The 219685-nt window shown below is 68.2% G+C and carries 219 protein-coding genes and 3 tRNA genes (2 of these 222 cut by a window edge); 105 read left to right on the forward strand and 117 right to left on the reverse strand.

From position 1 onward, the window contains the following. From ACK8OR_RS00875 to ACK8OR_RS00915, 9 genes are all read left to right on the forward strand, one after another. Window positions 1-921, forward strand: the 3' portion of a protein-coding gene (locus tag ACK8OR_RS00875; RefSeq protein ID WP_410187590.1) for a vWA domain-containing protein. Its footprint begins 309 nt before the window's first position; the window shows 921 of its 1230 coding nt (coding positions 310-1230); its start codon lies beyond the left edge, outside the window; the stop codon is at window positions 919-921. A 66-nt stretch (window positions 922-987) separates the two neighbouring features. Next, a complete protein-coding gene (locus ACK8OR_RS00880; RefSeq protein ID WP_410187591.1) occupies window positions 988-1461 on the forward strand; it encodes a DUF1203 domain-containing protein in 474 nt (157 codons plus the stop codon). Window positions 1462-1540: 79 nt separating this feature from the next. Continuing rightward, window positions 1541-3601 carry an OmpA family protein gene (locus ACK8OR_RS00885; protein WP_410187592.1) on the forward strand — a complete coding sequence of 687 codons (2061 nt, stop codon included), beginning with the start codon at window positions 1541-1543 and terminating at the stop codon, window positions 3599-3601. A 91-nt stretch (window positions 3602-3692) separates the two neighbouring features. Continuing rightward, a complete protein-coding gene (locus ACK8OR_RS00890) occupies window positions 3693-4661 on the forward strand; it encodes an XdhC family protein (protein ID WP_410187593.1) in 969 nt (322 codons plus the stop codon). Next, on the forward strand, window positions 4658-5626 hold the full coding sequence (locus ACK8OR_RS00895; protein ID WP_410187594.1) for a molybdopterin-binding protein: 969 nt from the start codon (window positions 4658-4660) through the stop codon (window positions 5624-5626). Before ACK8OR_RS00890 ends, ACK8OR_RS00895 begins: the two co-directional genes overlap by 4 nt. Window positions 5627-5719: 93 nt before the next feature. After that, on the forward strand, window positions 5720-6205 hold the full coding sequence (locus ACK8OR_RS00900; RefSeq protein WP_410187595.1) for a (2Fe-2S)-binding protein: 486 nt from the start codon (window positions 5720-5722) through the stop codon (window positions 6203-6205). Window positions 6206-6298: 93 nt separating this feature from the next. After that, on the forward strand, window positions 6299-8743 hold the full coding sequence (locus ACK8OR_RS00905) for a xanthine dehydrogenase family protein molybdopterin-binding subunit (RefSeq protein WP_410187596.1): 2445 nt from the start codon (window positions 6299-6301) through the stop codon (window positions 8741-8743). Between the two features lie 103 nt (window positions 8744-8846). Next, window positions 8847-9641 carry an FAD binding domain-containing protein gene (locus ACK8OR_RS00910; protein WP_410187597.1) on the forward strand — a complete coding sequence of 265 codons (795 nt, stop codon included), beginning with the start codon at window positions 8847-8849 and terminating at the stop codon, window positions 9639-9641. A gap of 14 nt (window positions 9642-9655) precedes the next feature. Continuing rightward, window positions 9656-10180 carry a sugar O-acetyltransferase gene (locus ACK8OR_RS00915; protein ID WP_410187598.1) on the forward strand — a complete coding sequence of 175 codons (525 nt, stop codon included), beginning with the start codon at window positions 9656-9658 and terminating at the stop codon, window positions 10178-10180. A gap of 66 nt (window positions 10181-10246) precedes the next feature. Here the strand turns inward: ACK8OR_RS00915 and infC are convergent, their stop codons facing one another. Beyond that, complete coding sequence (gene infC / locus ACK8OR_RS00920; RefSeq protein WP_410189849.1) at window positions 10247-10792, reverse strand: translation initiation factor IF-3; 546 nt, start codon at window positions 10790-10792, stop codon at window positions 10247-10249. Window positions 10793-10961: 169 nt separating this feature from the next. On the opposite strand from infC, the gene ACK8OR_RS00925 reads away from it, so the two are divergent. Beyond that, window positions 10962-11750: a hypothetical protein gene (locus tag ACK8OR_RS00925; protein WP_410187599.1), complete on the forward strand. Its 789-nt coding sequence runs from the start codon at window positions 10962-10964 to the stop codon at window positions 11748-11750. A gap of 87 nt (window positions 11751-11837) precedes the next feature. Here ACK8OR_RS00925 and ACK8OR_RS00930 read toward each other — a convergent pair whose 3' ends face one another. The 6 genes from ACK8OR_RS00930 to cysG form a co-directional block, all read right to left on the reverse strand. Further along, window positions 11838-12701, reverse strand: coding sequence for a ferredoxin--NADP reductase (locus ACK8OR_RS00930; RefSeq protein WP_410187600.1), 864 nt, complete (start codon window positions 12699-12701; stop codon window positions 11838-11840). Between the two features lie 64 nt (window positions 12702-12765). Beyond that, window positions 12766-13188 carry a DUF934 domain-containing protein gene (locus ACK8OR_RS00935; RefSeq protein ID WP_410187601.1) on the reverse strand — a complete coding sequence of 141 codons (423 nt, stop codon included), beginning with the start codon at window positions 13186-13188 and terminating at the stop codon, window positions 12766-12768. 4 nt (window positions 13189-13192) lie between these two features. Further along, window positions 13193-13924 (reverse strand): phosphoadenylyl-sulfate reductase, encoded by a 732-nt coding sequence (locus ACK8OR_RS00940; RefSeq protein ID WP_410187602.1) that lies wholly within the window; start codon window positions 13922-13924, stop codon window positions 13193-13195. Beyond that, the gene (locus ACK8OR_RS00945) at window positions 13914-15563 is read right to left on the reverse strand and encodes a nitrite/sulfite reductase (protein ID WP_410187603.1); all 1650 of its coding nucleotides are present in this window, start codon (window positions 15561-15563) and stop codon (window positions 13914-13916) included. The genes ACK8OR_RS00940 and ACK8OR_RS00945 overlap by 11 nt, the downstream gene beginning before the upstream one ends. Further along, a complete protein-coding gene (locus ACK8OR_RS00950) occupies window positions 15563-15865 on the reverse strand; it encodes a DUF2849 domain-containing protein (RefSeq protein WP_410187604.1) in 303 nt (100 codons plus the stop codon). The genes ACK8OR_RS00945 and ACK8OR_RS00950 overlap by 1 nt, the downstream gene beginning before the upstream one ends. After that, window positions 15862-17238, reverse strand: coding sequence for a siroheme synthase CysG (gene cysG / locus ACK8OR_RS00955; protein ID WP_410187605.1), 1377 nt, complete (start codon window positions 17236-17238; stop codon window positions 15862-15864). The genes ACK8OR_RS00950 and cysG overlap by 4 nt, the downstream gene beginning before the upstream one ends. 140 nt (window positions 17239-17378) lie before the next feature. On the opposite strand from cysG, the gene ACK8OR_RS00960 reads away from it, so the two are divergent. Beyond that, window positions 17379-17840: an Lrp/AsnC family transcriptional regulator gene (locus tag ACK8OR_RS00960; protein ID WP_410187606.1), complete on the forward strand. Its 462-nt coding sequence runs from the start codon at window positions 17379-17381 to the stop codon at window positions 17838-17840. 9 nt (window positions 17841-17849) lie between these two features. On the opposite strand, the gene ACK8OR_RS00965 is transcribed toward ACK8OR_RS00960, so the two are convergent. Genes ACK8OR_RS00965 through moaA form a run of 3 tightly spaced genes read right to left on the reverse strand, consistent with a single transcriptional unit; the run spans window position 17850 to window position 19907 of the window. Further along, window positions 17850-18287: a SixA phosphatase family protein gene (locus tag ACK8OR_RS00965; protein WP_410187607.1), complete on the reverse strand. Its 438-nt coding sequence runs from the start codon at window positions 18285-18287 to the stop codon at window positions 17850-17852. Next, window positions 18281-18901: a ferredoxin gene (locus tag ACK8OR_RS00970; RefSeq protein ID WP_410187608.1), complete on the reverse strand. Its 621-nt coding sequence runs from the start codon at window positions 18899-18901 to the stop codon at window positions 18281-18283. The genes ACK8OR_RS00965 and ACK8OR_RS00970 overlap by 7 nt, the downstream gene beginning before the upstream one ends. Then, complete coding sequence (gene moaA, locus ACK8OR_RS00975) at window positions 18894-19907, reverse strand: GTP 3',8-cyclase MoaA (RefSeq protein ID WP_410187609.1); 1014 nt, start codon at window positions 19905-19907, stop codon at window positions 18894-18896. Before moaA ends, ACK8OR_RS00970 begins: the two co-directional genes overlap by 8 nt. A 112-nt stretch (window positions 19908-20019) precedes the next feature. Here moaA and ACK8OR_RS00980 point away from each other — a divergent pair, with 112 nt between their 5' ends. From ACK8OR_RS00980 to ACK8OR_RS00990, 3 genes are all read left to right on the forward strand, one after another. Next, the gene (locus ACK8OR_RS00980) at window positions 20020-20517 is read left to right on the forward strand and encodes a D-galactarate dehydratase (RefSeq protein ID WP_410187610.1); all 498 of its coding nucleotides are present in this window, start codon (window positions 20020-20022) and stop codon (window positions 20515-20517) included. A 22-nt stretch (window positions 20518-20539) separates the two neighbouring features. Then, the gene (locus ACK8OR_RS00985) at window positions 20540-22105 is read left to right on the forward strand and encodes an AMP-binding protein (RefSeq protein WP_410187611.1); all 1566 of its coding nucleotides are present in this window, start codon (window positions 20540-20542) and stop codon (window positions 22103-22105) included. Between the two features lie 126 nt (window positions 22106-22231). After that, entirely contained in the window at window positions 22232-22681 is a 450-nt protein-coding gene (locus ACK8OR_RS00990) for a hypothetical protein (RefSeq protein WP_410187612.1), read from the forward strand. A gap of 8 nt (window positions 22682-22689) precedes the next feature. Here ACK8OR_RS00990 and ACK8OR_RS00995 read toward each other — a convergent pair whose 3' ends face one another. The 3 genes from ACK8OR_RS00995 to argE form a co-directional block, all read right to left on the reverse strand. Next, window positions 22690-23850 carry a M20 aminoacylase family protein gene (locus ACK8OR_RS00995; protein WP_410187613.1) on the reverse strand — a complete coding sequence of 387 codons (1161 nt, stop codon included), beginning with the start codon at window positions 23848-23850 and terminating at the stop codon, window positions 22690-22692. Between the two features lie 63 nt (window positions 23851-23913). Beyond that, window positions 23914-24837, reverse strand: a complete 924-nt coding sequence (locus ACK8OR_RS01000) for a mechanosensitive ion channel family protein (RefSeq protein ID WP_410187614.1) — start codon at window positions 24835-24837, stop codon at window positions 23914-23916. Between the two features lie 60 nt (window positions 24838-24897). Then, window positions 24898-26055, reverse strand: a complete 1158-nt coding sequence (argE, locus tag ACK8OR_RS01005; RefSeq protein ID WP_410187615.1) for an acetylornithine deacetylase — start codon at window positions 26053-26055, stop codon at window positions 24898-24900. Between the two features lie 191 nt (window positions 26056-26246). Between argE and ACK8OR_RS01010 the strand changes: the two genes are divergently transcribed. From ACK8OR_RS01010 to ACK8OR_RS01030, 5 genes are all read left to right on the forward strand, one after another. Then, complete coding sequence (locus ACK8OR_RS01010) at window positions 26247-27257, forward strand: ABC transporter ATP-binding protein (protein WP_410187616.1); 1011 nt, start codon at window positions 26247-26249, stop codon at window positions 27255-27257. Then, on the forward strand, window positions 27254-28312 hold the full coding sequence (locus tag ACK8OR_RS01015; protein WP_410187617.1) for an ABC transporter ATP-binding protein: 1059 nt from the start codon (window positions 27254-27256) through the stop codon (window positions 28310-28312). The genes ACK8OR_RS01010 and ACK8OR_RS01015 overlap by 4 nt, the downstream gene beginning before the upstream one ends. 115 nt (window positions 28313-28427) lie before the next feature. Further along, the gene (locus ACK8OR_RS01020; protein ID WP_410187618.1) at window positions 28428-30143 is read left to right on the forward strand and encodes a peptide ABC transporter substrate-binding protein; all 1716 of its coding nucleotides are present in this window, start codon (window positions 28428-28430) and stop codon (window positions 30141-30143) included. A 130-nt stretch (window positions 30144-30273) separates the two neighbouring features. Next, on the forward strand, window positions 30274-31281 hold the full coding sequence (locus tag ACK8OR_RS01025) for an ABC transporter permease (RefSeq protein WP_410187619.1): 1008 nt from the start codon (window positions 30274-30276) through the stop codon (window positions 31279-31281). Further along, window positions 31274-32254: an ABC transporter permease gene (locus ACK8OR_RS01030; protein WP_410187620.1), complete on the forward strand. Its 981-nt coding sequence runs from the start codon at window positions 31274-31276 to the stop codon at window positions 32252-32254. Before ACK8OR_RS01025 ends, ACK8OR_RS01030 begins: the two co-directional genes overlap by 8 nt. Before the next feature lie 7 nt (window positions 32255-32261). Here ACK8OR_RS01030 and ACK8OR_RS01035 read toward each other — a convergent pair whose 3' ends face one another. The 7 genes from ACK8OR_RS01035 to ACK8OR_RS01065 all read right to left on the reverse strand — a co-directional run bounded on the left by ACK8OR_RS01035 (window position 32262) and on the right by ACK8OR_RS01065 (window position 36698). Beyond that, window positions 32262-32678, reverse strand: coding sequence for a VOC family protein (locus ACK8OR_RS01035; RefSeq protein WP_410187621.1), 417 nt, complete (start codon window positions 32676-32678; stop codon window positions 32262-32264). Next, window positions 32675-33310, reverse strand: coding sequence for a nitrile hydratase subunit alpha (gene nthA, locus ACK8OR_RS01040; RefSeq protein ID WP_410187622.1), 636 nt, complete (start codon window positions 33308-33310; stop codon window positions 32675-32677). Before nthA ends, ACK8OR_RS01035 begins: the two co-directional genes overlap by 4 nt. After that, on the reverse strand, window positions 33310-33594 hold the full coding sequence (locus tag ACK8OR_RS01045) for an SH3-like domain-containing protein (RefSeq protein WP_410187623.1): 285 nt from the start codon (window positions 33592-33594) through the stop codon (window positions 33310-33312). Before ACK8OR_RS01045 ends, nthA begins: the two co-directional genes overlap by 1 nt. Beyond that, the gene (locus ACK8OR_RS01050; protein WP_410187624.1) at window positions 33581-33925 is read right to left on the reverse strand and encodes a ScnB-like protein; all 345 of its coding nucleotides are present in this window, start codon (window positions 33923-33925) and stop codon (window positions 33581-33583) included. The genes ACK8OR_RS01045 and ACK8OR_RS01050 overlap by 14 nt, the downstream gene beginning before the upstream one ends. After that, the gene (locus ACK8OR_RS01055) at window positions 33922-34350 is read right to left on the reverse strand and encodes a protein tyrosine phosphatase family protein (protein WP_410187625.1); all 429 of its coding nucleotides are present in this window, start codon (window positions 34348-34350) and stop codon (window positions 33922-33924) included. The genes ACK8OR_RS01050 and ACK8OR_RS01055 overlap by 4 nt, the downstream gene beginning before the upstream one ends. Window positions 34351-34432: 82 nt before the next feature. Then, window positions 34433-35293: an MBL fold metallo-hydrolase gene (locus tag ACK8OR_RS01060; protein WP_410187626.1), complete on the reverse strand. Its 861-nt coding sequence runs from the start codon at window positions 35291-35293 to the stop codon at window positions 34433-34435. A gap of 49 nt (window positions 35294-35342) precedes the next feature. Further along, entirely contained in the window at window positions 35343-36698 is a 1356-nt protein-coding gene (locus ACK8OR_RS01065; RefSeq protein ID WP_410187627.1) for a TrkH family potassium uptake protein, read from the reverse strand. Window positions 36699-36814: 116 nt separating this feature from the next. Between ACK8OR_RS01065 and ACK8OR_RS01070 the strand changes: the two genes are divergently transcribed. Together ACK8OR_RS01070 and ACK8OR_RS01075 are read left to right on the forward strand one after the other, a co-directional pair. Further along, window positions 36815-38701 (forward strand): AMP-binding protein, encoded by a 1887-nt coding sequence (locus ACK8OR_RS01070; RefSeq protein WP_410187628.1) that lies wholly within the window; start codon window positions 36815-36817, stop codon window positions 38699-38701. Beyond that, on the forward strand, window positions 38698-40170 hold the full coding sequence (locus ACK8OR_RS01075; RefSeq protein WP_410187629.1) for a response regulator: 1473 nt from the start codon (window positions 38698-38700) through the stop codon (window positions 40168-40170). The genes ACK8OR_RS01070 and ACK8OR_RS01075 overlap by 4 nt, the downstream gene beginning before the upstream one ends. 11 nt (window positions 40171-40181) lie before the next feature. Here the strand turns inward: ACK8OR_RS01075 and ACK8OR_RS01080 are convergent, their stop codons facing one another. Together ACK8OR_RS01080 and gltX are read right to left on the reverse strand one after the other, a co-directional pair. Beyond that, complete coding sequence (locus ACK8OR_RS01080) at window positions 40182-41417, reverse strand: bifunctional alpha/beta hydrolase/OsmC family protein (RefSeq protein WP_410187630.1); 1236 nt, start codon at window positions 41415-41417, stop codon at window positions 40182-40184. Between the two features lie 191 nt (window positions 41418-41608). Continuing rightward, a complete protein-coding gene (gene gltX / locus ACK8OR_RS01085; RefSeq protein ID WP_410187631.1) occupies window positions 41609-42940 on the reverse strand; it encodes a glutamate--tRNA ligase in 1332 nt (443 codons plus the stop codon). 117 nt (window positions 42941-43057) lie between these two features. On the opposite strand from gltX, the gene ACK8OR_RS01090 reads away from it, so the two are divergent. After that, window positions 43058-43981, forward strand: a complete 924-nt coding sequence (locus ACK8OR_RS01090; protein ID WP_410187632.1) for an MBL fold metallo-hydrolase — start codon at window positions 43058-43060, stop codon at window positions 43979-43981. Between the two features lie 96 nt (window positions 43982-44077). Here the strand turns inward: ACK8OR_RS01090 and ACK8OR_RS01095 are convergent, their stop codons facing one another. Then, complete coding sequence (locus tag ACK8OR_RS01095; RefSeq protein ID WP_410187633.1) at window positions 44078-44500, reverse strand: DUF1801 domain-containing protein; 423 nt, start codon at window positions 44498-44500, stop codon at window positions 44078-44080. Between the two features lie 24 nt (window positions 44501-44524). Continuing rightward, the gene (locus ACK8OR_RS01100; protein WP_410187634.1) at window positions 44525-45004 is read right to left on the reverse strand and encodes a YHS domain-containing (seleno)protein; all 480 of its coding nucleotides are present in this window, start codon (window positions 45002-45004) and stop codon (window positions 44525-44527) included. A 169-nt stretch (window positions 45005-45173) separates the two neighbouring features. Between ACK8OR_RS01100 and ACK8OR_RS01105 the strand changes: the two genes are divergently transcribed. From ACK8OR_RS01105 to ACK8OR_RS01130, 6 genes are all read left to right on the forward strand, one after another. Then, window positions 45174-45563 (forward strand): cytidine deaminase, encoded by a 390-nt coding sequence (locus tag ACK8OR_RS01105; protein ID WP_298431144.1) that lies wholly within the window; start codon window positions 45174-45176, stop codon window positions 45561-45563. After that, a complete protein-coding gene (locus ACK8OR_RS01110) occupies window positions 45560-46876 on the forward strand; it encodes a thymidine phosphorylase (RefSeq protein ID WP_410187635.1) in 1317 nt (438 codons plus the stop codon). The genes ACK8OR_RS01105 and ACK8OR_RS01110 overlap by 4 nt, the downstream gene beginning before the upstream one ends. After that, a complete protein-coding gene (locus ACK8OR_RS01115) occupies window positions 46873-48063 on the forward strand; it encodes a phosphopentomutase (protein WP_410187636.1) in 1191 nt (396 codons plus the stop codon). The genes ACK8OR_RS01110 and ACK8OR_RS01115 overlap by 4 nt, the downstream gene beginning before the upstream one ends. Then, window positions 48060-49025, forward strand: coding sequence for an adenosine deaminase (locus tag ACK8OR_RS01120; RefSeq protein WP_410187637.1), 966 nt, complete (start codon window positions 48060-48062; stop codon window positions 49023-49025). Before ACK8OR_RS01115 ends, ACK8OR_RS01120 begins: the two co-directional genes overlap by 4 nt. Before the next feature lie 4 nt (window positions 49026-49029). Continuing rightward, window positions 49030-49659: a uracil phosphoribosyltransferase gene (gene upp / locus ACK8OR_RS01125; RefSeq protein ID WP_298431149.1), complete on the forward strand. Its 630-nt coding sequence runs from the start codon at window positions 49030-49032 to the stop codon at window positions 49657-49659. A gap of 82 nt (window positions 49660-49741) precedes the next feature. After that, window positions 49742-50893 carry a hypothetical protein gene (locus tag ACK8OR_RS01130; RefSeq protein WP_410187638.1) on the forward strand — a complete coding sequence of 384 codons (1152 nt, stop codon included), beginning with the start codon at window positions 49742-49744 and terminating at the stop codon, window positions 50891-50893. 15 nt (window positions 50894-50908) lie between these two features. Here the strand turns inward: ACK8OR_RS01130 and ACK8OR_RS01135 are convergent, their stop codons facing one another. The 7 genes from ACK8OR_RS01135 to ACK8OR_RS01165 all read right to left on the reverse strand — a co-directional run bounded on the left by ACK8OR_RS01135 (window position 50909) and on the right by ACK8OR_RS01165 (window position 60311). Beyond that, complete coding sequence (locus ACK8OR_RS01135; protein WP_410187639.1) at window positions 50909-51568, reverse strand: TfoX/Sxy family DNA transformation protein; 660 nt, start codon at window positions 51566-51568, stop codon at window positions 50909-50911. Window positions 51569-51600: 32 nt separating this feature from the next. Further along, on the reverse strand, window positions 51601-52446 hold the full coding sequence (locus ACK8OR_RS01140) for a metal ABC transporter permease (protein WP_410187640.1): 846 nt from the start codon (window positions 52444-52446) through the stop codon (window positions 51601-51603). Continuing rightward, window positions 52443-53282: a metal ABC transporter permease gene (locus tag ACK8OR_RS01145; RefSeq protein WP_410187641.1), complete on the reverse strand. Its 840-nt coding sequence runs from the start codon at window positions 53280-53282 to the stop codon at window positions 52443-52445. The genes ACK8OR_RS01140 and ACK8OR_RS01145 overlap by 4 nt, the downstream gene beginning before the upstream one ends. A 111-nt stretch (window positions 53283-53393) precedes the next feature. Next, window positions 53394-54248: a manganese/iron ABC transporter ATP-binding protein gene (locus tag ACK8OR_RS01150; RefSeq protein WP_410187642.1), complete on the reverse strand. Its 855-nt coding sequence runs from the start codon at window positions 54246-54248 to the stop codon at window positions 53394-53396. After that, entirely contained in the window at window positions 54245-55120 is an 876-nt protein-coding gene (locus tag ACK8OR_RS01155; RefSeq protein ID WP_410187643.1) for a metal ABC transporter substrate-binding protein, read from the reverse strand. The genes ACK8OR_RS01150 and ACK8OR_RS01155 overlap by 4 nt, the downstream gene beginning before the upstream one ends. A gap of 110 nt (window positions 55121-55230) precedes the next feature. Then, window positions 55231-58992, reverse strand: coding sequence for an efflux RND transporter permease subunit (locus ACK8OR_RS01160; RefSeq protein WP_410187644.1), 3762 nt, complete (start codon window positions 58990-58992; stop codon window positions 55231-55233). Next, complete coding sequence (locus ACK8OR_RS01165) at window positions 58989-60311, reverse strand: efflux RND transporter periplasmic adaptor subunit (RefSeq protein WP_410187645.1); 1323 nt, start codon at window positions 60309-60311, stop codon at window positions 58989-58991. Before ACK8OR_RS01165 ends, ACK8OR_RS01160 begins: the two co-directional genes overlap by 4 nt. Before the next feature lie 205 nt (window positions 60312-60516). On the opposite strand from ACK8OR_RS01165, the gene ACK8OR_RS01170 reads away from it, so the two are divergent. The 4 genes from ACK8OR_RS01170 to ACK8OR_RS01185 all read left to right on the forward strand — a co-directional run bounded on the left by ACK8OR_RS01170 (window position 60517) and on the right by ACK8OR_RS01185 (window position 64364). Beyond that, entirely contained in the window at window positions 60517-61167 is a 651-nt protein-coding gene (locus ACK8OR_RS01170) for a hypothetical protein (RefSeq protein WP_410187646.1), read from the forward strand. A gap of 43 nt (window positions 61168-61210) precedes the next feature. Continuing rightward, window positions 61211-62530, forward strand: a complete 1320-nt coding sequence (locus ACK8OR_RS01175; RefSeq protein ID WP_410187647.1) for an outer membrane protein assembly factor BamB family protein — start codon at window positions 61211-61213, stop codon at window positions 62528-62530. 78 nt (window positions 62531-62608) lie between these two features. Beyond that, window positions 62609-64063 carry a ribosome biogenesis GTPase Der gene (gene der / locus ACK8OR_RS01180; RefSeq protein ID WP_410187648.1) on the forward strand — a complete coding sequence of 485 codons (1455 nt, stop codon included), beginning with the start codon at window positions 62609-62611 and terminating at the stop codon, window positions 64061-64063. A 97-nt stretch (window positions 64064-64160) separates the two neighbouring features. Beyond that, a complete protein-coding gene (locus tag ACK8OR_RS01185) occupies window positions 64161-64364 on the forward strand; it encodes a pilus assembly protein (protein WP_410187649.1) in 204 nt (67 codons plus the stop codon). 49 nt (window positions 64365-64413) lie between these two features. On the opposite strand, the gene grxD is transcribed toward ACK8OR_RS01185, so the two are convergent. From grxD to ACK8OR_RS01200, 3 genes are read right to left on the reverse strand one after another with little or no spacing between them, the layout of a single operon-like run. Continuing rightward, entirely contained in the window at window positions 64414-64776 is a 363-nt protein-coding gene (gene grxD / locus ACK8OR_RS01190) for a Grx4 family monothiol glutaredoxin (RefSeq protein WP_410187650.1), read from the reverse strand. Window positions 64777-64779: 3 nt separating this feature from the next. After that, window positions 64780-65046, reverse strand: coding sequence for a hypothetical protein (locus ACK8OR_RS01195; protein WP_410187651.1), 267 nt, complete (start codon window positions 65044-65046; stop codon window positions 64780-64782). Beyond that, entirely contained in the window at window positions 65043-65285 is a 243-nt protein-coding gene (locus ACK8OR_RS01200) for a BolA/IbaG family iron-sulfur metabolism protein (protein ID WP_410187652.1), read from the reverse strand. Before ACK8OR_RS01200 ends, ACK8OR_RS01195 begins: the two co-directional genes overlap by 4 nt. Before the next feature lie 126 nt (window positions 65286-65411). On the opposite strand from ACK8OR_RS01200, the gene ACK8OR_RS01205 reads away from it, so the two are divergent. From ACK8OR_RS01205 to ACK8OR_RS01215, 3 genes are read left to right on the forward strand one after another with little or no spacing between them, the layout of a single operon-like run. Then, window positions 65412-66221: a TIGR00282 family metallophosphoesterase gene (locus ACK8OR_RS01205; RefSeq protein WP_410187653.1), complete on the forward strand. Its 810-nt coding sequence runs from the start codon at window positions 65412-65414 to the stop codon at window positions 66219-66221. 43 nt (window positions 66222-66264) lie between these two features. Then, complete coding sequence (locus tag ACK8OR_RS01210) at window positions 66265-68043, forward strand: SLC13 family permease (protein WP_410187654.1); 1779 nt, start codon at window positions 66265-66267, stop codon at window positions 68041-68043. Between the two features lie 22 nt (window positions 68044-68065). Then, the gene (locus tag ACK8OR_RS01215) at window positions 68066-68491 is read left to right on the forward strand and encodes a hypothetical protein (protein WP_298431183.1); all 426 of its coding nucleotides are present in this window, start codon (window positions 68066-68068) and stop codon (window positions 68489-68491) included. Between the two features lie 81 nt (window positions 68492-68572). Here the strand turns inward: ACK8OR_RS01215 and ACK8OR_RS01220 are convergent, their stop codons facing one another. After that, a complete protein-coding gene (locus ACK8OR_RS01220; protein WP_410187655.1) occupies window positions 68573-69574 on the reverse strand; it encodes a phosphoadenosine phosphosulfate reductase in 1002 nt (333 codons plus the stop codon). A gap of 170 nt (window positions 69575-69744) precedes the next feature. Here ACK8OR_RS01220 and ACK8OR_RS01225 point away from each other — a divergent pair, with 170 nt between their 5' ends. Next, the gene (locus ACK8OR_RS01225; RefSeq protein ID WP_410187656.1) at window positions 69745-70794 is read left to right on the forward strand and encodes a glycosyltransferase family 2 protein; all 1050 of its coding nucleotides are present in this window, start codon (window positions 69745-69747) and stop codon (window positions 70792-70794) included. Next, window positions 70791-73007, forward strand: coding sequence for a glycosyltransferase family 2 protein (locus ACK8OR_RS01230; RefSeq protein ID WP_410187657.1), 2217 nt, complete (start codon window positions 70791-70793; stop codon window positions 73005-73007). The genes ACK8OR_RS01225 and ACK8OR_RS01230 overlap by 4 nt, the downstream gene beginning before the upstream one ends. Window positions 73008-73016: 9 nt before the next feature. Here ACK8OR_RS01230 and ACK8OR_RS01235 read toward each other — a convergent pair whose 3' ends face one another. Both ACK8OR_RS01235 and ACK8OR_RS01240 read right to left on the reverse strand, forming a co-directional pair. After that, the gene (locus ACK8OR_RS01235; RefSeq protein WP_410187658.1) at window positions 73017-74006 is read right to left on the reverse strand and encodes a hypothetical protein; all 990 of its coding nucleotides are present in this window, start codon (window positions 74004-74006) and stop codon (window positions 73017-73019) included. Continuing rightward, complete coding sequence (locus tag ACK8OR_RS01240) at window positions 74003-75640, reverse strand: AMP-binding protein (RefSeq protein WP_410187659.1); 1638 nt, start codon at window positions 75638-75640, stop codon at window positions 74003-74005. The genes ACK8OR_RS01235 and ACK8OR_RS01240 overlap by 4 nt, the downstream gene beginning before the upstream one ends. Window positions 75641-75712: 72 nt before the next feature. Here ACK8OR_RS01240 and ACK8OR_RS01245 point away from each other — a divergent pair, with 72 nt between their 5' ends. Then, window positions 75713-76612 (forward strand): DMT family transporter, encoded by a 900-nt coding sequence (locus ACK8OR_RS01245; protein ID WP_410187660.1) that lies wholly within the window; start codon window positions 75713-75715, stop codon window positions 76610-76612. After that, complete coding sequence (locus tag ACK8OR_RS01250; RefSeq protein WP_410187661.1) at window positions 76609-77247, forward strand: Type II secretory pathway, pullulanase PulA; 639 nt, start codon at window positions 76609-76611, stop codon at window positions 77245-77247. Before ACK8OR_RS01245 ends, ACK8OR_RS01250 begins: the two co-directional genes overlap by 4 nt. A gap of 10 nt (window positions 77248-77257) precedes the next feature. On the opposite strand, the gene ACK8OR_RS01255 is transcribed toward ACK8OR_RS01250, so the two are convergent. The 10 genes from ACK8OR_RS01255 to ACK8OR_RS01300 all read right to left on the reverse strand — a co-directional run bounded on the left by ACK8OR_RS01255 (window position 77258) and on the right by ACK8OR_RS01300 (window position 86051). Further along, complete coding sequence (locus ACK8OR_RS01255) at window positions 77258-77626, reverse strand: hypothetical protein (RefSeq protein ID WP_410187662.1); 369 nt, start codon at window positions 77624-77626, stop codon at window positions 77258-77260. 238 nt (window positions 77627-77864) lie between these two features. Further along, a complete protein-coding gene (locus tag ACK8OR_RS01260) occupies window positions 77865-80054 on the reverse strand; it encodes a 3-hydroxyacyl-CoA dehydrogenase NAD-binding domain-containing protein (RefSeq protein ID WP_410187663.1) in 2190 nt (729 codons plus the stop codon). A gap of 20 nt (window positions 80055-80074) precedes the next feature. Next, window positions 80075-80548, reverse strand: coding sequence for a hypothetical protein (locus ACK8OR_RS01265; protein WP_410187664.1), 474 nt, complete (start codon window positions 80546-80548; stop codon window positions 80075-80077). Then, the gene (locus ACK8OR_RS01270; RefSeq protein ID WP_410187665.1) at window positions 80538-80993 is read right to left on the reverse strand and encodes a hypothetical protein; all 456 of its coding nucleotides are present in this window, start codon (window positions 80991-80993) and stop codon (window positions 80538-80540) included. Before ACK8OR_RS01270 ends, ACK8OR_RS01265 begins: the two co-directional genes overlap by 11 nt. Continuing rightward, a complete protein-coding gene (locus ACK8OR_RS01275; protein ID WP_410187666.1) occupies window positions 80993-82204 on the reverse strand; it encodes an acetyl-CoA C-acetyltransferase in 1212 nt (403 codons plus the stop codon). The genes ACK8OR_RS01270 and ACK8OR_RS01275 overlap by 1 nt, the downstream gene beginning before the upstream one ends. Further along, window positions 82201-82848, reverse strand: a complete 648-nt coding sequence (locus ACK8OR_RS01280; protein WP_410187667.1) for a glutathione S-transferase family protein — start codon at window positions 82846-82848, stop codon at window positions 82201-82203. Before ACK8OR_RS01280 ends, ACK8OR_RS01275 begins: the two co-directional genes overlap by 4 nt. A 134-nt stretch (window positions 82849-82982) precedes the next feature. Then, window positions 82983-83210 carry a hypothetical protein gene (locus ACK8OR_RS01285; RefSeq protein WP_410187668.1) on the reverse strand — a complete coding sequence of 76 codons (228 nt, stop codon included), beginning with the start codon at window positions 83208-83210 and terminating at the stop codon, window positions 82983-82985. A gap of 55 nt (window positions 83211-83265) precedes the next feature. Beyond that, window positions 83266-85041, reverse strand: coding sequence for an acyl-CoA dehydrogenase C-terminal domain-containing protein (locus tag ACK8OR_RS01290; RefSeq protein ID WP_298431213.1), 1776 nt, complete (start codon window positions 85039-85041; stop codon window positions 83266-83268). A 64-nt stretch (window positions 85042-85105) separates the two neighbouring features. Further along, window positions 85106-85501, reverse strand: a complete 396-nt coding sequence (locus ACK8OR_RS01295; RefSeq protein WP_298431216.1) for a MerR family transcriptional regulator — start codon at window positions 85499-85501, stop codon at window positions 85106-85108. Between the two features lie 175 nt (window positions 85502-85676). Beyond that, a complete protein-coding gene (locus ACK8OR_RS01300) occupies window positions 85677-86051 on the reverse strand; it encodes a MerR family transcriptional regulator (protein ID WP_298431218.1) in 375 nt (124 codons plus the stop codon). 96 nt (window positions 86052-86147) lie between these two features. Between ACK8OR_RS01300 and ACK8OR_RS01305 the strand changes: the two genes are divergently transcribed. Genes ACK8OR_RS01305 through ACK8OR_RS01315 form a run of 3 tightly spaced genes read left to right on the forward strand, consistent with a single transcriptional unit; the run spans window position 86148 to window position 88454 of the window. Continuing rightward, a complete protein-coding gene (locus ACK8OR_RS01305; RefSeq protein ID WP_410187669.1) occupies window positions 86148-86606 on the forward strand; it encodes a PaaI family thioesterase in 459 nt (152 codons plus the stop codon). Further along, window positions 86603-87106 (forward strand): PaaI family thioesterase, encoded by a 504-nt coding sequence (locus ACK8OR_RS01310; protein WP_410187670.1) that lies wholly within the window; start codon window positions 86603-86605, stop codon window positions 87104-87106. Before ACK8OR_RS01305 ends, ACK8OR_RS01310 begins: the two co-directional genes overlap by 4 nt. Next, window positions 87099-88454 (forward strand): MATE family efflux transporter, encoded by a 1356-nt coding sequence (locus ACK8OR_RS01315; RefSeq protein ID WP_410187671.1) that lies wholly within the window; start codon window positions 87099-87101, stop codon window positions 88452-88454. The genes ACK8OR_RS01310 and ACK8OR_RS01315 overlap by 8 nt, the downstream gene beginning before the upstream one ends. Before the next feature lie 22 nt (window positions 88455-88476). Here the strand turns inward: ACK8OR_RS01315 and purL are convergent, their stop codons facing one another. Genes purL through ACK8OR_RS01335 form a run of 4 tightly spaced genes read right to left on the reverse strand, consistent with a single transcriptional unit; the run spans window position 88477 to window position 91921 of the window. Beyond that, window positions 88477-90636, reverse strand: a complete 2160-nt coding sequence (gene purL / locus ACK8OR_RS01320; RefSeq protein ID WP_410187672.1) for a phosphoribosylformylglycinamidine synthase subunit PurL — start codon at window positions 90634-90636, stop codon at window positions 88477-88479. Window positions 90637-90675: 39 nt separating this feature from the next. Continuing rightward, entirely contained in the window at window positions 90676-91386 is a 711-nt protein-coding gene (locus ACK8OR_RS01325; protein ID WP_410187673.1) for a DUF1638 domain-containing protein, read from the reverse strand. Continuing rightward, window positions 91383-91706, reverse strand: a complete 324-nt coding sequence (locus tag ACK8OR_RS01330) for a YbjQ family protein (protein WP_410187674.1) — start codon at window positions 91704-91706, stop codon at window positions 91383-91385. The genes ACK8OR_RS01325 and ACK8OR_RS01330 overlap by 4 nt, the downstream gene beginning before the upstream one ends. Window positions 91707-91708: 2 nt before the next feature. Next, window positions 91709-91921, reverse strand: a complete 213-nt coding sequence (locus ACK8OR_RS01335; protein ID WP_410187675.1) for a hypothetical protein — start codon at window positions 91919-91921, stop codon at window positions 91709-91711. A gap of 139 nt (window positions 91922-92060) precedes the next feature. Here ACK8OR_RS01335 and ACK8OR_RS01340 point away from each other — a divergent pair, with 139 nt between their 5' ends. After that, window positions 92061-92561 carry a gluconokinase gene (locus ACK8OR_RS01340; protein WP_410187676.1) on the forward strand — a complete coding sequence of 167 codons (501 nt, stop codon included), beginning with the start codon at window positions 92061-92063 and terminating at the stop codon, window positions 92559-92561. Window positions 92562-92577: 16 nt separating this feature from the next. On the opposite strand, the gene ACK8OR_RS01345 is transcribed toward ACK8OR_RS01340, so the two are convergent. Both ACK8OR_RS01345 and ACK8OR_RS01350 read right to left on the reverse strand, forming a co-directional pair. Beyond that, window positions 92578-93192: a glutathione S-transferase family protein gene (locus tag ACK8OR_RS01345; protein WP_410187677.1), complete on the reverse strand. Its 615-nt coding sequence runs from the start codon at window positions 93190-93192 to the stop codon at window positions 92578-92580. A 253-nt stretch (window positions 93193-93445) separates the two neighbouring features. Then, entirely contained in the window at window positions 93446-94147 is a 702-nt protein-coding gene (locus ACK8OR_RS01350) for a corrinoid protein (RefSeq protein ID WP_298431235.1), read from the reverse strand. A gap of 159 nt (window positions 94148-94306) precedes the next feature. On the opposite strand from ACK8OR_RS01350, the gene ACK8OR_RS01355 reads away from it, so the two are divergent. Then, window positions 94307-95371: a PA0069 family radical SAM protein gene (locus ACK8OR_RS01355; protein WP_410187678.1), complete on the forward strand. Its 1065-nt coding sequence runs from the start codon at window positions 94307-94309 to the stop codon at window positions 95369-95371. Window positions 95372-95428: 57 nt separating this feature from the next. Here ACK8OR_RS01355 and bmt read toward each other — a convergent pair whose 3' ends face one another. Together bmt and ACK8OR_RS01365 are read right to left on the reverse strand one after the other, a co-directional pair. Next, the gene (bmt, locus tag ACK8OR_RS01360; RefSeq protein ID WP_410187679.1) at window positions 95429-96445 is read right to left on the reverse strand and encodes a betaine--homocysteine S-methyltransferase; all 1017 of its coding nucleotides are present in this window, start codon (window positions 96443-96445) and stop codon (window positions 95429-95431) included. Window positions 96446-96544: 99 nt separating this feature from the next. Then, window positions 96545-96865, reverse strand: coding sequence for a DUF1476 domain-containing protein (locus ACK8OR_RS01365; RefSeq protein WP_410187680.1), 321 nt, complete (start codon window positions 96863-96865; stop codon window positions 96545-96547). A 137-nt stretch (window positions 96866-97002) separates the two neighbouring features. Here ACK8OR_RS01365 and purC point away from each other — a divergent pair, with 137 nt between their 5' ends. Both purC and purS read left to right on the forward strand, forming a co-directional pair. After that, window positions 97003-97764: a phosphoribosylaminoimidazolesuccinocarboxamide synthase gene (purC, locus tag ACK8OR_RS01370; RefSeq protein WP_410187681.1), complete on the forward strand. Its 762-nt coding sequence runs from the start codon at window positions 97003-97005 to the stop codon at window positions 97762-97764. 12 nt (window positions 97765-97776) lie between these two features. Further along, window positions 97777-98004, forward strand: a complete 228-nt coding sequence (purS, locus tag ACK8OR_RS01375; protein ID WP_410187682.1) for a phosphoribosylformylglycinamidine synthase subunit PurS — start codon at window positions 97777-97779, stop codon at window positions 98002-98004. 41 nt (window positions 98005-98045) lie between these two features. Here purS and ACK8OR_RS01380 read toward each other — a convergent pair whose 3' ends face one another. Next, window positions 98046-98531 (reverse strand): hypothetical protein, encoded by a 486-nt coding sequence (locus ACK8OR_RS01380; RefSeq protein WP_410187683.1) that lies wholly within the window; start codon window positions 98529-98531, stop codon window positions 98046-98048. Window positions 98532-98797: 266 nt separating this feature from the next. On the opposite strand from ACK8OR_RS01380, the gene ACK8OR_RS01385 reads away from it, so the two are divergent. Both ACK8OR_RS01385 and ACK8OR_RS01390 read left to right on the forward strand, forming a co-directional pair. Further along, on the forward strand, window positions 98798-99286 hold the full coding sequence (locus ACK8OR_RS01385) for a hypothetical protein (RefSeq protein ID WP_410187684.1): 489 nt from the start codon (window positions 98798-98800) through the stop codon (window positions 99284-99286). Between the two features lie 63 nt (window positions 99287-99349). Further along, window positions 99350-100384 carry a zinc-binding dehydrogenase gene (locus tag ACK8OR_RS01390; protein ID WP_410187685.1) on the forward strand — a complete coding sequence of 345 codons (1035 nt, stop codon included), beginning with the start codon at window positions 99350-99352 and terminating at the stop codon, window positions 100382-100384. Here the strand turns inward: ACK8OR_RS01390 and ACK8OR_RS01395 are convergent. Both ACK8OR_RS01395 and ACK8OR_RS01400 read right to left on the reverse strand, forming a co-directional pair. Next, on the reverse strand, window positions 100374-100964 hold the full coding sequence (locus tag ACK8OR_RS01395) for a ferric reductase-like transmembrane domain-containing protein (RefSeq protein WP_410187686.1): 591 nt from the start codon (window positions 100962-100964) through the stop codon (window positions 100374-100376). The two genes, ACK8OR_RS01390 and ACK8OR_RS01395, sit on opposite strands and share 11 nt — an antisense overlap. 13 nt (window positions 100965-100977) lie before the next feature. Continuing rightward, window positions 100978-101469: an SH3 domain-containing protein gene (locus tag ACK8OR_RS01400; protein ID WP_410187687.1), complete on the reverse strand. Its 492-nt coding sequence runs from the start codon at window positions 101467-101469 to the stop codon at window positions 100978-100980. Window positions 101470-101657: 188 nt separating this feature from the next. Between ACK8OR_RS01400 and purQ the strand changes: the two genes are divergently transcribed. From purQ to ACK8OR_RS01425, 5 genes are all read left to right on the forward strand, one after another. After that, complete coding sequence (gene purQ / locus ACK8OR_RS01405; protein ID WP_410187688.1) at window positions 101658-102326, forward strand: phosphoribosylformylglycinamidine synthase subunit PurQ; 669 nt, start codon at window positions 101658-101660, stop codon at window positions 102324-102326. 73 nt (window positions 102327-102399) lie between these two features. After that, complete coding sequence (locus tag ACK8OR_RS01410) at window positions 102400-104187, forward strand: sensor histidine kinase (RefSeq protein WP_410187689.1); 1788 nt, start codon at window positions 102400-102402, stop codon at window positions 104185-104187. Window positions 104188-104311: 124 nt separating this feature from the next. Next, complete coding sequence (locus tag ACK8OR_RS01415) at window positions 104312-105646, forward strand: sigma-54-dependent transcriptional regulator (RefSeq protein WP_410187690.1); 1335 nt, start codon at window positions 104312-104314, stop codon at window positions 105644-105646. A 13-nt stretch (window positions 105647-105659) separates the two neighbouring features. Then, window positions 105660-106427, forward strand: coding sequence for an alpha/beta fold hydrolase (locus ACK8OR_RS01420; RefSeq protein ID WP_410187691.1), 768 nt, complete (start codon window positions 105660-105662; stop codon window positions 106425-106427). A gap of 406 nt (window positions 106428-106833) precedes the next feature. Next, window positions 106834-109767: an Rne/Rng family ribonuclease gene (locus ACK8OR_RS01425; RefSeq protein WP_410187692.1), complete on the forward strand. Its 2934-nt coding sequence runs from the start codon at window positions 106834-106836 to the stop codon at window positions 109765-109767. 52 nt (window positions 109768-109819) lie between these two features. On the opposite strand, the gene ACK8OR_RS01430 is transcribed toward ACK8OR_RS01425, so the two are convergent. Beyond that, window positions 109820-111058, reverse strand: a complete 1239-nt coding sequence (locus ACK8OR_RS01430; protein WP_410187693.1) for a M48 family metalloprotease — start codon at window positions 111056-111058, stop codon at window positions 109820-109822. A gap of 79 nt (window positions 111059-111137) precedes the next feature. Here ACK8OR_RS01430 and ACK8OR_RS01435 point away from each other — a divergent pair, with 79 nt between their 5' ends. Further along, window positions 111138-112289: a pyridoxal phosphate-dependent aminotransferase gene (locus ACK8OR_RS01435; RefSeq protein WP_410187694.1), complete on the forward strand. Its 1152-nt coding sequence runs from the start codon at window positions 111138-111140 to the stop codon at window positions 112287-112289. Beyond that, window positions 112286-113443, forward strand: a complete 1158-nt coding sequence (locus tag ACK8OR_RS01440) for an N-acetylmuramoyl-L-alanine amidase family protein (protein ID WP_410187695.1) — start codon at window positions 112286-112288, stop codon at window positions 113441-113443. Before ACK8OR_RS01435 ends, ACK8OR_RS01440 begins: the two co-directional genes overlap by 4 nt. Here ACK8OR_RS01440 and msrB read toward each other — a convergent pair. Next, a complete protein-coding gene (msrB, locus tag ACK8OR_RS01445) occupies window positions 113440-113841 on the reverse strand; it encodes a peptide-methionine (R)-S-oxide reductase MsrB (RefSeq protein ID WP_410187696.1) in 402 nt (133 codons plus the stop codon). The two genes, ACK8OR_RS01440 and msrB, sit on opposite strands and share 4 nt — an antisense overlap. Window positions 113842-113919: 78 nt before the next feature. On the opposite strand from msrB, the gene ACK8OR_RS01450 reads away from it, so the two are divergent. Together ACK8OR_RS01450 and ACK8OR_RS01455 are read left to right on the forward strand one after the other, a co-directional pair. Continuing rightward, window positions 113920-114579, forward strand: a complete 660-nt coding sequence (locus ACK8OR_RS01450; RefSeq protein ID WP_410187697.1) for a GNAT family N-acetyltransferase — start codon at window positions 113920-113922, stop codon at window positions 114577-114579. Between the two features lie 48 nt (window positions 114580-114627). Continuing rightward, complete coding sequence (locus tag ACK8OR_RS01455; RefSeq protein WP_410187698.1) at window positions 114628-116454, forward strand: ABC-F family ATP-binding cassette domain-containing protein; 1827 nt, start codon at window positions 114628-114630, stop codon at window positions 116452-116454. Window positions 116455-116465: 11 nt separating this feature from the next. On the opposite strand, the gene ACK8OR_RS01460 is transcribed toward ACK8OR_RS01455, so the two are convergent. Beyond that, complete coding sequence (locus ACK8OR_RS01460) at window positions 116466-117128, reverse strand: hypothetical protein (RefSeq protein WP_410187699.1); 663 nt, start codon at window positions 117126-117128, stop codon at window positions 116466-116468. 95 nt (window positions 117129-117223) lie between these two features. Between ACK8OR_RS01460 and ACK8OR_RS01465 the strand changes: the two genes are divergently transcribed. Continuing rightward, window positions 117224-118237, forward strand: a complete 1014-nt coding sequence (locus ACK8OR_RS01465; RefSeq protein ID WP_410187700.1) for a polysaccharide pyruvyl transferase family protein — start codon at window positions 117224-117226, stop codon at window positions 118235-118237. Window positions 118238-118277: 40 nt separating this feature from the next. On the opposite strand, the gene ACK8OR_RS01470 is transcribed toward ACK8OR_RS01465, so the two are convergent. The 4 genes from ACK8OR_RS01470 to ACK8OR_RS01485 all read right to left on the reverse strand — a co-directional run bounded on the left by ACK8OR_RS01470 (window position 118278) and on the right by ACK8OR_RS01485 (window position 122474). Then, the gene (locus ACK8OR_RS01470; RefSeq protein ID WP_410187701.1) at window positions 118278-118826 is read right to left on the reverse strand and encodes a hypothetical protein; all 549 of its coding nucleotides are present in this window, start codon (window positions 118824-118826) and stop codon (window positions 118278-118280) included. After that, window positions 118823-120784 carry a DNA topoisomerase IV subunit B gene (gene parE, locus ACK8OR_RS01475; RefSeq protein WP_410187702.1) on the reverse strand — a complete coding sequence of 654 codons (1962 nt, stop codon included), beginning with the start codon at window positions 120782-120784 and terminating at the stop codon, window positions 118823-118825. Before parE ends, ACK8OR_RS01470 begins: the two co-directional genes overlap by 4 nt. Window positions 120785-120858: 74 nt before the next feature. Further along, on the reverse strand, window positions 120859-121710 hold the full coding sequence (locus ACK8OR_RS01480) for a GIY-YIG nuclease family protein (RefSeq protein ID WP_410187703.1): 852 nt from the start codon (window positions 121708-121710) through the stop codon (window positions 120859-120861). A gap of 74 nt (window positions 121711-121784) precedes the next feature. Further along, a complete protein-coding gene (locus tag ACK8OR_RS01485; RefSeq protein WP_410187704.1) occupies window positions 121785-122474 on the reverse strand; it encodes a hypothetical protein in 690 nt (229 codons plus the stop codon). Between the two features lie 135 nt (window positions 122475-122609). On the opposite strand from ACK8OR_RS01485, the gene galE reads away from it, so the two are divergent. Next, window positions 122610-123626, forward strand: a complete 1017-nt coding sequence (gene galE / locus ACK8OR_RS01490) for a UDP-glucose 4-epimerase GalE (RefSeq protein WP_410187705.1) — start codon at window positions 122610-122612, stop codon at window positions 123624-123626. Between the two features lie 85 nt (window positions 123627-123711). Here the strand turns inward: galE and ACK8OR_RS01495 are convergent, their stop codons facing one another. The 6 genes from ACK8OR_RS01495 to ccmA form a co-directional block, all read right to left on the reverse strand. Next, window positions 123712-124248, reverse strand: a complete 537-nt coding sequence (locus ACK8OR_RS01495; RefSeq protein ID WP_410187706.1) for a DsbE family thiol:disulfide interchange protein — start codon at window positions 124246-124248, stop codon at window positions 123712-123714. Then, window positions 124245-124385 (reverse strand): heme exporter protein CcmD, encoded by a 141-nt coding sequence (gene ccmD / locus ACK8OR_RS01500; protein ID WP_410187707.1) that lies wholly within the window; start codon window positions 124383-124385, stop codon window positions 124245-124247. The genes ACK8OR_RS01495 and ccmD overlap by 4 nt, the downstream gene beginning before the upstream one ends. Continuing rightward, window positions 124382-125110: a heme ABC transporter permease CcmC gene (gene ccmC, locus ACK8OR_RS01505; protein WP_410187708.1), complete on the reverse strand. Its 729-nt coding sequence runs from the start codon at window positions 125108-125110 to the stop codon at window positions 124382-124384. The genes ccmD and ccmC overlap by 4 nt, the downstream gene beginning before the upstream one ends. Window positions 125111-125207: 97 nt before the next feature. After that, window positions 125208-125849 (reverse strand): LysE family translocator, encoded by a 642-nt coding sequence (locus ACK8OR_RS01510; RefSeq protein ID WP_410187709.1) that lies wholly within the window; start codon window positions 125847-125849, stop codon window positions 125208-125210. A gap of 78 nt (window positions 125850-125927) precedes the next feature. After that, complete coding sequence (gene ccmB / locus ACK8OR_RS01515; protein WP_410187710.1) at window positions 125928-126584, reverse strand: heme exporter protein CcmB; 657 nt, start codon at window positions 126582-126584, stop codon at window positions 125928-125930. A 58-nt stretch (window positions 126585-126642) separates the two neighbouring features. Continuing rightward, window positions 126643-127278 (reverse strand): heme ABC exporter ATP-binding protein CcmA, encoded by a 636-nt coding sequence (ccmA, locus tag ACK8OR_RS01520; protein WP_410187711.1) that lies wholly within the window; start codon window positions 127276-127278, stop codon window positions 126643-126645. Between the two features lie 158 nt (window positions 127279-127436). Between ccmA and acnA the strand changes: the two genes are divergently transcribed. The 6 genes from acnA (at window position 127437) to ACK8OR_RS01550 (ending at window position 135109) form a co-directional block, all read left to right on the forward strand. Next, window positions 127437-130229 carry an aconitate hydratase AcnA gene (acnA, locus tag ACK8OR_RS01525; protein WP_410187712.1) on the forward strand — a complete coding sequence of 931 codons (2793 nt, stop codon included), beginning with the start codon at window positions 127437-127439 and terminating at the stop codon, window positions 130227-130229. 139 nt (window positions 130230-130368) lie between these two features. After that, window positions 130369-131055, forward strand: a complete 687-nt coding sequence (locus tag ACK8OR_RS01530) for a DUF1223 domain-containing protein (RefSeq protein ID WP_410187713.1) — start codon at window positions 130369-130371, stop codon at window positions 131053-131055. A 42-nt stretch (window positions 131056-131097) separates the two neighbouring features. After that, window positions 131098-131787, forward strand: a complete 690-nt coding sequence (locus ACK8OR_RS01535; RefSeq protein WP_410187714.1) for an HAD family hydrolase — start codon at window positions 131098-131100, stop codon at window positions 131785-131787. 89 nt (window positions 131788-131876) lie between these two features. After that, window positions 131877-133442 carry a trimethylamine methyltransferase family protein gene (locus ACK8OR_RS01540; protein WP_410187715.1) on the forward strand — a complete coding sequence of 522 codons (1566 nt, stop codon included), beginning with the start codon at window positions 131877-131879 and terminating at the stop codon, window positions 133440-133442. Between the two features lie 30 nt (window positions 133443-133472). After that, the gene (locus ACK8OR_RS01545) at window positions 133473-134108 is read left to right on the forward strand and encodes a heme NO-binding domain-containing protein (RefSeq protein ID WP_410187716.1); all 636 of its coding nucleotides are present in this window, start codon (window positions 133473-133475) and stop codon (window positions 134106-134108) included. Further along, entirely contained in the window at window positions 134105-135109 is a 1005-nt protein-coding gene (locus ACK8OR_RS01550; protein WP_410187717.1) for a diguanylate cyclase domain-containing protein, read from the forward strand. Before ACK8OR_RS01545 ends, ACK8OR_RS01550 begins: the two co-directional genes overlap by 4 nt. A 124-nt stretch (window positions 135110-135233) precedes the next feature. Here the strand turns inward: ACK8OR_RS01550 and ACK8OR_RS01555 are convergent. The 6 genes from ACK8OR_RS01555 to ACK8OR_RS01580 form a co-directional block, all read right to left on the reverse strand. Beyond that, a tRNA-Glu gene (locus ACK8OR_RS01555) sits at window positions 135234-135308 on the reverse strand. Between the two features lie 72 nt (window positions 135309-135380). Beyond that, window positions 135381-137159: a single-stranded-DNA-specific exonuclease RecJ gene (recJ, locus tag ACK8OR_RS01560; protein WP_410187718.1), complete on the reverse strand. Its 1779-nt coding sequence runs from the start codon at window positions 137157-137159 to the stop codon at window positions 135381-135383. After that, on the reverse strand, window positions 137159-138118 hold the full coding sequence (glpX, locus tag ACK8OR_RS01565; protein ID WP_410187719.1) for a class II fructose-bisphosphatase: 960 nt from the start codon (window positions 138116-138118) through the stop codon (window positions 137159-137161). The genes recJ and glpX overlap by 1 nt, the downstream gene beginning before the upstream one ends. A 66-nt stretch (window positions 138119-138184) precedes the next feature. Further along, window positions 138185-139243 carry an L-glyceraldehyde 3-phosphate reductase gene (gene mgrA, locus ACK8OR_RS01570; protein ID WP_410187720.1) on the reverse strand — a complete coding sequence of 353 codons (1059 nt, stop codon included), beginning with the start codon at window positions 139241-139243 and terminating at the stop codon, window positions 138185-138187. Between the two features lie 14 nt (window positions 139244-139257). After that, entirely contained in the window at window positions 139258-140544 is a 1287-nt protein-coding gene (locus ACK8OR_RS01575) for a homoserine dehydrogenase (RefSeq protein WP_410187721.1), read from the reverse strand. Window positions 140545-140616: 72 nt separating this feature from the next. Beyond that, window positions 140617-140916, reverse strand: a complete 300-nt coding sequence (locus tag ACK8OR_RS01580; protein ID WP_410187722.1) for a hypothetical protein — start codon at window positions 140914-140916, stop codon at window positions 140617-140619. Window positions 140917-140993: 77 nt separating this feature from the next. Between ACK8OR_RS01580 and ACK8OR_RS01585 the strand changes: the two genes are divergently transcribed. Further along, complete coding sequence (locus ACK8OR_RS01585) at window positions 140994-141581, forward strand: TetR/AcrR family transcriptional regulator (RefSeq protein ID WP_410187723.1); 588 nt, start codon at window positions 140994-140996, stop codon at window positions 141579-141581. A 7-nt stretch (window positions 141582-141588) separates the two neighbouring features. Here the strand turns inward: ACK8OR_RS01585 and efp are convergent, their stop codons facing one another. Beyond that, a complete protein-coding gene (gene efp, locus ACK8OR_RS01590) occupies window positions 141589-142152 on the reverse strand; it encodes an elongation factor P (protein ID WP_410187724.1) in 564 nt (187 codons plus the stop codon). 283 nt (window positions 142153-142435) lie between these two features. Between efp and ACK8OR_RS01595 the strand changes: the two genes are divergently transcribed. Next, the gene (locus ACK8OR_RS01595; RefSeq protein ID WP_298431332.1) at window positions 142436-142765 is read left to right on the forward strand and encodes a DUF6280 family protein; all 330 of its coding nucleotides are present in this window, start codon (window positions 142436-142438) and stop codon (window positions 142763-142765) included. Between the two features lie 89 nt (window positions 142766-142854). Here ACK8OR_RS01595 and ACK8OR_RS01600 read toward each other — a convergent pair whose 3' ends face one another. The 3 genes from ACK8OR_RS01600 to ACK8OR_RS01610 form a co-directional block, all read right to left on the reverse strand. Continuing rightward, complete coding sequence (locus ACK8OR_RS01600; protein WP_410187725.1) at window positions 142855-143529, reverse strand: hypothetical protein; 675 nt, start codon at window positions 143527-143529, stop codon at window positions 142855-142857. A gap of 95 nt (window positions 143530-143624) precedes the next feature. Next, window positions 143625-145007 carry a TolC family outer membrane protein gene (locus ACK8OR_RS01605; RefSeq protein WP_410187726.1) on the reverse strand — a complete coding sequence of 461 codons (1383 nt, stop codon included), beginning with the start codon at window positions 145005-145007 and terminating at the stop codon, window positions 143625-143627. Then, window positions 145004-145657 (reverse strand): protein-L-isoaspartate O-methyltransferase family protein, encoded by a 654-nt coding sequence (locus ACK8OR_RS01610; RefSeq protein ID WP_410187727.1) that lies wholly within the window; start codon window positions 145655-145657, stop codon window positions 145004-145006. The genes ACK8OR_RS01605 and ACK8OR_RS01610 overlap by 4 nt, the downstream gene beginning before the upstream one ends. A gap of 135 nt (window positions 145658-145792) precedes the next feature. Here ACK8OR_RS01610 and ACK8OR_RS01615 point away from each other — a divergent pair. The 3 genes from ACK8OR_RS01615 to ACK8OR_RS01625 all read left to right on the forward strand — a co-directional run bounded on the left by ACK8OR_RS01615 (window position 145793) and on the right by ACK8OR_RS01625 (window position 148224). Beyond that, window positions 145793-145863: transfer RNA gene (locus ACK8OR_RS01615), tRNA-Cys, on the forward strand. A 70-nt stretch (window positions 145864-145933) separates the two neighbouring features. Next, window positions 145934-147082 (forward strand): acyl-CoA dehydrogenase family protein, encoded by a 1149-nt coding sequence (locus ACK8OR_RS01620; protein ID WP_410187728.1) that lies wholly within the window; start codon window positions 145934-145936, stop codon window positions 147080-147082. Beyond that, window positions 147082-148224: a CaiB/BaiF CoA transferase family protein gene (locus tag ACK8OR_RS01625; protein ID WP_410187729.1), complete on the forward strand. Its 1143-nt coding sequence runs from the start codon at window positions 147082-147084 to the stop codon at window positions 148222-148224. The genes ACK8OR_RS01620 and ACK8OR_RS01625 overlap by 1 nt, the downstream gene beginning before the upstream one ends. On the opposite strand, the gene ACK8OR_RS01630 is transcribed toward ACK8OR_RS01625, so the two are convergent. From ACK8OR_RS01630 to ACK8OR_RS01675, 10 genes are all read right to left on the reverse strand, one after another. Further along, window positions 148221-148811 (reverse strand): LysE family translocator, encoded by a 591-nt coding sequence (locus tag ACK8OR_RS01630; RefSeq protein WP_410187730.1) that lies wholly within the window; start codon window positions 148809-148811, stop codon window positions 148221-148223. The genes ACK8OR_RS01625 and ACK8OR_RS01630 overlap by 4 nt on opposite strands. Before the next feature lie 7 nt (window positions 148812-148818). Beyond that, window positions 148819-149751, reverse strand: coding sequence for a DMT family transporter (locus tag ACK8OR_RS01635; RefSeq protein ID WP_410187731.1), 933 nt, complete (start codon window positions 149749-149751; stop codon window positions 148819-148821). Between the two features lie 6 nt (window positions 149752-149757). Beyond that, window positions 149758-150645, reverse strand: coding sequence for an NAD(P)-dependent oxidoreductase (locus ACK8OR_RS01640; RefSeq protein ID WP_410187732.1), 888 nt, complete (start codon window positions 150643-150645; stop codon window positions 149758-149760). Between the two features lie 19 nt (window positions 150646-150664). Then, on the reverse strand, window positions 150665-151489 hold the full coding sequence (locus tag ACK8OR_RS01645; RefSeq protein WP_410187733.1) for a shikimate dehydrogenase family protein: 825 nt from the start codon (window positions 151487-151489) through the stop codon (window positions 150665-150667). Further along, window positions 151486-152988, reverse strand: a complete 1503-nt coding sequence (locus tag ACK8OR_RS01650) for a UxaA family hydrolase (RefSeq protein WP_410187734.1) — start codon at window positions 152986-152988, stop codon at window positions 151486-151488. The genes ACK8OR_RS01645 and ACK8OR_RS01650 overlap by 4 nt, the downstream gene beginning before the upstream one ends. A 4-nt stretch (window positions 152989-152992) precedes the next feature. Further along, a complete protein-coding gene (locus ACK8OR_RS01655; RefSeq protein WP_410187735.1) occupies window positions 152993-153904 on the reverse strand; it encodes a phytanoyl-CoA dioxygenase family protein in 912 nt (303 codons plus the stop codon). Between the two features lie 4 nt (window positions 153905-153908). Beyond that, window positions 153909-155537 carry a TRAP transporter large permease gene (locus ACK8OR_RS01660; RefSeq protein ID WP_410187736.1) on the reverse strand — a complete coding sequence of 543 codons (1629 nt, stop codon included), beginning with the start codon at window positions 155535-155537 and terminating at the stop codon, window positions 153909-153911. Window positions 155538-155576: 39 nt separating this feature from the next. Continuing rightward, on the reverse strand, window positions 155577-156425 hold the full coding sequence (locus tag ACK8OR_RS01665) for a TRAP transporter small permease subunit (RefSeq protein ID WP_410187737.1): 849 nt from the start codon (window positions 156423-156425) through the stop codon (window positions 155577-155579). Window positions 156426-156434: 9 nt separating this feature from the next. Beyond that, complete coding sequence (locus ACK8OR_RS01670; RefSeq protein WP_410187738.1) at window positions 156435-157604, reverse strand: mandelate racemase/muconate lactonizing enzyme family protein; 1170 nt, start codon at window positions 157602-157604, stop codon at window positions 156435-156437. A gap of 93 nt (window positions 157605-157697) precedes the next feature. Beyond that, window positions 157698-158711: a TRAP transporter substrate-binding protein gene (locus ACK8OR_RS01675; protein WP_410187739.1), complete on the reverse strand. Its 1014-nt coding sequence runs from the start codon at window positions 158709-158711 to the stop codon at window positions 157698-157700. A gap of 170 nt (window positions 158712-158881) precedes the next feature. Between ACK8OR_RS01675 and ACK8OR_RS01680 the strand changes: the two genes are divergently transcribed. Beyond that, the gene (locus ACK8OR_RS01680) at window positions 158882-159538 is read left to right on the forward strand and encodes a GntR family transcriptional regulator (RefSeq protein ID WP_410187740.1); all 657 of its coding nucleotides are present in this window, start codon (window positions 158882-158884) and stop codon (window positions 159536-159538) included. Window positions 159539-159555: 17 nt separating this feature from the next. On the opposite strand, the gene ACK8OR_RS01685 is transcribed toward ACK8OR_RS01680, so the two are convergent. Then, entirely contained in the window at window positions 159556-160416 is an 861-nt protein-coding gene (locus tag ACK8OR_RS01685) for an NAD(P)-dependent oxidoreductase (RefSeq protein ID WP_410187741.1), read from the reverse strand. A gap of 65 nt (window positions 160417-160481) precedes the next feature. Between ACK8OR_RS01685 and ACK8OR_RS01690 the strand changes: the two genes are divergently transcribed. From ACK8OR_RS01690 to ACK8OR_RS01715, 6 genes are read left to right on the forward strand one after another with little or no spacing between them, the layout of a single operon-like run. Continuing rightward, on the forward strand, window positions 160482-161222 hold the full coding sequence (locus ACK8OR_RS01690; protein ID WP_410187742.1) for an SDR family oxidoreductase: 741 nt from the start codon (window positions 160482-160484) through the stop codon (window positions 161220-161222). Between the two features lie 48 nt (window positions 161223-161270). After that, window positions 161271-163046, forward strand: coding sequence for an IlvD/Edd family dehydratase (locus ACK8OR_RS01695; protein WP_410187743.1), 1776 nt, complete (start codon window positions 161271-161273; stop codon window positions 163044-163046). Beyond that, the gene (locus ACK8OR_RS01700) at window positions 163033-163272 is read left to right on the forward strand and encodes a DUF6552 family protein (RefSeq protein ID WP_410187744.1); all 240 of its coding nucleotides are present in this window, start codon (window positions 163033-163035) and stop codon (window positions 163270-163272) included. Before ACK8OR_RS01695 ends, ACK8OR_RS01700 begins: the two co-directional genes overlap by 14 nt. A 24-nt stretch (window positions 163273-163296) precedes the next feature. After that, a complete protein-coding gene (locus ACK8OR_RS01705) occupies window positions 163297-164145 on the forward strand; it encodes a fumarylacetoacetate hydrolase family protein (RefSeq protein ID WP_410187745.1) in 849 nt (282 codons plus the stop codon). Next, window positions 164138-165094: a 2-hydroxyacid dehydrogenase gene (locus tag ACK8OR_RS01710; protein ID WP_410187746.1), complete on the forward strand. Its 957-nt coding sequence runs from the start codon at window positions 164138-164140 to the stop codon at window positions 165092-165094. The genes ACK8OR_RS01705 and ACK8OR_RS01710 overlap by 8 nt, the downstream gene beginning before the upstream one ends. Before the next feature lies 1 nt (window position 165095). Continuing rightward, a complete protein-coding gene (locus tag ACK8OR_RS01715; RefSeq protein WP_410187747.1) occupies window positions 165096-166187 on the forward strand; it encodes a mandelate racemase/muconate lactonizing enzyme family protein in 1092 nt (363 codons plus the stop codon). Window positions 166188-166218: 31 nt separating this feature from the next. On the opposite strand, the gene ACK8OR_RS01720 is transcribed toward ACK8OR_RS01715, so the two are convergent. Further along, window positions 166219-167346, reverse strand: a complete 1128-nt coding sequence (locus ACK8OR_RS01720; protein WP_410189850.1) for an acetoin utilization protein AcuC — start codon at window positions 167344-167346, stop codon at window positions 166219-166221. Then, complete coding sequence (locus ACK8OR_RS01725; protein ID WP_410187748.1) at window positions 167343-167846, reverse strand: glutathione peroxidase; 504 nt, start codon at window positions 167844-167846, stop codon at window positions 167343-167345. Before ACK8OR_RS01725 ends, ACK8OR_RS01720 begins: the two co-directional genes overlap by 4 nt. Before the next feature lie 119 nt (window positions 167847-167965). Here ACK8OR_RS01725 and ACK8OR_RS01730 point away from each other — a divergent pair, with 119 nt between their 5' ends. Genes ACK8OR_RS01730 through modC form a run of 5 tightly spaced genes read left to right on the forward strand, consistent with a single transcriptional unit; the run spans window position 167966 to window position 171461 of the window. Continuing rightward, the gene (locus tag ACK8OR_RS01730; protein ID WP_410187749.1) at window positions 167966-168373 is read left to right on the forward strand and encodes a DUF1178 family protein; all 408 of its coding nucleotides are present in this window, start codon (window positions 167966-167968) and stop codon (window positions 168371-168373) included. Next, window positions 168373-169005, forward strand: coding sequence for an SDR family NAD(P)-dependent oxidoreductase (locus ACK8OR_RS01735; RefSeq protein ID WP_410187750.1), 633 nt, complete (start codon window positions 168373-168375; stop codon window positions 169003-169005). Before ACK8OR_RS01730 ends, ACK8OR_RS01735 begins: the two co-directional genes overlap by 1 nt. Next, window positions 168980-169741 carry a molybdate ABC transporter substrate-binding protein gene (modA, locus tag ACK8OR_RS01740; RefSeq protein ID WP_410187751.1) on the forward strand — a complete coding sequence of 254 codons (762 nt, stop codon included), beginning with the start codon at window positions 168980-168982 and terminating at the stop codon, window positions 169739-169741. The genes ACK8OR_RS01735 and modA overlap by 26 nt, the downstream gene beginning before the upstream one ends. After that, the gene (gene modB, locus ACK8OR_RS01745; protein ID WP_410187752.1) at window positions 169738-170430 is read left to right on the forward strand and encodes a molybdate ABC transporter permease subunit; all 693 of its coding nucleotides are present in this window, start codon (window positions 169738-169740) and stop codon (window positions 170428-170430) included. Before modA ends, modB begins: the two co-directional genes overlap by 4 nt. Continuing rightward, window positions 170427-171461 (forward strand): molybdenum ABC transporter ATP-binding protein, encoded by a 1035-nt coding sequence (modC, locus tag ACK8OR_RS01750; RefSeq protein ID WP_410187753.1) that lies wholly within the window; start codon window positions 170427-170429, stop codon window positions 171459-171461. Before modB ends, modC begins: the two co-directional genes overlap by 4 nt. Here the strand turns inward: modC and ACK8OR_RS01755 are convergent. From ACK8OR_RS01755 to lipB, 4 genes are all read right to left on the reverse strand, one after another. After that, window positions 171458-171970: a DUF2244 domain-containing protein gene (locus ACK8OR_RS01755; protein ID WP_410187754.1), complete on the reverse strand. Its 513-nt coding sequence runs from the start codon at window positions 171968-171970 to the stop codon at window positions 171458-171460. The two genes, modC and ACK8OR_RS01755, sit on opposite strands and share 4 nt — an antisense overlap. Then, complete coding sequence (ctaD, locus tag ACK8OR_RS01760) at window positions 171970-173643, reverse strand: cytochrome c oxidase subunit I (protein ID WP_410187755.1); 1674 nt, start codon at window positions 173641-173643, stop codon at window positions 171970-171972. The genes ACK8OR_RS01755 and ctaD overlap by 1 nt, the downstream gene beginning before the upstream one ends. A gap of 296 nt (window positions 173644-173939) precedes the next feature. Then, a complete protein-coding gene (locus ACK8OR_RS01765) occupies window positions 173940-174608 on the reverse strand; it encodes a hypothetical protein (RefSeq protein ID WP_410187756.1) in 669 nt (222 codons plus the stop codon). Window positions 174609-174698: 90 nt separating this feature from the next. Then, on the reverse strand, window positions 174699-175370 hold the full coding sequence (gene lipB / locus ACK8OR_RS01770) for a lipoyl(octanoyl) transferase LipB (protein WP_410189851.1): 672 nt from the start codon (window positions 175368-175370) through the stop codon (window positions 174699-174701). A gap of 110 nt (window positions 175371-175480) precedes the next feature. On the opposite strand from lipB, the gene ACK8OR_RS01775 reads away from it, so the two are divergent. The 4 genes from ACK8OR_RS01775 (at window position 175481) to ACK8OR_RS01790 (ending at window position 178695) form a co-directional block, all read left to right on the forward strand. Next, a tRNA-Leu gene (locus ACK8OR_RS01775) sits at window positions 175481-175567 on the forward strand. Window positions 175568-175682: 115 nt separating this feature from the next. Next, the gene (locus ACK8OR_RS01780) at window positions 175683-177206 is read left to right on the forward strand and encodes a DUF6538 domain-containing protein (protein WP_410187757.1); all 1524 of its coding nucleotides are present in this window, start codon (window positions 175683-175685) and stop codon (window positions 177204-177206) included. Window positions 177207-177734: 528 nt separating this feature from the next. Then, on the forward strand, window positions 177735-178250 hold the full coding sequence (locus tag ACK8OR_RS01785) for a hypothetical protein (protein ID WP_410187758.1): 516 nt from the start codon (window positions 177735-177737) through the stop codon (window positions 178248-178250). Then, entirely contained in the window at window positions 178240-178695 is a 456-nt protein-coding gene (locus ACK8OR_RS01790) for a hypothetical protein (protein WP_410187759.1), read from the forward strand. The genes ACK8OR_RS01785 and ACK8OR_RS01790 overlap by 11 nt, the downstream gene beginning before the upstream one ends. 33 nt (window positions 178696-178728) lie before the next feature. Here the strand turns inward: ACK8OR_RS01790 and ACK8OR_RS01795 are convergent, their stop codons facing one another. Further along, complete coding sequence (locus ACK8OR_RS01795; protein WP_410187760.1) at window positions 178729-181752, reverse strand: phage tail length tape measure family protein; 3024 nt, start codon at window positions 181750-181752, stop codon at window positions 178729-178731. A 298-nt stretch (window positions 181753-182050) separates the two neighbouring features. Between ACK8OR_RS01795 and ACK8OR_RS01800 the strand changes: the two genes are divergently transcribed. From ACK8OR_RS01800 to ACK8OR_RS01830, 7 genes are all read left to right on the forward strand, one after another. Further along, complete coding sequence (locus ACK8OR_RS01800) at window positions 182051-182284, forward strand: hypothetical protein (protein ID WP_410187761.1); 234 nt, start codon at window positions 182051-182053, stop codon at window positions 182282-182284. After that, on the forward strand, window positions 182281-182565 hold the full coding sequence (locus tag ACK8OR_RS01805) for a hypothetical protein (RefSeq protein WP_410187762.1): 285 nt from the start codon (window positions 182281-182283) through the stop codon (window positions 182563-182565). The genes ACK8OR_RS01800 and ACK8OR_RS01805 overlap by 4 nt, the downstream gene beginning before the upstream one ends. Window positions 182566-182704: 139 nt before the next feature. After that, window positions 182705-183049, forward strand: a complete 345-nt coding sequence (locus ACK8OR_RS01810; RefSeq protein WP_410187763.1) for a hypothetical protein — start codon at window positions 182705-182707, stop codon at window positions 183047-183049. Between the two features lie 321 nt (window positions 183050-183370). Further along, complete coding sequence (locus tag ACK8OR_RS01815; protein ID WP_410187764.1) at window positions 183371-183775, forward strand: hypothetical protein; 405 nt, start codon at window positions 183371-183373, stop codon at window positions 183773-183775. A 109-nt stretch (window positions 183776-183884) separates the two neighbouring features. After that, window positions 183885-186962 (forward strand): DUF927 domain-containing protein, encoded by a 3078-nt coding sequence (locus tag ACK8OR_RS01820; RefSeq protein ID WP_410187765.1) that lies wholly within the window; start codon window positions 183885-183887, stop codon window positions 186960-186962. A gap of 704 nt (window positions 186963-187666) precedes the next feature. Further along, window positions 187667-188335 (forward strand): recombinase family protein, encoded by a 669-nt coding sequence (locus ACK8OR_RS01825; protein WP_410187766.1) that lies wholly within the window; start codon window positions 187667-187669, stop codon window positions 188333-188335. Beyond that, window positions 188332-188538: a hypothetical protein gene (locus ACK8OR_RS01830; protein ID WP_410187767.1), complete on the forward strand. Its 207-nt coding sequence runs from the start codon at window positions 188332-188334 to the stop codon at window positions 188536-188538. Before ACK8OR_RS01825 ends, ACK8OR_RS01830 begins: the two co-directional genes overlap by 4 nt. Window positions 188539-188882: 344 nt before the next feature. On the opposite strand, the gene ACK8OR_RS01835 is transcribed toward ACK8OR_RS01830, so the two are convergent. The 4 genes from ACK8OR_RS01835 to pepN all read right to left on the reverse strand — a co-directional run bounded on the left by ACK8OR_RS01835 (window position 188883) and on the right by pepN (window position 194150). Next, complete coding sequence (locus ACK8OR_RS01835; protein WP_410187768.1) at window positions 188883-189518, reverse strand: hypothetical protein; 636 nt, start codon at window positions 189516-189518, stop codon at window positions 188883-188885. A 312-nt stretch (window positions 189519-189830) separates the two neighbouring features. After that, entirely contained in the window at window positions 189831-190703 is an 873-nt protein-coding gene (locus tag ACK8OR_RS01840; RefSeq protein WP_410187769.1) for a 1-acyl-sn-glycerol-3-phosphate acyltransferase, read from the reverse strand. Window positions 190704-190837: 134 nt separating this feature from the next. Beyond that, window positions 190838-191569: an SDR family oxidoreductase gene (locus ACK8OR_RS01845; RefSeq protein WP_410187770.1), complete on the reverse strand. Its 732-nt coding sequence runs from the start codon at window positions 191567-191569 to the stop codon at window positions 190838-190840. Window positions 191570-191600: 31 nt separating this feature from the next. Then, window positions 191601-194150 carry an aminopeptidase N gene (gene pepN, locus ACK8OR_RS01850; RefSeq protein WP_410187771.1) on the reverse strand — a complete coding sequence of 850 codons (2550 nt, stop codon included), beginning with the start codon at window positions 194148-194150 and terminating at the stop codon, window positions 191601-191603. 188 nt (window positions 194151-194338) lie between these two features. Between pepN and ACK8OR_RS01855 the strand changes: the two genes are divergently transcribed. The 6 genes from ACK8OR_RS01855 to ACK8OR_RS01880 all read left to right on the forward strand — a co-directional run bounded on the left by ACK8OR_RS01855 (window position 194339) and on the right by ACK8OR_RS01880 (window position 198947). Next, window positions 194339-194491: a DUF2256 domain-containing protein gene (locus ACK8OR_RS01855; protein ID WP_410189852.1), complete on the forward strand. Its 153-nt coding sequence runs from the start codon at window positions 194339-194341 to the stop codon at window positions 194489-194491. 131 nt (window positions 194492-194622) lie between these two features. Then, window positions 194623-196770: a malate synthase G gene (locus tag ACK8OR_RS01860; RefSeq protein ID WP_410187772.1), complete on the forward strand. Its 2148-nt coding sequence runs from the start codon at window positions 194623-194625 to the stop codon at window positions 196768-196770. 19 nt (window positions 196771-196789) lie between these two features. After that, a complete protein-coding gene (locus tag ACK8OR_RS01865; protein ID WP_410187773.1) occupies window positions 196790-197167 on the forward strand; it encodes a VOC family protein in 378 nt (125 codons plus the stop codon). Between the two features lie 4 nt (window positions 197168-197171). Beyond that, a complete protein-coding gene (locus ACK8OR_RS01870) occupies window positions 197172-197627 on the forward strand; it encodes a methyltransferase family protein (protein WP_410187774.1) in 456 nt (151 codons plus the stop codon). A 22-nt stretch (window positions 197628-197649) separates the two neighbouring features. Then, window positions 197650-198078, forward strand: coding sequence for a GlcG/HbpS family heme-binding protein (locus ACK8OR_RS01875; protein WP_410187775.1), 429 nt, complete (start codon window positions 197650-197652; stop codon window positions 198076-198078). A gap of 95 nt (window positions 198079-198173) precedes the next feature. Continuing rightward, window positions 198174-198947 (forward strand): gamma-glutamyl-gamma-aminobutyrate hydrolase family protein, encoded by a 774-nt coding sequence (locus tag ACK8OR_RS01880; protein ID WP_410187776.1) that lies wholly within the window; start codon window positions 198174-198176, stop codon window positions 198945-198947. Window positions 198948-198954: 7 nt separating this feature from the next. On the opposite strand, the gene ACK8OR_RS01885 is transcribed toward ACK8OR_RS01880, so the two are convergent. From ACK8OR_RS01885 to ACK8OR_RS01930, 10 genes are all read right to left on the reverse strand, one after another. Beyond that, the gene (locus ACK8OR_RS01885; RefSeq protein WP_410187777.1) at window positions 198955-199389 is read right to left on the reverse strand and encodes a GNAT family N-acetyltransferase; all 435 of its coding nucleotides are present in this window, start codon (window positions 199387-199389) and stop codon (window positions 198955-198957) included. A gap of 34 nt (window positions 199390-199423) precedes the next feature. After that, entirely contained in the window at window positions 199424-200302 is an 879-nt protein-coding gene (locus ACK8OR_RS01890; protein WP_410187778.1) for an amidohydrolase family protein, read from the reverse strand. Between the two features lie 43 nt (window positions 200303-200345). Next, window positions 200346-200531 carry a hypothetical protein gene (locus ACK8OR_RS01895; protein WP_298431420.1) on the reverse strand — a complete coding sequence of 62 codons (186 nt, stop codon included), beginning with the start codon at window positions 200529-200531 and terminating at the stop codon, window positions 200346-200348. 73 nt (window positions 200532-200604) lie between these two features. After that, window positions 200605-202221 (reverse strand): ATP-dependent DNA ligase, encoded by a 1617-nt coding sequence (locus ACK8OR_RS01900; protein WP_410187779.1) that lies wholly within the window; start codon window positions 202219-202221, stop codon window positions 200605-200607. Beyond that, complete coding sequence (locus ACK8OR_RS01905) at window positions 202218-203072, reverse strand: alpha/beta hydrolase (protein WP_410187780.1); 855 nt, start codon at window positions 203070-203072, stop codon at window positions 202218-202220. The genes ACK8OR_RS01900 and ACK8OR_RS01905 overlap by 4 nt, the downstream gene beginning before the upstream one ends. Continuing rightward, a complete protein-coding gene (locus tag ACK8OR_RS01910) occupies window positions 203069-204073 on the reverse strand; it encodes a ligase-associated DNA damage response exonuclease (protein WP_410187781.1) in 1005 nt (334 codons plus the stop codon). Before ACK8OR_RS01910 ends, ACK8OR_RS01905 begins: the two co-directional genes overlap by 4 nt. 562 nt (window positions 204074-204635) lie before the next feature. Next, window positions 204636-205676 (reverse strand): FliG C-terminal domain-containing protein, encoded by a 1041-nt coding sequence (locus ACK8OR_RS01915; RefSeq protein ID WP_410187782.1) that lies wholly within the window; start codon window positions 205674-205676, stop codon window positions 204636-204638. Between the two features lie 76 nt (window positions 205677-205752). After that, window positions 205753-206277, reverse strand: coding sequence for a tetratricopeptide repeat protein (locus tag ACK8OR_RS01920; RefSeq protein WP_410187783.1), 525 nt, complete (start codon window positions 206275-206277; stop codon window positions 205753-205755). Between the two features lie 58 nt (window positions 206278-206335). Continuing rightward, entirely contained in the window at window positions 206336-207253 is a 918-nt protein-coding gene (gene argC, locus ACK8OR_RS01925) for an N-acetyl-gamma-glutamyl-phosphate reductase (RefSeq protein WP_410187784.1), read from the reverse strand. Between the two features lie 70 nt (window positions 207254-207323). Continuing rightward, the gene (locus ACK8OR_RS01930; RefSeq protein ID WP_410187785.1) at window positions 207324-208448 is read right to left on the reverse strand and encodes an aminotransferase class I/II-fold pyridoxal phosphate-dependent enzyme; all 1125 of its coding nucleotides are present in this window, start codon (window positions 208446-208448) and stop codon (window positions 207324-207326) included. 385 nt (window positions 208449-208833) lie between these two features. On the opposite strand from ACK8OR_RS01930, the gene ACK8OR_RS01935 reads away from it, so the two are divergent. After that, window positions 208834-211410, forward strand: coding sequence for an HWE histidine kinase domain-containing protein (locus tag ACK8OR_RS01935; RefSeq protein ID WP_410187786.1), 2577 nt, complete (start codon window positions 208834-208836; stop codon window positions 211408-211410). Window positions 211411-211460: 50 nt separating this feature from the next. After that, the gene (locus tag ACK8OR_RS01940; protein WP_410187787.1) at window positions 211461-212042 is read left to right on the forward strand and encodes a biliverdin-producing heme oxygenase; all 582 of its coding nucleotides are present in this window, start codon (window positions 211461-211463) and stop codon (window positions 212040-212042) included. Here the strand turns inward: ACK8OR_RS01940 and ACK8OR_RS01945 are convergent. Beyond that, window positions 212039-213007 carry a nuclear transport factor 2 family protein gene (locus tag ACK8OR_RS01945; protein ID WP_410187788.1) on the reverse strand — a complete coding sequence of 323 codons (969 nt, stop codon included), beginning with the start codon at window positions 213005-213007 and terminating at the stop codon, window positions 212039-212041. The two genes, ACK8OR_RS01940 and ACK8OR_RS01945, sit on opposite strands and share 4 nt — an antisense overlap. Window positions 213008-213210: 203 nt before the next feature. On the opposite strand from ACK8OR_RS01945, the gene ACK8OR_RS01950 reads away from it, so the two are divergent. Further along, the gene (locus ACK8OR_RS01950; protein ID WP_410187789.1) at window positions 213211-214431 is read left to right on the forward strand and encodes an ABC transporter substrate-binding protein; all 1221 of its coding nucleotides are present in this window, start codon (window positions 213211-213213) and stop codon (window positions 214429-214431) included. Window positions 214432-214531: 100 nt separating this feature from the next. Here ACK8OR_RS01950 and ACK8OR_RS01955 read toward each other — a convergent pair whose 3' ends face one another. Further along, the gene (locus tag ACK8OR_RS01955; RefSeq protein ID WP_410187790.1) at window positions 214532-215155 is read right to left on the reverse strand and encodes a class I SAM-dependent methyltransferase; all 624 of its coding nucleotides are present in this window, start codon (window positions 215153-215155) and stop codon (window positions 214532-214534) included. 235 nt (window positions 215156-215390) lie between these two features. Here ACK8OR_RS01955 and ACK8OR_RS01960 point away from each other — a divergent pair, with 235 nt between their 5' ends. Next, the gene (locus ACK8OR_RS01960; protein WP_410187791.1) at window positions 215391-216410 is read left to right on the forward strand and encodes a carbohydrate ABC transporter permease; all 1020 of its coding nucleotides are present in this window, start codon (window positions 215391-215393) and stop codon (window positions 216408-216410) included. A 33-nt stretch (window positions 216411-216443) separates the two neighbouring features. Then, entirely contained in the window at window positions 216444-217607 is a 1164-nt protein-coding gene (locus ACK8OR_RS01965) for a carbohydrate ABC transporter permease (protein ID WP_410187792.1), read from the forward strand. Here the strand turns inward: ACK8OR_RS01965 and ACK8OR_RS01970 are convergent. Together ACK8OR_RS01970 and ACK8OR_RS01975 are read right to left on the reverse strand one after the other, a co-directional pair. Next, window positions 217604-218650, reverse strand: a complete 1047-nt coding sequence (locus ACK8OR_RS01970) for a quinone-dependent dihydroorotate dehydrogenase (protein WP_410187793.1) — start codon at window positions 218648-218650, stop codon at window positions 217604-217606. The genes ACK8OR_RS01965 and ACK8OR_RS01970 overlap by 4 nt on opposite strands. Then, on the reverse strand, window positions 218647-218982 hold the full coding sequence (locus tag ACK8OR_RS01975) for a DUF952 domain-containing protein (protein ID WP_410187794.1): 336 nt from the start codon (window positions 218980-218982) through the stop codon (window positions 218647-218649). Before ACK8OR_RS01975 ends, ACK8OR_RS01970 begins: the two co-directional genes overlap by 4 nt. A gap of 119 nt (window positions 218983-219101) precedes the next feature. Here ACK8OR_RS01975 and ACK8OR_RS01980 point away from each other — a divergent pair, with 119 nt between their 5' ends. Then, on the forward strand, window positions 219102-219685 hold the beginning of the coding sequence (locus tag ACK8OR_RS01980) for a bifunctional metallophosphatase/5'-nucleotidase (protein ID WP_410187795.1). Its footprint extends 994 nt past the window's final position; the window shows 584 of its 1578 coding nt (coding positions 1-584); its start codon is at window positions 219102-219104; the stop codon falls past the right edge of the window.

A 219685-nucleotide genomic window follows, 5' to 3' on the forward strand; every position in this document is an offset into this window, starting at 1 on the left:
GAGCGGCGCGCCAAGCCGGCCGAGAAGCGGGCGGCCGAGGCGCTGCTTGATCAGGCCGAGCCGCCGCCGCGGGAGGAGGAACCCGCGGCGGAGGAGCTGACGCTCGACGCGGCGGCGACGGCGAGCGGACGCGAGCGTCTGCGGAGCCTCGACTTCGAGCAGATGTCCACGGCAGAGATGGCGGCCGCACAGCGGATGCTCGCCACCCTGTCGCTGCCCGTCCGACCCCTTCCAAGCCGTCGACGCATGGCCGCGCCGACGGGCCGGATCGACGCCCGCGCGACCCTACGTGCCGCCCTCCGGCAGGGCGATCTGGGCGCGTTGCGCCACGCCAGGCCCCGCGTGCGTTGGCCGAACCTCGTGGCGCTCTGCGACATTTCGGGGTCGATGTCGTCCTACAGCCGGGCGCTCCTGCACTTCCTGCATGCCGTCGCCAACCGTCAGGGACAGGGCTGGGCCGAGGTGCATGGCTTCACCTTCGGCACGCGGCTGACCAACATCACGCGGCACCTGCGGACGCGGGACGTGGATGCGGCGCTGGCGGCGGCGGGGGCCGAGGCGCAGGATTGGGAGGGCGGGACCCGGATCGGCGACGCCCTTCACGCGTTCAACCGTGATTGGTCGCGGCGCGTTCTGGGGCAGGGGGCGATCGTGCTTCTTGTGACCGACGGGCTCGACCGGGGCGATGCGGAGCGGCTGGCCTTCCAGGCGCGGCGTCTGCATCTGACGGCGCGGCGGGTGATCTGGCTGAACCCGCTTCTGCGGTTCGACGGCTTCGCGCCGAAGGCCGCGGGGATCCGCGCGCTCCTGCCGCATGTCGATAGCCTGCGCGCGGGCCACTCCATCGCGGCCCTCGAAGGTCTGGCCGAGGCCCTGTCGCGCCCCGACGACGCGGGCGAACTGGCGCGCCTCAGGTCTTAGCGCAGGTTCCGGGTCGGAGGGCGCACCGGTCCGCAGCATTCTTGTGTCACAGCAAGGAGAGCCCGCATGCAATGCGAACCCTACGATCAGAGTTTCGTCGACGCCGTGCGCGCCGGCGGCCCCGATGCCAATGGCCAGCCCGCCGAGCGCGCCGTCTCGGACGGCGCGGGCAATCCCTGCCGCTCCTGCCTGCGCGACATCGCGCGCGGCGAGGCGATGCTGGTCCTTGCGGCGCGGCCGTTCCCCGTGCCGCAGCCCTACGCCGAGACCGGACCGATCTTCCTGCATGCCGAAAGCTGCACGCCGTGGCGGGGCGACGGGGTTCCTCCGGTCCTCGAAACATCTCCGGATTATCTGGTGAAGGGCTACGGGGCGGATGACCGGATCCGATACGGGACCGGGGCCATCGTCGCCGCGAACCGCATCGCGGCCGAGGTGGCGGCGCGGCTGGCGCGCGACGACGTAGCCTATGTCGATCTGCGGTCGGCGCGGAACAACTGCTTCCTGACGCGCGTGCGGGGGTCGGCGGATATCGGATAACCGCCTGCCGCTTTGGAACATCGCCCCGGACCCGGCGTTTATTTCGGCATACCACACTCACCGTCAGCCGGAGGCCGCCATGCGCCGTTCGATCCGTTCCACCACCGCCCTCGTCGCCAGTCTTGCGCTGACCCTGCCGGGGCTGACCCCGGCCTTCGCGCAGGAGGAGGACCCGATCCGCGCGGAGATCGACCGTCTCTGCATCGAGGAGTTCGGCAATGCGACGGCCGAGACGCTCCGCGATTGCCGGATCGAGAACCTGCCGGCCTTCGGGCTGGAGCAGACGGAGGCCGATCTGGATCTCGAGACCTATGCCGAGCTGGCGGCCGACGGCGCGGTCGATGCGACCGTCGAGGCGGACGTGGCCGTCGAGACTGAGGCCCCGGCTGAGGAGGTTGTCGTCGAAGAGGTCGCCCCGGTCGCTGAGGAGCCGGTGGTCGAAGTCGCCGAGCCCGAAGCCGAGGTGGAGGTCGCCGAGCCGGAACCAGTCGTGGAAGAAACGACCGAAGAGGCCGTCGTCGAGGCGGCACCTGCCGTTGAGGAAGCGGTCGAGGAAGCCGTGACCGAAGAGGCGACCGCCGCCGAGGAGGCCGTGGTCGAAGAGGCCCCGGTTGTCGAAGAAGTGGTCGAGGAGGCCGCGGTCGAAGACGCGCCCGTCGTCGAAGAGGTGACGGAAAAGACCGCCGAAGCCCCGGCAGTCGTCGAGGCCGAAGAAGCGCCCGCCGCCGCCGCACCGACCGAAACCGTCGAAGCGCCGGCACCGCTGGCCCCCGAGACGGGCGAGGTCGCGGCCGATGCCGCGGCCCCCGCCGCGCCGATGCCGCTCACCCGGCAGGTGGCCCGCGAACAGTGCCGCGCCGAGGTGTCGGGCCGTGAGAATGTGCGCGCCTGCATGGTCGACGCGCTGACCGCCGACGGTCAGACCGATCTGGCGCAGCGCCTGCAGGACCGTTGGGCCTCCGAAGATGCCAGCGGCGCCGAGACCGAGAGCGCCATCGCGGCCGAGATCGCGGCCCAGCCCGAGCCGGAACTGACCGCCGAGCAGGAAGAGGCGCGCACCCAGACCGAGGCCGCGCTGGCCACGCTGGGCGCCGAGGCCGGGGGTGACGAAGCGCCGGCCGCGGCGGCCGCGGCGGCGGTCGAGACGTCGGAGGACGCAGGCACCACCGAGGAAGAAACCGTGACGGCCGAGGACGTCCGCACCTCCGCCGAGGATTTCACCACCTCGGCCGTGGTCACCGAAAGCGACGATGGCGGGCTGACGCGCAACCAGAAGTTCGCGCTGGGCGCCTTGGGCGCGCTGGCCGTGGGCACGATCCTGAACAACCGCACCCGCGTGGTGTCGAATTCGGGCGACCGGGTCGTGGTCCAGCGCGACGATGGCGATCTGCAGGTTCTGAAGGATGACGATGCGCTCCTGCGTCAGGAAGGTTCGAACGTTCGCACGACGACCTTCGACGACGGCTCGACGCGCACGATCGTCACGCGCGCCGACGGCAGCCAGGTGATTACCGTGCGCGACGCATCGCTGCGCGTCCTGCGCCGGGTCCTGGTCCAGACGGACGGATCGGAATTCGTGCTGATCGACGACACCGCGCCGGTCGAGCGGGTCGACGTTTCGACCCTGCCGCAGATTAATCCGGCCACCGTCTCGACCCGGACGGGTGACGACGCGCTCCGCGCGGCCCTTCAGCGCGAAGCCGGTCTCGACCGACGCTTCACGCTGAGCCAGGTCCGTTCGATCCCTCAGGTCCGCGCGCTGGCCCCGGCCTTCGAAGTGAACACCGTGACCTTCGCCTCCGGGTCCGCCGCCATCACCGCCGAACAGGCAGGCAACCTCACCGGGCTCGCGCAGCAGGTGCTGGACCTCATCCGCGCCAATCCGCGCGAGGTGTTCCTCGTCGAAGGCCACACGGACGCCGTGGGTGACGCGGCCTACAACCTCGCGCTGTCGGATCGCCGGGCCGAGACGCTGGCACTCGCGCTGAACGAGTATTTCGGTGTCCCGGTCGAGAACATGGTCGTCCAGGGCTACGGCGAGCGCTTCCTCAAGGTGCCCACGCAAAGCGACGAGCAGGCGAACCGGCGCGCGACCGTCCGTCAGATCACGGGGCTGCTCCAGACCGCAGCCGCCAACTGACGCGCGAACACGCGCCGAAGATCGGCCCGTCCCTTTTCGGGGGCGGGCCGTTCTGGTTTGGTAGGCCGGTGCCGACGAACCCGAGGACGACATGACCGCATTGGACGACGCGCCGCGCGCGGCCCTCGACTGGCACCGCGCCGGGCAGGGGGCCGCGCTGGCCACCGTGATCGAGACCTGGGGCAGCGCGCCGCGCCCGCGCGGATCGCAACTGGCGATCTCGTCGGAGGCCAAGCTGGTCGGCTCGGTCTCGGGCGGCTGCGTCGAGGGCGCGGTCGTGGCCGAGGCGCTGGACGCGATGGGCGACGGCAAGCATCGCATCCTCGAATACGGCGTCAGCGACGACGAGGCCTTCGCGGTCGGGCTGGCCTGCGGCGGCACGATCCGCATCCTGCTGGAACCCGTGGGCGGCACGCTGCCCGAAGACGCGCTGGCCGAGATCGTCGCGCGGCGCGCCCGGTCCGAGGCCGTGGGGCAGGCGGTGGACGTGGAGACCGGCGCCGTGAGGGTGCTGGCGGCCGACGTGCTGACGGACCGCATTCGCGAGGAGCGCAGCGGCTTCGATCCCGACGGCAAGGTCTTCGTCACCGTCCACGCGCCACCCCTGCGGCTGGCGGTGGTTGGCGGCGTCCACATCGCCCAGGCGCTGGTGCCGATGGCACGGCTCGCGGGCTACGCGCCCACCGTGATCGACCCGCGCGAGGCCTTCGCATCGCCCGAGCGGTTCCCCGATACGGTGCTGGTCCACGACTGGCCGGACGAGGCGATGGCCGCCTTCGCGCCCGATGCCCGATGCGCCGTCGTTTTGCTGACGCATGACCCCAAGCTCGACGATCCCGCGCTGGTCGCGGCGCTCGGCTCCGACGCGTTCTACGTGGGCGCGCTGGGCTCGACGCGAACCCATGCCAAGCGGGTCGAGCGGCTGCGCGATGCGGGCGTTCCGCAGGACCGGATCGACCGCATCGACGCGCCGATCGGGCTCGACATCGGCGCGCGCGCGCCGGGCGAGATCGCGGTGGCCGTGCTGGCCGCGATGACGCAGGCGCTCCGTCGGCCATGAAGTTCGGACCCGTTCCCCTCGACGATGCGCTGGGCGCCGTGCTTGCCCATTCCGTGGCCACGCCGCTGGGCCGTTTGCGCAAGGGCCGCGTGCTGGATCAGCGCGACATCGACAGTTTGCGGGACGGCGGCACGGCCGAGGTGACGGTTGCGCGCCTCGAGACGGGCGATATCGACGAGAATACCGCCGCCGCCCGCCTCGCCGCCGCGCTGAGCGGTGGGGGGCTGACGGTCCGCGACCCGTTCACCGGGCGGGCGAACCTTCATGCGGCCCGCGCGGGCGTGCTGACGATCGACGCGGACCGGCTGGCCAAGGTCAACGCGGTCGACGGCGCGATCACCGTGGCGACGCTGCCAGCGCTGCGGCGGGTCGAGACGGACGTGATGGCGGCGACGGTCAAGATCATCGCCTACGCGGTGTCGGGCGCGATGCTGGAGCGGGCCTGCGAGATCGGGCGCGGGGCGCTGGCGGTGGCGGCGCCGGTGATCGACCGGGCAGACCTGATCGTGACCGAGCTCGACGGCGCCGCGACCGGCATCGCCGCGGTGACCGAACGGCTGCACCGGCTCGGGGCGCAGTGCTCGGTCATCCGTGTTCCCCATGCGCCCGAGCCGCTGGCGGCGGCATTGCGCGACGGGACGGCGCCGCTGCGCCTGATCCTGACCGCCTCGGCGACCTCGGACGAGGCCGACGTGGGGCCGGACGCGCTGGTGCGGGCGGGCGGGCGCCTGATGCGCTTCGGGATGCCGGTCGATCCGGGGAACCTGCTGTTTCTGGGCGATATGCCCGGCGCGCGCGTTGTCGGCCTGCCGGGCTGCGCGCGGTCGCCCGCGCTCAACGGCGCCGACTGGGTGATCGAGCGCGAACTCTGCGGTCTGCCCGTCACCAGCGCCGAGATCGCGGCAATGGGGGTCGGCGGTCTTCTGAAGGAAATTCCAAGCCGTCCACAGCCGCGCGAGACGTAATTGCCGGGGCGATCCGCCGCTGCGACGAATTGGTGGTTCTCAGTCCGCGACCCTTGTGCTTTCCTGACGGCAAGAAACGAGGGAGGGATGACCATGACCAAGGTCACGATGACGGTGAACGGCAAGAGTCGGTCCGCCGAGGCCGAGGGCCGCACGCTGCTGGTGGACTGGCTGCGCGAGGGGCTGCGCCTGACGGGCACCCATGTCGGCTGCGACACGTCGCAATGCGGCGCTTGCGTGGTGCATGTGAACGGCCAGCCGATGAAGGCCTGTTCGGTCCTCGCGCAGGAGATCGACGGCGCCGAAGTGACCACGATCGAGGGCATGGCGGGCGCGGACGGCACGTTGGGCCGTGTTCAGCAGGCGTTCCAGGACTATCACGGGCTGCAATGCGGCTTCTGCACGCCGGGCATGGTGATGTCCGCGGCCGCGCTGCTGGAGGAGAACCCCAAGCCCTCCGAGGCGGAGGTGCGCCACTATCTCGAGGGCAATATCTGCCGCTGCACGGGCTATCATAATATCGTCAAGGCGGTGATGGCCGCGAGCGGTCAGACGGTCGAGCCGGTCGCGGCCGAGTGAGTTTCGCCTGCGCGCGGGCCGGGAGGGCCCGCGCGCGGAGGCACGACGGAGGCGAGGCATCGGCCCCTCCGACACCAGACAGGGAGAGATGACATGCCGAAGGACACCGGAATCGGAGCCAGCCCCAAGCGCCGGGAAGACGTGCGCTTCCTGACGGGGAAGGGGCGCTATACCGACGACATCAACGTGGCGGGGCAGGCGCATGTCGTCTTCCTGCGCTCGGACCTGGCTCACGGGACGATCAACGGGATCGACACCTCGGCCGCCGAAGCGATGGACGGCGTGATCCGCGTCTTCACCGCCGCCGATTTCGACGGCGTGGGCGGCATTCCCTGTGGCTGGCAGATCACCGACCGGCAGGGCAACCCGATGCAGGAGCCCAAGCATCCGATCCTGGCCGAAGGCAAGGTGCGGCATGTGGGCGACCCGATCGCGGCCGTCGTGGCCGAGACCGCGAGCCAGGCGCGCGACGCCGCCGAGGCGATCGTGCCCGACATCTCCGAGCTGCCCGCCGTCATCGACATGAAGAAGGCCGTGGCCGAGGGCGCTCCCAAGGTCCACGACGATCTGACCTCGAACCTTTGCTACGACTGGGGTTTCGTCGAGGAGAACCGCGACGCGGTCGATCAGGCCATCAAGGACGCCGCGCACGTCACGACGCTGGAGCTGGTGAACAACCGCCTCGTCGCCAATCCGATGGAGCCGCGCGTGGCCGTGGGCGACTACAGCGGTCATGACGACCACTCGACGCTCTACACGACGTCGCAGAACCCGCATGTCATCCGCCTGCTGATGGGGGCGTTCGTCCTCGGGATACCGGAGCACAAGCTGCGCGTCGTGGCACCCGACGTAGGCGGCGGCTTCGGCACCAAGATCTTCCATTACGCCGAGGAGGCGTTCTGTACCTTCGCGGCCAAGCAACTGGAGCGGCCCGTCAAGTGGACCTCCAGTCGCTCCGAAGCCTTCATGTCCGATGCCCATGGCCGCGATCACGTCACCAAGATCGAACTGGCGCTGGACGCGGATCACAACTTCACCGCGATCCGGACCGAGACCTACGCCAACATGGGCGCGTATCTCTCGACCTTCGCGCCCTCGGTGCCGACCTGGCTGCACGGCACGCTGATGGCGGGCAACTACAAGACGCCGCTGGTCTATGTGAACGTGAAGGCTGTGTTCACCAACACGGTGCCCGTCGACGCCTATCGCGGGGCCGGCCGCCCCGAGGCCACGTTCCAGCTTGAGCGCGTCGTCGACAAGGCCGCGCGCGAGCTGGGTGTCGACCCGGTCGAGCTGCGCCGCAAGAACTTCGTCACCGAGTTCCCGTACCAGACGCCGGTGGCGGTCGAGTACGACACTGGCGACTACAACGCGACGATGGACAAGCTGGTCGAGATGATCGACCGCGACGGCTTCGAAGCCCGCCGCAAGGAGAGCGAGAGCCGCGGCAAGCTGCGCGGGCTCGGCGTGAACAGCTATATCGAGGCCTGTGGCATCGCCCCGTCGAGCCTCGTCGGGCAGCTCGGGGCGCGCGCGGGTCTTTACGAAAGTGCGACCGTTCGGGTGAACGCGACCGGCGGCCTCGTGGTCATGACCGGCTCGCATTCGCACGGGCAGGGGCACGAGACGTCCTTCGCGCAGGTCGTGGCCGACATGATCGGAATCGCCGAGGACCAGGTCGAGATCGTCCATGGCGACACCGACCGAAGCCCGATGGGTATGGGCACCTACGGATCGCGCTCGCTTGCCGTCGGTGGGTCCGCGATGGTGCGGGCGACCGAGAAGATCATCGCCAAGGCCAAGAAGATCGCGGGTCACATCCTCGAAGCCGGGGACGAGGATATCGAGCTGAAGGACGGCACCTTCACCGTCGCGGGCACCGACAAGACGCTGGCCTGGGGCGACGTGACGTTGGCGGCCTACGTGCCCCACAACTACCCGCTCGAGGATCTGGAGCCGGGGCTGGAGGAGACCGCGTTCTACGACCCGAACAACTTCACCTATCCCGCGGGCGCCTATGCCTGCGAGGTGGAGGTCGATCCCGAGACGGGCAAGGTCGAGGTGCTCGCCTTTGCCGCCGCCGACGATTTCGGCAACGTCGTCAACCCGATGATCGTCGAGGGCCAGGTCCATGGCGGGCTGGCCCAGGGCATCGGCCAGGCGCTTCTGGAGAACTGCGCCTATGACGAGAACGGCCAGCTCCTGTCAGCCAGCTACATGGATTACGCGATGCCGCGCGCCCATGATCTGCCTATGTTCCAGGTGGACCATTCCTGCCAGACGCCCTGCACCCACAACCCGCTGGGCGTGAAGGGCTGCGGCGAGGCGGGGGCCATCGGTTCTCCCCCCTCGATCGTGAACGGCGTGATCGACGCGCTGGCCTCGGGCGGGTTCGACGTGGGCCATATCGACATGCCGCTGACCCCCGCGCGGGTCTGGCACGCCATGCAGGGCGGTGCGCCGAACCAGGGCGCCGCGCAACCGGCGGCGGGGTCGGACAACACGGCCTACGACCGCTCGGTCGGCGGCCCGGCCTGACATCTTCGGCCAGGGGGACTTCCTCTGGCCGCAAATACCTCGGGGAGCGCGAGGGGCTGGCCCCTCGCTCCGCCCTCACCGCAAGAGATTACCGGAGACGGACATGTACAATTTCGAACTCACCAAGCCCGCAACGCTTCAGGACGCGGTGAATGCGCTCAAGGACGAGGAGGCGCAGGCGCTCGGCGGGGGGCAGACGCTGCTGCCGACGATGAAGGCGCGTCTGGCGCAGATGGACACGCTCGTGGCGCTGTCGCAGATCGACGAGCTGCGCGGCATCTGCACCGACGATGACGGACGCATCTGCATCGGAGCGGCCACCACCCATGCCGAGGTCCAGAAGGGCTGCGCCGACAGCTATCCGGCGCTTGCTTCGCTGGCCGGGCGGATCGGCGACCCGGCGGTGCGCGCGCGCGGCACGATCGGCGGCAGCCTCGCCAACAACGACCCCTCGGCCTGCTACCCGGCCGGCGCGCTGGCCTCGAACGCCACGATCCGCACGGACCGGCGCGAGATCGACGCCGACGACTTCTTCCAAGGCATGTTCGAGACCGCGCTGGAAGACGGCGAGATCGTCACCGAAGTGAAGTTCCCGGTCCCGGAGAAGGCCGCTTACGAGAAGTTCATCCAGCCCGCCTCGCGCTTCCCGCTGGTCGCGGTCTACGTCGCGAAGTTCTCGGACGGGGTGCGCGTCGCGGTCACGGGCGCGTCCTCGGACGGTGTCTTCCGCTGGACCGAGGCCGAACGGGCGCTGTCCTCGAACTTCTCGGCCGACGCAATCAAGGACCTCGCGGCGCCGGATGCGGGCGGCATGATCTCGGACCTGCACGGCTCGGGCGAGTACCGCGCGCATCTCGTGACGGTGATGACGGCCCGCGCAGCGAAGGCCGCGGGCTGACCACCCCCGAGGCGATGCGGGACGGCGATTGGTATCCCGCCCTGACGCCTGAACTGGAGGCGATGCGGCGGACGGCCCGCATCGCCTGCCATGCCCATCGCATGATGGCCCCGGACGCGCGCGGCGCGATGGCGCCCGAACTGGCCGCGCTCTTTGCCCGCGTGGGGCGCGACTGCTTCATCGAGGCGCCGTTCCATTGCTCCTATGGTTGCCATATCGAGCTTGGCTGCGGGGTCTACCTGAACGCGGGCTGCGTCATCCTCGACAGTGCGCGCGTCGCGATCGGTGATCGCACGATGCTGGGGCCGGGCGTGCAGATCTACTGCGCCGACCATCACCGTGACGCTACGGAACGGGCGAAGGGCATCGAGCGGGCCTGGTCCGTCGAGATCGCGGCCGATGTCTGGATCGGCGGCGGCGCGATCCTGTTGCCGGGGGTGCGTGTCGGCGCGGGCGCGATCGTGGGCGCGGGTGCCGTGGTCACGCGCGACGTCGCGGCGGGTGCGCGGGTGATGGGCAACCCGGCGCGCCCCGTCTGAGGGACCGGTTGCCCGAGACGCGATAGGGCGCCCGAAGGCGCCCCGATTGCGATCATGTGGGACAGGTCAGCGCGCGGACGGGCCGATCATCATCACCATCTGCCGGCCTTCCATCTTGGGGAAGTTCTCGACCTTGCCGATCTCCTTGGTGTCGTCGGCGACCCGCTCCAGAAGCTCGCGGCCGAGATTCTGGTGCGCCATCTCGCGGCCGCGGAAGCGCAGGGTGACCTTCACCTTGTCGCCGTTCTCGAGGAACTTGAAGACGTTGCGCATCTTGACGTCGTAGTCATGCGTGTCGGTGTTGGGGCGGAATTTCACCTCCTTCACCTCGATCGTCTTCTGCTTCTTGCGGGCCTCGGCTTCCTTCTTCTGGGTCTCGTACTTGAACTTGCCGAAATCCATGATCTTGCAGACCGGCGGATTGGCGTTCGGACTGATCTCGACGAGGTCCAGACCGGCATTCTCGGCCATTTCACGGGCGCGGGCGGGGCTGACGACCCCGACGTTTTCGCCCTCGGCGCCGATCAGGCGGATTTCGACGGCGCGGATCTTGTCGTTGACGCGGGGGCCGGTGTCGCGCTGCGGGGGCGCGTTGTGGGGTCTGCGGGCGATGGTCGTTGTCCTCTCAGATGTTACGACAGGGCGACAAGGTAGCTGTCCTCCGCCGCCGCTTCAAGGCGCGAGAATAGCGTGGAACCTGAAGGTGCGCTTTCGGATTGAGGGTGTAGGAGCGTTGCGCCATGCAACCCCAGGACGAGAATCGCACCGAGGAGTACCGCACATGTCCCGCAACCTGATCGTCGGCCTGGCCGTCGTGGTCGTCGCCATCCTGGCCTGGATCGTGATCGACCGCATGGATGACGGCGAAGTGGCCGCCGTCGAGAGCGACGTCGAAGGCGCCGTCGTCGAGGCCGAAGCCGAAGCGGTCGAGACGACCGAAGAGGTCGAAGCCGCTGCCGAGGAGGCCGCCGCAGAGACCGAAGCCGCCGTCGAAGAGGCCGCTGCCGAAACCGAAGCCGCCGCGGAAGAGGCCGCCGAGGGCGCCGCCGCGCTGGCCGAGGATGCTGGCGAAGCGGTCGAGAACGCTGCCGACGCGACCGCCGAAGCCGCGGGCGACGCGGCCGAAGGTGCCGCCGCGCTGGCCGAAGACGCCGATGAGGCGGTCGAGAACGCCGCCGACGCGACGGTCGAAGCCGCAGGCGACGCTGCCGCCGCCACCGGCGAAGCGGTCGAGAACGCCGCGGAAGCCGTGGAGAACGCCGCCGAGGAGGCCGCCGCCGACGTCACCGAATCGACCGTCGCCATCACCGATGACGCCGCCGCCGAAGCCACCGACGGTGTCGAGGTCACGACGACGACCGTGCCTCTGGAAGGTGGTGACGCCGACCTGAACACGCTGCTGACCGCCGAGAATTTCGATGGCGAGCAGATCCTGGTCGTTGTCGACGAATCCGATCTCGACCCGGTGGTGAAGACCACGCTCCGCACGGCAGTCGAGCAGGCCGAGAACAACCCCGACATGGTCGACGCCGTCGTCCTTCAGCTGCGCACCCGCCTCCTGGGCGAGTGATCGCACCCACCTGACACGAGAAGGGGCCGCGCCCGGTTTGGGCGCGGCCCCTTTTTCATGTCCGACGGGACGTGGCGCGCCGCGGCGTCAGCCGACGAACGCCTTTTCGACGACGTAATGCTTCGGCTCGGAATTCGCGCCTTCCTCGAGGCCGAAGCCTTCGAGGATCTCCTTCAGATCGGTATTCAGACCCATCGAGCCGCAGACCATCGCGCGGTCCGTCTCGGGCGTGATCGCGTCGATGCCGAGATCGCGGAGCACTTCGCCCGAGCGCAGAAGCTCGGTGATCCGGCCCATCTTGGGCGACGTCTCGCGGGTGGTCGTCGGGTAGTAGCGCAGCTTGGCGATGTTCTCGGCTCCGATCAGCTCGGCCAGCATCTCGTCGCTCCGCACCTCTTCGATCAGGCGGCGGCCGTATTCCAGCTCGGCCACGTCGCGCACGGTATGGGTGACGATGACTTCCTCGAAACGCTCGTAGGTCTCGGGGTCGCGCAGAAGCGAGGCGAAGGGCGCGAAGCCGGTGCCCGTGGCGAAGAACCACAGCCGCTTGCCCGGCAGGAGCGCGTCGTGGACGAGCGTGCCCACGGGTTTGGGCCGCAGGATGATCTGATCGCCCGGCCGGATGTGCTGGAGCTTCGAGGTCAGCGGGCCGTCCTGCACCTTGATCGAGTAGAACTCCAGCTCGTCGTCCCAGCTGGGCGAGGCGATGGAATAGGCACGCAGGAGCGGTTTCTGCTTGCCGGTCTCGGGATGCGGATCGCCCATCAGGCCGATCATCACGAACTCGCCCGAGCGGAACCGAAGCGAAGCGGGCCGCGTCACCCGAAAGCTGAACAGCCGGTCGGTCCAGTGGTTGACGGCGGTGACCGTCTGGGCGTCGGGCAGGACGGGCTGCGCGGTGGCGTTCACCGGGGTGGCGGGCTGCTGTGTCACGGGGCTCTGCTCGGTCATGGGCTGTCGGACGCCGGTCTGGCGCCCCTCCGGGGTCTAGTCGTTGATCTGGGTCAGGGAAAGGTCAGGCGACGTCGCGCGCGCGGCCCAGCCGGGCCTGATAGTCATGGGCGCGCCAATCGGCGCGGGCCAGCCATTGCGCCTCAGGCTGACGGGCGGCGAGGGCGTCGTCGATCTCGACCTCGTCGAAGCCCGCGCGCCGCGCCATGGCATATTGGTCGGCAAGCACGTGGCCCGCCGCGCGCAGCCGGCCGGCGAAGCCCGCGCGCCGCAACTGCCGCGCGATGGTGAAGCCGCGCCCGTCGGCGAAGCTGGGGAAGGCCACGCGGATCGTCACGACCTCGGCCAGCCGGTCGAGAACCGGCGCAAGGTCGGCATCGGGGGCGATGTCCACCACCAGCGGCCCGTTCGCGGGCAGCGCGTCCGAGGGCGCGAAATGGGCGTTCAGGTCGTCGGCGGCGAAGCCGGTATCGGTCACGATGGGCATGGGGTCAGTCCTTGCTCGGGCGCGCGGGCCAGATGCGCGCGCCGTCCAGGTGGATGCCGCATTCGGTTTTCTCGGTCCCGCGCCAGCGTCCTGCGCGCGCATCCTCGCCCGGAAGCACGCTCTCGGTGCAGGGCGCGCAGCCGATGGAGGCGAAGCCCTTGGCGACCAGCGGATGGCGGGGCAGGGCATGGGCGTCCATATGCGCGGCGATATCCTCGCGCGACCACGCGGCCAGCGGGTTGAACTTGAGCGCGGCGCCATCGGCCTCGACCACGGCGAGGCGCGCCCGGTCGCCGCCATGATGACGCTTCAGTCCGGTGATCCATCCGTCGAAGGACTGCAACGCCAGCTCCAGCGGCTTGACCTTGCGGATGGCGCAGCAGGTGTCGGTGTCCGACTGGTGGAGAAGCCCGTCGGGGTCATGCGCGAACGTGTCCGCCGGATCGGGGCGGATGATGCGGATATCGGTGAGGCCGAGGGTCTCGGCCACCTCGGTCTGGTAGGCGAGCGTTTCTGCGAAGAGCATTCCCGTCTCCAGGAACAGCACGGGCCGGTCGGGATCGACGCGCGACAGCAGGTGCAGGAGGACGACCGATTCCGCGCCGAAAGACGAAACCATGGCGATCTCACCCGTCCCGAGCGCGCGGGCGAGGATGGCCTCGGCGGGCGCGTCGGCCAGTTCGGCATTCAGCGCCGCTGCATGGGCGGCGATCAGGGCATGGGCATCAAGCGGCATCGAGGGCCTCCTTGGGATAGAGCGCGGCTTTGAAGGGTGCGGCGCCGAGCCGCTTGTAGGTTTCGAGGAAGATCTCGTCGGGCCCGTCCCGCAGGTCCAGATAGGCCAAGATCAGGCGCTCGATCGCGGGTACGATCTGGTGGTAGGCGAAGCCGGGGCCGGTGCGCTGGCCGATGGCCGCCTCGGGACCCTGATCGCCGCCCAGCGTGATCTGGTAGTTCTCGACGCCTGCGCGGTCCAGCCCGAGGATGCCGATATGGCCCACGTGGTGATGCCCGCAGGCATTGATGCAGCCCGAGATCTTGATCTTCAGATGGCCGACGTCGTGCTCGATCTTCAGCGCGTCGATCCGGGTCGCGATAGCCTGCGCGACGGGGATCGAGCGGGCCGTCGCCAGCGCGCAGTAATCCATACCAGGGCAGGCGATGATGTCGGAGGCCAGCCCGATATTCGCCGTACCGAGCCCCGCACCGCGCAGCGCGGCATGGATCGCGGGCAGGGCATCGCGCGGCACGTGGGGCAGGATGACGTTCTGCTCGTGGCTGATCCGGAGTTCGCCATAGGCATGGGTCTCGGCCAGGTCCGCCATCAGGCGCATCTGCTCGGCCGTGGCATCGCCGGGCGTCGCCCCATGGGCCTTCAGCGAGATCGTGACGACGGCGTGGTCGTCGCGTCGATGCGCCTCGGTGTTGGTATCGATCCAGGAGCGGAGGACGGGGTCGAGGGCGGGGACGGCCGTGTTCGCCCGGAAGGCGGGCGGCGCGAATTGCGCCTCGATCCGCGCCAGCGCGGCCATGGCGCTGTCGTCGAAGAGCGGCCGGATCTCGGCGAAGCGGTCCTCGATCATCGCCCGTATCTCGTCCAGGCCCGTCTCGTGGACGGTGATCTTGATGCGCGCCTTGTACTTGTTGTCGCGGCGGCCCAGCCGGTTGTAGACCGACACGATCGCCTCGCAATAGGGCAACAGGTCCGCCAGCGGCAGCCAGTCGGTCAGCACCTTGCCGACCATCGGCGTCCGGCCCAGCCCGCCGCCGATCAGGACGCGGACGCCGATCTCGCCGTCGCGCTCGACCAGTTGCAGGCCGATATCGTGGGCGCGGGTGACGGCGCGGTCCATGGGGCTGCCGGTCACGGCGATCTTGAACTTGCGCGGCAGGAACTGGAACTCGGGATGGTCGGTGGACCATTGGCGCAGAAGCTCGGCCACTGGGCGCGGATCGGCCACCTCGTCGGCATGAGCACCCGCGAAATGGTCGGCCGTCACGTTGCGGATGGTGTTGCCGGAGGTCTGGATGGCATGCATCCCGACTTCGCCAAGCCGGTCGAGCATGTCGGGAATGTCGCGCAGCTCGGGCCAGTTGTACTGGATGTTCTGGCGCGTGGTGAAATGGCCGTAGCCCTTGTCCCACCGCTCCGCCAGCTCGGCCAGGATCCGCATCTGCGCGCTCGACAGCGTGCCGTAGGGGATCGCCACACGCAGCATGTAGGCATGAAGCTGGAGATAGACGCCGTTCATCAGGCGCAGCGGCTTGAACTCGTCCTCGGTCAGGCTGCCGTCGATGCGGCGCTCGACCTGGGCGCGGAACTGGGCGTTCCGTTCGGCGAGGAAGGTGCGGTCGAATTCGTCATACTGGTACATCAGGATGCCTCGTGGGCTTTGCCGTGGGCGTAGTTCGTCGGGCCGCTGGCGCGAAACACCTCGCGGAAATGGACGGGGGCCGGGCCGTCTTCGGTCTGCGTCACCTCGGCGAGATAGGCACCGACGATATGCGGCTCGGCCAGCGCATCGAGGAGGCGGGCCTCGGCCACCGCCTCGTCGGTCAGCGCCTCGGCGTCCGAGAGGGCCGTGACCCAGGTGTCGGTAGCAGAGAGATAGACCACGTCGCCTTCCAAGAGACGGTTCGCGGTGACGACCTTGGGGGTGAAGGGGCGGCGGCTCATAGCGCGATCTCCTGAAGGGTTGCGGCGGCTGCGCGGGGGGCGAGGCCGTGGAGAAGGAGGGCGGGGCCGGTCACGTCGGCCAGCGCGTCGGGCAGGGTGGCGAGGGTCGCGGGGATGGTCCGCTGCTCGGGGCGGGACGCGTTCTCGACGATGGTGACGGGGGTCGCAGGCGCTGCGCCGTGCATCATCAGCCGGCCCTGCATCCAGCGCGCGGCACGCTTTCCCATGTAGATGCCCGCGACCGCGCCGGGGCGGGCCAGCGCCGCCCAGTCCTGATCGGCGAAGCCCTGCATGTCGTGTCCCGTCAGCATCCGCACCGAGCCGTTCCGCCCGCGCTTCGTCAGGCTCTGCCCGATGGAGGCGACGGCGGCGGAGGCGGCGGTGATGCCGGGCACGATGGTCCAGGCGACGCCCGCGTGGTCGAGGGCCTCGATCTCCTCGTCGAGGCGGCCGAAGACGGTCGGATCGCCGGATTTCAGCCGCACGACATGCGCGCCGCCGCTGGCATGCGTGACCATCAGCTCGTTGATGGCGTCCTGTTCGGTCGAAGGTCCGAAACCCTCCTTGCCGACATCGAGGATGATGGCCTCGCGCCGCGCGAGTTCGAGGATCTCGGGCGCGACGAGCCGGTCGTGGATCACGACGTCGGCGCGGTCGAGGGCCCGACGGGCCTTGATCGTCAGCAGTTCGGGATCGCCCGGACCGGCACCCACGAGGTCGACATGGCCGGGGCGATCATCTTCGGATAGGTGCCGATCGAGGAGCGTGTCGAGCGTCTCGCGGATCGCGGTCTCGCCCCGATCCGCGGCCCGGAGACCGGCTTCGTCATAGTATTCGGCCCAGAAGCGGCGGCGCACGGCCCCCATTGGGAGCGCGTCGGCGGTCGCGCGGAACGTCTTTGCGATCCGCGCCAGAAGGCCGGTGGCGGCGGGCAGGCGGGCCTCGATATCGGCCTTGATCTTGCGGGCGAGCACGGGGGCCGCGCCCTCGGTTCCGATGGCGACGACGACCGGGTCGCGGTCGACGATGGCGGGCGTGATGAATTGCGAGTTCTGGAGGTCGTCGACCACGTTGACCAGCGCGCCGTCGGCGGTGGCGAGCCGCAGGGTCTCGGCGTCGCGGGCGGCATCCTCATGCGCGGCATAGGCCACAACGCAGCAGAGCGCGTCGCCCGGCTCCTGCGCGCGGCGGATCAGGGTGAGGCGCCCCTCGGTGGCCCAGTTTGTGATCTCGGGGGCGGGATCCTCGGCCAGCACGGTGATATGTGCCTCGGTCTTCAGAAGCAGGCGCAGCTTGGCGATGGCGGCATCCCCGCCGCCCGCGACGAGAACGCGGCGACCAGCGAGGGCAAGGAAGACGGGGAAGTGCTGCATGGGGCCGGGACCTGTGTTTCGTCTGACCCAAATGTAGAACGATGTTCCTCGAATTGGCAGGTGGGCGGCAATGACAAGAACGTTGTCATCAGGGTTGCGTATGAGATAGGGGATCGTTCCAGACAGCGGAGATTTTGCGAATGGCGGCCCGATTGGATGAGTTGGATCGGAAGATTCTCCGGCGGTTGCAGGCGGACGCGGGCGAGTCGCTCGATGCGATCGCCCGCGAGGTGGGGTCGTCGAAGACGCCCGTATGGAACCGGATTCGCAAGATGCGCGAGGCGGGCGTGATCGGCCCAAGCACGGTGATCGTCGATCCGGACGCCTTGGGACTGGAGGCGTGTTTCTTCGTGCTGATCCGCACCTCCGAGCACGAAGCGGAGTGGCAAGCGCGCTTCCTCGATGCGCTGCGCGCCCGCCCCGAGGTGCAGGAGGCGCACCGGCTGGCGGGCGAGATTGACTACATCCTGAAGGTGCGGGTCGAGAACGCGCGCGCCTACGACACGTTCTACCAGGCGCTGATTTCGGAGGTCCGGGTGTTCAACGTCACGGCGCTTCTGTCGATGGAGGAGCTGAAGGCCGAGACAGCGCTGCCCGTCTGAGGCAAGCCGTCAGGCGAGGTCCTTCGGGGTGACGAAGGCCAGCACGGCGCCATCGTCGCCGATCACGCAGCACGCGCCCGGCGGGTAGTGTCCGAACGCTGGATGATCGGGCGGCGGTGCGGCCAGCTCGGCGGCGGCTTCGGCGATCCCCGGATTGTGGGCGACGATCAGGAGCGGTGCGGTGGCGTCGCGCGCATGGTCGAGCAGCACGCGCGTCGGCGCATTGTAGAGGTCGTCGGGAAAGGCCGTCTCGGCGGTCAGGTCGAGGGCGTCGAGCGTTTCGCGCGTGCGCGTCGCGGGCGAGCAGAGGATCCGCGCAGGCAGGTGACCCTCGGCGCGCAGCCAGTCCCCGATCCGGCGGGCATCGGCCGTGCCCTTCTCGGTCAGGTGCCGCGTGCGGTCGGGGCGTCCGCCGCCGGCCTGGGCGTGGCGCAACAGGATCAGCATGGGTGAAAGGCCGCCATGTGGTGCGCGGCCTGTGCGTCCGGCCGGGGCGGCGAGGCCGGGCAGGCGCGGCGGACGGCACAGCCGCGCGCCATGCAGTCGTTGCGCGGATCGTCGAGCCAGGTGTGGCATGTCGGGAGGTCATAGCCGTCTGATGTCAGGGCACCGACGGGACAGGCCGTGGTGCAGGGCGCTGGGCATCCCGCGCAGGGCGACGGGCCGGGCGCGGGAAGGGCGATCCGGCGCGCCACCCGGATCGCGCCGCGAAAGCTGACATTGAGGCCTTGGCTACGGTGCACGAGCAGGCCGACGGGCGAAACATGGCACGCCTCTGTGCCCGTGGCCCAGGTCATGAAGGGCTGGCGCGGCGTGCCGAAGGGAAACAGCGCCGTGCCGCCCAGATCGCGCGCCATCGCCGTGAGTACTCGGGTGGACCAGCGATCGACCGGGTCCGGCATGTCGGCTTCCCGCGAGGCTTGGAGGATCGGCCAGAAGCGTGCGGTGTCGGGTCCGAAGAGAAGGAGGGTGCCCTCGCCTTCGGACATTCCGCCCAGCAGGTCCAATCCCAGCACGGCGGCCCGATCGGGCAGCGCGTCCCAGGCGTCGGCCTCAGCCACCGGTATGGCTCATGTGGCGCGACATCTGGCCCGCGACCCGTTGGCGCGAATAGTCGAAATCGTGACCCTTGGGCTTGCGCGCGATGGCCGCCCGGATCGCGGCTTCGACGGGCGCGTCCTCGATCCCGGCGCGAAGCGGCGCGCGCAGGTCGGCCATGTCCTCCTGCCCGAGACACATGAACAGCTGGCCCGTGCAGGTCAGCCGCACCCGGTTGCAGCTTTCGCAGAAATTATGCGTCAGGGGCGTGATGAAGCCCAACCGCTGGCCCGTCTCGTCAAGCGTGAAATACCGCGCCGGACCGCCGGTCCGATGGGCGGATTCGGTCAGCGTGAACCGTTCGGCCAGCCGCGCGCGCAGATCGGCCAGCGGCCAGTACTGGTCGAGGCGCAGCGTCCCGTCGGTGCCGTCGCCCATGTCGCCCATCGGCATGACCTCGATGAAGGTCAGGTCCAGGTCCTCGGCGGCGGCCCAGGCAACCAGGTCGAAGAGCTCGCCGTCGTTCACGCCCTTCAGCGCCACGGCGTTGATCTTGACTCGCAGCCCCGCGGCTTGGGCCGCGGCAATGCCGCGACGGACCTTGGCAAGGTCGCCCCATCGCGTGATCGCGCGGAACCGGTCCGCATCGAGCGTATCAAGCGAGACGTTGACCCGGCGCACGCCCACGGCGGCGAGATCGGCGGCGGAGCGTTCGAGCTGCGATCCGTTGGTCGTCAGCGTCAGTTCGTCGAGGCCGTGGCCCAGATGCTGGGACATGCCTTCGAAGAAGGACATGATGTTGCGGCGCACCAGGGGCTCGCCGCCGGTGATGCGCAGCTTGCGCACGCCCATGCGGACGAAGGCCGTGCAGAGGCGCTCCAGCTCCTCGAGGGTCAGGAGGTCCTTCTTAGGCAGGAAGGTCATGTGCTCCGACATGCAGTAGGTGCAGCGGAAGTCGCAGCGATCGGTGACCGACACCCGGAGGTAGTCGATGGTTCGGGCGAAGGGGTCGATCAGCGGTGCGGACATGGCGTGAAGGTATGCCCCGCCGACGGGGCGCACAAGCCGAGACGAGGGGCTGACAGCAGGGGTGCATCGTCTAGGATGGCCGCCACGCAACCCTGACGAGAAGGCGCACAAGATGATCCGCATGATTCCCCTTCTGGCCCTGATACTTGCGGGCTGTGCGCAGATCCCGTTCCTGAACCGCGGCGCCTCGACCTCGACGGGAAGCGCGCCGGCCGAAGCGCCCGCGCCCTTGCCCGCAGGCAGCGCGGCCGCGCCGGACACGGTGGTGGCCCCGCCCCGTGCGGTGACGGCGTCGGCGGCCGCGCTCGACACGGTGTCCGAAGAACAGAAGGCCGCGGCCCGCGCCGAGGCCGCCGCCGCGCCGTCCGGGGGCGAGCTCGGGACCGTGACCGTGGCGCTGGGGGATCCGGCCGATCCGGGGCTCTGGGTCAAATCCGATCTCGTGAGCGGCGATACCCCCGGAACCGTGCGCACCGGCGACGGCGATGCGATCGCGGTGACCCTGCGCCCGCTCGGGTCGGATGGCGGCGCGCAGATCTCGCTTCCGGCGCTCCGCGCGCTGGGCCTGCCGCTGACCGGGCTGCACCCGGTGACGCTGGCCTCCACGTGACCAAGGCGGGGCGGGCGCTCCCATGACCCCCGGCCGCCGCACCATCCCAGCGCTTGCGGACTGGGACGCCATGCGCGCAGCCTTTCGCTGGGACATCCCCGACCGTTTCAATATCGCCGAGGGCATCTGCGATGCCTGGGCCGACACCCAGCCGGATCGGGTGGCGATCATCGACCTGTCGGACGGGCGGGACGTCTGGACCTACGCCCGGCTCCGCGACATGTCGGACCGCTTGGCGGGGGGGCTCGCGGCGGCGGGCGTGCGGGCGGGCGACCGCGTCGCGATCCTGATGCCGCAGCGGGCCGAGGTGATCGTGGCGCATCTTGCGGCGATGAAGCTCGGGGCGGTGTCCCTGCCGCTCTTCGCCCTCTTCGGGGCGGAGGCGCTGGACTACCGGCTGCGCGATTCCGGGGCAGTCGCGGTCATCGGCGACGCAGCGGGGCTCGCGCGGCTGGACGCCCTCGACCTGCCGGACCTCGCGCATCGCGTCGATGTCGATGACTGGGATGCGATGCTGGGGACGCCCGTGCCGCGTGTGGAGACCGCCGCCGACGATCCGGCGATGATGATCTACACCTCGGGCACGACCGGGACGCCGAAGGGCGTGCTCCACGCGCATCGCTTCCTTTACGGCCATCTGCCCTGCGTCGAGACGGCATTCGAGGGATTTCCCCAGCCGGACGACGTCGCCTGGACGCCCGCCGACTGGGCGTGGATCGGCGGGCTGATGGACCTCGCGATGCCCGCGCTCTGGTTCGGTGTGCCGCTGGTAGCCAAGCGCTTCGCCAAGTTCGAGTCGGGCGAGGCGTGGGATCTGATGGTCGCCGAGCGCGTGACCTGCGCCTTCCTGCCGCCGACGGCACTCAAGATGCTGCGGCGGAGTGCGGCGCCTGAGGGATTGGCGCTCCGCGCTGTGATGTCGGGCGGCGAGGCGCTGGGCGCGGACCTCCTCGGGTGGGGGCGCGATGCGCTCGGGGTGCCGATCAACGAGATCTACGGCCAGACCGAGTGCAACCTCGTGATGGCGGCCTGCGCGGGCACCCAGACGGTCGAGCCCGGCACGCTGGGCCGCCCCGTGCCGGGCGTCGAAGTCGCGATACGCGACGCCGACGGGCCGGTCACCGAAGGCGAGGTGGGCGAAATCTGCACCCGCGGCTCGCCCGCGACCTTCCTGCGCTACTGGAACAAACCCGAACAGACCGAGGAGAAGTGGCGGGAGGGCTGGTTGCGGACCGGCGATCTGGGCCGGGCAGGGGCGGATGGCGTCATCACCTACATGTCGCGCGACGACGACGTCATCACGTCCTCGGGTTACCGCATCGGTCCGACCGAGATCGAGACCTGCATCACGGGCCATCCGCGGGTCGTGATGTGCGCCGTCGTCGGCCTGCCCGACCCCGATCGCGGCGAGGCCGTGACGGCCTTCGTCGTGGCCGACGGCGCGACCGACGGGCTGACGGCGGAGCTCGTCGATCGCGTTCGTGCCCGCCTCTCGCCGCATATGGCGCCCCGCGCCGTCCGCTTCGTCGACGCGTTGCCGATGACGACGACGGGAAAGATCATGCGCCGCGCCCTTCGTAACGCCTGACGCAAGCATCGGTTAAGATTCCGTTAACAAAACGGGCGACATAGGCGCGATCATACCGTAGCCTGTCCGCGAGCAGGTAAGATCGGGGCGTGCGGTCCGGCACGCGTCGTACAGGAGGTTCGCGACGTGGCAATCGACGTACCCGGCGGCAGGCCGCAGGCCGGAAACGAGAGCATGGTGAACGGCCCATTGCGCGTGGCCTACTGGACCGACCGACCTGATGTCGCAAGCGAGATTTCGGCGGCCGCGGCGCGGCTCGACGTGCCGCTCCAGCCCTTGGGACGTGGGGTCCGGCGGCCCGAGGCGGATATCTGGATCATCGATACGGACTGGGTCGGGCGGGGCGTTCAATGGGGCGAGGCGCTTCTGGCTGACGAGGCCGTGACCGTCATCCTCTACGGCGAAGGCGAGGGGGCTCATGGGCGCCTGCCCGTCTATCGCAAATTCGTCGCACGATCGGAGCAGAGTGCCGCGCTTGACGATGCGCTGTCGCGCGCCATCGGTGCGCTTGGTCACCGCTCCGGCAGGCCGTCACGGGGCGTCGCCAAGCCGATTTCCGCCGACACCCCGGACTGACCGCTGCATCAGGCGGCCGGCATCCGGCGCTCGACGATCTCGGCCCACCACGAACATCCCGCCGGGATGGCCTCGTCGGTGAAATCGTATTCCGGGTGGTGGACGGGGGCCGTATCGCCGTTCCCGACGAGGATGTAGGCGCCCGGCCGCTCCTCGAGCATGAAGGCGAAATCCTCGCCCCCCATGACCAACGGCGCATCCTCGCAATCGCCGGACACCGCGCGCGCCACGTCGGCGGCGAAGGCGGTCTGTTCGTCGTGGTTCGCCATCACCGGGTAGTTGCGCTGGTAGTCCATCCGCACGGTGCCGCCGAAGGTCGCGGCAATGCCCTCGGAGATTTCCGTCATCCGGCGTTCGGCCAGATCGCGCATGTCGGCGTCCATTGTCCGGACGGTGCCCTTGATGTGGACCCGCTGCGGGATAACGTTGAACGCCTTCGACGAGGTCTCGAAGGAGGTGACCGAGACGACGATGTTCTTCGTCGGATCGGCGTTGCGGCTGACGATCGACTGGAGCGCGGTGACGAGTTGCGCGGCCATCAACGTCGTATCCACGACCTCCTGCGGCTTGGCCGCGTGGCCGCCGCGCCCTTCGAGATGGATGTCGAACACGTCCGTGGCCGCGAAAAACGCGCCGGGCCGGATCGAGAAGCTGCCCACGGGTTTGCCGGGCCAGTTGTGCATCCCGTAGACCTCCTGGATGTTCCAGCGGTCCATCATGCCGTCCTCGCACATCTCGCGACCGCCGCCGCCACCTTCCTCGGCGGGTTGGAAGATCACGACGACCGATCCGTCGAAATTGCGTGTCTCGGATAGGTATTTCGCCGCGCCCAGCAGCATCGCGGTATGCCCGTCATGGCCGCAGGCATGCATTGCGCCGTCGGTCTTGGAGGCATAGGCCACGCCAGTCTGCTCGTGGATAGGCAGGGCGTCCATATCGGCGCGCAGGCCGATGACCTTGCCGCCATCGGTCTTGCCCCGGATGACGCCGACGACGCCCGTCCGGCCGATCCCCTCGACCACCTCGTCGCAACCGAATTCCCGCAGTTTGTCTGCAACCACCTTCGACGTGCGATGCGTGTCGAACAGGATCTCGGGGTTCTCGTGCAGGTCGCGCCGCCATTCGGTGATCTCGGGCAGCAGTTCGGCGAAGCGGTTCTTGACGGGCATGTCGGGTCTCCGGTGTGAGGGGTTGGCCCGAGCACACACCCGATCCGCGAGGGCCGCAAGGGGTCACTCTGCCGCTTCGCGCGCCTTCGGGGTCTCGAGCGCGCCGTCCATATGCAGCGTTTGCGTGGGGAAGGGGATGTCGATGCCGTTCTCGGCGAAGATGTCCTCGACGGCGAGCATCACCGCCGAGCGGACATGCACCGTGTCGGACTGGGTCGATTTGGTCCACCAGCGCAGGCGGACCACCTTGGCGAAGTCGCCGAGATTGACCGACAGCGCCTCGGGGGCCGGGTCGGATTCGACGCCGTCGACACCGTTCGCCGCCTCGACCGCGACGCGCATAGCAAGCTTGGTGTCGGCGTCGTAGTGGATGCCGAAATCGTATTCCGACCTGCGGGTGGGGAAGGCCGTGTTGACCGTGACGGCGTTGGTGTAGACGTCCGAATTCGGGATCACGACGCGCTTGCCGTCGAAGGTGCGGATCAGGGTGGCGCGGGTTTCGATATGCTCGACCGTGCCCTCGTAGTCGCCCGCGACGATCTGGTCACCGACCTCGAAGGGCTGGCGGATCAGGATCAGGAGGCCCGCCAGCATGTTCTGGAGGATGTCCTTGAACGCAAAGCCGATCGCGACCGACCCGATGCCAAGCCCCGCGATCAGGTCGCCGGGTTTCAGGGACGGCGTGACGATGGTCAGCGCCAGCATCGCGCCCGCGATCCAGATCGCCCATTTCGCGAGGCTGCCGGTGACCGCACCCAGATCGGCGCGGTTGCGCGACTGGCCGCTGCGACGAATGCCCCATGCGACGGCGAGGCCCAGACCGATGAAGAGCGCGAGGACGGCGAGGGCGACGACGAGGTTAGGGATCAGGCGGAAGAACCCGTCGAGCCAGCCGTCCAGCTTTTCGAGGATAAGCTGCGGGTCCGCGTCGATGGGGTCGGCGCCGGTGAGCGTGTCACCCCCGGTCTTGGTGTCGTCCTGTTCCATGGGGTCTCCGGCGTTGTGCAGAGGGCAAACGACCCGGCGGGTCGGCGGTTCCCGCTTGGCCTACTCCGCGAGGGTCGCGACGATCCGGCGGAGCAGGGCCTCGCCCGCCTCGAACTGCTCGACGGAGATCCATTCGTCGGGCTGATGCGCCTGCGCGATGTCGCCGGGGCCGCAGACCACAGCGGAGTAGCCGCGCTCCTGGAACTGTCCGGCCTCGGTGCCGTAGGTGACGACATGGGTGCCGTTGTCGCCTGTCAGGCGGCGGATGAGCGTTTCGGCCGGGCCGCCGTCCTCGGGGCGGAGCGCCGGCACGCCGAAATTGCGGTCATAGGCAACGCCGGCATCCGGGTGACGGGCGCGAAGTGTCGCGTCAAGCGCGTCGAGGAACGCCGCAAGGTCGGTCGCATGACGCTCGGGATCCTCGCCTGCCGGACAGCGGAAGCCCACGTTCAGATGGCAATCCTTGGCGGTGATGTTATGCGCGGTGCCGCCCTCAATCATGCCGACATGGACGGTCGTGAAGGGCGGATCGAAGGGGGCGGAGACGGCGTTCGGCGGCTCGGCCTGAATGGCGTCGTTGCGGTCGTTGACCCAGCCGAGAATGCGCCCCGCCTCGTGCACGGCAGAAACGCCCTCGGGCAGCTTGGAGGAATGGACCTCGTAGCCGTGGACGTGGACCTTGAAGAGGATGCTGGCATTGTGGCCCGTGACCGCGCGCAGCATCGTCGGCTCTCCGATCAGGGCGGCGGCGGCGCGGGGCAGGTGCGCCAGCATGTCGTCGATCATCGGTGGCGCGCCGACGCAGCCGACCTCCTCGTCGTAGCTGAGCGCGATCTGGAGCGGGCGCCTGAGGTCGAGCGACAATGCGTAGGGCACCATCGCGAGGGCCAGCGCATCAAAGCCCTTCATGTCGCAGGTGCCCCGCCCGAAGAGCTTTCCGTCCCGCTCGACGACCTCGAACGGATCGGTGGACCAGTCCTGCCCGTCGACCGGCACGACGTCGGTATGGCCCGAAAGGACGATGCCGCCCTCCACCTCGGGTCCGACATTGGCATAGAGCGCGGCCTTGGTGCCGGTGGCGTCATAGACCCGCCGCGCGGAGACGCCGTGGCCGGCCAGGTAGTCCTCGACCCAGTCGATCAGATCGAGATTCGAGTCGCGGCTGACCGTCGGGAATGCCACGAGGCGGTCGAGGATCTGTCGGGCGGTCAGGTCCATGGTTTTCTCCTTCGGATGCAACGGGTGCGCCCTCGGCGTGCAGGGGTCAAGCGGGACGGCGCGAAACCGGGCAGCGGCGAAGTGGACGCCCGGTAATTGGGCGAAGGCCTTGCACGGCAGGCGCGCCGTGGTAGCGTTGCCCCGACGACGCCGCGCGCCCATGACGCGGTGCGACAGCACGGGGAGCGGGGATGCCGAACGGCGAGACCCGGAACGTCTTGGCGGTCCGAGACCTTCAGACGGTGTTTCACACCCGCGGTGGCGAGGTTCACGCCGTCAATTCCGTGAGCTTCGACGTCAAGCCCGGCGAGCTGCTGGGCGTCGTCGGCGAAAGCGGCTCGGGCAAATCCGTGACCATGATGTCTCTCATCGGCCTCTTGCCGTCGCCGCCCGCCGAGGTGCGCGCGGGCGAGGTCCTGCTCGACGGCGAGGACTTGCTCCAAGCCTCGAACGCCCGCCTGCGACAGGTGCGTGGTGGCGAGGTGGGCTTCATCTTCCAGGACCCAATGACCTCGCTGAACCCGGTCTTCAATGTCGGCTTCCAGATCATGGAGCCGCTGCGGCGGCACATGGGAATGAACAAGAAGCAGGCGGCCGAGCGGGCCGTCGAACTGCTCGAGCTGGTCGGCATTCCGGGCGCGCGCGGACGGCTCGGAGATTATCCGCACCAGTTCTCGGGCGGGATGCGGCAGCGGGTGATGATCGCAATCGCGCTGGCCTGCGACCCGAAGGTCCTGATCGCGGACGAGCCGACGACCGCGCTCGACGTCACGATCCAGGCGCAGATCCTCGAGATCGTCGAGGACCTGCGTGAAAAGCTCGGCATGGCGATCGTCTGGATCACCCACGATCTGGGGGTGATCGCGGGCATCGCCGACCGGGTGCTGGTGATGTACGGGGGCCAAGTGGTCGAACAGGCGCCGGTCCATCCCCTGTTCAACGATCCGCGGCATCCCTACACGCGCGCGCTTCTGAAGACGATCCCGAGCGTGTCGGGCGCGCGGGCCGACAAGTTGCAGGTGATCGAGGGCCAGCCGCCGATCCTCGGGGCCGCGCCCACGTCCTGCCCGTTCCTCGACCGCTGCCCGCTGGCCCATGCGCGCTGCCACGTCGAGAACCCGCGCCGCGAGGATGTGGGCGGCGGCCATGACGTGGCCTGTTTCCACCCGCTTGCGCATACCGCCAAAGAGGCGGTGGCATGACCCGTCCCCTCGTCGAGGTCCGCGACCTCAAGATGCATTTTCCAATCCATGCCGGGCTTCTGCGGCGGCAGGTCGGGGCGGTGAAGGCGGTCGACGGCGTGTCCTTCGACATCATCGAGGGCGAGACCCTCGGCCTAGTCGGCGAGTCGGGCTGCGGCAAATCCACCTGCGGGCGCGCGGTGCTGCGGCTCTACGACATCACGGACGGCGAGATCGTCATCGACGGGCGCGCCATCGGCACCGACAGCCAGCGCTCGCTGCGGACGATGCGCCCGACGATGCAGATGGTATTCCAGGATCCGCAGGCGTCGCTGAACCCGCGCATGACCGTCGGGAACATCATCGGCGAGCCGCTGCTGGAACATACCGACATGGACGCGACCGCGCGCCAGGACCGGGTGGCGGAGCTGATGGATCAGGTCGGCCTGAACCGGACTTTCCTCAACCGCTATCCGCACGAGTTCTCGGGCGGGCAGCGGCAGCGGATCGGGATCGCACGCGCGCTGGCGCTGAAGCCCAAGTTCATCGTCTGCGACGAGCCGATCGCAGCGCTCGACGTGTCGATCCAGGCACAGGTCGTCAACCTCCTCGAAGAGCTTCAGGGCGAGCTAGGCCTGACCTATCTCTTCATCTCCCACGACCTCAGCATGGTGCGGCACATCGCCGACCGCGTTGCGGTGATGTATCTCGGCAAGGTGGTCGAACTGGCGCCGCGCGACGCGCTCTACGACCGGCCGCTGCATCCCTATACCGAGGCGCTGCTTTCGGCCGTGCCCGAGCCGGACCCCGCCAAGGCCGGTCAGAAGAAGAACCGGATCGTGCTGCAGGGCGACGTGCCCAGCCCCGCGAACCCGCCCGACGGCTGCAATTTCTGCACCCGCTGTCCCAGGGTCATGGACGTGTGCCGCCGTGTCGATCCCGCCTTCCGCGAGGTCGAGCCGGGCCATTGGGCCGCGTGCCACCTGCACGATCCCGAACACCAGGCCGACATGGTGCCGCCGCCCGTCGCCGGGCCCGACCCCGATGTCGCACCCACAGCTGAGGGGGATGGATGAAATTCCAATTTTCATTGAAGATTGGGGGGCCGACGCGGCGCAGATCGCGCGGAACGAGGACGATGAGCATCAACGCTTCGCGCGATACGCGAACGATCAACACGGAGATCAACACATGACAACCAGATCCGCATTGCTGTGCGCCGCCGCCAGCTTCGCCCTGGCCCCGATGGCATATGCCGACGGCCACGAGGGCGAGCGCGGCCGCGACGGCCAGGTCAACATCATCTATTGGCAGGCGCCATCGACGCTGAACCCGTTCCTGTCGGGCGGCACCAAGGACGTCGAATCCGCCTCGCTCATCATCGAGCCGCTCGCGCGCTTCGACGAGACGGGCACGATCCAGCCGTGGCTCGTCACCGAGATCCCGACCGTCGACAACGGTGGTGTCACCGAGGATCTGACGCAGATTACCTGGAAGCTGCGCGATGACATCCTCTGGTCGGACGGCACGCCCTTCACCAGCGCCGACGTCGCCTTCACCCACGAATACTGCACCCACCCCGAGGGCGGCTGCGCGCAGATCACCAAGTTCGAGTCGGTCGAGAGCGTCGAGACGCCCGACGACTTCACCGTGGTCGTGAACTTCAAGGAGCCGACGCCCTATCCCTATGGCGCGTTCGTCGGCGGCGAGAGCCCGATCCTCCAGAAGGCACAGTTCGAGGGCTGCCTCGGCGCCGCCGCCTCGGCCTGCACCGAGCAGAACTTCAACCCGATCGGCACCGGTCCCTTCGTGGTGGACGAGTTCCGCACCAACGACGTGATCTCGCTCTCGGCCAATCCGAACTACCGCGAGGCGGGCAAGCCGGCCTTCGCCAGCGTCAACTTCAAGGGCGGCGGCGACGCCGACGCGGCGGGCCGCGCCGTGATGCAGACGGGCGAGTTCGACTACGCCTGGAACCTGCAGCTTGCCCCCGAGGTCATCGCGCAGATGGAAGCGGGCGGCATGGGCACCCCGGTCGCGGGCTTCGGTCCGTTGGTCGAGCGCATCATGCTCAACAACACGAACCCCGATCCGGCGCTCGGCCCCGACGAGCGTTCGGTCGTGCGGCCGCATCCGTTCCTGTCGGACCCGGCGGTCTACCAGGCGCTGTCCATGGCGATCGACCGGCCGCTGCTGGTCGAGATCGGCTACGGCCAGGCGGGTCGCGTGACCTGCAATTGGATCCCGGCCCCCGAGGCGTTCTCGTCGACGTCGATGTCCTGCGACACGCAGGATCTCGAAGGCGCGAAGGCCATGCTGGAAGAGGCCGGCTGGGTCGACAGCAACGGTGACGGCGTCCGCGAGAAAGACGGCGTCGAGCTGCGCGTGCTCTACCAGACCTCGACCAACGCCGTCCGCCAGGACTTCCAGGCGCTGATCAAGGAGTGGTGGGAAGAGCTGGGCGTCGCGACCGAGCTGCGCAACGTCAACGCCTCGGTCTTCTTCGGCGGAGATGCCGGTTCGCCCGACACGTTCCAGAAGTTCTACGCCGACGTCGAAATGTACGCCAACACGTTCAACGGCACCGACCCGCAGGCCTATCTGGCCAACGGCCTGTGCGACAAGGCGCCGTCGCCCGACACCCAGTGGCAGGGCGAGAACATCTCGCGCTTCTGCATGGAGGAGTACGACACGCTCTGGAACGAGCTGGCCCAGACGGCGGATATCTCCGAGCGTCAGCGCATCGCCAAGGAGCTCAACGACATGATCGTGCAGAACGGCGGGATGATCCCCCTCGTGCACCGCGGTCGCCTGTCGGCCCATGCCAACTCGCTCGGCGGCATCAAGCTGAACGTGTGGGACAGCGAGCTGTGGAACATCGCCGACTGGTACCGCATCGGCGAATGACCTGAACCCGGGGGCGGCGTCCGCGCCGCTCCCTCCCGCCGCGCTCTTCGGCGCGGTGGGGCTCTCCCGTCCCGCGCGCCGGCGCGGGATCGGCGAGACCCACCGGCACCCACCCACCTGAGGACGGCCCATGCTGACCTTTACCATCCGCCGCTTGCTCTTCGCGATCCCGACGCTGCTCTTCATTGCGCTGGCGATCTTCGCGCTGCTCGAGCTGGCGCCCGGCGATCCGATGGCCAACGTGCCGCTGACGGTGCCGTCCGAGGTGCGCGAGCAGATGCGGCAGGCGCTGGGTTTGGGCGAACCCGCGCCGATCCGCTTCTGGAAATGGATCGTCCAGTTCTTCTGGATCGAGCCGCTCAACGTGGTCGACGGGCTCTTCGGGACGACCTTCGCCGAAGGCAAGCTGCGGATCATCTCGTGGCAGAACCGTGCGCCGGTCTTCATGACCATCGCCGAGCGCATTCCCCAGACGCTCTGGGTCGTCGGCACCGCCTATCTCGTGGCCATCGCCATCGCGATCCCGGTGGGCATCTACTCGGCCTACAAGCAATATTCGGTCTTCGACCAGGCGGGCACCTTCGTCACGATGGTGGGCTTCTCGGTTCCGCCCTTCTTTTCGGGCGTCCTCGTCATCATCATCTTCGCGGTGCAGCTTCGCTGGTTCCCGTCGATCTACGACACGACACTGGTCGTCGACAGTTGGGACGCGCTCAAACAGCAGATCTGGCAGATGTTCCTGCCGGTGATGATCCTCGCCCTCCAGATCACGTCGCAGCTCAGCCGGTTCATGCGCGCCTCGATGCTCGACAATCTCGGGCAGGACTATGTCCGCACCGCCCGCGCCAAGGGCCTGCGCGAGCGGACGGTGGTGCTCGTCCACGTGCTGCGCAACTCGATGATCCCCGTCGTGACCGTCATCGCGCTCGGCGTGCCGCAGGTCTTCGGCGGCGCGATCATCACCGAGCAGGTCTTCAAGGTGAACGGGATCGGCCAGCTTCTGATCACGGCGCTGCAGGCCAACGACCTGCCGATGGTGCAGACGCTGACCTTCATCTTCGCGGTGCTGATCGTGCTCTTCAACCTGATCGCGGATGTGCTCTACGGCATCCTCGACCCGAGGATCCGCTATGACTGACGCCCGCGAACCCGTCACCGCCTCCGGCGTCGATTCCGCCGTCACCGCTGCCCCCGGCGCCGTTGGCGGCACCGAGCCCGTCCTGTCGAAGCCCGAACGCAGCCAGTGGTGGGACGTCTGGGATCAGTTCCGCACCCACAAGGGCGCGATGTTCGGCGCCGTGGTGTTCATGGCCATCGTAGCGCTGGTCCTGTTGGGACCGCTGGTCTGGGACATGGAATCCGGCGTGAAGACGGATATGCGATCCCGCAACCAGGGCATGAGCTGGGCGCATCCGCTGGGCACCGACCGGCTGGGCCGGGACATGTTCGCGCGGATGATCGCGGGCGGGCGCATCAGCCTCGCGGTGGGCCTGACGGCGATGGGGCTGAGCCTCGTGCTGGGCACGCTGATCGGCGTGCTGGCCGGGTATTTCCGGGCGCTCGACGGCGCGCTGATGCGGCTGACGGATCTGTTCCTCGCGCTGCCGCTGCTGCCGCTGCTCCTCGTGATGGTCCTCCTCTTCCGCGAGCCGCTTTCTGCGGCCTTCGGGGTCGAGACGGGGATCTTCATCCTGATCGTCTCGGCCATCGGGATCACGTCCTGGATGCAGACCGCGCGGATCGTGCGGGGCGATGTCCTCGCCTTGAAGGAGCGGGAATTCGTGCTGGCCGCGCGCTCGGTCGGGACGCCCTCGCGGCGCATCATCTCGCGGCATGTGCTGCCCAACGTGCTCTCGCCGATCATGGTGTCGGCGACGCTGGGGATCGCAACGGCGATCATCACCGAAAGCGCGCTGTCGTTCCTCGGACTCGGCTTTCCACCCGACTTCCCGACCTGGGGCCGGCTGCTGAACGATGGTGTGCCCTTCCTCGAGCTGAACCCCGGCCTTGCCTTCTGGCCGGGCGTCGCGATCAGCCTCGTGGTGCTCTCGATCAACTATGTCGGCGACGGCCTGCGCGACGCGCTCGACCCGCGCATCCGGGGCCGCTGAGCCCGCGTCAGGCCTGCCGGAACGACTGCAGCGCGTCACGATGGACGAGGTGCAGCTTGTTGCCGTCTGGGTCACGCAGGTAGGCGCCGTAGTAGTCCGGCTCGTAATGGGGCCGGGGGCCGGGCGGTCCGGCATCGGTTCCGCCCTGCGCCAGCCCCGCGGCATACGCCGCATCGACCGAGGCGCGTGACGGCGCGATCAGGGCGATCATCGTGCCATTCCCGGCCGTCGCCGCCCTCTCGTCGAAGGGCGTCGCGACATAGAGGCGCGGCGCGTCGAGGCCTGCGACGTGAAAGCAGAGCATCTCGGGGCCGCCATCGTCCTCGAACGCCCGCTCCACGAGGGTCATCTCGGCGGCGATCGCACGGTAGAACGGGGCCGCGCGCGCGAGGTCGCGCACACCCAGCGTCACGTGGCTGATCACGGCGCGGTGGCCACGCCCACGCCGATCATGCTGTCGCGGGTCACGAGTGCGGCCAACGCGGTCTCATCCAGACCGTCGGTCCCGGCGGGCCGCGCGGGGATCACGACGTAGCGCATATCGGCGGTGCTGTCATGGACCCGGACGGTGGTGGCGTCGGGCAGGTCGAGGCCGAATTCCGCCAGGACGGCGCGCGGCTCGCGCACCGTGCGGGAGCGGTATTCGCGGGACTTGTACCAGTCGGGCGGCAGGCCCAGCAGGTTGCGCGGGTAGCAGGAGCAGAGCGTGCAGACGACGACGTTGTGGGTGTCGTCCGTGTTCTCGACCGCGATCAGGCGCATGGGGCCAACGTCGAAGCCCATCTCGGCGCAGGCGGCCGAGCCGTCGGCCAGCAGGCGATCCCGGAAGGCCGGATCGATCCAGGCGCGCGCGACGAGGGCCGCGCCCTGCGCGGGTGAGCGGGCATCCATCGCGTCGATCTGGGCCGTGACCTCGGCGGGAGTCACGACGCCCTTCTCGACCATCAGCTCGCGCACGGCGATCTCGAGCGTTTGCCAATAGGTCAGCGGTCCGTCCTGATCGGGTCGGTAGGGATGCCCCGAGGGGCTGAGGTGGTCGTGATGGTCGTGGGGCATCAGGCGGGCTCCAGCCAATGGGCGTAGATCTCGGCGTCGAGCGTGTCGCCGGGGTGTTCGGGCGTTTCCCAGATAGCGTCCATCCGGAAGCGCACGCGGTAGAGCGGCAGGCGTTCGGCGTCGTGGGCATAGGCGAGCTGTTCGGGATTGCCGAATGGCCCGAGGACCCGTTCGACGGTGCCGGTCCGCCCGCGCAGGTAATGCGGCGTTCGGACATGGCCCGGCGGCGTCATGGTGCGGACGCGGACCCGCGCGCCAGGGGCAAGCGGCTCAGCGTCCGGCATCGGTGGCCTCGCCATAGGTCGTGCCTCGGGCCGCGACCTCTTCCATCTTGGCGCCGAGTTCGGCCACGGAATAGACGCCGCGCTCCAAGAGGTTCTGGTTCAGCGACGCGACCCAGCGCTCGTAGTAGCTCATGGTCTCGAACGCGTCCTCGCCCATATCCTCGAGCACCCGCCGCAGCCCGTCGACCGAGAAGACGCCCGCCAGCCCCGCGAGGATGACGAGGGCATCGACACGCTTCTCCCACAGGGCGAAATCGTGTTCGGCATCGGGAACGGGACCGGCGAGATCGCCGCCCATGTCGTGCCAGCGCCGTGCGGGACCGTCGGTCATGCCTGCGCCTCCAGTTGTTCGATCTGCGGTCGGAGCCCGTCCAGCGCGTAGCCCGCGCGCGCCGTCCCCGCGAGGATCTCGTCCGCCGGCATCCGGCCCGCCATGGCGAGTGCCCAGAGCACCGCGCTGCGCGTGCCCGATGCGCAATAGGCCACGACGGAGCCCTCGGCGGCGTCGATGGCGTCGGCCTGCTCCTCGACGGCGGACAGCGTCAGGTTGGGCATCGCGACGGGGTTGAAGGTGAAGGCGAGGCCCGCGGCCTCGGCGGCGGCCTGCATCGCGGCGGCCTGATGCGAGGGCGGTACCTCGCCGTCGGGACGGTTGCAGATGATCGCGGTCACGCCATCCGCGGCCAGCTCGGCCATGTCCTCGGGGTCGAGCTGGGGCGCGACGGAGGTCGTGTCGTCGAGGGGGCGCAGATCCATGGGCGGCGGTCCGGTTTGGTCGGTTACGTCCGCGAAGATGCCCGCAGGGTGCGCGGAAGGAAAGACGCGGATCGCGCGCGCGTCACAGCCGGTTGACGGGCAGCTTCAGCGCGACGTTCCCATCGGCATCCGGCTCGGGCATCCGGCCGCCGCGCATGTTCACCTGCAGCGACGGCAGGATCAGCTTCGGGGCGCCCAGCGTCGCGTCGCGTTCGGTCCTGAGCTTGAGGAAGGCGTCGCGCCCATCGGTGACGTGGCGGTTGCGCTTCTCTGCGGCGACGCTGGTTTCCCACGCGAACTCGTCGCGGCCCGGCGCCTTGTAGTCGTGGCCGACGAAGATGCGGGTGGCATCGGGCAGGGCGAGGATCTTCTGCATCGAATCCCACAGCGTCTCGGCCGAGCCGCCGGGGAAATCGCAGCGCGCGGTGCCGAAATCGGGCATGAACATCGTGTCGCCGACGAAGGCCGACGCGGCATCCTCGGGCCCGACCACATAGGTCAGGCAGGCGGGCGTGTGGCCCGGCGTGTGCAGCACGCGGACGGGCAGGGTGCCGATCTCGAAGCGGTCGCCCTCGCGGAAGAGCGCGTCGAACTGGCTGCCGTCGCGCTGGAAGCGCGTGCCTTCGTTGAAGATCTTGCCGAAGGTGTCCTGCACCGTGACGATCTCGGCCCCGATGCCGATCTTCCCGCCGAGCTTTTCCTGGATATAGGGCGCGGCGGACAGGTGGTCGGCATGGACATGGGTCTCCAGCAGCCACTCCAGCGTCAGGCCGCGGTCGCGGATCGCAGCGATCAGCCGGTCGGCACTGGCCGTGGAGGTCCGGCCCGCGGCCATGTCGAAGTCGAGCACCGGGTCTATGACGGCGCAGATCGCTCCGTCGTCCACCAGATAGCTGACAGTGTTGGTTCCGGGGTCGAAGAACCCCTCGACATTGGCGGTCATGGCGCATCCTCCCGTGTCCAATGTCGGGATGCGGGGGCGGAGGGTCAAGTCAGACGACCAGCTCGTTGTCGGCTTCCTCGTCGCGGCTTTCGTCGTGGCTCGCCAGCGCCATGCCGAAGGTCAGGATACCGACGCGCCCCGCGGTCATCAGGATGATGATGATGAGCTTGCCCAGCCCCGTGAGGTCGCCCGTGATCCCCATCGAGAGGCCGACGGTTCCCATGGCCGAAATCGCCTCGAACATCACGGCGTCGAAAGGCAGGCCCGGATCGGCGAGCAGAAGGCAGAACGTCGCCGCGAAGAGGAGGCCCGCATAGTAGGTCAGCGAGGCGGTCGCGGTCTGGAGGCGTTCCAGCGGGATCTCGCGCTTGGCGTAACGTATCCGGTCGCGGCCCTTCAGGGTCGAGCGGACGAGGCCCACCAGCGCCGCGAACGACGTAGTCTTGAGCCCGCCGCCCGTGCCCGCGGGCGAGGCGCCGACGATCATCAGGAAGAACATCACCACGATGATCGCGGGCGCCAGCGCGCCGATGGGCGTGGTGTTGAAGCCGACCGTGGTCGAGGCCGTCATGACCTGGAAGAAGCTGACCAGCAGGCGATCCTCGGGGGCCATGGCCTGATAGGTCGGCTCGGCCACGAAGAGGATCGCGGTCCCGACCACGAGGAAGCCCAGCGTCATGCGCCAGATGACCTTGGAGGTGAACCCGAGGTAGCGCGCGCGCCCCGTCAGCGTCCGGAAGAAGTCGACGAAGATCAGAAAGCCCATCGCGCCCAGAAGCGACAGTGCCGAGATGGTCAGAACGACGCCGGAATGATCGTAGAACCCCTCGAACGAATTCGAGTTGAGCGAGAAGCCTGCGGTCGCGAAGGCCGAGACCGAGTGGAAGATCGCCGACCAGACGGCGTCCTCGACCCCTGCGGCGTCGAACATGACCCAGAGCGCCACCGCGCCGATCGCCTCGCAGGCCAGCGTGAAGAAGACCACCGCCTTGACGAAGCCGCGCGGGTCCACGTCCTCCGGCAGATTGAAGGCCGTCCGCGTGGCATGCGCGCGCAGCCGATCGAAGCGGTCGGCCAGGTGCAGGGCCACGAACGACCCGATGGTCATGTAGCCGAGGCCGCCCATCTGGATCAGCGCGAGGATCACGATTTCGCCGAAGAAGGTGAAGGTCGAGCCGGGATCGACGGTGACGAGCCCTGTCGTCGAGACCGCCGAGGTCGCGATGAAGAGCGTATCGAGCGCGCCGGTCGGCACCTCCTGCGCTACGGGGAGCGACAGGAGCGCCCAGCCGAGCACCATGTAACTCAGATAGCCCATCAGCAGCAGTTTGGGCGGCGATGTATGGGAGAGGATGGAGCGCCAGCGGGCCCATCCCTTGAGAAGCGTCATTTGCACGCTGGACATGAATGTCGTCCGCCGGTTGTACGGTCGCAAACGCCGGGTCGGGCCCGTTGTTCCGGTGATCCTTGCATCGGGCGGGTCGAAATCTCTAGATGCAATCGATGGATCGGGAGGGATGCATGGGTTGGAAGGCGGAGTGGGAGCGGGCGAAGTCGGACCCCGAGGGGTTCTGGATGGAACAGGCCTTTGCGATCGACTGGGACCGTATGCCCTCGCGGGCGCTGCACGACCAGGGCGGCCCGGTGCCCGAATGGTTCGCGGACGGGATGGTCAACACCTGCCATAACGCCGTCGACCGCCATGTCGCGGCGGGCCACGGCGACCGGTTGGCGCTGATCCATGACAGCCCTGTCACCGGAGGTGTCACCCGCATCACCTATGCCGAGCTTCAGGATCGCTGCGCCCGCCTCGCCGGGGCGCTGGCCGAACGGGGCGTGGGCGTGGGCGACCGTGTGGTGATCTACATGCCGATGGTGCCTGAGGCTATCGTCGCGATGCTCGCCTGTACGCGCATCGGCGCGATCCACTCGGTCGTGTTCGGCGGCTTCGCAGCCTCGGAACTCGCGGTGCGGATCGACGACGCCAAGCCGAAAGCCGTCATCGCGGGCTCCTGCGGGATCGAGCCGGGGCGCATCGTCGCCTATAAGCCGCTGCTGGACGAGGCGCTGCGCCTGGCCGAGCATGCGCCCGGTTTCACCATCCTGCTGCAACGGCCCGAGGGGCCGGGCGAGATGGGGCCGTCGGATGTCGACTGGACCCAGGCGATCGAGGCCGAGCCGGTGCCCTGCGTGCCGGTGCGCGGAGACCACCCGGCCTACATCCTCTATACCTCGGGTACGACCGGTGCGCCGAAAGGCGTCGTGCGCGCGACCGGCGGGCATCTCGTGGCGCTCGACTGGACGATGGAGAATATCTACGACACCCGGCCGGGCGAGGTCTTCTGGGCCGCGTCCGACGTGGGCTGGGTCGTGGGGCACAGCTATATCTGCTACGCGCCGCTGATCCACGGCTGCACCAGCGTCGTCTTCGAGGGAAAGCCCGTCGGCACGCCCGACGCCTCGACCTTCTGGCGGGTCATGGCCGATCACGGCGTGGTCAACTTCTTCACCGCGCCGACCGCCTTTCGTGCCGTCAAGCGCGACGATCCGACCGGCGCGCTGATGGCCGGGCATGACCTGTCGAAGCTGCGGCATATCTACCTCGCGGGCGAGCGGGCCGATCCCGACACGATCGACTGGATCGCCGCGCGCACCGGCCTGCCGGTGATCGACCATTGGTGGCAGACCGAGACGGGCTGGGCGATCGCGGCGAACCCCGTGGGGCTCGAGGCGCTGCCGGTCAAGATCGGGTCGCCCTCGGTGCCCATGCCCGGCTACGACGTGACGGTGCTCGACGATGCGGGCCACGCGGTCGCGCCGGGCACGCTGGGCGCCATCGCCGTCCGCCTGCCGCTGCCGCCGGGCACGTTGCCGACGCTCTGGCACGCGGAGGATCGGTTCCGGTCGAGCTACCTCTCGGCGTTCCCCGGCTATTACGAGACCGGCGACGCGGGGATGATCGACGAGGATGGATACCTCTGGATCATGGCGCGCACCGATGACGTCATCAACGTCGCCGGCCACCGCCTATCGACGGGCGCGATGGAGGAGGTGCTGGCCGCCCATCCGGACGTCGCCGAATGCGCCGTGATCGGCGTGGCCGACCCGCTGAAGGGCCAGCTGCCGCTGGGCTTTCTCTGCCTGACCACGGGCGTCACGCGCGACCATGGGGACGTGGCGCGCGAATGCGTGGCTCTCGTCCGCGAGAAGATCGGTCCGGTCGCCGCCTTCAAGCTGGCCGTGGTCGTGGACCGGCTGCCGAAGACGCGCTCGGGCAAGATCCTGCGGGCAACAATGGCGCGGATCGCGGACGGGCAAGAGTTCAAGATGCCCGCGACCATCGACGACCCGGCGATCCTCGACGAGATCGGCTCGGCCCTGAAGCCGCTGGGGTATCCGGCCTCGTGACCGCAGCGCCGGGCGACCGCGACGGCGCCCCGGCGCCCGATCCGCTCGATCTTCTGGGGCACGATATCCGCGCCGCGGTGTCGGACGTCATCGGCGGGCTGCGCCTGATCGACGGCGACCCGCTGCCCGAGGATGTGCGCGGCCAGCTGGCCCGCATCCAGGCATCGTCGGAGCTGCTCGCACGGCTGGTCGAGGAACTCCTGTCGGGCGGCGGCAGCGAAGGCGAGGACGAGGTCGGCAACCTCAACCTGCCGCGGTTCCTAGACGAGGAGCTGCGCCGCTGGCACGGCGCGGCGGTGCCGCTGGCCACCCGCGTCAGCCTCGACCGCTCGGCCGACCTGCCCGAGGTCGTGCGCCTGTCGCGCCTGTCGCTTCGCCGCATCGTCGCGAACCTGATGGGCAACGCGCTGCGTCATGCGCCCGGCGGTACGATCACGCTGGGCGCGGAAGTGCTGAGCGACGGCACGCTCTCAATTGGGGTCGGCGATCAGGGGCCGGGCTTTCCCGACGCGATGCTCGCGGACGGGATCGGTGCCATCCGCGGCCGCGGACCGACCGCGGGGTCGGGCATGGGCCTCCAAATCGCGAAGGCGCGGGCCGAGGCGCTGGGCGGCGCGCTGGTCCTTCGCAACCGGACCGGCGGCGGCGCCGAGGTGACCGTCCGGCTGCCATCCGAGATCTGGCAGCGTGAAGAGATCTCCGGGACGGACCTTCCGGACCTGACCGGGCATCGCATCCTCGTGGCCGAGGACAGCGTCACGAGCCAGACACTCGTCCGCGCGATGCTGACGCGGATGGGGGCGGAATGCGAAGTGGCGGCCGACGGGATCGAGGCGCTGAACTGGCTGTCGCGCGAACGGTTCGATCTGGCGCTTATTGATATCGAGATGCCCGCGCTGGGCGGCATCGACGTGATCCGGTCCGAACGGCTGCGCCAGGCGCGCGGTATCGCGCCGCCGACCGCCATGGTCGCGATGACGGCCTACGACCTGCGCGACAATCGCGACGCCATCATGGAGGCGGGCGCGGATGGCGTCCTGCCGAAGCCATTGCCCGAGATCGCGCCCTTCGGGCGCAGCGTGGCGCATTACCTGCGGTCCACGCCCGCGGCGGCGGATTGGCGCCCCGAGGCCGCGCCGGCACTGTCGGTCGCGACGCTGGCCGAGTTGATGATGGCGGCGGGCCCCGAGTTTCAGACCGATCTTCTCGACGGGCTGCGCGCCGATCTCGCGGATGTCGAGGCTGGGCTGGCCGGGGCGATCGCGGCACGCAACATGGCCGAGATCCGGGTTCGGACGCACATCCTGCTGTCGCTGGCCGGAGCGGTCGGGGCGCTGCCGACGCAACAGGCGGCGCGTCGGCTCAACGATCTCGCGCGCGAGGGGGATGCCGACGCCGTGGCGATCGCGGGCCGCCTCTGCCTCGGGCGGCTGGCCGACCTGCGCGAGGAGCTGGCGGGCGCGGTCTGATCCGCGCGCGCTCAGGCGGGTTCGGGCTCGACCTCGGCGCGCAGCACGGTCTCGACCCGCGCGCCCGCTTCGATCGTCCGATGCACCGGGCACTTGTCCGCGATTTCCAGCAGGCGCGCGCGTTGATCGTCGTCGAGCGGTCCCTTCAATTCGATTTCGCGGCGGAACCGGTCGATCCGCTCGGACCCGTTCGAGGGCGCGTCCTGCGCGTGCATCCGGTCATGGGTGACGTCGACCGCCACATGTTCCAGCGGCCACTTCTTGCGCCGCGCATACATCCGGATCGTCATCGAGGTGCAGGCCCCGAGGCCGGCGGCCAGAAGCTGGTAGGGCGTCAGGCCGCGATCGGTGCCGCCATAGCTGGTCGGCTCGTCGGCCATGATATGGTGGCGTCCGCCGGCATAGACGTCCTGCGCGAACCCGCCCGCATCCGCCTCGGACACGCGTGTGACCCCCTCGGGCGCGCCGATCGGGGGCGCCGGACGCTTCAGCTCGACATAACGCGAGGCCCAGGCCCCGATCACGTCGGCGGCGTATTCGGCGTCGCTGGCGCGCGTCACTAGGTGATCGGCCTCGTCCAGCGTCACGAAGCTCTTGGGGTGGCGGGCGGCGGTGAAGATGCGGGTCGCGTTCTCGATCCCGACGATCTCGTCCTTCGGGGCGTGCATCACCAGAAGCGCGGGCTTCAGCGCGCCGATGGCAGGCGCGAGGTTGGCGCCGGCGACGTCCGTGACGAAGCCCTGTCCGATCCGCAGCGTCCGCCCGCCCAGCGTGACCTCGCCCGCGCCGTCGCGTTCGATCGCGTCCAGCGCGCCCGCGAAGTTGTGGGTGACATGGCCCGGATCGAAGGGCGCGCCGATGGTGGCCACCGCGCGGGTGGTGGGAATGTCCGAGGCCGCGCGCAGCACGGCCGCGCCCCCGAGCGAATGGCCGATCAGCAGGGAGGGCGCCATGTCACGGGCCGCGAGCGCCTGGGCCGCCGCGGCGAGGTCGGCGGCGTTCGACGTGAAGGACGTGTTCTCGAACTCCCCGCCGGAATGGCCGAGGCCGGTGAAGTCGAAGCGCAGGACGGCCATACCCATGCCGGCCAGCCGGGCGGCGATCCGGCGGGCAGCGGGGATGTCCTTGCCGCAGGTGAAGCAATGGGCAAAGAGCGCGGTCGCGAGGACGGGGCCGTCCGGCAGGTCGAGCCGCGCAGCGAGGTCGTGGCCGTCGTGGCCGGGGAAGGTGAAGCGTTCGGTGGGCATGGGGGAATCCTCTGGTTGCCCATAGGATGGGCGCGCGGACCCCGCCGGGGCAAGCGCCGCGCACCCCGCGTCACGCAAGGGTGAAGCGACGGGAGGATCGCGTCGCCGCCCCGTGAAGTGCGGGGGCCGGCGGTTCCTGTGGCTCGGAGCCGCCCGTCCAATACCGCTTGGCACCCGACCGAACCGCGGTGTCAGAGCCGGGGCTTGGCCCGCATCAGCGGCATCAGGTCGCCCATATCAGGGCCGTTCGCCCGCCCCGTCACGGCGTGCCGGAGCGGCTTGAAGAGCGTCTTGCCCTTCCGGCCCGTCTTGTCCTTCACGGCTGCGGTCCAATCAGACCAGGTCGTGGCGGTCCAGGGAGCGTCGGGCAGCAACGCCAGCGCCTCGGTAACGAAGCCGCGATCTTCCTCGGGGATGTCGGGCGTGGCCCCTTCGGTCAGCAGCTGCCACCAGCCCGCGATGTCCGAGCGGCGGTCGACATTCTCGTGGATCACGGCCCAGACGGCATCGCGCGCGTCCTCGGGGACACCGGCGGCCTCGAATTCCGCGTCGACGGCGGACCGGGGCAGGGCGGCCAGCCGGGCGGCGGTGAGCGGGCGCAGGTCGGCCACGTCGAACTTGGTGGGAGCAACGCCGAATTGCGACAGGTCGAAATGCTCGGCCAGCTCGGCGGGAGTGTCGCGCAGCGTGACCGGCTGGTTGGACCCGAGACGCGCCATCAGCGACAGGAGCGCCATCGGCTCGATCCCGTCCTCGCGCAGGTCGCCTAGCGCCAGCGTGCCGAGGCGCTTCGACAGCGCCTCGCCCTGCGGGCCGGTCAGCAGCGAGTGATGCGCGAAGGCTGGATGGTCGTGACCGAGCGCCGCCATGATCTGGATCTGCGTCGCGGTGTTGGTGACGTGATCGGAGCCGCGCACGACGTGGGTGACGCCCATGTCGGTGTCGTCGACGACCGAGGCGATGGTGTAGAGGACCTGCCCGTCGCCGCGGATCAGGACCGGGTCGGACACGCTCGCTGCATCAATGCTGAGATCGCCGAGAATGCCGTCGGTCCATTCAATGCGGCTCTGGTCGAGCTTGAAGCGCCAATGGCCGCCCCGCTCGGCGCGCAGGCGGTCGCGGTCTTCGTCCGAGAGCGCGAGTGCGGCGCGGTCGTAGACCGGCGGCTTGCCCATGTTGAGCTGTTTCTTGCGCTTGAGGTCGAGCTCCGTCGGCGTCTCGAACGCTTCGTAGAGGCGGCCCGCGGCGCGCATCTCGTCGGCCGCGGCGGCGTATCGGTCGAGCCGCGCGGATTGCGTCTCCTCGCGGTCCCAGTCGAGGCCCAGCCACTCGAGATCGCGGCGGATCGCATCGGCATATTCGGTCTTCGACCGCTCGGGATCGGTATCGTCGAGCCGCAGGATGAATGTGCCCCCCGCCTTCCGCGCGATCATCCAGTTCAGAAGCGCCGTCCGCAGGTTGCCGACATGCAGACGCCCCGTGGGCGAGGGCGCGAAGCGGGTGACGGTCCGGGTGTCGGGCATGGGCGGGGCTCCTTCGCGCCCGCATCTGTCACCCGCTCCGCGCCTTGTCCAGTCTGGCCCGACCCCTGCGCCGCGCTATCTCGACCGGTGATATCAACCCGATCCGGAGATCACGCCATGACCCTGCTCACCCGTCGCGCCGCGTTGGGCGCCGCCGCCGCGCTGCCCGCCGCCACGCTCATCCCGGCCACCGTCGCCCGCGCGGACGCCCATGCGTCGGGCCCGGCCCAGCCAAAGGCCCGCGGGGCCGCGCTGGGCGACATGACGGTGACCGCGCTGCTTGCCGGAACCGCCACCCGCGAGGGCAACATGCAGGAGACGTTCGGCATGAACGTCGATGCCGAGACCTTCGCCGCCGCCAGCCGCGACGCGTTCATCCCGACCGATGCGGCCCAGTTCTTCTTCACGCCAACGGTCGTCCAGTCGGGCGAGAACGTGATCCTCTTCGACACGGGGCTCAACGCCGCGGGCATCACCGGCGCGCTGGAGCAGGCGGGGATCGCGGCCGGCGACGTGACCCACGTGGTGCTGACCCACATGCACGGAGACCATATCGGCGGGCTGATGAACGAGGGCGCGCCGACCTTCGCGAACGCCGCCTACATCACCGGCCAGGCCGAGTTCGACCATTGGTCGGGCACCGACAACGAGGGCTTCGCCAACAACGTGGCCCCGCTGGCCGAGAACATGACCTTCCTCGGCGATGGCGACGAGGTGGCGCCGGGCATCACCGCGATGGGAATGTTCGGCCATACGCCGGGCCACATGGGCTATATGCTGTCGTCTGGCGACGAGAGCCTTCTGATCACGGCGGACATGGCGAACCACTACGTCTGGTCGCTGGCGCATCCCGACTGGGAGGTGCGGTTCGACATGGACAAGGAGGCCGCGGCCGCGACGCGCCGGAGCGTTCTGGGCATGGTCGCCTCGGACCGCATCCCGATGCTGGGCTATCACATGCCGTTCCCGGCCATGGGCTATGTCGAGGCCGCCGGCGACGGCTTCCGCTGGGTGCCCGAGAGCTATCAGCTGATGCTGTGAGGGCGGGGCGGGGGGCGCTGCCCCCCGCACCCCCCGCGCAAAGGGGGCCGCTGGCCCCCTTGGCGATCCCCCGAGGTATTTCGGGCCAGAGGAGGGTCAGGCGTGGACAGGCCAGCGGGCCGCGAGATCGTCGAGCCCGGCGCGAACGAGTTCTTCCAACACGTCGAGATCGATGCGCGCCAGCCGCGTCACGTAAAGGCACGACTTTCCCATGCGGTGCGGGCCGAGCCGGTCGAGGATGGGCCCGAACTCGGCATATCCGGGCATGATGTAGATGCTGAGCGCGGCCTTTCGCGGGCTGAACCCGGTCGCGAGGAACGTCCCCGACCGACCCGACGCATAGGTGTAGTCGTAGCGCCCGTAGCCCACGAGGTTGCCGCGCCAAAGCTCGGGCGCAAAGCCCGACACCCTTCGAAACATCGCGTCCAGCGCTGCGCATTCCGCGTCGCGGGGCGGAGGCTGGGCCGCGAAGAACGCGGCAGGTTCGGCATCGGTCGGCTGGGTCAAGTTCTCGGCCATGTGCCGATCCTAGCACATCGCGGATCAGGCGTCGGAGCTGATCTCGGGCCAGCGGCGGTCGCCCTCGGCGATGAAGCCCGGGCGATCGGTGTTCCACGTCTCCTGAACGTCGTCGTTGAAGTTGAGATAGAGCTTGCCGTCCACAACGGCCCAGTTCTCGGGCCGGGTCGAGAAGAGCTGACCCTTCGCGGCGACCGCCCAGGCGCAGAAGCCGCCATATTGCGGCGCGTAGGCCATCGGGTCCGCCGCGAAGGCATCGCGATTGGCGGCGGTGGCGAAGCGCCAGGTCGCCCCGGCCCAGTCATGCGTGATGGCCGGATCGCCCGGCACCGGGGCGGCGTCGGTGAAGTAGGCGACCGCGTCGGTGCCGTCGATGGCGATCCCGTCCTCCGCATAGACGCGGGCATAGGGCAGGGTGCGCGGCAGGAGGGCCCAGGCCCCGGCCGCACCCGCGGCGGCAAGGACGGCGCCCGAGGCGAGGAGGGTGCGGCGGGAGATCGGCATCAGACAGGCTCCTTCGGCGATAACGCGGGACGTGACGCCGCCCGCATCTACCGCCAACCCGCGGGTCCGTCCAATGACGCCGGTTCACACGCGCGCGAGGGGTTTGCCTTGCATCCCCCCGCGGGCCGGGACTAGCACGGGCCGACCCCATCTGGCCGGAGACGAACCGATGTCCGATCTGCGCGACGCCGCCCTCGCCGTGCGCGAGAACGCCCATGCGCCCTATAGCGGCTTCAAGGTCGGCGCGGCGATCCGTGCGGAATCGGGCGTCGTCTATCGCGGCTGCAACGTCGAGAACGTCGCCTATCCCGAGGGCACCTGCGCCGAGGCGGGGGCCATCGCGGCGATGGTCGCGGCGGGCGAGACGCGACTGACCGAAGCCTATGTCGTCGCCGGATCGCCCGCGCCCGTGCCGCCCTGCGGCGGCTGTCGTCAGAAGCTCGCCGAATTCGGTGCGGGCGAGGTGACGGTGACGCTCGCGACCGTGGACGGGACCGAGCGGGCGACGACCATCGCCGACCTTTTGCCCGGCGCGTTCGACGCGGGCTTCATGGCGTGACGGGACCGCGGGACACCCTTGCGCGCCTGCGCCGCGACGTGGCGCCCGGCCCCGAGGCGTTGGCCGCCTTCGCCGTCGGTCTTGCCGATGGCAGCGTGTCCGACGCGCAGGCCGGGGCCTTCGCCATGGGGATCTGCCGCACGCCGCTGACGCCCGAGGGTCGCGCGGCCCTGACCCGCGCGATGCGCGACGGGGGCGAGATACTGCAATGGGATCTCGACGGGCCGGTCGTCGACAAGCACTCGACCGGCGGTGTGGGCGACTGCGTGTCGCTGATCCTGGCCCCCGCGCTCGCGGCCTGCGGGGCCTATGTGCCGATGATCTCGGGGCGGGGGCTTGGACATACGGGCGGCACGCTCGACAAGCTGGCCTCCATCCCCGGCTTCCGGATCGAGATGCAGACCGACGAGCTGCAATCCATCGTCGCGCGTGTCGGCTGCGCCATCGTCGGTGCGACGGGCGAGATCGCGCCCGCCGACCGCAGGCTCTATGCCGTCCGCGACGTCACCGGCACGGTCGAAAGTCTCGACCTGATCGTGGCGTCGATCCTGTCGAAGAAGCTGGCCGAGGGGCCCGAGGCGCTGGTCCTCGATGTCAAGACCGGCGACGGCGCGATCGTCGCGGATGGGGATGCGGCACGCGCGCTGGCCCGTGCGCTGGTCGAGACGGGGCAGGCCGCGGGCGTGATGACAAGCGCGATCCTGACCGACATGAGCCAGCCCGCGGCGACCAGCGCGGGCAACGCGCTGGAGGTGATCGCCGCGATGGAGGCGCTGACCGAACCAGGCGGCCGCGGCGCCGAGCGGCTGGTGACGCTGACCCGCGCGCTGGGCGGCGAGCTTCTGGCGCTGGGCGGGCTGGCCCGCGATGCCGAGGACGGCGCGGCGCGGATTGGCGCGGCGCTGAGCTCGGGCGCGGGTGCCGAAATCTTCGGCCGGATGGTCGCGGCGCAAGGCGGGCCGACGGACTTCCCCGAACGCTGGCGCGACCGCCTGCCGGCGGCGCCCGTGGTGGCCGAGCTTCATGCCGACCGACCCGGCGTGATCGGCGGCATCGACACCCGCGCGCTGGGCGAGATCGTGGTCGATCTCGGCGGCGGGCGGCGGCGCGAGGACGACCGGGTCGATCCGGCGGTGGGCCTCAGCCATATCGCGCAGATCGGGGCGATCGTGACGCAGGGCCAGCCGCTGGCGCGGGTACACGCCGCCGATGGCGCGGCGGCCGAGACCGCGGCGATCCGGGTGGCCGAGGCGATCACCTTCTCGGATGGCGCGGTGACCCCGCCCGCATTGGTGCAGGAGACGATCCGGTGAGCGGGTCCGCCAACCGCGCCTTTCTCGTCGTGCTCGATTCCGTCAGCTGCGGCGGCGCGCCGGATGCCGCGGAGTTCGGCGATGCGGGTGCCAACACCCTGGCCCATATCGCGCAGTTCTGCGCCGAGCGGCGCCCCGAGGGGCCGCTCCGCCTGCCGGTGCTCGACCGGCTGGGTCTCGGGGCGGCGATCGCGCTGGCCTCGGGCGACGCGGCCCCCGGCCTCGGGTCCGAGCCGCAGGCCCTTTGGGGTGCCGCGACCGAGATCAGCCCCGGCAAGGACACGCCCTCTGGCCATTGGGAGCTGGCGGGCCTGCCGGTGCCGTGGGACTGGACCTATTTCCCAGACACACAACCCTGTTTCCCACCCACGCTGGTCGATGCGGTCTGCGCGGCGGCGGGCACCGGGGGCATCCTCGGGAACCGCCACGCCAGCGGCACGCTCATCATCGAGGAGGAGGCCGAGGCCCATCTGCGGACCGGTTGGCCGATCTGCTACACCTCGGTCGACAGCGTCTTCCAGATCGCCGCCCACGAAGAAGCGTTCGGCCTCGACCGGCTGCTGGATCTCTGCGCGGCGGTCGCGCCGATCCTGCACGACATGCGCGTCGGCCGCGTCATCGCGCGGCCCTTCGTGGGTTCGGACGGCGACTGGATGCGCACCTCGAACCGTCGGGACTTCGCCATCCTGCCGCCCGCGCCCACGCTCTGCGACGCGGTGCAGGGGGCGGGCCGCGCGGTGCATGCCATCGGCAAGATCGGCGACATCTTCTCGATGCGGGGGATCGACACCGTGGCGAAGGGGCCGGACGCGGCCCTCATGCGGCACCTCGGCGACGCGGTCCGCGACATGCCGGGCGGTAGCCTGACCTTCGCGAACTTCGTCGAATTCGACAGCAATTTCGGGCATCGCCGCGACCCGGCGGGCTATGCGGGCCATCTCGAGTGGTTCGACGGCGAGATCGGCCCCATCCTCGACGCGTTGCGACCGGGCGACCGGATGATCTTCACCGCCGATCACGGCAACGACCCGACCTGGCGCGGCAACGATCACACGCGCGAACGGGTGCCCGTTCTCGTGGCGGGGGCCGAGGGCGCGGCCGGACAGATCGCCTTCGCCGATGTCGCAGCCTCGATCTGCGCCCATCTCGGCGTTCCCCCGATCGGCCCCGGACGGAGCTTTCTGTGACCTTTTCGCCCAAGATCGAACTGCACCTGCATCTCGAAGGCGCGGCCCCGCCGGCTTTCATCCGGGGGCTGGCCCGCGAGAAGGATATCGATCTCTCGGGTATCTTCCGGCCCGACGGCAGCTATGACACCGGCGATTTCAAGCGTTTCCTCGACGTCTACGAGGCGGCGGCCTCGGTCCTGACCACCCCCGAGGATTACGCCCGGCTGACGGTCGCCGTGCTGGAGGACCTGACCGCGCGGGGCGTGATCTACGCCGAGGTCTTCACCGCGCCGCAGATCGCAGCAAAGAATGACCTGCCGCTCTGGCGCGACCACGTCGCGGCGATGACCGACGCGGCGGGAACCGTGCCCGGTATCGAGCTGCGCCAGATCGCAACCTGCGTGCGCCATTTCGGCCCCGAGGGCGCGCGCGGCGCGGCGCGCTGTGCGGGCGAAACGACGGGCGGGCAGGTCATCGGCTTCGGCATGGGCGGCGACGAGCGCGTGCTGAGCCCCAAGGATTTCACCTGGGCCTTCGATTGCGCGCGCGAGGCGGGGCTGGGCCTGACGTCCCATGCGGGCGAGTTCGGCGGGCCAGACAGCGTGCGCGAGACGCTCGACCACCTGAAGGTCAGCCGGATCGGACACGGCGTCCGCGCGATCGAGGATCCCGCGTTGGTGGACAGGCTGGCCGAGGACGGCATCGTGCTCGAGGTCAATCCCGGCTCGAACGTCGCCCTTGGCGTCTACGCGAAGATCGACGCGCATCCTATTGAAAAACTGCGAAATCGAGGCGTGAAAGTCACGGTCTCGACCGACGATCCGCCGTTCTTCCACACCCACATGGACGCGGAATACGAGGCGCTGCACCGCGCCTTCGGTTGGGATGACGACATCTTCCGCCAGATCAACCGCACCGCGGCCGAGGCCGCGTTCTGCGACGCCGGCACCCGCACAACCCTCCTCAAGGCACTGGAGTGATCCCATGGACCATCTGACCGTCGTCACGCACCCGCTGGTGCAGCACAAGCTGACCCTGATGCGCGAGACCACGACCTCCACGGCCGTGTTCCGCCAGCTTCTGCGCGAGATCAGCCAGCTTTTGGCCTACGAGGTCACGCGCGAGCTGCCGATGACCACCAAGCGGATCGAGACGCCGATCCAGGCGATGGACGCGCCGGTGCTGGACGGGCGCAAGATGGCGCTGGTCTCGATCCTGCGGGCGGGCAACGGCCTGCTCGACGGCATCCTGGAACTGGTGCCCTCGGCGCGGGTGGGCTTCGTCGGGCTGTATCGCGACGAGGAAACGCTCCAGCCGGTGCAATACTACTTCAAGGCCCCCGACCATCTCGACGAACGTCTCGTGATCGCGGTCGACCCGATGCTGGCGACGGGCAATTCCTCGGCCGCGGCGATCGACCTTCTGAAGGCGCAGGGGGCCAAGGATATCCGCTTTCTCTGCCTGCTCGCGGCACCCGAGGGCATCGCCCGCATGAAGGATGCGCATCCCGACGTGCCGATCGTGACGGCGGCATTGGACGAAAAGCTCAACGAACAGGGCTATATCGTGCCCGGCCTGGGCGATGCCGGTGACCGGATGTTCGGCACCAAATAGGGCTGCGCGTGCCCGCCTTGCGCTGGACTCGGGCGCGCGGCGGGGGCAGGCTCGGGCCGGATAACCGATGGGAGACGGTGACATGCGGCTGCTGCGCGTTCTGACGATGGGCCTTTCGGGGACGCTCTGCGCCGCGCTTCTGCTGGGGGCGGGTGCCGCCGATGCGCAGACGCGCACGCTGCGCAACACGCAAGCCCCCGCCGAACTGCCGCCCGCCAGCTTCGATGCCCCGCAATATGTCGACAGCCGGGGCTGCGTGTTCATCCGCGTGGGTGTCGGTGGCGCGACCCGCTGGGTGCCGCGCGTCAACCGCGACCGCTCGGTGGTCTGCGGACAGGCGCCGTCGGCGCGGCCCTCCGCCGTGGCTGCGGCCCCCGTGGCCGAACCCGCCCCGGCCCCTGTCGCGACGGCGGCCGCGCCCGCGCCGACGCCGACCGTGACCGCCACCGAACCCGTCATTCGCCGCACCCCCGCCGTCGCGGCCCCGCGCGAAATCGCGGCGCCCGCGCCCGCCCGCGTGGCGCCGGCGCCTGCTCCGGCGCGGGTCGCGGCACCCGTCCGGCCCCGCACCGCGCCCCGCCCGGCTCCGCCGGCGGTCGTCGCCCCCCGCGCGACGGCGCTGGCCATACCGCCGGGCTGCGGCGCGACCGAGCTGTCGGCCCGCTACCTGCGCAATACGCCGGCTTGTGCGGCGGCCTTGGCCGGGCGCGCCGGATCGGCACCGGCCGCGCGCGCCGTCGCCGCACCGACGGTCGCAACCCAGCCCGCCCAGCCGCGGCGCACCGTCCGGCGCGCAGGGGCGCCCGTCCCGGTGGTCGTGACGCCGCCCGCCTCGGCCGTTCGCGTCAATCCCGCCGCCCCGAGCCCGCGCCGCGCGCGTGGGCAGGTCGTCGTGCCCGCCACGACCGGCTGCACCGGCGCGACCGAGCTTTCGACCCGCTATCTCAGGGGCGCCACGCGGTGCGGCAGCGGTGCCCGCGACAGCTCGTCGCTGGAAGTGGCACCCGGCGTGACCACGGCGTCGACGCGCGGCCAGCGGGTCGTGATCGTGCCCGCCGCGCGCACCACCTTTGACGTGTCGCATCCGCCCGCGGGCTATCGTGCCGCCTTCGATGACGGGCGATTGAACCCCGCGCGAGGGCCCCGCACGCTCGAAGGGGATTACCAGTCGCAGGCCATCTGGACGAACGAGACGCCGCGCCGTCTCCGGAGCGTGATCTACGTCACACGCTGAGCCGGGCCGCTTGGCTCAGGTGTCGGGATCGATGATCCCGAGCGCGTCCATCGCCGCCTCGAACGCATCGCGATCGGTGTCGCGGGATGCGGACCGTCGCGACACGATGGCGTCGAACCGGGCGCGGAGCGCGACCTTCTCGTCGCCCTGGGCATCATTCCAAGGGCGGCCCTGAAGGCCCATTTCGAGCGCATAGAATCCGATGAAGTGGGGGGAGGTGCCCGCCGCGATCAGCGCGGCGTAGGCGGCGTCGGCACCCATCTCGCGCAGCTGGCCGACGGTCGTGATGCCGGTGCGGGCGAAGGTCGCCTCGGATTTCGGTCCTAGATTGCGAAGCGCCGAGACCGGCGCATCGTCGTTCGCGTCGTTCAGATCGAGGCCCAGTCCGTGAAGCGGATCGGGACGGGACGCGGGTTGCGCGGCGCGGGCGCGGGGCGCGCGGGCGTCGTGGGGGTGGGAATCGACTGCATCATTACGGTCACCATGGGGTTGGATGACTGTAGCCTGCAGCGAAACATTGATCGGAGAATGTCTGGATTGGGGCGAAACTGCGACCCCGCTCGGGAGGGAGGATTGAGCGGGGCCGCGGCTTCCGTGCGATACGCCGGCCCAGGGAGGAGGAGGAGGGCGGCGCGTCGATGTCTCCAAGATTACGCTGCAATGCGGCGAGGTCAACTTCGCTCGCGCAGAAAAAACCGCGATGCCCGCTATTCGTGCAGGCTGCCCCCCAGGCGAGCGCCGCGTTGACGCAGGCTCCGAATGCCAAGCGCGATCAGGAACATAAGGGTCAGGACGACCACTATTGACGCTCCGGGCGCCGTGTCGAGCGCGATCGAGATGTAGATCCCCGCGACGGCGGCGGCGCAGGCGATCGCGCCCGAAGCCAGAAGCATTCGCCCGAAGCTGCGCACCAGGAGGAAGGCCGAAGCCCCCGGCGTCACGAGGAGGGCGACGACGAGGATGATGCCGACTGCGCCCAAGGCCGCGACGACGGCGGCGGAGATCATCGCCAGAAGGCCCATCTGCATCGCGCGCACCGGAAGGCCCGCCGCCATGGCCTGGGTCGCGTCGAAGGCGTGCAACAGGTAGTCGCGCCAGCGAAACGCCATGACCGCGCAGACGATCGCGGCGACGACGGCCGCTGTCCAGAGCTCGGCCCGGTCGACGCCGAGCAGGTTGCCGAAGAGGATGTGGTCGAGATGCACGCCCGCCTCGACCCACGTGATCAACACGAGCCCGACCGCGAACATGCCCGCGAAGACGACGCCCATCAGCGTGTCGCGCTTGATCCGAGAGCGGGTGTCGAGCCAGCCGGTCAGGAGTGCGGCGCCCATGCCGGCGACGAAAGCCCCGACGATCAGGGGAAGCCCCAGGATATAGGCGATCACGACGCCGGGCAGGACCGCGTGGCTGATGGCATCGCCGATCAGGCTCCAGCCCTTGAGGACGAGAAAGGCCGAGAGGAGGCCGCAGGGCAGCGCCACCAGAAGGGCGGCCAGCATGGCGTCGCGCAGGAACGGCAGCTGGAACGGGAGGGCGATGGTCTCGATCATGCGCGCATCCGGCGGCGGGCGGCGAGCTGTCCGTGGACTGGCGCGAAGACGAAGGCGGCGGCGAAGACGAGCGTCTGGAGGACGACGATCACGCCCCCGGTCGCCCCGTCGATGAAGTAGCTCAGATAGGCCCCCAATGCGCAGGAAAGGGTGCCGAGCACGACCGCGATCACCAAAAGGAGGCCGAACCGGTCGGTCAGCAGGTAGGCCGTCGCCCCCGGCGTGACGACCATGGCGATCACGAGGAAGGCGCCCACGGTCTGCATCGCCGCAACCGCGCAGGCGGACAGGAGCGTGAAGAGTACGGCCTTCCAGAACCGCGGGTTGAGACCGATGGCGCGGGCATGGGCCTCGTCGAAGAAGACGACCAGCAGGTCGCGCCACTTCAGCAGCAGGACCGCGAGCGTCACCAGGGAGATGATCACGACCTGCAGCCGGTCACCCGGCGTGATGGCGAGGATGTTGCCCAGCACGATCGTTTGGAGATCGACGGATGCGGGTGAGAGCGATGCCATGAAGAGGCCGATCCCGAAGAATCCGGTGAAGATCACGCCGATCACGGTGTCGGTCTTGAGGCCCGACCGTTCCGTCAGCAAGAGCATCGCCGCCGCCGCAAGCCCCCCCGAGAGGAAGGCGCCCAGCGCGAAGGGCAGGCCCAGCATGTAGGCCCCCGCGACGCCGGGCACGACGGAATGCGAGAGCGCGTCGCCGATGAGGCTCCAGCCCTTGAGCATCAGGAAGCACGACAGGAACGCGCAGGTCGCGCCCACAAGGGCGCTGACCCAGATCGCGTTCACCATGTAGTCGTAGGCGAAGGGTTCGAGCAACGCGCTCATGGGCGCGGGTCCACATGGGCCGGGCCGGGGGGCCAGCCCCCCGGACCCCCCGGCATATTTCCGGAACATCGAAGGGCGCCGCCCGCGTGACGAGCGGCCGTGGCGGACCCGTCAATCATGCTGGTCGCCATAGATGACGAACGGGCGCTCGTCATCGGTGAGAACGGTGACTTTGCGCGCGTCGTCGTCGTCATGCAGTTCGTCGCCGCCAAGGTCGTAGCGGCGCAGCACGCCGCCGAAGGCGCGCTGGAGGTTGGCCTGGGTGAAGATTTCGTCCGTCGGCCCGTAGGCCAGGACGGTGCCCTTCACGAAGACGGTGCGATCGCAGAACTGGGGCACCGAGCCGAGATTGTGGGTCGAGACCAGCATGACCCGACCCTCGTCGCGCATCTCGCGCAGGAGGGCGACGATGGCGTCCTCGGTCTGGACATCGACACCGGTGAAGGGCTCGTCGAGCAGGATGACGCGTCCGTCCTGCGCGAGCGCGCGGGCAAGGAACACGCGCTTCTTCTGGCCACCCGAAAGCGCGCCGATCTGGCGGTCGGCGTAGTCGGCCATCGCGACGCGGTCGAGGGCGGAGGCCACGGCCGCGTGATCGGCGGCGGAGGGCCTGCGCAGGAAGCCCATATGGCCGAAGCGCCCCATCATGACGACGTCGCGGACGAGGACGGGGAAGGTCCAGTCGACCTCCTCGGCCTGCGGGACATATGCCACGAGGTTCTCGCGCAGCGCCTGCGCGACGGGCCGGCCGAGCAGCGTAACCGATCCCGACCGGACCGGCAGGAAGCCCATCAACGCCTTGAAGAGCGTCGACTTGCCCGCGCCATTGACGCCCACGAGCCCCGCGATGGTGCCGGTCGGAAGCTCGAAGCTCGCGTCGCGCAGCGCGACCACACCGCCGGGATAGCTGACGGTCAGGCCCTGGGCCGAGATCCCGCCCGTGGCGATGTCGGCCGTGTCCTTCATCGCGAGAGACCGTGGAGGATCGTCTCGGAGGTCACGCGCAGCAAGTCGAGATAGGTCGGCACCGGGCCGTCCGCATCCGACAGGCTGTCGACATAGAGGACGCCGCCATAGTCGATACCCGTCTCGCGCGCGACCTGTCGGGCGGGGTCGGCGGAGACGGTGGATTCCGAGAAGATCGCTGGCACGCCCTCGGCGCGGACGGTGTCGATGACGGTACGGACCTGCTGGGGCGTGCCCTGAGCATCAGCGTTGATGGGCCAGAGAAACAGCTCCCGCAGGCCGTAATCGCGCGCGAGGTAGCTGAACGCGCCCTCGGAGGTGGCCAGCCAGCGGTCGGTTTCGGGCAGGGCGCGGATGGCGTCGCGCAGCGGCGCGATGGTGGCCGTGATCTCGGCCTTGTAGGCCTCGGCGTTGGCCGCGTAGGTCGCGGCATTTACGGGGTCGGCTTCGGACAGGGCGGCGGCGATGTTGTCGACATAGAGCAGCGCCGGCTCCAGCCCCATCCAGCCATGGGGGTTCGGCTTGCCGTCGTATTCACCGCCCCGGATCGAGAGCGGCTCCAGCCCCTCGGAGACGATCGCCTCGGGAATGTCGCCCATGTTGCGGAAGAACTGCTCGAACCAAAGCTCGAGATTGAGGCCGTTCCAGAGGATGAGGTCGGCGTCGCGCGCGCCGATAATGTCGCCGGGCGTTGGCTGGTAGCCGTGGATTTCGGCACCGGGCTTGGTGATCGAGACCACCTCGGCGGCATCGCCGGCCACGTTGCGCGCCATGTCGGCGATAATCGTGAAGGTCGTGGCGACCTTGATCCTCTCGTCGGCCGACGCTGGGACGGCGAGAACGGTGGCGAGGATGAGGAGAAGCGCGCGCATGAGTTCTTCCGGGCGAAGCGAATGTTGGAATGAGAATTATTCGCAACTGGCGCAGGGTCAAGGCGGCGACCCGAAAAAAGGCCCCCGTCTCCGGGGGCCTTCGTCGGGTGTCACTCTGCGGCGCGGAGGGGCGGGTGGGGTCCCTTGGACGCCTCCGTGTCATCGCCGTCCGGCTCGACATCCGCGACAACGACCGCCGTCGGCTCCTCGGTGGGCGGCTCCAGGTCGGCCGGGTCGGTCTGGGGATCGGCGTCCTCGTCCTCGGCCCAGAGAAGCTCGGGTTGACGGACGCGCTTGGCTTCGCGGCGGAGTGCCCAGTCCTCCGCAGCGCGGGTGCCGCGGCTGAAACCGATGCGCCCGAGAACGCGGCCGATCCCGCGGGCATAGGTCGCGACCCAGACGCGTCCCGCCAGCATCGACGGCGTGAAGAGCAGCGTCAGTATCGTCGCGACACCTAGGCCCCAGACCACCGCCGTCGCGAGCTGAATCCACCAAAGCGCGGTGGGCGAGCCGATGGAGTAGCCGCCGCCGATGAAGTTCAGCGACAGGCCGAACATCATGGGAGCCAGGCCCGCCATCGTCGTGAGCGTGGTCAACAGGACGGGACGGATGCGGTCCTCGGCGGTGCGCACGATGGCTTCGAGCCGCGGCATGTAGCGCGAGTAGTCCTGATAGGTGTCGATCAGGACAATGTTGTTGTTCACCACGATCCCCGCCAGCGCGACGATCCCGGTGCCCGTCATGATGATCGAGAAGGGCTGGTCCATGACCAGCATCCCGATCAGCACGCCTGTGGTCGACAGGACGACCGCCAGCAGCACGAGGATCGAGTTGTAGATCGAGTTGAACTGCGCCAGCAGGATCACGAACATCAGGCCCAGCGCGCCGATGAAGGCCTGCCCGAGGAACGCTTGGCTCTCGGCCTGCTCCTCCTGGTCGCCGGTCCATTCCCACGACACGCTCTCGGGCAGGATCTCTCCCGTCTCGAACATCTCGGTCAGAAGGCCGATCCGTTCGGTCGCCGTCACGGGGACGGCGGCCAGGTCGCTTCCTTCGGCTTCGGCCTCGGTCACGATATCGACGGTCTCGCCACTGCCATCGACCAGTTTCACGAGGCCGGGAGCAACATCCGCCTTCACGTCGAAGGCGCGCTCGCCGTCGAAGCGGTCGATCTTCGCAAGCTGCGGGACCGGCGTGCGGGTGATGAAATTCGCCAGCGGGACGAGGCCGTCCTGCGTGCGAACCTTGAGGCTGTCGAGGGTCGAAAGGACGCGGTCTTCCTCGGGGAGGCGGACGCGGATATCGATCTCCTCGTCCGAGGACGGCACGCGCATCGTGTCGAGAAGGATGCCGCGGGTGACAAGCTGCACCATCGCGCCCACGGTAGCCACGTTGGCGCCGAAACGGCCCGCCTTTTCGACATCGACGTCGATCTCCCAGTCGATGCCGGGCAGGGGGAGCGTGTCCTCGACGTCGATCAGGCCCGGCGTCCCGGAAAAGAGCGCGACCGTATCGCGGGTGGCGGCCTGAAGCTCGTCCCAGTTCTCACCCTTGAGGCGCAGATGCACGGGCTTGCCCTGGGCGGGGCCCCGATCCTGCGCCGAGAGGTCGACCTTGACCCCCGGCAGCTCGCGCAGGTTTGCCAAGAGTTCGTCGGCGATCCGGTCGCCGTCGAAAGCCGGGTCGACGACCTGGGTGTTCACGGTGAAGCCGAAGATATCGAACCACGGCTCGGGCACGGTGGGACGGTCTTCCCAGGGGACCATCTCGATCTGGATCTGGCCGATGGTGTCGGACGCGCCGCCCGCAGCACCCGGTCCGCCGGAGCTGAGCCCGCCATCGCCGGCGAAGGAGAAGGCCGACTGGATCCCGGGCGTGGCCAGCACGATGGCTTCGGCTCGGCGCAGCAACTCGTCCTTTTCGTCGAGGGAGAGGTTGCCCCGCGCGCGGACGTAGACGTTCGCGTTCTCGAGCTCGCTTTCGACGAAGAACTCGACGCCCCTGTTGTTGGCACCGAAATAGGTGAAGGTGGTGACGACCGCGAAGCCGACCGCGAGGACGGCGACGATCGGCCCCAGAGGGTTACCGACGATCAGGTTCACGAAATGCCCGAAGGGCGTGCGCCGATAGCCTGCACGGACCCGGCGGGTCGTGCGGTGCCACGTGACCGAGCCGAGCGTGGTCGACAAGAGCATGGCCGAGACGATGAACATCAGCGCGCCGGGCAGCATCGCCATGAAACCTGCGGGCGCGTCGGGCAGCAGGTACGCGGGGTTCAGCGTCTGGAGGATGGCGACGACCATCAGCCAGGCCGAACCCGCGGCGAGGACGGCGCGCACGATCCAGGGCAGGCGGCGGCGCAGCCAGTCGGACCCGCGCTCGAAGGTGCGCGACATGCGGCCGGCGACGCCGCCAAGGACGGGCAGATAGATCAGCGCCACGATCAGCGACGCCGACAGAACGAAGATCAGCGTGACCGGCAGCATGCCCATGAACTCGCCCGGAACACCCGGCCAGAAGAGCATCGGAAGGAAGGCGCAGAGCGTCGTCGCGGTGGACGACACGACCGGCCAGAACATGCGCTTTGCGGCCTCGGTATAGGCCTGCATCGGGCCGGAGCCTTCGGTGATGCGCTTGTCGGCGTATTCGACCACGACGATCGCGCCGTCGACCAGCATACCCACGGCAAGGATCAGGCCGAACATGACGATGTTCGAAATGGTGATCCCGAGGACGGCCATCAGCGCGAAGGACAAAAGGAACGAGGTCGGGATGGCGAAGCCCACGAGAAGGGCCGAGCGCGTCCCGAGTGCGGCCAGCACGACGATCATCACGAGCGCGATGGCCGTCAGCACCGAGCCTTCGAGCTGCTGGACCATCGAGCGGACGGTTCGCGACTGGTCCATGGTGATGCGGACCTCGACGGCCTGCTGCAGTTCCTCGGGCCAGGACGCGACTTCGGCCTCGACCTCGGTGCGGACCTCGGCGGCGGTATCGATGATGTTGAAGCCCTTCCGCTTCACGACCTGAAGGGCGACCGTGGTGTCGCCGTTGTAGCGCGCAGTGCCCTGCCGGTCTTGGAAGGTGAGGTTGATCGTCGCGAGGTCGCCTAGCGTGATGATGCGGTCGCCATCCGTCTTCACCGGCAGGTCATAGACATCCTGCGGGCTCTCGAAGCTGCCGGGGATCTTGACGGGGAAGGCACCCGATGCCGTTTCGACCGCGCCGGTGGCGACCAGCAGGTTGTTCTGGCTGACCACGTCGATCAGCTCGCCCGCGGTGACGTTGTAGGCTTCGAGCGCCAGTGGATCGATCAGAACCTCGAGCATCTCGTCGCGGTGACCGGCGAGACCGGCCTCGAGGATGGCGGGCATCCCTTCGAGCCGGCTTTGCAGGTCGTTGGCGAGCCGGAGGAGCGTCCGCTCCGGTGCATCGCCCGAGAGCGAGACGATCTGGATCGGGAATTCCGAGAAGTTGATCTCCTCGATGACGTATTGCTCGGCGCCGGCCGGGAAGTCGGCCTCGGCATTGTTCATGCTGTCGCGTACGTCGGCGATGGTCGCCGACTTGTCCCAGCCGAACTCGAATTCGAGGAAGATGCCCGCGAAGCCCTCGTTGGCCGAGGCCGACATGGATTTCAGGCCGTCCAGCTCCTTGAGCTCGGTCTCCATCGGCTTGACCAAGAGCTTCTCGGCATCCGACGCGCTGATGCCGGGGAAGGGGACCGACACGAAGACGCCGGGGATGTCGATATCCGGCTCGCCTTCCTTCGGCAGCGAGACATAGGCGACGGTGCCCGCGACGACGGACAGGATCACGAAGGTGATGACCATCCGGGCGCGGTTGGCGGCCCAGTCGATAAGGCCCGTCATTGCGTGACCTCCGCCATTTCATCGACATAGGTGACGCGGACAGGCACGCCGTCGGTGACGTATTCCTGGCCCACCGTGATCACGTCGAGCGTGTCGGGCATGTCGGTCAGGAGGACCCCGTCCACCGTGTCGCGCACCAGCGTCACGTCCTGGAACGCCACGATCCCGTCCTCGACGACGCGCAGTCCAAGCGTACCCTCGTCGTTCAGCGTCATGGCCGATGCGGGCACGAGATGGGCGCGGGTCGTCGGCGTCTCGATCAGGATCTCGGCGGTCTGGCCGTCGCGGATGCGCAGGTCGTCATTGGGCACGGTGACCTCGACGCGGAAGGTGCGCGTCAGGTCATCGGCCGAGCGGCTGAGGAAGGTGACCTCGCCCGCGACCTCGCCGCCCGAGGCCAGACGCGCCCCGGCACGGGCACCCACGGCGACACGGTCGACCTGCGCCTCGGGCAGGAAGCCGACAAGTTTCATCGGGTTCAGCTGGACCACCGTGGCGCAGGGCGCACCCCCGGGTTGCAGCAACAGGCCCAGCTCGGCCGTATCGGTCTCGAGCAGGCCCGCGAACGGCGCCTCGACGGTCAGGTTGGCGATCTCAAGCTCGGCGCGCTCGACGCCCGCTTCGGCGGACTGGATCGCGGCGCGGGCCGATTCGATGCCCGCCTGCGTCGTCTCCAGCCCGGTGCGCGCGGTGATGACGCCCGCCTCGGCGGCGCGCAGGCTGGCATCGGCATTGGCGACCCGCGTATCCGAAGCGAAGCCGCCCTCCGACAGCCGGTCGGCAGCGTTCTGGTTGATCCGTGCCTCTTCGAGCCGGGCCTCGGCTTCGATCACGCGCGCTTCCGCCTCGGGGACGCGCGCCTCGGCTTCGGGCAGGCGGGCGGCGGCCTCGGCCACGCGGGCCTGCGCTTCGGACAGTGTGGCGACGCGCGTGCCGGGATCGAGCTCGCACAGGACCTGGCCCGCATCGACGAACTCGCCCTTGCGGATCGGCTCCGAAATGACGGTGCCCGCGGTCTCGGCCTGCACCACGACTTCGCGCGCGGCCTCGGATTGCCCACGCACCAGCACCGCGTCGGCCACGTCCTGCGCCGCGGAGCGCAGAACGACGACATGCACGTCTTCGCGCGCTTCGGCATCCTCTTCGGTGGCGATGGCGACCGGCACCTCGGCCGCGGCGGGGGCGGACGTTTCGGTCGGCACGTCGTCGCCGTCGCCGGTCAGCCCACGCGCGAAGGACAGCAGTTGCTCGCGCTGGAGCACCACGAAGAAGAGCGCCGCGCAAACAAGGACGGCCGTGACAATCGGGAAGAAACGCATGCTGGGCCTTTCGGGCGGCGGGACGACTGAACGATTTGGTTCAGTTCTAGGGTTTGCGCGGGTGTGCGACAAGGGCAGGGCATTCGTAAAGACCTATCTGCGACCTCATTGTGATGATTCGCACATTTTCGCGCCGACGCCATATCCCCTTGGCCCCTGAACGGGGCTGCGCTAGGAGGGCGCTCGACACGCGAGGGGGACGTCCATGTCCAATCCGGAGAGCTTCATCGACGAGGTCACCGAGGAGGTGCGCCGCGATCGGCTATACGCGATTCTCAAGCGCTGGGGCTGGGTTGCGGTGCTGGCGATCCTCGTGCTGGTCGGCGGTGCGGCCTGGAACGAATGGCGGAACGCGCAGGCCCGGAGCAGCGCCGAGGCGTTCGGCACCGAGATCCTGTCGGCCCTCGGGTCCGAGAGCGAGGCGGCGCGGGTCGCGGCCCTGGGCGAGATCACGCCGGCATCGCCCGAACAGACGGCGATCCTCGGAATGCTCGAGGCGGTCGTGACTGCCGAAACGGACGATGCCGCCGCGCGGACGCGCCTGCTGGAGCTTGCCGACGCGCCCGAGATGCCGGCCACGTATCGTCACCTCGCGCTGACGAAGGCGATGCTCGCGGGCGGGACGGGCGATGCCGGGCGCGACGCGCTCGTGTTGGAAGAACTGACCGCCCCCGGCGCGCCCTTCCGGCCCCTCGGGCTGGAGCTTCAGGCCGTGGCCGCGCTCGAGGCGGGCGACGAGGCGACGGCAATTACGCTACTACGTCTGCTTTCCGAAGACGCCGAGGCGACGGAAGCCTTGCGTCGTCGCGCCCTGCAGTTGATTGTCGCGCTGGGCGCCTCGCCCGAACCGGCGTGACCGGCGGTTGTCGGGGCATACGGGTGAATTGGGAGCTCCACGCATGAAATCCTTGGCCGGGCTGCTCGTGATCGGAGCCTTCGTCCTGTCCGCTTGCGGCGAGCGGGAGATCATCCTGCCCGGCGAACGTCTGCCGGTGCGCGAAGACGGCGGCATCGGCGTGATCGCCGCCGCCTCCGACGCGTCCGCGCCCGAAGCGCTCGCGATCTCGCTCCCCGGCCCGCAGCGTCTGGCCGCCTGGCCGATGCGCGTCGGCAACGTCCTGAACGACCCCGCTCATGCCACGCTCTCGGCGGCCCCTCAGCTTTTCTGGTCGGCCAATATCGGCGCGGGCGACAGCCGTCGGCAGCGCATCACCGCCGATCCCGTATCGGACGGCACCCGCATCTTCACGCTCGACGCCAAGGCCCGGATCACCGCGACCGCCGCCAATGGCGGCACCGTCTGGGCCCGCAGCCTCGTGCCCGGGTTCGAGCGCGACAGCGACGCGTCCGGCGGCGGCATCGCCGTCGCAGGCGGCATCGTCTACGTCTCGACCGGCTTCGGCGAATTGCATGCCCTCGACGCCGCCACGGGCGCCGAGCGCTGGGTCCAGCGCCTCGACGCGCCGATCACCACGCCCAAGGTCGCGGGCGGGATGGTCTATCTGGTCAGCCGCGACAGCCGCGCCTGGGCGCTCGACGCCGAGAATGGCCGCATCCGGTGGGAGTTGCCCGCCGCGCCGTCGCTGCAGGTCATGGCCACCGCGCCGGCGCCCGCGGTCACCGACCGCGCGGTCATCTTCCCCTTCGGCTCCGGCGAGATCCTCGCGGCGCTGCGGCAGTCGGGCCTGCGCGTCTGGGGCTCCAGCGTCTCGGGCGAGCGGCGCGGCGTCGCCTATAATGACGTCGGCGACATCACCGGCGACCCGGTCGTCTCGGGCGGCCGGATCTACGCCGGCACCTCGGCGGGCCGGATGGTCGCGCTGTCCTCGTCCTCGGGCGAACGGCTCTGGACGGCGAGCGAGGGGACCGTGTCCCCGGTGGCCGTCGCGGGCGGGTCGGTCTTCGCCATCTCGGATCGCGCGCAGCTGTTGCGGATGGATGCGGAGACCGGACAGGTGCTCTGGCGGCAGGATCTGCCGTTCTATCGCAACGCCCGTCTGTCCCGTCGGCAGGGGATCTATGCCCATTTCGGCCCCGTTCTCGCGGGCGGACGTCTTTGGGTCGCATCTTCGGACGGTATCCTGCGTGGCTTCGATCCGGCCTCCGGCGCGCTCGCCGCGCAGGCCCCGGTGCCCGGCGGCGCCGCATCGCGCCCGATCGCCTTCGGAGACGCGCTCTTCGTCGTGGGCCGCAAGGGACAGCTGCACGCCTTCCGCTGAAGCGCGCGCGACGGCGCACTGGCCCCCCGGACAGGATTGCGCTAACCCCCGCGCCTGATCCGAAGGACCTGCGCGCCCATGTTCACCCTCGCCATCGTCGGACGCCCCAATGTGGGCAAGTCCACCCTGTTCAACCGGCTGGTCGGCAAGCGGCTGGCGTTGGTCGACGACCAGCCCGGCGTGACGCGCGACCTGCGCGAGGGGGCGGCGCGGCTGGGCGACCTGAAGTTCACCGTGATCGACACCGCCGGTCTGGAAGAGGCCACGGACGACTCGCTTCAGGGCCGGATGCGGCGTCTGACCGAGCGCGCGGTCGACATGGCCGACGCGGCGCTTTTCGTGGTGGATGCGCGGGTCGGCGTCACCCCAGCCGACGAGGTCTTCGCCGACATCCTCCGCCGGAAGGGACATCCCGTCCTCCTGGCCGCCAACAAGGCCGAAGGTCGGCTGGGCGAGGCCGGTATGTTCGAGGCTTACGGCCTGGGCCTCGGCGAGCCGATCGGCCTGAGCGCCGAGCATGGCGAGGGCATGGCCGATCTCGCCGTCGCGCTGCGCCCCTTCATCGAAGCGAAGGCCGACGCCCCCTCCGAGGAGGCCGAAGCCGAAATCGAGATCGACGAGGACGACGTGGGCGAGGAGGCCGATTGGGCCCCGACGGCCAAGCGTCCCCTGAAGATCGCCGTGGTCGGACGCCCGAACGCGGGCAAGTCCACCCTCATCAACCGCATCATCGGCGAGGAGCGCCTGCTGACCGGCCCCGAGGCGGGGATCACGCGCGACAGCATCGCGCTGGGCTTCGACTGGGAAGGCGTCCCGACCCGGCTGTTTGATACGGCGGGGATGCGCAAGAAGGCCAAGGTGCAGGAGAAGCTCGAGAAGCTGTCGGTGTCCGACGGCCTGCGCGCCGTCAAGTTCGCCGAAGTTGTCGTCGTCCTTTTGGATGCCGACATCCCCTTCGAGCAGCAGGACCTGCGCATCGCCGACCTCGCTTCGCGCGAGGGGCGCGCGGTGGTCGTTGCGGTCAACAAGTGGGACCTCGAGGAGAACCGGCAGGAGAAACTGGCCGAGCTGAAGGAGGCGTTCGAACGCCTTCTGCCGCAGCTTCGCGGTGCGCCGCTGGTCACGGTCTCGGCCAAGACCGGACGCGGCCTCGACCGGCTGCATGGCGCGATCTTGAAGGCCCACGCGGTCTGGAACCGGCGGGTGCCCACCGCGGCCCTGAACCGGTGGCTCACCGGTATGCTGGAACAGCATCCGCCCCCCGCGCCACAGGGCCGCCGCATCAAGATGCGCTACGCCACGCAGGTGAAGACCCGGCCGCCGGGATTCGTCGTGATGTGCTCGCATCCCGAGGCCATCCCCGACAGCTACACGCGCTATCTCATCAACGGTCTGCGCGAGGATTTCGACATGCCGGGCACGCCGATCCGCCTGCACATGCGCGGGCAGGGCGATGCGAACCCCTACAAGGGCAAGAAGCGGGTGCAGGCGTCGCGGCTCCGCAAGCATGTCGAGGGTCGCCGAAAGGATTGAATTCGAACGGTTCGCCCAACTTCCGACACCGCGCGGTCGGGTTGGAACCGCGCCCCGGATCGAGACGGGTTCTTGTCAACTCACAAGGAATGTCCCGATGACCTGCAACCCGATCCTTTCGTCCCTTGCCACCTTCGCCCGCGCCGAGCACGGCGCCGTCACCGTCGACTGGGTGGTGCTCACCGCCGCGCTGGTCGGCCTCGGGCTTGCCGTGCTGGGTGTCGTGTCGAGCGGGGTGCAGGACATCTCGAGCGATCTCGACACGCAGCTTCAGGCGACGTCGGTCAGCCCCGCCTTCTGAAGGCCGGGACGGGACGCGGGGCCGGGCGGTCCCGCGTCCCTGATCCCGATCAGGCGTTCGCTTCGCGGATCTTGTCGGCGGCGTCCTTGTCGAACGCGATGCCCTTGTCGGCCAGCATCGTGTCCAGTTCGCCGGAGAGCGTCATCTCGGTGATGATGTCACAGCCGCCGACGAACTCGCCCTTGACGTAGAGTTGCGGGATCGTCGGCCAGTCGGAATAATCCTTGATGCCCTGCCGGATACCGTCATCGGCCAGCACATTCACGTCGGTGTAGTCCACGCCCATGTAATTCAGCACGCCGGCCACCTTGGACGAGAACCCGCATTGCGGCATCGCCTTGGTACCCTTCATGAAGAGAACGACGTCGTTGGCGTTCACGGTCTCGTCGATCTGGGTCTTCGCATCCGACATGGATCAGCTCCTGTGTGTTCCGTTGCGGCGCGGCACGAAGGCGCGCGCGTATTCCTGGGGGTCCTGCGGCACCCGCGTCACAAGGCGGTTTCCGCCGCCGCCGGCACCCGAGCAGTATTCGCTGACGATCTCGGTGTAGCCGTCGCCGGGCGGGATGCCGCGCGGGCGCCCGCCATCGTCCTGCCGCGCCTCGGCGCGCATGATCCAGAGCGCCCGCAGGGCCAGCACGAGGATGATTCCGCCCCCGATGATCGCCGAAAAAAGGCTCATTCCGGCACCCGCGTCGTCAGGGCGAGGGCGTGCAGCTCGCCATGTGCGCCGTCCATCTTGCCCTTGAGCGCCGCATAGACCGCGCGCTGCTGGGCGACGCGGGACTGGCCGCGAAAGCTCTCGTCGACGATCTCGGCGGCATAGTGATTGCCGTCCCCCGCGAGGTCCGTGATCGTGATCCGCGCATCCGGAAAGCCTTCGCGGATGAGATCCTCGATTTCGCGTGCCTGCATCGCCATGGCCGTCTCCGTTGCCGTCCCCTCCTAGCTAGGCAAGGGGCGCGGCGGGGGCAAGGTCATGCGGCGCGTCGCCGGGACGGCGGGTCAGCCGTTGCAAGGCGCGGGGCGCGCGCGTAACCCGATGGAATGCGTATTCTCTTCCTCGGCGACGTCATGGGGCGCGCCGGGCGCCAAGCCGTCACCGATCGTCTGCCCGGACTGCGCACCGACTGGCGGCTGGATGCGGTTGTCGTCAACGGCGAGAACGCGTCTTCGGGGCGGGGTCTGAACGCGGCGCAGGCGGCGAACCTCTTCGAGGCGGGCGCGGATGTCGTCACGCTGGGCGACCATGCCTTCGACCAGAAGGACATGGCCCGTGCCATCGAGGACGACCCGCGCATCCTGAGGCCCGTGAACTACGCCAAGTCCGCGCCGGGCCGCGGCGCGCGCATCTATGAGATCGGGGGCCGCAAGCTCCTGGTCGCGCAGGTTCTGGGCCGGGTCTTCATGTCGCGGCAATATGACGATCCTTTCGCGCCGGTCGACACGATCCTCAAGGGCCAGACGCTGGGCCGCACGGTCGATGCGATCCTGATCGACATGCATTGCGAGGCCACGTCCGAGAAGATGGCGATGGGCCACTTCTGCGACGGGCGCGCCAGCGTCGTCGTCGGCACGCACACTCATGTTCCCACGGCGGATGCCTGCATCCTGCCCGGCGGAACAGCCTATCAGACCGATGCGGGCATGTGCGGCGACTATGACAGCGTGATCGGCATGCAGAAGGCCGAACCCCTGCGCCGCTTCGTCGTCGGAATGCCCAAGGACCGGTTCGAGCCCGCGACCGGCGAGGCGACGCTCTGCGGCCTCTTCGTGGAAACGGACGACACGACGGGGCTGGCGTCACACGTCGCGCAGGTCCGGGTCGGCGGTCGTCTGGGGCAGTCGGCGCCATGACGCGGCCTTGTGCGGGGCGGCCCTCGCGGCACGGGGCGCGCACGTGACCTGGCTCGACCTGCCGCAACAGGCCGAGGCGTGGGTGACGCTGGGCGTGCTGGTGGCGATGCTGGCGCTTTTCATGCGCGAGACCTATCCGACGGAAGTGGTCGCCATGGGTGGCGCGGTCCTGCTGCTCGCGCTCGGCATCCTGCCCTACGAGGCGGGCGTGGCCGCGCTGTCGAACCCGGCGCCGTGGACGATCGCGGCGATGTTCCTCCTGATGGGGGCGCTGGTGCGCACCGGCGCGCTCGACTGGTTTACCCGCTTCGCCGAGGGGCAGGTGGGCGCGCGTCCGCGGCTGGGCATCGCGGTGCTTCTGGCCTTCGTTCTCGTGGCCTCCGCCTTCGTGGCCAACACGCCCGTCGTCGTCGTGATGATCCCGGTCTTCGTGCAACTGGCGCGCTCGATGGGGCTGGCGCCCTCGAAGCTCCTGATCCCGCTCAGCTATGCGTCGATCCTTGGGGGGACGATCACGCTGATCGGCACGTCGACGAACCTCCTGGTCGACGGCGTGGCGCGCGCGCGCGGGCTCGAGCCGTTCTCGATCTTCGAGGTCTCGCCGCTGGCGATCCCGCTGGCCCTGATCGGGATGGCCTATCTCTATCTCGTCGGCCGCCACCTCCTGCCGGAGCGCACCTCGATGGCCGCGATGCTCGGCCCCCGGAAGGCGGCCAAGTTCTTCGCCGAAGCCGTCATCCCGCCCGAATCGAACCTGATCGGGCGGGAGGTGCTGGACGTGAAGCTGTTCCAGCGCGAGGGCGTGCGCCTGATCGACGTAGTGCGGGGCGATGCCTCGCTGCGGCGTGCCCTGAAGGATGTGACGCTGCGCGTCGGCGATCGCGTGATCCTGCGCACCGAGATCGCCGAACTCCTGACCCTCCAGCGCAATCCTGACCTCAAGCGGATCGACCAGGTCGGTGCGGTCGAGACGGCGACGGTCGAGATCCTGATCACGCCGGATGCCAAGATGGTGGGGCGGCGGCTGGGGGCGTTGCGCCTCCGGCGGCGTTACGGCGTCTACGTGCTCGCGCTGCATCGGCGCGACCGGAACGTTCAGGGCCAACTCGACGACGTGACGGTGCGCGTGGGCGACACGCTGCTCCTCGAGGGCGCGGCCGAGGACATTCACCGCATGGCCGCCGATCTCAATCTCGTGGAGGTCAGCGCGCCTTCGGACCGCGCCTTCCGGCGCGAGCGGGCTTGGATCCCCGTCGCGGCCGTGACGGGGATCGTCATCCTCTCGGCCTTCGATCTGGCCCCGATCTTCGCGCTGGCGGTCATGGGGGCCGTGATCGTGCTGATGACCCGCTCGGTCGATGCCGACGAGGCGTTCGGCTTCGTCGACGGGCGCCTCCTGGCGATGATCTTCGCGATGCTGGCCGTGGGCGCGGCGCTCGAGGCGTCGGGCGCGGTCGAGATGATCGTGAATGCGGTCGCGCCCTGGCTTCGAGGGCTGCCCGACCCGCTCTTGGTGCTGGCGGTGTTCACGCTGACGACGGTGCTGACGGAAACAGTGTCCAACAATGCCGTAGCGGTGGTCGTCACGCCCATCGCGATCGCGCTCGCTTCGGCGCTCGGGGTCGATCCGCGCCCGCTGGTCGTCGCGGTCATGGTGGGGGCGAGTTGTGCCTTTTCCACACCCATCGGCTACCAGACGAACATGCTGGTCTATGGCCCCGGCGGGTATCGGTTTACGGACTTCCTCAAAGTCGGTATCGGCATGAACGTCATCGTCGCGCTGGTCTCGGCCGTCCTGATCCCGGTCATCTGGCCGCTCTGAGAATACGCTTGCGGAGGTTTCCATGCGCCCTGTCCTGTTCGTCCTGCCGCTGGCGCTCTGCGCCTGTGTGCCGATCACCACGACCGGCGACGGGGCAGAGGCGGTCGCGGGGCCGCCGCGCGTGGCCGGTGCGGTCGCGACCGGCAGCCGGGTCAACATCCGCATGACCGACGGCGCGCGCTGCGTCGGTATCCGCCCCGAGGGTCAACAGTCGGGCTGGTCCGGCGTGACCGGCGACTGCGCCTACCAGTTGCCCTACACGGTCAGCTACAAGCAGGGCGGCAGCACCGCGCGTTTCACCATCGAGGACCCGCAGGGGATCGACGTCTCGGGCGGCCAGCTGGGCGCGCGGGCCGAGATCTTCGTGACGGACGTGGATGGCACGCGCCGCCTCTTCGTATCGCCGCTGGGCTCGAACGTCCGTCTCAGCACCGCGCCCGCGAGCTGAGCGACCGGAGGGGCAGACGCCGGCGCGGTCCGAGATATTAGAAAGGTTCCGAGCGGCGCGTTCTGCGCGCGGCCGAGCCGTCTATTCGCCAGCGAGCAGCATCGTGGTGCCGCCATCCGGCCGCGTGGGGGAGAGGCCCGGCGGCGCTTCCCGTCCGCGTTCGACCAGGCGCGCCAGCGCGTCGTTCAGACGGCGGCGGGCGGCGGGGTTGTCGCCCTGGTGGTGCAGGATATGCCCGGCCAGCAGGGCCTGGAGCCACGGCCGATCGGTTCGGTCGAGCTTGCGCATCAAGCCCGCGAGATAGTCGGCATCGTTGCGCCGCCGCCGCCAGAGTTCCGCGAAGCCGGTGGCGTCGAGCGCGTCGTTCCCCGCCATCGCGACGAGGCGGTCGAGAATGCCGATCCGGGCCAGTGCACCCCAGATATCGCCGCCCGCATGGGCCGCGGGGAGGCGGATGACGTGGTCGCCGCGAAAGAGGCTGGCATGCATCGCATCGGTCGCACGGGTGGGGTCGGTCACGACAAAGACCTTCGCCGCCGCGTCGATCAGGTCGGCGGCATTGCCGTAGCGCGGCCCGAAGGACATCGCGCGGCTGGACCGGAAGCGGTGTTCCCACGGGGTGACGTCGCGGTCGAGCGTGGCATAGGGCTGCGCGAGGAAGACCAGCGCGCCGGGCGACGCGACGCTGAAGGCCCCGGCGGCATAGGCGCCGATCCCGCCCCCGGCGAAGACCACCGTGTCGAATTCGTCGAAAAAGCCGTCATCCGTCAATTCGTCGAAGAAATCGAAGAGCTTGCGGTCGCGGAACCATGTGCGGCCGTCGGCCATGATCGTCAGGGTGGAATAGTTGCGCTTGCGTGCGGGCCCCGCACTCCAGGGCAGGCCACCGGGCCCGGACCGCACAGCGTCGAGATCCTCGAACGAGACCAGAAGGTTCGGCCCGCTGCGCCGCAACAGCGCCAGATGCGACTCGCCCACGTCCCGCAGGAAGCCCCCCGCACCCGCCGAGGCGTCGAGCGCCTGGCGGTGCGCCGCCCGGGACAGGGTCTCGGGCGCGTCGGCTGGGTCGTCGGCATCGGCCATCAGGCGATTCCCTCCGGAACAGTTCGGAACGCGTTCGACGCTCAGGCTAGCGCGAAAAACCTTAACGTTCAGGCACAAAAACGCCCGGTTTGCTTGATATTCCAGGCGCATTGTCCCCGTATCGCGATCAGTGACCGTCTTTTGACCCTGCCGTCCGGGAATTCGCCTCAATGACCGACCCCGCCCGTCCCCGCATCACGGTGGTGACCTGCCTGCGTGACGAGGGGCCCTTCATCGTCGAATGGCTGGCCCATCTGCGCGCGCTCGGGGTGGACCGCGTGCTGGCCTATTCGAACGATTGTCGCGACTGGACCGCGGCGCTGCTGGACGCGCTCTCACCCGCGGGCGTCACACACGTGCCGCAGGGCGATATCCGCGACACGCCGGGGCCGGCGCCACAATGGCGCGCGCTCAGGGCGGCCTGGGACCATGACGCCTGCGCCGGTGCGGATTGGCTTCTGCATCTCGACCCAGACGAATGGATCGCCCTCGACGGGCCGGGCGACCTCGCGTCGCTGATCGCCGCGGCGGGCGAGGTGGACGGGATCGTGATGCCGTGGCGCCTCTTCGGGTCGTCGGGGCGGCTGACCCCCGGTTCCGGCCTGACGCCCGAGCGGTTTCGCCGCGCGGCCCCGGTCGGGCTGGCCTACCCGGCGCTGGCGAGTTTCGTGAAGACGCTGTTCCGGCGCGCCGGCCCGTTCGAGGGGTTCGGCATCCACCGGCCCCGGCAGGTGGGCGTGCCGCGTCTCGTGGACGACACGCTGGCCCCGCTCGACGAGTTCGCCGCCGCGCCCTCGCGCATCCTGCTCTGGCGCGGAGGCACCGCGCCCGCAGGCCGCCGCGTCCAGCTCAACCATTATTCCGTCCGCTCGATCCACGAATTCCTCGTCAAGCGCGGGCGCGGCCTGCCGAACCATGTGGGCAAGGCCATCGACCTGACCTACTGGGTGGAGCGCAACTTCAACCAGCATGAGTGCGACATGATCGATCCGCAGCTCGACGCGGTGCGGGCCGAATGCGCCGCCTTGCGGGCGCGGCCCGGCGTGTCCGAGGCCGAAGCCGCCTGCCGCGACGCCCATCGCGCCGCGCTGGAGGCCGTGCTCGCCACCGAAGAGGGCGCGGTCCTCTGCGGCCGCCTCGCGCTCGCCGGCGGCTCGGTCGCGCCCGATGCACGACTGGGGCGCGCGCTGGTAAGGCTGCGCCAGAGGGCGTCGCGATGATCGAGACCCGCCGCCTGTACGGCCGCGTCGTCGACGGCATCCGGGTGCTCGATGCGCTGGATGCGGGGAACGGGACCATCCGCGTATTCCTGGGGGCAGGCACGGACCCGAAGGCCGTCCGCGCGGTAGAAGGCTTCGCGCCGACCGGCGTCCTGGTCCATGGCGGCGCGCTGATGGTGCGCGGCACGGGGGCGGCGCATCTGCCGATGGGCGAGGGGGCGGCGCTGCCGTCGGCCCCCGCCGAGCCGGAGCTGTTCGACGGCCTGCGGGTCATCATGGGCGCGCGCAACGGTGAGACCCCCGCGCTGGTCGCCCAGTGGCTGCGGCACCACGCGGCCCTTAGGGTCGAGGCGGCGCTGATCCTCGACCGCACCCGGCCGCATGAGACGCCGCTGGCCGAGGGGCTGGCCGAGATCGAGGGCGACCTCCCCGACATGGCGCGCGTGGTCATCGTCACCTCGCCCCTGCCGCTAGGCGAGGGGCCGTCCGAGCGCCATCCGGTCAGCGCGCCGGACGCGCCCGGCAAGGACCGCATGGACGTCCCCGCCGACGATCCCTGGACCGCCGTGATGCGTGAGAACGTCATCTGGGAGGCGTTTCGCTGGCGGTTCCTGACCCGGGCCCGCGCGGTGGCGTTCCTCGATGTCTCGGATCTTCTGCTGCCGGGGGAGCGGGACCCGTTCAACGCGCTCGAAGCGTCAGAGCTGGGGGTGATCCCGCTTCTGGGTCGGCGGATCTATCCGTGGCGCATCCGGCCCGGTCTCGCGCCGACCTTCGGCGATCATGTCTGCACGCTGTTCGACAGCACCGGGGGCAACCGCCGCTGGATGGCCGACCCGCGCCGTATCCCCGAGGATCAGCCGTTCCGACTGGTGCGTATCGGCGGGCTGAAGCCCGACCCCGAAACCGCCGCATCGTTCCAGAGGGCGATGGGCGCGCGGACCTCCGAAGATGCGGGCCTGCCGCTCGCCCCGAAAAGCGGGCTGATCCTCGACCAGGATCTGCTCGCCCGGGCCCGCGAGGCATTCGGGGGCGACCCGATCCTGCCGCCGGTCTCGCGCGATGCGGGCGGGACGGACCTGCCTGCGGACCTGCCGGGGCGGACCGCGATCGTGACCTGCATGAAGAACGAGGGTCCGTTCATCCTCGAATGGCTGGCCTATCACCGCGCTATCGGCGTCGACGACGTGCTGGTCTACACCAACGACTGCACGGACGGGACCGACACGCTCCTCGACCTGCTCCAGGATCACGGCATCGTCCAGCATCGCGACAACCCGTTCCGAGACACCGACATGAAGCCGCAGCACGCCGCACTTGCCGCCGCCGAGGCCGAGCCCATCATGGCGCGCGCGGGCTGGGCGGTCTGCATGGACGTGGATGAATTCATCTGCATCCACGCGGGCGAGGGCCATCTGCGCGATCTCTATGCCGCGGTGGGCGACGCCAACATGATCTCGATGACGTGGCGCCTCTTCGGGAATGCGGACCTGACGGCGTTCGAGGATGCGAGCACGCTGGCGCGCTTCACTCGTTGCGCGCCCGAGCTGATCCGCAAGCCGCACCAGGCGTGGGGGTTCAAGACGCTGTTTCGCAACGTGAACGTCTACAAGAAGATGGGCGTGCACCGGCCCAAGGGCCTCAAGCCCGACCTACGCGAACAGATCACATGGGTGAACGGCTCCGGCGACCCGATGCCCGAGACAATGCTGCGCACGGGCTGGCGGTCGAAGATCGACACATATGGCTACGACCTGGTGACTCTGAACCACTACGCCGTGCGCGACGCCGAAAGCTTCCTCGTCAAGCGCGACCGGGGCCGCGTGAACCATGTCGAGCGCGATCAGGGCCTGGGTTATTGGTTTCGGATGAACAACAACGCCGAGGAAGACCGCGCGATCCAGCGGATGCTGCCCGCGATGCGCGCCGAGATGGACCGCTTGATGGCGCTGCCGGGCGTGGCCGAGCAACACGCGGCCTGCGTGGCGGCGCATCGCGCGCGGATCGCCGAACTGAAGGGTGGCGACGCCTTTGCGGGCTTCTACGCCGAGATCACCGGCGACCGGATGCAGCGGCTCAGCCGGATGCACACGCATTTCGGGGCGAATGTCTTCCTCGCGGGGCCGGACGTGGTGCCCGACGACGTGGTCGCCGGTGACCATCCGCCCGAGTTCTTCTTCACCGTCGACGGGGTGGAGGAGACCCAGCACTAGCGGGCCGCCCTAGCCGTCGCAGATCTCGCGCAGGCTTTGCCACGTCGTGTCGTCGATGATCGGCGGAAGCTCGGTCAGCGGCGCCTCGCCGCGGTCCAGACCGGCATGGGCCGCGAAGGCGGGCCAGGGCAGCCGGGCAGCGGCGAAGCCCGCGCGCAGGGTCTCGGTCGTGGCCAGCGGCGCCTCCGAGAGGAGAAGCGACTCGACATGCGCGTCGATTGCGTCGTCGGGCACCGCGCCCGACCCTAGGAGCCGCGTCAGGTCGATCGGCCCAAGACCCGCGAGGAAGCGCTGGATCGGTGGCGCGAGGCGCGCGGTGACGATCGCCGCCAGGAGATGCCCGGCCGCGACTTCGGGGTCGTCCTGTGTCACCAGCACCGTGTCCGACAGCGCGATTAGCCCGCCCGGCAGTGCCAGCGCGGGCTGCGGCAGGTCGCGCAGCACCGCGACGCGGATATTCGCGGTCGGCGATAGGCGGGTGGCGAGATTGGCCAGCGCCTCGTCCCCGAGGATGGTGCCGCAAGGCGGGCCGGTCAGTTGCGTTAGACCCATCAGCATCCGCTCGCCGATCTGTTCCCGCTGCGGCGCGGGCATGACGTTGGCCGCGTGGTCGCGCAGGGCACCGGGCAGCCACATCAGGAGAGTTCCGACGACTAGTCCGGCCACGAGGCCGACGGTCACGCGGCGCAGCGCACCGGGCCGCCGCCGCCCCATCTCGACCGCGTCGGACACGCGGTCCAGCGCGGCGATCATCTCGGGCTCGGCGATCTCCAATTCTTCCTCGGCGCCGGGTGCGGGCCGATAGCGGGCCGGCACCTCGCCGGGATTGATCCTGTCGAGCGCGGGCAGCGACCAGTGGCTGAGTGCCACCCCGGCGCGGTCCTGCACCACCAGTTCGGCCTCGCCGATGGCGACATAGACCTCGCGGCGCTGGGCATCCGCCGTCTCGCGCCAGAGCGCGGTCGTCTCGAACCGGTCGAGGCCGTCGAGCGCGGTCACGCGGCGCCGGCCTCGGCACGCACGCGGTCGCGGAGGACGAATTTCTGGATCTTGCCGGTCGAGGTCTTCGGCAGCGTTCCGAAGGTCACCGATTTGGGCGTCTTGAACCCGGCGAGGCGGGCGCGGACGAAGGCGATCAACTCGGCCTCGGTGGCTTCGGCGCCGTCCTTCAGCTCGACGAAGGCCGCGGGCACCTCGCCCCATTTATCGTCCGGCCGCGCGACCACGGCGCAGAGCGACACCGCGTCGTGATGCATCAGCGCGCCCTCGACCTCGACCGACGAGACGTTCTCGCCGCCCGAGATGATGATGTCCTTGGCGCGGTCCGCGATCTGGATATAGCCGTCGGGATGCTTGACCGCGATGTCGCCCGAGCGGAACCAGCCGCCGGCGAAGGCCTCGGCTGTGGCTTCGGGATTGCGGTAGTAGCCTTTCATCACCGCATTGCCGCGCATCGCGATCTCGCCTTGCGTCTTGGCGTCGGCAGGGACGGGGGTTCCGTCCTCGGCAAAGACGTCCACGCCCTCCATCATCGGATATGCGACGCCCTGCCGGGCGCGGAGCGCGGCCTTCTCGGCCTCGGGGGCGTGCGACCAGCGCTCGGGCTGCCAGACGTTCTCGACGACGTGGCCGTAGGTCTCGGTCAGGCCGTAGACATGGGTTACCTCGAACCCCGCCTCGGCCATCCGCGCCAGCGTCGCGGCGGGCGGCGGCGCGCCCGCGGTATAGACCTGCACGGTGTGGTCGAAGTCGCGTCGGTCTGCGGCGGGCGCATTGACAAGACCGTTCAGCACGATGGGCGCACCGCCGAAATGCGTGACGCCGCGCTCGGCGATCTCGGTATAGATCGCGGCGGCCGTGACGTCGCGCAGGCAGACGACGGTGCCGCCCAGCACGGGCATCATCCAGGTGTGGCACCAGCCGTTGCAGTGAAACAGCGGCACGACCACGAGGACGCGCGGATGCAGGACCATCCGCCACGAGATTACGGTGCCCATCGTCATCAGGTAGGCGCCTCGATGGTGGTAGACGACGCCTTTCGGCCGTCCCGTCGTGCCGGAGGTATAGTTGAGTGCGAGGCTCTCCCATTCGTCCTCGGGCATGATCCACGCCATCTGCGCGTCGGCGTCAGCCAGCAGGTCCTCGTAGACGGGGTGGCGTCCGCTGGCGGGGTGACCGGCCTCGGCGTCCGGGACCTCGATGATCGCGGGGGGCGCGTCCAGCGTGGCGCAGGCCTCTTCCACCAGATCGAGGAACTGCGTGTCGGCCAGCACCACCTTCGCGCCGCCATGCCCGAGGATATAAGCCACCGTGTCGACATCGAGCCGGGTGTTGATGGTGTTCAGGATCGCGCTGCAGGCGGGCACCCCGAAGCTGGCCTCGACCTGCGCGGGCACGTTGGGCAGCATCGTCGCCACGACGTCGCCCGGCCGCACCCCGAGCGCCGCCAACATTGCGGCCTGCCGGGTCACGCGGTCGCGGTACTCGGCATAGGTCCAGGAGCGGTCGCCATAGACCATCGCCTCGCGCTCGGGCCAGATCGCCGCCGCGCGGTTCAGATGCGACAGCGGCGTCAGCGCCACGTGGTTGGCGGGTCCGCGCTCCAGCCCGGTCTCGTCCTCCATCCAGCCCATGCCGTTCCCCCGTTGCGCGACGCCTGCCCGGCAGGGATAGTGGCGCGACCGAGGGGGCGGAGACAAGGGCACATGCAGGACAGACCGCTGGCCGCCGCCGGCTCGATCCTTCTCGCCATGGTGATCATCGGCTTCATCGACCAGTTCGTCTCCGTCATCGCCGAGACGTCGAGCGTGTGGACGTTCCATTTCCTGCGGTCGCTGATGATGCTGGCGCTGGCGGTGGGATGGCTCGCGCTGCGGGGCGACTGGCCGGTCGTGCGCGCCTGGCGCGGCGTCGCGGCGCGCGCGGCCTTCGTCGCCACCGCGATGATCATCTATTTCGGCTCGCTCGGGTTTCTTCCCGTGGCCCAGGCGGCGGCGGGTCTCTTCACCGCGCCGATCTGGATCCTGATCTTCTCGGTCGCGGTCTTCGGGCTGCGGATCGGGCCCGCGCGGATCGCGGCCATATTCCTCGGCTTCGCGGGCGTGATGGCGGTCCTGTCGCCCGACCTGTCGGACCTGACACTCGGGACTTTCGTACCCGTCATCGCGGGCGCCTGTTACGCCATGGCGGCGATCGCCACGCGCGAATGGTGCGCGGGCGAGGCGACGGTGACGCTCGCCATGGCGGTGTTCGTCATGCTGGGGCTCTACGGGCTCGCGGGGATCGGGATCGTGGCCGTCATCGGGGCAGGGGACGATTTCGTCACGCGGGGCTGGGTCACGCCGGATGCGGCGACGCTCGGGATCCTTCTCCTCCAGGCCGTGTGCAGCCTCGTCTCGGTCCTTCTGCTGACGCGCGGCTACCAGCTGACCGAGGCGTCGAAGGCGTCGGTCTTCGAATACAGCGTTCTGGCCACCTCGGCGTTCTTCGGCTGGCTGGTCTGGGGCGACGTGCTGATGCCGACCGGGTATCTCGGTCTCGTGGCCATCGCGGTGGCGGGTGCGATCATCGCGTATCGCGGGCGGACGCGCGAGGTCGCGGCATGATCCTGTCGCCCGGGCGCGGCTATGCCTTCGTCCATGTCCCGAAGACGGGCGGCACGGCCATGGCGCTGGCGCTGGAGGCGCGGGCGCAGGCGGATGACATCCTGATCGGCGACACGCCCAAGGCCGTGCGGCGGCGCGGGCGATTGAAGGGCGCGAAGGCGGCCGGGCGGCTTTGGAAGCACTCGACGCTGCGCGACGTGCGGGGTCTTCTGCCGGACGCGGTGCTCGACGCGCTTGTGCCGGTCACGCTGGTGCGCAACCCGTGGGATCGGATGGTCAGCTACTATCACTGGCTCCGGGCGCAGGAGTTCGACCATGCCAGCGTGGGTCTGGCCAAGGCGAAGTCATTCGATGCGTTTCTCGCCGATCCGCTGACCGAGGCCCAGATGCGCGCGCATCCCTATGCCTCCTACGTGGCGGGAGGAGGCGACCCGATCTTCATCCGGCTGGAACATCTCGCGACCGACCTGCCGCCTTTCGAGAAGCTGCTCGGCTTCAAGATCGACATGCCGCGCGTGAACCGTTCGGAGCGTGCGGCGGATTGGCGGGGCTATTACGACGCGGACGCGCGCGCACGGGTGGCCGAGATTTGCGCCGACGACATCGCGCGGTTCGGCTACGGCTTCGACGGCTGAGACGCGGCCGTCAGCGGAGCGTCCAGCTTTCCTCGGTCGAGTGGCCGCGCTTGGCCTGCATCACGATCAGCGTCTCGCGGATATAGAGGTGCTTGCAGTCCTGCTCGACCTCGATCCCATCGATCCGGGTCCGATGACACAGCGCGCCCCGGTTCCAGACCCAGCCGCCGGACACCGTCGAGCGGTCCTTTCGCCCGCCGATCCCGCCATTGCCGGCGAAGATCAGCGTTCCGCCGAACTCGTCGACCAGCGTTCGATCTGCGACCAGCATGCGGAACGCGCGTTCCGAGTTGATCCGCGTGAAGTCCAGCGCCTGCGCCGTCGTGGCGCAAGCGAGGGTCGTGAGGATCGTGGCCGTGATGAGGGCTTTGAGTTTCATGTCCCGTCTCCCATTCGGTTGGGGGGCTTCGGGACAAGTGGTGACCGCGGATTCGGGCTGCGTCGTGAAACGGATCGGGCACGTTCGGGAAACAATGAGGGCAAGGCGCCGGGCCGAGGACATTGCGACCGCGTCGGCGCATCGCCTTCTTTGCTCCCGAAATATGCCTGGGGGCCCGGGGGGCCTGCCCCCCGGCTGGAGGCTTGGTCCAGGGGGCTGGCCCCCCGGACCTCCGGCGTCAGGCCGCCTTGGCCGCCTGTGCGCCGTAGAAGGTCGACCCGTCCTCGGCCATCCGGCGCAGGAGCGCGGGGGTCTCGAACCGGGCACCATGCGATGCGGTCAGGGCCTCGGTCGTCTCGACCGCCCAGTCGGCGCCGACGATGTCGAGCCACGAGAACGGCCCGCCCGACCACGGCGCGAAGCCCCAGCCGAGGATGGCGCCGACATCGCCCTCGCGGATGTCGAGGAGCACATCCTCCTCGAGCGCCCGCACGGCTTCGAGCACCTGCGCGAAGAGCAGGCGGTTCTGCACCTCGTGGAGGTCGGGCTGGTCGTCCGCGACCGGGAACCGCTCGGACAGCCCGTCCCACAGGCCTTGGCGCTTCCCCTTGTCGTCATAGGCGTAGAAGCCCGAGTTCGACTTGCGGCCCAGACGGCCCTCGGCCTCCATGAAGAACAGCACCTCATCGGTGGTGTCGTCGTAATCGGCACCCATCGCGGCCTTGGTGGCCTTCGCGATCTTCACACCCAGATCGACGCTCGTTTCATCCGTCAGCTGGAGCGGGCCCAGCGGCATCCCGAGAAGCTTGGCCGCGTTCTCGATCAGGGCGGGCGCGACGCCCTCCTTCACCATGCGGATGCCCTCGTTGATGTAGGGGATGATGCAGCGGTTGGCGTAGAAGAACCGCGCGTCGTTCACCACGATAGGCGTCTTCCGGATCTGGCGCACGAAATCGAGCGCCTTGGCCACGGCGACGTCGCCCGTCTGCTTGCCCTTGATGATCTCGACCAGCAGCATCTTGTCGACGGGCGAGAAAAAGTGGATCCCGATGAACTGCTCGGGGCGCACGCTGGCCTTGGCCAGCTCGGTGATCGGCAGGGTCGAGGTGTTGGTGGCGAAGATGGCGTCATCGCCGATCACGGCCTCGACCTTCTTGGTCATCTCGGCCTTAACACCGACGTCCTCGAACACCGCCTCGACGATCAGGTCGCAGCCCTTCAGCGCGTCGAGATCGGTCGTGGCAGTGATGCGCCCGAGGACCGTATCCTTTTTTTCCTGCGTGACGCGTCTGCGGGCCATGCCCTTGTCGAGAATGCCCTCGGAGTAGGACTTGCCCTTGTCGGCGGCGGCCTGCTCGCGGTCGATCAGAACGACCTCGATCCCGGCCTGCGCGCTGACATAAGCGATGCCCGCACCCATCATGCCCGCGCCGAGGATGCCCACCTTGGAGACCCGCTGATCGGGCACGGAAGGGCGGTTCGCGCCCTTCTCGAGCGCTTCCTTGTTGATGAAGAGCGAGCGGATCATCGCCTCGGAGGACGGGTTCATCAGGACATGCGTGAACCAGCGCGCTTCGATCTTCAGCGCCGTGTCGAAGGGCACGAGCGCGCCTTCGTAGACCGCCGAGAGCAGAGCCTTGGCCGCCGGATAGACGCCTTGCGTCTTGCCGTTTACCATCGCGCTGGCACCCACGAAGGTCATGAAGCCTGCCGGGTGATAGGGCGCGCCGCCGGGCATCTTGTAGCCCTTGGCGTCCCACGGCTTGACGATATCGGCATCGGTCGCCGACAGGACCCATTCGCGCGCGGCGGCCAGCGGGTCGGCCACGACCTCGTCGATCAGGCCAGCGGACTTCGCCTTCTGCGGATCGCTGAGCTTGCCTTCGAGGAGGAAGGGCGAGGCGGCCATCGCGCCCATCTTGCGGGCCAGCCGCGTCGTGCCGCCCATGCCGGGGAAGATGCCGACGAGGATTTCAGGCAGGCCGATCTTGGCCTTGGCGTTGTCGGCGCAGAAGATGCGGTGACAGGCGAGCGGGATCTCGAGGCCGATGCCCAGCGCCGTGCCGGGCAGGGCGCAGGCGACGGGCTTGCCGCCCTTGAGGGTCTTCGGGTCCATGCCCGCACACTCGATCCGGCGCAGGATGCCGTGGCTCTTCATCAGGCCGTCGAACAGGCCCTTCGCGGGGTCGTCGCCCGCGCTTTCCTTCATTTTGGCGATGACGTTGAGGTCCATGCCGCCGGCGAAGCTGTCCTTCTTGCCCGACGTGATGACGATCCCCTTCACGGCATCGTCGGCCAGCGCTTGCGTGACGCAGGCGTCCAGGTCGTCCCAGCCCTGAAGGCTGAGGACGTTCATGGACTTGTCCTTCACGTCCCAGGTGATGACGGCGACGCCGTCGGCATCGGTCTCAAGGGTGAAATCGGTCATGGGGGTCTCCCGGTTCGGGTTCAAAGATCGCTCCCGTCGCCTTCGGGGGCGCGGGGCAGGAGGATGGGCCAGCGGGTGTCGGCGACGACCTCGGAGGTGGAGGCCACCTGCCAGATTTCGCCCGCGGCCTTGAGGGTCAGGCGGTTGAGATAAGGCGGAACGAGGCGGACCCCGTTGCGCAGGATGTGACTTTCATGGGTGCCCTCGATCGTCGTGCCTTCGGCATCGAGGAACACGGCCTCCTTGGCGATACGGATGTAGTCGGTGGCGCCGTTGCCGCGCAGCGAGGCGCACATCCCCTCGACGGTCGAGACCATCTCGTCCTCGGTCTCGATGCGGATCGTGCCGCTCATGGTTCGCACGAGGTGCGGCAGCGGGATATGCGTCAGCACCGTCGTCGCATCCCCGGCAAGGATGGCGGGTGACAGGATGTCGAGGACAGCCTGGTAGATCTCCCGCGCCGTGCCGGGGTCGAGGCTCGCGTCAGCTGGCATATCGATCTCCGTAACGTACATCCGAGGGGCGGAAGGACCGCAGCGTCGTGGTCGCGCAGAACGGCACGACGATGCGCCCCGACAGCCACTGTCCGTCAACGCGCCGCAGCGCCATCCGGCATTCGAACGGCGGTGCCACGTAGTTCCCGCCGCGCAGCACGTAGGTGACGTGCCGTCCCTCGATCAGATCGTCGTCGCCCGGGACGAACTCGGCCAGAAGGCAGACGCGATGATAGGCCGAGGCCCCGATCTCGCTCAGGCTGCGCCGGAACGCCTCCGTCGTCGCGAGGAGGGCGTCCCGGTCGAGGCGTTCGACCTGGCCGGTCTCGATCTCGATGACGTGCGGGTACACCTTCAGGTCCGCGACCGCCGCGAAGTCGCCGTTCCACAGCGCCTCGCTCACCCGGTCGAGATGGGCCTGGTAGATGTCCCGCGCGTCGCGCATCAGATGCGCTCGATGATCGTCGCGGCACCCATGCCCGACGCGACGCAGAGCGTGGCGAGGCCGTTGCCCTGACCCGTCCGCTCGAGCTCGTCGAGGAGCGTCCCGATGATGATCGCGCCGGACGCGCCGAGGGGGTGGCCCATGGCGATGGCACCACCGTTCACGTTCAGCTTGGAATGGTCGACGTCGAAGGCCTGCATGAAGCGCAGGACGACCGACGAGAACGCCTCGTTCACCTCGAAGAGGTCGATGTCGGAGATCGACATGCCGCTATCGGCGAGGATCTTCTCGGTCACGGGCACGGGGCCGGTCAGCATGATCGTCGGATCGGTGCCGATCTTGGCGGTCGCCTTGATGCGGGCGCGCGGGGTGAGACCCCATTTCTCGCCGAAGGCCTTGTTGCCGATCAGGACGCCCGCGGCACCATCGACGATGCCCGACGAATTGCCGGCGGTGTGGATGTGGTTGATTGCCTCGAGATGCGGGTACTTCATCAGTGCGATCTTGTCGAAGCCGGGCATCACCTCGCCCATGGCCTGGAAGGCGGGGTTCAGGCTGCCCAGCGACTGCATGTCGGTGCCGGGGCGGATATACTCGTCATGGTCGAGGATCGTCAGGCCGTTGACGTCGCGGACGGGCACGACCGAGCCGTCGAAGCGCTTGGCTTCCCATGCCGCGACGGCGCGTTTCTGGCTCTCGACGGCGAGGGCGTCGGCATCGTCGCGGCTGAAGCCGTACTCGGTGGCGATGATGTCGGCCGAGATGCCCTGGGGCACGAAATAGCTGTCCATGGCGATGGACGGGTCGACCGCGATGGCCGCGCCGTCCGAGCCCATGGCGACCCGGCTCATGCATTCGACGCCGCCCGCGATGTAGCCGTCGCCTGCGCCGCCCGCGACCTGGTTCGCGGCGAGGTTCACGGCTTCCATGCCGGAGGCGCAGAACCGGTTGATCGAAAGGCCGGGAATGCGCTCGTCGAGATTGGAGGCCAGCACGGCGGTCCGGGCAAGGCAGCCGCCCTGTTCGGCGACCTGGGTGGCGTTGCCCCAGATCACGTCTTCGACGGCGTGACCCTCGAAGCCGTTGCGCTGGGCGAGGTTGTCGAGCACCTGCGCCGAGAGACGGGCGGCGGTCACCTCGTGCAGGCTGCCGTCCTTGCGGCCCTTGCCGCGCGGCGTGCGGATGGCATCGTAGATATAGGCTTCGGTCATGTCGGGACTCCGTCTTGGCGATCCGAGGGATTGCCGGGCATCAGATCGTAGGGGTGTTTCCAGCCCGGCCGCGCCGCGATGCGGTCGAGCCAGGCGTCGATTGCGGGCCATTCGGCGCGGTCGAAGCCGAAGGGTTCGGGATAGTAGAGATAGCCGGAGCAGGAGATGTCGGCATTGGTGATGCCGTCGCCCACGATCCAGTCGCGCCCCGTGAGGTGCGCGTCGAGCGTGCCATAGGCGGCGCGCAGACGGCCAAGGTTGAAGTCGATCACGGGCTGCGGGCGCTTGGCCTCGGGCAGGAAGTTCATCAGGAAGCGCGTCATGCCGGCGACCGAGCTGAGCTTATGGTTGTCCCACAGGACCCAACGCAGCACCTCGTATTTCTCGTCGCCATGTCCGGCATGCAGGCCGCTGCGGTCGCTGACCCATTGCTGGATCGCGCCCGATTGGCTGAGCCGGACATCGCCGTGGACCAGAAGCGGTGCCTCGCCCATCGGGGCCCCGTCGCGCCACTCGGCGGTCCGGGTCTGGCCGCCGAAGAAATCCACGAAGACCGGCGCCCACTCCAGCCCCGCGAGTTGCAGGGCGAGTGCGGCCTTGTAGCTGTTTCCACTCTCGCCGAAGCAGTGGAGCTGGATCGTCATGTCGGCGCGTCCTCCCTGAACGGCGTCACTGTAAGCCCCCCGAAGCCGGGGGCCAGCCCCCGGACCCCCGACATATTTCGGGAACATCGAGGGCGGTTTTCGGATGGCCACTCGCGGTGCGGCCACCCGAACGGTCAGTCGGCGGCGTCGCGTGCCGCGCGCTTCTCGAGCATCGCTTTATGCAGACCCAGCCGGTGGGGCAGATTCTCGCGGTGGGCGATACTGTCGAGGTTCTCGAAGACGAAGCTCAGCGCCTCGCCTTCGCCCAGACCCGTCTCCTCGGCAAAGGTCCGGAGGCGGCGGTAACCGGCCTCGGACATCTGCGCGGGAAAGCGGCGGGTCAGGCGTTGGGCGCGGGGCATGGCATCTCCGGTAAGCGTTCGGCCCGCGCACGGTGCGCGGGCCGATCCGTGGTCATCAGAACGCGGTGGCTTCGAGGCCCATGATCGTGTCCGGGCCGGTCTGGATCCGTGCGAGATGCATCGACGTCGCCGGAAGCTGGCGCGCCATGTAATAGCGCCCCGTTGCGATCTTGGCTTCGAGGAAGTCGCGATCGGCGCCCGGCTCGTCGAGCTTGAGCTGCGCGGCCTTGGCCATCCGGGCCCACATCAGGCCGAGGCAGACATGGCCCATCATGTGCATGAAGTCATACGACCCGGCCAGCGCGGCATTGGGGTTCTTCATGCCCTGCTGCATGAAGTACATGCCCGCTTCCTGCAGGTCCTTCGATGCGGCCTTGAGCGGGTCGATGAAGCCCTTCATGGCCTCGTCGTCCTTGTGCTCGGCGCAGAACGACTTGACCATCTCGAAAAAGGCCATGACGTGCTTGCCGCCGTCCTGTGCGAGCTTGCGGCCCACAAGGTCGAGCGCCTGCACCCCGTTGGCGCCCTCGTAGATCATGGCGATCCGGGCGTCGCGGGCGAACTGCGACATGCCCCATTCCTCGATATAGCCATGGCCGCCATAGACCTGCTGCGCGGCAGTGGCGTATTCGAAGCCCTTGTCGGTCAGGAAGCCCTTGATGACCGGCGTCAGCAGCGAGATCAGGCCGTCGGCATCCGCGTCCTCGTTTCGATGGGCGCGATCGATCATCGTCGCACCCCAGAAGGTGAAGGCGCGGGCACCCTCGACGAAGGACTTCTGGTCCATGAGGTTCCGGCGGATGTCCGGGTGGACGATCAGCGGATCGGCCGGGCCATCGGGGTTCTTGGTGCCGGTCACGTCACGGCCCTGAAGCCGGTCGAGCGCGTAGGCCAGCGCGTTCTGATATGCGATCTCGGCCTGGGCGTAGCCCTGCAGGCCGACGCCCAGCCGCGCCTCGTTCATCATGGTGAACATGGCGCGCATGCCCTTGTGCTCGGTCCCGAGCAGGTAGCCGGTCGCCTCGTCGTAGTTCATCACGCAGGTCGAGTTGCCGTGGATGCCCATCTTCTCCTCGATCTTGCCGACCGAGACACCGTTGCGGGCACCGATATTGCCGTCGTCATCGACAAGGAACTTCGGCACGATAAAGAGCGACACGCCCTTGATACCCTCGGGGCCGTCCTTGATCTTCGCCAGCACGAGGTGGACGATGTTGTCCGCCATGTCGTGGTCGCCCGCCGAGATGAAGATCTTCTGCCCGGTGATCTTGTAGGAGCCGTCGGCTTGCGGGTCGGCCTTGGTGCGCATCATGCCCAGATCGGTGCCGGCGTGGGGCTCGGTCAGGTTCATGGTGCCGGTCCACTCGCAGGAGACCATCTTCGGCAGCCACTTGGCCTTCTGGTCCTCGGTCCCGTGCACGTAGATCGCCGAATAGGCGCCGTGGGTCAGGCCCTGGTACATGTTGAAGGCCATGTTGGCCGCCGACATGATCTCGCCCACCGCCGTGTGCGCGACGTAGGGAAGGCCTTGGCCGCCATAGGCCTCGTCGGCGTCGAGCGCGGTCCAGCCGCCGTCGCGCACCTGGTCGAACGCGTCCTTGAAGCCCGTGGGCGTGCGCACGATGCCATTCTCCAGCGTACAACCTTCGGTGTCGCCCACCGCGTTCAGGGGATGCAGCACCTCGGTCGCGAGCTGGCCCGCCGCATCGAGGATCGCACCGGTGAAATCGCGGTCGAGATCCTCATAGCCGGGCACGTCCTGCTCGGAGATCCGGAGCGTGTCGTGCAGGACGAACTGCATGTCCTTGGTGGGGGCGGTGTAGCTGGGCATCGTCGTGTCTCCCTGGGTCTTTCGGTCGTAGGGGCGGCACCGGGCCGCCCAAGATTCGTGTCGGTCAGCCCGCCTTGCGAGGCTGCATATCGGCCATCATGCGCTGGCCCCAGCGCAGCTGCTCTTCCAGCTCGGCGATGGCGGCATTCAGCTCGTCGCGCTGCACGATCATGCTGTCGAGACGCTCGCGCCCGATCTCGTAGCTGCGGCTGAGCTGGGTGAACTGCCCGTCGCCAAGATCGTAGAGATCCAGAAGCTGGCGAATCTCCTCGAGCGAGAAGCCGAAGCGCTTGCCGCGGAGAATCAGCTTGAGGCGGGCGCGGTCGCGACGGGTGAACCAGCGACGCTGGCCTTCGCGCTGTGGAAACAGCAATTCTTTTGCCTCGTAGAAGCGCAGCGTGCGCGGCGTGACGTCGAACGCGTCGCACATCTGTCTGATGGTCATCAGGTCGTCTGACATACCGGGTCCTCGTTATCCGTTCGTTCGCCGTGCGACATGCGAATTCCGGCCCGCTTCTACAAACATGGCTGACGTTGACGTAACCCATACGTCACGTCACTTTCAGCTTTACGTCAGAATTGCCAACGTCAACCGCGGTTCGAAGCAATAATGCTGCGTTTCGGAGGGGGCGATTTCAGGCGTCGGGCATGTTGGCGGCCACGTGCTCGCGCAGGCCGCGCAGCTCGGCGATGGCCTCGTCGAGATGACGCCGACGCTCCGCCAGCTCGTCGAGCTGTCCATCGGCAAGCGTGATCCAGGCCTTCATCTGTGTGCGCCCCTCGGGGTCGGCATCATAGAGCTCCAGCCATTGCCGGATCTCCTCGAGCGAGAAACCGAACTTTCGTCCCCGGAGGATCAGCGTCATCCGCGCGATGTCGCGGGCGCCGTAGAAGCGGGCGCGGCCTTCGCGATCGGGCGACAGCAGTTCGATGTATTCGTAGTGGCGCAGCGTCCGGGGCGTCACGTCGAAACGCGCGCACATCTGCTTGAAGTCCAGTCTTTCGGACATCGGCCATCCTCCACTGCGGCATTCTGGCACGGTTCGGACGGTGCTGTCCATCGGAGGGCCTTGCCCGTCCGGCCCCCGCACGGCAAGGCTGGCCCCATGACCGACACCGCCGAGACCACCCAGGCAAACCGCAACCGCGCGGCGCAGCAGTTCATCGCGGCCCTGCCGCATTCGCGCGCCCTTTCGATGGAGGTCGAGGCGGTCGCGGCGGGACAGGCCACCGTCTCGATGCCGTGGTCCGAGCATCTGGTCGGCGATCCCGCGACCGGCGTGATCCATGGCGGCGCCGTCTCGGCGCTGATGGACACCTGCGGGGGCGCTGCCGTGCTGAGCCATCCGTCCCAGCCCACGACCACCGCGACGCTGGACTTGCGTATCGACTACATGCGGGGCGCGCGTCCCGGTCAGCGCATCGTCGCGCGCGCGGTTTGCCACCACGTCACGCGGTCGGTCGCCTTCGTGCGCGCCGAGGCCTTCGATGAGGAGAACGGCGCGGGCCCGGTCGCGGTGGCCAACGGCGCGTTCAGCGTCTCGCTGCCGGAGGAGGGCGCGTGAACCGGCCCGAACCCATCCAGGTCGTCAAGCAGCGCCGCGACGCGGCCCTTCGCGCCCTTGTCGGCGGCGTGCCCTATATCCGCTTTCTCGGCATCGCCTTCGACCGGCGCGGCGACGAGCTGACGGGTGTTCTGCCCTTCGACGAGAAGCTGATCGGCAATCCGGGCCTGCCCGCGCTGCATGGTGGCGTGACGGCGGCCTTCCTCGAGGTAACGGCCATCGTCACGCTGTCCTGGGCGATGCTCTGGGACGATCTGGAGAACGGCCGGCTGGATGCCGACGCCCTCAGCCCCGAGACGCTGCCGCGCCTGCCGAAAACGATCGACTTCACGATCGACTACCTGCGCTCGGGCCTGCCGCGCGACGCCTATGCGCGCGCGCGCCTCAATCGGTCCGGACGCCGCTATGCCAGCGTCCATGTCGAGGGCTGGCAGGACAACCGCGACCGTCTCTTCGCGCAAGGGACCGGCCATTTCCTGATGCCGCGCCGGGATGGCTGACGGCGGCGCGCTGTCGCATCGCCGCGTCCTGAAGATCGCCCTGCCGGTGGTGCTGTCGAACGCGACGGTGCCGATCCTCGGTGCGGTCGACACCGGCGTCGTGGGCCAGATGGGCGAGGCGGCCCCGATCGGCGCGGTGGGAATCGGCGCGGTGATCCTCTCGGCGTTCTACTGGCTCTTCGGGTTCCTCCGGATGGGCACGACCGGGCTTGCGGCGCAGGCGGTGGGCGCCGAGGACGAAGCCGAGCTGGCGGCGATCCTGTCGCGCGCGCTTTTGATCGCGGGGGCGGCGGGGCTGGCGCTGATCGCGCTGCAGGCGGGGCTTTTCGCGGCGGCCTTCCGCGTCTCGCCCGCCGAAGCCGCGGTCGAGGACATGGCGCGCGACTACATGGCCATCCGCATCTGGTCGGCGCCGGCGGCCATTGCGGTCTACGGCATCACCGGCTGGCTCATCGCGCAGGAGCGGACGGGTGCGGTGCTGGCCGTGCAACTGGCGATGAACGGCGCGAACATCCTGCTCGACCTGTGGTTCGTCCTCGGGCTCGGATGGGGCGTGCCCGGCGTCGCCTGGGCCACCTTCATCGCCGAATGGTCCGGCGCGGCGCTGGGCCTCTGGCTCTGCCGGGGGGCGTTTGCGGGCGAAGCGTGGCGGAGCGTCGAGCGGGTCTTCGACGGCGCGCGCGTTCGCCGCATGGCCAGCGTCAGCGGCGACATCCTGATCCGCTCGGTCCTGTTGCAGGCGACCTTCGTGTCCTTCCTGTTCTTCGGGGCGGACCTGGGAACCGTGACGCTGGCGGCCAATCAGGTGCTGCTCCAGTTCCTCTCGGTCACAGCCTTTGCGCTCGACGGCTTCGCCTTCGCGGCCGAGGCACTGGTGGGCCGGTTTTTCGGGGCAGGGGATCGGGCCCGACTGCGCCGCGCGGTGGTGCTGAGCGGGGTCTGGGGCTTGGGGATGGCGGCGGCGCTGGCGCTGGCCTTCGGCGTGGGCGGGGCGGCGCTGGTGGCGCTCATGACCACCTCCCCGGAGGTCCGGGGCGAGGCGGCGAATTACCTGCCGTGGACGGCGCTGGCCCCACTGCTGGGAGTCTGGCCCTTCATGCTCGACGGCGTCTTCATCGGGGCGACTAGGTCGCGCGACATGCGCAACATGATGATCGTCAGTTTCGCCATCTATCTGGGCGCCGTGGCGGTGCTGCTGCCGGCCTTCGCCAACCATGGCCTCTGGGCGGCGCTGATGATCAGCTTCGTTGCGAGAGGGGCCACATTGGGCGCGCGCTACCCGGCGCTGGAGCGTGCGGCGCAGGGCGGGTCCGGGGGACGCCCCCCGGACCCCCGGCGCGCGGCATGATCGCAACGCGGCCGGGTCGGGCTCAGGCGAAGAGCGTCTCGAACCGGCCGCGATAGAGGTCCGAAAGCGCTTCGAGCGGGGCTTCGGCGGTGCCGAAGCGGACCATGCCGCCGCCGAATTGTCCGACCATCGTCAGGGGCACGTCGGCCTGTCCGGCGGCTACCATCAGGGCTTCGGCACTGTCGAAGGTGCAGGCGAGGAGGTAGCGGCCCTGATCCTCGCCGAAGAGCTCGGCCGTATCGGCGGGGTCGAGGGTGACGCCGAGGCCGTTCGCCTCGGCCAGCGTGAACGCCGCGAGGGCCAGCCCCCCATCGGAGAGATCGGTGCAGGCGGTGATCCAGCCCGCATTGGCGAGGACGAACTCGCCATGGGCGCGCTCGGCCGCGAGATCGACCTCGGGCGCGTCGCCATCCTCGCGGCCCAGATGCTCGGCCAGCAGCGCGGACCGTCCGAGATGGGTGCCCGCCCCGCCGAGGAGGAGCGCGATCATGCCGTTCGTCACCCGGCCCTGGATGCGGCGTCCGAGGTTCTCGATCAGGCCGACGGCCCCGATGGTCGGCGTGGGGTCGATACCCGCGCCGTCGGTCTCGTTGTAGAGCGACACGTTGCCCGACACGATCGGCATGTCGAGCGCGGTGCAGGCCGCGCCGATGCCCCGGATCGCGCCGACGAACTGGCCCATGATCTCGGGCTTCTCGGGGTTGCCGAAATTGAGGTTGTCGGTCGTGGCCAGCGGTCGCGCGCCCTTGGCGACGAGGTTGCGATAGGCTTCGGCCACCGCCTGCGCGCCGCCGCGTTCGGGGTTGGCGCGGACATAGCGGGGCGTGACGTCCGAGGTGAAGGCAAGGCCCTTGTCGGTGCCGTGGACGCGGATCACGCCCGCGTCGAGGCCGGGCGTGACGACCGTATCGGCCATGACCTGCGTGTCGTATTGCGCGACGACCCAGTCGCGGGCGCAGTAATTCGCGCTGCCGATGAGGGCGCGCAGGCCGTCGATCGGGTCGACGGGCGGAACATGGGCGAGGGGGGCCGCCTCGGGCGTCGGAACCCAGGGCCGGTCGTATTCCGGCGCTGACGACGCGAGGGTCGAGAGCGGCAGGTCGGCCTTCACCTCGCCCCCGTGGACGATCACGAAGCGGTCCTCGGCGATGGTCTCGCCCACGATGGCGAAGTCGAGGTCCCATTTCTCGAACACGGCGCGGGCCGCGTCCTCGCGCGCGGGGTCGAGCACCATGAGCATCCGCTCCTGACTTTCCGACAGCATCATCTCGTAGGCGGTCATCGCGGTTTCGCGAACCGGTACGGCATCGAGGTCGAGCCGGATGCCGAGGCCGCCCTTGTCGCCCATCTCGACTGCCGAACAGGTCAGGCCGGCGGCCCCCATGTCCTGAATCGAGACAACCGCGCCCGTGGCCATCAGCTCGAGCGTGGCTTCCATCAGCCGCTTCTCGGTGAAGGGGTCGCCGACCTGCACGGTCGGGCGCTTCTCCTCGATGGTGTCGTCGAATTCCGCGCTGGCCATGGTCGCGCCGCCGACGCCGTCGCGCCCCGTCTTGGCGCCGAGATAGACCACCGGCCGCCCGACACCCGAGGCTGCCGAGTAGAAGATCGCGTCCGCATCCGCGATGCCCGCGGCGAAGGCGTTCACGAGGCAGTTGCCGTTGTAGCTGGCATGGAACCGGACCTCGCCGCCCACGGTCGGCACGCCGAAGCAGTTGCCGTATCCGCCCACGCCCTCGACGACGCCATGGACCAGTTGGCGCGTCTTGGGATGCGACGGTTCCCCGAAGCTCAGCGCGTTCATCGCGGCCACGGGCCGCGCGCCCATGGTGAACACGTCCCGAAGGATGCCACCCACGCCGGTCGCGGCGCCCTGGTAGGGTTCGATATAGGACGGATGGTTGTGGCTCTCCATCTTGAAGACCACCGCCTGCCCGTCGCCGATATCGACGACGCCCGCGTTCTCGCCGGGGCCACAGATGACCTGTGGGCCGGTGGTGGGCAGGGTCTTCAAGTGGAGCTTGGAGGATTTGTAGGAGCAGTGCTCGTTCCACATCGCCGAGAAGATGCCAAGTTCGGTGAAGCTCGGCTCGCGGCCCATGATTTCGAGAATGCGGTCGTATTCGGCGGGCGACAGGCCGTGGGCCGCGATCAGGTCGGGGGTGATGGCGGGGTCGGACATGCGCGGCGGAACTCGGGCTGGGGCAGGATCGCGCCCCTCTTACGGCAGGTCCAAGGGGGGGTCTAGCGGGCGGGGGATCGCGCCGAGCGCCGGGGTCAGGTCGCCATAGCCCGTGTGCCGCCGCTCATAGGTCAGCTCGAGGGACGCGGCCGCCGCGCGCGCCCGCGCATCAAGGGCGGGATCGTCGGTCTGGGCGAGGTAGACGAGGCGCCTGTAGTGGCCGAAGTACATGTCCCGCAGCTCGGGATGGCGGTCGAGACCCAGCGGGCGCGTGACGAAGGCGTCGAAGGACCGCGCAAGGAAATCCGTCAGGTAGAAGGCGTCGACCTCGCCCCGCGCGGCGAAGGCCTCGACGCCGTCGTAGAACGCGTAGCAATGCGCGCCGGGCAGCATCGCGATGCCCTGCGCCTCGGTCAGCCGTCCCAGCGCGCCGCCGGTGCCGCAATCGGCATAGGCGAGGAAGGTCGCGCCGTAGCCCTTGGCAGCGTCGAGCGCGGCGGTCACGGCGGCGGGAATGCGGTCGGGATGGTTGTGCAGGATCGCGGGCAGGCAGTGGAGGTCGATATGGTCGAGCCCGGCCTGCCGCGTGATGGCCGTGATCTCGTGGGCGAGCGCGCCGCAGGCGAGGACGAGGACGCGGGCCGCGCGGTCGGCGGGGGCGCGGGGTGTCAGGCCCTCGCGGATCAGCGGATCGTCGGCAGGCGGGGCGGCCCCGAGGCGCGCCGCACGGCCGCCGCGTCGCGCGGTCATGGCGCGAGCTTGACCGCCGTGCCGTAGGCCACGACCTCGGAGGCGGCCTGCGTGATGGTCGAGGTTTCCAGCCGCATCCCCACCACCGCGTCGGCACCCAGAAGCCGCGCCTCCGACAGCATCCGGTCGATCGCCTGTTCGCGCGCGCCGGTCAGCAGGGCCGCGTATTCCTTGACCTCGCCGCCCACGAGGTTGCGCAGGCCCGCGACGATGTCCGACCCGATATGCTTGGCGCGCACGGTCGAGCCCTTCACGAGCCCGAGGCAGTGCGTGACCTCGCGCCCCGGCACGCCGTCGACGGTGGTGATGACCGGGTCCATGGTCACTCCATACGGTCGTAATGGTCGTCCTCGGCATTGCCGAGCCGGTCGCCGACGATGCGGACGGCGATATAGGCCACCAGGGCCGCGGGAATGGCCAGAAGCCAACCACCGGGCCAGGCGAAGGCCGAGGCGATGACGGCCCCGAGCCAAAGCGTCGCGCCGCCGGCGGCGATCACGATGACGAGGATCAGGACAAGACGGTCGAGGGGCATGCGCGGGCCTCCGCAGGTCAGGTTCCCTATCTAGATACGCATGGTATGCGGCGATTCCAATCCGCGCGGGGCACGCGGCCCGCCGGCATTGACACGGGCGGGGCGGCTGTCAGCTTGACGGCCGGGCAGGGAGGCGCGCATGGCGGAGGATATGAAGGTCGTGGTGATGGGCGTTACCTCGACGGGCAAGACGGAGACGGGGCAGCGGCTGGCCGCGGCGCTGGACGGGGCCTTCGTCGATGGCGACGATCTGCACCCGGCGGCCAATGTCGAGAAGATGGCGCAGGGCACGCCGCTCGAAGACGCGGATCGCTGGCCCTGGCTGGACCGGATCGGCGACGTGCTCGGCGCGGCGGACGGCACCATCGTGGTGGCCTGCTCGGCCCTGAAGCGCAGCTATCGCGACCGCATCCGCGCGCGGGGCGGCGACGTGCGCTTCGTGCATCTGACCGGGCCGCGCGACGTGATCGCCGCGCGCATGGCCGAGCGGACGGGGCATTTCATGCCAGTCTCGCTGCTGGACAGCCAGCTGGCCACGCTGGAGGTCCCGGGCGCCGAGGAGGGGGTGGTGACGGCCGACATCACGCGCCCCCTCGACGTCATCGCGGCCGAGGCCGCCGGCGCCCTGCGCCGGGGCTGACCCCGGCGGGCCTGCCCTAGCGGGCGTGCTGGGGCAGGATGCGGGCCACGGCGGGCCGCGCCTCGATCCGAGCCTTCAGGGCCGAGAGCTTCGGGAACTCCGCCAGCGGCACGCCATCGCCGTCGAGCCAGCGCAGAACCACGAAGAGATGCAGGTCGGCGACCGAGAACTCGCCCACCAGCCAATCGCTGTCGAGCCTCGCCTCCAGATAGTCGGCGCAGTCCCGCATCGTGCGCGGCACCTCCGCGGTCATGGCGGCCTGTGCTGCGGCATCACCGGTCCAGCGGTGGCCACGCATTTTGTGGGCATGGTTCACATGCACGGTCGAGGCGAGGTAGGACATCGCCTCGCGCACCTTCGCGGCCTGCCACGGATCGGTCGGCATCAGCTCCGCATCCGGGTGGGTCGCCGCGATCCATTCGAGCGTCGCGGGCGTCTCGGTCAACACGCCCTGCGGCGTGACAAGCGCGGGCACGCGCGCCTTGGGGTTCACCGCGAGGAAGGCCGGTGCGGTCTGGTCGCCGGCCTTGAAATCCAGCCATGCGACCCTGTAGTCAGCGCCGGCTTCCTCGAGCGCGGCATGGACGGCGAGCGCGACCGTACCCGGCGCGGCGTGAAGGGTCAGGGTCATCTCGGTCTCCGGGCTCTGCGACGCCGCAGTCTGGACGGGCGGGCGGAGGAGTTCAACGCGTTCGGTGCCGGGTCGTCTTGCCGCAAGGCCAGGGGGCGCATGGCCCGGTGTCGCCCAAGGACGTGGCGGTCGCGCCGAGCGTGTACGACACACGGAGCGCCGGCGACGGCGACCCGTTTCAAGTCATGGATATCGATCGGGGGACGACGCGCGCCAGCGCCAGAAGATCCGCCGGGGGCCTCGTGGGCCGCGACTAGCTGGCGGCCATCTGGTTGTGCTTGCGGGCCATGAAATCCTTGGCCGTCTCGACCGCCACGGCCGCGTCGCGGCAATAGGCGTCGGCCCCGATGGCGCGCCCGAACTCCTCGTTGAGCGGCGCACCGCCCACGAGGACCGTATAGTCGTCGCGGATGCCCTTCTCGACCAGCGTGTCGATCACGACCTTCATGTAAGGCATCGTCGTCGTCAGCAGGGCCGACATCCCGAGGATGTCCGGTCCCTCGCTTTCGAGCGCCGCGAGATAGGCGTCGACCGAGTTGTTGATGCCCAGATCGACGACCTCGAAGCCGGCGCCCTCCATCATCATCGAGACGAGGTTCTTGCCGATGTCGTGGATGTCGCCCTTCACCGTTCCGATCACCATCTTGCCAACGCGCGGCGCGCCCGTCTCGGCCAACAGAGGCTTCAGGATGGCCATGCCGCCCTTCATCGCGTTCGCCGCCAACAGAACCTCGGGGACGAAGAGGATGCCGTCGCGGAAATCGTGGCCGACGATCGTCATGCCACCGACCAACGCCTTGGTCAGGATGTCGTAGGGCTGCCAGCCCCGCTCCAGCAGAATGCCGACGGCTTCCTCGATCTCTTCGCGGAGGCCGTCATACAGGTCGTCGAACATCTGCTGGACGAGTTCATCGTCGTCCAGCTCGCTCAGGACGATGTCGTCTTCATCGGACATGGGCACGGCCTCCGGGCTGATCTTGTTCCCATGTGGAGCGCCGGGCGCCGTTTGACCAAGCGAAATACGACAACAGGATGTTGCGGCGCGACTCATGTTGTCGTCGGGGTGCCGGCGTTCTATATTTGTTCTTATCGCTGCCGCCCCGGAGGAGCCGTCATGGATCACGAGATGCCACGCCTGATGGATGGATCGACCCCCGTTGCCGCACGAGGCGCCTTGTCCAACCGGGCGGGACGCTACGAAGGCCACGCACGGGACACCGTGTTCGAGGGCGCGGTGCCCACCACGGTGCGCGACGAGACGGCCCGGAAAGTGATCTCGACCAACCGTTCGCCGGATCTCGGGTTCGACCGGTCGGTGAACCCCTATCGCGGCTGCGAGCATGGGTGCATCTATTGCTACGCCCGCCCGACCCATGCGTGGCTGGGCCTGTCGCCGGGCCTGGATTTCGAAACCAAGCTCATCGCACGCCCCAACGCCCCCGAGGCGCTGGCCGCCGAACTGGGTGCGCGGGGCTATGTGCCGAAGACGATGGCGCTGGGGACGAACACCGACCCCTACCAGCCGATCGAGGCGAAGCGGCGCATCATGCGCGGTCTGCTCGAGGTGCTTCGAGACCACGCCCACCCGACCGCGATCACGACGAAGGGGACGCTGGTCGAGCGCGATATCGACATCCTTTCGGAGATGGGACCGGAGCTGTGCCGCGTCGGGCTTTCGGTGACCACGCTGGACGATGCCCTGGCCCGCAAGCTGGAGCCTCGGGTTCCGGTGCCGTCGCGCCGGTTGAAGGCGATCGAACGGTTGGCTTCGGCGGGCGTGACGGTGCGGGTGATGGTATCACCGACCATTCCCGGCCTGACCGATCACGAGGTCGAGGCGATCCTGCACGCCGCGCGCGAAGCGGGCGCGCAGGCCGCCAGCATGATCCCCCTGCGCCTGCCTCTCGAAGTTGCGCCGCTTTTCGAGGAATGGCTCGCGACCCATGTGCCCGACCGCGCGCGGAAGGTGCTGAACCGGGTGCGGGAGTTCCACGGCGGCAAGCTCTACGATGGCGGGTTCGGGCACCGGATGCGGTGCAGGGGTGTCCATGCCGACCTGCTGCAACGCCGGTTCGACCGGGCCTGCGCGTCGCTGGGGCTGGCCTACCGCCTGCCGCCGCTGCGTTGCGATCTCTTCCATGTGCCGGTGCGGGCGGGCGATCAGCTGGCGCTTCTCTAGCGCCCGGCGCACGCACGCCTGCGCAGGTTGCGCGAGGGTCGATCCCTCGCGGTCCGGTCAGGCCCGTGCGCGCCGCCGCCTATTGCCTGACCGGTCGCGGGTCGGGGCGTTGCCGTCCGTGCCGTCGCTGTCCGACGAGAACCCGCCCAATGCCTCGGCGATGGCCGACAATTCCGGCGTATTACCGTGTGGCCGGGTCTCCAGTGCGTCCCGCATCGCGCGCAGGTGGTCGGGCGTCGTGCCGCAGCAGCCGCCGATGATCGTGGCACCCGCGTCGCGGGCCAGCACGGCGTAATCGGCCATCAACTCGGGCGTGCCGTCGTAATGGATGTGGCCATCGTGGTATTTCGGGATGCCCGCGTTGCCCTTGGCGATGAGCGGACGGTCGGTCGCGCCGAAGCCCATCACGGTGCGCAGGAGATCCGACGCGCCGACCCCGCAATTCGCACCGTACGCGACCGGCTTGTGCGCCAGCTTGCCGATCAGCCGCGTCATCGCGTCCGAGGTCGTGCCCATCATCGTGCGACCTGCGGTGTCGAAGCTCATCGTGACGCACCATGGCATATCGGCGCGCGCGGCGGCTTCGGCGGCGGCGCGCAGTTCCTCGGGCGCGCTGATCGTCTCGACCCAGAGCACGTCGGCGCCGCCCGCCTTCAGGCCCTCGGCCTGCTCGTGGAAGATCTCGACCGCTGCGTCGTGGGTCAGGGGCCCCATCGGCTCCATGATCTCGCCGGTCGGCCCCATGGAGCCTGCGACGATCACCGGACGCCCAGCCGCATCGGCGATCTCGCGCCCGATCTCGGCACCCTTACGCGACAACTCGTGCGCCCGGGCCTGACCGTCATGCAGCTTCAGACGCGCGGCGTTCGACCCGAACGTGTTGGTCAGGAAGATGTCCGACCCGGCATCGACGGCCCCCGAATAGAGGCGTTTGACATCCGCCACCCGCACATCGTTCCAGAACTCCGGCGCGTCTCCGGATTCGAGACCCATGTTGAACAGGTTTGTCCCCGTCGCGCCGTCGGCCAGCAGCCAGTCGCGCTCGCGCAGAAGGGTGGTCAGAGCGTCGGACATCGGGCGGACTCCGGGGAGGGAAACGCCGCGCGTATGACGCGCGCGGGACATGCGCGCAATCGCATATCCCGCATCAGGAACATGAGCTTCAGGCCAAGATCAGTGGGTCTCGGCCATCACCTGTTCCTTGGCCGTCACCATCAGCGCGTCCATCTTGGCGCGGATCTCGGCGGCGGGAACCTTCTCGCCAAGGTCGCCCTCGACCTTGCGGAAGACGTCGTCGTCGCCGGCTTCCTCGAAGTCGGACTTCACGACCTCCTTGGCGTAGGCGGCGAGCTCGTCGCCCTCCTTGCCGAGGATGCCGCCCGCCCACTCGCCCAAGAGGCGGTTGCGGCGCGCGTCGACCTTGAACTGAAGCTCGGCATCGTGGGCGAACTTCGATTCGAAGCTCTTCTTGCGGTCGTCGAATGAATTGGACATCGCGGGGTCTCCGGCAGGTGTGGCGGTCCCTACCCATATGCGGTCCGAAGCTCCGCCCCGCAACCCGGCGCCTCGCTTGCGGGACCTTCTATAGTCGCCTATGTGCAGCCCCAACCGCACCCCATCCCGAGGACAGCATGGCCAGGCGCACCAAGGTCTACGAAGGCAAGGCCAAGATACTCTACGAAGGCCCCGAGCCGGGCACGTTCGTGCAGTATTTCAAGGACGACGCGACCGCGTTCAACGCCGAGAAGAAGGCGGTGATCGACGGCAAGGGCGTGCTGAACAACCGGCTGTCGGAGTTCTTCATGACGGGTCTGGGCAATGTCGGCGTGCCGACGCATTTCATCAAGCGCCTGAACATGCGCGAGCAGCTGATCCGGGCTTGCGAGATCATCCCGCTCGAGGTGATCGTGCGCAACGTCGCGGCCGGAACGCTGTCGAAGCGCCTCGGGATCGAGGAGGGCACGCCGCTGCCGCGTCCGATCATCGAGTTCTGCTACAAGGACGATAAACTGGGCGATCCGCTGGTGGCCGAGGAGCATATCCTCGCCTTCGGCTGGGCCACGCAGCAGGATCTCGACGACATCATCAGCCTCGCGCTGCGGGTGAACGACTTCCTGTCGGGCTGCATGATGGCCGTCGGCATCAAGCTGGTGGACTTCAAGATCGAGGTCGGGCGCGTCTGGGACGGCGATTTCCAGCGCCTGATCCTGGCCGACGAGATCAGCCCCGACAGCTGCCGGCTGTGGGATATCGAGACGGGCAAGAAGCTCGACAAGGACGTGTTCCGGCGCGATCTGGGCTCGCTCGCCGATGCCTATACGGAGGTCGCCCGTCGTCTCGGCGTGCTGCCGACGAATTCGGCGCCCCTGACCAAGCCCACGCTGATCAACTGAAGGCTGCCCGCGATGAAGGTGAACGTGACCGTGATGCTGAAGGACGGTGTGCTCGATCCGCAGGGCGAGGCCGTTCGCCACGCGCTGGGGGCGCTGGGCTTCGATGGGGTTGAAGGCGTGCGGCAGGGCAAGCTGATCGAGCTGGACGTGGCCGAGGGCACCGACCGCGCGACGGTCGAGGCGATGTGCCAGAAGCTCCTCGCGAATACGGTAATCGAGAGCTACCGCATCGAGACGTGAAGTAAGCCCGCCGCGGCGACGCCGCGACGGGCCGAATGCGGTCAGTCAGGCCCGCCGCCGCCCGAGGCGCTGGCGACGACGGTGCCGGTCGATACCGAGGTCGCACTCCGCTGGCTGGCGCCACTACCTTGGCTCGCGGCGTATTGCTGTTGCAGGCTTGCGAAAGTGGCGGGGTGTTCCGTCACATAGGCTGCGCGCTGGTTCGGGGTGAGGGCTTTGAAGGCGCTGACCACGGTACGGGAGTTCGTTGAGAGTCCTCTGCTCCTTATGAACGTCGCCGCCTCCGCGCGTTCCTCTTTCGTGCGGGCATCGGTAATCAGCTTGGCGAGGGCCGCTTCCGAAAAGACCGCCCTGATGTTCCCCTGTACCTTCATCTGTTCAGTGGTCTCGCGGTTCCTAGCCGCCTCCCGCTGCACGAACTGTTCTTGGGTCATGTTTCGCGTCGAGGAATTGGTAGACGAGGTCACGCAATTGGCGAGCGGAAGCGTCAGGGCGGCCAGCAGGCAGGCGCGGATCGCGATATTCATGTCGTATGTCCTCGGTTCTTGCTCGCAACGTTCCTCGCCGTCGATATGGACGGTTTCTGGGCGCGAACAGGACGGGATGCGTTGATTTCAAGGAAAAATCACGGGACGTGCCCGCCTCGGGTCGGGTCCTTCGGTCCGCCGAAAGGGGCGCGGCGGGCAGCGCGGCAACGGTCGCCGTCAAATCGACAGCGCGTGCCGCTTTGATATTCGGGCCCGCGCCTCGCCTGCGCTAGACGCTGAGCGGGGAACGGAAGCGGGCCGGGGGCATGTCCGAGATCGAACGCGACTATTTCGGGCAGCATCCGGAGCCGCCGGTTGAGGCGGCGCCTCGTCCGGCGGAGCGGTTGGCCGTGGCGCCTCCCGCGCCGGCCGCGCCGGCGCGATCCGTGGATCCCGGCATCCCGCGCCAGATCTCCCGGAACGCGGTCTATATCGGCATCTCGCTCGTCTCGGCCTTGATTTTCGGCCTCTATGCCGGCCTCTTCGTGCGCGCCTTCGGCGACCCGGAGGTCCACGGGATCTGGGTCTCCATCGGGTCGGTGCTCTTTACGCTCTGGGTCATCGCGGTCACGATCTGGGCCGTGCTGCGCCTCTCGGCCTGGGCCAGCGCGATCCTGCTGCGCACGACGGCGCGCGTGTCGATCGTGGCCTACCGCATCCTCAAGACGCCGATCCGTATTGCCAGCATCCTCGCATTCTTCGGGCTGGCGATCTACGGCGCGGTCGTCCTGCTGTCGCGGCTTTCGGCAGGCTGACGGGGGTTCCAAGCGCGGGGCGCGCCTGCCACGCTGGCCGCGACGAATCCCGAAAGGTCCCCCATGCGCGCCGCCGTCCTTCGCGAATACAACGCCCCCCTGTCCGTCGAGGACGTGCCGGACCCCGACTGTCCCGCCGACGGCGTCGTCCTCAAGACCATCGCCTGCGGCGTCTGCCGGTCGGACTGGCACGGTTGGGTGGGCGAGCATCCCCGCGTGAAGCCGGGCCAGATCGGCGGCCACGAATATTGCGGCGAGGTGGTCGAGGCGGGGCCGGACGCGCAGTTCGCCGTGGGCGACCGGCTGGTCGCGCCGTTCATCCTCTCCTGCGGGACCTGCCCGCAATGCCGCTCGGGTGCGTCGAATACCTGCCTCGATCAGCGGCTGCCGGGCTTCATCGAGCCGGGGGCCTTCGCCGAATACGTGGCGGTCCCGCGCGACTTCAATCTCGCACGCCTGCCCGACGAGATCAGCCCCACCGTGGCCGCAGGCCTCGGGTGCCGGGTGACGACGGCTTGGCATGCGCTGACGGGGCGCGCGGCGCTGGCCCCGGGCGAATGGCTGGCGGTGCATGGGACCGGCGGGATCGGGCTGTCTGCGGCGCTGCTGGGGCGGGCGATGGGCGCGCATGTCGTCGTCGTGGACGTCGTCCAGGAAAAGCTCGATCACGCGTTGTCGCTGGGGATGGACGCCGCCGTGATGGCCGGAGAGGACACCGCCGAGCGGATCCGCGAGATCACGGGCGGCGGCGCGCATGTCTCGGTCGAGGCGCTGGGCATCCCTGCCACCGTGAACAACTCGCTCCGCTGTCTGCGCCCCCTCGGGCGGCACGTGCAGGTGGGCCTGCCCACGGGCCATACGGCCCGGATGGATGTCGACATGAGCGCCATCTACCAAGGCAACCTCGCCGTCTACGGCACGCGGGGGATGCCCGGATGGCGCTATCCATCGCTGCTGGGGCTGATCGTGTCGGGACAGGTCGACATGGCCCCGCTGATCGCGCGCGAGGTGGGGCTCTCGGACGTGTCCGACGAACTGGCCGCCTTCAACGGCCCCACGCCGCCCGGCGTTGCCGTCGTCACGGATTTCACCCGCTAGGACGGCCGAACGCCCGAAGGCGGACGAGCGCGCGCAGAAGTGCCGCGACCACCAGCGCGCAGAGCGCGGCCTTCGTGGCGACGCCCATCGTGCCCTCGATCAGCAGGGCGTGCAGGACGGTGCCCGCGACGATCACGACGGCGAGGCCGGTATGGGCCTTTCGCCATGTGCGCAGCGCCATCCTGCGCCGAAGCACCGCGAGGATGGCGGCCCCGAACACCGCCCACATCGCGATCACGCCCCAGGCCGAGAAGGGCGTGGGCGAGGTGAAGGTCAGCGCGTCGATGACGTCGGGCGGTGAGGTGATCCAGAGCCCCGCGACATGCAGCACGACCGCAAGGACCAGCGCCACGCCGATGCCGCGATGCAACCGACGTCCGGCCCGCGGCGACAGGCCCGGCAGGCCGCCGCTCGCCAGAAGCGGCTGCAAGAGCATTAGCGCAAGGCCGACGACGCCCGCGAACCCGGCGGCAATGTAGATCGGCTCGCGCCAGGCCAGAAGCGGGCTTTTCGCGGCGACGATCAGCGGTAGGGCGATCGCGAGGCCGAGGGCGCACCAGATTAAGATCGCGCGCGCCACGGGTCCGGGCGGATCAGGCGGGCTGCAGCACGAAATGCGCCGCGAGCGTGGTGTCGCCGGCGCTGGGCAGAATGGGACGCAGGAACACCGTCTCGAACGCGCCGTCGCCTTCGTCGGCGTCGTAGGCGAGATGGGCGTGGGGTTGGCCGAAGGCGGGTACGATTTGCGGCATTTCTAGCCGGAACTCGCCTGCGGCATTCGTCAGGGTCGCGCCGTGGCTGCGCGCGTCGCGCTCGTGGCCTTCCGTCGTATGGGCCCAGACCTGGATGCGTTGAGCGGGCAGGGGGGCGCCGTCGCCCGCGCGCCGGACGGTGCCGGTCATCCAGAAGCCGCCGCCGCCGATCCGCTCGACGATGGGCGCGCCGGGGCGATAGTTGTTCGCGCCGCCGCGCATGGTCGGCGTGGGAGCGATCCCCTGGGCACGGGCCGGAACGACGAGGCTCGTGGCAAGGGCGGCGCCGGTCGCGGCGATCAGGGCACGGCGGTTCGGTCGGGCGAGGGGCATGGGCGATCTCTCCGGTCGAAGAATGGGTCGGATACGCCCCAAGATAGACCCCGTCGCGCGGACACAGAACGCCGTGCACGGTTTCGTGATCGCCGGGGCGCATGATCCCGCCGAGCCATCGCGGGCTGGAACATCGCCGCGATCTGTGAAATCCGGCGGAAGCAACAGCATCCAGCGTGGGGACCGTCATGAAAGCCGCTATCCTCGTCTTCCCCGGCTCCAATTGCGACCGCGACCTCGCCGTCGCGTTCCGCGCCGCTGGCTTCGACACGACGATGGTTTGGCACAAGGACACGGCGCTGCCGGGCGGTATCGACGTCGTCGGCGTCCCAGGCGGGTTCTCGTATGGCGACTACCTGCGATGCGGGGCCATCGCCGCGCGCTCGCCGATCGCGGCCGCTCTGAAGGCCCATGCGGACCGGGGCGGCTACGTCTTCGCGCCCTGCAACGGCTTCCAGATCCTGACCGAGGCGGGAATGCTGCCGGGCGCGCTCTTGCGGAACGCCGGGCTGAAATACGTCTGCAAGACCGTGGGTTTGCGGGTCGAAGAGGGCGAAAGCGCCTTCACCTCGGCCTATACGCCCGGGGACGTGATCGACATTCCCATCGCCCATCACGAGGGCAACTATACCGCCGATCCCGATACGATCGCGCGGCTCCGGGGCGAGGGGCTGGTCGCCTTCCGCTATGTCGACACGCCCAATGGCGCCACCGACGATATCGCAGGCATCCTCAGCCCCAACCGGCGCGTGCTCGGCATGATGCCCCACCCCGAGCGGGCCGCCGACGCGCTGCATGGCAACACGCAGGGTGCGGGCCTCTTTCGGGGGCTCGCCGACGCGCTCGTCTCCGCCTGATCGGTTCGCGGCAACCCGCCCATCGCGGGGGTCATGCTTGAGGCCGCGACCCCGCGCGGTGTAGGCAGGGCCAATGTTCTGGCGCAACGGACCTCAGGGGGCGGACCCCGCGGCGACAGGCCCGGACGCGGTGCGTCCGCGGCTGTCCTGGACGGTTCGGGTCCTGATCGTGGTCATGATCGTCGCGGCGCTGGCCGCGATCGCCGTGGCCAACAGCCTTCTGACCCAGCGATTCGTGGAAACGACCAAGCAGCGCGCCGAGCTTCGCCAATCGCTCTACGCCGGTGCGATCCTGTCGGAGTTGCAGCGAAACTCGGTCGTGCCGCTCCTCTTGGCGCGCGACCCGACGCTGATCCAGGCGCTGAATGCCGAGGATTTTTCGACCTCGTCGCAGCGGCTGATCTCCTACGTGGACGAGATCGGAGCGGCATCGATCCGGCTTCTCGACATGGACGGGCGCACCGTGGCCGCCACCGACCGCGAGGAGCTTGGCTCGGTTCACGGCTCGTCGCCGTTCTTCACCGAGGCGACGGATACGACTGACACGGTCTTCACGCTCGTTCCGAACGAGGCGGGGCTCTACGAGGCGAGCTTCAGCAGGGTGGTGCAGGACGGGCCGCGCCAGTTGGGCGTCCTGCAGGTTCAGGTCGATCTCGCGCAGTTCGAAAGCCGCTGGCGGGGCACGACGGCCGCCGTGGCCGTCACCGACGCGGCGGGCACCGTCATCCTGTCCACCGAACCGCGCTGGCGCGGCAAGCCGCTGGCCGAAGCGCTGGCGGTCACGTCGGTGCCCTCGGCGCTCGACCGCGCGCTGGCATCGGCCACCAGCTTCGGCGGGCGCGACGACCCCGACGAGGTGTCCTCGGCCTCGCTGATGCAGATGGAGGCGCGGGTGCCGTTCCGCGGCTGGCGTCTCGTCAGCTTCACCAGCTACGAGAGCGTGCGCGAGCGGGTGAACGGGGTGCTGGCCCTCATCATCATGGGCTTCGCGCTGCTTCTGGCGCTGGGCTTCTACCTGCTCAATCGCCGTGCGCAGTTGCGCTCGCTTCTGTTTCAGCGGGAATCGGTTCAACTTCGTCGTCTAAATGACCGTCTGACAAAGGAAATCGCGGAGCGAAAGCGCGTGCAGGAGGAGTTGAAGGAGACCGAGCAATCTCTGGCGCAATCCTCGAAACTAGCCGCCTTGGGCGAGATGTCGGCCGCGGTCAGCCACGAGCTGAACCAGCCGCTGGCGGCGATGAAGACCTATCTCGCAGGCGCGCGTCTCCTGTTGCAGCGGCGGCGCTCCGACGAGGCGCTGTCGAGCTTCCAGCGGATCGACGACCTGATCGAGCGGATGGGCGCCATCACCCGGCAGCTCAAGTCCTATGCCCGCAAGGGCGGTGAGGCGTTCGAGCAGGTCGATGTCCGGCAAGCCGTGTCCTCGGCGCTGACGCTGATGGAGCCGCAACTTCGCCAGCAGACCGTGAAGCTGAGCCAGCACCTGCCCGAAGGGCCGGCCTGGGTGATGGCCGACCGGCTGCGGCTGGAACAGGTGATCATCAACCTCGTGCGCAATGCCCTCGACGCGATGCAGGGTGCCGATGAGCGGGAGCTCGATATCCTGCTGACCGTCGGGGACGAGGTCGTTCTGGCGGTCCGCGACAGCGGGGCCGGGATCGAAGCGCCCGATCAGCTCTTCGAGCCGTTCTACACCACCAAGAAGCCGGGCGAGGGGGTCGGGCTCGGCCTCGCCATCTCCTCGGGGATCGTCGGCGATCTGGGCGGGCGGCTGACCGCGCGCAACGGCTCGTCGGGCGGCGCGGTGTTCGAGGTCCGCCTGCCCGCCGTGGGCCAGGCTGCGCTGGACGCCGCCGAATGAGCGGGAGATCGGCGTGGCTCCGCCCGTGACCGCGAGCCGCGACGACATCGTTTGAACTGCGACAATCCGACATAGATAGGATTTACGGACGGGCGAAAGCCCCGACTGACCAACAGGAGCCGCAATGGCCGAGCAGACCAAGATCGCCATCGTCGACGACGAACAGGACATGCGCCAATCCATCAGCCAGTGGCTCGCGCTGTCTGGTTTCGCGACCGAGACCTACGGCTCGGCCGAGGACGCGCTGAAATCCATCGGTCCCGATTTTCCGGGTGTCGTCATCAGCGATATCCGGATGCCCGGCATGGACGGTATGGCTTTCCTCAAGCGGTTGATGAGCACCGACAGCTCGCTTCCCGTCATCATGATCACGGGCCATGGCGATGTGCCCATGGCGGTCGAGGCGATGCAGCTCGGGGCCTACGACTTCATGGAGAAGCCGTTCAATCCCGACCGGTTGACCGATCTGGCGCGGCGCGCCTGCCAGGCGCGCAAGCTGACGCTCGACAACCGGGCCCTGCGGCGCGAGCTTTCGGACGGCACGGTCCTGATGCGCAAGCTGATCGGCACGTCGCCCGCGATGGAGCGGCTGCGCGAGGATATCCTCGATCTCGGGCAGGCCGACACCCACGTCCTGATCGACGGCGAGACCGGGACGGGCAAGACGCTGGTGGCGCACGCGCTCCATGCCGTGGGCCCGCGGCAAGGCAAGACGTTCGCACTGACCTCCTGCGCCGCATTGGGCGAAGAGGAGCTTGGCTCGAAGCTCTTCGGGCCGGTGACCGAGGGCGGCCTGCCACTGGTCGAGGAGGCGCGGGGTGGCACGCTGGTGCTCGAAGACATCGAGGCGCTGCCGCTGGCGCTGCAGGCCCGGCTTCTGACGTTCATCAACGACCAGGGCACGCCCGCCGAGACGCGTATCGTCGCGATCCACAACGGCTCGGACCCCGAGAAGACGCTCGAGGATTCGCTGCGGCCCGACCTGTTCTTCCGGCTGGCGGCGATGAAGCTGGTCCTGCCGCCGCTGCGCAATCGTGGCGAGGACGTTCTGACGCTCTTCACCCATTTCGCCGAGTCCTTCGGCGAGGAATACGGCGCCACGCCGCCCCAGCTCAGCGCGCAGGAGGCCGCGCAACTCCTGCAGGCGCCGTGGCCGGGCAATGTCCGCCAGCTCATCAACCTCGGAGAACGGGCCGTGCTGCAGCAGCGTCGCGGCACGGGGTCGATCTCGTCTCTCCTGATGTCCGACACGCAGGAGCAGGGCGAGACGGTGCAGGTCACGACCGAAGGAAAGCCACTGAAGGAATATGTCGAGGCGTTCGAGCGGATGCTGATCGACAACACCATGCGTCGGCATCGCGGCTCGATCGCGGGCGTGATGGAGGAGCTGTCGCTGCCTCGCCGGACCCTGAACGAGAAGATGGCGAAATACGGCCTGAGCCGCTCGAACTACCTCTGACCGGGAGGGCGGCATGGGCCTGCATCTGCGCGAGATGGGCGCGGCCGACGGGCGCCGCGTCCTGTTCCTGCACCCCGGCAACGCGACCGGTGCGTCCTGGGCCGACGTGGTCGCCGACCTGCCAGGGGTACGCGGGCTCTGCCCGGACCTGCCGGGCTTCGGCAAGAGCGGTGCGATCCCGCTAGAGGATTTCGCTTGCAGCGCCGATCATGTCGCGGCGCTGCTGCGCGCGCAGCCCGACGCCGCGCCGCTGCCCGTGGTGGGTTATTCGCTTGGCGGATATACCGGGTTGATGCTGGCCGCGCGGCATCCCGACCTCGTGTCGCGCGCGCTTTTGACCGGGTTCCAGGTCGTGCCGGTGTCGGGGCGTTGGTGGCTCGGGCCGCTCAGCGTGGCGATCTCGCCCCTGATGACACGGTCCTTCTTTCGTAGGCGCGCCTTTGCCGCACTCGGCCTCTCGGGAAACACGTCGTGGTCGCCGGGGCCTCGGTCGCCTTGCGACGCGCGGACGCTCCGCCGGATCGCCGACCTCGCCTTTTCCTTCGAGGCCCGGGACGAGATCGAACGGATCGCAGTGCCGCTGACGGTCCTCGCCGGTCGGCAGGAGATGCGCGACATCCGCGACACGGTGAAGTTGATCACCGAGACGGCGGAGAACGCGCGCGGCGGCTTTGCACTGGGTGGCCATGGATGGCCCGCGGTGTCGCACGATCTCTTCGTGGCGACGGTGCGGGCGTGGCTCGACGACGCGCCCCTGCCGGCGGGGATCGAACCTGTCTGAGCCGGATGGCACGCGCGGGGGCGGGTCGGACCACTCGCGCATTGCCAATGCGGCGCTTTTGGCACAGATAGGGACTACGGTTGTGCCGCGGAACGGACCGCGGTCGGAACCGGTGAGATTCTTCCCCGTTCGCGTCGGGCCCCGGATCGAGGGCCGTGCCTCGGGGGAAGTTTGCGAGGGCGCTGGCCGCCTTCGGAGAGACGCCCGCCCCACACCGGCGGGTCATGCATGACCCCGCCACCGCGCGCGGGTCGAGGTAGAAGCGCGATGACGCAGGACTTGAAAGCGACGGACGGGATGCGGCTTGGCCGCGCCGCGCCGCATTCGCCTGCGCTCGCCCCATCAAGACGATTCTCCACGCTCGCACCCCCCGGGATGCGAAGGCGTGCGGGTCGCGGAAAGTTACATGGCGAAGAAAATGCTGATCGACGCCACCCACCCGGAGGAGATCCGGGTCGTGGTGGCAGACGGAAACAAGGTCGAAGAATTTGATTTCGAGAACCTGAACAAGCGTCAGCTTGCGGGGAACATCTATCTGGCCAAGGTGACGCGCGTCGAGCCGTCGCTGCAGGCGGCGTTCATCGACTACGGCGGAAACCGGCACGGCTTCCTGGCCTTCTCGGAAATTCACCCCGACTACTACCAGATCCCCAAGGCCGACCGGGAAGCGATCCTGGCCGAGGAGCGGGAGGCCGCGCGCGCCCAGGCCGAGGCCGACGAGGCCGCTGATGCTCGGCACGCCGCGAAGGTCAAGTCCGAATCCGACGACGCGCCCGAGGCCGAGGAGGGCGAGGAGAAGCCCAAGAAGTCGCGCTCGCGCAGCCGGTCGCGCTCGCGGTCGCGCAAGAAGTCGGACGCGCCCGAGGGCGAAGCGACGGACGCGGTTGCGGATGCCAGCGATGTGGATGCGCCAGCAGCCGAAGTCGTTGCCGTGGACGAGGCGACGGACGAGCCCACGGTCGTGAGCGGTGAGGGGCCCGAACTGGCCGAAGCCGCCGATGCGACGGACGAAACGGACGACGACACCGTGACCTCGATCGCCGAGGATTCGGGCCTCGAGGACGAGAGCGTCAGCGAAGGCGCGGCACCCGAACCGGCCGAGGGTGCCTCGGCCGTCGATGCGACGCCCGACGCCGATCCCGCCGCCGAGGCGCCCAAGGCCGGGGCCAGCGAAGCCGAGGCCCAGCCCGACGCGAACGACGCCGAGGCCGCGCAGGTCGAGGGTGATGCGGAGGCCCAGCCCGAGGAGAAGCCCAAGCGCTCCCGCTCGCGTTCGCGGTCGCGCAAGAAGGCCGTTGATGCCGATGCGGACGCCCCGGAGGGCGACGCCATCGAAACCGTGGCGGACGAGGAGATCGCCGAGATCCGCCCCCAGCGGAAGGCGCGCGCCCGCAAGTACAAGATCCAGGAGGTCGTGAAGGTCCGTCAGATCATGCTGGTGCAGGTCGTCAAGGAGGAGCGCGGCAACAAGGGCGCGGCCCTGACCACCTATCTCAGCCTTGCGGGTCGCTATTGCGTCCTGATGCCGAACACGGCGCGGGGCGGCGGCATCAGCCGCAAGATCACCAATGCCGCCGACCGCAAGAAGCTCAAGGAGATTGCGGGCGAGATCGACGTGCCGCAGGGCGCCGGTCTGATCGTGCGAACGGCGGGGGCCAAGCGCACCAAGACCGAGATCAAGCGCGACTACGAATACCTCCAGCGTCAATGGGAGCAGGTGCGCGAGCTGACGCTCAAGTCCATCGCGCCCGCGCCGATCTACGAAGAAGGCAACCTCATCCACCGCTCGATCCGCGACTATTACAGCCGCGACATCGACGAGGTGATCGTCGATGGCGAAGGCGGGTATCGCGAAGCCAAGGACTATATGAAGCTCATCATGCCGTCCCACGCCAAGAACGTGAAGCTGCATGACGGGGGCGGCCTGCCGCTGTTTGCGCGGCACGGGGTCGAGACGTATCTCGCGGGCATGTTCAACCCGACGGTCCAACTCAAGTCGGGCGGCTACATCGTGATCGGCATCACCGAGGCGCTGGTCGCGGTCGACGTCAACTCGGGCAAGTCGACCAAGGAGGGGTCCATCGAGGACACCGCCGTCAAGACGAACCTCGAAGCCGCCGAGGAGGTCGCGCGCCAGGCCAAGCTGCGCGATCTGGCCGGTCTGATCGTCATCGACTTCATCGACATGGACGAGCGCAAGAACAACCTCGCCGTCGAGAAGCGGCTGAAGGACGCGCTGAAGCACGACCGGGCCCGCATCCAGGTCGGGCGCATCTCGGGCTTCGGCCTTCTGGAGATGTCGCGCCAGCGTCTGCGTCCCGGCATGCTCGAGGCGACCACCCAGGCTTGCCCGCATTGCCAGGGCACGGGCCTGATCCGGTCTGACGATTCGGTCGCGCTGGGTGTCTTGCGCGCGCTGGAAGAGGAGGGGACGCGCAAGCGCTCGCGCGAGGTGCTTCTGAAGCTGCCCGTCGACGTCTGTAACTACCTCATGAACGAGAAGCGCGAGCATCTCGCCTCCATCGAGACGCGCTACGGCATGGCCGTGCGTGTGACGGCGGACCCGAGCCTCGTGGCGCCGGACTTCCACATGGAGAAGTTCAAGACCGCGACGCGGGTCGTCCCGAAGCCGGTCGCCAACGTGGTCGGCATGGACACCTCCTGGGTGTCCGAAGAAGACGATGTGATCGAGGCGGAGGCCGAGGAGGTCGATGCCGCCGAGGCCACGTCCACCGACGATCGCGCGCCACGCCCAGCCCGCGACGAGGATGGCGAGGAGCAGCCCAAGAAGAAGCGCCGTCGTCGGTCGCGCCGCAAGAAGGGCGGTGACGGGGACGGGTCGGGCGAGGAAAGCCGCGCCACCGACGCCGATTCCGGGGGCGACGATGCGCCCGCCGGGGCGTCCCAGCCCGACGTGCCGCCGCAGGAGGGTTCGCCCGACACCACGACCGAGGCGGAGGCCCCCGCATCCGAGGAGGCCGAGGCCGCACCGAAGAGCCGCTCGCGCTCGCGCAGCCGGTCACGGAAGAAGGCCGATGCGCCTGCCGCGGATGCCGGGGGCGATGAGCCTGCCGCAGAGACCGCAGCCGATGCGCCGGACGCCCCGGCGCCCGAGGCCGAAGCGGCTCCGGCCAAGCCCGCAGCGAAGCGCCGCACGCGCGCCAAGGCGCCCGCACCCGTGGCCGAGCCTTCCGAGGAGGTGACCGAGGTCGCAGAGTTCGTCGAGGCCGCCGAGCCCGCCGCCCCCGAGGCCGAGCCGGTGGTGGAGACGAAATCCGCCGACGCGCCCGAACCCGCCGCCAAGCCGAAGAAACGCGGCTGGTGGAACTTCGGCGGCTGATCCGACCTGACAATTACTGAGAGGGCGTCCCGCGGGGCGCCCTCTTTCTTGGTCAGTCGAGCTGCGTGATGGCGAGGACGTCCCGTGCACGTCGCCACCCTTCCGTGTCGCGCCGGAGCAGGCCCTCGGCCCGGCGGGCATCGCGGTTCGCCTCGCCGAACCGGCCCAGGAGGGCCGCGCGCTCGGCCGAGGCCACGAGGGCCAGGGCCGGCTCGCCATTCTGCGCCAGCGCGGTCGCGAGATCCTGCAGGAGGCTAGGGTCGTAGGGATCCGCCGACCGCGCCGCCTCCAGATGCGGGAGGGCGTCGCGCGGACGTCCGGTCGCGAGGATCGCGCGGCCGAGCCGAGCCCGGATCAACGGATCGCCGGGTGCGAGGCGTTCGGCCCGACGATAGCTCTCGACGGCGGATGCGGCGCGCCCGCTTTCCAGCAGGATCCGTCCCTCGATTGCATGGAGATAGGCATCGGACGGGTCGCGGGCGAGCAGCCGTCCGATCCCGGCCAGCGCGCGGCTCGGGTCAAGCTGGCGATGTCGCGCGAGGGCGGCGCGGAGGGTCGAGAGGGCGTCCCTCCGCCCGCCGACATCCCGCAGAACCTCGCGCGGCGGCTCGGACAGGGCCGAGGCCGTGGCTTGCGCGCGGGCGAGCCAATCGGCGCCGTCCCCGCCAGCGGACCGTTCGGTCGGCAGCCCGGCCTCCGGTTCCGGCAGACCACCCGGTTGGGGATGGAGATGGGCGTATAGCGCGCCCCGGCCCGTCCGGAACAGGTCGCGTTCGATCGCGGCCATGACGCGGCGCGCCGACATCGCGGGCGCACCGATCGCCGCCAGAGTGCGCGAGGCGCGCGCATCGGCGCGGCGTTCGGCGTCGCGGTCATGGGCGAGGATCTCGGCTCGGACCCGGTCCGACGACCCGGTGACCGCGCCGACGACGACGCCGAACCCGGCGGGCGTGGTCGCGTGCCCTGCGGTCCCAATGCGGCTCGGCGCGTGGCCCTCGGCGATATGGGCGATCTCGTGGGCAATCACGGCCCGCGCCTGATCTGCCGTTCGCAGACGCCGCAGGAGCCCCGCGTGGAGCACGATCACGCGGTCATTGGCCGCGAAGGCGTTCGGGCGGGCGTCGTCGATCACCAGGATGCGGACCGGGTACTGCAGGCCCGCCACGGCGAGCAGCGGGCGGGCCAGTTCGGTCAGCGCATGTTCGAGCCCCGCATCGCGCAGCAAAGTCCGGGCCGAAGCGGGCAGAGCCGTCAGGCCGAGGAGCAGGAGGACGGCGAGGATGCGGTGCATGGGCGGGCCTCGACTGCCGGGGCGTTGACCCACCCTCCGGGTCGGGTCATCAGGGGCGCGGGCAGTATCGGAGGCTGGCATGAGACGCGCAAGCGGGGTGTCGCGACGCAGCGACGTCGATCCCTTCATCGTGATGGACGTGATGGAGCGCGCGCGCGCCGCCGAGGCCGCGGGCCGTTCGATCATCCACATGGAGGTCGGCCAACCGGGCACGCCCGCGCCGCAGGTTGCGCGCGACGGCCTGATCCGCGCGATGGCCGAGGGGCCGCTGGGCTATACCGTGGCGCTGGGCCTGCCGGAGCTGCGCGCGCGGATCGCGCGGCTCTACGCGGATTGGTACGGCGTCGATCTGAACCCCGAGCGCGTCGTCGTCACGGCCGGGTCGTCTGCCGCGTTCCTGCTCGCGTTCACGGCGCTGTTCGATGCGGGCGCCCGCGTGGGTCTCGGACTGCCGGGCTATCCGTCCTACCGCCAGATTCTCAAGGCATTGTCGCTCGAGGCGGTCGGGTTCGAGACCACGCCCGAGAACCGCTTCCAGCCCGTCGCGGGCGACCTGCCGCCGGACCTCGCGGGGCTGATCGTTGCCTCGCCGTCGAACCCCACGGGCACGATGCTGAACCGGGACGCGATGGCCGACCTGATCGGCGCCTGCCATGCGCGCGGATGCGCCTTCGTCAGCGACGAAATCTACCACGGCGTACAATACGGCGCGCGCGCGGTCAGTGCGCTCGAGATCTCCGACGACGTCTACGTCATCAATTCCTTCAGCAAGTATTTCAGCATGACGGGCTGGCGGATCGGCTGGATGGTCGTCCCCGAGGCGCATATCCGCACCCTCGAACGCCTGGCCCAGAACATGTTCATCTGCGCCCCGCATGCCAGCCAGATCGCCGCCCTTCACGCCATGGATGCCGAGGACGAACTGCGTGCCAATCTGGACGTCTACGCCGCCAATCGCCGCCTGATGCTGGACCGGCTGCCGGGTGCGGGGTTCGACCGGATCGCGCCGCCGGACGGGGCATTCTACGTCTATGCCGATATCTCAGGGCTGACCGATGACAGCCTCGCCTTCGCGGGCGAAGTGCTGGACGGCGCGGGCGTGGCGGTGACGCCGGGGCTCGATTTCGATCCGGGCCGAGGCGGGGGCACCCTGCGGTTGAGCTATGCGCGGGCGACGGCCGATATCGCCGAGGGGTTGGACCGGTTGACCGACTGGATGGCGCGGCGGTGATCCGACTGGCGCTCCTCTTTCTGGCGCTCGCCTGGCCAGTTGCGGCGCAGGAATTCACCGCGCGCGCCACCGTGACCGGCGCCGAGATCGAGACTGGACGCCGCGGCGCCGAGCTCTCGTTCGACATCAGCCAGCCGGTGCCGTGGCGCGTCTTCGTTCGTGCCGACCCGTGGCGCCTTATCCTCGATACATCCGAGGTGGACTGGAGCACGTTCGACCTGCCGGGCGAGCCCCTGACGGGCCGCGTCGCGCCGGGATGGTCGCGCCTCGTGTTGCCGCTGGAGGAACCCGCCTCGATCGCGCGGGCCTGGATGGATACGGGCGAGAGCGGCGCGCGTATCCGCATCGAGATCGAGACAGGCGAAGGCGCCGTCGGCCCGCTGGTTTCGCAGGGCTGGGACGCGGTGCCGGACCCGGTCGAAATGGCCGCACGCCCACGCCAGACGGGGGATCGGCCGCTGGTTGTGGCGCTCGACCCCGGCCATGGGGGCGTCGATCCGGGGGCCGAACGCGCGGGCACCAACGAAGCCGTGCTGATGCTGTCCTTCGCGCGCGAATTGGCGGACGTCCTCCGGCGCGAGGGGCACGAGGTCGTGCTGACGCGCGAGACGGACGAGTTTCTCGGGCTGCGGGGGCGGGCTGCCGTGGCGCGGGCCGCCGGTGCCGACCTGATGATCTCGCTCCACGCGGATGCGCTGGACGGGGGCGGGGCCGCGGGGGCGACCGTCTATACGCTCGACGCCGGCGAGCGCGACGGGATCACCGAGGAGCTGGCCGCGCGGCAGGGGTACGGCGAGCTTTTGCTCGGGGTCGAGATCGAGGCACGCGAGGACGAGATCGCCGAGATCCTCATCGACCTCGCCCGTGCCGAGACGGCGCCGCGCGCGGACACGCTGGCCGACGCGTTGATCGCGGGGATCGGCGAGGCGGGCCTGAAGCTGCACAAGCGACCGCGGCTAAGCGCGGAATTCACCGTCCTGAAGGCACCCGACATCCCGTCCGTCCTACTGGAGCTGGGGTTCATGTCCGACGAGGACGATCTCGAGAACCTGCTTTCGGCCGATTGGCGGTCGCGGATGGCGACAGCCATCGCACGCGGCATCGAGGCCTGGGCGGTCGAGGACGCCGCCGAGGCGCTGCGCCTGCGCCGCTAATCCTCGGGCTCGAATTCCAGCGCGACGCCGTTGATGCAGTAGCGCAGGCCGGTCGGCTGCGGCCCGTCAGGGAAAACATGGCCCAGGTGCCCGTCGCAGCGGGCGCAGTGCACCTCGGTGCGTTTCATGAACCAGGAATTGTCGACGCTCTCGTCGACGCGGCTCCCATCGACGCCGTCGACCGGCTGATAGAAGCTGGGCCAACCCGTGCCGCTGTCGAACTTCGCGCCCTGATCGAAGAGCGGCGCGCCGCAGCCCTTGCACATGTAGGTGCCCGGCTCCTTGGGGAAGTCTTCGTGGGTGCCCGCGCGCTCGGTGCCGTGCTTGCGTAGGACCTTGTAGGCCTCGGGGCCCAGCTGGGCCTTCCACTCGTCATCGGACTTGACGATCTTCTCCATCGGGCGTTCCTCTCGCATCGGGTCTTGGCGTCATGCAGATAGGCCGGGCGGCCGGGTCCGCCAAGGGCGAGGTGCGGGATGGATCGGCAGGCGGGACGCTGGCGCGTGCGGCTCGGGGAGGATGCGGGCGACGCGTTGCGGTTGCGGTCTGCGGCCTTCCGGGGTGGCGGGTGCGACCGCGACGCCTTCGATGCCGAGGCGCACCACCTGACCGTCGCCGGTGCCGAGGGCGTCGTCGCCTGCGCGCGCCTTACGGTCCAGCACGACGCGACCGCCGGGTATACCGGGCAGTTCTACGATCTGGGCGCGTTCGCCAAAGCCTTCCCCCGCGCGCTGGAGGTCGGACGCGTGGCGCTTGCGCCGAGCCTCAACGACCCAGACGTGCCCCGGCTCCTGTTGGCCGCGATGGCGCAGGTCGTGATCGCCGAGCGGATCGGCGCGCTCTACGGCTGCTCGTCCTTTCCGTCGGATGGCGCGGGCATGGCGCGGCTTCGCGGTCGGGAGGCCCCGGCCGCGTGGCGACCGCGGCCGACCGCATCCGAGACCGTGGCGCTCCCCGACCGGCCCGGGCCGGTGCCGCCGCTCCTCAGGGGCTGGCTGGCGCTTGGGGCCGGGGTCTCGGACCGGGCCGTGATCGACCGCGATCTAGATACGCTGCACGTCTTCACCGCGCTGCCCGTCGCGTCGATCCCGCCCGCGCGCGCCGCGGCGCTGACGGGCCTTCTGGATGCGGCCTGACGGCCCATCCGATTGACGCCGCGCCAGGGCGGGGCTAGCTCGGCCGCCATGGCGCGCGCACCTCTTCTGCAACTGACCGACATCTCGCTGACCTTCGGGGGAGAGCCGGTGTTTTCCGAGCTGGGCCTCGTCGTCCAGCCGGGCGACCGCGTGGCGCTGGTCGGGCGGAACGGATCGGGCAAATCGACGCTGATGAAGGTGATGGCCGGGTTGGTTGATGCCGATAACGGCGCCCGCACGCTGAGCCCCGGCACCTCCGTCGGTTACATGGAGCAGGACCCTGACCTGTCGGGCTTCGCGACGTTGGGCGATTATGCCGTCTCGGGCCTCGATCCGTCCGAGGCCTGGCGCGTCGAGGCCGCCGCCGAGGGCCTGAAGCTGCGGCTCGATGCCAGCCCGGATGCCGCGTCGGGCGGCGAGAGGCGGCGTGCGGCGCTGGCCAAGCTCCTGGGCGAGGCGCCCGAGCTGATGCTCCTCGACGAGCCGACGAACCATCTCGACATCGAGGCCATCGCGTGGCTGGAGGCGGAGCTACAATTGACCCGTGCGGCCTATGTCCTGATTTCCCACGACCGGGCCTTCCTGCGCGCGCTGACCCGCGCCACGCTCTGGATCGATCGCGGTACCGTCCGGCGGCAGGAGAAGGGCTTCGACGCCTTCGAAGCCTGGCGCGACACCGTCTGGGCGGAGGAAGACCAGAAGCGGCACAAGCTCGATCGCAAGATCAAGGCCGAGGCGCGCTGGGCCGTCGAAGGGATCTCGGCCCGCCGCAAGCGCAACCAGGGCCGCGTTCGCGCGCTGGCCGACCTCCGTGCGGAACGCTCCGCGCAGATCCGGCGCGCCGGGACGGCCGCGCTGGAACTCGATTCGGGGCAGGCGAGCGGCAAGCGGGTGATCGAGGCCACGGGTCTGACCAAGGCCTTTGGAGACATGCCAATCGTGCGCGATCTCGACCTGCGCGTGCTGCGCGGCGACCGCATCGCCTTCGTCGGACCGAATGGCGTGGGCAAGACCACGCTCCTGAAGATCCTTCTGGGCGAGGTCGCGCCCGATGCGGGGACTGTCAAACACGGCACCAATCTCGAGATCGCCGTCTTCGACCAGGCGCGCGCCAAGCTCGACCCGAAGGCCACGCTCTGGGACTCGCTGACGCTCGACCCTTTGCTGGGCGTCTCGGGCGCGTCCGACCAGGTGATGGTGCGCGGCACGCCGCGTCACGTCGCGGGCTACCTGAAGGATTTCCTCTTCGACGACCGGCAGCTGAAGGCCCCCGTCCGCTCGCTTTCGGGGGGCGAGAAGGCCCGGCTTCTGCTGGCGCGGATCATGGCCCTCCCGAGCAACCTCCTCGTGCTGGACGAGCCGACCAACGACCTCGATGTCGAGACGCTGGATCTCCTCCAGGACGTGTTGGGCGAGTATGACGGGACCGTCCTTCTGGTCAGTCACGACCGCGACTTTCTCGACCGGATCGCCACCCAGACCGTCGCGATGGAAGGCGGCGGCGCGGTGCAGGTCTATCCCGGCGGCTGGAGCGACTATATCGACCAGCGAGGCGCGCGGGCGACGGTGTTCGCGGGTGAAACCAGAACCAGATCAAGGGGTTCGGACACGGGCCCCACCTCCGCCCCGACGCGGCCTGCGACCGCCGGGCTGAGCTACACTGAACGGCACCGGCTCGACGCGCTCCCCGGCGAGATCGCGCGGCTCGAGGCAGAGATTGCCAAGCTCGAAGCGTTCCTTTCGGACCCGACGCTCTTCACCACCGCGCCCGCCAAGTTCGCGAAGGCCACGGACGGTCTCGTGGAGCGGCAGGCGAAGCTTTCGGCTGCCGAAACGGAGTGGCTGTCGCTGGAGGAACGCGCCGAGCAGGCGTAGCGTCCCGCGCCTCAGGAACAGATGCCGTCGAGATCTTCGGCCCAGGGCACCGTGACCCGGCGGGGGAAGGTCGCGGGGTCGGCCACGGGCATCACCTCCCGCAGGAGCGCGTGGAGCCGCACGGTGCGCCCACCGGTCGGATCGAGCGTCGCGCAGCAGAGATATTCCTCCACGAGGCTGGCCTGCTGCTCGTAGCCATGGGCGAGGAACCCCCGCGTCGGATCGGGATCGAGGAGGTAGGGATCGTCGATCGTCACCTGCTCGGTGAACGCGCGCGCCGGGTGGTAGCCCGTCCATGCGCGGTTCTGCCACTGCCAGACATGGGTCATCTCGTGGGCGAGGAACATCGCCAGCGACAGGTCCAGCGGTGCGCCCGCGAAGTCGCTCCGGGCCAGGTCCGGCCGGAGCAGCAGCGTCTCGAAGAGGACGAGACCGCCGGTCCGCGCGGTGATGCGGGCGCGGGCCGGGGGCGGGCCGATCCGCTCGCGGCAGGTGGTGCGGGGCCGCGCGTCGTAGGTGATCGGGAACGCGCCGAGGCCGGGCGCCCGCACGATCCGCACCGCACCCGTGTCGAGCGTCGCGCCATGGAGCGGTTGCAGGAGCGCCACCTCGGCCGGCGTCAGGCCGCGCCCGCAGGCGGCCAGGAGGAGCGTCAGGAGAAGCGCACGCAGCATGGTGCGAGAGTGCCACGACCGGGGCCGGGGATACCAGTGCGACTGGCCCGACGCGCGATCACGGGCTAGCGAGGGGCACGCCTCCGGAGCCGCCCATGCGCCTGTTCTACAACGCCACCTCGACCAATTTCGGCGACCACATCAATTCGTGGCTCTGGCCGCGGCTGATCCCCGAATTGCTCGCGCGCGAGGATGACGAGGTGCTGGTGGGCGTGGGCTCGCTCCTGAAATCCGACCTCGACCGGGTGCCGGGCAAGAAGCACGTCTTCGGCACGGGCTCCGGCTACGGCCCGCCGCCGCCGCCCGAGACGGCGCGGGGCTGGACGGTCCATTGCGTGCGCGGGCCCCTGACGGCGCGGCATTACGGGCTGGACCCGCAGGCCGCGGTGACCGACGGCGCGTGGCTGATCGGGCAGCTGCCGGAATGGCAGGGCACGTTCGACACCGGCGGCGAGGTGCTCTTCATCCCGCACTGGACCTCGGCTGCCTATGGCAACTGGGCGCCGGTCTGCGCGATGGCGGGCCTCGCTTACGTGGATCCGCTGGACGATGGGCCGTCGATCCTGCGCCGCATCGCCGCCGCGCGCCTTGTCGTGACCGAGAGCCTGCATGGCGCGATCTTCGCCGACTACTTCCGCACGCCCTGGGTTCCCGTGGCCTCGGCGAACCGGGTGCTGCACTTCAAATGGGTCGACTGGTGCATGTCCATCGGCGTCCCCTACGAGACCCGCGCCCTGCCGCCGTCGGACATCGTGGACGCCCTGATCCAGCGGGTTCGGCCCAGCCGCGAGATGCCGTCTCCCGACCCGCGCACCTACACCGCCGACGACTTCCCCTACGCCCCCGCCGCCGCCGTCAGCGACGCGGGCGCCGCCTACCGGCTGAAGACTCGCGCCAAGGGCGTCGCGCGGGACGTCCGGGGCAGGGTCCTCGACAGCTTGCGCGCACGCCGCGACGGGCTGGGGATGGGGTCGTGGAACCGCGGGTATCGTGAGGATGTCGCGGCGTATCTCGAGCGGCTGGCGGGGTGCGAGGGGGCGCTCAGCGAGGATGCGGTGCGGGATCGGTTGGTGGGGGATTTGGGCGAGCGATTGGGGGGGATGATCTAGCTACGAATACGCTGCCGTCGTTCATAACGCGCCTTGCCGGTCAGAAGAGTAGATATCCGAAAGCCCACTGCATCGTACCAATTAAGAGAAGAATGACCTCTGCAAGGGTCAATTTGACCCTTCTCAAACTCTCAGATCTTACGGCAATCGAATACCGTTGAAAGCGATGAATCGTTTCTGACGTCTCGCGAAAGGCGTCATTAATCTTCTCAAATTCATTTGCCAATCTATCGCGTGGTCCAGATATCCTTGGTATCGTCTGAAAGCTATTTGGATAGAACGCTTTCTGTACCGCATGATTTGCGACAGTGTCGATGCCGTATGCAAATTCCATCATTGTGGCGGTAAATGCTCTCAGGCCATCAGCATTGGCCTGAAGCGAACTGGAATGCTTTCCCAAGAGATCTTGGACCTTTATCGTCTCGATCTCGCGCCAAAGAACGAATGCAATTATTGCCGTGCAAATTGGGTAGGCGCCGGCTGCTTGGAAAAGAGCGCCATCCCCCGCACGGAATGCAGAGAGCGAGAACCCGAGCCAAAATCCGCTACCGATCCAGATACTCCAAGACGGATCCGTCCATCGGGTCAAACATCCAACTCCCCCGCAAACCGGGCATTCTCCGAGATATACTGAAACCGCATCTCCGGCTTCTTGCCCATCAGGCGCTCCACGAGGTCGCCGGTCTCGCCCGGTGCGTCCTCGTCGACGGTCACGCGGATGAGCTTGCGGGACTTCGGGTCCATCGTGGTTTCCTTGAGGTCCTTGGCGTCCATCTCGCCCAGGCCCTTGAAGCGCGAGACGTCGATCTTGCCCTTGCCGCCGAGGCCCTTCTCCAGCCAGGCGTCCCGCTCGATCTCGTCGATGCAGTAGACGCGCCTGGCCCCTTGGGTCAGGCGGAAGAGGGGCGGGCAGGCGAGGTAGAGGTGGCCCGCGTCGATCATGGGCCGCATCTGGGTGAAGAAGAACGTCATCAGGAGCGAGGCGATATGCGCCCCGTCCACGTCGGCGTCGGTCATGATGATGACCTTGTCGTAGCGCAGGTCGTCGAGGACGAACTTCGTGCCCAGCCCGACGCCGAGCGCCTGTGTCAGATCGCTGATCTCGGCGTTGGAGCCGAGCTTGGACGAGGCCGCGCCCAGCACGTTCAGGATCTTGCCCCGGAGCGGCAGGAGGGCCTGGGTCTTGCGGTCGCGGGCCATCTTGGCGGAGCCGCCGGCCGAATCCCCCTCGACGATGAAGAGCTCGGTGCCGTCGCGCGTCGAGGCGGAGCAATCGACCAGCTTGCCGGGCAGGCGCAGCCGCTTGGTCGCGGATTTGCGCGCGGTCTCCTTCTCCTGCCGGCGCTTCAGCCGCTCCTCGGCGCGCAGTACGAGGAAGTCGAGGATCGCGCCCGCCGATTTCGTGTCCCCCGCCAGCCAGTTGTCGAAGCGGTCGCGCACGGCCCCTTCGGTCATCTTGGCGGCGGCCTCGGTCGAGAGTCGGTCCTTGGTCTGGCCGACGAAGGCCGGCTCGGCGATGAAGCACGACACCAGCGCGCAGCCGCCCGAGATGAGGTCGTCGCGCGTGATCTGCGCCGCCTTCTTGTTGTTCGCAAGCTCGCCATAGGCCTTGATCCCCTTGAGGATCGCCGCCCAGAAGCCCGCGACATGCGTGCCGCCCTCGGGCGTGGGGACCGTGTTGCAGTAGGACTGGATGAAGCCGTCGCGCGCGGGCGTCCAGTTGATCGCCCATTCGACCTTGCCCGGCTGGCCGAACTTCTCTTGGAACTCGACGGTGCCCGCGAAGGCCGCATCGGCATAGGTCGTGGCCCCGCCCAACGTCTCCGAGAGGTAGTCGGAGAGGCCGCCGGGGAAGTGGAAATTGGCCTCGGTCGGGGTCTCGCCGTCGTCGATCTCGGAGGTCCAGCGGATCTCGACGCCCGAGAAGAGGTAGGCCTTCGAGCGGATCGACTTGAAGAGGCGCGCGGGCTTCAGGCGGTGATGGCCGAAGATCTGCTCGTCGGCGTGGAAGGTGACGGTGGTGCCGCGCCGGTTGGGGGCCGCGCCGATCTTCTCGACCGGGCCGAGCGGCAGGCCACGCGAGAAGCGCTGCTCGTGGAGTTCGCGGTCGCGGGCCACCTGCACGACCATGCTGTCCGACAGCGCGTTGACGACCGACGCGCCGACGCCGTGCAGGCCGCCCGACGTCTGGTAGGCCTTGCCCGAGAACTTGCCGCCCGCATGCAGCGTGCAGAGGATGACCTCGAGCGCGGACTTGTCGGGGAACTTCGGGTGGGGATCGACGGGGATGCCGCGCCCGTTGTCGCGCACCGTGACGGAATTGTCGGCGTGAAGCGTCACCTCGATGCGGTTGGCATGGCCCGCGACCGCCTCGTCCATCGAATTGTCGAGCACTTCGGCGACCATGTGGTGCAGCGCCCGCTCGTCCGTACCGCCGATATACATGCCCGGTCGCTTGCGCACCGGCTCGAGCCCTTCGAGCACCTCGATGGAGGCGGCGTCGTAGGTCTCGGTCGGGGCGGCGCCCTTGAGGAGGTCGTCGGGCATATCGGCTGCTCTATCTTGTGTGATTGGCCTCAAGATAGGCGATATGGAGGGGTGGGGGAAGGGCGGCTCGTGCCTCAGTTCGCATTCAGCCCATGCGCACGGGTGCCGAGTTTCCGCTTCCAGAACGCCTCCCGCGCGAGGATGTCGCGCGGCGAATCCGCAGGTGACGCGATTTCAAGGATCGAGGCCGTGTAGTCGGCATGCATCGCGGCCTGCAGCATGACGTTTCCGCCGTGACCATCATGGGCATAGGCAAGCCAGCGGCCGAGTATGCCGTCGGCGCCGGTCGCGCTGCCGACATACTGGCTGCCGTCGGGCGCCACGAGGAGATAGATGCCGCGCACCGACGCGAGCGCCGCGTGCCACGCAGCGGGACGCAGGGGCAGGTCCGATACGGCGACGCTCAGATCGCCGAAGCCGGGGAAGGGCGGCTCCTCGACAAGGCGGCGAAGCTCGACGATGTCCTTCGTGTTCCGATCGGCCCATTGGCTCCATGCGCGCGCCGAGTTCGGTCGACCCCAGCGGATCAAGAGCCGCTCGGAATAGGGCGCGATGTCGTCGATCCATTCGAGATCGTAGGCGCTGCGATCCGTGGCAACGGACTCGGCGGCGAGAATCCCGGGTGCCGCAAGGCGCGGCAGCCGGTCGCCTCGCCAGGGAAACCGGTCGATGATACGGGTGACGCCGAGAAAGAGTGCCGAGACATCACCATCCGCGAGGATCGGCCCCGGCAGGAACTGGGCGGCCATCGTTGCGCCCTTGTAGGGCGACCGGCTCGCGATCTGGATGCTCGCGAAGGATGCGAACGCGGGCAGGCCACCCGTTCGGAGCGCGGCGACCGCGCGATTGTCGTGGCGTACGAGGCGCGTGTGTCTCGGGTCGATGCCGTGATGCCGGAAAACGTCCTGAAACTGGAACAGAGCCATCGGGATATCATCCGCCCCGCGGCGGCCGGCGCAAGTCCGAATGCCGGGACAGGACCCGGGCCGTGACGCGGGGATCAGCGCGAGTTCGAGCCGCTGACCGTCACGTTGTCGATGCCGAAGAACTCGTCCTGATACCCGGAGTTGAGGGTCGTGCTGGCACCGAGGGCGAGGTCGCGCCCATCATTGGCGGCCACGACCTGCACCCGGTAGGTGTAGTCCTCGCTCGACCCGCCGGTGCGGAACGTGCCCGAGCCGCGCGAGGAGCGGGTCAGCGTGACCGTGGTGTCGTTCGCGCCCTCGATGACCTTCACGTCGGGTTCGCCTTCGCGCCAGGAATGGGTGCCCACGACGACCTCTTCGCCCGCGATGGAGATCGTGCCCGTCTCGCTGTCCCAGCTGTCCCCGAAGATCATGTCGAATTCGACCACGGCATAGGCATCGCTGTCGCGCACGTCGATGGGGAGATAGGCCGTCTCGCCACCGCGCGGAATCACAAGAATCTCGCCGAAACCGGCGATGTCGACGACCTCGCCTGCGGTCCAACCGCCGCGATCTCCGCCGGTGAAGTCGATGTTTGAGATGACTCCGGAGAACGCGGAGATGATGCTGACGCCGCGCAACGTCTCGTCGATATCATTGCTGGTCGACTGGACACCCGTGCTGGCCACGCCCGCAACTGCGAGGCCGAGGCCGACAAGGCCTGCGGTCAGAACGGTCCAATCAACGGTAACGGCACCGGATTCCTCGGAAATGAAGTTGGGCATGAAACTATGGGTCCTCGGTAACAGATGCCGATGACCTACAGCGCCATTGCGGCGCATTTTGGCTAAGACTGGACCATTTTGGCATCCAGAATGGAAACGCTTGCAAAGATCGCGCCCGTTGCGCACGACCGGGGCATGGCACGCATCCTCCTGACCGGGGGGGCCGGGTATATCGGCTCCCACACCTATGTCGCGCTCTGCGAGGCGGGGCACGAGGTGACGATCCTCGATGATTTCTCCAACAGCGATCCGGACGTGATCGACCGACTGACGCGGCTGACGGGGGGGACGGTGGACCTCGTGCGCGGCTCCGTGCTCGATCGGGCGGCGCTGGACGGGGTCTTCGCGGGGCGCGGCATCGACGGCGTGGTGCATTTCGCGGCGCTCAAGGCGGTGGGCGAAAGCGTGGCGCGACCCCTCGATTACTTCGAGACCAATATCGGCGGGCTGATGACGCTGATGCAGGCGATGAAGGCCGCCGGCGTCTGGCGGATCGTGTTCTCGTCGACGGCCACGGTCTATGGCGCACCGGCGGTCTTTCCCATACCCGAGACGGCGCCGCTTTCGTATACCTCGCCCTATGCCTTCACCAAGCTGACCTGCGAGCGCATCCTGGCGCAGGCCGCGGACGCCGATCCCTGGGTGACGGGGGTGCTGCGGTATTTCAATCCGGTCGGTGCCCACGAGAGCGCGCTGATCGGCGAGGATCCGCGCGGCGTGCCCGACAACCTCATGCCCTACATGGCGAAGGTCGCGCTGGGCGAGTTGCCGGAGCTGCAGGTCTTCGGAGACGATTACGCCACGCCGGACGGCACGGCGTGGCGCGACTACATCCACGTCATGGACCTCTCGCGGGCGCATGTGCAGTCGATGAGCGCGCTGCTGAACGGTCGGTCCCATGTCCTCAACATCGGGACGGGCAGCCCGGTCTCCGTGCTGGAGATGCACGCCGCCTACGAGCGCGCCATCGACCGCGCCCTGCCGCATCGCGTGGTCGGGCGGCGCGCGGGTGACGTGCCGAAGCTCTACGCCGATCCGACGCGGGCCCGGGAAGAACTGGGCTTCGAGGCGCGATACGGGCTCGACGAGATGTGCGCCTCGAGCTGGGCCTGGGTGCAGGCGCAGGCCAAGGGGTGGCGCTTCAACTCGTGAGGCCTCGGAGCGGCGGTGCTTTCGGGGCCGCCGGGGGGATCAGGATCTTCGCCGAAGATCCTGTCCAAAATCCTTGCAAGGGGTTTTAGCCGCCCGACCGAGCGCGCGCCGCATCGAGCGCGGGCGCGATCGTCTGGGTGATGACGTCGGACGTGACCGGCCCCGCGAAGCGGAGCATCACCGTGCCGTCGCCCGCGATCACGAAGGTCTCGGGCACGCCGTAGAGGCCCCAGTCGATGCCCGTGCGCGCCGTGCCGTCGACTCCGATCGCCGCGTAGGGATCGCCCAGTTCTTCGAGAAAGGCGAGCGCATCCGCGGGCTGGTCTTTGTAGTTGATCCCGTAGACCGGCACCTCCTTGGCCAGGGCCTCGAGATGCGGATGCTCGACGCGGCAGGGGACGCACCAGCTGGCCCAGAAATTGACGATCTTCACCGCGCCATCGCTCAGGATCGCGTCGGTCAGGGGCGCCTTGCCCGGCAGCTCGGTCAACGTCATCGCGGGGGCGGGCGAGCCGATCAGGGCCGAGGGCAACGCGTCGGGATCGTCGCGGAACAGCCCCGAGAGGAAGAACCCCGCCATGGCCGCGAAGATCGCGATCGGGAGAAGGGCGATCCATCTCATTCGCCGCGCTCCTCCAAGGCCCGCTTGACGGCGCGGGACCGGGCGATGGACTGGATCACGAGGCCGAGGATCAGCGCAATCGAGAGGCCGTAAGCCAGGAGGATGTCGAAGGCGTACTTGCCTAGCCATTCGGTCATGCCATCCGCTCCCGCGTGGCGAGGGCATGGAGGCGGCGGCGGCGGATCTCGGTTCGCGTCCGAAGGAGCACCAGCGCCACGAAAAGCGCGACGAAGCCCGCCAGCGTCACCACCAGTGGCAGCCAGAAGACGTCGGCGACGTTCTCCTCGGCGTCGAGCGAGAGGGATGCGCCCTGATGCAGGCCCTGGTTCCAGAACTGCGCGGCATAGCGCGACAGCACCGCGAAGACCGAACCCACGAGGCAGAGGATCGCGGTCAGGTCTGCTGCTTGGTCCTGGTCCTCGATCGCAGACCAGAGCGCGACGTAGCCGATGTAGAACAGCCCGAGGATGAGGAATGAGGTCAGCCGCGGATCCCATTCCCAATAGGTGCCCCACATGGGCTTGCCCCAGATCGCGCCGGTCAGCAGGGCGACGACCGTCATGATGAGGCCGATGGGCGCCGCCGCGCGCGCGGCCAGCGCCGAGACGTGGTGGCGGCGGATCAGCCAGATCAGCGAGGTCACCAGCATCATGAACCACGCATTGATCGCGAGAAACGCCGAGGGCACGTGGATGTAGATGATCTTGACCGAGTGCCCCATGCGGAAATCTTCCGGCGTGAAGAAGAACCCCCAGATCAGGCCCGTCCCCGACAGCGCGATGGCGAGCGCCCAGGCCCAGGGCTGGACGGTCGCGGTCCAGGCCATGAAGCGGCGGGGGTTGGCGTATTCCCAGATCGACATGGCGCGGAACCTAGGGGCGCAGGCGGGCGGTCACAAGCGGCGTTCTGGGACGGAACGGCGCATCGGCCGCGCTCTCGCCCGATCGTGATCCGGCGGATCAGGACCGGTCGGTCAGGAGGCGTAGACCCGCAACGGCGAAGAAGGTGCCCAGCGTCGCCTGGATCACGCGACGCGCCCGGCCATAGGCGGCGACCATCAGGGGCGTCGAGAAGGCCACCGCGTAGAGGAGGTGGACCACGATCGAGAGGGCGAAGGTGCCCAGCACGATCACGGCCCCGACCCAGAGGGGCGCGCCGGGCGCGAGCCCCAGCGAGATGATCGCGATCCAGGCCAGCGCTGCCTTGGGGTTGGTCATCTGGATGATATAGCCGCGTCGTGCGTAGCCCCAGAGCGTCCGCCCTCCGCCGGCGAGGGCCTTCGCATCGACATCCTGATGCGCGACCGCGGCGCGGAACGCCTTGTAGGCGAGCCAGAGCAGGTAGAGCCCGCCGACGATCTTGATGGCCAGAAGGGCGGAGGCATAGGTCGCCAGCACCGCCGAGAGCCCGAGCGCGGTCAGCATCGCCCAGGTGAAGGAGCCGGTCGCCACGCCCAAGGCCAGCGCCATGCCCGACGGGCGGCCCACCGCCATCGAGGTGCCGATCACCGCGAGCACGTTCGGTCCGGGACTGGAGATCGCGAGGAAGAAGGCCGCGTAGGCCATCAGGATACCGGGAAGGTAGAGCGCGAGCTCGGACATCGGAGCCTCCGGGGTGGGACAAAGATGTTGCCACTATGTTCTATTTGTCCCGATCCGGCAAGGATCGCGTCCCGGCCGTCAGCGTAGGTTGACGCGAAGAGCTGCCGCCGTGGCGAAGGGCAGAAGGGCCATGCAGCCCAGCGTGATGCCTGCAAGAAGGGCCAGCGGCGTGGCGAGTGGCAGGCCCTCGGTGCCGCGGCGGGTAACTTCGGCCCCGAAGACGAGGGTCGGGATGTAGAGCGGGAGCACGAGGAGCGAGAGCAGGAGCGAGCCGCGCTTGAGGCCGACGGTCAGCGCGGCGGCGAAGGTGCCCAGCCACGACAAAGCTGGCGTTCCGATCAGGAGCGAGAGGGACAGCCAGGCCAGGCCCTCGGGCGGCAGGAACAGCAGGAGCGACAGGACCGGGGCCGCGACCGTGATGGGCAGTCCCGTCGTAAGCCAATGTGCGGCGGATTTGACGGTCGCGACGCCTTCGAGGGGCAGGGGCGCGGTCGCGAGGAGGTCGAGCGAGCCGTCCTCGGCATCGAGCGCGAAGAGCCGATCGAGCGAGAGAAGACATGCAAGGAGTGCGCCGAGCCAGAGGATGCCGGGCGCGATCGGGGCGAGACGTTCGGGCTGGGGGCCGACGGCGAGCGGGACCAGCGTGGCGAGGATCAGGAAGAACCCGAGCCCGAGGCCGAAGCCGCCTCCCGCCCTGAGGGACAGGCGCAGGTCGCGAAGAAGCAGCGCTAGCATCGGCGCACGCGCGCCGGCTGAGCTGGCGCGGGAGCGGGCCAGGGGTGTCGCGTCGACGTCACTCCACGGCCTCCGCGAAGGGGTCGGCGCCGGTATGTCCGCCATGTGCAGCGGCCGCGAAGGTCGTGAGGTCCAGATCGGCCGCGTCGGCCAGTCCGAGGTCGATATGGGTGGCGACGATGGCGCTGCCGCCCCCGGTCAGATGGGCGCGGACGGCCACCCCGAAGAGTGCGACATTCGCCGCATCGAGCGAAACGGTCGGTTCGTCCAGAAGCCAGATCGGACGGCCGGTCAGGATTATTCGTGCAAGCCCCGCCCGCCGCTTCTGCCCGGCGGAGAGGTCGGCCACCTTGCGGTCCCGGAGCGTATCGAGGTCGAACGCCGCGAAAGCCCGCGCGATCCCGTCGCGCCCGGTGCCGAAGATCGCCGCCCAGAGTGCGAGGTTCTCGGCAACGCTCAGCTGCGCCTTCAGCCCGTCGGCATGGGCACCGTAGGCGAGGTGGTCCGCATCCCCCGAGATCGTCCCGGCGACCGGCGGGGTCAGGCCCGCGAGCGTGCGCAGGAGCGTCGTCTTCCCCGAGCCGTTCGGCCCCCGCAGGATCAGGGCGCGGCCTGCGGGCAGCGCGAAGGTGACGTCGCGCAGCACGATCGCCGCGCCCCGGCGGCAGGTCAGGTGTTCTACGCGCAAGTCCATCGCGCCCGTGATGGCCCATCGCGGCGAGCGAGGGAAGGCCCGGAGCGCGGCGATTTCTAGCATTGTATGCGACGGTATGCCGGTTTCGCTTGATGTAGGCGCCCGCATCGGGCATTGCACGGCCAAGCCCCAAACACCCCCAAACCGGAGATCCCAGGATGACCGTCCAAGTCGGAACCGATACCGCCAAGACCCGCCGCGAGCTGACCGTCGGCGAGCAGACCGTCAGCTACTATTCCATTGCCGCCGCGACCGAGGCGGGGCTGGGGGATTTCTCGAAGCTTCCGGCCGCGCTCAAGGTGGTGCTGGAGAACATGCTCCGCTTCGAAGATGGCGGGCGCACGGTGTCGGTCGACGACGTGAAGGCCTTTGCGGAGTGGGCGTCGAATGGCGGCCGCAACCCGCGCGAGATTGCCTATCGACCCGCGCGCGTGCTGATGCAGGACTTCACCGGCGTGCCCGCCGTGGTCGACCTTGCCGCCATGCGCGACGGCATCAAGGCGCTGGGCGGCGATGCGCAGAAGATCAACCCGCTCAACCCCGTCGATCTGGTGATCGACCACTCGGTGATGATCGACGAGTTCGGAAATCCCCGCGCCTTCCAGCACAATGTGGAGCGTGAATACGAGCGCAACATGGAGCGCTACCAGTTCCTCAAGTGGGGCCAGACCGCGTTCAACAACTTTCGCGTCGTCCCGCCGGGCACCGGCATCTGTCACCAGGTGAACCTCGAATACCTCGCGCAGACCGTCTGGACCGACGAGGACCAGACCGGCGCGACGGTGGCCTATCCCGACACGCTGGTCGGCACCGACAGCCACACGACGATGGTCAACGGCGCGGCCGTCCTCGGGTGGGGTGTCGGCGGGATCGAGGCCGAGGCCGCGATGCTGGGCCAGCCGATCTCGATGCTGATCCCCGAGGTCGTGGGCTTCGAACTGACCGGTGAGATGACCGAAGGGACGACAGGCACCGACCTTGTCCTCAAGGTCGTCGAGATGCTGCGCGAGAAGGGTGTCGTCGGCAAGTTCGTCGAGTTCTACGGCAAGGGGCTCGACACCCTGCCGCTGGCCGATCGCGCGACCATCGCCAACATGGCGCCCGAATACGGCGCGACCTGCGGCTTCTTCCCCATCGACGGCGAGACGCTGCGCTATCTCGAGAATACGGGCCGCGCCAAGGACCGCATCGCGCTGGTCGAGGCCTACGCCAAGGAGAACGGCTTCTGGCGGGATGCGGATTATGCGCCGGTCTATACCGACACGCTCAGCCTCGACATGGGAACGATCGTGCCGGCGATCTCGGGCCCGAAGCGGCCGCAGGACTTCATCGCGCTGACCGATGCCGCCAAGGCATTCGGCCAGTACGTCAAGGGCGTTCGCTCGGGCAAGGACGCATCCCCCCGCGCCGAGGTCCGTTGGGAAGGCGAGGGAGGCGCGCCGGAGCCGGTCGATATCCCCGGCGACGAGGGCCACCACGCACGCGGCTACGTCCATGGCGGCGAGGCGGATCGCGCCGACCTGCATGACGGCTCCATCGTCATCGCGTCGATCACCTCCTGCACCAACACGTCTAACCCCTATGTCATGATCGGGGCGGGTCTCGTGGCGCGGAAGGCGCGCGCGCTGGGGCTGAACCGCAAGCCCTGGGTGAAGACGTCGCTCGCCCCCGGCAGCCAGGTCGTCTCGCACTACCTCGAGGCGGCGGGCCTGCAGGAAGACCTGGACGCCATCGGCTTCAACCTCGTGGGCTACGGCTGCACGACCTGCATCGGCAACTCGGGCCCGCTGGCGCCCGAGATCTCCAAGACGATCAACGATCACGACCTGATCGCAACCTCGGTCCTTTCGGGGAATCGCAACTTCGAGGGCCGGATCTCGCCCGACGTGCGCGCCAACTACCTCGCCTCGCCGCCGCTCGTGGTGGCCTATGCGCTGGTCGGCGACATGAATGTCGACATCACGACCGCGCCGCTGGGACAGGATCGCGACGGCAACGACGTCTTCCTCAAGGATATCTGGCCGTCGGCCCAGGAAGTGGCCGAATTGGTCGAGGCGACCGTCACCCGCGCCGCCTTCCAGGAAAAGTATGCCGACGTCTTCAAGGGCGACGAGAAGTGGCAGGCGGTCGAGGTGCCCCAGCAGGAAACCTATGATTGGCCGCCGACCAGCACCTACGTCCAGAACCCGCCCTACTTCCAAGGCATGGACCCGAACCCCGGGGCCATCGAGGATGTCGTCGGCGCGCGCGTCCTCGCCGTTCTCGGCGACATGATCACGACCGACCACATCTCGCCCGCCGGCTCGTTCAAGGAAAGCTCGCCCGCGGGCCAGTACCTCAAGGAGCGCCAGGTGCCGGTGCGGGAGTTCAACTCCTACGGCTCGCGGCGCGGCAATCACGAGGTGATGATGCGCGGCACCTTCGCCAATATCCGCATCCGCAACGAGATGCTGGACGGGGTCGAGGGCGGCTACACCAAGGGTCCTGATGGCGCGCAGACCTCGATCTACGACGCCGCGATGGCGTGGCAGGAGAAGGGCGTGCCGCTCGTGGTGTTCGGGGGCGAGCAGTACGGCGCCGGCTCCAGTCGGGACTGGGCGGCCAAGGGTACGGCTCTTCTGGGCGTCAAGGCCGTCATCGCCGAGAGCTTCGAGCGCATTCATCGCTCGAACCTCGTCGGCATGGGCGTGATCCCGTTCGAGTTCACCGGCGGTGACAGCCGCGACAGTCTGGGCCTGACCGGCGAGGAGGAGGTGACGATCCTCGGTCTCGCGGAGGTCAAGCCGCTGCAGGAGGTCGAAGCCACGATCAAGATGGCCGACGGGACCGAGCAGACGGTCACCCTCAAGTGCCGTATCGATACCGAGGTCGAGATCGACTACATCAAGAACGGTGGCGTCCTGCATTACGTGCTCCGCAACCTCGCGCAGGCGCCCGTCGCCGCCGAGTGACGCGCGCGCCATCGACGATCTAGCGGGCGGGCCCTTCGGGGCCCGTCACGCGTTTCGGGGGCGCCGTCACCAAGCGGTGATTTGTAAGCGAGGCGCGGGGTCGCTAGATCGGACAGGAACGATCCCGGACCCTGACACCATGCGCCTTGCCCCCCTTGCCTTCGCCGCCCTTGCCGCGCTGCCCGCTGCGGCCGACCCGGTGGTGATCGAGCTCTATACCTCGCAGGGCTGCTCCTCCTGCCCGCCCGCTGACGAGATGCTGGGGCAGCTTGCCGAGAGCGACGAGGTCATCGCGCTGTCGTTCCATGTCGATTACTGGGACTGGATCGGCTGGAAGGACACCTTCGCCGACCCCGCCCACACCGCGCGCCAGCGGGCCTATGCCGCGGCAGAGGGGGCGAACACGGTCTACACGCCGCAATTCATCGTCGGCGGCACGGATGGCATCGCGGGGGCCGACGGCATGACGCTTGCGGGCACGATCCGCGCGCATGAGGGCGCGACCGGCGACGTGCTGCGGATGGCGTCGAGTGGTGACGGTCGCAAGGTTATGGCCGCCGAGACGGCGCTGACCGGGCCCGCGCGCCTCGTCCTTCTGACCGTCCTTCCCGAAGCCGAGGTCCGCATCCTCCACGGTGAGAACGCGGGCAAGGACGTGACCTATCACAGCATCGTCCGCGCCATCGACGACCTCGGGACATGGGACGGCGCCGAGACCTCGGTCCCCATTCCCGATGCGCCCGCTGGCATGCGTCAGGTGGTCGTCGCGCAGGCGCTCGACGGGGCCTATCCGGGCGCCATCATCGGCGCGGTCCGAGCCGACTGACCCCCGCTGGACGCCCGGAGGCGGACGCGGCACCGTCCCTCTATGATCCGGGCGATTCTCTTCGACAAGGACGGCACCTTCACCGACTTCCGCGCCACGTGGGAGGGGTGGGTGCCGAATGCGGTGCGTCGCCTGGCCCGCGACACGGATGTGTCCCCCGAGGCCGTGGCCGACATCTTCGGCGTCGATCTCTTGGCCGACCGCATCCTGCCGCAAGGCCGCTTCGTCACCGCCTCCCATGACCAGACCGTCGCGCTGCTGGAGCCGCTGACGGGATGGTCCGCCCATCGGTTGGCCGACTGGTGGGATGCCGAGGTGGCGACCGTGCAGCAGGTGACGGTGACCGACCTGCCGCCCTATCTGTGCGCGCTCCGGGGTAGGGGCCTGACATTGGGCGTGGTCACCAACGCCCACCGCGCCGAGGCGCTGCACCACCTGACCGAGATGGGTGCAATGCCGCATCTCTCGCGCATCGTCGCCGCCGATGACGGCTTCGGGCCGAAGCCCGCGCCCGACGGGGCCCGCGACTTCGCCCGCGCGCTGGGCTTCGACCCCGCCGAGGTGGCGCTGGTCGGCGACGGCCTGACAGACATGCACGCGGCGCGCGGGGCGGGGATGATCGGCGTCGGCGTGACGACCGGCACGCTGGATGCCGCGATGCTGGCACCCCATGCGGATCACGTCCTCCCGGACATCACGGCACTGTCGGGATGGCTCGACGGGCGGATCTGATCGCCGAAAGCGACATTCCCGGTCGCAACGCGCCATCCCGTGCCGAGGCCCGCCGCCCATCCTGATTGCGACGGACGAAAGGACTGGGCATGGACGACCAGATCGCAGAAGCCCCGAAGCGCAAACGTTCCGGCGGGCGGCGCGGCCATCAGGACCGCGCGGGCACCGCGATCATTGAACAGATGCCCTTTCGCCAGCCGCGCAATCCCGACCGCCCGACCGAGCCGTTGGACGAAGACGGCATCGCCGCGATCCACGCGGGCGTGCTCCGCATCCTGTCGGAGATCGGGATCGAATTCCTCAATCCCGAGGCGGTCGCCCACCTGAAGCGGGCGGGCTGCAAGGTCGAGGGCACGAACGTCAGGATGGACGCGGATTTCGTGACCGAGATGGTCGCCCGCGCCCCGTCCGAGTTCATGATCACGCCGCGCAATCCCGACCGCATGTTGCGCATCGGGGGCACCTGGATGGCGTTCGGCAATGTCTCGAGCCCGCCGAACTACTGGGATCTGACGACCGGCAAGGTGTCGGGCACGATGGACCGCTATGTCGAGCTCATCAAGCTGACGCAGTATTTCAACTGCATCCATTTCGCGGGCGGCTACCCGGTCGAGGCGATCGACGTCCATGCCAGCGTGCGCCATCTCGACTGCCTCTATGAGAAACTCGTTCTGACCGACAAGGTCGTCCACGCCTATTCGCTGGGCCGTGAGCGGGTCGAGGACGTGATGGAGATGACCCGGATCGCGGGCGGCCTCAGCCACGAGGAGTTCGACGCGACGCCGCGGATGTACACCAACATCAACTCGGTCAGCCCGCTGAAGCACGATTTCCCGATGCTCGAAGGCGCGATGATGCACGCGATGCGCGGCCAGCCGGTCATCGTCACACCCTTCACGCTGGCCGGTGCGATGGCCCCGGTGACCATGTCGGGGGCCGTGACGCTCAGCCTCGCCGAAGGGCTCGCCGCGATCGCGCTTCTCGAATTCATCGCGCCCGGCGCGCCCGTCGCGATCGGGACCTTCACGTCCAATGTCGACATGAAGAGCGGGGCGCCCGCCTTCGGCACGCCCGAGTACATCCGCGCGACCCAGATGACGGGCCAGATGGCACGGTTCTACGGCCTGCCGATGCGAGCGTCGGGGTCCTGCGCGGCGAACGTTCCCGACGGTCAGGCCATGTGGGAGACGACCGCCGCGCTCTGGTCCGCCGTCCAGTCGGGCACGAACATCATCTACCACGCCGCAGGCTGGCTCGAGGGCGGCTTGATCGCAAGCCCCGAGAAATTCGTGATGGATTGCGAGGTTCTCCAGCAGATCCAGCGCTACTTCGATCCGGCGATCACCGCGACCACGCCCGAGGATATCGGCGTCGATGCCATCCGCGAGGTCGGGCCGGACGGGCATTTCTTCGGCTGCCAGCACACCCAGGAGCGCTACCAGACGGCCTTCTACCAGCCGTTCCTGTCGGACTGGCGCAATTACGAGGCATGGGACGCCGCGGGGGCGGTCTGGACCCCGCAGCGCGCCCACGACCTGTCGCGCCGCATCATCGACGAGTTCGAGACCCCGCCAATGGACGTGGCCATCCGCGACGAGCTGCAGGCTTTCGTCGCCCGCCGGAAGGCCGAGGGCGGCGCACCGACGGATTTCTGACCAGCCGTTGAGCCGGTTTTAACGGATGGCATGGCAGGGATGCGTCATGACCTCGCGGGACGATCCCTGATGCATGGCCTGATGTTCAAGGCGACCGAGGGCTACGTGATGGCCAATCACGGGGCTGACCTCTGGGCGCGGGTCACGCAGGCTGCGGGCGTGCCGTTCGACCGGTTCCACTCGATGCGGTCCTACGACCCCGACCTGATGGTCGCGCTGATGGCTGCGATTTCGCACGAACTCGGTCGCAGCCCCCCCGCCGTGATGGAGGATATCGGCCACTGGATCTGCGTCCACCCGCCGCTCGACGGGGTGCGCCGCCTGATCCGGTTCGGCGGCCCCAGCTTCGAAGACCTGATCCTGTCGCTCGACGATATGCGCGACCGGGTCCGCATGGCCCTTCCCGATCTGGACCTGCCGAAACACCGGGTGCGCGAACTCGGGGATGGCGAGTACGAGATCGATTCGGAGTATTGGATGCTGGGCGTATCCGCCGTGACGACGGGGATGCTCCGCGCGATGTCCGACGATTACGGGACGCTCGCCGTGATCCGGGTCAAGACCTATGGCTGTATCGACGGTGTCTGGCACGAAACGGTGTCGGTCAGCGTTGTCGATCCGGACTTCCAGGCGCCGCGCGACTTCCGGCTGAGCGGGGCGGCATGACCGAGATGCAGATCTCGGTCGATGCGCTGGACGCGTTGCTGCCCCTTGCCATCGCCTTCGATGCGGAAGGTCGCGTCGATCATGTCGGGCCGACGGTCGAGAAGATGGCGCCGGGCGGGCTGGGCCGACCGCTGGCCGACGTCATCCGCCTCAGGCGCCCGGACCGCGCGGTCACGGTGCCATGCCTTCTGGCGGATACGCGGCGCAGGCACGTGCTCGAACTTCGCCTCGAACGGAGTGTCGCGCCGGATCTGGCGCCGACGCGGCTGCGCGGGCTGGTGGTCGGGCGCGGGGACGGCGGCGGCGTGATCCGCCTCGGGCTCGGGACGACGGTGGCCGAAACGGTCGCGCGGCATGACCTGACGGTGCATGATTTCGCCACGACCGACCCCACGATCGAATTGCTCTTCGTGATGGAGGCGCAGGGCGCGATCCTGACCGAGTTCCGCAGGCTCGACCGCCGCATCGAGGAGGCGCGCCAACGCGCCGCCCGCCAGGCCGAGACCGATCGCCTGACCGGCCTGCGCAATCGCCGCGCCATGGACAGCCATCTCGAGCGACTGATCCAGAATCCGGGGGCGGGGTTCGGGCTGATGCAGCTCGACCTCGATCACTTCAAGGCCGTGAACGACACGCTCGGACATGCGGCGGGCGACCGTGTCCTCGAGGAGGTGGCGCGCATCCTGGGCGAAGAGACCCGGAAGGCCGACATGGTCGCGCGGATCGGCGGCGACGAGTTCATCCTGCTGATCGCCGATTGTGCAGACCCCGACCTGCTGCGCACCATCGCTGAACGCATCATTGCCCGGCTGGGCGAACCGATCGATTGGCACGGAACGCTCTGCCACATCTCGGGCAGCATCGGCGTCACGCTGTCGCGCGACTATGACGCCCCGGCCCCCGCGCGCATGATGGCCGATGCCGATGCCGCGCTCTATGCTTCGAAGAACGCCGGCCGCGCCCGCGTGTCCTTCGCCGCCCCTTCGGGCACACGGAACTGACCGGCGGCAGTCGAAAAGGGGCGAGGGCGCCGCCTGCGACCGCTCCTCGAGGATCAAGCGACGGACCACCGATCCAGCCGGTCTGCCGCGCGAGTACATGTCTAGACTTCGGGGGAATAACCAGTGGCAGCCCGTAGGGGAATCGAACCCCTCTTTCCAGGTTGAAAACCTGGCGTCCTAACCGATAGACGAACGGGCCACGCTGGCGTGAGCGGTTCTTAGGCGACGGTCCCAAACGCTGCAAGCGCTTTTTCCGCCGCCTTCGCGTGGCTCATCCGCTCTCGGTTTCCGAGGCCAGCGCGACGTCTTCGACCTTCAATTGAGCGGTTTCGCGGCCCTGCCAGCGATTGAGCTCGACGCGCCCCGCGACATGGATTGGAGCACCCGCGGCACGCTCGATCGCGGCGGCGATCCCGTTCGTGCCGGCGCGAAACGCGATCGCGTCGAGACGGGTCGGGCCGCCATCAACAAGGGTCAGCTTGAGGTGATCCTCGCCCACGGGACGCGCATGGGCGACGCGCAGGTCCGGGAAGGCGAAGCGCGGCGCGGACGCCGCCTGCCCGAACGGCCCGGCGGCGTCGAGCGCGCGCACCAGCTCGGGCGTCACCGCCCCCGGCATCAGCGTGCCGTCGATCCGCAGATCGCCAGGTTGCCCCAGCGCCGCGTCCTGACGCGCGATCAGTTCGCCGAGGCGCGCCATGGCGCCTTCGATGCGCGCGGTCTCGACGGTCAGGCCCGCGGCCATCCGATGCCCGCCGCCTTTCACGAGCCACCCTTCGGCGGCGAGCCGCTGGATCGCAGCACCCAGATCGACGCCCGCGACCGACCGCGCCGATCCTTGGCCCAGACCGTCCTCGCGCAGGCCGATCACGACCGCGGGCCGGTGCGTCGCCTCCTTCAGGCGCGCGGCGGCGATGCCGACGACGCCCGGGTGCCAGCCTTCGCCGGCGGCCCACGCGACCGTTCCGTCGCGAGTAGCGGCCTGCGCCTTCGCCGCCTCGGTAACGCGGGCCTCGATGGCGCGGCGCTCGCTGTTGAGCGCGTCGAGCCGTTCGGCCAGCGCCGCCGCCTCGGACGGATCGCGCGTCGAAAGGAGCCGCGCGCCCAGGTCGGCCGCCCCGATCCGTCCGCCCGCGTTGATGCGGGGCCCAAGCAGGAAGCCCAGATGATAGCTCGACGGTGGCCCGTCCAGCCGGGCCAGGTCCCCCAGCGCCACAAGACCGGGCCGCGCGCGCCGCGACAGCACGGTGAGTCCCTGCTGCACCAGTGCGCGGTTCACGCCCACGAGCGGTGCGACATCCGCCACGGTCGCGAGCGCCACGAGATCCAGCATCGCCATGAGGTCCGGACCCGGACGCCCGTCCGTGCGCAACCGGCGATTGGCCTCGACCAGCATGAGGAACACGACCGCCGCCGCGCAGAGATGGGCGAGCGTTCCGTCCTCGTCCTGCCGGTTGGGGTTCACCACGGCCGCGACGTCGGGCAGGGTTTCCGCGCCCAGATGGTGATCGAGCACGATCACGTCGGTCAGCCCGGCGGCGGCCAGCGCCTCATGCGAGAGGGTGCCGCAATCGACGCAGACGATCAGGTCGTGCTCCGCCGCCAGCGCGGCGATGGCCGGCCCATTGGGGCCGTAGCCCTCGTCGATGCGGTCGGGGACATAGAGCGTCGCGCTCCGGTCGAGCGCGCGGAGCCACCAGACGAGAAGGGCCGCCGAGGACGCGCCGTCGACGTCGTAATCCGCGAAGATCGCGATCCGCTGGCGCCCGGCAACCGCCGCCAGTAGGCGGTCCGTGGCGACGCCCATGTCGCGCAGGGTCATCGGGTCAGGGAGCAGGTCGCGCAGCTTCGGTGCGAGGAACCCCGGCACTTCCTCGGGAAGCACCCCGCGCCGTGCGAGGTGCCGGGCGAGCGCGTGGGGCTGTCCGGTCTGGGCGATGGCCTGCGCCAGCCGGTCCTGCTCGGGATCGAGCCCGGTCCAGCGGCGCCCGGTGGCCGAGGCGGCGACGCCCAGCCAGGGCGCGTCGCCCCGCCTAGGCGCGTCGCCCATCAGACGGGGTTGCGGTAGGTCATGCGCCGAACCGACCCGGTCTTGGAGCGCATCAGGATCGTCTCGGCAGTCAGGTAACCGACCTCGCGCCGGATGCCCGCCAGGATCGAGCCGTCGGTGACCCCGGTCGCGGCGAAGATCACGTCCTCGGTCACCATGTCGTCGCGGGTATAGACCCGATCGAAATTGGTGATGCCGGCCTTCTTGGCGCGTGCCCGCTCGTCATCGTTGCGGAAGGTCAGGCGCCCGAACATCTGGCCGCCCATGCATTTCAGCGCGGCAGCGGCGAGCACGCCCTCGGGCGCGCCGCCCGAGCCCATATACATGTCGATGCCGGTCTTCTGCGCCTCGGCGGTGTGGATGATGCCCGCAACGTCGCCATCGGTGATCAGGCGGATCGCGGCGTCGGTGCTGCGGATCTCCTCGATCAGGTCCTGGTGGCGCGGCCGCTCGAGGACGCAGACGGTGATATCCTCGGTCGAACAGCCCTTGGCGGCGGCCAGCGCGTTCACCCGCTCGGAGGGGGACATGTCCATGGTGACGACGCCGGTGCGATAACCGGGCCCGACGGCCAGCTTGTCCATGTAGACGTCGGGTGCGTGCAGCATCGATCCGCGCGGCCCCATCGCGATGACGGTCAGGGCGTTCGGCATGTCCTTGGCGGTCAGCGTGGTCCCTTCCAGCGGGTCCAGCGCGATATCGACCTCGGGGCCGTTGCCGGTGCCGACCTCCTCGCCGATGAAGAGCATCGGGGCCTCGTCGCGCTCGCCTTCGCCGATGACGACCGTGCCCGCGATGTCGAGCAGGTTGAGCTGGTCGCGCATGGCGTTGACCGCGGCCTGGTCGGCGGCCTTCTCGTCGCCGCGCCCGATCAGGCGGGCGGAGGCGAGGGCGGCGGCTTCGGACACGCGGGCGAGGCCCAGGGACAGCATCCGGTCGTTGAAATCGGGTTTGGTCATATCGTGTTGCGTCCTTCGGTCGGGTTCGGCGCGGGGGTACGGCGCGGGCGGCGAGGGGGCAAGCGGTCAGACATCCTCGGAGGAGGCAGCCCAGAGGTTCAGGCCCTTTTCGCCGGCGAGCGCGTCGATCCGGGCCAATTCGCCATCCGAGAAGTCGAGATTGCCGACAGCTCCGGCGCAATCCACGACCTGCTCGGGGCGCGAGGCGCCGATCAGCGCGGTCGTCACGCGGCCGCTCCGCAGCACCCAAGCCAGCGCCATCTGCGCAAGCGTCTGGCCGCGCGCGGCGGCGATGTCGTTCAGCCCGGTCAATGCCTCGATCATCTCGGGCGTCACCGTGTCGGGGTCGAGCGACTTGCCCTGCGAGGCGCGGCTGCCCTCGGGGATGCCGCCGAGATATTTCTTCGTCAGAAGGCCCTGCGCCAGCGGCGTGAAGGCGATGGACCCGATGCCCTCGTCGTCGAGTGTATCGAGGAGGCCGTCTCGTTCCACCCAGCGGTTGAGCATATTGTAGCTGGGCTGATGGATCACGCAGGGGGTTCCCAGCTCGCGCAGGATCGCCGCCGCTTCGCGGGTGCGCTCGGAGTTGTAGGACGAGATCCCGACATAAAGCGCGCGGCCCGAGCGGACGATATGGTCGAGCGCGCCCATCGTTTCTTCCAGCGGCGTGTCGGGGTCGAAGCGGTGGCTGTAGAAGATGTCGACATAGTCGAGGCCGAGGCGCTTCAGCGACTGGTCGCAGGAGGCGACCAAATACTTCCGGCTGCCCCATTCGCCGTAGGGGCCGGGCCACATGTCGTAGCCGGCCTTGGACGACACGATGAGCTGGTCGCGCAATCCGTGAAACTCTTCGCGCAGGATCTGCCCGAAGGCGGTCTCGGCCGACCCCGGTTCGGGGCCGTAATTGTTCGCGAGATCGAAATGCGTGATGCCGTGGTCGAAGGCCGTCGTGCAGATCTCGCGCTTGAGCGCATGGGGCGTGTCGTCCCCGAAATTGTGCCAGAGCCCCAGCGAGATCGCGGGCAGGCGGAGACCCGACCGGCCCGACCTGCGATAGACCATCCGGTCGTAGCGGTCCGCGGCGGGGCGGTAGGCGGGCCTGAAGACTTTGGGTTTGCGGGCCATGGTGCCTCCGGCTGTCAGGTGTTCTGGATCTGGAGTGCTACGGGCTCACCCGACACGACGCCCGTGTCCATGACGCCGCCCAGGGCGCCGGCGAGATCCGAGGGCGGGCAGGGATGGGTCACGATCAGGACGGGCGCGTCGCCTGCCGCATGGTCGTATTGGCGCATCCGGTCGATCGAGACGCCGTGCTGCCCGAGGACGGTCGCGACCCGTGCCAGCGCGCCTGGCTCGTCCTTCAGTGTCAGGCGCAGGTAATGGGCGCAGGCCGTGGCCGCGTTGGCGCGGATCGCGCGGGCCAGCGTTCCCGCGGGCCGTCCGAAGGGCAGGGGGACCAGCCCGCGCGCGATGTCGGCGACGTCGGCCATCACCGCGCTGGCGGTCGGACCTTCGCCCGCGCCCGGGCCCTGCAGGACGATCTGGCCCACGGCATCGCCCTCGATCACCACCATGTTTGCGCCGCCCTCGAGCTGGCCCAGGGGGCTGTTCTCGGGGACGAGGGTGGGGCGCATGGACTGCTCGATGCCGCTTTCGGTGCGCGCGGCCACGCCGAGGAGCTTGATGCGGTAGCCCATGTCGCGGGCGCGGTGGATGTCGTCGATCGAGACGCGCTCGATCCCCTGAAGCTGGACGCCGTCGAAGTCGACCTGCGTGCCGAAGGCGATGGCCGACAGGATCGCCAGCTTGTGGCCCGCGTCGATACCGCCCACGTCAAGCGTCGGGTCGGCTTCGAGATACCCGAGGCCGTTCGCCTCCTCGAAGATGTCCGCATAGGGCAGGCCCGACGATTCCATCCGCGTCAGGATGTAGTTGCAGGTGCCGTTCATGACGCCCATCACGCGCGTGACGGCGTTGCCGGCAAGCCCTTCGGTCAGCGCCTTGACGCAGGGAATGCCGCCCGCGACCGCCGCCTCGAAGCGGAGCGCGGCGCCGCTGGCCTCGGCCCGCTCGGCGAGGTCCTGGCCATGCAGGGCCAGCATCGCCTTGTTCGCCGTCACGACAGGTTTGCCCTCGTCCAGAGCCGCCTCGACCGCCGCCTTGGCCGGTCCGTCCGACCCGCCGACCAGCTCGACGAAAAGGTCCACGTCGTCGCGGCGGGCCAGCGCGACGGGATCGTCCTCCCATGCGTAGGCCGACAGATCGACGCCGCGATCCTTGTTGCGGGTCCGAGCCGAGACCGCGGCGATTTCAATCCGGCGCCCGGTGCGCGCGGCTAGAAGGTCGCCGTGGCCCTGGACGATCTTGACGACGCCTGCACCGACGGTGCCGAGACCCGCAATCCCGAGGCGAAGGGGGGTGGTCATGGCGTGGGCTCCGTCGTGAATTGTCCTTGGACGACGGGGTATCGGGTCGCGCGCCGGGGCGCAACGCGGCGCTCAGACCTCGGCGGCACGCAGTTCGGCGGCGCGGGCGCGCAGGCGGCGCCCCCGTTCGGCCAGATCGCCCGTGGCAGGCCCGATGATGCGCCGTCCCGACAGGCGCGCGCCCCGCGCCAGCAGCGCGTCCTGCGCAACCGCGGCGCGCGACGGACGGGCCGCCTCGGCCAGAAGGGGCGTCAGCGGCACCAGTTCGGGGAAGGCGCTGGCCTGTGCCGCGGCCGAGATCGTGCCGTCCGCCGGCGGCAGGTCCGGGGCGCAGGCGGCGAGGCACGGGATCAGAAGAAGGACGCGGATCATCGCGCCGACGTTAGGCGGCGCCTCGGGGGGCGACAAGGGCGCTGGAATTGAACGCTCGTTCGGTTTATCCCCGAGGGATGGCCCGACCCAGCGGATCCGATGCCGGCGTGACCGGCCCGCGCGTGCGGCAAGCTGCGGAACGGCTATTTGCGCGGTATGGCTATGCCGCCGTCTCGATGCGCCAGATCGCGGCCGAGGTCGGGATCGGGGCCGGGGCGCTCTATCACTATACGCCCGACAAGCAGGCCCTTCTGGCCGACATGATGCGCGCCCATCTCGAAGGCCTGCTCGACGCTTGGCGCGCAGCCGATCCGGGCGGCGACCCTATCCGGCGGCTGGATGCCTTCGCGCGGTTCCACATCCGGTTCAACCTCGACCGGTCCGACGCCGTCTTCGTGGCCAACATGGAGCTTCGCGCGCTGGAGCCGGGCAACTTCGAAGAGATTGAGACCCTGCGCCGACGATACGAGGCCGTGCCCGAAGAAATCGTGAGCGCGGGCGCCGCCGCCGGCGTGATGTCCGCGCCCGACGTCAAGCTGGCCGGGATGGCGCTGATCGCGATGCTGACGGGGGTGAACACGTGGTTCCGTGATGGCGGGCGACTGGATCGCGCCGCCGTCGAGGCGATTTATGCCGACATGGCACGCGGTATGGTGGGCGCGTGACCGGCGGTCAGGCGCGTTCGGAATATTCCATCGTCTCGGTGTTTACGACGATATCCTCGTCCTGACCGACGAAGGGGGGCACCATCACGCGCACGCCGTTGTCGAGAAGCGCGGGCTTGAAGCTGTTGGCCGCCGTCTGGCCCTTCACGACCGGCTCAGTCTCGACGATCTTGCAGGTGACCTTCTGTGGTAGCGTCGCGTTCAGAGCCTCTTCGTCGTAATATTCGACCACGACCATCATCCCGTCCTGCAGGAAGGGCCGCCGCTCGCCCAGGATGTCGGCATCGAGCTCGATTTGATCGTAGGTCGTCGTGTCCATGAACACGAGCTTGCCGTCGCTCTCATAGAGGAATTGCTGGTCCTTCTGCTCCAGCCGGACGCGTTCGACCTTGTCGGCCGAGCGGAAGCGTTCGTTGAGCTTCGAGCCGTTGCGGAGGTTCTTCATCTCGACCTGTGCGAAGGCGCCGCCCTTGCCGGGCTTGACGTGATCGACCTTCACGGCCGACCACAGATGGCCGTCATGCTCGAGGACGTTACCGGGACGGATTTCGTTGCCGTTGATCTTGGGCATGGGCTCGCTCGCAAATCTGTGTCGCGGGCTTCTATCGCTCCGCGTCCGCGCGAACAAGCGAGGTCGAACCTTGTCAAAATTATGACGAAAACTTGAAAGATTTTCGAGCCGTCCCATATCTAGTCGCAGAACTAGGGCGCCGAGGCCTTCATTTGGTATGCCAACCGGATCGGCATTCCGCTGCTGCAAGTGAGGTATTCCGAAAACGCATAGCCCGAATCGCGGCGAAGCGTGTTAGGACGGCGCACCGGGGAAGATGCAAGAGCAAATGGAGAGTGCGCGAATGACCGATTTCGTCGATGCCACGGCGTTCAATTTCGAACAGGGGCAGCGTGCGCGCAAGCTCTTCGCTGCCGTCGTTCTTGCCGCGCTGGACGACGCGATCTCCGATGATAAGAAATACGGCAATGGCCCCGAGCAGATTGCCCGCTGGGCCCGCTCGCGCGATGGCCGCGAAGTTCTGTCCTGCGCGGGCATCGACCCGAACGAGCGTGTCGTGTCGGGCCTTATGGAATTCGTCAGCCGCGGTGTCCGCACTTCGGTCGCCCTTTCCCGCGAGGAGAGCGAGCGCCGCCAAGCCGCCGAAATGGCCGAGGCCGCCGAAGCCGCCTAATTGGGCGCGACATACCGTTTCGCTGAAAGCGCCGCGTCCGGGATCGGATGCGGCGCTTTTTTCGTCAGGCGATCGGCGTCGATGTTGCGTCAGTCGAATTCGTCGGAGTTGAGGAGCTGGCGCAATTCGCGCCGGACCAGCTTGCGCACGTTGCGCGTGATCCGCTCGCCCAGCTCGCCCGCCAGTTCCTGCCGTACGATCTCGGCGATGAGGTCGCGCAGGGCGTCGTCCCCCGGGATCGCGTCCATCACGTCGGAAAGGTCGGCTGCGTCGTCATCCGCGGCGGAGGTCTCGGCCTCGCTGACCTTGGCGGCGCCTGCCATCTCGGGCTGCATCACCTCCGCGACCGGCGCGATCTCGGGGCCCACGGCCTCGGCGTCGCCCTGGTAGTCGGTGTCTTCGGCATAATCCTCGGGCACGGGCGACGCGGCGGCTTCGGCGACGTCTCTGGCCAGTTCGGCATCGTCCCATCTCGCCATCGGCTCGGCCTCGAGGTCGGTGGAAATGGCCGAGATCTCATCGGGCACCGCATCCGTGAAGCTGCCCGCGTCGCGGCCATCGCGTTCTTCCTGGGCGAGGGCGCGGATCATCTGGAACGGGTCTTCGGGTTCGGTGACGCGCTGCTTCGGGTCGAGCAGCAGCGCGGCCTCGGTCGTCTCGGCCGCCGTATCATCGCGGGGCGCGGTCGCCTCCTTGGCCGCATCGGTTGCTACGAGCCTGCGAATGGAGGAGAGGACGTCTTCGATGTCCTGTGGCTGGGCCATGCTCTGTCTCCAAATCGTCCGCACGTCTGTCGCCACGGTAGCCAGATCGCACCGGGCGCGTCCACTGCCCGAAGGCGACCTTTGCCCGGATCCGCTCAGTTGCGACCGAAACGCCGCAGCACCCGGTCGAGGCGACCGCCCTGTTCGGAGGGCGAGATCGCCGGGGCGTTCGACACGAGGTTGTAGTAGGCCTCGGGGGCATAGCGCTCGACCGACAGGCCGAGGTGATCGGTCGTCATCAGTCCCATCGCCGTCAGCACGCGGTAGACCGCGACCTGTGCATCGCTCTCGGCCTGCAGAAGCGCCGTGCGCGCGTCGAGCAGTTCCTGCTCGGCATCGAGAACGTCCAGCGTCGTCCGCGCCCCGAGCGACGCTTCCTCGCGAAAGCCGTCGAAGGCGAGCTGGGCCGACGTCACGCCCTGCCGCGTGGCCGTGATCTGGGCCTGCGCGATCTGCAGCCCGGCCCAGGCACGGCCGACATTCTCGGTCACGGCGCGTCCCGTCTGGGCAAGTTCGGAGCGCGTGGCCTGCGCCCGCGCGATAGCCTGCCGGTTCAGCGCGGAAAGACGTCCGCCCGAATAGATCGGCACATTCCCGGTGATCGTGGCGCCCAGCGACGTCGTATCGGGGCGGGCATAGGTGAGATCGCTGCGCAGCGAGATGGAGGGCAGGCGGTCGGCCTCGGCGGCCTCGGCCAGAAGGCGCCCGGCGGTCACCTCGTGCTGACCCGAAAGGATCAGCGGATGAACCTGGAGCGCCAGCGTCTGCGCCCGCTCGACATTCGCGGGCAGGGCGGGCGGCTGCGGCGGGGCGGCCAACGTGCCGGTGGGAAGTTCACCGACGGCCAGGCGATAGACCTCGCGCGCGATGTCGACCTGTCCGCGCGCGGCGGCCAGTTGCGACTGCGACGTGGCGAGACGCGACTGCGCGATGGCGACGTCGGTCCGCGTGACCTCGCCCACCTCGAACCGGTCGCGCGCAGCGGCCAGCTGCTGGTTGATGACGCGGACGTTGTTGGCGCGCACGTCCACCGTCCGCACCGCAAGGCGCAAGTTGAGATAGGCTTCGGCCGCCGCCAGCAGCACCGACTGCTCCTGCTGAACGAGGCCATAGCGCGCGGCGAGCACCGCTTCCTTGGCCGCGCCGATGCGCAAGTGGCGCTGTCCGCCGTCGAGGATCGTGTAGTTCAACACCAGCCCGAGCGACGCCCCGGTGGTGGTCGCGGCGCCGAACCCGGTGTCGCGATAGGTCGTGGAGTATTGCGATTGGAAATCGACCGAGGGCCGCAGCGCGGAGACGGCCACCGCCACGTCCTCGTCGGTGGCGCGCAACAGGTAGCGCTGCTGCTCGAGCTGGGGCGACGAGCGGTAGGCGCGGATCAGCGTATCGGTCAGCGTCTCGGCGGCGGCGGGCAGGGCGAACACCGCGATGGCGCAGGCCCCGGCCAATCGGCGGATGGTGCGAATGGGAGCGGTCATAGCATGAAACTCTTGGCGCGGCTGAAACCGGGAAGCACGGGCGCGCCTGCGTTGAAGGCATATCGCCAGGACAGGCGTCCGTCGATCCTGTGGCCGACCCGGACCTCGCCCAGCGTTCCTTTCGCGAAGATCGCCGCCATCCGGCCGCCTTCGCCCAACTGGTCGGTCAGCGCCTCGGGCACGTCCTCGACGCCGCCTTCGATCAGGATGACATCGAACGGGCCGGCCTTCGGCGCGCCCTCGGCCAGCGGCGCGTCGATCACGGCGGCATTCATCACGCCCTGAGCGGCCAGCGCGGCTTCGGCATCGGCGACGCGCTGCGCCTGATCCTCGACCATCACGACCGAATCCGCCATCCGCGCCATCACGGCCGTCGAATAGCCTAGGCCGCCACCCACGATCAGGACCTGATCGGCGGCGTCGATATCGAGCGCGTCGAGGATCTTGGCGAAGACCCGCGCATCGGGCATCTCGCGGCCGTCGGCGAAGGGCACCGGAGCATCCATGTAGGCGACGGGCTGGGCTGCGGCGGGCACGAAGGCTTCGCGCGGGACGTCGAGCATCGCCGCGATGATCGGGAACTTGGTCACATCCGACGGGCGCACCTGCGTGTCGACCATCATCGTGCGGAGGGGCTGCGTAGACGGCATCTCTTAATCTAAACCTGCCGGTTCAATTTCACTCCCAACTCTGAAAGCATGTCTCCCTGACCCACGCAACGCGAAAGGCCGTGCGCGCGGCTTGCAGGCGGAGGTGCGAGGCGTTAATGCACCGCCACCACCTGGGGCGAGTTGGCGGAGTGGTTACGCAGCGGATTGCAAATCCGTGCACACCGGTTCGATTCCGGTACTCGCCTCGGTCGGATTCCCCTTGTTTTGCGGACGCATCCCCTTGCGGGCAGCGGTTTGCGGCGGCACCGTCGCGCGATGGAAACCCATTCCGACATCCGCGATGCGGTCCGCGCGCTCTGTGCCCAATTTCCGCCCGAATATCACCGCCGCGTCGACCGCGAGCGGGGCTATCCCGAGGCGTTCGTCGACGCCCTGACGCAGGCCGGCTGGCTGGCCGCGATGATTCCCGAACGCTACGGCGGCTCGGGCCTCGGTCTTTTGGAGGCCTGCGCAATCATGGAGGAGATCAACCGCTCGGGCGCGAATGCCGGCGCATGCCATGGCCAGATGTACAATATGGGAACGCTGCTCCGGCATGGCTCGGAGGCGCAGAAGGCGCACTGGCTGCCGCAGATCGCGGACGGGTCGCTCCGGCTCCAGTCGATGGCCGTGACCGAGCCGGGTGCGGGCACCGACACCACCCGGATCCGCACCACCGCGCGGCGCGAGGGCGATCGCTGGATCGTCGATGGCCAGAAGGTCTGGACCAGCCGGGTGCAGCATTCGGACCTGATGATCCTGCTAGCCCGGACCGCCCCGCGCGATGCGGGTCCCAAGCCCTCGGTGGGGATGACGGTGTTCCTAGTGGACCTTCGCGACGCGATCGGGCGCGGTCTGACGGTCAAACCGATCGAGAACATGGTCAATCACGAGACGAACGAGCTGTTCTTCGACGGGCTCGAGGTGCCGCATGAGAACCTGATCGGCACGGAGGGGCAGGGGTTTCGTCACATCCTCGACGGATTGAATGCCGAACGCACGCTGATCGCCGCCGAATGCATTGGCGACGGGCGCTGGTTCGTCGACCGGGCCACGGAATACGCGACGGACCGCGAGGTGTTCGGTCGCCCGATCGGCCAGAATCAGGGTGTCGCGTTCCCGTTGGCCGAGGCGCATATCGAGGTCGAGGCCGCGGACCTGATGACGCGCCGCGCGGCCGCCCTGTTCGACGCCGGAGACCCCTGCGCCCCCGAGGCGAACATGGCCAAGTACCTCGCCGCGAAGGCATCCTGGGAGGCGGCGAATGCCTGCGTCCAGACCTTCGGCGGCTATGGCTTCGCCACCGACTACGATGTCGAGCGGAAGTTTCGCGAGACGCGGCTTTACCAGGTGGCGCCGATCTCGACGAACCTGATCCTGTCCTACATGGCCGAGCACGTGCTCGGCTTGCCCCGGTCGTTCTGATGCGACCCCTCGAAGGCATCACGGTCGTCGCGTTCGAGCACGCCATCGCGGCACCCTTCGCCACGCGCCAGATGGCCGATATGGGCGCGCGGGTCATCAAGATCGAACGGCCCGGCACAGGCGATTTCGCGCGCGGCTACGACACGCGGGCCCGCGGTCTGAGCAGTCATTTCGTCTGGACCAACCGCTCGAAGGAGAGCCTTGCGCTCGATCTGAAGCACCCCGAGGCGGCTGGGGTCCTCGACGCGCTGATGGATCGCGCCGATGTCGTGGTCCAGAACCTCGCCCCGGGTGCGGCGGCGCGGCTGGGCCTCGGCTGGGACGCGGTGCACGCGCGCAACCGGTTGGCCATCCTCTGCGATATCTCGGGCTACGGGCCGGGGTCGACGCGCAAGGCGTACGACCTGCTGATCCAGGCGGAAGCGGGACTCCTCTCGGTGACCGGCACGCCCGAGGTGCCGTCCAAGGCGGGGATTTCGGCCGCGGACATTGCCGCCGGGATGTACGCGCTGACGGGCGTGCTCGGCGCGCTCATCCAGCGGGGACGGACGGGGCAGGGCACCCATGTCGAGATTTCGATGATGGGCGCGCTGGCCGAATGGATGGGCTACCCGATGTATTACGCGATGGACGGGGCCGCCGCGCCGCCACGCGCGGGTGCCGCGCATCCGACGATCTATCCCTACGGCCCGTTTCGCGCCGCGGACGGGCAGGTCATCCTCGGGCTTCAGAACCCGCGCGAATGGCGGGCCTTCTGCGAGGGCGTGCTCGGCGAGGCCGGGCTGGCGGACGATCCCGATTTCGCCAGCAATACTGCCCGCGCTACGCGATCGGACGAGCTACGCACGCGGATCGAGACGTGCTTCGCGGATGTCACCTGCGCCGAGGTGATGGAGCGGCTGGACGCGGTCGGCATCGGCAACGCCCGGCTGCGCGACGTGGGCGATCTCTGGTCGCATCCCGCCCTTGTGGAGCATTGGCACGAGGTCGACACGCCCGCAGGCCCGATGCCCGCGCTCGCACCGCCGGGCCAGAGCGATCCGCGCATGGATCCGGTGCCGGAGGTCGGGGCGCATAGCCGCGCCATCCTGGAGGAGCTGGGTTTCGACGCCGACAGGCTCGCGGCGTCGGGCGCGATCTAGCGCATCCCGACGAGTGCCAGGCCGACCACGATCAGCATCGACGCCGCCATCGCGATGTTGATCGCCCGCTGCGTGCCGGGCGCGAGGTCCAACCGCCGGAGCGCGACCCCGGCCCAGAGCCAGCCGAGGTGGATCGGGATCCAGATGGCGTTGAGGATGACGATCTTGATCAGCGCCTCGGCCAGCGGTGCGTCCGCCATGAAGGGAAACCCCGAGAAGAGCGCCGTGTTCACCGCGTAGGCCTTCGGGTTAATCGCCTGCAACGCCAGCCCGTCGCGCAGGCCGGGCGGGCGGGCCGCCTCAATGAAGGCCAACTTCGCGCCAGCCGTCGCGATGCGCAGCGCGAGGTAGAGCAGGTAGCCCGTCGAGGCGAGCATCAGGACGGTCCGGATCGCGGGCTCGGCCAGGACCAGCGCCGCGAGGCCGGTCACCACCGCGAGGCCGACGGCGAAGTTCCCGAGGAACAACCCGGTGACGTAGCGCAGGCCCGCCGGGGCGCCGAACGCGCTGCCGACCCCTGCTGTCGAAAGCACGCCGGGACCGGGCGTGACGATCAAAAAGAACACCGCGGCGGCGAAGGTCATCATGCCATAATCATTTCGTATCAGAGGTTTGCGTCTCGAACTTAATGTCGGGGCGCTCGCGCCACCAGATCACGAGGCCCGCGGCCGCGATCACGCAGGCCCCGATCACGGTCTGCGCGTCGGGGACCGTGCCGAAGACCAGAAACCCCGCCACCGCGAGGTAGATGATGAAGGAGTAGCTGAACGGCATCAGCACGCTCGACGGCGCGTAGCCATGGGCGATGCCGAAGAAATGGTGACCGAGCCACGCGAAGGCCCCCAATCCGATCATCAGCCCCCAGTCGAGCGTCGTCGCGGGCGGTGTCCAGAGCCACCATGCCGCGGGCAGGAGCGTCACTGTGCCCACCAGACCGGCATAAAGCTGCATCGTGCGCGGTGCTGCGACCCCGGCCAGCTTGCGCGTGACGATCGAGTAGAGCGCGAATGACGTGGCCGCCGTCAGGATCGACAGCGCCGCCCAATGGAAGTCGCCGGACCACGGCCGCACCACGATCAGCACACCCGCGAACCCCATCAGGATGGCGGACCAGCGCCAGCGCCCGACCCGTTCGCCCAAGAGCGGGACCGACAGCGCGCAGACGATGATCGGCGACGAGAACATGATCGCCGCCGTGACCGTCAGGTCGAGATAGGCGAGGCCGATGAAGTTGCAGACCGTCGAGATCGCCAAGAGCGCGCCGCGGCCCAGCATCGCAAGCGCCAGTGGCATCGGCGCGGTGAAGCCCGAATGATCGCGCCCCATCATCGGCCCCGTCGAGAGCGCGAGATGCGTGGCATAGCGCATGAACGCCAGTTGCAGCGCCGGAAGCCCCGCGAGGGAGAGCCATTTCACCGACGTATCCGTCAGCGAAAACAGCAGGTAGGCCAGCAGCATCAGGGCGATCCCCCGCCGCGCATCGTCGACCCGCGGGCGAGCCAGATGCGAGACGGGGGCGGTGGCCACGGCGCGTCAGGCCTTGAAGCGGTCGGCGTAGAAATCGACCATCTGCGAGACCATGCCGTCGCCGCGACCGTCCTCGATGGCGGCCGACATGGCGCGATGCGCGCCGTCGGACATCATCGTATCGGCGCCCAGCTCGGCGGCCATTTCGCGGTAGTACCCGACATCCTTGTGGCCGTTGCGGATCGAGAAGGCGAGCTTCGTCGCGTCGCCCTCGACGGCGTAGGCCTTCACGAATTCCATCATCCCCGACCGGAGCGGTCCGGCGGCCATCACGTCGAACAGCGCCTGCCGGTCGACGCCGGCGCGGTCCGCCATCGCAAACGCCTCGGCCATCGCGTTGGCGACGGTCATGCCGAAGAAGTTGTTGATGAGCTTGATCGTATGCCCCGATCCGACCTCGCCCAGGTGGAAGACGTTCTCGCCCAGATCGTCCAGAACCGGGCGTACGGACGCAAAGGCGGCCTCGCTGCCGGCGCACATGATGTTGAGCTGCCCCTCGCGCCCGTGGCTCGGCGTCCGGCCCAGCGGCGCGTCGAGATAAGTGCCGCCCGCCTTGGCGACTTCCGAGGCGAGGCTCCGGGTCGAGCCGGGCAGGGAGGTGCCGAAATCGATCACCGTCGCCCCGTCCCGCAGGCCCGCGATGATGCCATCGGGTCCGTGCATCCGCGCCTCGACCTGTTCGGAAGTGCCCATGCAGAGCATCACGATGTCGGACGCCTGGGCCACGTCGCGCGCGGTGTCGGCCTCCGTCGCGCCGCGCCCCAGAGCGGCCTCGACGCCGGTGCGATCGCGATTGCCGAGCACCGTGAGCGTGTGGCCCTTGTCGAGCAGGCGCTGGACCATGGCCGAGCCCATGAGGCCGAGGCCGATGAAGCCGATCTTGGGTTGGGTCATGATATGTCTCCTGATGGGGTCAGTCTGGGCGCAGCGCGTCGAGTGCGGCCAGCGTGGACGCGGGGTCGGGGCGATGGCCGGCATAAGCGGCGAAGCTGTCCATCGCCATGTGGCGGAAGAGATCGAAGCCGGTCATCATCGAAAGCCCTGCCCGACGCGCGTCGGTCAGGAAGGGCGTGTCCGTTGGGGTATAGACTGCATCGAACGCCCAGACCTGCGGGCCGAGGAGGGCGGCGGGGATCGCAGTGCCCGGATGGCCGTACATTCCCAGCGGTGTGGCGTTCACGAGCCCCTCGGCGCCGCGGATCACATCCGCGGCAGCCTCGGCGGGAACCGCGCTCGCGCCCGTCATGGCCGCCAGTGCCGATGCGGCCTCGGCATCCTCGTCCCAGATCGTGACCGGCCCCGCGCCGAGCGTGATCAATGCGGGCACCACGGCGCGGGCGACGCCCCCGGCACCGGCCACGGCGACCGATCCGGGCGATCGGTCCATGACGGCGCGCCACGCGGCCAGGAAGCCCGTGAAATCGGTGTTGTGCCCCCGGATCGGCGAAAATGTCAGCGTGTTCGCCGCACCCAGCGTCTCGGTCCCCGCGACCATCCGATCCCCTGCCCATCGGGCGGCATTGGTCTTCCACGGATGGGTCACCGTGACGCCGTCCCACCCGTCGAGGCGCAGCATCTCGACCGTATCATCGAAGTCGAATTCGGGGTCGGCCGCGCTGTCGATCGGGGTGAAGTCGAGCGTCATCTCGTGGGCCGCGCACATGATCTCGAGCGCCGCCGACAGGCGCGACGCGCCAATGCCGGCCCCGATCAATCCGCAGCGGAGGGTTCGGCTCACATCACGGCCCCGATCTGCCAGGGGACGAACTCGTAATCCCCGAGGCCCTGCGCCTCGGATTTCGACATCTCGCCGGAGGCGACGCGCAGGAACATCTCGTAGATCTCGCGCCCCTTCGCCTCGACCGTGGCCCCACCCGTCAGGATGTCGCCCGCGTTGACGTCCATGTCCTCGGGCATCCGGTCGAACAGGGCCTGGTTGGTCGCCACCTTGATCGTCGGCGCGGGCTTCGAGCCGAAGGCCGATCCGCGGCCCGTCGTGAAGCACACGAGATTGCAGCCGCCAGCGATCTGGCCGGTGACGCTGGCGGGGTCGTAGCCGGGACTGTCCATGAAGGTGAAGCCTTTCGCCCGTACCGGCTCGGCGTATTTGTAGACGCCCGTCAGGGGCGTCGTGCCGCCCTTCGCCGCGGCGCCCAGCGATTTCTCGAGGATCGTCGTCAGGCCGCCCTTCTTATTGCCGGGGCTGGGATTGTTGTCCATCGAGCCGCGGTTGCGAGCGGTGTAATCCTCCCACCAGTGGATCAGGCCCACGAGCCGGTCGCCGACCTCCCGGCTGGCGGCCCGGCGGGTCAACAGGTGCTCGGCGCCGTAGATCTCGGGCGTCTCGGCCAGAACACCGGTCCCGCCCTGCGCCACCAGAAGGTCGCAGGCATGGCCCAGCGCAGGGTTCGCGGTGATGCCCGACCACGCGTCCGATCCGCCGCATTGCAGCGCCACGGTCAGCTCTGAGGCGGGGCAAGGTTCGCGCACCGCCGCGTTGGCGATGGGCAGCATCGCGCGGACCTTCTCGATCCCGACCTCAATGGTCCGGCGCAGGCCCGCGACATTCTGGATGTTCATGGTCTGGAAGGTCGGCCCCTGCTTCAGGCCGTATGCCTCGAGCAGCCAGTCGATCTGGTTCATCTCGCAGCCGAGCCCGACCATCAGGACGGCGGCGTGGTTCGGATGCTTGGCGTAGCCCCACATGACGCGCTGCAGCGCCTCGAACCCGTCGCCATCCCCCGCCATGCCGCAGCCTGTGCCGTGAACGAAGGCGACGACGCCGTCGATATTCGGGTAGGCGGCCAGTTCCTCGGGGCCGAAGGCGTCGGCGATGCGACGCGCGGCCGTGGCCGAGCAGTTCACGCTCGTGACGACGGCGACGTAATTGCGCGTGCCCACCGCGCCGCCGTCGCGCCGATAGCCCATGAAGGTGTCGCCGGTGGCCGGGGCCACGGGACGCAGATCGGTCCCGAATTCGTAGGCATGATCGGTCGATGCGAAGGCGCAGTTTTGCGTGTGGACATGCGCGCCCGGGGCGATCTCCTCGCTCGCGTAGCCGATGATCTGGCCGTATTTGCGGATCGCCTCTCCGGGTGCAATCGCCGCCGTCGCGATCTTGTGGCCCGAAGGGATCAGGGCGGCGGCGGTCGTGGTCTCGACCGTCGTGCCGACCTCCAGCGCGCGGGTGGCGGTGACGACGTTGTCGTCGGGCGAAAGGCGGATCACATCGGCCATGCGGTCAGGCGCAATGCGGGCTGGTCGAATCCCAGCGGTGGAGCGGAATATGAGCGCGCGCTGCGGCCTCCGCGCGGGCCGCGCGCCAGGCGTCGCGCTGCGCCTTCCAGTCGGGCGCGGGCGCGCCGCGAACGGGAAAATGCGGGAAGTGGGCGCGGCCGGTCGGCTGGCCGGTCCGCTGGTAGCGCAGGTCGAAGCTCCAGCGGAAGCCGTCGGTCACGTTGTCCCGCGCGGCATGCGGGACCATCGGGTCGAGTAGGACGACGCCCCCCGCCCGCACCGGAAGGGGCAGGGCGCGCGTCTCGTCCAGAAGCTCGGGCGGGATCGAGGTCTGTTCCAGCGGGCAATGCGGCAGCATGTCCTGGTCGCGGTCGAGCGGCAGGGCGACCATGCAGCCGTTCTCGGGCGTGGCATCGGTCATCGCGACCCAGATCGTGACCATCTTCGTGGCGTCCGCATCCGCATGGGCGACAGCGCGGTCCTGGTGCCAGAGCGTGTGTGTGATGTGGGCCGGCGCGCCCTCGGCCACGGTGGCGGCCGGGGGTTTGATGCGCAGGTGCTGGATCGGGTTCGAGGTGACCTCGGGGCCGACGATCTGCGCCGCGATCTCGACCAGTGCGGGTGCGGTCAGGAGCGCGTGGACCGCCGGGCCGTAATGGAACGGCGTGTCGGCCGCGATCCGGTCGCCCGGCAAGGTGATGTCGAGATACTGGAACCAGTCGATGCCCGCATCGTGGACCGCCCGCAACGTCGGAAGGAAGCCGCCCCGCCACGCGATCCCGTGGGCTTGCGCGAACTTGCGCAGGACGGTCGCGTATTCGGCCTCGACCGCGTCGCGGAGGTCTTGCGGCACGACACCCTCGACCGCGAGGCAGCCGCGGCGTCGGAAGGTCGCGATCTGGGACTTGGTCAGCATCGGATCACTCCAGCAGAAGCGTGACGATCGGCGGCCAGAGCAACAGCACCAGAAGCGCAAGAAGCTGCAGGCAGATGAACGGCAGGAACCCCTTGAAGATATCGGTCAGCGAGATGTGGGGCGGAGCGACCGACTTGAGGTAGAACGCGGCGGGGCCGAAGGGTGGCGACAGGAAACTGACCTGCATGTTCATACAGAAGAGCACGCCGAACCAGACGGCCAGATAGCGCGGCTCGACATGGCCGAGAAAGCCGATCTCTTCGATGGGGAGGCGCTGCACGATGGGCAGGAAGACCGGGATGATCAGAAGCACGATCCCGACCCAGTCCATGAACGCGCCCATGATCAGGAGGATCACCATCATCACCAGGATGATCCCCATGGTCGGCAGATCCGCCGCAAGGATCAGGTTGGCGACATAGGTCGGCCCGCCCGCGATCGTGTAGGCCCCCGCGAGCGTCGCGGCACCGATGGTGACCCAGATGATCGTGCCGGTGGATTTCAGCGTCCGCATCAGGCTGTCCCAGACCAGCTCGACGCTGGCTTCGCCCCGGAAGATCGAGATCACGAAGACCGCGACGACGCCCATGCCCGCGGCCTCGGTGATGCCTGAGATACCGCCGTAGATGGACCCCATGACCACGCCGATGACGACGACGGGCGCCACGAGGCCTTTGCCCATCTGCCAGCTCGTCTTCGCGCGCGCGGTGCCGAAGACGAAGAAGATCAGCGCCAGGGCGACGGCAACGATGGAGCCCAGCCAGATGACATGATGCGGCTGGCCCAGCGCGATGGGGTCGACGCCTTCGAGGACGTCGTTCTGGCCGGTCACGGTGAAGAAGGCCGCGCGGAGAAACAGCGCCGTGCCGAAGCCCGCTACGAGGATCGTCAGGAACGACAGGAACAGCAGACGCTTCTCGCCCTTGGCCGGATCGCTCGGGTCTTCGGGCGGCAGGGGGGCCAGCTCGGGGTTCATGCGGGTTCGCACGAAGATGTACATCATGATGAACGCGGCCAGCATGAAGCCCGGAACGAAGGCCGCCGTGAACAGCGCCTTGATCGAGGTCTCGGTGATCAGGCCGAAGATGATGAGCACGATTGAGGGCGGGATCATCGTCCCGAGGCACCCGCTGGCGCAGATCGTGCCGATGGCGAGGTTCTGGTCGTAGCCCAGCCGCAGCATCTGGGGCAGGGCGATCAGGCCCAAAAGGACCACCTCGCCGCCGATGATGCCCGACATCGCGGCCATGATAACCGCCATGATCGAGGTTACGATGGCGATGCCGCCTCGTGTCCGGCTGAGCCAGACATTGAGCGATGAGTACATGTCCTTGGCGATACCCGAGCGCTCCAACAGCGCGGCCATCAGGATGAAGAGCGGGATCGAGATCAGGACGTAGTCGGTCAGCAGGCCGTAAATTCGCTGGGCCAGGATGTTGAGTGGCCCAGACCCGAACCGGCCCGTCAGCATCCCCTCGCCGAATTCCCAGGGCGCCGTCAGCAGCGCTGGCTCGAACCGCATCACGAGGACGAGCACGGCCAGCACCGCCGAGGCCAGACCCAGCGGCATCCCGATCGCCAGCAGCAGCATCAGCGCCACCAGCAAGACCAGGGAAATCGTTCCGACGTCCATTCCGTTTCTCCCCCTAGGGTGCCCCGTCCGGGGTCTGTGTTATTCGCTGCCGACCTGACGGCGCAGCCGCTCGATCTCGTCCGGGTCGATGTCGTCCGCGGCGGTGTGGATCACCGGCTCCTTATTCCAGTCGCGGATCAGGTTCGCGATGGCCTGCAGCGCGACCAGCGTGACGACCACGAGGATCATCGGCTTGAGCGTTGCGGGGATCGGCGGGTCGAAGGCCGTGCCGAACGTCTCCCAGCGGGCGAATTTCTGCGTCGCCTCGCCGTAGCCGCCCCAGAAGAGGAAGAACGCGAAGGTCAGGATCAGGATCGTCGAGATCACGTCGCAGGTCCGCTGCAACCAGCGCGGCAGGATGTCGTAGAGCAGGAAGATGCGGATATGGGACCGCTGCTGCATCGCGTAGAGGCCCGAGAGGATGAAGACGAACCCCGCCATCCAGAGCGTCATCTCGTTGGCCCAGAGCGTCGGCTTTTCGAAGACGTATCGAAGCACGACCTCGTAGACCATGACGCAGACCATCGCCGCGATGATGATCATGGTGATGCGACCGACGAAGACCGACAGGCGGTCCGCGACGCCCCATTCCTCGTATTCGTTATGCGCCCGGCGCACCGTCATCACGCCCAGCACGAAGAAGACGGCCGCAGCGGCGGCCGCCAGCCAATCGATCGCCGAGGCCGCATCGTAGCGCCGGGCCAGCGCGTCCACGGTCGGGCCGGGATCGGAGAAGATCATCAGGAAGGCCGGCATCCGCCACATCGCCCAGCCTGCCGCGAGGCAGAAGAGGATCGGCATCAGCACCTGGATCGGCCCCGGCACCGTCTGCGGCGCCGCGCCGCCGGTCTCGTAGAAGGTGGCGTCCTGCAGGGCGTCCTTGGTCATCGGGGCCTCCTAGCGGTCGATGCGGTAGCGGGTCAGGAAATCGAGGTCGGGCACCACGCCCAGCCCCGGTCGATCCGGGAGTGCGACCGTCCCGTCATTGGCGGCGACCTGGCCCTGGATGTCCAGCGCTTCGGTCAGCATCTCGTCGCGAAACCGGTTCTCGGTCGTGTCGAATTCCAGCCACGGCTCTCGTGGATGCAGGCCGCCGGGCAGGGGCGGCATCGCGGCCAGAAGCTGCATGTTGGTCGCGACGGCGATGGCGCTGCCCCAGACATGGTTCACGACGGGCACGTGATGCGCGTGGCAGAGCGCCAGCACCCTGAGATATTCGCTGATCCCACCCAGCGCGCAGACCTCGGGCTGGGCGATCGAGAGCCCGCCCGACGCCAGCAGGTCGCGCCAGCCCCAGCGGGTGTATTCCGCCTCGCCCCCCGCGATCCGGGTCTTGAGCGTGCGGCGGAGCGTGGCGTAGGCGTCGCGATCCTCGGGGGCCACCGGCTCCTCGAACCAGTAGGCGCAGAGCTCATCGAGCGCGGACCCGACCTCCAGCGCGTCGTTGACGTCGTAGGCGTGGTTGGCGTCGACCATGAAGTCGAACCCGTCGCCCACGCCGCGGCGCACGGCCTCGGCCAGCCGGATGTCGTCGCGGACGCCGAGGCCCACCTTCATCTTGGTCGCCCGGAAGCCCGCGTCCCGGATCGCCGCGGCCTCGTCCTCGAAGCGCGCGGCCAACTCTCCGGCAGGTTCGGGGCGCAGCATCATGCCGTAGCCGTAGACGCCCACGCGGTCGCGGTGCCGTCCGCCGATCAGTCGCGAGATCGACAGCCCCGCCGCCTGTCCGGTGATGTCCCAGAGCGCGATGTCGACGCCCGAGAGCGCCTGGATCGGCATCCCCTTCTGCCCGTGGTCACGCAGACGGTTGTAGACCTTGTGCCAGCACACGTCGCGGTCGCGCGGGTCCATGCCCATGACCAACGGCGCGATGACGCCCTCGACGATGGCGGCATTGGCGGTGGCGACATCGCCTGGCCCGAAGCATTCGCCCCAACCCGTCAGGCCCTCGTCGGTCGAGACCTCGACCAGATGGGCGTTGCGTTTTGAATAATACTGCTGCGAATAGCCCAGCGTCTCGGGCATGTCGCATGACAGGACGTGGGACCGGACGCCGGTGATCTTCATGATCCGCGCGCCCCCCGTCGCCCCCTGGATCGTCTGGAATGGCGCGGCCCCGATCGTGCGGGGCCGCGCCGATGTCTCACGTCGCGGTGCGGATCACTCCTGCACGAGACCCAGCTGGCGCAGGTAGCCCATGTGGCTTTCGACCAGCGCCTCGGCCTCGGGGGTCGTGGCGTATTCGGGCCAGGTTTCCTGCGCGGCCTTGCGGAAGGCTGTCAGGTCCTCGTCCGACCACGTGTGGAGCGTGATGCCGTTGGCGGTCAGCTCGGCCGCGGCCTCGGCGTTGGCGCGCTCGAACTTCATCGCGGTGCGCAGGCTCAGGGCCTCCATGGCCGTGTTCATGATCGCCTTGTGATGCTCGGGCATCGCGTCATAGACGGCCTTGTTGCACGCCAGGTGGTCCGACGGCATCGAGTGGAAGCCGGGGAAGGTCGCGTGGCCTGCGATGTCGTAGAGGCCCAGGCCCACGTTGTTGGCCAGCGCCGAGGCGTCGGCCCCGTCGATGATGCCCGTCTCGAGCGCGGTGAAGATCTCGGTGAAGTCCATCACGATGGGCGAGGCGCCCAGCTTTGCGAAGATGTCCGTCTCCATCCCCGGCGGCGAGCGGAACTTCCAGTCCTGCAGATCGGAGAGACCGGCGAGCGGCTTCGTCGAGCTGAGCGACTCCTGGCCCGGAACCCACCAGCCGATGAGCTGCATGTCGTAGCTGTTGTAGAGGTTCTGCGCGGCTTCCATGCCACCGCCCTCGTAGAGCCAGGTCAGCTGCTGGATCGGCGTGTCGTAGCCGCCCATGATGTCGCCGACGAACTGGAACGCGGGGTTCTTGCCGGTCTGGTAGCCGCCGCCCGTCATGTCGCAGTCGAGGATGCCCGTCGCCGCGGCGTCGAAGGTCTCGACCGACTTGACGACCGAGGAGCTGTAGAACGGCTCGACCACGATCTCGCCGTTGGACATGGCCGAAATGGTCTCGAAATAGCCGGTCGCCAGCTCGCCCATCGGCGTCTCGGGGGCGTGGTGCGTCTGGATGCGCAGCGTCGTGGTCTGGGCCATTGCCGCGCCGGTCAGCGCCGTGGTGGCGGCCGCGAGCGCGGCCAGCGTAAGGGTTTTCATCGTGATCCTCCCATTGATCGGTCGCCCCTGCCGGCCCCTTCGGGGGCTCCCTTCGGAGGGGTGCGGGTCGACCCTAGCAACCCCGACCCGGAGCGCAAACAAAAAGTGAAAATTCGTGGACAAGCGAGATTTCCGAGAATATCAAAATTCTCAAGGGGGATGTCAGGCCGATGCCCGACACGAAATCACGAACCGATACGCCCGCGATCTATGCGGAATTGCAGCATCGCCTGCTGACGGGTGGATTCGTCCCCGGCGACAAGATCATGTCCGGCCCGCTGGCGCAGGAGTTCGGCTGTTCGGCCAACACTGTGCGCGATGTGCTCCTGCAACTCTCCAAAGTCGGGCTCGTGGATTTCGCGATCCAGCGCGGGTTCCGCGCCCGGCAGGTCAGCCGCGAGCGGCGCTCCGACATCGCGCGCTTCCGCGTCCTGCTGGAGCAGGAGGGGGCCGTCCGTTCGATGCGCAACGGCGGCCTGACCTGGGAGGCGCGCCTGACCGCCGCGCATCACAGCCTCGTGCATATCGAGAACCAGATCGCACGCGCGGGCGACGGCGCGCCCATCGTCGGCATCTGGTCGGATGCCGAGCTGACATTCCACCGCACGCTGATCTCGGAATGCGCGCTGCCGCCGCTGATCGAGACCTTCGAGAGCGTCTACATGCAGTTTCGCCAGCAGATGGTGGGGCTCGAGAACAATTGCGTGCCCGACTACTTCCACCAGATCATCGCGCATCATCAGCTTATCATGGACGCGGCACTCTCGGGCGACGAGGCGCGTCTGCGCCGCGAGATCGAGCATCACCAGGCGCGGCATTTCCTGTGATTGCCGCGCGGCCCGGTTCAGATCCCGTTGCGACGCCGAAGCTCGAGGTAGAGCGCCGAGTGATCCATGTCGGCGCCGTCCATCTCGTCGCGCAGCACCTTGAACCGATCGTTCACAGCGGTCACCGCGGGCAGTTCCAGGCCAAGCGTGCCGGCCTCGCCCAAGACGTTATCCAAATCCTTGATCTGGAACTTCGTCAGCCCGCCGGGGACGAAATTGCCCTCGGTCATGCGCGCGCCATGCTGTTGCAGGATGACGCTGTCGGCGAACCCGCCCTTCAAAGCCTGCCGCACGGCCGCCGGATCGGCCCCGCCCCGTTCCAGCAGAAGCACCGCCTCGGCCACCGCACCTATGGTGCAGGCCACGATCGCCTGGTTGGCGAGTTTGGCCAGCTGCCCCGCGCCCACGGGCCCGACATGCACCGGCGTCCCGAGGTCGGCCAGCACGTCCTCGATCGCCGCAAAATGAACGGCGTCACCGCCCGCCATGATCGCCAGCGTCGCGCCCTCGGCGCCCTTGGTTCCGCCCGAAACGGGCGCGTCGACATAGCCCATGCCCCGCTCCGCGAAGCGGGCGCCGTGCTCCCGTGCCTCTTCGGGCTTGATCGACCCCATCTCGACCCAGATCGCGCCGTCGGCGAAAGCGTCCATCGCGTCCGACTGCACCCGGTCCGAGGTCGCGCCGTCCGACAGCATCGAGATCACCACCGCTTTCCCAGCCACCGCCTCGGCCGGACTCTCGGCGACGGTCGCGCCTTCGATGGCGCGCGCCTTCTCCGGCGAGCGGTTCCAAACGGTGACATCATGGCCTGCCGCGATCAGGTTGCGGGCCATCGGTGCGCCCATCAGGCCGGTTCCGAGCAATGCGAGCGTGGTCATGGGTCTCTCCGTGTTTGCGCTCACGGTAGAAACGAAATAGCCCCAGACACAACCGGGAGAGTGACATGACGGACCGCCTGAAGGGGAAACGCGCCTTGATCACCGCCGCCGGGCAGGGGATCGGGCGCGCCACCGCAGAGATGTGGATTGCCGAAGGGGCCGAGGTCTTCGCCACCGACCGCAATGCGGGACTCCTGGACGGGCTCGACTGCGAGACATTCGCGCTCGACGTGCGGGATGCGGCCTCCATTCGCGACGGGGTCGCGAAGGCGCGCCCGACGGTCCTCTTCAATTGCGCGGGCTTCGTGCATCATGGCGACGCGCAGGCGGCGACCGAGGACGAATGGGCAATGGGGTTCGACCTGAATGTCCGCTCGATGTTCCGAACGATCCAGGCATCGCTGCCCCACATGCTCGAGGCCGGCTCGGGCTCCATCGTCAACATGTCCTCGGCCGCATCATCCGTCCTCGGCGCGCCGAACCGCTTCATCTACGGCGCCACCAAGGCCGCCGTGATCGGGCTGACGAAATCGGTCGCGGTCGATTACATCAAGCGCGGAATCCGCTGCAACGCGATCTGCCCCGGCACCGTCGAAAGCCCGTCCTGGCACGAGCGCGTGAAGGCGCTGGGCGAGGAGATGGGCAGCTATGACGCCGCCCTCGAAGCCTTCGTGTCGCGCCAGCCAATGGGCCGCGTGGCGCAGGCGACCGAGATCGCGGCGCTCGCGACCTATCTCGCCTCGGACGAGAGCGCGTTCACGACGGGCCATCCCCATGTGATCGACGGCGGCTGGTCGGGGCAGTGATGCGGCCTGATCACCCCGCTTCAAGTCCTTGATAGAGAACGAAATACAATGACGAAGCTTCGCTCCCGCCTCTGGTTCGACAACCCCGACAACCGCGAGATGACGGCGCTCTACCTCGAACGCTACCTGAACTATGGCCTGACGCGCGAGGAGTTGCAGGGCTCGAAGCCGATCATCGCCATCGCCCAGACGGGCAGCGATCTCAGCCCCTGCAACCGGCACCATCTGGAGTTGGAAAAGCGGGTCCGCGACGGGATCATCGCTGCCGGTGGCGTGCCCCTCCAAGTGCCGGTCCACCCGATCCAGGAGACGGGCAAGCGGCCGACCGCCTCGCTCGATCGCAACCTCGCCTATCTCAGCCTCAGCGAGACGCTGAACGGCTATCCCCTGGACGGCGTCGTCCTGATGATCGGGTGCGACAAGACCACGCCCGCCCTTCTGATGGCGGCGGCCACGGTCAACATTCCAGCCATCGCGCTGAGTGTCGGGCCGATGCTCAACGGCTGGTTCAAGGGTGAGCGGACGGGGTCGGGCACAATTGTCTGGAAGGCGCGCGAGATGCATGCCGCGGGCGACATCGACGACGCCGGGTTCATGGAGATTGTGGCCTCCAGCACGCCGTCGGTCGGCTATTGCAACACGATGGGGACGGCCACGACGATGAACTCGCTGGCCGAAGCACTGGGGATGCAGCTTCCGGGTGCGGCCGCGATCCCCGCGCCGTATCGGCAGCGGGGGCATATCAGCTACCAGACCGGTCAGCGCATCGTCGAGATGGTGCACGAGGATCTGAAGCCGTCGGACATCATGACGCGCGCAGCGTTCGAGAACGCCATCGTCGCCAATTCCGCCATCGGGGGGAGCACGAACGCGCCGATCCACCTCAACGCCGTCGCGCGCCATCTGGGCGTACCGCTCGACAATGACGACTGGCAGGCGCTGGGCCATCACATCCCATTGCTCGTGAACCTGCAGCCCGCCGGCGCATATCTGGGCGAGGATTACTTTCACGCGGGCGGCGTGCCCGCGGTGATGGGGCAATTGATGGCCGCCGGGCTGCTGCCGCATCCGGGCGCGATGACGGTCAACGGGCGCACGATGGGCGAGAACGTCGAGGGCTTAGCCACGCAACTGCCGGACGTCATCAAGCCCATCGACGCGCCGATGAAGGAAGCCGCAGGGTTTCTGAACCTCAAGGGCAACCTGTTCGACTCGGCCATCATGAAGACCAGTGTCATCTCCGAGGCGTTTCGAACCCGTTACCTCTCGAATGCGGACGATCCCGAAGCCTTCGAAGGCCGCGCCATCGTGTTCGACGGCCCCGAGGATTTCCACGCGAAGATCGACGACGAAGCACTTGATATCACGGAAGATTGCATTCTCATCATGCGCGGCGCGGGGCCTATCGGCTATCCCGGTGCGGCCGAGGTCGTGAACATGCGGCCGCCCGCCTACCTCATCAAGCGCGGCATCCACGAGCTGCCCTGCATCGGCGACGGGCGGCAGTCCGGCACCTCCGGCAGCCCCTCGATCCTGAACGCCTCGCCCGAAGCGGCGGCGGGCGGCGGGCTCGCCCTCGTCGCGACGGGCGACCGCGTCCGGATCGACCTCGGCCGTGGCACGGCCGACATGCTGGTGCCCGAAGACGAACTCGCCGCGCGTCGTCAGGCGCTGCCCCTACAGCCCTTCACGCCGCCCAGCGAAACGCCGTGGCAGGAGATCTTCCGCGAACGCGTGGGGCCACTCTCCGAGGGCATGACCCTGCGCGGGGCCGACGCCTATCGCGGCACGGCCCAGAAGGGGGTCGCCCGTGACAATCACTGACGCCCGTAACAGCGCGCCCGTTGATGTCGTGAAGTGGATCGCGACGGTGGTCCAGCTTGTCGGCTACGGCTTGACGGGACTTGGCCTGACACCGTGGAACATCTGGGCGTTCTTCGTCGGGATCGCGCTCTGGTTCGCCGTCGGTGCGATGTGGAAGGACAAGGCCATCATGGTCGTGCATGTCGGCGCCTTCGTGTCGCTCATGATCGGCTACCTCAACGCATAAATAAGAAATTCAAGGAGATACGAGATGAAGCTGTGCCGTTTCGGGGCGCCGGGCGCCGAGAAGCCCGGACTGATCGACCACAATGGCGACTTGCGCGACCTGAGTGCCGAAGTGGCCGATATCGCCGCCGAAACCCTGTCGGACAAGAGCCTCGAGATCCTCTCGAAGCTCGATCCGATGGCGCTGCCGAAGGTGGACGGACCGGTCCGCTACGGCCCCTGCGTCGCGGGCATCGGCAAGTTCATGTGCATCGGCCTGAACTACTCGGACCACGCCGCGGAAACGGGTGCCGACATCCCCGAACATCCGATCCTCTTCATGAAGGCCACCAGTGCCGTGGTCGGCCCCGACGACGATGTGGTGATGCCACGCGGCTCGACCCATACCGATTGGGAGGTCGAGCTGGGCGTGGTGATCGGGTCGGAGTGCAAATACGTCTCCGAGGACGACGCCCTGAACCACGTCGCGGGCTATTGCGTCATCAACGATGTGTCCGAGCGGCACTTCCAGACTAAGCTCACCGGCCAATGGACCAAGGGCAAGTCCTGCGACACGTTCGGCCCCACCGGCCCGTGGCTCGTCACCCGTGACGAGGTCGGCGACGTCCAGAACCTCGCCATGCATTGCGACGTGAACGGCAAGCGCATGCAGACCGGAAACACCAACACGATGATCTTCACCGTGGCGCAGTGCATCAGCCACCTGAGCCAGATGTTCACCCTGCATCCCGGCGACGTCATCTCGACCGGGACACCGCCCGGCGTCGGCATGGGAATCAAGCCCGAGCCCGTTTACCTGAAGGCGGGCGATGTCATGGAGCTGTCGATCGAGAAGCTCGGCACCCAGCGCCAGGCGGTGCGTGCCGATGACTAAGGTCAAGCTGCTCCAGATCGGAGACATCACCGACCGGATGCGTGACGCGCTTACGCCCCGGTTCGAGATCGACGTGCTGTTCGACCAGGACGATCGTGCGGGCTTCCTGCGCGACCATGGTGCGGACTACCCGGCGATCCTGACGAATGGCCATTGGGGCGTGCCCGAGGACGTGGCCGCGGCGACGCCGAACCTCAAGGTCGTGTCGTCCTACGGCGTGGGCTACGACGCGATCGATGCCGACGACTATGCCGCACGCGGCATCCTCGTGGCCCATACGCCCGACGTTCTGAACGACGAGGTAGCGAACACCTTCGTGATGCTCTGGCTCGCCGTCTCGCGCGAGCTCATTCCGTCGGACCGCCACGCCCGGTCGGGCGAGTGGGAGACCGGGGGCAACTACCCCCTGACGCGCTCGGTCATGAACCGGCGGGTCGGCATCCTCGGGCTGGGCCGGATCGGTCAGACCATCGCCGATCGCTGTGCGGCCTTCGACGCCGAGATCCACTACCATTCCCGCTCACCCAAGGACGTGCCCTATACCTATCACGACAGCGCCGAGGCCTGTGCCGCCGCCGTCGAGGTCCTTGTCGCGATCACGCCGGGCGGGCCGTCGACGCAGCACATGGTGAATGCCGACGTGTTGCGTGCCCTCGGGCCGGACGGGCTCTTCTTCAACGTCGCGCGCGGCTCGGTCGTGGATGAGGAGGCGCTGGTGAAGGCGCTCCAGGACGGCACGATCGCGGGCGCGGGACTCGACGTGTTCGAGGCCGAACCGAAGATCCCCGACGCGCTCAAGGACATGGATAACGTCGTGCTGACGCCCCATGTCGCCTCGGGCACGCACGAGACCCGGCAGGCAATGGGCGACCTCGTGGTCGAGAACCTGACCCAATGGCTCGAAGAGGGCTCCGTTCGCACGCCGGTCCCGGAATGCCGAGACCTGTGACATGACGGCCGTGATCGACCGGGTCACGGCCCGCCTGTTCGACGTGCCGCTGGACGAGGTGCTCGTGGATGCCAAGCATGGCGATCACACGCATTTCCAGCTGGTAATCTGTACGATCGGCACCTCGGACGGGGGCGAAGGGACGGGCTACACCTACACCGGCGGCAAGGGCGGCACGGCCATCCTCGCCATGATCCGGGACGATCTCGCGCCTTTCCTGATGGGTCGCGCGCCTGTGCCCGAAATGTTGCACGATGCGATGCAATGGCACGTACACTACGTCGCTCGGGGCGGCGTCGCGAGCTTCGCGATCTCGGCGGTGGATATCGCGCTCTGGGACATCCGCGGCCGCGAGACGGGGCAGAGCCTCGTCGAGATGGCGGGGGGCCATTCCGACCGGTGCGGGGCCTATTGCGGCGGCATCGACCTCGGCTTCGAGCTGCCGAAGCTGCTCGCGTCCGTCGAGGGCTATCTGGAGCAGGGCGTCGACGGGGTGAAGATCAAGGTCGGGCGCTCGGACGATCAGCAGCGTGCCGAAGCCGTCCGTGACCTGATCGGGCCGGACAGGGCCCTGATGGTGGACGCGAATTACGCGCTCGACCGTGCCACCGCGATCGAGGCGGCGCGCGGCTTCATGGATCTCGATATCCGTTGGTTCGAAGAGCCGATCGAGCCCGACGACTACCTCGGCTACGCCGCCATCGCCGAGGCGACCGGCTGCCCGCTCGCGATGGGCGAGAACCTGCATACGCTGCACGAGTTCGGCTATGCCGTGGCCCAGGCGAAACTGTCCTACCTGCAACCCGACGCGAGCAATTGTGGCGGCATCACGGGCTGGCTCCGGGTCGCGGCGCTGGCGGCCGAGGCCGGTCTTCCGATTTCGAGCCACGGGATGCAGGAGCTGCACGTCTCGCTGGTCTCGGCCCAGTCCCATGCCGACCGGATCGAGATCCACAGCTTTCCCATCGACCGCTACACGACCCGTCCGCTCGTGCTGGACGGCGCCAAGGCCGTGGCGCCAATGCAGCCAGGGATCGGGGTCACCTTCGACTGGGACCGGCTGGCCCCCCACGAGCGGCTCGGTACGGGCTAGGGGCTCCGCCCGCCACGGGCGCGCAAAAATCCTAAGGTAAGATTTTTGGCACCCGCTCGATCCGGGCGCGCAGGATGGCGACCCGATTGGCGACGTCGGATCGCACCGGCCCGGCGCGCGGCGGATCGATTAATGTCGTGAACCAATGCGCTGGCGGCGCCTTGCCGCGCCGGTTCCCGCGCCATTCCAATCCGCGCAGCACGGCCTCCGCCGCTGCGGGCAGGCGATCCGGCAGGTCGCGGCCCGAGAGCGTGCCCCAAGCGGCCGTCCAGAGGCGCCCCACCGACCACGGGTTATAGCCGCCACCGCCCAGAAGCAGGAAGCGCGGGGCCAACGGCATCAGCCCGCGCAGCACCGCCAGATGCGCGCGGTTCGAGAGGGCGAGGCGCGAGAGCGGGTCCTCCTCGACCGCGTCCGCGCCGCATTGCATCACGATGGCATCCGGGCGGAAGGCCTCGACCGCGGGCAGGATGAGCCGGTCGCGGGCCAGCGCCATCTCATCGTCGTTGGTTCCACACGGCAGCGGCAGGTTGAAGACCTGGCCCAAGCCTGCGTCGTCCAGCGCACCGGTCCACGGCCAGCGCCGTTCCTCGTGCGTCGAGATCAGGAGGATATCGGGATCGTCCGCGAAGGCGGCCTCGACCCCGTCCATGTGATGCGCATCGATGTCGACATAGGCGATCCGCCGGATGCCCCGCGCGCGCAGCGACAGGATCCCGAAGACGCAGTCGTTAAGATAACAGAACCCGTTTGCGCGGTCGGGCATCCCGTGATGCGTGCCGCCGCCGGGGACATGGACGCGCCCGCCCTGCGCCAGGAGTTCGCCCGCGAGGATCGCGCCGCCGACGCCCGTGGCCGGGCGGCGGAACATCTCGGGAAAGACCGGGTTCGACACCGTCCCGAGCCCGTGGCGCGCCTTGGTCGCGTCATCGACATGTCCTTCCGTCTCGGCGCGCATCAAGGCCTCGACATAGGCGGCGCTGTGCCAGGCCCGCAGTGCTGCGGGCCGCGCGCGGGGCGAGGTGCGGAAGCGGTCCGCCGGCAGCCAGTCCAGCGCGCGCGAAAGGTCCATGACCGTCGAGACACGCGGCACCCGGAGGGGATGCCAGTCGCCATAGCTCGACCCGCGATAGATCTCGTGCCCGAGCAGGAGCGTCAGGGCAGGGCGCTTTCGACCAGGTCGATCATGCGGGGCGACAGCGGCTTGGTCGAGGACGTCTCGAAGGCCAAGAGGTCCCCGCCGGGCGCCAGAAGCGCCTTGTAGAAATTCCAGCGCGGCGCAGCACCGTGAGCGTCGGCCAGCCAGCGGTAGAATGGGTGCGCATCGGCGCCCGTGACGTCCGTGATCGCCGTCATCGGCAGCGTCAGGCCGTAATTCACCTCGCAGAACTCGGCGACGGAATCCGCGTCGGCCAGTTCCTGCCGGAATGCGTCCGACGGCACCGCGAGGACGGTCAGGCCTTGCTCGCCGTATCGCTCGTGCAAGGCCTGAAGCTCCGCGTATTGGTCGGTGAAGCCGCAGAGCGATGCGGTGTTCACCACCAGCACCGGCCCGCCCGAGAGTGCGGAGAGGTCGATCGTCCCACCTTCCAGCGCCTCGAATTCGAAGGCGCGCGCGGGCAGGGCGGCGAGGAGAAGAAGGGCGAGGATGACGCGCATAAACGGGAGGTAGCCGTGCGCGCCGTCAGTTCAACCGGCGGCGCGTCGGTGGGCCTTGGCATTGCGCAGGGACGGGAAACCCCTAGATTGCAGGGCCAGACGAAGGATATCCACCGCCCATGATCCGCTACGCCCTCCGCTGTGCCGCCGGCCACGACTTCGAGAGCTGGTTCGCCTCCGCCGACGCCTATGACGCGCTGGCGGCGAAGAGCATGGTGAGCTGTGGCTGCGGATCTACCGAGGTGACGAAAGCCCTGATGGCCCCCAAGGTCGCCGCCAGGGGCAACCGCCTGTCGACGCCGACCACGCCGATCGAGACCAAGATCGCCGAGCTTCGTGCTAAGGTCGAGGCGGAGGCGAGCTATGTTGGCCCGCGCTTCGCCGAAGAGGCCCGGCGCATCCACGCCTCCGAGACGCCCGAGACCCCGATCTACGGCGAGGCCAATCTCGCCGAGGCGAAGGCCCTGATCGATGACGGGATCGCGGTCGCACCGCTGCCGTTCCGCCCCAAGTCGAAGGCCAACTGATGCGTGCCCTCGTGACCGGGGCGAACCGTGGCATTGGTGCTGCGCTGATGACCGAAGGGGCCGCGCGCGGTCATGCGATGGTCGGCACGTCGCGCGCCGGTGCGGACGGGCTGATGCGGCTCGATGTGACCGATACCTGCCTCCAGACCGCCTGCGCTTCGGCCACGGGACCGCTCGATGCGGTAATCTGCAACGCGGGCGTCTATCTCGACAAGAACCGCGATCTCATGACGCTGAACGCTGCGACGCTGAACGCGACCTTACAGGCCAATGTGACGGGCGTGTTCCTGACCGTGCAGGCGCAACTGGCCAACCTCTCCGAAGGGGGACGGATCGCCATCATCGCCTCGCAGATGGGGTCGAGCGCGCGTGCTGGGGGGAACGCCTTCGCCTATCGCGCCTCGAAGGCGGCGGCGAGCAATCTCGGCCGCAGCCTCGCGGTGGCGCTGGCCCCGAAGGGTATCGCCGTCGGCATCTACCACCCCGGCTGGGTTCGCACCGAGATGGGGGGGGAGAACGCGGATATCGATGTCGCGACTTCCGCGCGCGGCCTCTGGGACCGCATCGAAGCCCTGACCCTCGACGACAGCGGAGCGTTCCTCTCGCATGACGGCACCGCGCTTGCGTTCTAGGCCCACGCGCCGTTCGCTCCTCGGGGCGGCGGCCGTTCTGGCCGCGCCGCGTCTTGTGCACGCTGAGGCGGGGCTCGTGATCCTGGCGGCTGCCAGCCTGAAGCCCGCGCTCGACGCGGTGCTCGACCGCTGGGACGGTCCGGTGCGGGTCAGCTATCTCGGGTCGGGCGCGGCCGCGCGGCAGGTGGCGGCGGGCGCGCCGGTGGACCTCGTGATCCTGGCGGCGGTCGACTGGATGGACTGGTTGGCAGGGCAGGGCGTGCTCGCCGGGCCGCCGGTCCCGCTCGCGGGCAACCGCCTGATCCTCGCCGGGCCGCCGGGATCGGCGCCGCTCACACTGGACCGGGCCGAGGTGCTCGACCGCCTGGGCGACGGGCGCTTCGCGATCGGCGACCCGATGTCGGTGCCCGCCGGGCGCTACGGGCAGCAGGCGCTCGAAACACTTGGCCTCTGGGACGCGATCCGCCCGCGCGCCGTGCTGACCGAGAACGTGCGCGCTGCGCTCGCCCATGTCGTGCGGGGCGATCTGGCGATGGGCGTGGTCTATGGATCGGATGCAGAGGGCAGCGCGGTCGCGACGCTCGCGACCTTTCCGCGCGCCTCGCATGCACCGATCACCTACCCGGCGGCGATCCCGGTCGGCGCAGGGCCCGGTGCGGCGGCGCTCCGCGCGCATATCGCCGCGGCCTCGGACATTTTCGCGGCCAAGGGCTTCGCGCCCGCGCCCATCGCGTGATCGATCTGCCGCCCGAGGCGTGGGAGGCGCTGGCGCTCTCTCTCCGCGTGTCGCTGGTGGCGACGCTCACCGCGCTGCCGCCGGCGATCTGGGTGGCCCATCTTCTGGCGCGGGGGCGCTTCCGGGGACGGGGGCTGCTGGATGCGGTGGTTCATCTGCCGCTGGTCCTGCCGCCGGTCGTCACGGGCTACGCGCTTCTCCTCCTCTTCTCGCGCGCCGGGCCCATCGGCAGTCTGCTCGAGCCGCTGGGCCTCGGGATCGCCTTTCGCTGGACGGGGGCCGCGCTGGCCGCAGGGATCATGGCCTTCCCGCTGATCGTCCGCGCCATCCGGCTGGCGATCGAGGCGGTCGATCCCGCGCTCGAAGAGGCGGCGGCGACCCTCGGGGCCTCGCGCTGGCGGATCTGGTGGACGGTCACCCTGCCGCTGGCCGCGCCGGGCCTTCTAGCGGGGGCCACGCTCGGCTTCGCCAAGGCCTTCGGGGAGTTCGGGGCGACGATCACCTTCGTCGCCTCCATCCCCGGCGAGACGCGAACGCTGCCGGCGGCGATCTACGCGTTCCTGCAAGTGCCCGATGGCGATGCGGGGCTGCGCGGGCTGGTCCTGATCGCGGTGGGCGTCGCGGTCGCTGCGGTCCTCGTCTCGAACTGGCTGGCCCCGCGCGTCGCGGCCCGGATCGCGGGTCGATGACGCTCTCGGTCGCCATTCGCCACCGGGTGGCGGCCTTCGCCCTCGACGCGACGTTCGACGCGCCGGGTGGCGTGACGGCGCTGTTCGGCCCGTCGGGCGCGGGCAAGACGACGCTCGCCCGCGCGGTGGCGGGGCTGTTGCCGACCGAGGCGGGGCGGATCGAGGTCGGGGACCGGGTGCTGCTCGACGCGGGAACCAACCTGCCGCCCCAGGCGCGACGCATCGGCTACGTCTTCCAGGAGCCGCGTCTCTTTCCCCATCTGAGCGTGCGCACCAACCTGCTCTACGGTGCGCCGCCAGGCACGGACCCGGCGGAGATCGCGGCGATGCTCGATATCGCCGACCTCCTGGACCGTCGGCCTGCTGGTCTCTCGGGGGGCGAGGCGGCGCGGGTCGCGATCGGCCGGGCACTGCTGCGCGACCCGGATCTCCTGATCCTGGACGAACCGCTGGCCGCGCTTGACGCCGCCCGGCGCGCGGCGATCCTGCCTTATCTCGAGCGGGTGCGCGGTCGGGGCACGCCGATCCTCTATATCAGTCACGCGATGGACGAGGTCGTGCGGCTGGCCGACACGCTCGTGTTGCTCGACGGCGGGCGGGTCGTCCGGGCCGGGCCGCTGGCCGAGGTGCTGGCCGATCCGGGCGCCGCCGCCGCGCTGGGTCCGGGCCAGATCGGAACGTTGCTCGACGGGCGCGTCACCGTGAGGGGCGGGGGGCTGGCGACGGTCGAGACCTCGATCGGCGCCCTGCGCATCGCGGCCGATCTGCCGGGCGACCGCCTGCGATTCCGCATCCGGGCCGAGGACGTGACGGTCGCGACCACCGAGCCAACGGGCCTGTCCGCGCGGAACGTCATGGCCGGGCGCGTGGAATCGATCGGGCCGCTGGGCGACGCGATCCTCCTCGGGCTGTCGGTCGGAGAGGGACGGCTCCTGGCGCAAGTGACGCCGGAAGCGGTGGCCGATCTCGATCTGGCACCCGGTCGCGATATCTGGGCGATCGTGAAGGCCAGCGGCGTCGGCTCGGGCTAGCCGGTCACGCGACCCAGGGCGCGCAGGATGCGCCGTTCCAGCCCCCGACGCTCGGCGGGGGTCAGGAAGGCGCCGATCTCGACCGCGCGGGGCCCGCCCTCAAGCGTGAGGTAGTCCTCGACCGGGCCGACCTTCTCGTGCCGCTCGACCCGGACCCAGTAGGGATTGGCCTGCCAGTCTCGCGTGGTGCCATCGGGGTCGCGGCGCTCCAGCCGCGCGGCCTCGGGCGTCAGGACGAGGTGTTCGAGGATGTCGCGATCGCGCCACGAACGTTGCAGACCGAACCACAGAAGCGCCAGCGCCCCGAGACAGAAGGGCAGGACACCCCAGAGCACGGCCGTCCCGATCAGGCCCACCATCGGGATGCAGAGCATCGCGAAGGTCGCGCCGATCATCCAGGCGAACCCGGTGCCCGTCATCGACTGGTGCGGCCAGAGTTCCAGCTCAAGCACGGAGGCCCCGGAGTGATCCGGGGCCTCGGCGCTGTCATAGATGACGTGGATCGGCATCAGTGATGCGGCTGGCGGTCCCACATCTCGCGCGTCGGAAGCTCCTCGAAGGTGTGCTCCGGCGGCGGATTGGGCAGCGTCCATTCCAGCGTGTCCGCATGCTCGCCCCAATAGGCGTTCTCGGTCACCTTCCGGCCGGCCATGATCGTGTAGAACACCACGCCGATGAAGAAGAGGAACGAGGCGAAGGACAGGAACGCGCCCCAGCTCGACACCGCGTTCCAGAGCGCGAAGGCGTCCGGATAGTCGATATAGCGGCGGGGCATGCCCTGACGGCCGAGGAAGTGCTGCGGGAAGAACGTCAGGTTCGCGCCGATGAAGAACGTCCAGAAATGCAGCTTGCCTGCCCATTCCGGATACTGCCGGCCCGACATCTTGCCGATCCAGTAATAGATCCCCGCGAAGATGCCGAACACGGCCCCGAGGCTCATCACGTAGTGGAAATGCGCCACGACGTAGTAGGTGTCGTGATAGGCTCGGTCGATGCCCGCCTGGGACAGGACGATGCCGGTCACGCCGCCCACGGTGAAGAGGAAGATGAACCCGATCGCGAAGAGCATGGGCGTCTTGAAGCTGATCGAGCCGCCCCACATCGTCGCGATCCACGAGAAGATCTTCACGCCCGTGGGCACCGCGATGATCATCGTGGCCACCATGAAATAGGCCTGCTGCGTCAGCGACATGCCCACCGTGTACATGTGGTGCGCCCAGACGACGAAGCCCAGGCCGCCGATGGCGATCATGGCGTAGACCATGGGCAGGTAGCCGAAGATCGGCTTCTTCGAGAAGGTGCTGACGATGTGGCTGACGATGCCGAAGGCCGGCAGGACAACGATGTAGACCTCGGGGTGACCGAAGAACCACAGGATGTGCTGGTAGAGCACGGGGTCGCCGCCACCCGCCGGGTCGAAGAAGGTCGTCCCGAAGTTGCGGTCCGTCAGCAGCATGGTGATGGCACCGGCCAGAACCGGCAGCGCCAGCAGGATCAGCCACGCGGTCACGAAGATCGACCACGCGAAGAGAGGCACCTTGTGGAGCGTCATGCCCGGAGCGCGCATGTTGAGGAACGTGGTGATGATGTTGATCGCGCCCAGGATCGAGGATGCGCCCGATACGTGGACCGCGAAGATCGCGATGTCCGTGGACATGCCCGCTTCGGTCGTCGAGAGCGGCGGGTAGAGCACCCAGCCGATGCCCGAACCCGACTGGCCGTTGCCGCCCGGCACGAGGACCGACAGCACCGCGAGCGACGTGCCCGCCACGAAGAGCCAGAAGCTGAGGTTGTTGAGACGCGGGAACGCCATGTCCGGCGCGCCGATATGGAGCGGCATGAAGTAGTTGCCGAACCCCCCGAAGAGCGCGGGGATCACCACGAAGAACATCATCAGGATGCCGTGGCCGGTGATGAGGACGTTCCAGAGGTGGCCGTTCGGAGTGCAGTCCCCGGCGGCGGCGGCCGTTAGGCGCGCGCCTTCCATGCACATGTACTGCACGCCCGGATCCATGAGCTCCATGCGCATGTAGACCGTGAAGGCGACCGAGATGAACCCGGCGAGGCCCGACACGAAGAGATACAGGATCCCGATGTCCTTGTGGTTCGTGGACATGAACCAGCGCGTGAAGAAGCCGGGCTTCTCGTGATTGTCGTGGCCCGAGATGGCGGCGTCAGCCATGCGGATGCTCCTGTGGTCTGGTCTGTCGAATCCCCGAACGGCGCCCGGCGCCGGTCGTTCGGGTTGCGTTCTAGAGGGCCTGCCTTCGCAGGGCAACGGCACATTGGGTCGCGGGGGGCGGCGTCCTGTCGCTGGGGCCGGCGCGCATCGCATGGTCGTGGAGATGGCTGCCGCATGGCGGGGCCCGTCTCGTCGGGGCACGCCGATGACCGGGCTCGCGGGTTCGGAGGAAAAAGCTCCGCCGACCGTGGGGGGAGCGGTCGGCGGAGCGGGGTCGTCTTGGAATTTCGGTGCGGTCAGCGGGTCTTATAGAAGCCCACGGAGTCAATATAGGTGCCGACATTGTCGATGGCGCCGGTCTCGCGCAGCTCGAGCGTGTTGGTGCCGTCGCCGGTGCCGCCGGTGACGTCGAATTCATAGGTCTGCCAGACGTTCTCGCCCGGTGCGGCCACGCCGACAAACTCGCCGCCCCAATAGACCTCGACGGCGTTGTTGCCGATAATATCCGTGGCCGAGAAGGCGATGCGGTAGGGCTCGTCGGCCTCGGCGTTGTCGAAGGTCTGGGTGATCTGGAGGTTGCCGGGCGATTCGCCCATGTCGAGGAACCAGCTTCCGTCCTGCACGTCCGCGCCGCGGTAGCCGTCCCACTTGATCTCGAAGTTGAGGCCATTCGCTTCGGTCCAGCCCTCGATCGACTCTGCATCGAAGCCCCAGCTCGCGGTCTGAAGGCCGAGGACGGTCTCGAAGGAGCCGTTGTTGATGTCGACCGTGAGATAATCCTCGTCGCTTTCGCCGGTCACGGCTTCGGACACGGTCGAGGCGAAGACCTGCGTGCCGCCGTTGACGAGGCCGCTGGACGCGATGGCGAGGGCCGCGCCGAGTGCAGTCAGGAGCACCCATTCGACGGTGACGGTGCCGTCTTCGCGGCGCAGGAAACGGCGGATGGCAAGAGGCGTGGCAGACATGGGGATCGTCCGATTCGGGTCAGGTGGCAGGGCGTTAACCAATTCTCTGCCATCCGACCGGGGCGAAGCTTCGCAGGAATCGTGACGTTCCTAAGGCAGCGCGCCGCCGCCCATCCGCGCCAGCGCCGCCGGCATCGTGCGCCGGAGCGCATCGTCGAGGTCGCCCATTGCTACCGGCAGCCCGAGATCGACCAGCGACGTCACCCCGTGGCCGGTGATGCCGCAGGGGACGATCCCGTCGAAATGGCCGAGATCGGGCTCCACGTTGATCGAGAGCCCATGAAAGCTGACCCATTTGCGCAGGCGGATGCCGATGGCCGCGATCTTGTCCTCGCGCGGGGTGCCGTCGGGCAAGGGCGGCTTGTCGGGCCGCGCGACCCAGACGCCGACCCGGCCGGCGCGGATCTCGCCCCGGATGCCGAATTCGGCCAGCGTGTCGATCACCCAAGCCTCAAGCGCGGCCACGAAAGCCCTGACGTCCCGCCCGCGCGCGCCCACGTCGAGCATCGTGTAGACGACCCGCTGCCCCGGCCCGTGATAGGTGTATTGCCCGCCGCGCCGCGCGTCGTGGACAGGAAAGCGGTCGGGATCGACGAGATCCTCGCTCCGCGCGCTGGTCCCGGCCGTGTAGAGCGGCGGATGCTCCAGCAGCCACAGGGCCTCGGCCGCCGTCCCGTCCCGGATGCCCGCGACGCGCGCCTCCATCGCGGCCAGCGCGGTTTCGTAGGGCACGGGGGCCGGAGAGGTGATCCATTCTGGCAGCATCGGGTGCGGTCTAGGCGGCGCGGGCCGTCGGGGGAAGGGGGGCGAGATTTCCACTTTCCTTCCTCCTGCGGCTTCGCTAATCCCCCGCCACGGCCCAAGGGCGTCACGCGGTCGTGGCGGAATTGGTAGACGCGCAGCGTTGAGGTCGCTGTGGGGTAACACCCGTGGAAGTTCGAGTCTTCTCGACCGCACCACGCTTTTGGGCCTAAAACTAAGGGTTGCAAGGGTTTCCGAGCACCCGACCTAGCAAAACGTCACACCTTATGTCACACAGACATGGTGTGACGTTTTTGATTCTAGGGGTCTGCAATGAAGAAGGTTGAAGGCACGATCATTCGCGCCGGGCGCTACCATGCGAACCTGAAAATCCCGGCCTGTCTGCGCGCTCGCTACGGCGGGAAGGACATCTATCGCACGTCCCTCAAGACGGCGGATGCAGCCACTGCAAAGACAAAGGTCGGCATCATCCGGGCCACGATGGACCTTGAGCGCGAGGCCGCCGAGCAATCGACCGAACTTGACCGCCTGACGGCGGCACTCGCCCCCGATCAGCTCGCCCTCTACCGAAAGGCCGGGGGCCTAGAGGGTCTATTGCGCCGCTTCGCCGAGTCCGAGGCCGCGAAGCCCTTCATCGAAGCCGCCCGTCCGTCTTCACAACCTGACGACGAAGAACGCGACGACGAAGAGATTCAGATTGAGGCGGCAGAACACCGCGCCGCCGCCGACACCTTGCAAGCCCAGCGCAACGCCGTCGGGAAGACGCTTCGCGCGCTTGGACAGGATGTCGGCCTTGAGACGGTGCATAGCCTCCGCGACCTTGCAGAGGACCACGCCGCCAGCGTCGATCCCCAGACGGCGGACGGCCTGCGAACCATCGTGCGGCGGTTCACGGAATTTCATGGTGAAGTGGCGCTCGAAAACCTTGAGGCCCGCCACCTTCGCGAGTTCGTTGACGCCTGCGCCGGGTTGCCGAAGGTCCAGAGCCGGGAAGCCCAGCGCAAGATGACCTTTCCGCAACTTGTGGACGACGCAGCTCGGCGAAATGCTCCGACGATCAGCTATGCGACGCAGCGCAAGATTTTCGACAGCCTCAAGGGGTTGATGGCGCATGGCGCGGGCCGGGGGTTCGTCACAGACAACCCGTGGGCCTCGCTCAGGCTCAAGGCCCCGAAGCGGAAGCACTCGGTTGCCTCGCCGCGCCGCCCCTTCACCGGCCCCGAGGTCGCGAAGGTTCTGGACCATGTTCGCGGGTCCAACGAGCCGCAGTTCGGTCCCGAGACGCTGGACCATTGGGGGCCGCATTTGGGGGCATACCACGGGCTGCGGATTCAGGAGGCGTCGCAACTGCGCGTCGAAGACTTCGCCGAGCGCGATGGCGTATGGGCCATGAAAATCACTGACGAAGGCGAGGGGCAGAAGGCGAAGACGAAGTCGTCCGTCCGCTGGGTCCCGGTCCATCCCGCGATTGCCGCCGATCTGCGCCGCCTTGTCGAGAGCCGCGCAGGGCATGACGGATTCCTCTTCGTCTATTGGCATCGCTATCGCAAGAAACTCGTTCCCCTTGAGCCGGACAGCCGGGGCCGCGTCAGCGGCGCTTATGCCAAGCGGTTCGCGGCGATGATGGACCGGATCGGCTTGGACGACCCCGCACTTGTGTTCCACAGCTTCCGTCACCGGCTACAGGACGCCGCCGACAGCGCAGGCATTCCGGACAGTCATCGCCGCTATCTCACGGGGCGGGCCAACCCCGACGCCGTCGAAGGCGGCTACGGGCAAGGCGCGTCCATGAAAGCCCTCGCGGGCAGTCTGGCGAAGGTCGATCCGCTGGCATGATGACAGGGGCAGGGGCCGCTGACGCGGACCCCCACCCGAACGCGGCGTCAACGAAGTCCCGGCTCAGAATCGTTTGCCTGTCCCGGTGTTCTTCGTATGTTCTCAGCGATGCCCTACAAGCTCGCTACATTCAAAGGCTTCAAGTGGGACGTGAGGGTTGGCACCCTCGCGGGCTTTCATGTCGTCCATGTCATGTGCCAAGCCTGCGGCAAGTCCTACTCCGTAGCCCCGCATCATCTTTATGCGCGGTTTCCGGCTTCGGTCAGCTTGCTCGATCTAGAGCGCCATCACTTCCGGTGCAGGGCGTGCGGGCGCAGAGGCGAGGGCGTTCTGACATGGCACGTTCAAACCGCATTCTCGCCGGTGTCAGGCGTCGATTGAGCCGATTGGGGCCTGTCCGCGTCAGCGGATAATTCAATCTCCGAATGAACCGTTTTGGCGGCGTTCATTTACTTTTCGCCCATTTTGTGTTAGTAAGAATTCAAGGCTTTTTGGCCAAACACCCCCCAAAATCAGTGAACCGATATCATGCAATCAATTACCGTGCGCGATTTCAGTCTTCTAGGGCTGAGTCGTTATTCCGCTTATCGTCACCTCACCGCTGTTAAGCGGCTACCTTCACGCTCGCCTACGGGCGAGTTGCGATTTGAGCTTACCCGTGCGATCCCCGCGATTCTTCCCCGCTATATAGGCTCACTTCCCGCGCTCTTCGATGCCGCACGCGTCGAGACAGGGTTTCCCGAAGACGCCCGCGATTGCGCGACTAGGCTGGACGAATGGATTACGGATATCGGTGGAGCTGCAATGCGTATGCGGGCTGAGAAGGCTCGGCGCATTTTCGTCCAATCCCTGACCGGCGAATGCAAGTCAACGGTCCTCTTGAAGCCAATCGAATACCTCCGCCAGATCGTTATTCTGGACGATGAAATTTTGCGCCCGGTAATCGTCGGCGATAGACCGCTCCCAGCCGAGATCGGGGACTTTGCAAAGCGGTTCGCCATTGAAAATTCACCTACACAATTGGAGGCAGAGTATGTCTTTTGAAAATCTGATTTGTGAAGACGAGAAGCTACAAGCGCGATATGACATCGCCTGCAATACCGTCATTGAAATCGCGAAGAATGCGGGAGTTTCGCTGTCGAAGAGTGACGTATCGGTCATGCCGAGCGTGCGACTTGCTGTCCTAGATGGAACCGAAATCGGCGGCGAACACTTTGAGCGAGAATTGAGGAATCTGCCTGCCATGATCGCGGCAAAAGAAAAGGCGGATCACGTTGACGCATTGCAACGGGGCGAACGCGACGCCCACGATAGACTCGCCCGGATGTCCCCGGCGGACCGGATGACGTTCGCGCGCGAAAACGATATACGAGCGATTCCGCAGGAAGAATCCGCCGATGATGAAGCCGCGCGGCTTCAAATGGTGTTGAACCTGTCCAATCCCGCCGCCCGCATTGCCGCCGCTAGACGGTTGGGCATCGTGAAATGACTGAGGCCCCCGGCATGTCCGGGGGCCTCTTCTTCAACCACGCGTATTCATGAGACCGCCATACCGCATGTGCTCGACCATCTTTTGTTCAATCATGCCGTTGATCTGGTTTGTGATGACTTCCGCGATCTGCGCCCCTTGCGCTTCATCGTCGCCGCCATTCCCTTCGACTGTCACCGCGACATGATTGTTGACGACCATGTCGCCGCCGCCGCCGCCCGCGAGGCTGACGGGAACCTTGCGGTTCCCATCAAGCGGAATAACGGCCTCATTGGCGTGCAGGATCGCAGGCATCCCCGACGTGTTCGCGGTTCCGCGCGCGAACTCCGGGATACCGTGGAATTCTGAGACCTTAGGTGCAGGCTCGCGATACGCGACCGGCGCGGGAGCTGCGTCCGAACCACTCCCCGCAAAGAGCATCGAACCGGCCATGAGTCCGAGCGTGAGCCAGTTTCCGCCCCCAAGAAAACCGCCGAGACCGCCCCCGCCAGCCGTTGCCCTCGCCATCATCTGGGCACCTTGGCTCGACCCCTGCACAATGCCCGTCTGCATTTGAGACGCGCCTCTAGTGGACGCGACAGTAACCATGGTGGACATACGCGCCCCGCCCGCAGCCGTTGCTGTCTGCATCTGTGAGGCCCCCAGCGAACCGCCACGGCTGACGCCGCCAGCCAGCACATTCGCAGCCTGTTGCGCCGCCGATACCATCTGGGAAGCAATCGTAGCCCCCGCCTGTTGGCCCCCGGTTACGACGCCATTCGTCAACGCCGCTGCCTCCGACCCTCCGCCGAAGCCGCCGAGCATCGAGTCCAGAGCATCACCGATGCCCAGACCCTCGACAATGCGGTCTGCGAGGGCATTCGTTACCGCGCTACGGATATTGTTCGCGAAATTCGCGAAGGCCTCCGGGTCGCCATTCAAGGCCGCTGCGATCCCGTCCCGCGCCGCGCCTTCGATGCCGTCCCTTAGGCCATTGCTATTGCCCCGGCGCGCCTCGGATTGGACTTCTAGTGCATCAATCTGGCGCAGGATCGCGGCAGTCTCGGCGTCCACGAGACCGCCATTCTGGGACGCCTTTTGCGCGTATAGCTCTGCCGCTCTCAGCGACTCGAATTGCCCCGCTGCGACAAGCCGGTGCGCGGCCTCTTCATGCCTTAGGTTTTCGAGCCGATCCTGAATCTGCCCATTCAGGCGCTCGATTGCTTTGGCTTCTTCGGAGATCGCAGCGCGCCGCGATCTGCCACCGCCACCGCCGCGCGATCCCTTCCGCGTTCGGGCTGCTGCCCGCTCATTATGGGCGTCGATCATGTCTTGAACCGGGGTATAGCCCAGTTCTCGATTGTATTGAGGGCCATTCTCGAAATCTCTAGGGTCCCCGCCGCGTCCCGAATAGACTTGGGACTCCTGTTGATTAATCCGAGACATTAGATTCATCGCCGCCTGCAATTCAGACGTCAAGTTCGCGGCAACGTCCACGGCAGGGCTGAGGCTAGGCGCGACGTCGGCCACGGTATTCGCAAGATCATTGGCCGCTGCCTCGGCGGCGCGGACTTCGTTATGAAGGTCGATTGTCTCGATTAGGCTCGCGCTGAACTCCGGGGGCAGGTTTGACGCCGCGACGCCAGCGTCTAGGAGGAACCGATTCAGATCGGAGACCGCAGCGGCTTGCGCGTCCATCGTGTTGCTATTTGCGAGGCGTCCGATGATGTCGTTTAGCTGTCTGGCGTCTGCGGCGGTTACGCCGAAGTCAGAGCTGAGCCTTTGGAGGGTGTTCCGGAGATCGTGCCCCCCGGAAGCCGCCGTGTGGTAGCCCGCCGCCGCATCGCGCATGATCGAAGATTGCTCGCGCAGGGCGTTATTCACTTCGGCCACGCGCAACTGCGCCTGTAGAATCGCGAATTCACGAACCGCGCCAGCCGCGTCCCCGTATTTGTTGACGAGTTCAAGCGTGGAAAGGGCAAGAATATCCTGTGATGCGCTCACCCCTTCCATTAGCACTCTCAGGTTATCGAGGCGATCCTCTAGGGAAGCCGCCGAGTCCTCGGCATTTAGCGCGCCCATACCCCACTGAATGAGGGCGGCGGCACCCGCAATGACGCCGATGGTGGCAAGCGACATCGGGTTAATCATGGAACCGATGCCAGAAACTAGCCCGGTGAGCGCGCCTCGCGCTCCGCCAGATTCCCGCGCCATGTCATTTATGACCATAGACAACTGGGACCCCTGTTGGAGCGCGATCCGCATCGGGGACATGCCCATTTCCGCCGTAACGAAGACGTCCTGAATCTGATAAGCCGCATTCTGGGATTGGTGCCCGGCAACGCGCGTGGCGTTCCCGTATCGTTTCATCTGGGCTGACGCCCCCGCCAACTGCGCTGCGGCTTCGGCACGTGCGGCCCCGGCTTGCTTGGCGCTGATCGCCCCCAGCCGCTCGGCTTGCGCGATCTCGTTCAGAGCCGTCTCGTATCGCTGACTCGTGGCGTAGAGGGGATTATATGCGGCGCGTAGACGCTCGATCTCGGTTGCTCGGCTCGCCGTAGCCGCCGCTGCGACCGTCTCCGCCCGCGCCATCGCCTCAAGGTCTACGGCCCGGCGCTTTAGGTCATCGCGACCCGTGAGGAATGACGCCCGCGCCTCTCGCACGTCTAGCGGTGACTGCGCGGCGGCAAGGTTGGTTTTGAGGCGTGCCAACTCCGCATTCAGCTTCGCGACGGACCCCATGTCCCCGAGCCGATCCAACCTTTCCGCCAATCGCTGCGTCTCAGTTGTCGAGACGCGCAACGCCGTCGCTTGCTGGATCGCGGTCCTTCGGATGGCATCGCCAGAGGCCAGTGCCGCGTTCTTGGCTGCCTTGAATGACGTGGACGCATCTTTGATGGACCGGGAGTCGATATTGATCTTCGACTTCGATAGCTTGGCGAAAAGGCCTTCTGTATCTCTTTCGAGTCCGGTGACCGATCTCTTGACGGCTTCAATTGCGGCGCGGAACTGGTCGCTGCCTCGCTTAGCCGCCGCCGCATCAATATTTAGTTCGAGCGAATATCGCTTGTTGGACACTTAAAATCTCTATCTGAATATTTCGGGGGGCGCGACATGGCTACGAAAACGCGCCCCCCTGACAAGCCGACTAGGAGCAATCGGCTTGGGCTTGGGGAATGACTCCTCTTTATCACGGTTTTATAGAAAAGTCACTACTCCCTGCGAAAAGGGTCAGGCGACGCGGGGCGTGTTTGGGCATTCCATGAGCCGTTTTGCACAAAACTGGACTTTTCGGCCAGACAATGATATAGGCTAATTCGTGGCCAGCGGAGGCAATCCGCCCCACGAAATCATCATATACTTATAAGGACTGGCCATGTGGGTTCAGCAATCTGTTGTCGCTGAGGTTTTGGGCATTAACGTGAAGACACTCGATGCGTTGCGGCGAGACTGGCAACTTGGGAAGAAGGTCGCACGCGCAAACGGTGCGGGCTTCGATTACGAAATCAATATGCTGATCGAATGGCTCGACGCAATCGTCGTCGGCAAGCTGACGCAGCGGCAGAAAGAGACTCTTCGTGCCCACGCCAGCGGGGGGGGCATTAAATGAAGTTCTACAATCTAGACACAGAAATCGGTTTGGATGCGGACGACGCAGACGAATTCGAGTTCGAAGTAGCTCACGATGATGATAACTGCGACGACCCCGACGCCCACGAGGCGCAGGCCAAAGAGGCCCTGCGCCGTTTTCTCAGAGACACTTGGGGTTGCGCGCCGCATGTCGCGGATGACGCGGTCACGGCGTTGACGATGCTTCCGGCTTGGCAGGATCATCTCGAAGGCCGCATTTCGATTCCCGATGTGATTCCAGCGGAGTGGAGCGATGTCTAGGGTTGGCAGAGTCCGGACGCGCAACGTCCCAGAGGGCTATGACGGGTCCGATCCCCATCCAGACGTTGCGCGGGAAAAATACGCGCAAGCACGCGCGCAGGGTGCTGGGCCGTCTGCCTGCTACAGGAGGTTCATCGCCATGGAAGGGGCAAAAGCTACCACCGTAAAATCCTCGGCACACCATTTGGATCGGGAAGCGGGCGTTGCAGCAAGAATCGAGTATCTGCGGCGGGAGATTCAGGGGCAGATTGAGTTGCCCGATCTTGATGGCCCTGCGATTGCGAAATTGATGGACGAAGTGACTGACTCGCTGGAATTGGCGCACGCTGCGGCGTCAGCCGCCGCCGCCTCGGAGTCCGATCTAACAAAAATTCGGGCGCGTCTCACAATTCATATCGGGCGAATGGGTATCGGCCAGCATGATGACGACTCGACAGACGGCCCGGCCCACCCAATGAGACTGATCGGGTATTGCGAATGTTGAAACTAACTAGAAATCAACGATCCCTTATTGAGATTGCTAGAAGAAGTGTGGCGGCGCTTCGTCTGGCCACTGAGCAGGTCAAAATCGAGCCGACGAAAGTTGCTGTCGCCCGAGTAGTGGAAGAAGCGGACGCCCTTAGTTCGACGGTGACTCAGCTCAGTAAAGGGATTGATCTGTCGGCGCTGGTCGCAACCCCGGTTAAAACGGCTCGGAGCGACAAGAACATTCTTGAGATAGCCCGAAGATTCATTGAGGCCTCGGAACGAGGCATCTGCGAGAAATGTAGCGGAATTAAATCATCCAACGATAATAAGAAACGGAATGACCATGACGATTCACCTTCGGCCGGACGAAAAAGTGTCTATAGCGAAAGCATTGATCGACACCCTTAATTGTGAATGCCCCGAAACCTCCGAAGACGCCAAGCGGCTGGGGTTCGCGATTGGCGTTGCCTTCCACGCGAGCATGATGGGCCGGATTCGCGACCACGTCCAAATACTCTCCGATATCATTGATGCCCAAATCACAGGCGACCGGGTGCCCATCCTCTACTGCGACGATCTCGCGGATTACGCAGACCGCGCCGACTCTACTTTTTTGGACGCCGTTGGGTATGGGCTAGGGCTTCGACGGTCCGTCGATGGGTCGGCTTTCGTCAGCTTCGACAGGGGGACGGCGACTGAAGTCGACCTCTGGCCCTCTCGCGCCAAGCGGCAATTCTCTTGAAGAGAAAAAGAGCAATAAAAATCAAGGGGTTGCGCGCTTCAAGGGGAGTGATTAGGTCCCCCAGCGTGCGGATTAGGGGCATGAATGTATGCGACATGATGTGGCGAAGATGGGCGAGTCCGAAGCGGTGGCCGAGGCCGAAGCGATGGCCGAAGACGAAGCGATGGCCGAGGAAGCTCCCCCTGAACTCTGGAACGATACAGAGCTTTGGGGTGAGGACTGTCCCGAGTGGTGCAGCCTCCTGTCCCGCCCCATCACGTTCAGCGTAGGGGCCGATATCCGCAAGCCGTTCACGACAGTCAGCGAGTCCTTCGGCGATTGGCTCGACGCGCCCGTCACGCGGAACGGGGCAGGGCTGACGCGTCACGTCGAAGCGGCCAAGAAAGAGGGACCGTGTATCGTCTTCGGGGCGCTTGTGGGTAAGGACCGGCGTGCCGACGCCGTCGTCAGCGTGGCCGCGTTGGGTTTGGATCAAGACGACGGCCCGCCTATCGAAGCCACGGCGGCGCGGCTGGAAGCCGCTGGGATCGCGTGTCTGATCCAGTCCACGTTCAACGATGGCACGACCACGATCAAGCTCAAGCGCGACGCCGTGATGAATACGCAGGGGCTTACTCAGGCCCCTACCGATGAAGACGTGCGCGGGTATCTGCGGGGGCTGGGCAAGTATCGTGACGAGGTGTGCGACGCTGCCGAAGTGGAAGGCGAGGTTCACGAAAGCGGGGGCCTCATGCTGATCGTGCGCGTGCCCCCTTTGCGAAAGGCGAGGTTCATATTCCCGCTGACGCGGGCCGTCACCATCACTGACACGGCCCCGACCCATCGCGAGGCGAAGGAACTCTTCGCGGACAAGGTCATGGGGCTGGCCATTGAAGTTGTCGGCATCCCGCCGGACACGTCCTGCACGGACCCATCGCGGGCCTTCTACCTTGCCCGCCATCCCGAGGGCGAAGAGCCGCTGTCTATTCTCGTGCGGGGTAAGCCGTTGGACTATGACGACATTCCGGCTGTCTCGAAGCGGGATTATCTGGCCGAGCGACGCAGTCGGCAGAGCGGGCGGAAGTCTGGCGGCGGGTTCGACGCGCTGTCCGAGGATGGGTCCGAGTGGAAGGCGTGGGTTGCGGAGAATGCACGACGGTTCCTGATCGCGGATGCGCTTGAGGAACGGGCGCGTAGGCGCGTCAGCGCCGACAAAATCGAACTCGAATGCCCGTATGACCACGAGCACAGCAACCCCGGCGATCCCAATGACACCGCGTTCTATGTGGAGAACGCGGACGGGGAGACGGGCTTTCGGGCTGGATGCGGGCACGACTCCTGTCAGGGGCGGGACCGTCTCGCGTTCTTGGCCAGGATGATCGCGGAAGGGTGGCTTGAGGAATCGGACCTTGAGGAAGACGGCCCGTTTCTTCTGCCCCTGTCGGACGATGAACTGATAGATGACGCCGCTAGCGGCGAAGCAGGCGTTGCGGGCGAAGAACCGTCACGCGCTTACGCTTGGCTTCCTAAGGGCTTCATCTACCGCAACGGCTCTTTCTGGCAGAAGAGCGGCGACGAAAAGCGCCCCGTCTGCGCGGCCTTCGATCTCGTTGGGCGGACTTCGAACGCCACTGGTAACGACGACGCGGGCAGGCTCATCTCCTTCGTCAACGAAAACGCCGAGACAGTCGAAGTCGTCATCGACCGTGCCTCGATCTTCAACGACGGGCGCGGCGTCATCTCCGACTTGGCGGCGCGTGGGATGATTATCCATGACCGGCGGACTGGCCCCGATGACCTTCTTAACCTTCTGGCGCGGGCAACAACCAATCGGCAGATATTCGTTTTTCGGAGACCGGGATGGGTGCGGGATCGCGCCGCATCCGTTGAAGGCTTCCTTCTTCCGTCTGGTCACTATGTGAATGCGGGGAAGGGCAGCGAAGTGAGGCTGTCGGAGAATGCAACCATGAGAGACCGTGGGCCCGGCGGCACGTTCGAGGTTTGGCGGGAGAGTGCGGCGACTGCGTTCGACAACGTCGAAACGAACTTTCATTGGTCCTTTGCCCTCTGTGCGGGGTTCGCGGGGCCGATTATGGGCCTACTCTCGGACCCGTCGTGCGGTGTGAACCTCAGCGGCAAATCTTCGTCTGGCAAAACGATTGGCTTGCGGGCGGCGGCGTCCGTATGGGGTGCGGTCAAGGATCAACAGGGCGTTTTCTTCCCGATGAACTCGACGACAAACGCTGTCGAAGACCTCGCGTCCATTGGTTCGGAAACCGTCCTCTGCCTTGACGACCTCTCGAACATGGCGAATGCGAAGGACCTGTCGGCCATGCTGTTTTCCCTGTCCGGCTCGGCGGGAAAGGCGCGCAAGAAGGGCCGGGGGGCGGGCTTGGCAGTCGGTGCTGAGTATGCCGCGTTCACGCTTTTTAGTAATGAGCGGGGACTCAAGACGACCATTGATCGAGCCGGACGGGTCGGCGATTTCAAGACGGGGATCGCGGTGCGCTTTCCCGACGTGGACGTGACCGGCGGCGTAGAAGTGGACGGCGGCACGATTGGGCGGCTGGACGACTTCAAAGCCAATTTCGGCCATGCTGGCCCGGCGTTCGTGAGCTGGCTCATCTCCGAAGACTGGCCGAACCGACAAAGCGAGTTGGCAGCACTGGTGGCGTCCGCCCAGCGCGAGATTGCGGGAGACGATGCCTCGACGCAGCTCTTTCGCGCGGCGCGGGCGTTCGCGCTCGTGCGGGTCGGAGGAGAATTGGCGGCTGACGCCGACATCCTGCCGAACCGCGAAACGGTCGCGCGCGCAGTCGCCACGGCCTTTGCGGCATTCAAGGACTCCGCCGAAGGTCAGGCCACGAACGGCGGAGACCGCCTTATCGAGGGGCTGCGATCTTTCTTCGCGTTGAACCAGAACCGAAGAATCATCGCTGCGAATGAGGCCGACGATCCGGGGCACTCCAATGTAGTGGGCTGGTATGACGCGGACGTCATCATACTGGACGCTACCGCGACCGAGGACATTCAAGTTCTCGGCCTCAGCGGATCGCAGAGCGAACTCATAGACGCGCTGAGCAGTCGGGGGATGCTAAGGACACATGGGCGGAACCGGTTCCACTATAAGTTGCCGTCAACGGTGAAGGTCGAAGGACAGGAACGGAAGTTGAAGCATATCCAGATTGACCGAGCGAAGTTGGGCTAAGGATGTCTGCCGCTCGCTCTGGTGAAATGGGCGTGCGGGGGACCGGCGGCGTCAGCCGCGCGATATAGTGAAATGGGCCTCTGGGGCTGTAGGAGTGGCATTTCTGGGGACTGGCGGCGTCAGCCGCGCGTTCGGGCCATAAAAATAAGGGCGTTGGACATCGTTGGACAAATGTTGGACATGTCCAACGCCTGAAACACCTTATTTTTATAGACTGTTGGACAGTTGGACATGTTGGACAATATAAATCTCTAATCTTTTTAATGCCATTATCTGCGCGGGCGTGTGGCGCACGGCATCCGGGGACTTCACTCGCAGTTCCCGTCTTTTTATGTCCAACTTGTCCAACGTGTCCAAGAACCCATATTTTTCAATGAGATAGCGAGTTGGATACTGTCCAAAATTGTCCAACGATGTCCAACGCCCTTATTTTTATGGCTGCCGTAATAATCGGGTAGAATAGCCTACCCGATTGGTAATATTATTGCGCGATGACCGGTGGCCCTTGCGCGTGCGATATCGCGGCGTGCGATCTGCAACAGAACTGAACTGATCGGTTCAGTTGTCTTAAGCATCCGGCATCAATTTCCTGTAACATATCTCCTAAACCATTGATTGGACTCCACGAATCGGCATCGGTCCCGTATAGAATTGCGTAACGTTCGTTAGGCGTTTCTATACAGCCATAAGAATAAGGGGTTTCCATGAAGATCGTCGCCTATATGCGAGTCTCGACACAACGGCAGGGGGCGTCTGGTCTGGGCCTTGAAGCCCAGCGCGCGGCCATTGAGTCCTACGCGAAATCGGTCGGGGCCAGCGCCGATTTCCGGGAATTTGTGGAAGTTGAATCTGGTAAGGATAACGACCGCCCGCAGCTTGCCGCCGCGATCCGGGAAGCCCGGCTGACGGGGGCGACGCTTGTGATCGCGCGCCTCAACCGACTTTCCCGGAATGCGGCCTTCCTCCTGACCCTCAGGGACGCGGGAGTCGACTTCGTTGCCGCCGATATGCCGCACGCCAATAACCTGACCGTGGGGATCATGGCCCTTGTGGCGCAGGAAGAGCGCGAGAGCATCGCGAGGAGCACCCGCGCCGCTCTAGCCGCCGCCAAGGCCCGTGGAACGCGTCTAGGCAACCCTAATGGGGCTGACGCCCTCAGACGTGCTGCGAAGGGCAACAGGGACGCGGTGAAGGCCATAAGGAAGAAGGCTGACGCCTTCGCCCATGACCTCGTCCCCACGCTGGCGGAGATCGGACCCGGCCCCCTCGCTCACATCGCCGCCGAACTGAACCGCCGAGGCATCCGCACGGCCCGAGGCGGGACGTGGCACCCTGCGACCGTGGCCAATGTCCAGCGCCGACTCAGCCAATGACCCATCGCCGTCGTCGCCTGCCCCCCGCACCGCCGCAGCCGAAGGACCCCGACGCGCCGTTGCGCCGGATCGAATTCGTCGCGCGAATGCTGCGGAACGAAGGCTATAGTCTGGATCAAGTCGCTGAGATGCTGCGCGTGATCGCCGACAACCTCGACACACTCCCAGAGAGCGAGGGCAGGCGGGTAGTGGGGCTGAACTAGGCCAAAGCCCCACTACCCCTTAGCCGTCCACCCAGCACCTCGCACGCCGCGCTCTGCGGAGCGTTCTCGCGTCATGTCACCCGATGGCGATGGAGTCGGGTCGCCGGTCCGTCCCGTCGCTACCTCAGCGCCTCGCCTGACGGCCCGCGTTAGCGGGGATGCTGACCCCAGCCCAGCCCATAGCGGCCCATACAGGGGCAAGAGCGATCCGCGCGAGCCTCCGCAGCCGTCAGATAGGGACTCGTGCGTCAGTGGCCCGGATATCGACGGCAGGGACCCACTAGGGGGGTAGGCCCCATCGCGCCAAAGGGCCGCAGTGGCTGTCAGGACCGGATTCACAGAAATTACGGCAACGGCATACGGACGCTGCTGAGCTGACGTGCCTTCGCACCACGCCGCCCCGGCGAATCCGGCGCTGCGTTTTGCTCAGGCACGAAGTTTTCTTGCTCTTCCTCCGCGCCACTGCCTGAATTCGAATGGTCAGCGCCGCGAAGGCTAGCGGCGGTGAGGCTGACATACCTTCGGCCAGACTGCGCAAGCGCGTCGTGAATACGCACAGCTTCGACTAGTATCAAATTGGCATCATCAAGAGCCATGTCGATCTGGCGACTTGAGTAGCGCGCTGAGATGTAGCGCATTTCACCTTCAAGCCTAAGGTAGTGCTCCGCTTGAAGTTTGCCGGACGGGTGCCACTGCCATGCCCCATGCGCCGCGAGATTGCGATTGGGAAGCCCGTCGGCAATCGCGTCTGCAAGCGCCGCAATGCGGACACCCCATGCCGGATGACACTTGGTCGCGCATTTTCGTAGGCGTTTCACTATCCCGCGTGTGTTGAGCTTCAATTGCAGATACTCGTGCAACTTGCGCCAAGGGCTGAACCGCTCACCCTCTGTCATCTGAATTATGCGCCATGCGAGCAGCTCGATATGAGCGCATGTTTGTAGGTAGATTCCCTGACGTAGCAGCACGGTGGCGGGCACAAGCTCTTCGACGTAGTATCGCAAAACGCTAACCTTTCATCACTTGCCCCACACATATGCTCGCTAGCAGACGTTGCCACGTGATGGCCGAACGTAGCTGCCTGACCGGCTAGACTCACGCCAAAATGTCACACCAGTTGTCACACTTTTCGGTGTGACGGTGCGCCAAAATAGCCATAAAAATAAGGGCTTTCGTGCAAATTATTGAGATTCGAGTCTTCTCGACCGCACCACCGCCCTTAAGGTCCATGACACGCCGCTCCTTCGGGGGCGGCGTTCGTCGTTCTGTGGGACGGTCGGGGACGAACCCAATCAGGCCGTGCGCGGCTTGAAGAGGCGGAACGCCGGGCGGGTTTCGGTCAGCTTGATCTCGCCATGGCGCTGGTTGCCCAGGGCGAGGGTCGCCTCGCGCAGAACCTCGATGCCGTCATGCGCGTCCTTCGGGAGCGCAGCGCCGTCGAGAGGGCGCCCGACGGTGACGTGGTAGGGCTGCACGTCCTTGTTGAGTGTCTCGTGGAAGAGCGTGATGTCCCGTAGCGTCGGGTGGATCGCGTCGAACCCGTAGAACATCGCCGAGTTGCGCGCACGGATGTGGACGGGGATGACCGGCAGCTCGAACTTGCGGGCGATCATCGCGGCGCTCGCCATCCATTCGCGTTCATGCAGGCGGAGGCCGCGTCGCTTGGCCAGGCGCCCGGCGGGGAAGATCACACCGATCCGCCCGGCATCGAGCGCGCGGCGGGTCGCGGCCATCGTCTCGCGGGTCTTCGAGACGCTGCGCTTCTCCTCGCGCCATTCGACGGGGACGATGATGTCCTCGAATTGCGGCAGCACGCGCAGGATGTCGCTGTTGGCGTAGTAGAACGCGTCCGGGCGCCGCCGCATCAACAGGTCCTGCAGGATGATGCCGTCGGCGATGCCGGTCGGGTGGTTCGCCACGATCAGCGCGGGCCCGGATCGCGGCACGTGATCCAACCCGTCCGAGGTCACGCGGCGGGCGATGCGGCGTGCGAGGTCCGCCATGATCGCGTCGACCGGCAGGTCGAGGTAATGCGTCCCGATCTCGACCGAACGCTCATAGGCCAGAAGACGGCCCAGCACAGTCCACGCGGCGCGCGACGTCAGGCTGCGATCGAACAGCCAGGGCGCGCGTTCGGCGATCAGCGGGTCGAGTCGGTCCTTCATGACGCACCTTGGATCGGGCAGACGTGACGGGCGCATGACGCTCCGTCCTTCTTTAGCTGAAATAGGGGGCACATCCTCCTACTTCTACCGCAAATCGAGTCGTTTGGACCCGCAGGCCGCGCCTTGCCGACGAATCAGCGGCCGCCCGACACGTCGAGCACGGTGTCCGTGACGTAGCCGGCGTGATCCGATAGAAGCCACAGGATGGCGCGCGCGACCTCCTCGGCGGTGCCCGCACGACCCATCGGCACGGTGGGGCCCAGCCGGTCGACGCGATCCGCCTGACCGCCCTTGCCGTGGATCGGGGTCGCGATGATGCCGGGGCGGACGGCCGTCACGCGGATGCCGTCGGGCGCGAGTTCCTGCGCAAGGCCCTTGGAGAACACCTCGAGACCGCCCTTGGTGGCCGCGTAATCGGCGTACTGCCCGGGCGATCCGAACCGCACCGCGGCCGACGAGACGTTGACGATGGCCGCACCTGATTTCATGCGTCGGACCGCGGCGCCCGCCACGAGGATCGGCGAGGTCAGGTTGATCGCCACCATCCGGGCCACGCGGGCCGGGGTGAACTCCGTGGCGCGGGCGGCGGCATCCACGATGCCCGCGTTGTTCACGAGGCCGTCGAGGCGGTCGAATTCCGCATCGAACGCCTCGAAGAGGGGGGCGACGTTTTCGGGGTCGCCCAGATCGGCTTGCAGGACCGCGACGCGCGCACCGGCCGCGCGACAGGCTTCGGTCGTCTCCTCAACCCCCCGGACGTTGGCGTTGTAGTGCAGCGCCACGTCGTGATCCGTTGCGGCCAGGCGCGCGGTGGCGGCCCCGATGCCCGAGGATGCGCCGGTGATGAGCAGGGTCTTCCGGGTCATGTCGTCTCCGTCTCCATCCGGGCGGTGCGCATCAGTCGCCCAGCATCCGCGTCGTCATCTCGATCAGGTCGCGGCTGGTCGCGCCGTCGCGCATCCGCTCCAGCGCGGCGCGCATCAGGTCCTGGCGGTCCGCGTCCCAGCGGCGCCACGTCTCGAAGGCGGTGGACATCCGCGCGGCGGTCTGCGGGTTGGCGCGGTCGAGTTCGATCAGGCGGTCGGCCACGAAGCCGTAGCCCCGCCCGTCGGGCGTATGGAACCCGGCGGGATTGCCGGCCGAAAGACCGCCGACCACGGCGCGGAAGCGGTTGGGGTTGCCCGCGTCGTAGTCGGGATGGGTCGTCAGCCGCTCGGCCGTGCCGACCGCATCGCGCGGCGCGGCATGGGCGATCTGCGCCATGAACCATTTGTCCATCACCAGCCGGTCGTCCTTCCAATCGGCCTCGAACCGACCCGCGACGGTCTCATCCCCGGCTTCGAGCAGGCAGGTGAACGCAGCCATCCGGTCGGTCATGTTGTCCGCTGCGTCATAAGCGGCCCGCGCGGCGGTCCCGCCGTCGGTCATGGTCCGGAGCCGGAGGAGCGTTGCGTCGAAGGCGCGTTTGCCGGCGTCTTCGGCGCTGGGGTCGTAGGCACCGGGGACGCGCATCGCCTCGCGCAGGGCATCCAGATCGGGGCCCAACCGCTCGGCGATGGCAAGCTGCGCGCGCCGCCGGATGGCGTAGATCGCGTCGGGATCGGGCACCACGCCCGCTGCATGAAGCGAACCTGCGAGATCGTCTTCGGACGGGAGCGCCAGCGCCAGCGCGCGGAACGCGGGATCGGCCGCGCCGTCGGTCGCGAGGGCGGCGAGCGCATCGAGCCAGGCCGCGTCGAAGTACCGCCCCTCGGACACGGCGCGCATCAGGCGATCCTTGGCCAGCGCGCGCCCAGCCTCCCACCGCGCGAAGGGGTCGGTGTCATGCGCCAGGAGCACCAGACGGTCGGCGTCGGACTGGTCGTGGTCGAGGATCACGGGCGCCGAGAAGCCGCGCAGCATCGAGAGCACCGGTCGCGCGTCCATCTCGAATTCCAGCACTTCGGTCGCCGTCCCGAGGACGTGGACGCGCGTCTCCAGCACCTCGGCCCCCCCGTCATCCAGCGCCCCGAAGGCCAGCGGGATCGCCATCGGGGCCTTTTCCGGCTGACCGGGCGTGGGCGGCACGTCCTGCGTCAACTCCAGCCGCCAGACGCCACTGGCGAAATGTTCGGTCACACCGATCCGCGGCGTGCCCGCCTGCGTGTACCAGAGCTTGAACTGCGTGAGGTCGACGTCGCACGCCTCCTCGAAACAGGCGAGCCAGTCCTCGATCGTGGCCGCGTCCCCGTCATGCTGCTCGAAATAGAGCGCGCAGCCCTTGGCATAACCGTCGGACCCCACGATCCGGCGCAGCATTCCGATCACCTCGGCGCCCTTCTCATAGATCGTGGCGGTGTAGAAATTGTTGATCTCGACGAAGCTCTCGGGTCGCACCGGATGGGCCAGCGGGCCGGCATCCTCGCGGAACTGTCGCGCGCGCAGCGTCAACACGTCGCCGATCCGTTGGACGGCGGCGGAACGCGCGTCGGCCATGAACTGCTGGTCGCGGAAGACGGTCAGCCCTTCCTTCAGGCAAAGCTGGAACCAATCGCGACAGGTGATGCGGTTGCCGGTCCAGTTGTGGAAATACTCGTGTGCCACGATCCGCTCGATATTGGCGTAATCGGAATCGGTCGCGGTCTCGGGCGAGGCGAGCACGCAGCGCGAGTTGAAGATGTTGAGGCCCTTGTTCTCCATCGCACCCATGTTGAAGTCGTCGACGGCAACGATGTTGAACACCGAGAGATCGTAGGCTCGGCCATAGACCTTCTCGTCCCAGGCCATGCTGCGCTCGAGCGCGTCGAGCGCATAGGCCGTGCGCCCTTCGTCGCCGGGACGCACCCAGACGTTCAGCTCGACCGCGCGGTCCTCAATCGTGGTAAACGAATGCGTCGTCGGGACGAGATGCCCGGCGACCAGCGCGAAGAGATAGGTCGGCTTCGGCCAAGGATCGTGCCACTTGGCATGGCCCTCGGTCATGTCGCCCACCAGATCGCCGTTCGACAGCAAGACCGGCAGATCGGCGTCGATCTCCACGTCGTAGGTCGCCATCACGTCGGGGCGGTCCAGCATCCAGGTGATGCGCCGGAAGCCCTCGGCCTCGCATTGCGTGCAATACATCCCGTTCGACATGTAGAGGCCCGAGAGCGCGAGGTTCCGTTCGGGCGCGATCTCGACCTCGGTCTCCAGAAGGAAGGCGTCGGGCGCGTCGGCGATCGTCATGCGGTCGCCGTCGATCACGGGGCTGATCTCGGCCCCGTCGAGCGTCACGCGGAGCGCCTTCAGCCCTTCGCCGTCGAGCACCATCTCGCCCGGTCCCCGCCGCTCGCAGGTCAGTCGCGCGTGAACCCGTGTCGCCAGCGGATCGAGCCGGAACGATAGGTCGACATGGGTCACCGTGACGGGGACGGGCGCGTAGTCGCCCAGATGGATCGTCTGCGGGGCGGGGGTGTCGGTGTCGCGCATCGGAGCTCCGGGGCCTAGGGGTTCGCCAGAAGTAGGCGGTGGCGCGCGTGGTGCCAATGCGAAAGGCGGGTGGGCCAGGGGCGCATCGCGGACTATCTGACGGGCACGCGCGTCTCGCGCATCCTGGCCACCGGGGGTCCGATGTCCGTCTTCTCTGCATGTTTCGCCGCCCGCTGGCGGCTCGCCTGATGGCCCGGATGGTGCGTAAGGGCGACCTGCCGCAGAAGACCTGCGCGACCTGCGGCAAGCCTTTCGCGTGGCGCAAGAAATGGGCCAAGGTCTGGGACGAGGTGCGCTACTGTTCGGAGCGGTGCCGAAGGGCGCGACCCGCCCAGGAATGATGCATTTCCGAGGGTCCGGGGCGCCCGTGCCGCGGCCCGATCCGCCGGGCGGTCAAAGAACCTGACCAATTGCGGTTGCCGACTGAAAACCGACGCTCTAGCTAAGCCGCATCGCAGCCGAGGAGGGATGCATGCGCACCGACAAGTACGGCCTTGATATCGCCACGGAACTCGTTCGCTTCATCGAGGACGAGGCCCTGGCCGGCACCGGCGTCGAGGCCGACGATTTCTGGTCCGGGCTGGCCACGCTGGCCACGGATCTCGCGCCGAAAAATGCCGCCTTCCTCGCCAAGCGGGCCGAACTCCAGCGCAAGATCGACGACTGGCACATCGCTCGGCGCGGCCAGCCGCATGACGCCGCGGCCTATACCGAATTCCTGACCGAGATCGGCTACCTCGTGCCCGAAGGCGGGCCCTTCACCATCGAGACATCCAATGTCGACCCCGAAATCGCGTCGACGCCCGGCCCGCAACTCGTGGTCCCGATCACCAACGCCCGCTACGCCCTGAACGCCGCGAACGCGCGGTGGGGGAACCTCTTCGATGCGCTCTACGGCACCGATGCGCTGGGCGACCTGCCGGACAGTTCGGGCTATGACCCTGCGCGCGGGGCCCGCGTGATCGCCCGCGCCAAGGCGTTTCTCGACGAAGCCGTCCCGCTGGTCGAGGCGTCCTGGGCGGACGTGACCGTACTCGATGAAGCCGACGGTGCGCTGGTCCTGAAGGCCGGCGACCGCGACCTGACGCTGGCGCGACCGGAGGCTTACGAAGGCTGGGTGCGCGACGGCGCCACGCTGCGCATCCTTCTGCGCAACAATGGGCTGGGCATCGTGCCCGTCATCACCCGGAGCGGCGATATCGGCCGCGACGACGCGATGGGCCTCGACGCGCTGCATCTGGAATCCGCGGTCTCGGCGATCATGGATTGCGAGGACTCGGTCGCCTGCGTCGATGCCGAGGACAAGGTCGTCGCCTATCGCAACTGGCTCGGGCTGATGCGCGGCGACCTGACCGAGGAGGTGGCCAAGGGCGGCACGACCTTCACCCGCGTGCTCAACCCCGACATGGAATTCAACACGCCGGACGGCGGGCGGGTGACGGCGAAGGGCCGCGCCCTGATGCTGATCCGGAATGTCGGGCACCTGATGACGAACCCGGCGATCCGTCTGCCGGATGGCAGCGAGATCCCCGAGGGCCTGATGGATGCGGCGGTGACCACGTTGATCGCCATGCACGATCTGGCCAAGGAGGACGGCCCGCGCAACTCTGTCGAAGGCTCGGTCTATGTCGTGAAGCCCAAGATGCACGGCCCCGCCGAAGTCGCCTTCGCCGACGAGATCTTCACGCGGGTCGAGGCGCTTCTGGGCCTGCCGATCCATACCGTGAAGCTGGGCATCATGGACGAGGAGCGGCGCACCTCGGCCAACCTGACGGAATGCATCCGGGCCGCACGCAACCGCGTCGCCTTCATCAACACGGGCTTTCTCGACCGCACGGGCGACGAGATTCACACCTCGATGGAAGCGGGGCCGATGCTGCCCAAGGGCGAGATGAAGTCCACGCCGTGGATCGCCGCCTACGAGGACCGCAACGTCGATATCGGGCTGGCCTGTGGCCTCAAGGGGCGGGCGCAGATCGGCAAGGGCATGTGGGCGATGCCCGACCGGATGGCCGAGATGCTGGAGCAGAAGATCGGCCATCTCGAGGCTGGGGCGACCTGTGCCTGGGTGCCGTCGCCCACCGCCGCGACGCTCCACGCGACGCATTATCACCGCATCGACGTGCTCGCCCGGCAGGACGAGATCGCGGCGGGCGGGCCGCGCGGAACGCTGGCGGACCTGCTGACGATCCCGGTCATGGAAGGGCGCAACCTGTCCGAAAGCGAGGTCACCGCCGAGATCGAGAACAACGCGCAAGGCATCCTAGGCTACGTCGTGCGCTGGGTCGATGCGGGCATCGGATGCTCGAAGGTGCCGGATATCAACGATGTCGGGCTGATGGAGGACCGCGCGACCTGCCGCATCTCCAGCCAGGCGCTGGCGAACTGGCTGCATCACGGCGTGGTCTCCGAGGACCAGGTCGAGACCGGGATGCGCAAGATGGCCGCCAAGGTCGACGCCCAGAACGCGGACGACCCGACCTATACGCCCATGGCGCCGGGCTTCGACGGGATCGCATGGAAGGCCGCCAACGACCTTGTGTTCCAAGGCCGGGACCAGCCGTCGGGCTATACCGAGCCGGTGCTCCATCGTCGTCGGCTCGAATTGAAGGCGGGCTAGGGCGGTAGTGGACCGGCTGATGGTGAACCGGCTCTCAGCCGATGTGGCGGGGGCCGCCGCCTTCTACGAACGGCTCCTCGGGCTCGAGCGGCTGTTTACCTCGGACTGGTTTGTCGTTCTGGGGAGCGAGGGCGTCGCCGGTGTGGAACTGGGCCTTCTCGACCGCGATCACGAGACGGTGCCCGAGGCCGCACGCGGCGCGGATTCGGGCACCGTCCTCACCTTCGTCGTCGCCGATTGCGAGGCGATCCACGCCCGCGCCCGCGACATGGGTGCTGAGATCGTGCAACCGCCCGCGGATACGGAGTACGGCCAGCGCCGGATGCTGATCCGCGATCCGGACGGGGCCATCATCGACATCAGCGCGCCGACCGCGCCCGCGCCGCGGAGGGCCTGATCCCATGTCCGTGCGCCGCGATTTCCCCGACATTCCGCCGGTCTGGTGGGCTGCGACGGCGCTTCTGCAATTGGGCGCATCGCTGTTGTGGCCGAGCGCGATCCTGTCCGGACCGGCCGTGGCGACCGCGGGCATCCTCATCGGCGTCGCGGGGCTGGCGCTGATCGGGTGGGCGGCGCTCTGGTTCCTGCGCCGGCGCACCACGATCGAGCCGCGCGACACGCCCACGACTTTGATCGTCGAGGGGCCGTTCCGTCTCAACCGCAACCCGATCTACACCGGCCTCGCTGCGATGCTGGTCGGTTGGGGTCTCTGGCTCGGGAGCCTGCCTGCGCTGGCCCTCGCGCTCATCTTTCCCCTCGTCATCACCCGCCGCTTCATCCGCGAGGAAGAGGCCACCCTCCGGCGCATCTTCGGTGCCGAAGCCGACCACTACATCGCCGCGACCCGGCGGTGGTAATCCCGACCCGCAAGGACCTGACATGCCAGAACTTTCGCTCGCCCGTGCCCGCAAGATCATCAAGGCGACCCTCGCCCGAGGCCACGACATGGGGTTGAAGCCCCTCTCGGTCGTCGTCCTCGACAGCGGCGGGCACGTCACGGCCTTCGAGCGCGAGGACGGGGCCGCCCCCGGCCGTTTCCCCATCGCCCACGGCAAGGCGTACGGCTCGATCATGCTGGGCATGGCGGGCCGGGCGCAGATGGCGCGGGCCGAAGCGCAGGCCTATTTCATGACCGCCGTGAACGGTGCCTATGGCGGGCAGGTCGTGCCCGTGCCGGGCGGCATCCTGATCCGGGACAAGAAGGGGGCTGTGATCGGCGCGATCGGCGTCACAGGCGACACGTCTGACAACGATGCCGAGGCGGGTCTGGCTGGGATCGAGGCCGCGAACCTGGTGGGCGAAGCCTGAACGGGTTGTGCGAACGGGCCGAGACGTCCCTGCGTCAGCGGGACTAGGCCCACGCCGCCGCTCGGGTTAGAACCGTTCCAATTCCGGAGGACCGCATGCGCCCGATCGTCGGCATTATCTCGAACGCCTTTCTCATCAACGACCAGTATCCCGCCCATGCCAACGGGTCGATGAACACGGATGCCATCGCGCATGTCTCGGACGCGATGGCGCTGACCTTTCCGGCCGATCCCGCCGTGTCGCGGACCGACGAGCTGCTGGAGCTGTTCGACGGGTTCCTCTTCACCGGGGGGCGACCCAATGTGCATCCCGAGGAGTATGGCCACGCCGAAACCGAGGCCCATGGCGCCTTCGACCGCGACCGCGACCGGGTGGCCTTGCCGCTGATCCGCGCGGCGGTCGAGCGGGGGCAGCCGGTGCTGGGCATCTGCCGCGGCTTTCAGGAGGTGGCGGTCGCCTTCGGCTCGACGCTCCATCCCGAGATCCGCGAGTTGCCGGGCCGCGACAACCACCGGATGCCGCCCGACGGCACGCTCGAGGAGAAGTTCGAGCTGCGCCACGACGTGAGTTTCACGCCGGGCGGGCCCTATGCCCGTCTGATGGGGGCGGACACGGTCCGGACGAACACGCTGCACGGGCAGGGGATCGACCAGCCGGGTTCGCGCGTGGTGATCGACGGGCGCGCGCCCGACGGCACGCCCGAGGCGATCCTGATCGACGGCGCGCCGGGCTTCTGCCTCGCGGTGCAGTGGCACCCGGAATACAAGGCCGCCGAGGACCCCGCGTCGCGCCCGCTCTTCGAGGCGTTCGGCGATGCGTGCCGGGCTTGGCGTGCCGGTCGGGCAGCGCCGCTGCGCGCGGTGGGCTAGCCGCGCCTCAGGACCAGAGCGCCGGATCGCGCCACGGCGCCGGAACCCTCAGGACGCCGGCCACCGGGCGACCCGTCCCCTGCCATGCCGCGCGCCACGCGTCGGGAAGCGGGTAGGGCGGCGCAACCGCGCGATCTTCCGAGAACCCGAATTTTCCATAGAGGGCCGGATCGCCCAGCACCATGACGCGGGCGCCATCCGCCTCGGCGATGGCCGCCTCGATCAACGCGCGGCCATGGCCCTGACCTTGCGCCTCCGGCGCGACGGCCACCGGCCCGAGCAGGTACGCGCTGTCGTCCCCGACCTCGCAGCGCGTGAGGGCGGCATGGGCCACGATCGGCCCGCCGAGCGTGAGGTGCTGGGACGTGGGCTCGGCCGCAAGGGCGGCGACCAGCGGGGCGAGATCCTCGTCGGGGAAGGCCGCATGGTAGAGCCCTTGCAACGCCGTAGGATCGACGGGACCGACTCGGGGGCGATCAGAAGCCAAAGAGCCGCTCCGGGTTCGCGACTAGCACGCGGTAGCGGACCCCGTCGTCCGGGCAGACCCGGTCGAAGGCGTCGAGCGCCACGCCCGCCGGGGCCGCCTCTGCTCCGCCCATCATGATATGCGGCCAGTCCGAACCCCAGAGGCACCGCTCGGGGTTCGCCGCCAGAAGGGCCGCTACGTGGGCGTCGGCGGCGCCATAGCGCGGCGCGCAGTGGCGGTAGAGCGCAGAGAGCTTCACCCAGATCGCCCCCTCAGCCACAAGGTCGCGCAGCACCCGGAAGCCGGGCGCATCGATCCCGGCGGCGAGATCGGGCCAAGCGATATGATCGAGCACGACAGGCACAGGCATCGCGCGGAGGCGTGGCGCGAGATCGACGAGATGATCTTCGGCCCGGAGGAGCATCTGAACCTGGAGATTCCGATCCGCGAGGCGGGGGGCCATCGCCTCGACGCCATCCCAGCTCAGCACGCCGCCATGGACGTAGTTCAAACGCACGCCGACGATCCCCGCGGGGCCCAGCGCGTCCAGCTCGGCATCCGTCGCGGCGTCGGTCACGAGGCCGATCCCGCGCGTCCGGTCCGGCCCGAGGGCGGCGATGCCCCGCGCCATCAGGCTGTTATCGGCGCCGTAGAGGATCGACTGGACGATTACGGTCCGCGCGATACCAAGCGCGTCCATCTGCGCGCGGTAGGCGGCAAGATAGGCGTCGAAATCCCATCCCTCGGCCGGGTCCTCGACGCGACCGTCCCAAAGCGGCGCGTCCCTGGGACCGCCGAGCATGTGGATATGCACGTCGCAGGCACCTTCGGGGGCCTGGCGGTTCGGCAGGACGGGGGGCGGCGGCGGGGCAGATCGCGGCAGGCTCATCGCACCGGTGTGCCCCGCGCCGGGGCGGCCGTCCAGTCGCGCCTCAGCTTTCGTTCGGGCCGCGCCGCATCCGGATGACGCGCCGGATCATCTCCCACCCGCGCGCGGCCTCGCGGTCGCCCGCATCGCGCTCGGATCGCGCCCGCTCGGCCGCGTGGGCCTCGGACCGGTCGCCCATCAGATCGTAAAGACGGTGGGCCTGACGCACGGCTTCGCTTTGTTGCAGCATGATGTCCTCCCTCCATGGTTGACGCCGTTAGCATAGCACATTCCGGGCGCGTGGGGCAGGGCGGCCGGTCCGGTCAGCCGTATTGCGCCAGCATCTCCAGAAGGTCGTCATGGGTATTCGCCTCCTGCACGGGCTTGTCGGTGCGCCAGCGCAGCATTCTGGGAAAGCGCAGCGCCACGCCGGACTTGTGGCGCGTCGACTGCTGGATGCCTTCGAACCCGATCTCGAAGACCTGCTCGGCCGGGACCTGCCGGACGGGACCGAACCGGGCCAGCGTGTTGCGCCGCACCCAGTGGGTGATCTTGCGGAACTCGGCATCCGTCAGGCCGGAATAGGCCTTGGTGAAAGGCACCAGATCGTTGCCCTTCCAGACGGCGAAGGTGAAATCGGTATAGAGGTTCGCGCGCCGTCCATGCCCGGCCTGCGCATAGACCATCACCGCATCGATGGTCAGCGGATCGAGCTTCCATTTCCACCAGTCGCCCTTCTTGCGGCCAACATGGTAGGGCGAGCTCCGCCGTTTCAGCATCATGCCCTCGGACTGGCGGTCGCGCGCCTCCGCGCGGGTCGCGGCGAGGTCGTCCCACGTCTCGAACGGAGCGATGGGCGACAGCTTGACCGGCGCGTCGGGCGGCAGATCGGCGCAAAGGGCTTCGAGCCGGGCGCGTCGTTCGGCGAAGGGGGTCGCTCGAATGTCGCGGCCCCCGTCCTCGAGGAGATCGTAGGCATAGAGCATCGCGGGCGCCTCGGTCAGGAGCGATTTCGGCACCGTCTTGCGCCCGATCCGCTTCTGGAGGGCGGCGAAGGACATCGGCTGATCCGCCGCCCCGTCCCAGGCGAGGATTTCGCCGTCGAGAACGGTCCCGTCGGGCAGGAAGTCCCCCGCCCGCGCAAATTCAGGAAAGCGATGGGTGATCAACTCCTCGCCCCGGCTCCAGAGGTGATGCGTCCCGCCCCTGAGGATCAGCTGGCCGCGAATTCCGTCCCATTTCCATTCGGCCAGCCAGTCGGCGGGATCGCCCAGAACCTCCGGCCCGTCGCCACTCCCCGCCGCATCGGCCACCCCGTGCGCAAGGCAGAACGGGTAGGGGCGCGACAGGTCCGCCTCGGGGTCGGGTGCGACGATCAGTGCCTCGTAGCTGGTGGTTTCGGGCGTCCAGTTGCCCATGATCCGATGGGCCAGCTCGGCTTCTTCGATGCCCGTCGCCTGCGCCAGCGCACGGGTCATCAGCTTCTGGCTGACGCCGACGCGGAAGCCCCCGGTGATGAGCTTGTTGAAGACGAAGCGTTCGGCGCCGGCCAGCCCGTCCCACGCCGCCTCGATCATCGCCCGTTTCTCGGGCTCCTCGGCCTTCGACAGCGCCCGGATATCGGCGATCCAGTCCGACAGGCTGCGCTCGGCGATGTGTTTCGGGTCGGGCAGAACGAGGTGGATCGTCTCGGCGAGGTCGCCCACGACGTCGTAGCTGGACCGAAAGAGCCACATCGGCAGCCCCGCGATCTCGGCCGCCCATTCGGCCAGACGGGTCGCCGTCACCGTCCGCTTCGGCCGCCGCCCCGACAGGAGCGCGATGGTCCAGAGCCGGTCGGCATCGGGCGCGTCGCGGAAGTAATCGGCCAAAGCCGCGGTCTTGACGCTGGTCTTCGTCGTCTGGTCCAGCGCGGTGAAGAGGCGGGCGAAGCGCTTCATTGCCCGATATGCCCCGCGATCCGGACCAGCGCGCGGTCGGCGGCGGCCGAGCGGCCCGCGAAGATGTGGTAGTCATGGGGCACGCCCGGCTGGGCGTGCAGCGCGACCGCGACCCCGTCCGCCTGCATCCCCTTCGCGAGGCGGCGGGCGTCGGATTCGAGGAATTCGCCCTCGGCGATCTCGATCAGGGTCCGGGGAGCGCCCCGATAGGAGCCGAAGACCGGCGACACGGTGGGATCGGTTGCATCGGCCCCGGCGACATAGGCGCGCTGGAAGCGGCGGAGCGTGTCCTCGCTGAAGAGCAGTTCGCGATGCGAGGCGGGTTGGCGGTCGGGCCGCAGATCGGTGCCGGGCGAGATCAGGGTGACCGATTGCGGCGCCGTCCCGCGCGCAAGCATGTCCTGCAGCACTACGAGCGCCAGCGTCCCGCCCGCGCTGTCCCCGGCGAGGTGGAACGGGCCCGGCATCGCGCGGGCGGCGCGGCGGGTGTCGTCGGGGGCGGCGGGCCAGGGATGCTCGGGCGCAAGCCGGTAGCGGGGCACCCAGACCTCCATCCCCGTCGCGCGCGCGAGGTGGCCGGCAAAGCCCGCATAGCCGTCAGGCGAGCCCATCACGAAGCCGCCGCCATGGAGATAGAGGATGCGCCCCGACGCCGCTTCGGGCAAAGTCACGCGGGCCGGGATGCCGCCCAGATCGCGCCACTCGGCCCTGAGACCCAGCCGCTCCGTGATGATCGGCAAGGTCAGGGCGAAGGCGCGGCGCTGGACGGTCCAGGGCACAGGCAGCGCCAGCAGCGGGCGCTCGATCCAAGGTGCGGTGACCCGGCGCAGGGCGTCGAAGGCCGCGCTCATGCCTCGGCACCTTCCGCCTCGAGCAGCTCGTCGCCGAACTCCGTCTGCACGATCTCGGCGTCGAAGCCCTGTTCCTCCAGCCATTGCCGGAAGACGGTGGTGTAGCCATGCGTTGCGAAGATCCGGGTCGCCCCGGTCTCGGCGATAGCGGCATTGAGGCCCTTCCAGTCGGCATGGTCGCTGATGACGAAGCCCCGGTCGGCGGCCCGCCTGCGCCGCACGCCGCGCAGCGCCATCCAGCCCGATGCGATCCCCTGGCTTTGGGCGCCGAAGCGCCGCGCCCAAGGTTGCGCCAGCGCACCCGGCGGCGCGATCACCAGCGCCCCGGGGTGGGCCTTGAGATCCGTCTCGGGTGTCACGCGGATCGTTTCGGGCAGGGCGACGCCCTGGCCACGCAACACCGCGTTGGTGTTCTCGACCGCGCCATGCGTCAGGATCGGCCCGATCTGCGTGTCGGCCATGGTCATGACGCGCTGCGCCTTGCCCAGTGAATAAGCGCCGATCAGGCTGGTGCGCCCGGCCTCGCGATTGGCGCGCCACCAGCCGTTCAGCTGATCGGTCAGGACGTCCTCAGGCTCCCAGTCGAAGACCGGCAGGCCGAAGGTGCATTCGGTGATGAACGCGTCGCAGCGCACCGGCTCCCACGGCTCCGAGAGCGCGTCGGGCGCGGTCTTGTAGTCGCCCGACACGCACCAGACCTCGCCCCTGTGTTCTATCCGGATCTGCGCGCTGCCGGGGACGTGACCGGCGGGATGGAAGCTGACCGTGACGCCGTGGATGTCGCGGCGTTCGCCGTAAGCGATGCCCTCGGCAGTGATATCGCCCAGCCGATGCCGGATCACCGGCAGCGCCGCGTGGGTCGCGAGGTAGTGGCCGTGGCCGGGATAGGAGTGGTCCGCGTGGCCATGGGTGATCAGCGCCCGGTCGACTGGATGCCACGGGTCGATATGGAAGCGCCCGGCGGGGCAATAGATGCCGCTTTCGGTGAATTCGAGAACCATGCCGGTCTAGCTAGGGCGCGGCCCGGTCGACGACAGGGCGGGATCGGCGTGGCCGCTCTGCCATCGGATTTGTGGCGGCGGGGGAGGCCGAAATGGCAGGCGCCAGGACAAGTGCAGGGTCGGCGCGGGGTCTGGGGGTTCAGGTGTGGGGCGCAGGGGCTATGGCCAACCGTTCGGGCGCGACGCCCTGGCGTTCAGGTCGGCCCCTTTTCGGGATGGGGCGGCGCGGTGTGGCTTGGACGCAAGATCGGAATGCGTGCGTCGTGACACTCCCTGATGCGTCCGACCGTCCTCATCCCAACCGATCGGTCAGGAGCGGCGTCGATCCGGTCGGCCCGATGGACGGCGCAAGGGACGCCCTGATCTTGCGGGTTGCCTCGTCACCCTGCGCCCGATCCGCGTCCATCACGGTGCCTTCCTCACATTGCCGTCTCGCGTATGGTTCGGCGCCGCTTCGCCTAACCCAAGCGGCCTTCCCGCGTGCCTATACCAAGGGCCAGCCTGTCGCCGCTCTCCCAAATCATCCCTGTCTCGCCCGAAGGCCTTGCGGCCTGCTGAACCGCTACCCATCCGTCGGCTTCAGCTGCAATTCGCCCGCAGCCTCGGCCTCCCGGATGGCGGCGATGACGGCGAGCATTCCGGCCTCCGCCTCTTCGGGCTGGACGTCGTCGCGCTCGGCGGCATCCTCGCGGATCTGGGACGCCAGGCGCGTCGAGATGTTCGACAGCAGGAAATCGACGACCGGCGCTTGGCTTTCGGGCGCACCGGCCACCACCGCCGCCAGCTTGTCGGGCGGCACGGTACGGAGCGCGCGCGGCACGTCGCGCGGATCGAGCCGCTGTGGCACGTTCTCGAAGGAGAAAACGCTGGCCCGGACCTGTCCCGCGAAAGTCGCGTCGCTTTCGTCGAGCGCGTCGAGCAGCCCCCGGCGCAAATCCGACCGGGCCGCGTTCAGAATCTCGCCGATCCGAGCCTCGGGCGAGGTGGGGAAGGCCCGCGCGGGCGCGGCACAGGTCTGGCGCCCGAGCGCGAGGCCGATCCGGGCCAGCGCGGCGGGCCCGATCTCGCCGGTGCGCGAGAAGGCCGCCGTGACGCCGTTGGCGCGCGTCTCGTCCATTTGGCCGAGCAGCCGGGCGGCACGCTCGGGGACGAGCTTCGACAGGACGATCGCACAGATCTCGTCGCTCTCCTCGGTCAACAGCTCGGCGATATCGGCGTCGGGTTGCGCCGCAAGCTTCGCCCAGGTCGCGTCACCCACAACGAGGTTGTCGCCCAGTTCTGCCGTCATCGCCTCGACCACCTCGAGCGAGAGCGCGCCGTCGAACCCGGCGATGATCCGGGCGGGATCGCGCGGGAAGTGGAGGCCGATGGAATCGAGCGCGCCCGCGAATTCGCGCACCACTGCGGCCAGCGTCGGGCGGTCCACGAAGCGCAGATCAGCGAGATCGGAGACGAGGCGGCGCTGCTGATGCGCGGGCAATTCGCGGATGCCGGGATCGACGCCGCCGGAGACGAGAAGGTGGATGACCACGGCCGCCTTCTGGCGCGGCGACAGCTGGCGGACGGGCGCGTCGGCGCCGAGGGTCGGGGTCAGGTCGGACATCGGCGCGGGCAGCCTTCGGGTCGGGGGGTGCCCGGATCTCTAGCGGCCGCGCCTTAACGTTCCGTTGCCGCGACCCTCAATATCCGACGGTGTCGCCCGCGATGGCGGCGGCGAGCGCGATCTCGGGCCACGTGCCCCGCGCCCCGTGCGCGCGCAGATGCGCCAGCTGAAGCCGCGCCTCGTCCATGCGGCCCGCTTCGGCAAGGCCCTGACCCATGTAACTCCGGGCGAGGACATGGCCCGGATCGAGCGCCAGCGCCGCTTCGTAAAGGACCATGGCCCCGGCGAAATCGCCGCTCTTGCGGGTCGCGAAGCCGCGAACGGTCAGCGCATCGGCCGCCTCGGGGCGGTCGAGCGTGGCGAGGACGGTCAGCGCGTCATCCGCACGCCCGAAGGCGGCCAGCTCGCGCGCGCCGTCGAGGCGCGTGTCGTCGTCGAGGCGACTGTCGCGCGCATCGACGCAGGTCTTGGTCTTGGCGTCGAAGACCTGCGCGCCTGTGCAGCTCTCGGAGGTCTGGGTCGGCGTCGACGGCTCGCCACCGGCGGCGAGGGCGAGAGCAGGGAGGGCGGTCAGGATGGCGGCGAGGGCGAGGGGGCGCATGGCATACTCCGGATGCGGGTTCGCCGCAGAGCCTAGCACGTCCCCCCGCCAAGTCGCATCACATCGTGGCGAGCCCGGCATCCTCGGGCGCGCCGACCATCAGGTTGAGGTTCTGCACCGCTGTCCCGGAGGCCCCTTTGCCGAGATTGTCGAGCACCGCGACCACGGTCACGCGGCCCGCGCCGTCCCCCTGCACGGTCAGGACCATCCGGTTGCTGCCGTTTAGCGACTGGGGTTCGACACGCTCGCCCGGAAGTTCGACAGACACGAAGGGATCGCCCGCATAGAAATCACGCAGCGCGGCCTCGATCCGGGCGTGCCCCGCGATTTCGCCCGGCAGGTGGTCGGCATGGAGATGGAGTTGCACCGCCATGCCCTGCGCGAAGGCCCCGACCGATGGCTGGAAGAGCGGCATGCGGTCGAGCCCGCCATAGGCGACGATCTCGGGCAGGTGCTTGTGGGACTGCCCCATCGCGTAGAGGAAGTAGTCCGGCAGCGTTCCCGCATCATATTCCGCGATCAGCGACTTGCCGCCCCCGGTATAGCCCGAGATGCCCGTGAGGGTGACGGGATGGTCGGCGGGCAGGATGCCGGCTTCGGTCAGGGGGCGGATCATCGCGATCGACCCCGTGGCGTAGCAGCCGACATTCGCGACCCGCGCGGCCGACCGGATGCGGTCCCGCTGGCCGGGAAGTTCGGGCATCCCGTAGACCCAGCCCGCGGCGGTCCGGTGCGCCGTCGAGGCGTCGATTATCCGGGTGTCGCCGGCGAGGTCGATCGCCGCCCGCGCGGCGGCATCGGGCAGGCACAGGATGGCCACGTCGGCGGCGGCGAAGGCGTCGCGGCGGGCGGCGTCATCCTTGCGGCGCGCGTCGTCGATCTGGACGAGGCGGACATCGTCGCGCCCCTCCAGCCGCTCGCGGATCTGAAGACCGGTGGTTCCGGCCTCGCCGTCGATGAACACCGATGTGGTCATGGCTCGCCTCCAAATTGTGCCGCGGGGATACGCCGCGCCGCGCGCCATCGCAATGGGCGCGGGCGTGGCCCTAACTGGCGGCCCGTCGCCGAAGGAAGGCCGACAGCTTCGGCAATGCGTCGCGCAGCGTGTCCGCGGGGTTGCCGAAGCCGATCCGCAGGTAGCCTTCGGCCCCCATGACGGCGCCGGGGGTCAGGAGCACGCCTTCCTCGTCCAGGAGGTCGAGGCAGAGCTGCTCGGAGGGCAGGTCGAGGTCGTAGCGCAGGAGGCCCACGGTCCCGGCGCGGGGCCGCACCCAGTCGACCAGCGGCTCACGGGTGAGCCAGTCGTCCACGATGGCAAGGTTGTCGTGCGTGATGGCGCGCGACCGCGCGAGGATCCGATCCGCCTGTTCGAGCGCGATGGTCGCGAGATGGTCGTCGATCCGCCCGACCGAGATCGTGGTGTAGTCGCGGTGATGCGAAACGGCCTCGAGGACGTCGGGCGGGCCGACGACCCATCCGAGCCGCAGTCCCGCGAGCGAGAACGCCTTCGACATTCCGCCCGTCGCGATGCCGCGCTCGTAGAGATCGACGACCGAGGGCGTCGCGCCGGGGCCTTCCTGCGCCGTGCCGCGATAGACCTCGTCCACGAGGAGATCGGCACCCGCCGCCCGCGCGATCCGAACGATCTCGGCCAGAAGATCGCCGTCGATCAGGCTTCCGGTCGGATTGTTCGGATTCGTCAGCGCGATCATCTTCGTGCCCGGCCGCGCCGCCGCCCGGAGCGCGTCGAGGTCGGGCAGCCAGTCCTCGCGGCGGAGCGGAACCTCGACCACTTCGGCGCCGAGCGCCTTCGGGATCGACACGTGCTGCTGATAGGTCGGCACGAGCGTGACGATCCGCTCGCCCACGCCCACCATGGCCTGCCAGACAAGCGCATTGGCCCCAGCTGTGCCGTGGCAGATCATGACGTCCTCGGCCATGCGGTCCGAATAGAGCGACGCGATGGCGCCGCGCAGCGCGTCCGAGCCGGGGATCGCGCCATAGGTCATCTTCATCGCCAGGAGCGCCGACAGATCGTCGTCGTTGCGCCCGGCAAGCCGCAGCAATTCGCCGACCGTCAGGCTGTCGACACAGGTCTCGGCGATGTTGTGGCGGCATCGCGTCTCATGGGCGTTCATCCACATCTCAACGCCGAATGGATCGATCTGCATCGCGGTCTCCCTGTTCCGCCTTCGGACGGCTCCCGATGGGTTTGGTCGAGGCGGCAGCGATGGGCAAGCGGCGGGGCGTGCCCCGACGTCAGGTGGTCCGATCCTTCGTGGCGTCTCTGCGGACTGGCGCGGTCGATCTTCTGGCAAGCGATCTCGCCGCGTCCGACCGCGCGCGACGTTAATTCACACAGGCTGCGGCGCTGCATGAACGCGTGGTGCGCCCCGGTTTTCGGCGCGACCACGCCCTCCGGCGGGCGGCGTTCAAAAGGGTTCGAGATCGACAAATGTTGCGCTAGATGGGAAGAAAATCACCCGGTTAGCCCTTCCGTTGCATACCGCGGAAGGGCTATGAAGCCGCACCCAACCGGTTGCATGAGGCAGGCCCGTGAACGAATGGATCGACCCGAGCGACCTCGCGCTCGACAATTGCGACCGCGAGCCGATCCACCGGCCGGGCCGCATCCAGCCCTTCGGCGCGATGCTGATCGGGCCGCTCGATCTGTCGCGGATCGACTTCGCCAGTACCAATCTCGCCGAGGTGCTCGACCACGACGCCAAGTCCGTTCTGGGTCAGTCCTTCCACACCGTGCTTGACCCGAAGGTCCTGCACGACATCCGCAACATGCTGACCCTCCCGACCGCCAAGACCCAGCGCGAGCGCGTCGGCGTGGCCGAGGTCGCGGGGCGTCGCATCGAGATCTTCGCCCATCGCAGCCCGGACGACCGCGCCGTCATCGAGCTCGAACCCGTACAAAGCCAAAGCGATGGCGATCGGGAGCACCCGATCGACCGGATGCGCCTGTTCCTGGCGCACGCGTCGCGGCAGGACACGCTGAACCGCTTCCTGCAGTCCTGTGTCCACGGCCTGCGCGATCTCCTGGGCTATGACCGGGTCCTCGCCTACCGCTACTCCGCGAACGGCGATGGCGAGGTTGTGGCCGAGGCGCGCATGCATGACATCGAGAGCCTGCTTGGCCTGCGCTACCCGGCCTGGGACGTGCCGACGCAGGCGCGGACGATGCAGATCAAGGCCCCGCTCCGGATGTTGAGCGATGTCCACCAGACACCCGTCGGCCTGCTGGGGCACACCGAGGATCCCGAATCGGTCGACATCTCGCTGGCGCATCTGCGCGGCGTGTCGCCGATCCATGTCGAATACCTCGCGAATATGGGTGTCCACGCGACGTTGACGATCGGGCTGATCGTCGAGGGACGGCTCTGGGGCATGTTCGCGTGCCATCACCGTCAGCCGAGGACGACGCGTTCGGATGTCCGTATCGCGGCCGAACTCTTCGGCCAGATGGTGTCGCTGCTTATCCAGCAGCGGTCCGAGGTCGAGTTGCTGGACGCGCGCAACAAGGCCGAAGCGGCGCGGCGCCGGATCCTCGCCGAAACCGATGCCGCCACGGACCTGCTGCACTCGTTCCCCGACATGGAAAAGATCCTCGCGAACGTGATCGCCTGCGACGGCCTGGCGATCATCCGCGACGACAAGCTCCAGACCTCGGGCTCCGTGCCCTCGGCCGAGGCGATCCGGGCCATCGGCAACCGGCGCCCCAGCAGCTTCGACCTCGTCGAAGGAACCACTACGCTCGCCGCCGAGGGCTGGGCAGGATCGCATGACCTCGGCGCAAGTGCCGGGTGCCTGATTATCCGCTGCGCGGCCGTGGCCCCGCTGCAGTTGCTGTTCTTCCGGGACGAGAAGCTTCTGCAGGTCACATGGGCCGGCAAGCCGCAGAAGGACGTCTCGCTCGGGCCGCACGGGGCGCGGCTCAGCCCGCGGGGCTCGTTCGAAGCCTATTCGGAGGAGCAGAAGGGCCGGTCGGTCGACTGGACGGGGTTCGATCTGGAAGCCGCGAGCGAGTTGCAGCGCCTTCTGACCCAGATCACCGCGCGCGGCGAGCGGGCCGAAATGAACCGGCACAAGGACCTGATGAACTATCAGCGTCAGCAGGACCTGATGATCGCCGAGCTGAACCACCGGGTGAAGAACATCCTCGCGCTCATCCGGTCGTTGTCACGGCAGGCCAAGGCGTCGTCGGCGTCGCTGGAAAGTTACGCGCAGGCACTGGAGCAACGGATCGCGGCGCTGGCCGCGGCGCATGACCTCGCGGTATCCAACAGCATGAGCGGTGTGTCGCTGCGCGGCATCCTCGAGACCGAACTGGCGCCCTTCCTCTCCGAGGACAGTGCCCAGGTCCTGATGAGCGGACCCCTCATCGGGCTCAGGCCCGACGTCGCCCCGATGATCGCGCTCGTCTTCCACGAGGTGGTCACCAATGCCACGAAATACGGCGCACTCAGCACGTCCGAGGGTCTCGTCCGCACGAAGTGGACGATCGAGGGCGGCGAGCTGCAATTCTCATGGAAGGAACTCGGCGGACCCGAGGTCAAAGAGCCCGAACGGCACGGCTTCGGCCGCACCCTGATCGAGAAGGCGATCCCCTACGAGTTCGACGGTACGGTCGAGATGGACTACGCGCCAAGCGGCGTGACCATGTCGTTCCGCCTGCCGGCCGATACGCTGGTCCAGATGACGGAAGAGTCGCCGTCCAAGGTCGTGGGCAAGATCACCGAGATCCGGCAGGTCGCATCGGGTGCGCGCATCCTTCTCGTCGAGGACAACATCGTTCTCTCGATGGACATGGTCGAAAGCCTGACCCGGCGCGGCGCGGCCGTGGTCGAGACGGCCGCCACAGTCGAGGAGGCGCTGCGCCTGGTCCGCAAGGAGCCGTTCGACGCGGCCATCCTCGACATGAACCTGCGCGGCGTCGTCAGCTTCGCGATCGGCGAGGAGCTGATGGCCAAGGGCGTGCCCTTCATGTTCGTGACGGGCTACGGCTCGACGGTGGACGTTCCGCCGTCGTTCAAGGATGTGCCCATCCTCACCAAGCCGGTCGACGACGGAACGCTCGCCGCAAGCCTCGCCGAGCTCCTGCCGTCCGACCTGTCCCAGCCTTGACCGCGGCTGCCGATGGCGGGCGCATGCCGCCGGATGGGCCTGCGGGTGCGATGATCGCGGCGTGCGCGCATCCGGCGCTGCGCGCGGCGACAGATGCCGCCCATGTCGAACTCGACACGAGCATGTCCGCCTTCGATCTGGCCACGCGCGAAGGCTACCGCCGATTTCTCGGCGTCCAAGCGGCGGCGCTTCCGCCGCTGGAGGCGGCCCTGACGGTGGGCGGCTTCGCGGCCATCTGTCCCGACTGGACGCCACGCATGGCCCCGTTGGCCCAGGCGCTCGACCGCATGGCCATCCCGATGCCGCCGACCAGGACGACCACGCCGATGGGGGCGGCGATGCTCTGGGGCGTGGCCTACGTTCTCGAAGGATCGCGACTGGGCGGCCGGATGCTGGCGCAAACGGTGCGGGGCGGCGAGGTGGGAGAGGACGCCGATGCGACGGCGTTCCTGACCGATCGCCCCCAGCTCTCGTGGCCCGCGTTCAAGACGGCGCTTGGCGCGGCCCTGACGGACGGGGCCGAGATCGACGCGGCCATCGACGGGGCACGGCTTGCGTTCGACCAGTACCTTGATGCCGTCCGCCTCGAGACCGCCGCCGGGTCCGTCGCCGCCGCGGGGCCGCACCGCTAGCGCAGGATGTCGCGGCCCATCTGGCGGTAGAGGTCGACGTAATCCAGCAGCACCCAGTTCTCGGCGATGCGGCCGTCCGCGATCCGGTAGAAATCCATCACCCGCAGCGTCAGTTTCGCATCCTGGGCCAGCACCCCGAGATATGGCGCGCGCATCGTCATGGTCATCGACGGCCAGCCCGAGACGGCGGCATAGTCACCATCGCCGATCCGGCAGTAGTGGTTGCCGCCCTTGCGGTCGGGGAAGGCCGTCAGGAACGCGTCCCGGTGATCCTTGACGAAGCCGTCCCAGCGAAAATTCGACCCGATGCCGCAGGGCCCGTACCAGAGCATGTCGTCGGCCCACGTGCCGCCCTCTCCGGTCTGACCAACAGAGCCCTTCGTCTCGGGGTCGTAGACATGCAGCGCGCCCAGCATCCGTTCGACCACGTCGAGGCTGGCCGCCCCTCCGGCACGGGGCGGGCAGAGGCCGTCCTGCGTGGCGGGGGCAGGGAAGGCAATCTCGGTCCCGAGGCCATGGCCGTCCCATGGATCGCGCCCGGCCTGACGCATGAGGTCGGGCAGGTCGAGGATGATGCGGCTCTCGACGATGTGGTGCCCATCCCCGGACAGTCGGTGGAACTCGCCGGCGCGCAGAAAAGCGAGCTTGCCTGATGGCGTGACACCCCAGAGGGCGCCGTCATGCATGCCGACGTAATGCGAGACGCAGACCAGCCAGTCGCCCCCGGTGTCCCGCCGGTTCGGGCCGCCGATCACGATCAGGTCGCGACGGTGCAGACCCGTCAGCGCCGCGCGCAACGGCGCCACCACATCGGCCATGATCGCGCCGCGCCCCGTCACGCGGTCGACGGGCGCCATCATGTCCCACGCCGCATCCGGCGCGAGGATCGACGGGTCTTCGTCGCGGAACAGGCGCGCGAGGCCCTCGGCAAGGGCAGGGCGGGGGTCGGGGGCGGTCATCGTCATGGCGGGTCTCGTGATTAGCGCTTGCCACGGCGGGCGGGGCGCGGCTAGCGTCTTTGCAAACGTATGCACGGGAGGGTGTGGCACGTTCGGATCGGCGTTTGAAGCGTCGATCGTTGAAACCCGGACCACGTCCCGGCAGGGTGCGTCCAGACGAAACCCGGCCCGAACCGGGAGCATGTAATGACATCGACAGGGAGACTACGATGCTGATGAAGAAACTGGCCCTTGCGGGCGCGTTCGCCCTGATGGGCTCCACCGCCATGGCCGCCTGCGCCTTCGAGAACGATGTCGAGGTCAAGTCGCTCTCGGCCGGGTTCGAGGCCTGGAAGGCCGTCACCGACGCGATGGCCGAATGCGGCAATGTCGAAGCCGAGCTCGACCAAGAGTTCCGGACCAAGCAACCCGCGGCCTTCGCCGCCGATCCGTCGCTCTATGCGCTGGGCGGCGTGTCCAACGGAACAATCACCCCCCTTCTGAACGAGGGCACGATCCGGCCGCTCGACGATCTGGTCGAGCAGTATGGCGCCAACCTCGCCGACAACCAGCTGATCCGCGTCAACGGCGAGATCATGGCCATCGCGATGATGGTGAACACCCAGCACCTCATGTACCGCAAGGACATCTTCGAGGATCTGGGGCTCGAGGTTCCGACCACCTATGACGAGGTTCTCGAAGTGGCGGCCGCCATCCGCGAGGCCGGTGTCGTGGAATACCCGCTGGGTGCCACGATGATGTCGGGCTGGAACCTGGCGCAGGACTTCAACAACATGTTCGTCGGCTTCGGCGGCAACTTCTACAACGACGACTCGACCCCGGCGGTGAATTCCGAGGCGGGCGTGCAGGCGCTGGAGATGATGCAGGCCCTGACCGAGTACATGGATCCCGAGTACCTCGTGTCCGACTCGACCTATGTCCAGCAGCAGTTCCAGCAAGGCAAGATCGCCATGGCGAACCTCTGGGCATCGCGCGGCGGGGCGATGGACGACGAAGCCGAGAGCGAGGTCGTGGGCCTCGTCGGCTCCGCGGCCGCACCGATCGCGGTCGACGGCGGCGTGCCCGCGACGACGCTCTGGTGGGACGGCCTCGTGGTCGCGCGCAACATCGACGACGCCACGGCGGAAGCCGCGTTCCGCGTCGCGATGGAGGGTCTCGACGAAACGATGGTGACGGCGAACAACGACGACGCCATCTGGCTCGTCGGTGGCTACCAGCCCTCGGAGATGGCCTCGGGCGCCATCGCCACGGCGACCGCGCAGCCGGCTCCGCCGAGCTATCCCTCGACTAGCCAGATGGGTCTGATGCACACCGCGTTGGGCAATGAACTGCCGTCCTTCTTCACGGGCGAACGCTCGGCCGAAGAGGCGCTGGCCGCCGTCGAGGAGGCCTATACCTCGGCCGCGCAGGAAGCCGGTCTTCTCGAATAAGACCATCCGCAGATCGCGGGGCGGGGACGAACCCGCCCCGGCACCACGCCCGGCCCTCGCAAGGGGGCCGGGCGTTTCTCGTTCGGGCCGGGCGCCGGCGTCAGTCCACGCGGCGGGCCACGATCCCCCGGCTCGTTCGCGAGGGCGGCCCCGACGGGAAGGCGTAGGTCCGCAGGACCTCGAACCCGGCCTTGCCCAGCAGGCCGAGGATCTCGGTGCGACCGAAGGTGCGGTGCCGCCATTGCAGCCAGATGATCGCGTTGCACCAATGGGGTTTGGACACCACCAGATGCAGCCGCCCACCGGGTCGGAGGATCGCGCGCATCTGCCGCAATGCCTCGAGCGGGTCGGGGCAATGCTCGATGACGTGAGCAGCCAGCGCCTCGTCCGCCGGCGCCACTGGCGCTTCGCCCAGCAACCCCTGCACAAGGCGCGGCGTCACGCCCCGCGCCCGGAGCGCGGCCTCGCCCCGTTCCAGCATGCCGGCACTCGGGTCGAGCAGGGTCAGCGCGCCGGGGGCGCCGTTGATCGCGACCCAGGCATCGGCGAGGGCCGCCGTGCCCGCGCCGATATCGACCACATGCGCGGCCGGTCCTGGGGCATCCTGCGGCGTCGACAGGAACCCGAGATAAGCGTCGTAATAGCCAAGCGCGCGCATCTTGTCGCCCCAGCGGGGCGCGGCGCTGTCGTAGCCATGGGTAAGGGACGGGGAGCTTTGCGTCATCGCAGAAGCCTGCCCGACCGCGCGCGGGAGTTCCAGATCCGGCGCGCGATCCGCACCGAACGGGATGCGGTCAATGCGCGTTCCAGCCTTGCTGGACAGAGCCTAGGAGCCGCAGGCTTGCGACTTGCCGGCCGCGCCCGAGGCGTCGCGATCCGGGCCTCGTTCGAAAAGCCGTGACAGGATTGACTACGTATGCAACGCTCACCCGGAGGGACAGCGGCCGGGGGGCGGTGCCATGAAGTTCAAGACCTTCGCGATGTTCGTCGGACCGTCCGTCGTGCTGATGCTGCTCTTCATCGCGTTCCCACTGGTTTCCGTCTTCATCAACTCGTTCCAGGTGACCAATCCGGTGTTCCAGACGCAGGAGGTCGAGACCTGCACGCCCGGCTTCTTGACGCAGACCTGTACGACCGAGGTCAAGACGATCCCGGTGCTCGACGACGACGGCGACCCGATCCGCGTGACGGAATGGGTCGGGTTCGGAAGCTATGCCAACGTGCTGGGCGGCCAGCGGGCGATCGACGCGATCACGTCCCTCGATTTCGGCGCATTGCTGCGGATCGACTTCTGGAAGGCCCTGCGCTTCACGCTGACCTTCACGCTGATCACCCTGCCGCTCGTGCTGGGCCTCGGCCTCGCCATTGCAATTGTGGTCAACAACGCGACCCGGACCGTGAAGGGCCCGGTCATCTTCGTCTCGCTCCTGCCGTTCATCATCACCCCCGTGATCGGCGCGCTGTCGATCCGCTGGCTGTTCTACGGCGACGGGATCGTGACGGTCTGGCTGGAGGCGCTCTTCAACACCAATCTCAGCGTCGCGGCCAATGGCTGGGCGATCGAGTTCCTGATGATGTTCTACCGCGTCTGGCACGTGGCCCCCTTCGCCTTCGTGATCTTCTACGCGGGCCTCCAGACCGTGAACCAGGACACCCTCGAGAGCGCGATCATCGACGGCGCCTCGCGTTGGGAGCGGCTGCGCTACGTGGTCATCCCGCACCTGATGCCGCTGATCGTATTCATCACGCTGATCCACCTGATGGACGCCTACCGCGCCTTCGAGGAGGTGATCGGCTTCTCGTCCGAAAGCCACCGTATCACGCTGCAATACCTGACCTACGACTACCTGACACCGGACGATGCGGGGAACCGCGCGGTGTCCTCGGCCAGCGCCTCGGCCATGCTGACGATGATCGGGGTGGTCGTATTGCTGGCGGCCCCGCTACGCCGCACCTGGCGCGACCACAGGGGCGGATGATGTCGACACCCACCAGAGAGAAAGTCTGAGCCCATGTCGGACGCAAGCATCCCCCGCGCCATGCGGCAGCCGTTCTCGCTCAAGCTGGCGTCGAACCTGTTCCTATTGTTCTGGCTGTTCCTTGCGGCCTTCCCGTTGGTCTGGGTGCTGGCGATGTCGTTCAAGTCGCCGGTGGACGCATTCTCCTCCTCGGCGTGGAACGTCATTCGGGGTCCGCGCACGATGTCGGATGGCAACGGCCTCTCGATCGTTGATATCGTGCTGGGGATCGGTGTCGCATGGCTGTCGATCAAGGCCGCGACCAAGTGGCTGATGCCGATGGCGGCGGGCGAGGGGACGCTGCAGAAGATCTTCAGCTGGGCGGTCATCGCCCTGGGCTTCGCCGTCCTCTTCATCCTCGGGTTCTTCGTGGTGATGCCGTGGATCGCCGCCCCGCTTGAAGGGCTGCTCGGACCGCTCGGCCAGCCGGTCCTCGGGCTGACGACCGAACATTACCAGGCCGTCTGGGTCGAAAACGCCTTCTACGAAAACTTCCGCAACTCGATGATCGTCACCCTGGGCGTCGTTACCGTCTCGCTGACGGTGGGCACCTTGGCGGGCTACGGTCTCGCCCGGTCGGGCAGCACCTTCGCCTTCTGGATCCTGATCATAGCCCTGATCTTCCGCGCGCTGCCCCACTCGGTGCTGGTCGCGGGCTACCTGCCGGTCTTCATCAACTCGGCCGAGATCCTGTCACCGATCCTGGGAGAGAATGCGCCCACCCTCTACGGCCAGCCGCTGGCGGTGATCGCCGTGCTCGTCTCGATCAACCAGCCCTTCACGATCTGGATGCTCCGCAGCTTCTTCCAGAACATCCCCGTCGATCTGGACGAAAGCGCCCGCGTCGATGGCTGCACCCATTTCCAGGCGTTCCGCTGGGTGATCATGCCGGTGATGTGGCCGGGGGTGATCACGACCGGGCTCTTCAGCTTCCTTCTGGCGTATAACGACTTCCTCGTGACCTCGCTCCTGCTGGACGCGTCCAATCAGACGATGGTCCCGGCCATCGCGGGCTACTTCAACCGCGAGACGACGACCACCGACCAGGTCGAGGCCATCGCGGCGGCGGTGTCGATCACCGCGCCGCTCTTCCTCCTGGTGATGATCTTCCAGCGGCAGATCGTGTCGGGCCTAACGGCGGGCGCGGTCAAGGGCTAGGTCCAGTCTCCGCGGCCGGTGCCGACGGCCGCGGCGACATTGTCGAAGCCGTCCCGCGCGAGCAGCCGGTCGAGGCCGGTGGCGATCTCGGCGGCGAGGCGCGGGCCCTCGTAGACCAGCGCGGTATAGAGCTGGACCGCCGAGGCCCCGGCGCGGATCTTCTCGTAGGCCTGCCGCGCCGACCCGACCCCGCCGACCCCGATCAGCGGCATCTCCGGCAGTAGGGTCGAGAGTTGCGCCAGCACGCGCGTCGAGCGCTCGAACAGCGGTTGACCGGAAAGACCGCCCGCCTCGGTCGCGTGGCCGGAGGACAGGCCCGTCCGGTCAAGCGTGGTGTTCGTGGCGATGACGGCATCGACGCCCGCGCAGGCCTCCGCCAGGTCGGCCAGCTCCGCCTGGGACAGATCGGGCGAGATCTTGAGAAAGAGCGGCACGCGACGGGGCAGGGCATCGCGCGCGGCCCTCACCCCGTCCAGCAGCGCGCCCAGCGCGGCGGCACCCTGAAGGTCGCGCAACCGCTCGGTGTTTGGGCTCGAGACGTTGACGGTCGCGAAATCGACATGCGCGCCGCAGACCGTCAGCACGCGCGCGAAATCGTCGGCGCGGTCTGCGCTGTCCTTGTTTGCACCGAGGTTCAGCCCGATCACTGCGTCGCGCGTCCGTCCGGCCAGGCGGGCGGCGATCGCGTCCATTCCGTCATTGTTGAACCCGAACCGATTGATCGCCGCGTGGTCCTCCGTCAGCCGGAAGAGGCGGGGGCGCGGGTTGCCCGGCTGCGGGCGTGGCGTGGCGGCGCCGACTTCGATGAACCCGAACGCGGTGCCGGCCAGCCCCGCCAGCGCGGTGGCGTTCTTGTCGAACCCCGCCGCAAGGCCGATCGGGTTCGGCAGCTCCAGCCCGGCCACGGTCGTCCGCAACCGCTCGGAGGTCAGCGGACCGCCGCGCGGCCCCAGCCCGGCGCGGAGCGCGGCGATCGCCAGCCCGTGCGCCCGCTCGGGGTCGAGCCGGTGCAGGAGGGCGAGGGCGGCGCGGTCGGGCGTCATTCCATCCCGGCGGGAAAGTCGTGGCTGCCGTCGACCAGGGGCAGGGGCTGGGCCCAGGAGACCTGATCGCGGCGCAGCGGCGCATAGAGATGCGGGAAGTCCTCGCCGCCCCGCGACGGCTCCCAGCGCAGGTTCGGGCCCAGCGCGGTCTCGTCCACCGCGACGAGCCAAAGCCCCTCAACCCCGGAGAAATGCTTCGCAGCCGTCTCGGCGGCCTGCGCGGCGGTCGAGAAGTGGATATAACCGTCGGCCAGGTCCACGGGCGCCCCGAGCGTCGTCTCGTCGGCCTTGAGCGCCTCCCATTCGGGCGTGCGAAAGAGCTTGTAGATCATGGATCGGGCAGATGCCCGCACGTCGACGCGGCGTCAAGCGCGGGCTGCGGCATATCGCTTTGACAGACCCCCGCCTTGAGCGCACCATCGCGCCATCCAACCTGAGGGGGTTTCTTTCGATGAACCGTTACCTGACCGCCGTCGCCACGCTGGCCATCACCGCGGGCACCGCCGCCGCCGACGGGCACGCGGCCTACACGCTGAACATCCTGCATATCAACGACCTGCACAGCCGGATCGAGCCCATCAACCGCTTCGACAGCACCTGCTCGGCCGAGGACGACGCGGCGGGCGAATGCTTCGGCGGCGTGGCCCGGATCAAGACCTTCATAGACGGCAAGCGGGCCGAGCTGGAAGGCGAGAACGTCATCGTGCTGGATGCGGGCGACCAGTTCCAGGGTTCGCTGATGTACACGACCTACAAGGGCGACGTGGAAGCCGAGATGATGAACGCCATCGGTTTCGACGCCATGGCCGTGGGCAACCACGAGTTCGACGACGGCCCCGAGCAGCTGGCCGAGTTCGCCGGCGAGGTGGACGTGCCGATCATCTCGGGCAATCTCGATCTCAGCCAGTCGAACGTGCTGGGCGATGACCAGGTCGCCGACCACATCGTCCTCGAGGTCGGCGGCGAGCGGATCGGGATCGTCTCGGCGCTGGCGACCGACACGGTCGAGACCTCGAGCCCCGGGCCGAGCGTCAT

Origin of the sequence: Jannaschia halovivens, assembly GCF_046452375.1 — a bacterium.
Lineage (GTDB): Bacteria > Pseudomonadota > Alphaproteobacteria > Rhodobacterales > Rhodobacteraceae > Jannaschia > Jannaschia halovivens.

What these genes read in the sequence shown, in the direction of transcription:
- ACK8OR_RS00880 (WP_410187591.1), top strand. Translation starts at nt 988, where the DNA reads ATGCAATGCGAACCCTACGATCAGAGTTTCGTCGACGCCGTGCGCGCC.
- ACK8OR_RS00885 (WP_410187592.1), top strand. Translation starts at nt 1,541, where the DNA reads ATGCGCCGTTCGATCCGTTCCACCACCGCCCTCGTCGCCAGTCTTGCG.
- ACK8OR_RS00890 (WP_410187593.1), top strand. Translation starts at nt 3,693, where the DNA reads ATGACCGCATTGGACGACGCGCCGCGCGCGGCCCTCGACTGGCACCGC.
- ACK8OR_RS00895 (WP_410187594.1), top strand. Translation starts at nt 4,658, where the DNA reads ATGAAGTTCGGACCCGTTCCCCTCGACGATGCGCTGGGCGCCGTGCTT.
- ACK8OR_RS00900 (WP_410187595.1), top strand. Translation starts at nt 5,720, where the DNA reads ATGACCAAGGTCACGATGACGGTGAACGGCAAGAGTCGGTCCGCCGAG.
- ACK8OR_RS00905 (WP_410187596.1), top strand. Translation starts at nt 6,299, where the DNA reads ATGCCGAAGGACACCGGAATCGGAGCCAGCCCCAAGCGCCGGGAAGAC.
- ACK8OR_RS00910 (WP_410187597.1), top strand. Translation starts at nt 8,847, where the DNA reads ATGTACAATTTCGAACTCACCAAGCCCGCAACGCTTCAGGACGCGGTG.
- ACK8OR_RS00915 (WP_410187598.1), top strand. Translation starts at nt 9,656, where the DNA reads ATGCGGGACGGCGATTGGTATCCCGCCCTGACGCCTGAACTGGAGGCG.
- ACK8OR_RS00925 (WP_410187599.1), top strand. Translation starts at nt 10,962, where the DNA reads ATGTCCCGCAACCTGATCGTCGGCCTGGCCGTCGTGGTCGTCGCCATC.
- ACK8OR_RS00930 (WP_410187600.1), bottom strand. Translation starts at nt 12,701, where the DNA reads ATGACCGAGCAGAGCCCCGTGACACAGCAGCCCGCCACCCCGGTGAAC.
- ACK8OR_RS00935 (WP_410187601.1), bottom strand. Translation starts at nt 13,188, where the DNA reads ATGCCCATCGTGACCGATACCGGCTTCGCCGCCGACGACCTGAACGCC.
- ACK8OR_RS00940 (WP_410187602.1), bottom strand. Translation starts at nt 13,924, where the DNA reads ATGCCGCTTGATGCCCATGCCCTGATCGCCGCCCATGCAGCGGCGCTG.
- ACK8OR_RS00945 (WP_410187603.1), bottom strand. Translation starts at nt 15,563, where the DNA reads ATGTACCAGTATGACGAATTCGACCGCACCTTCCTCGCCGAACGGAAC.
- ACK8OR_RS00950 (WP_410187604.1), bottom strand. Translation starts at nt 15,865, where the DNA reads ATGAGCCGCCGCCCCTTCACCCCCAAGGTCGTCACCGCGAACCGTCTC.
- cysG (WP_410187605.1), bottom strand. Translation starts at nt 17,238, where the DNA reads ATGCAGCACTTCCCCGTCTTCCTTGCCCTCGCTGGTCGCCGCGTTCTC.
- ACK8OR_RS00960 (WP_410187606.1), top strand. Translation starts at nt 17,379, where the DNA reads ATGGCGGCCCGATTGGATGAGTTGGATCGGAAGATTCTCCGGCGGTTG.
- ACK8OR_RS00965 (WP_410187607.1), bottom strand. Translation starts at nt 18,287, where the DNA reads ATGCTGATCCTGTTGCGCCACGCCCAGGCCGGCGGCGGACGCCCCGAC.
- moaA (WP_410187609.1), bottom strand. Translation starts at nt 19,907, where the DNA reads ATGTCCGCACCGCTGATCGACCCCTTCGCCCGAACCATCGACTACCTC.
- ACK8OR_RS00980 (WP_410187610.1), top strand. Translation starts at nt 20,020, where the DNA reads ATGATCCGCATGATTCCCCTTCTGGCCCTGATACTTGCGGGCTGTGCG.
- ACK8OR_RS00985 (WP_410187611.1), top strand. Translation starts at nt 20,540, where the DNA reads ATGACCCCCGGCCGCCGCACCATCCCAGCGCTTGCGGACTGGGACGCC.
- ACK8OR_RS00995 (WP_410187613.1), bottom strand. Translation starts at nt 23,850, where the DNA reads ATGCCCGTCAAGAACCGCTTCGCCGAACTGCTGCCCGAGATCACCGAA.
- ACK8OR_RS01000 (WP_410187614.1), bottom strand. Translation starts at nt 24,837, where the DNA reads ATGGAACAGGACGACACCAAGACCGGGGGTGACACGCTCACCGGCGCC.
- argE (WP_410187615.1), bottom strand. Translation starts at nt 26,055, where the DNA reads ATGGACCTGACCGCCCGACAGATCCTCGACCGCCTCGTGGCATTCCCG.
- ACK8OR_RS01010 (WP_410187616.1), top strand. Translation starts at nt 26,247, where the DNA reads ATGCCGAACGGCGAGACCCGGAACGTCTTGGCGGTCCGAGACCTTCAG.
- ACK8OR_RS01015 (WP_410187617.1), top strand. Translation starts at nt 27,254, where the DNA reads ATGACCCGTCCCCTCGTCGAGGTCCGCGACCTCAAGATGCATTTTCCA.
- ACK8OR_RS01020 (WP_410187618.1), top strand. Translation starts at nt 28,428, where the DNA reads ATGACAACCAGATCCGCATTGCTGTGCGCCGCCGCCAGCTTCGCCCTG.
- ACK8OR_RS01025 (WP_410187619.1), top strand. Translation starts at nt 30,274, where the DNA reads ATGCTGACCTTTACCATCCGCCGCTTGCTCTTCGCGATCCCGACGCTG.
- ACK8OR_RS01030 (WP_410187620.1), top strand. Translation starts at nt 31,274, where the DNA reads ATGACTGACGCCCGCGAACCCGTCACCGCCTCCGGCGTCGATTCCGCC.
- nthA (WP_410187622.1), bottom strand. Translation starts at nt 33,310, where the DNA reads ATGCCCCACGACCATCACGACCACCTCAGCCCCTCGGGGCATCCCTAC.
- ACK8OR_RS01045 (WP_410187623.1), bottom strand. Translation starts at nt 33,594, where the DNA reads ATGCCGGACGCTGAGCCGCTTGCCCCTGGCGCGCGGGTCCGCGTCCGC.
- ACK8OR_RS01050 (WP_410187624.1), bottom strand. Translation starts at nt 33,925, where the DNA reads ATGACCGACGGTCCCGCACGGCGCTGGCACGACATGGGCGGCGATCTC.
- ACK8OR_RS01055 (WP_410187625.1), bottom strand. Translation starts at nt 34,350, where the DNA reads ATGGATCTGCGCCCCCTCGACGACACGACCTCCGTCGCGCCCCAGCTC.
- ACK8OR_RS01060 (WP_410187626.1), bottom strand. Translation starts at nt 35,293, where the DNA reads ATGACCGCCAATGTCGAGGGGTTCTTCGACCCCGGAACCAACACTGTC.
- ACK8OR_RS01065 (WP_410187627.1), bottom strand. Translation starts at nt 36,698, where the DNA reads ATGTCCAGCGTGCAAATGACGCTTCTCAAGGGATGGGCCCGCTGGCGC.
- ACK8OR_RS01070 (WP_410187628.1), top strand. Translation starts at nt 36,815, where the DNA reads ATGGGTTGGAAGGCGGAGTGGGAGCGGGCGAAGTCGGACCCCGAGGGG.
- ACK8OR_RS01080 (WP_410187630.1), bottom strand. Translation starts at nt 41,417, where the DNA reads ATGCCCACCGAACGCTTCACCTTCCCCGGCCACGACGGCCACGACCTC.
- gltX (WP_410187631.1), bottom strand. Translation starts at nt 42,940, where the DNA reads ATGCCCGACACCCGGACCGTCACCCGCTTCGCGCCCTCGCCCACGGGG.
- ACK8OR_RS01090 (WP_410187632.1), top strand. Translation starts at nt 43,058, where the DNA reads ATGACCCTGCTCACCCGTCGCGCCGCGTTGGGCGCCGCCGCCGCGCTG.
- ACK8OR_RS01095 (WP_410187633.1), bottom strand. Translation starts at nt 44,500, where the DNA reads ATGGCCGAGAACTTGACCCAGCCGACCGATGCCGAACCTGCCGCGTTC.
- ACK8OR_RS01100 (WP_410187634.1), bottom strand. Translation starts at nt 45,004, where the DNA reads ATGCCGATCTCCCGCCGCACCCTCCTCGCCTCGGGCGCCGTCCTTGCC.
- ACK8OR_RS01105 (WP_298431144.1), top strand. Translation starts at nt 45,174, where the DNA reads ATGTCCGATCTGCGCGACGCCGCCCTCGCCGTGCGCGAGAACGCCCAT.
- upp (WP_298431149.1), top strand. Translation starts at nt 49,030, where the DNA reads ATGGACCATCTGACCGTCGTCACGCACCCGCTGGTGCAGCACAAGCTG.
- ACK8OR_RS01130 (WP_410187638.1), top strand. Translation starts at nt 49,742, where the DNA reads ATGCGGCTGCTGCGCGTTCTGACGATGGGCCTTTCGGGGACGCTCTGC.
- ACK8OR_RS01140 (WP_410187640.1), bottom strand. Translation starts at nt 52,446, where the DNA reads ATGATCGAGACCATCGCCCTCCCGTTCCAGCTGCCGTTCCTGCGCGAC.
- ACK8OR_RS01145 (WP_410187641.1), bottom strand. Translation starts at nt 53,282, where the DNA reads ATGAGCGCGTTGCTCGAACCCTTCGCCTACGACTACATGGTGAACGCG.
- ACK8OR_RS01150 (WP_410187642.1), bottom strand. Translation starts at nt 54,248, where the DNA reads ATGAAGGACACGGCCGACATCGCCACGGGCGGGATCTCGGCCCAGGGC.
- ACK8OR_RS01155 (WP_410187643.1), bottom strand. Translation starts at nt 55,120, where the DNA reads ATGCGCGCGCTTCTCCTCATCCTCGCCACCGTTCTCGCCGTCCCAGCG.
- ACK8OR_RS01160 (WP_410187644.1), bottom strand. Translation starts at nt 58,992, where the DNA reads ATGACGGGCCTTATCGACTGGGCCGCCAACCGCGCCCGGATGGTCATC.
- ACK8OR_RS01165 (WP_410187645.1), bottom strand. Translation starts at nt 60,311, where the DNA reads ATGCGTTTCTTCCCGATTGTCACGGCCGTCCTTGTTTGCGCGGCGCTC.
- ACK8OR_RS01170 (WP_410187646.1), top strand. Translation starts at nt 60,517, where the DNA reads ATGTCCAATCCGGAGAGCTTCATCGACGAGGTCACCGAGGAGGTGCGC.
- ACK8OR_RS01175 (WP_410187647.1), top strand. Translation starts at nt 61,211, where the DNA reads ATGAAATCCTTGGCCGGGCTGCTCGTGATCGGAGCCTTCGTCCTGTCC.
- der (WP_410187648.1), top strand. Translation starts at nt 62,609, where the DNA reads ATGTTCACCCTCGCCATCGTCGGACGCCCCAATGTGGGCAAGTCCACC.
- ACK8OR_RS01185 (WP_410187649.1), top strand. Translation starts at nt 64,161, where the DNA reads ATGACCTGCAACCCGATCCTTTCGTCCCTTGCCACCTTCGCCCGCGCC.
- grxD (WP_410187650.1), bottom strand. Translation starts at nt 64,776, where the DNA reads ATGTCGGATGCGAAGACCCAGATCGACGAGACCGTGAACGCCAACGAC.
- ACK8OR_RS01195 (WP_410187651.1), bottom strand. Translation starts at nt 65,046, where the DNA reads ATGAGCCTTTTTTCGGCGATCATCGGGGGCGGAATCATCCTCGTGCTG.
- ACK8OR_RS01200 (WP_410187652.1), bottom strand. Translation starts at nt 65,285, where the DNA reads ATGGCGATGCAGGCACGCGAAATCGAGGATCTCATCCGCGAAGGCTTT.
- ACK8OR_RS01205 (WP_410187653.1), top strand. Translation starts at nt 65,412, where the DNA reads ATGCGTATTCTCTTCCTCGGCGACGTCATGGGGCGCGCCGGGCGCCAA.
- ACK8OR_RS01215 (WP_298431183.1), top strand. Translation starts at nt 68,066, where the DNA reads ATGCGCCCTGTCCTGTTCGTCCTGCCGCTGGCGCTCTGCGCCTGTGTG.
- ACK8OR_RS01220 (WP_410187655.1), bottom strand. Translation starts at nt 69,574, where the DNA reads ATGGCCGATGCCGACGACCCAGCCGACGCGCCCGAGACCCTGTCCCGG.
- ACK8OR_RS01225 (WP_410187656.1), top strand. Translation starts at nt 69,745, where the DNA reads ATGACCGACCCCGCCCGTCCCCGCATCACGGTGGTGACCTGCCTGCGT.
- ACK8OR_RS01230 (WP_410187657.1), top strand. Translation starts at nt 70,791, where the DNA reads ATGATCGAGACCCGCCGCCTGTACGGCCGCGTCGTCGACGGCATCCGG.
- ACK8OR_RS01240 (WP_410187659.1), bottom strand. Translation starts at nt 75,640, where the DNA reads ATGGGCTGGATGGAGGACGAGACCGGGCTGGAGCGCGGACCCGCCAAC.
- ACK8OR_RS01245 (WP_410187660.1), top strand. Translation starts at nt 75,713, where the DNA reads ATGCAGGACAGACCGCTGGCCGCCGCCGGCTCGATCCTTCTCGCCATG.
- ACK8OR_RS01250 (WP_410187661.1), top strand. Translation starts at nt 76,609, where the DNA reads ATGATCCTGTCGCCCGGGCGCGGCTATGCCTTCGTCCATGTCCCGAAG.
- ACK8OR_RS01255 (WP_410187662.1), bottom strand. Translation starts at nt 77,626, where the DNA reads ATGAAACTCAAAGCCCTCATCACGGCCACGATCCTCACGACCCTCGCT.
- ACK8OR_RS01260 (WP_410187663.1), bottom strand. Translation starts at nt 80,054, where the DNA reads ATGACCGATTTCACCCTTGAGACCGATGCCGACGGCGTCGCCGTCATC.
- ACK8OR_RS01265 (WP_410187664.1), bottom strand. Translation starts at nt 80,548, where the DNA reads ATGCCAGCTGACGCGAGCCTCGACCCCGGCACGGCGCGGGAGATCTAC.
- ACK8OR_RS01270 (WP_410187665.1), bottom strand. Translation starts at nt 80,993, where the DNA reads ATGCGCGACGCGCGGGACATCTACCAGGCCCATCTCGACCGGGTGAGC.
- ACK8OR_RS01275 (WP_410187666.1), bottom strand. Translation starts at nt 82,204, where the DNA reads ATGACCGAAGCCTATATCTACGATGCCATCCGCACGCCGCGCGGCAAG.
- ACK8OR_RS01280 (WP_410187667.1), bottom strand. Translation starts at nt 82,848, where the DNA reads ATGACGATCCAGCTCCACTGCTTCGGCGAGAGTGGAAACAGCTACAAG.
- ACK8OR_RS01285 (WP_410187668.1), bottom strand. Translation starts at nt 83,210, where the DNA reads ATGCCCCGCGCCCAACGCCTGACCCGCCGCTTTCCCGCGCAGATGTCC.
- ACK8OR_RS01290 (WP_298431213.1), bottom strand. Translation starts at nt 85,041, where the DNA reads ATGCCCAGCTACACCGCCCCCACCAAGGACATGCAGTTCGTCCTGCAC.
- ACK8OR_RS01295 (WP_298431216.1), bottom strand. Translation starts at nt 85,501, where the DNA reads ATGTCAGACGACCTGATGACCATCAGACAGATGTGCGACGCGTTCGAC.
- ACK8OR_RS01300 (WP_298431218.1), bottom strand. Translation starts at nt 86,051, where the DNA reads ATGTCCGAAAGACTGGACTTCAAGCAGATGTGCGCGCGTTTCGACGTG.
- ACK8OR_RS01305 (WP_410187669.1), top strand. Translation starts at nt 86,148, where the DNA reads ATGACCGACACCGCCGAGACCACCCAGGCAAACCGCAACCGCGCGGCG.
- ACK8OR_RS01315 (WP_410187671.1), top strand. Translation starts at nt 87,099, where the DNA reads ATGGCTGACGGCGGCGCGCTGTCGCATCGCCGCGTCCTGAAGATCGCC.
- purL (WP_410187672.1), bottom strand. Translation starts at nt 90,636, where the DNA reads ATGTCCGACCCCGCCATCACCCCCGACCTGATCGCGGCCCACGGCCTG.
- ACK8OR_RS01325 (WP_410187673.1), bottom strand. Translation starts at nt 91,386, where the DNA reads ATGACCGCGCGACGCGGCGGCCGTGCGGCGCGCCTCGGGGCCGCCCCG.
- ACK8OR_RS01330 (WP_410187674.1), bottom strand. Translation starts at nt 91,706, where the DNA reads ATGGACCCGGTCATCACCACCGTCGACGGCGTGCCGGGGCGCGAGGTC.
- ACK8OR_RS01335 (WP_410187675.1), bottom strand. Translation starts at nt 91,921, where the DNA reads ATGCCCCTCGACCGTCTTGTCCTGATCCTCGTCATCGTGATCGCCGCC.
- ACK8OR_RS01340 (WP_410187676.1), top strand. Translation starts at nt 92,061, where the DNA reads ATGGCGGAGGATATGAAGGTCGTGGTGATGGGCGTTACCTCGACGGGC.
- ACK8OR_RS01345 (WP_410187677.1), bottom strand. Translation starts at nt 93,192, where the DNA reads ATGACCCTGACCCTTCACGCCGCGCCGGGTACGGTCGCGCTCGCCGTC.
- ACK8OR_RS01350 (WP_298431235.1), bottom strand. Translation starts at nt 94,147, where the DNA reads ATGTCCGATGAAGACGACATCGTCCTGAGCGAGCTGGACGACGATGAA.
- ACK8OR_RS01355 (WP_410187678.1), top strand. Translation starts at nt 94,307, where the DNA reads ATGGATCACGAGATGCCACGCCTGATGGATGGATCGACCCCCGTTGCC.
- bmt (WP_410187679.1), bottom strand. Translation starts at nt 96,445, where the DNA reads ATGTCCGACGCTCTGACCACCCTTCTGCGCGAGCGCGACTGGCTGCTG.
- ACK8OR_RS01365 (WP_410187680.1), bottom strand. Translation starts at nt 96,865, where the DNA reads ATGTCCAATTCATTCGACGACCGCAAGAAGAGCTTCGAATCGAAGTTC.
- purC (WP_410187681.1), top strand. Translation starts at nt 97,003, where the DNA reads ATGGCCAGGCGCACCAAGGTCTACGAAGGCAAGGCCAAGATACTCTAC.
- purS (WP_410187682.1), top strand. Translation starts at nt 97,777, where the DNA reads ATGAAGGTGAACGTGACCGTGATGCTGAAGGACGGTGTGCTCGATCCG.
- ACK8OR_RS01380 (WP_410187683.1), bottom strand. Translation starts at nt 98,531, where the DNA reads ATGAATATCGCGATCCGCGCCTGCCTGCTGGCCGCCCTGACGCTTCCG.
- ACK8OR_RS01385 (WP_410187684.1), top strand. Translation starts at nt 98,798, where the DNA reads ATGTCCGAGATCGAACGCGACTATTTCGGGCAGCATCCGGAGCCGCCG.
- ACK8OR_RS01390 (WP_410187685.1), top strand. Translation starts at nt 99,350, where the DNA reads ATGCGCGCCGCCGTCCTTCGCGAATACAACGCCCCCCTGTCCGTCGAG.
- ACK8OR_RS01400 (WP_410187687.1), bottom strand. Translation starts at nt 101,469, where the DNA reads ATGCCCCTCGCCCGACCGAACCGCCGTGCCCTGATCGCCGCGACCGGC.
- purQ (WP_410187688.1), top strand. Translation starts at nt 101,658, where the DNA reads ATGAAAGCCGCTATCCTCGTCTTCCCCGGCTCCAATTGCGACCGCGAC.
- ACK8OR_RS01410 (WP_410187689.1), top strand. Translation starts at nt 102,400, where the DNA reads ATGTTCTGGCGCAACGGACCTCAGGGGGCGGACCCCGCGGCGACAGGC.
- ACK8OR_RS01415 (WP_410187690.1), top strand. Translation starts at nt 104,312, where the DNA reads ATGGCCGAGCAGACCAAGATCGCCATCGTCGACGACGAACAGGACATG.
- ACK8OR_RS01420 (WP_410187691.1), top strand. Translation starts at nt 105,660, where the DNA reads ATGGGCCTGCATCTGCGCGAGATGGGCGCGGCCGACGGGCGCCGCGTC.
- ACK8OR_RS01425 (WP_410187692.1), top strand. Translation starts at nt 106,834, where the DNA reads ATGGCGAAGAAAATGCTGATCGACGCCACCCACCCGGAGGAGATCCGG.
- ACK8OR_RS01430 (WP_410187693.1), bottom strand. Translation starts at nt 111,058, where the DNA reads ATGCACCGCATCCTCGCCGTCCTCCTGCTCCTCGGCCTGACGGCTCTG.
- ACK8OR_RS01435 (WP_410187694.1), top strand. Translation starts at nt 111,138, where the DNA reads ATGAGACGCGCAAGCGGGGTGTCGCGACGCAGCGACGTCGATCCCTTC.
- msrB (WP_410187696.1), bottom strand. Translation starts at nt 113,841, where the DNA reads ATGGAGAAGATCGTCAAGTCCGATGACGAGTGGAAGGCCCAGCTGGGC.
- ACK8OR_RS01450 (WP_410187697.1), top strand. Translation starts at nt 113,920, where the DNA reads ATGGATCGGCAGGCGGGACGCTGGCGCGTGCGGCTCGGGGAGGATGCG.
- ACK8OR_RS01455 (WP_410187698.1), top strand. Translation starts at nt 114,628, where the DNA reads ATGGCGCGCGCACCTCTTCTGCAACTGACCGACATCTCGCTGACCTTC.
- ACK8OR_RS01460 (WP_410187699.1), bottom strand. Translation starts at nt 117,128, where the DNA reads ATGCTGCGTGCGCTTCTCCTGACGCTCCTCCTGGCCGCCTGCGGGCGC.
- ACK8OR_RS01465 (WP_410187700.1), top strand. Translation starts at nt 117,224, where the DNA reads ATGCGCCTGTTCTACAACGCCACCTCGACCAATTTCGGCGACCACATC.
- parE (WP_410187702.1), bottom strand. Translation starts at nt 120,784, where the DNA reads ATGCCCGACGACCTCCTCAAGGGCGCCGCCCCGACCGAGACCTACGAC.
- ACK8OR_RS01480 (WP_410187703.1), bottom strand. Translation starts at nt 121,710, where the DNA reads ATGGCTCTGTTCCAGTTTCAGGACGTTTTCCGGCATCACGGCATCGAC.
- ACK8OR_RS01485 (WP_410187704.1), bottom strand. Translation starts at nt 122,474, where the DNA reads ATGCCCAACTTCATTTCCGAGGAATCCGGTGCCGTTACCGTTGATTGG.
- galE (WP_410187705.1), top strand. Translation starts at nt 122,610, where the DNA reads ATGGCACGCATCCTCCTGACCGGGGGGGCCGGGTATATCGGCTCCCAC.
- ACK8OR_RS01495 (WP_410187706.1), bottom strand. Translation starts at nt 124,248, where the DNA reads ATGAGATGGATCGCCCTTCTCCCGATCGCGATCTTCGCGGCCATGGCG.
- ccmD (WP_410187707.1), bottom strand. Translation starts at nt 124,385, where the DNA reads ATGACCGAATGGCTAGGCAAGTACGCCTTCGACATCCTCCTGGCTTAC.
- ccmC (WP_410187708.1), bottom strand. Translation starts at nt 125,110, where the DNA reads ATGTCGATCTGGGAATACGCCAACCCCCGCCGCTTCATGGCCTGGACC.
- ACK8OR_RS01510 (WP_410187709.1), bottom strand. Translation starts at nt 125,849, where the DNA reads ATGTCCGAGCTCGCGCTCTACCTTCCCGGTATCCTGATGGCCTACGCG.
- ccmB (WP_410187710.1), bottom strand. Translation starts at nt 126,584, where the DNA reads ATGCTAGCGCTGCTTCTTCGCGACCTGCGCCTGTCCCTCAGGGCGGGA.
- ccmA (WP_410187711.1), bottom strand. Translation starts at nt 127,278, where the DNA reads ATGGACTTGCGCGTAGAACACCTGACCTGCCGCCGGGGCGCGGCGATC.
- acnA (WP_410187712.1), top strand. Translation starts at nt 127,437, where the DNA reads ATGACCGTCCAAGTCGGAACCGATACCGCCAAGACCCGCCGCGAGCTG.
- ACK8OR_RS01530 (WP_410187713.1), top strand. Translation starts at nt 130,369, where the DNA reads ATGCGCCTTGCCCCCCTTGCCTTCGCCGCCCTTGCCGCGCTGCCCGCT.
- ACK8OR_RS01535 (WP_410187714.1), top strand. Translation starts at nt 131,098, where the DNA reads ATGATCCGGGCGATTCTCTTCGACAAGGACGGCACCTTCACCGACTTC.
- ACK8OR_RS01540 (WP_410187715.1), top strand. Translation starts at nt 131,877, where the DNA reads ATGGACGACCAGATCGCAGAAGCCCCGAAGCGCAAACGTTCCGGCGGG.
- ACK8OR_RS01545 (WP_410187716.1), top strand. Translation starts at nt 133,473, where the DNA reads ATGGCAGGGATGCGTCATGACCTCGCGGGACGATCCCTGATGCATGGC.
- ACK8OR_RS01550 (WP_410187717.1), top strand. Translation starts at nt 134,105, where the DNA reads ATGACCGAGATGCAGATCTCGGTCGATGCGCTGGACGCGTTGCTGCCC.
- recJ (WP_410187718.1), bottom strand. Translation starts at nt 137,159, where the DNA reads ATGGGCGACGCGCCTAGGCGGGGCGACGCGCCCTGGCTGGGCGTCGCC.
- glpX (WP_410187719.1), bottom strand. Translation starts at nt 138,118, where the DNA reads ATGACCAAACCCGATTTCAACGACCGGATGCTGTCCCTGGGCCTCGCC.
- mgrA (WP_410187720.1), bottom strand. Translation starts at nt 139,243, where the DNA reads ATGGCCCGCAAACCCAAAGTCTTCAGGCCCGCCTACCGCCCCGCCGCG.
- ACK8OR_RS01575 (WP_410187721.1), bottom strand. Translation starts at nt 140,544, where the DNA reads ATGACCACCCCCCTTCGCCTCGGGATTGCGGGTCTCGGCACCGTCGGT.
- ACK8OR_RS01580 (WP_410187722.1), bottom strand. Translation starts at nt 140,916, where the DNA reads ATGATCCGCGTCCTTCTTCTGATCCCGTGCCTCGCCGCCTGCGCCCCG.
- ACK8OR_RS01585 (WP_410187723.1), top strand. Translation starts at nt 140,994, where the DNA reads ATGGCCCGACCCAGCGGATCCGATGCCGGCGTGACCGGCCCGCGCGTG.
- efp (WP_410187724.1), bottom strand. Translation starts at nt 142,152, where the DNA reads ATGCCCAAGATCAACGGCAACGAAATCCGTCCCGGTAACGTCCTCGAG.
- ACK8OR_RS01595 (WP_298431332.1), top strand. Translation starts at nt 142,436, where the DNA reads ATGACCGATTTCGTCGATGCCACGGCGTTCAATTTCGAACAGGGGCAG.
- ACK8OR_RS01600 (WP_410187725.1), bottom strand. Translation starts at nt 143,529, where the DNA reads ATGGCCCAGCCACAGGACATCGAAGACGTCCTCTCCTCCATTCGCAGG.
- ACK8OR_RS01605 (WP_410187726.1), bottom strand. Translation starts at nt 145,007, where the DNA reads ATGACCGCTCCCATTCGCACCATCCGCCGATTGGCCGGGGCCTGCGCC.
- ACK8OR_RS01610 (WP_410187727.1), bottom strand. Translation starts at nt 145,657, where the DNA reads ATGCCGTCTACGCAGCCCCTCCGCACGATGATGGTCGACACGCAGGTG.
- ACK8OR_RS01620 (WP_410187728.1), top strand. Translation starts at nt 145,934, where the DNA reads ATGGAAACCCATTCCGACATCCGCGATGCGGTCCGCGCGCTCTGTGCC.
- ACK8OR_RS01625 (WP_410187729.1), top strand. Translation starts at nt 147,082, where the DNA reads ATGCGACCCCTCGAAGGCATCACGGTCGTCGCGTTCGAGCACGCCATC.
- ACK8OR_RS01630 (WP_410187730.1), bottom strand. Translation starts at nt 148,811, where the DNA reads ATGATGACCTTCGCCGCCGCGGTGTTCTTTTTGATCGTCACGCCCGGT.
- ACK8OR_RS01640 (WP_410187732.1), bottom strand. Translation starts at nt 150,645, where the DNA reads ATGACCCAACCCAAGATCGGCTTCATCGGCCTCGGCCTCATGGGCTCG.
- ACK8OR_RS01650 (WP_410187734.1), bottom strand. Translation starts at nt 152,988, where the DNA reads ATGGCCGATGTGATCCGCCTTTCGCCCGACGACAACGTCGTCACCGCC.
- ACK8OR_RS01655 (WP_410187735.1), bottom strand. Translation starts at nt 153,904, where the DNA reads ATGCTGACCAAGTCCCAGATCGCGACCTTCCGACGCCGCGGCTGCCTC.
- ACK8OR_RS01660 (WP_410187736.1), bottom strand. Translation starts at nt 155,537, where the DNA reads ATGGACGTCGGAACGATTTCCCTGGTCTTGCTGGTGGCGCTGATGCTG.
- ACK8OR_RS01665 (WP_410187737.1), bottom strand. Translation starts at nt 156,425, where the DNA reads ATGACCAAGGACGCCCTGCAGGACGCCACCTTCTACGAGACCGGCGGC.
- ACK8OR_RS01670 (WP_410187738.1), bottom strand. Translation starts at nt 157,604, where the DNA reads ATGAAGATCACCGGCGTCCGGTCCCACGTCCTGTCATGCGACATGCCC.
- ACK8OR_RS01675 (WP_410187739.1), bottom strand. Translation starts at nt 158,711, where the DNA reads ATGAAAACCCTTACGCTGGCCGCGCTCGCGGCCGCCACCACGGCGCTG.
- ACK8OR_RS01680 (WP_410187740.1), top strand. Translation starts at nt 158,882, where the DNA reads ATGCCCGACACGAAATCACGAACCGATACGCCCGCGATCTATGCGGAA.
- ACK8OR_RS01685 (WP_410187741.1), bottom strand. Translation starts at nt 160,416, where the DNA reads ATGACCACGCTCGCATTGCTCGGAACCGGCCTGATGGGCGCACCGATG.
- ACK8OR_RS01690 (WP_410187742.1), top strand. Translation starts at nt 160,482, where the DNA reads ATGACGGACCGCCTGAAGGGGAAACGCGCCTTGATCACCGCCGCCGGG.
- ACK8OR_RS01695 (WP_410187743.1), top strand. Translation starts at nt 161,271, where the DNA reads ATGACGAAGCTTCGCTCCCGCCTCTGGTTCGACAACCCCGACAACCGC.
- ACK8OR_RS01705 (WP_410187745.1), top strand. Translation starts at nt 163,297, where the DNA reads ATGAAGCTGTGCCGTTTCGGGGCGCCGGGCGCCGAGAAGCCCGGACTG.
- ACK8OR_RS01710 (WP_410187746.1), top strand. Translation starts at nt 164,138, where the DNA reads ATGACTAAGGTCAAGCTGCTCCAGATCGGAGACATCACCGACCGGATG.
- ACK8OR_RS01715 (WP_410187747.1), top strand. Translation starts at nt 165,096, where the DNA reads ATGACGGCCGTGATCGACCGGGTCACGGCCCGCCTGTTCGACGTGCCG.
- ACK8OR_RS01725 (WP_410187748.1), bottom strand. Translation starts at nt 167,846, where the DNA reads ATGCGCGTCATCCTCGCCCTTCTTCTCCTCGCCGCCCTGCCCGCGCGC.
- ACK8OR_RS01730 (WP_410187749.1), top strand. Translation starts at nt 167,966, where the DNA reads ATGATCCGCTACGCCCTCCGCTGTGCCGCCGGCCACGACTTCGAGAGC.
- ACK8OR_RS01735 (WP_410187750.1), top strand. Translation starts at nt 168,373, where the DNA reads ATGCGTGCCCTCGTGACCGGGGCGAACCGTGGCATTGGTGCTGCGCTG.
- modA (WP_410187751.1), top strand. Translation starts at nt 168,980, where the DNA reads ATGACGGCACCGCGCTTGCGTTCTAGGCCCACGCGCCGTTCGCTCCTC.
- modC (WP_410187753.1), top strand. Translation starts at nt 170,427, where the DNA reads ATGACGCTCTCGGTCGCCATTCGCCACCGGGTGGCGGCCTTCGCCCTC.
- ACK8OR_RS01755 (WP_410187754.1), bottom strand. Translation starts at nt 171,970, where the DNA reads ATGCCGATCCACGTCATCTATGACAGCGCCGAGGCCCCGGATCACTCC.
- ctaD (WP_410187755.1), bottom strand. Translation starts at nt 173,643, where the DNA reads ATGGCTGACGCCGCCATCTCGGGCCACGACAATCACGAGAAGCCCGGC.
- ACK8OR_RS01765 (WP_410187756.1), bottom strand. Translation starts at nt 174,608, where the DNA reads ATGTCTGCCACGCCTCTTGCCATCCGCCGTTTCCTGCGCCGCGAAGAC.
- ACK8OR_RS01780 (WP_410187757.1), top strand. Translation starts at nt 175,683, where the DNA reads ATGAAGAAGGTTGAAGGCACGATCATTCGCGCCGGGCGCTACCATGCG.
- ACK8OR_RS01785 (WP_410187758.1), top strand. Translation starts at nt 177,735, where the DNA reads ATGCAATCAATTACCGTGCGCGATTTCAGTCTTCTAGGGCTGAGTCGT.
- ACK8OR_RS01790 (WP_410187759.1), top strand. Translation starts at nt 178,240, where the DNA reads ATGTCTTTTGAAAATCTGATTTGTGAAGACGAGAAGCTACAAGCGCGA.
- ACK8OR_RS01800 (WP_410187761.1), top strand. Translation starts at nt 182,051, where the DNA reads ATGTGGGTTCAGCAATCTGTTGTCGCTGAGGTTTTGGGCATTAACGTG.
- ACK8OR_RS01805 (WP_410187762.1), top strand. Translation starts at nt 182,281, where the DNA reads ATGAAGTTCTACAATCTAGACACAGAAATCGGTTTGGATGCGGACGAC.
- ACK8OR_RS01810 (WP_410187763.1), top strand. Translation starts at nt 182,705, where the DNA reads ATGGAAGGGGCAAAAGCTACCACCGTAAAATCCTCGGCACACCATTTG.
- ACK8OR_RS01815 (WP_410187764.1), top strand. Translation starts at nt 183,371, where the DNA reads ATGACCATGACGATTCACCTTCGGCCGGACGAAAAAGTGTCTATAGCG.
- ACK8OR_RS01820 (WP_410187765.1), top strand. Translation starts at nt 183,885, where the DNA reads ATGGGCGAGTCCGAAGCGGTGGCCGAGGCCGAAGCGATGGCCGAAGAC.
- ACK8OR_RS01825 (WP_410187766.1), top strand. Translation starts at nt 187,667, where the DNA reads ATGAAGATCGTCGCCTATATGCGAGTCTCGACACAACGGCAGGGGGCG.
- ACK8OR_RS01830 (WP_410187767.1), top strand. Translation starts at nt 188,332, where the DNA reads ATGACCCATCGCCGTCGTCGCCTGCCCCCCGCACCGCCGCAGCCGAAG.
- ACK8OR_RS01840 (WP_410187769.1), bottom strand. Translation starts at nt 190,703, where the DNA reads ATGAAGGACCGACTCGACCCGCTGATCGCCGAACGCGCGCCCTGGCTG.
- ACK8OR_RS01845 (WP_410187770.1), bottom strand. Translation starts at nt 191,569, where the DNA reads ATGACCCGGAAGACCCTGCTCATCACCGGCGCATCCTCGGGCATCGGG.
- pepN (WP_410187771.1), bottom strand. Translation starts at nt 194,150, where the DNA reads ATGCGCGACACCGACACCCCCGCCCCGCAGACGATCCATCTGGGCGAC.
- ACK8OR_RS01855 (WP_410189852.1), top strand. Translation starts at nt 194,339, where the DNA reads ATGGCCCGGATGGTGCGTAAGGGCGACCTGCCGCAGAAGACCTGCGCG.
- ACK8OR_RS01860 (WP_410187772.1), top strand. Translation starts at nt 194,623, where the DNA reads ATGCGCACCGACAAGTACGGCCTTGATATCGCCACGGAACTCGTTCGC.
- ACK8OR_RS01865 (WP_410187773.1), top strand. Translation starts at nt 196,790, where the DNA reads ATGGTGAACCGGCTCTCAGCCGATGTGGCGGGGGCCGCCGCCTTCTAC.
- ACK8OR_RS01870 (WP_410187774.1), top strand. Translation starts at nt 197,172, where the DNA reads ATGTCCGTGCGCCGCGATTTCCCCGACATTCCGCCGGTCTGGTGGGCT.
- ACK8OR_RS01875 (WP_410187775.1), top strand. Translation starts at nt 197,650, where the DNA reads ATGCCAGAACTTTCGCTCGCCCGTGCCCGCAAGATCATCAAGGCGACC.
- ACK8OR_RS01880 (WP_410187776.1), top strand. Translation starts at nt 198,174, where the DNA reads ATGCGCCCGATCGTCGGCATTATCTCGAACGCCTTTCTCATCAACGAC.
- ACK8OR_RS01890 (WP_410187778.1), bottom strand. Translation starts at nt 200,302, where the DNA reads ATGAGCCTGCCGCGATCTGCCCCGCCGCCGCCCCCCGTCCTGCCGAAC.
- ACK8OR_RS01895 (WP_298431420.1), bottom strand. Translation starts at nt 200,531, where the DNA reads ATGCTGCAACAAAGCGAAGCCGTGCGTCAGGCCCACCGTCTTTACGAT.
- ACK8OR_RS01900 (WP_410187779.1), bottom strand. Translation starts at nt 202,221, where the DNA reads ATGAAGCGCTTCGCCCGCCTCTTCACCGCGCTGGACCAGACGACGAAG.
- ACK8OR_RS01905 (WP_410187780.1), bottom strand. Translation starts at nt 203,072, where the DNA reads ATGAGCGCGGCCTTCGACGCCCTGCGCCGGGTCACCGCACCTTGGATC.
- ACK8OR_RS01910 (WP_410187781.1), bottom strand. Translation starts at nt 204,073, where the DNA reads ATGGTTCTCGAATTCACCGAAAGCGGCATCTATTGCCCCGCCGGGCGC.
- ACK8OR_RS01915 (WP_410187782.1), bottom strand. Translation starts at nt 205,676, where the DNA reads ATGTCCGACCTGACCCCGACCCTCGGCGCCGACGCGCCCGTCCGCCAG.
- ACK8OR_RS01920 (WP_410187783.1), bottom strand. Translation starts at nt 206,277, where the DNA reads ATGCGCCCCCTCGCCCTCGCCGCCATCCTGACCGCCCTCCCTGCTCTC.
- argC (WP_410187784.1), bottom strand. Translation starts at nt 207,253, where the DNA reads ATGACCACATCGGTGTTCATCGACGGCGAGGCCGGAACCACCGGTCTT.
- ACK8OR_RS01930 (WP_410187785.1), bottom strand. Translation starts at nt 208,448, where the DNA reads ATGCAGATCGATCCATTCGGCGTTGAGATGTGGATGAACGCCCATGAG.
- ACK8OR_RS01940 (WP_410187787.1), top strand. Translation starts at nt 211,461, where the DNA reads ATGATCGCGGCGTGCGCGCATCCGGCGCTGCGCGCGGCGACAGATGCC.
- ACK8OR_RS01945 (WP_410187788.1), bottom strand. Translation starts at nt 213,007, where the DNA reads ATGACGATGACCGCCCCCGACCCCCGCCCTGCCCTTGCCGAGGGCCTC.
- ACK8OR_RS01950 (WP_410187789.1), top strand. Translation starts at nt 213,211, where the DNA reads ATGCTGATGAAGAAACTGGCCCTTGCGGGCGCGTTCGCCCTGATGGGC.
- ACK8OR_RS01955 (WP_410187790.1), bottom strand. Translation starts at nt 215,155, where the DNA reads ATGACGCAAAGCTCCCCGTCCCTTACCCATGGCTACGACAGCGCCGCG.
- ACK8OR_RS01960 (WP_410187791.1), top strand. Translation starts at nt 215,391, where the DNA reads ATGAAGTTCAAGACCTTCGCGATGTTCGTCGGACCGTCCGTCGTGCTG.
- ACK8OR_RS01965 (WP_410187792.1), top strand. Translation starts at nt 216,444, where the DNA reads ATGTCGGACGCAAGCATCCCCCGCGCCATGCGGCAGCCGTTCTCGCTC.
- ACK8OR_RS01970 (WP_410187793.1), bottom strand. Translation starts at nt 218,650, where the DNA reads ATGACGCCCGACCGCGCCGCCCTCGCCCTCCTGCACCGGCTCGACCCC.
- ACK8OR_RS01975 (WP_410187794.1), bottom strand. Translation starts at nt 218,982, where the DNA reads ATGATCTACAAGCTCTTTCGCACGCCCGAATGGGAGGCGCTCAAGGCC.